Here is a 227010-nt window from a genome sequence, read left to right as displayed (position 1 = left end):
CGGGGAACGTCAACACGCCGATCCACGAGCCGTCGTTTTGCCACTCTTCGCGCTCGAGATCGCCGAACTGACGGACCTGTGACTGCGCGCTACCGGCGTACTCGGCCGGAATGTTGACGGCGACGGTGACCTCCTCGAACCGGATCGGGATCACCGGGCGCAAGGCGTCCAGAGCATCGTCGACCTGCTGCTGGACCGGCTCCATCGGGTCGACGGTGAAGCCGGCCTCCTCTAAGGCGTTCTCGATCCGCTCTGGCGGATGGGGCGCGTTGTCCATCTGCGGGTTGACCGCGTTTCGCGTGATCGTATCGACCAGCTGCCTGCGCTTCTGTTCTTGCATCTCGCGGCGCTGATCGGCCGTGATCTGGATCTCTCCTTGCTTGATCACTTCCGGGATGATCTCGAGGGGCTCGGTCGTGTCGAAAACCGTCTCGAGGTCGTTTTCCGCCGGCCGATCGCCACGCGAGGCGTCCTCGAAGACGTCCTCGGCGGCGATTACGTCCTCTAGATCGCCGTCGAACTCGTCGCGTTTGATCGCAAGCGCCGCGTCCGGGTCTACGAGCACCTCGAAGCGCGCCCCGTGTGACTCGAGTCGCGCCGTCACTGCCTCGTCTAGCGAAATCATACCAGACGGTACCCTCGCCAATTTAAAGAGTGTTTCCCGACCGACGGCCCGATAGGGCGGCGACCGCGGTGAGGGAGAGGACGGCCGGACGACCGCGGCGAATCGGCGGCGGTCGGTTCGACGGACGGACCGGCCGCTCGAGCGGCGTCGGTAGCGGGCGGAAAAACGCAGTTCGGAGCGGCGTCGGCTCGATTACTCGTCGCTGTCTTCGTCCTCACCGGTGTCGAGGAGATCGTTCTCCTCGAGGTGGGACTCGATCCGGTCGTGGTCGAACTGCTCGAAGCTCTCGGTCTCGACGTCGACCGTCGCCAGCCCCACTTCGCTGGGGAGCAGGGAGCCGTCGTTGACCGACGCGAGCGCGTCGAGTGCGAGCTGGATGCCGCCGTCCAGATCGGCCTCCTCGTCGTAATTCTCCTCGAGATAGTTCTGGAGTTCGCCGCGGTCGGCACCGACGGCGAGGGCCTTCCACTCGTAGGGCGTGCCCGAGGGGTCGGTCTCGAAGAGGCGCGGTTCGCCGTTGTCGATGCCGCCGACGATCAGCGCGACGCCGAACGGGCGGGCACCGCCGACCTGGGTGTACTGCTGGATGTGGTCGGTGACCTCCTTCGTGAGCGTCTCGACGCCGATCGGCTCGCCGTAGCGCAGCTGGTTGACCTGCGTCTGTCGGCGCGCGAAGTCGATCAGCTGGCGGGCGTCGGCGACGTGGCCCGCGCTAGCGATGCCGACGTGGTCGTCGGCCTTGTGAATCTTCTCGACGCTCGAGTCCTCGAGCAGCGGGGAGGGGACTCGTTTATCGACGGCGAGAACGACGCCGTCGCTCGTTCGAACGCCGATACTGGCCGTGCCTCGCTTGACCGCCTCGCGAGCGTATTCGACCTGGTAGAGTCGGCCGTCGGGCGAGAAGATCGTGATGCCACGGTCGTACGCCTGCTGTTGGGCTTGTCCCTGCATAGTATCACGCTAAATCGTAATCGAGGTCTGTCGCGCCCGCGAACGCCTCATCGAGTCGGACGTCCCCTACGCGGTCCCGGAGGACGGCGACTCGCTCCTCGTTCCCGAACACGACGTTTCTCTCTCCCGAATCTTGCCCGCGGCGTCCTAAATAGTTTTCTTCAGCGGCACGGATCGTGCCACTGATACCGCGGACCCGCAGGCCGACGGGAGCGCCGTCGATCTCGTCGATGCAGGCCAGCGCCGCACGGGCGGGCTCGGTCTCGCCGCGGCGGGCTCTGACGATCGCTTCGCCGGTGCCGTCGCCGAAGGAAAACCGCATGACGGTCAGGTCGGCGTCGGCGCTCCCCGGATCGCCCAGCAGGTTCTGGCCCGCGTACCAGAGTTCGCGCTGGAACGACCGGCGACCGATCCGTTCGTCGGGCCACGTCTCGAGTGCCACGGCGAGATATCGCCAGCGCGGCCGGAGGTGTTTCGGGAGGTGTTTCATCTCACTCCTCGTCGGACGCGGTCTCGGTCGGACTTCGCTCCGCGACCAACACGCCGACCTGATCGTGGACGCGCTCGACGGCCGTCAACGAGAAGCCCGCGTCGGTGAAAGCGTCGGCAAGCGCCCCGACGGTCGCCGGGTCGTCGACCTCGGGCGAGTAGAACGGCTCGTCGGGGTTCGGTTCGCCGAAGAACATCACGTCCCCGAGGACGAATTTGCGGGGCTCGAGATCGGCGATGACCGCGATCGCCTCGCGTTTTTCGGCGTCCGAGAGGTGGTGCAGGGCGAAGTTCGAGGTGACGATATCGACCGGACCGTCGTAGCCGGGCTCCCGGAACGTCCCGTCGCCGAACTCGAGGTTCTCGAGGCCTGCCTCGGCGGCCTTCCGTTCGGCCTCCGCGAGCATTCCCTCGCTGATGTCGCGGCCGACGACGCGGCCCGCGTCGGGGGCGAGCGCGAGGGCGATCGCGCCCGTGCCGGTGCCGAGATCGAGGACGACATCGTCGGCGTCGGGTGCGGCGTGTTCGACGACGAGGTTCGCGCAGGCGTGGTACTCGTCGGACTTCGAGTCGTCGTACTCCCCGGCCTTCTCGTCGAACCGAGCGGCGTGTTCCTCAAGAGTCCTCTTCATACCTGCCACGTTCGACCCCCGGCTCAATGAACGACTCGGACTGTACGTGGCGATTCCGTTCGGCGAGCCGCCCCCACTCGGCGAGCCCCTCCTCGATGAACGCCGCCGAAAAGCCGATCTGCTCGCCGACGGCTTTCAGTTCGCGAGGAGCCCGTAGCTCGAGGTGCGAGGTCGGTCTTGCGCTCACGACGTAGGGCGCGTCGTAGTGGGTGACGATCTCCCGGAGTTTGCGCAGCGACTGGATGTGGCGAACTCGGCGGCCGCCGCTCGTCCGGAGCACCGTAGAGAGATCGAACTCGAGGCGGACGCCGTTCTCGAGGGCGGCTTTCACCAGCACGTGATTGACGTCGCCGTCGCCGGCCATCGGGTGTGCGAGCACGTCGACTTTCGCCTGTTCGACGGCGAAGCGGTTCAGCGCTGCCGTCCCGCCGTGGATGCCGACGATCGTCTGCGAGGTCCGGAAGTTCCCGATCGCGCCGCTGGCTTGCTCCCGATCATCGGCCCGGATCTCGACGCCCTCGACGACGTCGACCCCGTACTCCTCACGGATCCGGTCGGGGTCGTAATCGGCTCGAGCGTCCGAATGGTTTCGCACGACCACGCCCTCGAAGCCGTAGTCGGCCGCCGTCTTGGCGAATCTGGCGACCGTGCTCTGTCCGTCGGGATGGGCGTGGACGGCCTCGTACATATTTAAACCGTCTCACGGCGTCGACTTGGGGTTTGCGCCATGCGGCGACCGGCCGAATACGGAAGTCCGCTCAGCGGGAGTGTTCGTCTGTTCCAAGCCTGAACTGAAAGTCGAACCAAACGGACGTTACGACGTTGTGTCAACCGATGACGAGATGAGCGTCACACGAACGTCCTGAACGACACGATACCGACTGTGAGCATCAGGAGACCGATAGCGATCACGATGACGGCACCGGCCCAGTTGCCGACGCGGTAGAGCAACAAATGGTCTCGATCCGAATCCGCTCTAGAGACGTTGGTGAGACTGACCGCGAAGGTGAACGCCGCTCCCAGCCCAATGACGCTGCTGGTCACGAACCCGGCCAGTACGAGGCTGACGACAGTCACGAGCGTTCCGACCAGTCCCAGTCCGAGTCCGACGACATAGAGCTTCCAAGGCCCCATCGTTACACTGGGACGACACTACATACACGGGGGATATGTATCTGCCGACCACTCGTCCCGCCGGACTTGACCCCCCAATTCGCTACCGAAGTACGTGCAGAATCACGTGGCCGGGAGTGCGTCCGAACGAAAGTGAGGACGCACGACCCGGGGGAGGGCAGGCCGTCACCCGTTACAACCGCGAGCGAAGCGAGGCGGCAAAGACGCCTCGGATACGCGAACGGCGCAGCCGTGAGCGACCGAAGGGAGCGAGCGGGCCGACGACTGACGTGGAGACTCGCGACGCGAGTCGGAACGGAAGGAGGAGTGCTTTTCATCGAAGTTTTGCCGAGGGCGCGGCAAAGCCGCGCCCGCAGAGCAAAAGTTCGGTTCTAGTTGAGGATCGACTGTGCGACGGTCGCGAGCTGGCCGTTGTCGGCCTCGCTGAGGCGCTCGTCGCCGATTTTCAGACGCAGGCGCGGGCGGCCGACGTCGATCGGGACCTTCTCGGTATCGATCAGGCCCATGTCCTCGAGTTTGGTCTTCGTCCGGCTGAACGTCGCCTTGGAGGCGATCCCGACATCCTCGCCCCACTTGCTGATGTCGTACAGCAGGGCCTCGTTTTTGGCCGCGACCAAAAGCGAGATGGTGACCTCGTCGAGGCCGTCGCCGTCGCCGCGAGCGGTCTCGAGCGAGTCGAGGATCGCGGTGAAGTCGTCTTCGGCCTCGGGGCTGATCTCCTCGGAGAGGGTCTCGCGAACGTCCGTGATCGGGGGCGTCCGGAGGTTGAACTGAGAGGCGTCGTCCCAGCGGGCCGCGTAGGTGTCGTAGGTGTCGTCGACGAAGCTCTCGTCGTCGGTGATGAGCCCCCCGACGCGGTCGCCGGCGTGAACGACGGCGATGACGCGCTCGCCGGTGACCAGAAGCGAGTTCTCGGGCGCTTCGGCGAGCGTTCGCAGCGCCAGCGCGCCCTCGCTGATGAGGTCGGCGGCGTTCGAGGCGATGATGAAGTCGTCCATCACGTCTTTCAGGGTCCGCTCGTCGGCGAGCATGTGGACAGCGGGAAGCTCGCCGTCGAACGCGGTCGCGACGGAAACGAACTCCTCGATGGCGTCTCGCGACGGGTTGACCATGTACACGTCGCCGCTTGCATCCTCGAGCACGGACTCGAGTATATCGTCAATCTGATGGTTGAGTAAATTCGAAGCCATGTGTATACAGAAGTAATCGCAGTCGTCGTACTTAATTTTGGTGGCCGTTTGCACAGCAGAACATCTGCTCTGACGGCCGAACCGGTAATTTTTGTCTCATAATCCGTTAGTTCACCGACGGAATATCGTCGTCGCTAACAGAAATTTGTATTGGAAACTGAACTGTGACAGAATCCGGAGTGTCGACCGATCGACGAGCATTTGTTTGAATATTAACAATAACTATATACCGGGAACGTGTTATTACAGTATCGTATGGGTGTTCGACACAACCGACTGCGGTGGGTCGTTCACGAGTTGGTCGACAGCGCACGGGCCAAGGCGGAATTCGACCGCCCGACGCGACGATTCGCGGTGCGAGCGAAGCGAGTGAGCACGTACGGCGGACCCTGAGTTACTGGTCGAACCGCGACCACAGTTCTTTCGACCAGTAGATGTCGCCGTCGTAGATCACGGACGCTTCGGTTTCTTTGAACATCGTCGCTAGCTCCGGCTCTGTCAGCGTGAAGCTCGACTCGTTTCCACAGAGATGGGCGTACTCGTTGTGCTCGGTGTGTGGGAAGTAGTACGAGCCGGTCACGCGCGTCGAAAAACAGTCCAGCGTCAACAAGAACCGCCGTTCGTCCCCGTCCTCGTCGAGTTCCTCGAGCGTCGCTGTCGTCGGGAGCCGGCTCTCGGCCTGGGTCAGCGAGTGCGTGCCGTCCCCGACGACGGCGTAATCTTTTCCCATCATGATGCGTCTGCGTGCGAGCGCCATCGCGCGCTCGATGCTGAAGCCGTGGACCAGCAGCTTGGCGAACGTCGATCCGACCTTGACCGCGTGGTCGTTCAGGACCTTGGTAAAGGTGACCGCACCCGCGACGCTCCCTTTCTCGATCAGTTGCATCCCTTCGTAGAAGGAGCCACAGGCGTTGAGGAAGAACGTCTGGACGTTACAGCGATCGAGGCTCGAGGCCGCGAGCGTGCCGTCGGGACAGCGAAGCCCGTCAGTTTCGCAGTGACCGATGTAGTGGACGAAATCGTGATCCGTCTCGAAGACGCGGGCGAGCGCCGCGGTTCCGAGTGACTCCTCGACGGTGAGATCGAGCGTGAGTTCCTCGGAGCGCTGGCGGTAGATCTCCGCGACGTGGTCGTGTTCGCCGGCCATCTCGGGATCGTTGAGGACGACGCAGATCGAGGTGGAATCGCTCGCCCCTCCGAGGAAGTCGAGGCGATTGTGATACGCCTCCGGGGCGGATTTGAAGACGTCGATCGGAACGCCGTCGGCGAGCCAGCCGTGGGTGCGCCCGCTTCGGAGGTCCGGTTTGACGATGTCGACGGAGGCGACCTGTCCGGTGGCCCTGTCGATACGCGGCGGCTGCGGGCCGGCTCTGGGGACGGGATCAGCCCCCCGATAGAAGTCCTCGAGCGAGCGCTCGACCAGTTCTCTGCCCTCGAGCTCGGACGTTCGCGGCGTGTAAATCATGCTCAGCCGGTCGAGCAGGAACGGAAGCGTCTCGAGGCTGTCGTACTCGGGGGCGACGTACGTCGAGAGATGCCAGTCGGGGAGTCGGTGTTTGATCGCCGCGTAGGGCACGTCGAGGTAGGCCGCGAGTCGGTCCTGCGGGGAGGCTTCGTAGAGCGGGTCTGCGTCGAGGCCCAGCGCCTCGAGCAGACTGAGTTCGGAGAGCAACGTGCCGTAGGGCCCGGCGTTGCGGACGAGGCAGTCGAGGAAGAACGTCTTCCGGAGCAGCCGCTCGACGTCGCGCTCCAGATCGGGCATCGGAGAGAGAGGCTCCTCGATCGCGTGTGCCGGGAGCCGGAGACGAGGCCGGGACTCGTCGGCCCGCGCGCGAGATCGGTTGCCGAAGGCCTCGTCAGTCGTTCGCACGGTTGCCTGGAGGTAGTACGCGAGCGGCGCGGTCACGAACAGCGATTCGTAGTCGGGTGGGACGACCAGTTCGATCCCGTGGTCGGGCGTATCGGAGCGGATACAGTCGGGAATCTCGAGCTCGTCACCGTGCTCGAGCAGGGAGGGATGACCCCGAAGCGTGGGATACGAGCGGTCGGGGCTCTCCGTCTTGTGGGAGGCGGCCATGTGCGTGATGGCGTCGGCGATCGCCGACGGGGAGTCGGGGACGGTGATCGTCCCCGCGGGGAACTCGTGACGGCACCGAAGCCCGAGGATGACGCGCGTTCGGTCTGGAAAGGAGACGACGATCTCCTCGTAGCCGTCGGTCTTTTCGATCCGCGCTGCACCGGAAAAGCGGAGGTAGGCCTTGATCTCCGTGTCGATGTCGATCACGTACTCGCCGGGCGACAGCGAGAGAGGGTCCCCGTTGGGATCGAGTTCGTACTGGTCTTCGAGTCCGAGCGAGAACGCGTAGACGACCGCGTGCGGAAACCGAAGCTCGGTGGCCGTCACGACGACCGTCTCGTCGGCCGGGCGCGGGATGTCGACGCCGGAGCCGTCGACGGCGAACCCATCACCGGTGACCGTCAGCTCCGCGTTATCTGCGTCGGTGACGTGGAGGGTGTCGCCGTCTACCGCCCACTCGATCATTCGTTGGTTGAATGTCACTCGGACAAGTTAGTTGTATCGGGGCGTGGTCAGTCGGCGGCACGAAATCGCCCACGGACGATCGGTCCGAAACCGCCCGGCGATAGTGGCTCGACTTGCCGAAGACGGGTACACTTATGCAGCCGCCAGACCGCAGTTCGAACATGAACCACGACCAGGTTCGCGAGGTCGATCCCGCCGTCGCAGACGCCCTCGAGGGCGAGGTAGACCGCCAGCGGGAAACGCTGCAGATGATCGCCAGCGAGAACCACGTCAGCGAGGCCGTCCTCGATGCACAGGGCAGCGCCCTGACGAACAAGTACGCGGAGGGGTATCCCGGCGAGCGCTACTACGGCGGCTGTGAGTACGCCGACGAGGTCGAGGAACTCGCGATCGACCGCGCGACGGAGCTGTTCGGCGCGGAACACGTCAACGTCCAGCCCCATTCGGGCACGCAGGCCAACCAAGCCGTGTATTTCGCGATGCTCGAGCCCGGCGACAAGATCCTTTCCTTAGATCTCAACCACGGCGGCCACCTGAGCCACGGTCATCCGGCGAACTTCACCGGGCAGCTCTACGAGGTCGAGCAGTACGAGGTCGACCCCGAGACGGGCTATCTCGACTACGAGGCCCTCGCGGAGCACGCCGCCGAGTTCGATCCCGATATCGTCGTCTCGGGCTACTCCGCGTACCCACGCGAGATCGAGTGGGAGCGCATTCAGGCCGTCGTCGACGATGTCGACGCGCTCCACCTCGCGGACATCGCCCACATCACGGGCCTCGTGGCCGCGGGCGTCCACCCCTCGCCGGTCGGCGTCGCCGACTTCGTCACGGGCTCGACGCACAAGACCATCCGCTCGGGCCGGGGCGGTATCGTCATGTGCGACGAGGAGTACGCCGACGACATCGACGCCGCCGTCTTCCCCGGCGGCCAGGGCGGTCCGCTCATGCACAACGTCGCCGGCAAGGCCGTCGGGTTCAAGGAAGCCCTCGAGCCCGAGTTCGAGGACTACGCCGAGCAGACCGTCGCGAACGCGCGAGCGCTCGGCGAGTCCCTGTCGGAGAACGGCCTCTCGCTGGTTTCCGGCGGCACCGACAACCACCTCGTGCTCGTCGACCTCCGGGAGAGCCACCCCGACACGACCGGCGGCGACGCCGAGGAGGCGCTCGAGGACGCCGGCATCGTCCTCAACGGGAACACGGTACCGGGCGAGACGCGCTCGCCGTTCAACCCCAGCGGCATCCGCGCCGGGACGCCGGCGCTGACCACGCGGGGCTTCGACGAGGACGACTGTCGAAAAGTCGGCGACCTGATCGCTCGCGTCGTCGACAGCCCCGACGACGAGGGAGTCATCGAGGAGGTTCGCGCCGACGTCGCGACACTCTGTGACGAGAACCCCCTCTACGAGTAGCGACGCGGACCCTCGTTTCGACTCGCTTCTGACCGGGATCGGACGCCGGTCGGCCCCTAGCACTCACCGGCACGCGCCTGTTGCATTGGTTGGTCGTCTCGCCACGCATGTCTACGCGTTCGACCGGTACCGTCCTCGACTGTGACTGGGTACTCGAGCGGTAGCCGTCACCGCAGACGTGCGATATCGGCCACATCGTAGCCACGGGGAACGTGTTGAGTCCCAATTTGTCGGCAGATAGGTTCGTATGGTATACATGATATTGTTTCGTCGATGCCATCGGCGCGCACCTTGACGACCGCCTCTGAGTGAGGCTATCCACGGACGTGTATATTTACCGTCCGCCGAGGACCGTTCTGGGCACGAATCCGGGGATTAATGAGCCTCGCGGCCGCCCACTCGAGTAATGACCGAGATCATCGACGGCAACGCCGTCGCGAGCGATATTCGAGACGGTTTGACGGACGCGATCGAGACGCTGGCCGACGCGGGCGCGCGGCCGGGCCTGGCGACCGTCCTCATGGGCGACGACCCGGCGAGCCAGACCTACGTGAACATGAAACAGCGCGACTGCGAGGAGGTCGGCATCGAGAGCCACCACGTCGACGTCGACGGCGACGCGCCGCCCGAGGACCTCTACGACGCCATCGCGGACCTCAACGAGAACGACGATATACACGGTTACATCGTCCAGGCACCGGTCCCGGACCACGTCGACTACCGCGACGTGATCCGCCGGGTCGACCCCGCGAAGGACGTCGACGGCTTCCACCCCGAGAACGTCGGTCGCCTCGTCGCCGGCGACGCCCGCTTCCGTCCCTGCACGCCCCACGGGGTCCAGAAGCTGCTCGAGTCCACCGGCGTCGACACCGAGGGCAAGGACGTGACGATCGTCGGCCGCTCGGACATCGTCGGGAAGCCCCTTGCGAACCTCCTGATCCAGAAGGAAGACGACGGGAACGCGACCGTGACGGTCTGTCACTCCCGAACCGAGGACCTCGCCGAGAAGACCTGTCGCGCGGACATCGTCGTTGCGGCCGTCGGCGTCCCCGAACTCGTCGACGGCTCGATGCTCTCCGAGGGAACGGTCGTCATCGACGTGGGCGTCAACCGCGTCGACGCCGACACCGAGAAGGGGTACGAACTCGTCGGCGACGTGGAGTACGAGAGCGCCGAGGCGAAAGCCAGCGCGATCACGCCCGTTCCCGGCGGCGTCGGCCCGATGACCCGCGCGATGTTGCTCTATAACACGGTCAAAGCCGCGAGCCTGCAGGAAGGCATCGACGTCGACCTCCCCTGAGTCGAACACGACACCCTATTTTCGTCCCGTCGCGGCGGCTCGTTCTCACTCGGTCGAATCGAACTCGAGGGCGTCGAGCCGTTCTTGAGCCTGCGAGAACGCGAACTCGTCGCCGCGCAGGCCGTTCGCCAGGTCGCGCGTCGCTTCGACGAGACGATCGGCGATCCTCGGCTCGACGTCGCCGTCGAGCATTCGAATGCGCTTGACGTGCTCGCCGAGCGTCTCGAGGGCACCCCGTTCGCTGGCGGTCAGGTCGCGGTCCTCGGCCCAGGTGCGTACGTCGCGACGGTACTCGCGGACCGCGTTCGCGTAGGCGAGTCCGCGGGCGGCCTGCAGCGTTCGGGGCACTTCCTCGGCGGGCGGCCGATCCCCCTGATCGGCATCGCGCAGCAGTGCGAGGAAGTAGAGCTCTTCGCGGTCCTCGAGCCGGATTTCGCGGGCGACGATGTCGGCGACGTGGAGGAGTTCGGTCGCGGCGAGGTAGGGGTCATCGAGATCGCGGAGGGTGCCCGCGTTAACGAAGCCGCGCCGGCGGATGTACTCGCGACAGCGGTCGCGGGCGCGTTCTGCGAGGTCGTCGGTGTCGATCTCGTCGATCGCGTTCCGGACGGGGGTGAGATCGAACGCCACCTGCAGATCGGTGTGTTCGGTGCGCTCGTCGACCCCGACGCTCCGAAGGCTCCCGCAGGCCGGACAGCCGACGCTCCCCGTCTCGTAGTACGACCAGCGCGTCCCACATTCCTGACACTCGCGCTCACCCCGGATTTTCATGCCGATAGCTACGGCGGGGGATACAAAAAGTCCCACCGGAGTGGCCCGCTCCGGACATATCCTGCCTCGCCCCCGCGACATCAACGCTACTCCGAGCGAGGAAGCGGTGATCGGTCGACGAGACGGAACCGATGATCGTCATCGGATTCTGTAGCTCGTTCAATAGGTGATTACGGATCGCACGTGGAGGCCACGTTGCAACCAGTCTGACCGTCCGATCGAAGAATCTGTCCCAGCAACGGCTGAACCGACGGACGTTCGTGACCGCCGCAGGAACAGTAAGTGCGCTGACTCTCGCCGTATTGCTCGCGGTTCGCAGTCCGTTTCGTGGCCGAAACCGTGACATTCCCGAGCGAAACGGTCGGTAACAATCGCTGACTCGAGCGGCCGCCGATCGCCCGCGCGGCTGCGTAGCGACTTTTTTCCCCCTTCGGTCGATAGTGTGGGGTATGCGCGACGAAGAAGAAATCCGCGAGCAGTACGAGTTCCTCAAAGAAAATCTTGAAAGCGACGAGATGCGCCACGAGGGCGTCAGAGAGATGTTTACTTACTACAGGCGCGCGCTCGGCTGGGTGCTCGAAGAAGAGCACATCTGATCGGCTGCAGAAACGCCTTGCGGCCGACGCGCTGTCGTTACCTTTAAGTCCTACCAGCGAAATCTTCCACGTGACGCTTCGCTTGGAGGGCCGAAGCGTCAGCGGGGACCAATTCAGGGCGGCAAGCGATCGCGTGACACTTTTCCGTCACGCGATCTGCTTTCCTGTTTCGAATAAGTACTAGTTGTGCGTAGCGAAACGTTCTCGTTTGCACCGCGAGCGGACGACGCGGAGACAGCCGAGTATATAATCGTGCCGAAATGAAATAGCTGTACTGTAAACATGAACAGCTCATTATGTGAGATCCGCCTGACGAACCGTCACTGCCGTTATGAGTCCCTCACGCTCGAAACGAGCCGTCTCGATGGTAATAGCGCTCTTTCGATCGAAACAACCCGATAGCCTTATTAAAATTCGACAGTAAGTGAGATTGGTACTTTCCCAATGTACGACCTGACAGGATTTCAGCGTGACTTGCTCTACGTCATCGCTGGCGAGGAGGAACCGCACGGACTGGCGATCAAAGAAGAACTCGAGCAGTACTACGAGAAGGAGATCCATCACGGCCGGCTCTATCCGAACCTCGACACGCTCGTCGACAAGGGACTGGTCGAGAAGGGGCGGCGCGACCGTCGGACGAACTTCTACACGCTCACCCGCCGCGGCCGTCGCGAACTCGAGGCGCGCCGCGAGTGGGAGTCTCAGTACGTCGACCTGTAAGACGACTCGTTCTGCTCGGTGATCGCTACAGCTACATCGGACAGTCGGTGTTCGTTCGGTCCTCGCCTGTTCGATCTCCCCGACGAGAGCCGTCGCCCGCCGCGGGGCCCTCGAGACGAGGCGGGGCGACCGGTCAGTGTCGCCGGCGGGTCGCTTATATGCGCCCACAGTGAATCTCCGGAAGTGAACGAGGTCGTACTGCAACTCGGCGACGCGCCGCTGGAGGAGACGGTCGTCCGGATGGCGCTTGCGGGTGCGCTGGGGATGTTCCTCGGCCTCGAGCGCGAGTGGTCCCAGAAGTCCGCCGGCATCCGGACGTTCTCGCTCATCAGCCTGCTCGCGTCCGTTTTCACCGTCCTCGTCACCGAATCGGACACCGTAATCGGCGAGAGTCTGCTGGTGCTTGGCGGCGTGCTCGTGATCTCTCAAGGCGTGTTGCTGGCCGTTCAGGGACTCATGAGCGAGGGCGAGGCGGGACTCTCGCTGACGACCTCCGTCTCGATGCTCGTCGCTTACGGCGTCGGCATTCTCGTTACCGTCGGCTTCATCCTCGAGGGGGTGACCGTCGCCGTCCTCTCGTCGCTGTTGCTCGTCTTGAAGCGCGAACTCCACGAGTTTGCGTGGGGGCTCTCCCACGAAGAGATGCGCTCGACGACGGAGTTCGCCATCCTCGCGTTCGTCATCTACCCGCTGTTGCCGGCCGAGACGACGGTCGAATTCGCCGGGATTGCCATTCCGCTCGAGCCGCAGGTCATCTGGCTGATGGTCGTCGCCGTCGCGGGGATCGGCATCGCCAACTACGCGATCGTCTCGACCTACGGCGGACGCGGCATCGCGATCACCGGCTTCTTCGGCGGGTTGGCCTCCTCGACGGCCGTCGTCGGGACGATGTTGGACCACGTCGACCAGCGACCCGAGGCGGCCTCCTACGCCGTCGCTGCGATCTTACTCGCCAACGCCGCGATGGCCGCCCGAAACCTCGCGATCGCGGTCGGCTTCACGGCCGGCAACGACACCGACATCCTCGTCGAGGCGATCGCCCCGCTGGGGGCGGTCATCCTCCTCGCGTTCGCCGTCGCCGCGCTCACCGCAGACTGGGGCGAGACCGGGCCGATGGACCTCGAGAGCCCGTTCTCGCTGCGCAACGCGCTCGCGTTCGGGGCCGTCTTCCTCGTGGTCCTCGTCTTCGGGTCGCTGGCCGAGACCTGGTTCGGAACGCTGGGCTTTTACGCCACGGCGGTCGCCAGCGGCTTCGTTTCGAGTGCGGGTGCGACCACCTCGGCGGTCGTCCTCTACCGCGGTGGCCAGCTCGGACCGGCGGAGGCGACGCTGGCTATTCTGCTCGCGACCGTCTCGAGCATCGTCGTCAAGGCGCTGCTGGCAGCGACCTCGTCGGACGACGGCTTCCGGAATCGGGTCGCCGCCTACAGCACGATCCTCCTGGTCGGCGGCGCGGTAGCGTCGGTGATCGTCGTCGTATAGCGGTCAGTAACTTTACCCGCCGACGGTCGAAGCTATCGTATGGACCGAGCAACGGCCGAGCCTCGGGTCGACACCCTGCCCGGCGAGCGAGCGCGCGAGTGGGTCGACTACCACCACCAGTTGTCCGCGCCGAGTACGTACGTCTACGAGTTCGTCTGGGACGCCGGCGGCGAGGCGGTCGGCCCGTTCTGTACCGACGTCGACGGCAACGTCCTGCTCGATTTCACGAGTCACGTCGCGGCAGCGCCGCTGGGCTACAACAACCCGACGATCCGTGAGAAGCTCCGCGCGTTCGATCCCGTCGATCCGGAGAAGATCGCGGGCCAGGACTTCTACGTCAGCGGCGGCGGGCCGCCGGACGACCCCGACTTCCCCGGCCCGACGCAGTTGATGGACCGGCTGGTCGCGGTGGCCGACCGCTACGACATGGATCGGGTCTTCCTCTCGAACTCCGGCGCGGAGGCCGTCGAGAACGCCATCAAGATCTGCTACGCCGCGGGCGGCCACCGCGCGTTCACCTTCGATGGAGCCTTCCACGGCCGGACGCTCGGCGCGCTCTCGCTCAACCGGTCGAAGGCCGTCCACCGCAGCGGCTTCCCCGAGATTCCGGGCGTCGTCAGCGTCTCCTACCCGTCGACCGACGAAGCCTACGAGACCCGCTGGCTGACCGACGGCCCCGGCGGCAACGTCGTCGCCGACGCGCTCCACCCCGACCGCGGCGTGATCGACCCCGACGAGGTCGCCTACCTCATCCTCGAGCCGATTCAGGGAGAGGGGGGCTACCGGGTCGCCCATCCCGAGTTCGCGCGCGACCTCGAGGCGCTGCGCGAAGCGTACGACCTTCGAATCATCGCCGACGAAATTCAGTCGGGCGTGGGCCGGACGGGCGAGTTCTGGGCCGTCGATCACCTCGATCTCACTCCGGACGTGATCGCGAGCGGGAAAGGCCTCCGCGTGGGCGCGACGATCTCGCGTTCCGATGTCTTCCCCACTGATCGGGGCCGCCTCTCCTCGACGTGGGGTGCCGGCGACCTCCTCGCCGCGATGGCGGGCGTGCTCACGATCGACGTCATCCACGAGGAGAACCTGCTCGCGACCGTCCGTGAACGCGGCCGACAGCTTCGGGCCCGACTCGAGGACGCCGTCGACGACGGCGACGCGCCCGGCGTGGTCGACGTCCGCGGTCGCGGACTGATGCTCGGCGTCGAGTTCGATACGAAAGCGCGACGAGACGACGTCCTCGAGGGCGCGTTCAACCGTGGGCTGCTGACGCTCGGCTGTGGCTACAAAACGCTGCGCCTGCTCCCGCCGCTGGACGTGACCGAACGGGAGCTCAGACTAGGGGTAGAGGTGTTGCTCGAGGCGATCGAAGCGGTCGGTGACGCGGCGTAGAACACGGAGAACGAGCGACGGCGGGCCGAGCGCGCTGGCCGGTGCCGACGACCGACCGCTACTCGCCGCGAAGCTCGTTCACGTGATCGATCCGACGCTGGACGAGGTCCGCTTTGCCGATGTCGTGGCGGACGTGCAGTCCCTCCTCGCCGGCGACCGCGAGCGCGTCTTCGGCGATCTCCTCGGCCTCGTCGATCGAGTCGGCGACGCCGACCAGCGCGAACGACCTGGAGGTCGTCGTGTAGATGCCGTCGTCGCGCTCGTCGACGCTGGCGTAATACAGCAGAGCGTCGCCGGCGCTCTCCTCGTCGACCTGCACCTTGGCGCCGGCTTCGGGATCGGTCGGATATCCCTCCGGGACGGCGTACTTGCAGACCGTCGCCTGGGAGGCGAATTCGAGTTCCGGCGGGGCCTCGCCGTCGCGGGCGGCGGTGAGCACGTCGAGGAAGTCCGTCTCGAGCACCGGCAGCGTGTTCATCGCCTCGGGGTCGCCGAAGCGGGCGTTGAACTCGACGACGCGCGGGCCGGTCTCGGTCAGCATGAACTGGCCGTAGAGGATCCCGCGGTAGTCCTCGAGGGCGTCGACGGTGGCTTCGATGATCGAGACGGCGTCGTCGTAATCCGCGGCGGTCATGAAGGGCAGTTCGTTCGTCGCGTCGGAGTAGCTGCCCATCCCGCCGGTGTTGGGGCCTTCGTCGCCCTCGTAGGCGCGCTTGTGGTCTTGCACCGCGGGGGCGGTGCTGAACTCGCCGTTGGCGACGAACGCCTGCACGGTGAACTCCTCGCCGATGAGTCGTTCTTCCAAGACGATCCGGTCGTAGTCCGAGTCGCGGATGTACTCCTTCCCTTCCTCGGCGGTGACCTGATCGCCGATGACCTTGACGCCCTTGCCGCCGGTCAGTCCGGCGGGCTTGATAGCGAGGTCGCCGTCGTAGTCGTCGATGAACTCACAGGCGGCCTCCATGTCGTCGAACGTTTCGAAATCGGGGCAGCCGGGGATGTCGTGTTCCTCCATGAACCGGCGCTGGAAGGCCTTGTCCGTCTCGATGCGGGCGTCGTCTTCCTTCGGCCCGAAGGCGTAGACGCCTGCGGCTTCGAGCGCGTCGGCGACGCCGGCCTCCAGCGGCGCTTCGGGGCCGATGACGGCGATGGTCGCGTCGACGGTCTCGGCGTAGTCGACGACCGCTTCGGGATCGGTCGTCTCGAGCGTCTCGAATCCGGTCGCGATGCGGGCGATGCCGGGGTTTTTGTTGCCGGCGCAGGCGTAGAGGTCGGCCTCGCTGTCCGCGAGCGCGCGGGCGATGGCGTGTTCGCGGCCGCCACCCCCGACCAACAGGACGTGTTCTCGCATACTCGACAGCGGAACGCACGAACCTGTAAGCGTTGCTTTTTCTTCGGGCGGAAGTATCCACGTTCGTGGATAGTACGACGCTTGCTCGAGGAGGAGAGCGGTCGGAACCGGCCGGTGGACGTTACCGCCGCGTTATCGGAGGAAGTCGTCGTCGAAGGTGAGGCTCTCCTCGTCGACGGGGGTGAACTCGGCGGCGACGAGGTTCCCCGCCGGATCGAAGATCTCCGAGTCGTCGCGCATCACGTAGAGCGCCCCCGTCTCCGTCACAGCGGCCTCCTGTGCGAAGAGGAGGAACCGCTGATTCGTGCCGAGGTATCTGGCGTGGACGGTGTTGTAGTCTGTGAACAGGCCGCTCTGTTCGATGTCCGGCGGGACCCACCCCTGCGCACCCGAGGTGATCTCGAACAGCGCCTCCGAGTAGAAGTCGTCGGGACGGACGGCCGCCTCGCCGCCACCGTCGCCCAGTAGCTCGAAGTCCTCGGCCGCGTCGTATTCGAAGGGGAGGTTCTGTTCTCTGAGTGGCCGGAACTCGACCGTGATGAGGCCCGGCGCTGGAACGTCCTCTTCCGTTCTGTCAGACAGCAGATCGTCGAAGATGTAGACGTTCCCCTCCTCGACTCGAGTGTCCGGGGGGACGAAGATGTACCCCTCCTCGTTGGTGTTGAAGTACTCGATAACGCGGACCTCGTGGTCTCGCACGGCCTCCGGGTTCTGTACGACGGGTGCGGACTCGAGCGCCGGCGAGACGACTCTGAAGATTGCCCCGGAGAAGAACGTCTCGCGGGTCGCGATGGCGTTCCGGAACGGCGTGTCGCCGGACCCGTCGTCGCTCTCCGACTGCTTTGCCGCCGCGTTACCGTCGCCGTCCTGTGTCAGTACGGTCGTGGGCAGTCCGACCGCGAGCGCGCCCGCGGTCACCCCACCTGCCTGAAGCAGCCTGCGTCTCGTCTTGGAACGTGATGAATCCGTCATACTGAATCAGGGCCCTCTCGGGTCGTGTCAGCGTTCGGCCCGGTAGGGAATAGTCCCGATGCCGGATTGTGCAGCCGTTTATCCGCGAGCGTCGGGCGACCCGTCGGTCCTCCCGCTGGCGATATCCGATCACCGGTCGGTATCGGCTCGCAGTCGCTCCTGAAAGAAGTCGACGAGTTCCCCGACGTGGCCGGTTCCCCAGATCGCTACGATCAGCCCGCCGAGCCCGTTGAACACGAAGTCTGTGACGATGTCGTCGACGCCGTAGACGGGGACCAGATCGCCGAGCGCGTACTCGAGGACTTCCCAGAGGACGCCGGCCGCGAGGACGAAGACGACGATGAACACCCCATGGAACGCGGACGGCACGTCGATCTCCTCGGAGTGGAGTTCGAACGCACGGAAGGAGGCGTACCCGACGCCCGCGACGGCGAGCAGCGGCCAGGGGAGCATGGCCGTCCAGTCGCGGGCAGCAAGCGCCGGCACCGCGGCTGCGACGACGACCAACAGCGCGAGCGCGCGCCAGAGGAGGGTGGCCGTTAGCACGCTCTCGAGGGCGAAAACCGCCACGACGCTCAGCAGCACCCACCCGATGGCGGCGTTCGCCCGCCGGCCGTGTACGAGTTGCTCGAGCGTCACCGGTGACAGTTGGGACGCGGGTTCACTAAAATCCGGAGCCGGCGCAATAACCGTCGGGAAACGCCGAGTCCCGGCCGACTACGGGCCGAAGAATGCTTACGCTTTTACCGACACGCTCTGAACGTCACTCCCAATGCGACAGTACCTCGAGCTCGTCGACGCGGTCCTCTCGTCGGGAACCCACAAGCCCAATCGGACCGGCGTCGACACGATTTCGTCGTTCAGCGAACACTACGAGGTCGATCTGCGGGAGGGGTATCCGCTGTTGACGACGAAGGAGATGGACGGCTACCGCTGGAACTCGATGCTCCACGAGGTCTGCTGGTATCTCTCCGGCGAGGAACACATCAAAAATCTCCGCGAAGAGACCAAGATCTGGGACGCCTGGGCCGACGACGAGGGTCGGCTGGATACCGCGTACGGCCGCTTCTGGCGGCGGTTCCCGGTCCCGGAAGACGACGCGCGACTCGAGGGCGAGACCTGGCCCGACGCGGCCCACCGGTGGGTCACCGAAGAGGCCGACGGTCGGCAGACGTTCGATCAGTTGCAGTACGTGATCGACACGCTCTCGGAGTCGCCGAACTCGCGCCGACTGGTGGTCAACGCGTGGCACCCGGCGAACGCGGCCGTTTCGACGCTACCGCCCTGTCACTACAGCTTCGTCTTCAACGTGCAGGGTGACCGGCTGAACTGCCATCTGACGCAGCGCTCGGGCGACACCGCGCTCGGCATCCCGTTCAACATCGCGGCCTACGCGCTCCTGACGAAAGTCATCGCACAGCAGACCGGCTTCGAACCCGGAACCTTCGCGCACACCGTCGTCGACGCCCACGTCTACTGCGGCCGCGGTGCGCGCGGCGACTGGTACGCCGACAATCTCGAGGCCCTCCAATCCCGGCTAGCCGAGGCAGACGCGCGCGCGGACTATCTTGATGTGAAGGCCTGGCTCGAAGCCGAAGCGCCCGCCGAGGCCGAGGGCGACGAGCGACTGGATCACGTCCCCGGCCTGCTCGAGCAACTCTCACGAGAGCCCCTCGAACGGCCGACGCTCGAGGTCGCGGATGTCTCGATCGACGACCTGTCCTACGAGGACGTCGAGCTTCGCGACTACGAGTCCCACGACGGGATCGAATTCGCGGTGGCCGAATGAGCGCGGACGAGGACCGAGACGCGACGGCGGCCACGCCGCCGGAACTCGAGACGGATCGCGAACTCGTCGCCATCGTCGCCGTCGCCGACAACGGCGTCATCGGAAAGGACGGCGACATGCCGTGGCACATCCCCGCCGACCTCGAGCACTTCAAGGAGACCACGATGGACCACCCCGTCATCATGGGCCGAGTGACCTACGAGGGCATTCTCGAGACCCTCGGCGAACCGCTGCCCGGCCGAACGACGGTGGTGCTGACGAGCCGGAACCTCGAGACGCCGGAGGGTGCCGTGGTTGCCCACGGACTCGCGGACGCTCTCGAGGCGGCGGAGACGGCCGCGCGCGAGCACCACGACGGTGCCGATCGGGTCTTCGTCGCGGGCGGCGCGACCGTCTACGAACAGTTGTTGCCCGCGGTCGATCGGCTGATCGTGACGGAGGTGCACCGCGAACCTGAGGGCGATACGTTCTTCCCGGATTGGGATCGCGAGACGTGGACGGAAACGGCTCGAGACGAGCGTGAGGGCTTTACCTTCGCCGAATACGTTCGATCCTGAGCCGTCGGGAACTGTCCGGTCGGCCTCTCGGCGCCGGGACGGCCGTGTCCGATCGCCGGTAGCGTTCGGACTGTCTTCATCGCAGGAGCGTTTTCGCCTCGGTCACGCCGACCGCACAGTTCCTCGATCGTACACCATCATAGAATTGGTATTATATAATGACACACCGCACCCCTCAAATACGGGGCGTACGATAGCGCTACTGGATATTCTCGAGGGATTCAAATGCCCCCGTCTCCAAGCCAGTTTATGGCAAGTGATACGTTCCCGGAGGCGATCCGGGAGTTCGAACACGACGGCGAGACCTACAAGATGGCAGACCTCACGGTACTCGAGGAGCAGGGCCTCTGCGACCTCGAGAAGTTGCCCGTGAGCATTCGGATTCTGCTCGAGTCAGTACTGCGCAACGCCGACGGGGAGACGATCGACGAGGACGCCGTCCGCGCGGCGGCCTCGTGGGAGCCCGACGTGCCGGACGCCGAGGTGCCGTTTACGGTCTCGCGGGTCGTCCTGCAGGACCTGACCGGCGTCCCGGCGGTCGTCGACCTCGCGGCGTTGCGGTCGGCCGCCGAGCGGAAGGGCGTCGACCCAACGGTCGTCGAACCCGAAGTCCCCTGTGACCTTGTGATCGACCACAGCGTGCAGGTCGACTACTTCGGTAGCGGCGACGCATACGAGAAGAACGTCGAGATCGAGTACGAACGCAACGAGGAACGGTACCGCTCGATCAAGTGGGCCCAGCAGGCCTTCGATGGCTTCAACGTCGTTCCGCCGGGAACGGGCATCGTCCACCAAGTCAACCTAGAGCACCTCGGCCGCGTCGTCCACGAGCGAGAGGTCGACGGTGAACAGTGGCTCGTGCCAGACACACTCGTCGGCACCGACAGTCACACCCCCATGATCGGCGGCATCGGCGTCGTCGGCTGGGGCGTCGGCGGCATCGAGGCCGAGGCCGCCTTGCTCGGCCAGCCGATCAACATGTCGCTGCCGGAGGTCGTCGGTGTCCGCCTATCGGGCGGGCTTCCCGACGGCGCGACGGCGACGGACCTCGTGCTTCACATCACCGAGAAGCTCCGCGAGGTCGGCGTCGTCGACAAGTTCGTCGAGTTCTACGGCCCCGGCGTCTCGGAGCTCTCCGTGGCGGACCGGGCGACCATCTCGAACATGGCCCCCGAGCAGGGATCGACTATCAGCATGTTCCCCGTCGACGAGAAGACTCTCGAGTATCTCGAACTCACGGGCCGCGACGAGGACCACGTCGAACTCGTCCGCGAGTACCTCGAGGCACAGGGCCTCTTCGGCGAGCAGGAGCCCGAGTACACCGAGGTCGTCGAGTTCGACCTCGACGACGTCGAACCGAGCCTTGCGGGCCACAAGAAGCCCCACCAGCGCATCCCGATGGGGGATCTCGACGAGCACTTCCCGAGCCTGCTCGAGGAGCAAGGCGTCATCGGTCCCGGCGGCGAGCCGGCGATCGGCGACGGCAGCGGCGCAAGCACGGCGGATGCGACCGACGCCGGACCGGGACTCCCGCTCGACGAGAAGGTTCCCGTCGAACTCGAGGACGGCACCGAAGTCGAGATCGGTCACGGCGACGTGCTCGTCAGCGCGATCACGAGCTGTACGAACACCTCGAACCCGTCGGTGATGGTCGGCGCCGGCCTCCTCGCGCGTAACGCGGCCGAACGGGGTCTCGAGGTGCCCGACTACGTCAAGACCAGCCTCGCGCCCGGCAGCCGCGTCGTCACCGAGTACCTCGAGCGAGCGGAGCTACTCGACGATCTGGAGGAACTGGGCTACCACGTCGTCGGCTACGGCTGTACGACCTGTATCGGGAACTCCGGGCCGCTCCCGGAGCCGATCGAGAACGCCATCGACGAACACGACCTCTGGACGACGAGCGTTCTCTCGGGCAATCGGAACTTCGAGGCCCGCATCCACCCGAAGATCAAGGCTAACTACCTCGCCAGCCCGCCGCTGGTCGTCGCCTACGGCCTCGCGGGGCGGATGGACATCGATCTCGAGAACGAGCCGATCGGCACCGACGACGACGGGGAGGAGGTCTACCTCGAGGACATCTGGCCCGACACCGAGGAGATCCGCGAGACCATCCACGACAGCGTCTCGCCGGAGATGTTCGAGGAGAAGTACGCCAGCGTCTACGAGGGCGACGAGCGCTGGGAGGCCCTCGACGCCCCGACCGGCGAGGTCTACGATTGGGACGACGAGTCGACGTACATCCGCGAGCCGCCGTTCTTCCAGGACTTCCCGCTCGAGGAACCCGGCGTCGGGAACGTCGAGGACGCCCGCGCGTTGCTCACGTTGGGTGATACGGTCACGACCGACCATATCAGCCCAGCCGGCCTCTTCAGCGAGGACCTGCCCGCCGGCCAGTGGCTGAAAGAGCGCGGCGTCGAACCCCACGAGTTCAACACCTACGGCTCGCGACGGGGCAACCACGAGGTCATGATGCGGGGCACCTTCGCGAACGTCCGCATCAAAAACGAGATGTTAGACGGTAAGGAGGGCGGCTACACCATCCACCACCCGACCGACGAGGAGACCACCGTCTTCGAGGCCAGCGAGCGCTACCGCGCCGAGGACACGCCGCTGATCGTCATGGCCGGCGAGGAGCTCGGCACCGGCTCGAGTCGCGACTGGGCGGCCAAGGGGACCGACCTGCTCGGCATCCGCGCGACCATCGGGAAGAGCTACGAGCGGATCTACCGCGACAACCTCATCGGCATGGGCGTCCTGCCGCTGCAGTTCGACGACGGCGAGGGCTGGGAGGAACTCGGCCTCGAGGGCGACGAGTACTTCGAGATCGAGGGTCTCGAGGACGGCCTCGAGCCGAACGCCGAACTGACCGTCACCGCGGAAGACGACGACGGCAACGTGACCGAGTTCGACGTGACCGCACAGGTCGGCACGCCGATGGCGGTCGAGTACGTCGAGAACGGCGGCGTCCTCCACCTCGTGTTGCGCCGACTGCTCACCGAGGAGCTGGACGCGTAGGGGCGCGAGCGAATCCGCTCGACGCGACACGCGCAGCTGTTTTCCGATCTCCGGTTTCCGGCGCGACCTCGAGAGCGGTGGCGATCGGGCTCGAGTCCGACCCCGTCGCGACGGGATGAATTCCGTCTCGACGCCAATTTAGCACTCGTCGACGGTCTGTTCGACGCCGCTGAACTCGAAGCGTGCACCGCCGTCGCGTCCTTCCGTGACGGCGACGTTCCAGCCGTGAGCGGCGGCGATTTCGGCGACGATAGCCAGCCCGAAGCCGGTCCCGGTCTGACTGGTTGTCCGTCCCATCTCGAAGACCGCCTCACGATCGCCGTCCGGAATGCCGGTGCCGTCGTCGGCCACTGAGAAATCCACACCGGCGTCGGTTCCGACCACGACTTCCTCAGCCGCGGCGTGTTCGACGCTGTTCCGAAAGAGGTTCTCGAACAGCGTCACCAGACGGTTCCGGTCGGCGAGCACGCACCCAGTTACCTCGACGACGAGCGTCAGCGCTCCCGTCTCGACGTTCCCCCACGCAGCCCGCACAGTTTCCTCGATGGGGACCGGCTCGGGATCGTCGATGGTCTGGCCCTGTCGAGCGAGCTCGAGCACTTCCTCGATGATGGTTTCCATGCGATCTAACGACTGATCGACTGCTCCGGCCGCTGGATCGTCGATCTCCGTGAGGTATCCCTGCGCGACGTTCAGCGGATTCCGCAGATCGTGGGAGACGACCGACGCGAACTGTTCGAGTCGCTCGTTTTGCCGTCGCAGTTCGCGCTCGCGCTGTTTGCGCTCGGTGATGTCTCGTAACACGCCGACGGTCCCTCTGAACTCGCCGGCCTCGTCCGTCAACAGCGCGACGTGGTTTTCCGTGCGTATCAGTTCGCCGTCGGGCCTGAGCACGTTCATTTCGTACGTACTACACCGCCGATCACTGGCCAACAACTCGCTTATCAGTCCCCTACCGTCCTCGACGGCCTCGTCCGGTAACGAGATCGCTGCGTGTTCGCCCAGCAGTTCCGCCTCGTCGCGGTCGACGATCGCTTGGTGGGCCCCGTTGGAGAACGTAAATTCCCCCTCAGTGTTGAGAGCGTATACTGCGTCGCCCGTGGCCTCGATGAGTCGCTGGTAGCGCTCGAGTTCGCGCTCGCGTCGCTTCTGCTCGGTGATGTCCCGAACCACCCCGACCGTGCCGTTGAATTCACCGTCGTCTCTCGGCAGCAGCGTCAGGTTGACCGCGACAGCGATCGTCTCATCGCCGTCCGTTTCGATGGTGGTCTCGACCGTTTCGATGCTGCTGGTCCCGTTCAGTAACGACTCGATTGCCGACTCGAACGCGTCGATATCCACGTCGTCGTGGAACAACGACGGCGTTTCGCCGAGTACCGTCTTCCGATCTTCTCCCACCATATCGAGGAGATACTCGTTGACCATCGTGTACCGACCGTCGGCGTCGAGAGCGTACACCCCGTCGCCCATCACTTCGACGAGCCGTTCGTAGCGCTCGAGTTCATGCTCGTAACTGTTCAGACGGTGCTCGCGCACGTCCCGATCCGAGATATCACGGACGACACCAATGGTTCCGCGGATACTCCCGTCGTCGCCCGTCAGCGGCGACAGATCGATCTCCACCGGGACCCGCTCGTCCGCGGCCGTTTCGACGACTGCGGTGACGACCTCGTGACCACCGCCGCCCGAGCGCTGGAGTCGGTCCGTCGCTCGCGTGATTCGTCCGATATCGACCCTGTCGTGTAGCAGCCCCAACGTAGCGCCGATCACTCGCTCGCGATCGTAGCCGGTCAGGTTCAGGAAGGACTCGTTGACATCCGTGTACCGTCCCTCGCTGTCGAACACCACTGCCCCGTTCCGCATGGCAGCGACGACCTGTCCCCGACCGTTCATCGATAGGAGTCATTCCGAGAAGCCTGATAAATTAGTCGGCCGTAGTACACCTGCGAGCGCGATTTCGATGCAGGGTCGGTGTACTAACACGTCGCGAGGCCCTGCTGGTCGCCAAATACTACCGAGAGACGCGCAGATTTCGCGGCCCCCGTCGACAGCTACGACCCACTCGACGCGGTGCTCCAAACCACGGTCGGCGACAGGAGCATCCACCGCGGGCTTTTACAACTGACAGCCGTATCGGTGCGTATGACCGATCCCACGCGGCGCAATCGGCTCGCAGAGGAGGAGAGCCCCTATCTGCGCCAGCACGCGGACAACCCCGTCAACTGGCAACCCTGGGACGAAGACGCGCTCGAGGCGGCGAAGGAACGCGACGTGCCGATCTTCCTTTCGATCGGCTACTCGGCGTGTCACTGGTGTCACGTCATGGAAGAAGAGAGCTTCCAGGACGAGGCCGTCGCCGAGGTCTTGAACGAGCACTTCGTCCCGATCAAGGTCGACCGCGAGGAGCGCCCGGACGTCGACAGCATCTACATGACCGTCTGCCAACTCGTCCGCGGGCAGGGCGGCTGGCCCCTTTCCGCGTGGCTCACCCCAGAGGGCAAGCCCTTCTTCATCGGGACCTACTTCCCGCCGGAGGGCCAACGCGGCCAGCCCGGCTTTCGCGACCTGCTCGAGCGCATCAGCGACTCCTGGGAGAGCGAGGAAGACCGCGAGGAGATGGAACACCGCGCCCAGCAGTGGACCGACGCGGCGAAAGACCGGCTCGAGGAGACCCCCGACGCGGCGGGGGCCGGCAGCGGGGCGGAGCCGCCCTCCAGCGAAGTCCTCGAGAAAGCCGCCAACGCGGTTCTGCGGAGCGCGGACCGGGAGTACGGCGGGTTCGGCACGGGCCAGAAGTTCCCCCAGCCCTCGCGTCTTCGCGTGCTCGCGAGGGCGTACGATCGAACCGGCCGAGAGGAGTACCTCGAGGTGCTCGAGGAGACCCTCGGCGCGATGGCCTCGGGCGGGCTCTACGATCACGTCGGCGGGGGCTTTCACCGCTACTGCGTCGACCGGGACTGGACGGTCCCCCACTTCGAGAAGATGCTCTACGACAACGCCGAGATTCCGCGGGCCTTCCTCGCCGGCTATCAACTGACGGGCGAGGGGCGCTACGCCGAGGTGGTCGAGGAGACGCTTCGGTTCGTCGATCGGGAGCTAACTCACGACGACGGCGGCTTCTTCAGCACGCTCGACGCCCAGAGCGAGTCGCCCGAGACCGGCGAGCGCGAGGAGGGTGCGTTCTACGTCTGGACGCCCGCCGAGGTCCACGAGATCCTCGAGGACCAGACGGATGCCGCGCTTTTCTGCCGCCGCTACGACATCAGCGAATCGGGTAACTTCGAGGGGCGCACCCAGCCCAACCGCGTCGTCAAGATCTCGGAACTCGCCGACGAGTTCGATCTCGAGGCCAGCGAGATCTTGAAGCGCCTCGACTCGGCCCGCCAGCGGCTGTTCGAGGCCCGCGAGGAGCGCCTACGGCCGAACCGAGACGAGAAGATTCTCGCCGGCTGGAACGGGCTGTTGATCTCGACGTACGCCGAGGCGGCACTGGTGCTCGGCGAAGACGGTTACGCCGAGACGGCCGTCGACGCGCTCGAGTTCGTCCGGGAGCGGCTCTGGGACGACGACGAGCGGCGACTCTCGCGACGATATAAAGACGGGGATGTCAAAGTCGACGGCTACCTCGAGGATTACGCCTTCCTCGCGCGCGGGGCGCTCGATTGCTATCAGGCCACCGGCGAGGTCGACCACCTCGTCTTCGCGCTCGAGTTGGCTCGCGTCATCGAAGCCGAGTTCTGGGACGCCGGCCGCGGGACGCTCTACTTCACGCCCGAGAGCGGCGAGTCCCTCGTCACGCGGCCCCAGGAACTGGGCGACCAGTCGACGCCCTCGGCGGCCGGCGTGGCTGTCGAGACGCTACTCGCGCTCGACGAGTTCGCCGACAGCGAGGGATCGGAGATCTCTCGAGCAGACGGCGATAGCGCGGAGCGAAGCTCCGCGGACCATTCGAGCGGGCAACGCCCGCGAGAAGAAGCCGTCGACGAGGAGTTCGGGGAGATCGCCGCGACCGTCCTCGAGACTCACGCGAGCAAACTCGAGGCCAACGCCCTCGAGCACGCGACGCTCTGTCTCGCCGCCGACCGCCTCGAGTCCGGCGCGCTCGAGGTGACGGTCGCCGCCGACGAGTTACCCGAGACGTGGCGCGACCGGTTCGCCTCGCGGTACCTCCCCGATCGGCTCTTCGCGCTTCGGCCGCCAACCGAGGACGGACTCGAGTCGTGGCTCGACCGGCTGGGTCTCGCAGAGGCGCCGCCGATCTGGGCCGGGCGCGAGGCCCGCGACGGCGAGCCGACGCTGTACGTCTGTCGCGATCGGACGTGCTCACCGCCGACCCACGACGCCGACGAGGCGCTCGCGTGGCTCGGCGATTCGGACGGGAGCACGGAAGACGAGTCGGACGCGCCCTTCTGAACCCGTCGCCGAACGGGCCTCGAGCGCGACCGTCGCTTCACGTGTCGCGTATATCGTTAGCGCTCGGCGGGCTTTTCGCGAACAGTGTTACCGCTTCGGAGGAATTAATGTACGTCGTTGGCTAAGTCCACGAGAGACTATGGCTACCACGTTCGACGATCGACCGATCGAATGGGGCTCGATCGGCGACGCCATCCCCGAAATCGCGCGAACCGACGGAACATCGACGGCAGAAGCGAACGAGACGGCAACGCTCGAGTTCCGGGAGGCGCACTTCGAATGAGCGACGATCCGTTCGAGGACGTCGCCGACGCGAAGCGGGCACTGTCCGACGAAGCGCGCGAAGAGGCTATCGAGCGCCAGCGCGACCTCGGCAAGCTAACCGCCAGAGAGCGCGTCGACTACCTGCTCGACGAGGGGACGTTCGATGAGGTCGGCCGTCTCGCGTCGCCGATGCCGACGACGCCGGAGACGACCGATTGGGAGCGCGAGGACGCCCCCTCCGACGGCGTCGTCACGGGCTATGGCGAAGTCGACGGCCGTTCGATCGCGCTGATCGCCACCGACTTCACGGTCAAGGGCGGTTCGATCGGCCACGCCGGCGGCCGGAAGATGTCGCGGGTTACCGAGCGCGCCCTCGACCGCGGGCTCCCGCTAATCATGCTCCACGACGGCGGCGGCCACCGCATTCAGGAGGGGCTCGACGCCGCCCCCTTCGCTCGCGGCGACAACGGCTTCTCGAAGCGCCAGACCGCCCTCTCCGGGTGGGTGCCGGTCGTCTCGGCGATGATGGGGCCGGCCTTCGCCGCGCCGACCAACTTCGCGGCGCTGTCGGACTTCGTCCCGATCGTCGAGGGGACGGGAACGATGGGCGTCGCCGGTCCGTCGCTCGTCGAGGCCGCGCTCGGCGTCGACGGCACCAAGGAGGAACTCGGCAGCGCGCGGTTCCAGACGACCGAGACCGGTATGGCAGACCTCGCCTGCGAGGACGACGAGGCCTGCCTCGACGCGATCCGGACCTTCCTCTCGTACCTGCCGCGAAACGCTCGCCGAGAGCCGCCGTCGGCCGACTCGCGACCGCCGGCCGTCGACGGCGAGCAGTTGCGAGAGATCATCCCCTCGAGTCCGCGCAAAGGGTACGATATCGACGCGATCATCGAGGGGATCGTCGACCAGGATTCGGTGTTCGAACTGAAGCCGACCTACGCACAGAACATCGTCACCGCGTTCGCTCGCCTCGACGGTGAGCCGATCGGCGTCATCGCCAACAATCCGCGGATCAAGGCGGGGACCATCGATACGGGTGCATCGGAGAAGGCCGCCCACTTCGCGGCGGTCTGTGACGCCTACGGGCTCCCGATCCTCACGCTGTCCGACGTGCCCGGAATCTTGCCCGGACCGGACTCGGAGCGCGAGGGGATCGCTCGCCACTCCGCGAAGTTGCCCTTCGAACTCGCTCGCGCGACGGTCCCGATCGCCAACGTCGTCCTCAGACGCGGCTACGGCTTCGGCTACGTGGCGATGGGCGGCGGCCGCTCGCTCGACTCGGAGTTGACGGTGCTGTGGCCCACGGCCGAACTCGCCGCCATGGGCATCGAAGGAGCCGTCGACATCGCGTACCGCCGAGAGATCGAGTCCGCAGACGACCCCGAGGCCCGACGTACGGAACTGATCGAGAAGTTCAAGGACCGAACCGATGCCGTCCGAGCGGCCTCCCGCGTCGGCACCGACGGCGTCGTCCAGCCCGAGGATACCCGCGACCGGGTCATCCGAGCGTTCGCTCGAGCGGACGAACCGCACGAAGACGACTGGCCGCCGAAGAAACGACCGATCAACCCGATCTGAGCTATTCGGGTTGCTTGCGGCCGCCGTCGCCGTACAGTCCGATCGACCTACGACGACTCGAGCGCGGTTTCGATCTCGTCGGCGAGCCAAACCGCCGGGGGCACGTCCTCTTCCTCGACGAAGCGCGTAATCTCCTCGCCCTCGTCGTTCTCTACGACGATCGTCGGGATGAGTTCGATCTCGTACTCCTCGACGCCGGGGCCCTGTTTGTCCTCGTCGAGAGCGTACTCCTCGATGCGCTCGTCGGGCACCTCGGCGGCCTCGAGCGCCGCGCCGAAGTCGGGCAGCAAGGCGCGACAGTCCTTGCACCAGTCGCCGCCCCAGATCTTGTAGGTCAGTTCGTCGCAGTGCGCTGCAAGCGTATCGACCGCCTCCTCGTAGCTGGCCGCATCCCAGGTGGGGTTCGGCCGCATGGTCTCGAGACTCATACGCACGACTTACGCCTCGGCGGGCTTAACCGCGGTGTTTCAGGCGGTAGTCTCGCGCGCCGTCACCTTTTCTCGTAGCCGCCCGACCACCCACCGCGGGGTGGGACTGAAAGGGGCTGGGCGTCTCGGGGGAAGACGGGCGATGTAAGCACCGTCCGAACGGCGTGAGGACGGCGCGCAGCGAGCCCATCGACTCGAGACGCCCAGGGGCTTTCTGGTTGTCTGCGGTCTCATACTAGACCGGTGTTGAGGAGCGCGCTACTGATGAGCCGGCACGTCCTGCCTGAGTCCAGCACGCGTTTACGTCTCGATTCCCTAGAGTGGTGCAATGAAAGGGAGCATTCTGGACACCATCGGCTCGCCGCTCGTCCAGGTCGATTCGCCAGAGGGCGTGACGGTCGCGGCCAAGATCGAATCGTTCAACCCCGGCGGCTCGGCCAAGGATCGGCCGGCCCGCGAGATGATCCGGGCCGCCGAGCGAGACGGGCTGATCGAACCCGGCGACAGCCTCGTCGAACCGACCAGCGGCAACACGGGGATCGGCCTCGCGCTCGTCGCGGCCGCCCGCGGCTACGATCTGACGATCGTCATGCCGTCGGACAAATCGAAGGAGCGCCGGCAGATCATGGCCGCCTACGGGGCCGACCTCGAGCTGGTCGACGGCGACATGTCGACAGCCCGCGACCGCGCCGACGAACTCGAGGCCGAGGGCGCGATCCAGCTCGGGCAGTTCGAGAACCCGGCGAATCCCGAGGCCCACTACAAGACGACGGGCGAGGAGATCATCGAGCAGGTCGGCGACCGCGAGATAGACGCCTTCGTGGCCGGCGTCGGCACCGGCGGCACGCTCTCGGGCACCGGCCGCCGCCTCCGCGAGGCGTTCCCCGATATGGATATCGTGGCGGTCGAACCGGCCAGAAACGCCGTCCTCTCGACCGGCGAATCCGGCCAGGACGAGTTCCAGGGAATGGGCCCCGGCTTCGTCAGCGACAACCTCGACGTCGACCTGATCGACCGCGTCGAGACCGTGAAACTCGAGGACGCCGAAGACGAGTGTCGCCGCCTCGCTCGCGAAGAGGGCGTCCTCGTCGGCCAGTCCAGCGGCGCGACGAGCCTGGCTTCCCAGCGAATCGCTCGAGAGATCGCCGATCCCAGCGTCGAGTGTCCGGAGATCCCGACCGCCTTCGACGACGTCGGCGAGCCAGCCTCGCCAGAGACCGACGGCGGTCGGGCCGACGACTGCCCGCTCGTGGTCACCGTCTTCTGGGACAGTGGCGAGCGATACCTCTCGACCGGCCTGTTCGACTGATCGTCGGGCTCCGGCACGCCGCCAGCGAAAAGAGCTCTTTTACCTAGCCAAATCCCCTTTAGGTACCCCTTCGTACGGTCGGGTACGATGACACGTCCCTCCAGACGAGGTCTGCTGTGCGGTACCGCATCGATGCTCGCCCTCTCGGCCGGCTGTCTCGCCGACGACCCCGGCAGCGCGTCGGACGACGGCGGAAACGGTAACGGTGACGACGACGGTGAGACCGATCCGAGCGACAACGAGTCCCCGACCGACGGCGAGAACGACGTCGGCGAGGGACTTCCAGACGGATTGGCGAGCTACGACACGCAGCCGCTCCAGCACCCCGCGCAGTCATCCTCGCCCGACGCCGCGCTGTTGCTCGGCGCGGACGACGCGACCGACTGGCTCGCCGAGCGCGAACTCGAGGCAGCGCCCCTCGCCGACTTCGTCGACGAGACCGACTTCGAAACGTCGGTCATCGTTGCGCTCGAGTCCGGTGCGCCGAACCCCTGTCACGAACTGCAGCTCGACGAGGTCGACATCGACGAGAACGACGCGGACGATGCGGACGACGACGCGCTCGCCCTCGACGCCGCAGTCCGCGACACCAGCGACGCTGACAAGGTCTGTACCCAACAGCTGGTGACCGTCGGGCGGCTCGTCCGGGCGACGTTCGACTCCGAACGGCTGACGCGGGTCTCCGCGACGATCGTCGACAGCGACGGACAGGAACACGGCTTCGGAATCGCGAGCGAGAGCGCGTCGGGGAGCGCGAGCCGGTCCACGAGCGTGGACGGCGGCTCGTCGTCAAGCGGCGGTAACGAGAGCACCGCGGACGATTCCTGACCGTCGCCACTACGGCGAGTACTCGGCTTCGGTCAGTCGGACGACGAGGGTGTCCTCGACGTCTCTGAGATCGTACTCGGGGAGGTCGCCGTCGGTCCGGCGAACGTACAGCGGTTCGACGAGCCGGTACGTCGGCTCGACCGCCCCTGATCGGGCAGCATCGTTCGAGTCGCTATCGGCCGCGTCCGCCGCGTCGACGGTCCCTGACTCGTTTTCCGGTCCTCGATCGAGCGCCTCCTCTTCGTCAGCCTCGAGCCCCGCATCGACCCGCTCGAGGCCGTAAATCTTGCAGAATTCGGCCGTTTCCGCGGGCTCGATCGCGCCGTTTCGAAGCTCGGTGGCCAGCGACCGCGAGAGCCACTCGTCGTCGCTGATGCTCGGCTCCTGGACCAGCGCCGCGTCGACGAACCGGGTGAGATACCAGTTCAGGTCGTTCAGCAGCGAGACGGCGGCTCCGATGCTGACCGTCCGCAGGGCCAGCGAGTTCTCGAACGGCCGCTCGAGGTCGTAGGTCGCGAGCGCCTCGCGGGCGGTCTCCCGGGAGAGCAGTTCGTACTGGAGATTGCTCCCATCCTCGCCGATGAGACAGACGCGGGTCACTACGCTATGCTGGGAGCGGTCGCGTAATGTCGGTTTCGCCTTCTAGACGATTTCGATCGGGCTTCTGTCCGCGGAATCGCGGCGTTCGCTATGATCGAAACAGTTTCGAAAGCACCTGCACCGGTCGACTCGAGGGGCTCGCTGCGCGCTTCGGGTTCGCTTCGCTCACCGCTGCAGTGCTTGCGTCGCCCGTCTTCGCCGACCACCGGGAGAGCTTGCTCTCCCGTGAATCGCGCTCACGCTGTTCGCGCTCACCGGTGCAGCCCCTTTCAGTCCCGCCCGGCGGTGGTTGGCTGGGCCGTCTACGACAGTGCGGAAGCGAGTGCCGAGACTCCGTTTCAGGGCTCGACCAGGTCTGCGTTCTTGGCGGCTTCTTCGGCGCGCTCGAGCAAACCGTTGGGTTCGGCGGCCAGCAGGGGCTCGAGGCGGGCGTTGGTCTCGACGCGATCGGGGGTGACGCGGTTACAGCCGGCGTCGATCGTCGAGTCGGTGAAGGTACCGATCTCGCGGGCCTGCGCGACGATGTACTGCTTGTCTCGAGTCAGCAGCGGGCGGTGGATCGGAAGCCGGGTCGCACGGCTGGTGACGCCGAGGTTCCGGACGGTCTGGCTGGACTTCTGGCCCGCGGCCTCCCCGGTGACGATGCCGTTGGCGTCGACGCGCTCGGCCAGCGTCTCGGCCGCGCGGTAGAAAAAGCGGCGCAGCGAGAGCATCCGGCCCTGTTCCATCTCCCGGACGAGCAGGTCGACCGTCTCGCCGCCGGGGATTCGATAGACCTGCATGTCGAAGTTCGGCGCGTACTCCGAGAGGAGCCGAACGGTCTCCATCGCGCGCGCCTCGTGGTCGATCCCGCCGTAATCGCCGAGGTCGACGTAGGCCGGGACGACCGGGCTGCCGCGTTTCATCATCTCGTAGGCCGCGACCGGCGAGTCGATCCCGCCGCTGACTAACGCGATCACCGGCTCCTGAGAGCCAAGCGGGAGCCCCCCTGGTCCGTCTCGCTGCTCGAGATAGAGAAATGCCAGATCCTCGCGGACTTCGACGCCGAAGGTAAGATCCGGATCGTCGAGGTCGACCGCGGGCTCGAACTCGTCCTCGACGGCCTCCCAGATGGCCGCTCCGGCCTCGCGGGCCAGGTCCTCGCTGTCGTAGGGGAGGGTTTTGTCCGCTCGACGGGCGTCGACCGCGAACGTCCCGCCGTCGTAGTGTTCGCGAGCGGTCTCTTCGAGCGCCGCTATGATTCGTTCTTTCTCGGTGCTGACGGTCAGCGCGGGACTGGCGGAGACGACCCCGAAGGTATCGGTCGCGGCCGCGGTCGCGTCGGCCACGGCGTCCTCGCTCGTGTGGATCAGCGGTCGGTTCCACCGGCGCTCGACCTCGCCGGGGATCGATCGGTCGGCGAGGACGGCCTCGAGATTCTCGACGAGGAGCCCCTCCATGTACCGCTTGACGGTGTTGCTCTTGGTGTTTACGTCCCCGTGTCGGACGAGGACGGTGTCGGCTCCCGGGGGGTGCATGGCAAGTGGTAGATGACCGGAGCTATAAGGGGATTGCGAGGTCGGCGTCGGCCTCGAGCACGGATTCAGATCATCGACTCGTCGACCGTCGGGCTCAGACTCCCCGTATAGGTGTAGATGCCGGCGACGAGAACGCCGCCGGCCAGCAGCGGGATGACGGCGCTGATCGCGTACAGCGTGTCGAACCCGGCCGCGTCGGCGAAGGGCAGCGAGATCAGCGGGCCGAGCGCGCCGCCGACGTCGCCGAAGACGTTGTTGGTCCCCATCGCCCGCCCCATCCGCTCCTCGGGCGAGAGATCCGCGAGCAGCGCGGTCAACGGACCCCCGACGCCGCCTTGACCCGCGCCGATCAGCACGCAGCCGAGGACGACGGTGCCGAGCGAGGGCGCGAGCGTGAGAACGGCGAAGCCGGCACAGCTCGTCACGAGGAAGACGAGCAGGACGGGAACCCGAGCGCCGACGCCGTCACTGATCTTCCCGCCGAGGATCGTAAAGACCGCGCCCGACAGCGCGGCGGCCGCCATCAGCAGGCCGGAGGTCCCCTGTTCGCCGTAGTCGATCCCCAGCCCCGCGAACTCGAGCGCGAGCGTCATCGATTCGACCTCGAGGTACAAGACGAGCGTCGAGAAGAGAACGCCGAAAAAGGCGAAGTAGAGCCCGAAGTTGACCAGTCCGACGGTCAGCGCGGGCAGGGTCGTCTCGAGGTCCCAGGGTTTGATCGACGAGTCGGCCGACTCGACGTGGGTCTCGGGGACGATGAAGTAGGCGATGACGCTCGCGAGGCCGGCGAACGAGGCCGCGAGGACGAACGCCGCGACGTTGCTGTAAACCTCGCTGACGATGCCGCCCAGTACCATGCCCGCGGGGAAGCCGAACGTGATCCCGGCACGGACGATCCCCATGCTCGTCCCCCGAGAGGCGGCCTCGCTGACGTCGGCGGTGATCGTGTAGGCCGTCGCGAACACGAGCGCACTGCCGACGCCCCAGCAGACCCGCGCGAGGACGAACCAGAACTCCGGCACCGAGGAGGTGATCGCGACCACATAGCCCGCCGTCGCGACGCCCTCGATCGCCAGCCCCGCGACGAACGGTTTTCGAGTGCCGATCCGGTCGACCAGCGCCCCGGCCGGGCCGTTCGCGAACAGTCGCGTCCAGCGGTTCGCCGAGAGGATGACGCCGACCATGAACGCCGAAATTCCGAGCACCTCGCCGAGGTTCGGCAGGATCGGGAAGACGACGCCGCCGCCGAAACCGACGAAGAAGGTGCTCGCGACGACGGCGTAGATAACCGGGCTGGACGCGGATTCGGAACTCGAGTCGGACACTGGCGCTCACTACGTGTTTCGATTCGTAACACCGTACACCGAGGCGGTGCTTGAGTATTCGGACACCGGAGCCGCGGTTCCGGTTTCGCGCCGGAAAACGGCGGTTCGGTGGCGGTCGGAAACGGGACGACGGGCTGGGAAACGGCGGCTCGAGGAGCCGACGCACCGTCCTCAGAACGTCGACAGTTCGCCCTCGATCACGCGGCGGGTGATCTCGGTCACGTCGGCGAGTTCCTGATCGACGATCGTCTCGACGTCGGCCCGAACGTCCGAAACCGCGACGCCGTCGTCGGTGACGACCTGCACGTCGGCGACGTGGGGCTGGTCGATCGGACGGCCGATCTGGGAGAGGAGGCGGACGCGCAGGTCGCGGATGCCGTCGACCTCCGCGACGACCTCCTCGGCGATCTCCGTCGAGAGCAGGTTGTAGATCTTCCCGATGTGGTTGACCGGGTTCTTGCCGCTGGTCGCTTCCATCGACATCGAGCGGTTGGGCGTGATGAGCCCGTTCGCACGATTCCCCCGGCCGACGGAACCGTCGTCGCCCTGCTCGGCGGAGGTTCCCGTCACGGTGAGATAGATCGACCCCTCCTCGTAGTCGTCAGCCGTGTTGACGTGGACGTTGACCTCGCGGTCGGTGTGCTCGCGCGCGACGCCCTCGACGAACTCGCGGACGGACTCGACCGCCTCGATGTAGCCGTCCAGGTTCGGAACGTACTCGTCGACCATCGCGGCCGCGACGGTGACATCGATCGTATCGCCCTCGCGCTTGCCCATGATTTTCACGTCGGGACCGAGTGCCGGATTCTCGTCGGCGTACTCGCCGTTCAGCCGTCGCTCGGTCTCGTGGACGATCTCTTCGGTCTCGGTCAGGGGCGCGTGGCCGACGCCGAAACTGGTGTCGTTGGCCATCGGGACGCTCACTTCGTCCTCGCCGAAGACTTCCTGGAGGTCGCCGCTGCCCTCGCCGAGTTTCACGTCGACGACGATGTCCTCGCCGACGGTCAGCTGGGGAATTTCGGACTCGAGGTACTCGCGGGCGGCCCGCAGCGCGATCGTCTCGGCGGGGATGGTCTGGCCCTCGTAGTGTTTGGTCGCGCGGCCGACGATCAGGAGATAAATGGGGTCGACGACCTCGCCGCCGCCGAAGGCGGGCGCGGCCTCGCCCGCGACGAGTTGCGTCTCGTCGGTGTTGAAGTGCAACACCTCGCCGACGCGCTCGAGGTACTCGCGGGCGAGCGCCCCGGCGACGCTCTCGGCGATTCCGTCACAGATTGAGTCGGGATGGCCGATCCCCTTTCGCTCGACGATTTCGACGTCCTGATCCTCGACCGCCTGCCGGTCGACGGATTCGATTCGGATGTTCCGCTCGCTCATTGACGGCCATAGAGGGAGCGAGGTTCTATAACTTGCGGATATGATTAGGGAGCGAGATCATAACTGCCGTGAGTTATGCGTCAGCACTCGAGCACTATCGCCCCGGCGCACACGAGCGAGGCGGTCGGGAAGCGAGCGTCGTTAGGACTCGAGCAACAGGCCGAGATACGAGGTTCGAATTTGATCGTTCGGATCGAGTCCAAGGGATTCGAGAACGTCGTAGGCGCCCTCGCGGGCCGCCTCGAGATCGGTTTCGTCCCCGACTTCGGTTTCGACCTCGACGTACTCGCCGACGCCGTCGACCGAATCGAGCGTGACGGTATACCCCTCGAGCGAGTAGCGGTCGCGCTCCTTGCGAACCGTCGCGGCCGGCTCGAACCCGAGGTTCGCGAAGATTGAGTCGAGTTTCTCGCCATCTCGGACGGCGGTCTCGACTTCCTCACGGGTCTTGGACTCGTCGTCGACGAGCGGCCCCTTGTAGGTGATTCGCGTCTCGTCGGTCCCGTCGGCGGGTCGTTCCTCGCGAATCCGCAGCGCCTCGTCCGTCTCGGGGAAGTCACGGTGGGGCGCGTCGTAGTAGGTATCGATCTGGACGACGCTGCCCTCGGGCGTCGCCTCGAGGGCCACGAGCCGGTCGCGGACAGCCTCGAGGTCGGCGGGGACCTTCACTTCGACCTCGTACATGTCCGAGCGAACGGACGGCGGTCGTAAGAATCGGTCGCTCTCGGCCGCAAAGCGTCGCCCTTAAATGCAGACGGCGGGACGTACAACGTATGACCGAGGATCAGGAGGCCGAGCTCGAGGAGCAGGCCGATGACGTCGACGAAGAAGTCGAGGACGAAGACGCCGCCGAAGCCGAGGGGCTGCAAGAGGGCGACTTCGTCGAGATCGAGTACACCGCCTACACCGTCGAGGACGACCAACTGGTCGACACGACCGACCCCGAAGTCGCTGAAGAGGAGGGCGTCGACGACCAAGGCCAGGAGTTCAAGCCGCGAACGATCATTCTGGGCGAGGGCCACATCTTCGAGGGCGTCGAAGCGGCCATCGTCGGCTCCGAACCGGGCGACTCCGGCACCGTGACGATCCCCGCCGCGGACGCCTTCGGCGAGTACGACCCCGACGATGTCCAGACCGTCAGCGCCGAGAAGATCGACGAGGACGACCGCTACCCCGGCGCGAACGTCCAGATCGACGGCCAGCAGGGTTACATCAGCACGATCATCGGCGGCCGCGCCCGCGTCGACTTCAACCACCCGCTTGCGGGTGACGACGTCGAGTACGAGTACACGGTCGTCCAAGAAGTCGAGGACCGCGAGCAGCAGGCTGCCGGCCTGTTCGAGATGTTCCTCGGGATGGAGCCCGAACTCTGGATCGAGACCGACGAGGTCGAAGAGGAGGTCCCCGTCGAGCCCGACGAAGACGACGAGGACGCCGAGCCGGAGTTCGAGACCGAGACCGTCGAGAAAGAGACGCTCTACCTCGAGGCCACGCCCCAGATGACGATGAACCAGCAGTGGATGATGGGCAAACAGCAGATCGGCCAACAGATCATCGACCAGATTGGCGTCGACCGCGTCATCGTCCAGGAGGTCATCGACGGCATGGGCATGGGCGGTATGGGCGGCATGATGGGCGGTATGGGCGGCATGGGCGGCGGCGACATCGAGGAGGCCCTCGAGGACGCCGACGTCGACGCCGACGAGATCGTCGAGGAACTCGAAGGCGCAGAAGAGTAACGCGGCGGCAGACCGGTGGGATCGCCCGCCGGCCGGTCGTCGGACCACGAAGATGCGCGGAACGGATTTTTCGCCCGACAAAACGTACGTCCAGCGGAGACGATGGGGGTTTCGTCGAGCGATACGGACGCCGACGAGCACTCGCGGACGACGATCGGGCGACTCGAACAGTGGCTCTTGTTGAACGGCAATCGGTTCGTAATCGCCATCGGCGTCGCGGTCACGTTCGGCATCGCGTATCTGGCGCTGACGATGGCGAACGTCGCGCCGCTGACTGAAACGCAGCCACTGTTTTACGCTCTCAGTGGCCTGGTTTCGGGAAACATGACGCTGATCACCGTCGTCGTATCGAGCAACCAGTTGCTGCTCTCGCGGGAGTTACAGACACCGGACGAACTCGAGTCGGAGATCGAGGCCACGGTCGACTACCGCCGGGAGGTTGAGGCGGTCACGAACCGGGCCGCGCCGTCCTCTTTCCGGTCGTCGTCACGGTCGGGCTGCTCCCGGTGTCGTTGCTCTTCTCGTATATCCTGCGGCTGGTGACCGTGACCGAACGGACCGCGGCGATCACGCCGTTTACGACCCCGAACAGGAGAATTGAGCGGGACGAATGGCGGGACAGGCGGACTCGGCGACCCGGTCAGGCGATGTCGCGGCTCGTGTCGATCGCCACTTCCTCGGTTAACTCGAGTTTGATCGCGTCGGTCGGCTGGCTGCCGCCGCGGAATTTGGGGACCGTCAGGTGGTTCTCGAGTTCGGTGCCGGCGACCTCGGTTCGCAGGTCGAAGACGGCGTCGGCGGCGTGAAAGGTCCGAGATCGGTTCGCGGCCTCGTCACCTTTGAGGCAGTGGAGGACGGCGATGCTTCCGGTCTCGAGCATCTGCGATTTGAGATCGTTGAGGAAGGCGATGTACTCGTCGGTGTCACACGCTTCCAGAACGTTCATCGTGTCGATGATCAGGTTCGCGCCGTCGGGGAGCGCACCGATGAGTCGCGTCGCCTCTTCGATGGGCGTATCGCTGGTGACGTGTCTGACCGTCGGGCTGCCGACGGACGACGGCGAGGACTCGATGGCGTGGCGGACGGCGTCGTCCGAGCGCTCGGTCGAGAGGTAGAGCGTCCCGCGGGCGGCCGTGAGTTCGTAGAGGAGGAGTTCGGACTGGCTAGCCGGCTCGGCGGTGTACGCGACGATACACCCCGGCGGGAGCCCGCCGTCGAGCTTCCGATCGAGCACGTCGATTCCGGTGTCCAGCCGACCGACCATACGATTATGACCAATTGCTGTAGTGTCTGTATAACTCTTTGCCTTAGATGCGGTCGCTTCGGCCCGGGGGATCACGGACCGGACAACGGGCCGTTCGAGTCGGTGGCGACCTCGATCGTCGCTGGTGGCACCGCCGAATGGAGAGATTCAAGGGGCACGCCACAGCCTACACGAACGAATGCGCCACGATCACCTCATCACGAGCAAACAACTCTCGCGGGCGGACATCGAGACCGTCCTCGACCGCGCGGCCGAGATCGACGCCGACCCGTCGGCCGTCGCCGACCGCCACGCCGAGACGGTGCTGGGCCTGCTCTTTTTCGAGCCGAGCACGCGGACGAAGATGAGCTTCGAAACCGCCATGAAACGGCTCGGCGGCGATGTCGTCGACATGGGTTCGGTCGAGTCCTCGAGCGTGAAGAAAGGGGAGACGCTCGCCGACACGGTGCGGGTCATCGAGGGGTACGCCGACGCGCTCGTCTTGCGCCATCCGAAACAGGGGTCGGCGACGATGGCCAGCGAGTACGTCGACGTGCCGCTGGTGAACGCGGGCGACGGCGCGGGCCACCATCCGTCCCAGACGCTGCTCGATCTCTACACGATCCGAGAGAACGCCGGGCTGGAGGACCTCACGATCGGCATCATGGGCGACCTGAAGTACGGCCGGACCGTCCACTCGCTGGCCTACGCACTGACGAACTTCGACGCGCGCCAGCACTTTATTAGCCCGGAGAGCCTGCAACTGCCCCGCGAGGTCGTCTACGATCTTCACCAGCAGGGGGGGACCACCGGAATCCGGGAGCACGAGTCCCCAGAGGAGGTCCTGCCCTCGCTGGACGTGCTCTACGTCACGCGGATCCAGCGCGAGCGGTTCCCCGACGAGAACGAGTACCAGAAGGTCGCCGGCGAGTACCAGATCGACGCCGAGACGCTCGAGGCCGCAAGCGACGACCTGACCGTGATGCACCCGCTGCCCCGGGTCGACGAGATCGCGCCCGAGATCGACGCGACCGACCACGCGGCCTACTTCGAGCAGGCGCACAACGGCGTTCCGGTCCGGATGGCGCTGCTGGATCTGCTGTTGAGCGAGCAGGGGGGTGACGGCGATGAGTAACGATCGCGACCGCCACGACGGCGACGACGATCACGCGCTGCGCGTCAGCAAGATCCGCGACGGGACGGTCATCGACCACGTCCGCGGCGGGCAGGCGCTGAACGTCCTCGCGATCCTCGGCATCGACGGCAGCGAGGGCGAGGAGCTGTCGATCGGCATGAACGTCCCCTCGGATCGGCTCGCTCGCAAGGACATCGTCAAGGTCGAGGGCCGCGAGCTGAGCCAGGACGAGGTCGACGTGCTCTCGCTGATCGCGCCCGACGCGACGATCAACATCGTCCGCGGCTACGACGTCGTCGAGAAACATCGGGTCGAGCGCCCAACGGTCGTCGAGGGCGTCCTCTCCTGTCCCAACCCCGGCTGCATCACGACCGGGAACGAGCCCGTCACGTCCCGGTTTTCGGTGCTCGAGGACGGCGTTCGCTGCTCGTACTGTGAGACGATCGTCCGCGACGAAATCGCATCGCTGATCGACACGTAAACGGACCGCCCGCGCGTTTTCACGACGAGATGACTATCCAGAATACCTAAGTATTCTCCAGCCGAATCTCTAGGCGTACATGTCACGTACCGTCAAGATCGTACTCGCCCTGTTCGTCATCGCTGTCCTCTACAAGGTCGCCTTCAGCGGCTCGCCGGAGGTCGAAGTCGACTACGAACCGACCGAAGCGTAACGCGCGATTCCGAACGGCTTACGGGGACGGGGCCGTACCCTGAGTTATGTACGGCGTCGTCACCCGTAATGCCGAAGAAGTACGGTGGCCGGAGTTCGACCGTGGCTTCTACGAGGTCAAGGACGTGACCGGCCGGTCCGCCGAACCGATCGACGACGGGGTGAACATGGTCTCCTGTTTCGGCGACAACGCCGCCGCCGACGCCGACCCGTCGCTCGTCCCCGTCGACGACATGGGCCGGCCGGCCGACCGCGAACGGTCCTACTTCGACTGGGCCTACATCTGCCCCTCCCGCGAGGACTACCGCCAGGGACTCCTCGAGGTCATCGACGACTGCGTCGCCGAAAACGAGGACGTTCGCCTCGACGACATCGGCTTCCCCCGCGCGGAGTACTGTCGCTGTGGCGTCTGCGAACAGGCGTTCGACGCCAGCGAGTACGACGACCGCATGGCCTGGCGCGCGAGCGTCATCACCGAGTTCGTCGAGGAAGCCGTCGAACACATCCCGGGGACGGTCTACATGACCCTCTACCCCGATCCCTACCCCGGCCACCTCTACGAACGCGCCGGCATCGACCTCGAGGCCATCGAGGAGTACGTCGACGAATTCGTCGTCCCGCTGTACGATACGGCCTACGGAACGACCTACTGGCTCGAGACGATCGCGAAGGGGTTCGAGAGCGCGCTCGAGACGCCGTTTAATATCGAGTTGTACGCGGTGAACGTCGATGTCGACAACCTGATCCACGCGCTCGAGGTCGCCGAGGAGTACGCGGAGGGCGTCTTCTTCGGCTACGAGGCGAGCAACGGACGGGCGGCGCTGCGCCGAATGCGAGCCGACGAACGCGAGGGAGTCACGCACGGTAGCCCGAGTTCCGACGAGGACGCCTGACCGCCGAACCGTGTTTTTCAGACCACTGTTTCGACCGCTAAGGGGATATTACGTCGCTGTACAGGACGATTATCGCGTTATACCGGCGAGGTTACGGATGATCTCGCGACACCCTGAACAGTCCGCGGGCCGGCCGTTTACGAGCGGTTGAGGTCGTGCTTCCGACCGGAACTGACGCCCCCCTTTATCTACGTCTCGGTCGCGCACAATCGTGAACCGAGGTCGCTGCCGACGCTCGATCCTCGGGTACCTACTATGAGACAGAACCGATCCCAGCAGTCGACGGACACCGGGCGAATGGCGGAATCGACGATGAACCAGAGCCAGCAGGCGTTCGAGCAGCTCTTCGATCTCCAGCGCAACATGGCGAAGATGACACTGAGCGCGATCAAGTGGCAGGAGGTCGCCCAGCAGCAGGGCCTCGAGATGACGAAGTCGCTGCTCGAGAACACGCCGGGCCCGCAGTTCACGGAGTCGATGATGGAGAGCTATCTCCAGGGCATGGAGGCGATGATGCCGGAGATGGAGCAGGTGATGGAACGGGGGTTCGAGGCTGCGGCACAGCCCCAGATAGCGCAGATGGAACAGATGGGAAGCCAGTTGCAGGCGATGGGCCAGCAGCCAGGTCACGGCCGAACGAGCGAACACGGAACCAGCCAGCAGACGCCGGCGGCCCAGACGGGAGGCCAGCAGTTCGATAGCCGAGGGGCCGGCCAGCCAACGCAGACACAGGCACAGCCCCAGCCACAACCGACCCCCCAGACGCAACAGACACAACCGACTCCCCAGACGCAAACAGCCGGTCAAGGCCCGCCGAGCGGTCGGCCCCAGCAGGAGTATCCGGAGACGGGGGAATGGGTCTCGCCGGCCGAGTACGGCGGCGAGTCCGCCGGCACGACCGGCATCGAACGAGAGCCGTTGACGGCGACCCCGACGCACTCGGGGCGATCCCAGCCGACCGGTCAGTTCGGGGGCCAACCCCAGCAAAGCGGTCCCGACCGATCGCGACAGGAGTCCGGTCGCGCGCCGCCGACGGGCCAGATCGAGCAGCAACGACAGGGAGAGCAGCCACAGCAGTCGCGGTCACGGCAGCCACAGGAGACACAGCGGACGCCGACCGGCGGCCGAACTCGAGGCGGTGGGGGAAGCGATCAGCCGACGCGACAGCAACGGCCGTCCCAGCAGCAGACCGGGCAGCGTCGGTCGCCCGAGGGGTACTCCCAGCGCATCGATACCGACCGCAGTGAGCAGAGTGAGCGCGGCCGCCCGCTCTCGCAAACGCAGCAGGGACACACCGAACAGTCGACCATGCGCGATTCCAGGTCGGAGCGGACCGACGAGCGAGACCGCAGCAAGCGACACCGCACCGACGAGATGAGCGCGATGGAGGAGATGAATATCTCGACTAAGGGCTCCCAGCGGACCACCGGGAACCGCGGCGAGGATCGTACGTCCGATCAGGAGTAAGCCGCCTGATTGCCCCCGGCGGTCGCCTGCGGCTTCTGGGAGTCAGGAGACTACCGGAACGGATCGTGAGAACTGCCGATCAGCGGGCTCGCCGTCGGTCTCGGGGCTGCAAATCGGACTGTGACTGCGGAGCGTCGTTACCGACGACGATCGTCATCATCGTCGCCGAGGAGTTCGTCGTCATCGTCCTCGCGGACCCGCTCGGTGTCGTCGGTGCCGCTGACATCGTGCTCGTCGCGGTCGATACCGCGGTTGCGATCCGTCTCGCTTTCGGTCGTGCCGGTAGCCGTCCCCGACGTCGTCGTCCCGCCGGTCGTGCCGGCAGCGCTGCCCTCGAGGTTGCTCTCGAGGTGGACTTCATCGTCCGTGACGCGGGCGACGGCCTCCTCCTGCAGCGGGTACGCGTTCTCGTCGGTCCCGCCCCAGCCGAGTTTCGCCTTGATCGTGTCCGCGATGCCGGGATCGGGCTCGACGTGGGCCGTGCCGTGTTCGACCTCGCCGATGATCCCGACCTCGTCGCCGTCGGCGTTGATGACGCGCTTGCCGACATCGTCGTCGGTAAACTGTGTTGGCATAGCAGTAGTGACAACAACGGAGCCGCGCAAGGCCGTGGTGCTTGCAGTCGCATAGGCTCGAGCGGTCCACACTGACCGCCGGCGATGTCGGTTACTCGAACTCCGGCTCTCGGTCCGCGAGGAAGGCCGTGACCCCCTCGTCGTGGGCGGCCGACGTGCGGGCCTGGGCCTGCAGCAGGTTCTCGTAGTCGAGGGACTCGTCCCAGGACCGGCCTATGTTCTCGTGCATCGCTTGTTTCATCATGCCGATGGTGGCCGTGGGGCCGTTCGCGAGGCGCTCGACGGTCTCGGCGACGCGGTCGTCGAGTTCGTCGGCGGGGACCGTCTCGTTGACCAACTCGAGGTCGGCGGCGCGCTCGGCGTCGAAGAACTCCCCGGTGAACGCGAGCTCTTTCGCGGCTCGCAAGCCGACGACGTGGGGCAGCATGACGGTACCGCCGGTATCGGGGATCAGCCCGACCCTGACGAACGCACAGGAGAACGTCGCGTCCGCGGCGGCGTAGGCGATGTCCGCGAGCGCGACAACCGAGAGCCCCGCGCCGATGGCGTCGCCGTTGACCTTCGCGACGATCGGCACCGGGCACTCGAGCATCGCTTCGACGGCGCGGCCGAAGGTCTCGGTGACCTCCTCGTAGGCCTGCCGCGAGGTGTCGGGCGTCTCCGCCAGCATCTCGAGATCGCCACCGGCGCTGAAGGCGTCGCCCGCGCCGGTGATAACGATCACGTCGTACGCGTCGGGCGTGGCCGCCTCGATCTCGTCGGCCAGTTCGGCGGCCGTCTCCCCGGTGAGCGCGTTGAGCGCGTCCGGGCGGTCGAATGTCAGCCGCAGGATACCGTCGTCGTTATGGACGTTCATGCCGCGAGCGTCGTCGGCCGGCGCCTTAACGATGGTCGTTCCGTCGTCTCTCGGTCTCGAGGGTCCGGCCGCGGACGGCTCGCCGCGACGATGGCGTCGGTCGCGATCGCCGGGAAACACGGAATCAGCGGCCGGTGAAAAGCATCGAGTCGGCGTCGACGAGACACCGGATGGCCGTATTCAGTTCGACGGGACGGGCGATGCGGCGGTGTCCTCCTCGGTCACGTCGAGTTCGGACGTGACCAGCGCGCGGTAGGCTCGGCGCAGCCGTTCCGAGAGGGCCTGATGAGAGATCCCCAGTTCCTCGGAGAGTTCCTGCATCGAGACCTCGCGAGGGATCTCGAAGTAGCCGTGATCGATCGCGGCGACCAGCGTCTCGTACTGGCGCGTCGTCAGACCACACTGGGAGTGGGTCTTTTCGGCGAGGTCGAACAGCCGGACGATCGTCGGCGTCACGCCGTTGTCGTCGAGGCGGTCGTACAGCGAACTGACGCTCTCGCGGTCGACGACGCGGATGCTCAGCAGCCACGCGCCGTTCGAGGCCGAGGCGCTCAGTACCGTCCCGCCCTCCTCTAAGACGATCTCGAAGGGGTCGACCGTGTCCGGCTCGAACTCGATGTCGTAGAGCCAGCGGTCCTCGTCGCTGCTGATCTGCGAGTAGGTGCCGATCGCGTCCGCTTCGTCGAGCGCGTCCTCGATCTCCGACTGCGAGGGCCCCGACAGCCAGAGTCCGTGCCCGCTCGAGGCGATCACCCGCTCCATCTCACAGGAGAGCGAAGGGACGGCCGCGAACAGTTGGCCGGTTCCGGTTCCGTCGGCCGGGATCTCGATGTCTGCAATGGATGTCATGAGTCTCACTCGAGAATAGTGCGACAATATGCATAACCCCACTTCCAAAGTACTTAGAAGCGGTTAGAGCGAATTACACGGAACCTGATCGGTTTTCGGAAAAGAACGGGTTCGCCCCGCCATCGCGTCGGATCAGTGCCGACGTGGCGTTCCGACCAGCAACTGGACGGCGACGACGACGATGACCGCGATCGCGAGCAGGGCGAGCGCGATCGGCACGATCGCGTCGATCCCGCGGGCGATAAACGAGACGCGGATCTGGGTCGGCATCGTTCTCGGGGTGTACGCGACCATCATCGTCGCGCCGAACTCGCCGATTGCCCGGACGAACGTCAGCACGATGCCGGCGGCGATCGCGTCTCGCGCGAGCGGCAGCGAGACCAGTCGAATCGTCCGTAAACGACCGTACCCCAGCGTCCGAGATGCCTCCTCGAGCCGTGGATCGACGCCGTCGAACCCCGCGCGAGCGGTGACGACCAGAAACGGCGCGGCGACGAACGTCTGGGCGAGGATCACGCCGGCGTGGCTCCCGGTCAACGGCACGCCCAGCGCCGCCGCGACCGATCCGATCGGCGTGTAGCGGCCCACGACGGTCAACAGCATGACGCCGCCGACGATCGGCGGGACGACCAGCGGAAGCAAGACGGCGGCCTCGAGCAGCCGCTTCCCGCGAAACGAGGCCCGCGAGAGGACGTACGCCAGCGGCACGCCGAAGACGGTCGCGATGGCCGTCGAGACCGGAGCCGTCAGCAGCGAGGTCGCGACGGCGTCCCGAATCGCCGGATCGGCGACGGCGGCGACGAGATCCACCTCGCGGGCCTGCAACAGGAAGACGGCGACGGGGACGACGAAGTACGCGAGCAGGATACCGCCGAGCAGCGCCGGCACGGCGAGCCCGCCGGGAACCCGCTCGAAGCCGCCGCTGTGACCCCCAACGGGAGGCCGACTCGAGCGCTCCTCGGACGCGCCGTCGCCGACCGACCTTTCGCCGCTCGAGGACTCGTCGCGACGACGGTGCAGACGGCTCACGGCCCGATCGCCTCCGGCGGGTCGCCGTGGAACCGCGGCAGCGCGTCGCCGACGCGCAGGCCGCGCTCGGCGAGCAGGTCGTCGCGCTCGAGCAGGAACGAGACGAACTCCCGGCCCGTATCGGGATCGTCCGCATCGGTCGGGACCGTCGCGTTGTAGACCACCGGCGATCCCGCGACGGTGTGGCCGCTTTCGGTCGTGTAGCGCACTCGAGCGTAGCGGTCGGCGTACGACGGGTTCCCGAAGTTGTAGGCGTCGGGCAGTTCGCGGACTCCGACATCACGTTCGGCCGCCATGTTGCTGTAGGCGACCGCACAAGCTCGGTTTCCGTTCTCGAGGCCTGCGAGCAGCCGCGGTTCGTCGGGCTCGCGGTAGACTTTCTCGGCCAGCGCGTCGCGAAAGCCCCCGAGGGCGTGTTCGCGCTCGGCGAGTTCGAACAGGAGCAGCGCCCGGTAGCCCAGCGGATCGAGGTCCGGATCACTGATTGCGATCTCGCCGTCCTCAGCATCGGCGAAGACCTCGTACCACGGGTCGCCGGCCGCGAGCCGCCGGCCCAACGTCGTCTCCGGCGCGAAGGCGATCACGACCTCGTTGGCCGCGAATTCGGCGTCCCAGTTGGCCTGCGCGGGGTAGAGCCGATCGCGCAGGAGGTCCACGTCGGCTCCGATCACCACGTCCGGGTGCTTCGTCCCGTCCTCGACGAAGCGCAACACGGCGTTGGTCCCGTAGTACTCGCCCTCGTATCGCGTGTCGGACGCAGACTCGAATGCCGGCCCGACACCGTCCTCGAGGGGAACGGCCAGACTGCCAGCGGCGAGCACGCGAACGGCGTCTGCGCTTCCGAGACAGCCCGCCGTCCCGATCAGGCCGGCCGTCAGCCCGCCGGTCGCGGCGAGAACCGCTCGACGGCCCGTGGCGGACGCGTCGGTTCGGCCGTCGCGACTGCGCATACGTCCCGTTCGATTGCCAGCGTAAATACAACTGGTATCGGTTCCAATATTGTGGGAACGTAACCGGTATCGGTTCCTTCGCACGGTCGATACGCCCGGCGTTCGGCGATCGAACTTTAGAACAGTTCGACGCGGATGCCCTCCGCCTCGAGATCGTCGGCGAACGCCTCGGCGTCGGTCTCGATCGGTTCGAAGGTGTCGTAGTGTTCGGGCAGCACGAGGTCGGGGTCGACGCTGCGCGCGAAGTCCGCGGCCTCGCGGCGGTCCATCGTGTAGTGGCCGCCGATCGGCGGGACGAACACGTCCGCCGAGATCGACTCGTGGTGGTCGAGGAAGTCCGTATCCGACGGGAAGAAGACCGTCGTCCCCTCGAGCGTGAGCACTAGGCCGATCACCTCCCCGTCGGCGTGGAACGGATCGCCGTCGTCGTCGACGTGCTCGCCGTCGGAGTCGTTGTACGCAGGCACCGTCTCGACGTCGATTCCACCGACCGTCGTCTCCCCCGAGTAGGGGAGATCTACGACGTCACGCACGAGGTCACTCGTGTCGACGGCTTCGAAGACCGCGACCGTGGCGTCCTCGCCGGCGACGGCCGCGATCCCCTCGGGATCGTAGTGATCGAAGTCGTCGTGCGTGACGAACACCACGTCGCCGTCGTTCGGTTCTCCCTCGAGTTGCTCGCTCCACGGATCGACGTAGACGACGAGACCGTCGTCGGTCTCGACACGGACGCTCGCGTGGCCGATACGTTCGAACGTGAGTTTCTCGTAGTCGACGGACATCGTGGCTCGAGAATACGGTCTAAACGATCTTATAGTCGGTCGTTCGGGCCACGAGGAACTCTGTACAGGGTCGACACTCGCCGGTGATTCGTCGCAAAAGCGGGCCGGGCGCGATTTGAACACGCGACCGTCTGATTAAGAGTCAGACGCTCTGCCGGACTGAGCTACCGGCCCTGTACCTCCGACTTTCCTTCGGTCGTTCAAATACGTTTCCCTTGGCAGGCACCGTGGCAGTGGTCCACGAGCGACGGTCGCCGGCCTCGAGTCTCCCAGCGCAAGCCGTCAGTTCGTGCCACTCTTCGGGAGCGTTAAGTGCGACCGGTCCGACCACTCGGGCAATGAGTACGGGGGTTACGATTTCATCGATCTCTGACTACGCTATCTTAGGCTGTGGCAGCGTGGGGTACGCCGTCGCGGAGGAACTTGCCGAACAGGGCAAGGACGTTTTCATCATCGATCAAGACGAGAGTCGCGTCGAGTCGCTCCGAGATCAGGACCTAGACGCCCGGTCGGCCGATATTCGCGAAGCTTCGGTCGCGGATCTCGTCGCGGACCGCGACGTCGTTCTTATCCTGGCCTCGGATGTCGAATCCAACAAGCGCGCCGTCGAACACATCCGCAACGGCGGCGACAACCAGTTCATCGTCGCTCGCGCGAGTGACCCCGTCTCCGGCGACGAACTCTCCGAACTCGGGGCCGACATCGTCATCAACCCTTCCTCGGTCATCGCCGAATCCGCACTGCGAGCCCTCGAGTCAGGCGAACTCGAGTACAACGCGGGCAAACTCGCGGGGATCGTCGAGGAGACCACGACCCGGCTGGCGGTCGTCACCCAGGACAGCCCCGACCCGGACTCGATCGCCAGCGCGGCGGCCTTGCAGGCGATTGCCGACCACCTCGGCGTCGAGTCGGACATCATCTATCTGGGCGACGTGGGCCACCAGGAGAACCGCGCGTTCGTCAATTTGCTCGGGATCGATCTCGTCGGGTGGGACGAGATCGAGGATCACACGATCTACGATACCGTGGCGCTGGTCGACCACGCCACCTCGAGCGAGATGGAGCTTCCGGTCGACATCGTGATCGACCACCACGAGGCGGAATCGGAGACGGAGTTCGAACCCGAGTTCGTCGACATCCGGCCGAACATGTCATCGACGTCGACGATCATGACGAAGTACATTCAGGAGTTCGATATGAACGTCTCCGAGGAGGTCGCCACCGCGTTGCTCTACGGCATCCGCGCGGAGACCCTGGATTTCAAACGCGACACCACCCCCGCTGATCTGACCGCCGCCGCCTACCTCTATCCCTTCGCGAACCACGACACGTTAGAACAGGTCGAATCGCCGTCGATGTCCCCCGAGACGCTGGACGTGCTCGCCGAAGCGATCACGAACCGGGACGTGCAGGGCAGCCACCTCGTCTCCAACGCCGGCTTCGTCCGCGACCGCGAGGCGCTGACCCAGGCTGCCAGCCACCTGCTGAACCTCGAGGGCGTCACCACCACGGCGGTCTTCGGCATCGCCGACGAGACGATCTTCCTCGCCGGGCGCTCGAAGGACATCCGCATCAACATCGGCAAGGTGCTCGACGACGCCTACGGCGAAATCGGCGAGACGGCCGGTCACTCGACACAGGCCAGCGCGGAGATCCCGCTGGGCATCTTTACCGGGATCGAAATTTCGGAGGACACGCGGGACACGCTGCTCGATCTGACCGAAGAGGCGGTCAAGCGGACGCTGTTCGACGCGATGGGGGTCGAGGGAAGCAGCGAGGGCTCGAACGGTAGTTAGAGAGCTCAGGCCAGCAGCTCGTCTTCTTCCTCGTCGGGCTCGCGGACGCGCTCGACGACGTCATTGATGAGGATGATGTCGCCGACCGACCGCACCCAGCGGTAGGGAACGATGACGCCCTGGCCGCTGCGGGCTTCGTTCGCGAACAGTTCGCTGTTGAGGTTCGACAGCGCCAGTCCGGTGACCGCTTCGCCGTCGATGTTCAGCCGGAGGTCCTCGACTTCGCCGACGAAGACGCCGTTGTTCGAGTACACCTCGCGACCGACGAGGGACGTGATCTCCTGGGGAATGTCGTCCATGTCAGGCTCCATGCGTGGCGGACTCTTAATTCTTGGTCAGACGTGACAGTCACCGCGACGAACGTCGGTCCGCGCCTCGAGCCCGATCACTCGTAGTCGGGCTCTCGTCCCTCGCGAAACGCCGCGACCGACTCGGCGAAGTCCGGGTGGCGCACGCACTGCTCGTCGAGCGCGTGTCGATACGCCCGCCCGCGAGCGATCTCGTCGGCCCGGTGTCTGACCATCGCCCGCTTCGTCTGTGCGACCGCGTTCGGACTCCGGGCGGCGATCCGACTTGCGATATCGCGAACCGCGTCGTCGAGTCGCTCCGGCGCGACGACGCGACTGAACAGGCCGGCGTCGGCGACTGCCTCGGCCTCGAGGACGCCCCCGGTGAAACACAGCTCCCGCGCGAGGCCCTCGCCGAGTTCCATGGCGAGGCGCTCGAACGGCGGTACGATCCCCATTCGAAGCTCCGCCGGACAGAGTTCCGCCTCGGTCGAGGCGATCCGAACGTCGCAGGCCATCGCGAGTTCGTAGCCGCCGCCGTACGCGGGGCCGTTTACCCGCCCGATGATCGGCACCGAGACGCCCTCCATGCGGGCGTACAGCTCCGAAAACGAGTCGAGGTAGTCGACCACGGCATCGGGATCGTCGGCTCGAGCGGCGAGCACGTCTATGTCGGCGCCCGCCGAGAAGGTCCCGCCGGCGCCGGTGACGACGATCGATCGGACGGATTCGTCCGCCGCGGTCGCCTCGATGAGTTCCTGCAGTTCGGCGATAACGGCCGGGGACATCGCGTTGCCCGCGTCCGGGCGGTCGATCGTCACGGTCGCGAACCGGTCCGCATCGTCGTGTGAAACGGTAACGTTGGCCATCTGTTCGACCCGACTTCGTCCAGCGATAAAAACGAACCGTCGAACGAAGTGGGCGACTGACAGGCGTCGCTCGACTGGCGTCAGACGCCCTGCCTACTCGAGGATCGCGTCGACCGCGGCGTGATCGGACAGCAGTCGCTGCATCCGATCGACGGTCGCCTCGTCTCGCGTCCGGCCGCTCCGAATCACGTCCTCGGCGCGTTCGACGGTCGCAAGCGTGTCCGTCCGGACCGCGAGGATCGGCACGCCCTTCTCGCTGGCCTGGCCGAGGATCGCCCCCGAGGGCCGGTGGCCGCCGGTGAGGATGAGACAGCGGACGCCGGGAGCCTCGAGCGCGGCGGTGTGAATCTCGGCGCGGTCGCCGCCGGTGATGACGGCGGCGTTTTTCGTCCGACGGAACCGTCGCAGGGCGCTGTCGGCGCCCATCGCGCCGACGGCGAACCGCTCGACGTAGGCATCCTGTCCGGCGTCGACGAGCGTCGTCGCGCCGAGTTCGTCCGCGAGATCCGCGACGGTCACACCCGAGAGTTCGCGCTCGCTCGGGAGGACGCCGTGGACCGGAATCCCGCGATCCTCGAGGAACGGGATCACGTCCGTCTCGAGGCCGTCGAAGGCCGCGTCGGAGACGTTGTTGAAGACGACGCCCTCGAGGCGATCGCCGAACGACTCCGCGGCGGCGATGACGTCGTCGATATCTGCGGGCACCTCGTAGGGTGCGATCAGCAACACGCGCGCGTCCAGCAGGTCCGCGATGTCGGCGTCCGCCAGCTCGACGATACCGCCGACATCGTAGCGGCCGCCGCCCTCGACGAACATGCGGTCCCGGCCGGCCGCGAGCGTCTCGAAGGCCTCGCCGACACGGTCGCGGAGTTCGCCTGGGTCCTCGCGGCCGCGGATCGCCTGCTCGATGAACGTCGGCGAGTAGACGACTGGCTCGAGATCGTGCATCTCGGCCTCGAGCTCGAGCAGTTCGCGGGCGAGCAGCGGGTCCTCGTCCAAGGTCTTCCCGACGTTGCTCTGCAGCCGGGTCCCCTTGGGCTTCATGTAGCCGACGCTGTCGCCCTCGTCGCGCGCGAGCCGGGCGAGCGCCAGCGAGATCGCGGTTTTCCCGGTGCTCTCGGCGAGCGAGCTGACGAGCAGCGTGTCGATGTCGCCGCCGGACTTGGCGTCGGTGGCGGCGGGTTCGGTCTCCGATTCGGCGTCCGTGGGTTCGGGGTCTGAGTCGGTGTCGGTCATGGTTCCTCCGTGTCGAGTTCGTCCGGGTCGACGGTGAGCCGCAGGTCGACCGCCTGTACACCATCGGGGCCCGCCACGAGCGGGTTCACGTCGAGTTCGAGGATCGCCGGGAAGTCCGTCACCAGCTGGGAGAGTCGCTGGATCGTCTCGACGACGCCCTCGACGTCTGCGGGCTCGCGGCCGCGAGCGCCGCGCAAAAGCGGCGCAGCACGGATCTCGTCGACCATCTCGCGGGCCTCGTCCTCGCCGATCGGAGCCACGCGAACCGACGTGTCCTCGAGAATCTCGACGAAGATGCCGCCCAGCCCGAACAGCAACAGCGGGCCGAACTGCGGATCGCGGTTCACCCCGACGATGGTTTCGGTCGCCGACTCGAGGTCGAGCAGTTCCTGGACCTGCACGCCGACGATCGTCGCGTCGGGTTGGTAGGTGCGCGCTCGAGCGACGATGTCCTCGTAGGCGTCGTAGACGTCCTCGTCGGCGACGCCGACCTTGACGCCGCCGATATCGGACTTGTGTGAGATGTCGGGGCTGACGATCTTCAGGACGACGTCACCGTCGATCCCTTCGGCGACCTCGCGGGCGCGGTCGGGGTCGTCGACGATCTCGCCCGCGGGCGTGGGGATCCCGTAGGCCTCGAGTAGGTCCATCGACTCGACGCCGAGTCGGTTGTCGCTGCGCCGCTTCGTTCGTGCCAGAATCTCGCGGGCGCGCTCGCGATCCACGTCGAACGCCTCGGGCTCGGCGACCGTCCGCCGTCGAACGTCGCGAAACCGCGCCAGCGCATCGAGTCCCGCCACCGCCCGCGAGGGATCGAAGTAGTTCGGAACCCCTGACTCCCGCAGCGTCGCTTCGGCCTCGCGGGCCCGCTCGCCGCCCATCAGACAGGCGACGACCGGCGTCTCGTGGGCCTCGAGTTCGTCGATGACGGTCTCGGCGAGGTCGTCGTAGGGGAGCACCGCCGTCGGCGCGGCGACGACGATCGCGCTGCCCACGTTGGGGTCTTCGAGCGCGATCTCTAAGGCCTCGGCGAACCGCTCGACGTCGGCGTCACCGATCGCGTCGATCGGATTATAGACGTTGGCCTCGTCGGGCATCGCCTCGGCGAGCCGATCGATCGTCTCGTCGGTGAAGGAGGCCATTGCGAGGCGCGAGTCGCCGACGGCGTCGGTCGTGAGCACGCCGGGGCCGCCCGCGTTCGTGACGACGGCGACGCCGTCGGACTCGGGCTCGGGCAGTCCCGAAAGCGCCCGCGCGTAGTCGAACAGTTCTTGAACCGAGCGCGCGCGGATCACGCCGGCCTGCTCGAGGCCGGCCTCGTAGGCCCGCTCGCTGCCCGCGATCGCACCGGTGTGCGAGGAGGCCGCCTGCGCGCCGGCGTCGGTCCGGCCGGACTTGACGAGGACGATCGGTGTCTCCGTCGTCACCTCGCGGGCGGCCTCGAGAAACGCCTGTCCGTCGCCGATGTCCTCGAGATAGCCGATGATCACGTCGGTGTCGGGGTCGTCGCCCCACTCGCGGATAAAGTCCGTCTCGTCTAAGACCGACTTGTTGCCGAGCGAGACCACGTCTCGAAAGCCGATCCCCTGGTCGTTGGCCCAGTCGAGGACGGCCGTGATGAACGCCCCCGACTGGCTCATAAAGGAGATCGAGCCCTCGAGCGCGCTCTCCGGGCCGAACGTGGCGTTCATGCCGTTCGGCGTCGACATGATCCCCAGGCTATTGGGGCCGACGACGTTCAGGTCGTGTTCGGCGGCGATCTCGCGGAGCCGTCGTTCCCGCGCGGCGCCCTCGCTGCCCGTCTCCGAGAAGCCGGCGGTGATGACGACGACGTTTTCGGTGCCCGCCTCGGCGAGATCGCGGATCGATTCGATCACGATCTCGGGCGGGACCACGACCACCGCCAGATCGAGCGGCGGCGCGCTCGTCGCGTCCGGATAACACTCGAGCCCGAGCACTTCGTCGCGCGAGGGGTTGATCGGCACGACCCTCCCCGCGAACTCGTCGCGCAGGTTCTCGAGGATCGCCCGCCCGACCGCGCCCTCGCGGTCGGTCGCGCCGACCACGGCGACGGTCTCGGGATCGAAGAGTGTGGATAACCGTCCCATCGCTCGAGGGGTTCGCCGAGTAGGGTGTTAAACGTGCGGCGTGTTCCAGCAGTCGGAGAGGACCCGCGGGCTGATCGAGTCGGCGTCGGAGATCGGTCGTTCGGCCTCGAGTCGTCGGTTCGATCGGTTTTCGCGGTCGATTGCGACGATGAGGTATTTTCAAGGCGGAACTATCGGCATATTAACCTGTGCAGCCGATGCCCTCCCTTCGACCCCGCACCCTCGCTTCCAGTACTGCAATACTGGGTGCGATCAGCCTCCTGACCGCTGCAGTGTTGTACGTATCGGTCCCCGAAAATCCACCCGGCGACGGGTTCGCAGCCGGAATCACGGCGATTTTCGCGGCGGTGTGCGTGATTTCGGGTCTCCTCGCCCTCGCCGAAGCCGGGCTCCTGTTCCTCGTCACTCGCCTGTGGAACCCGACCGCACGGGCACAGCGGTTTCTCACCGGTGGAGCCGTCGCCGGCAGCCTCTCCGTCGTCCTTCTGGCCGTGCCCGTGCTGGTCACCCGGGCGTTCGACGTACTGATTCCCGGCCCCCGTGGGGCCTCGGAATCGGACTCGTGCTCGTCCCTGTCGGCGCGGGTTGCTCCGGACTTGGCGTCGTCTTCCGGCTTCTCGACGGATCACGGACTGAAGCCCGCGCGTGACGGGACGCTACCGCGTCGAAATCGCCGCTCCGAGGACGAAACAGGCGAGCAGTCCGCCGTACAACACCAGGTGGACCGGGCTGATCGGCTCGATAACGATTGCAATGAGCGCCATACCCGCGACGTAGGCGATCAGTCCGCCGGCGGCAAACTCCGCGAATCGCACCTCGAGGAGAGCGACGGCACCGCTCCCGACGATTACGGCGAGAACAACGACGAGCGCGAGCGTCAGCGGCTCGCCGAGGGCGTTCGCGACTCGCGACCAGTAGACGTGTCGGGGCGGCCAGAGCGCGAACCCGGCGACGAACGCGAGGACGGCGCTCGCGGCGACAGCGGTCGATCTGTCGTTCATGCGGAACGGTTAGCGGCCGGACACGTAATCTCGGCGGTCGCGCCGCGGGCCGATTCCACCCGTCAGTGCGTCGAGAGCGCCGCCGTCGACCGACTCGAGGCGGCGACCGCGAGCAGGTAGCAGGCGATGGCGACGACGACGATCGAGCCGCCGGTCGGCAGTTCCTGCGAGATCGAGAGGACGAAGCCGCCGATGACCGCGACTTGTCCGAACAGGATCGAGAGGGACAGCGTCTCGCGGAAGCTGTGAGCGAGCTGGGTGGCCGCGGCGACGGGGACGACCAGCATCGCGGCGACGAGGATCACGCCGAGGATCTGCATCGCGCCCACGACGACGACGGCGGTCATGACGATCAGTAAGGTGTTGTACCACGTCACGTCGAGGCGCGCGACGCGGGCAGCCTGCTCGTCGAAGGTGATGAACAGGAGTTGCTTGTAGGTCGCGACGACGGCGGCGACGACGAGGACGGTGATGACGGCCATCAGCCGCGCGCCCGAGGGGGTGACGACGGAGATGCTGCCGAAGATGTAGTCCTCGACGTTGATGCCGGTCATCCCGCGGCCGTAGCTGATGACCAGCGTCCCGACGGCGAAGCTGCCGGTCAGCATGATCGCGATCGGCACGTCGCCGTAGGTGTCGGTCCGCTCGGCCAGCCACTGGACGCCGAGCGCGCCGAGGATCCCGACGACCAGTGCGACGAGCATCAGCGAGCCCTGCCAGCCGGTCGCGCCGCTGACGAGGAAGCCGACCGCGACCCCGGCGAAGGCCGTGTGAGCCAGCGTCTCGCCGATCAGGGCCATCTCGCGGTGGACGAGATAGGTGCCAACCAGCGGCGCGACGACCCCGATCAGGAGCCCCGTCGCGATCGAGCGCCACATGAACGGATGATAGAACACGTTCGTCCCGAGGTAGTGATCGACCCACCAGCCCGCGATCCGGGCCTGCTCGTAGAGGACGCCGACGACCGGCGCCTCGCGTAGCGCGTCGATCGCGAGCAGGCCGATCATCGCGACCGCGAGGAGCGCGGTCAGTCCGATGCCGACCTGCTCGAGTCGCCGCCGGAGTGAGATTCCCTGCGTCATGGCTCAGTGGTGGTGATGGACGACCTGGCCCGTCGCGCCGTAGGCCTCGGTCAAGGCGTCGCTCTCGACGAACGATTCGGTGTCGCCGTGGTGGTACAGCTCCGTGTTGATGCAGGCGATCCGAGTCGCGCGGTCCGTGACGACGCCGATGTCGTGTTCGATCAGGATGATCGTGATCCCGTCGTCGTTGAGCGACTCGAGCAACTGGTAGAAGGCGTCGCGGGATTCGGCGTCGACCCCGACGGTGGGTTCGTCCAACGCCAGCAGGTCGGCCTCGGAGGCGAGCGCCCGCGCGATGTAGGCGCGCTGGCGCTGGCCGCCCGACAGCTGGTTGACCTGTCGATCCGCGAGGTCGGCGATGCCGACCGTCTCGAGGGCGTCGGCGACGGCCGCGCGGTCCTCGTCGCTCAGTCGCCCGTAGCCCGCGTGGGCGAACCGGCCCATGGTGACGGCCTCGCGGACGGTGACGGGCATCGAACCGCCGCCGCTCGTGGCCTGCTGGGAGACGTAACCGATCCGCTCGCCGTCGTCGAACTCGTCGACCGGCTCGCCGAACAGCTCGATCGAGCCGCTGTCTGGGCTGCGGAGGCCGAGCATGAGATGGAGCAGCGTCGTCTTGCCCGAGCCGTTGGGGCCGATCAGTCCCAGAAAGTCGCCGTCCTCGACCGTCAGCGAGACGTCTTTCACGGCGGGCTGTGCGCCGTAGGCGAACGTCACGTTCTCGAGGGCGACGACGGTCACTGTGCGTCTAGTGCCTCTCTGAACGCGGGGACGTTTATCTCTTGCATCTGTTCGAGATAGCCCCAGTTTTGATCCTGCCACCGAGCGAAGGTTCCGGAGAGATGGGTGACCGGCATCGCGTCGGTGGCGTCGCTCTCCGCGACGATCGTGTTGACGAGCGGGTAGTCGCCGTCGACCGCCTCGAAGGGGTTGTAGAGGATCGTCTCGATTCCCTGACTATCGACGAGGTCGATCGTTTCCGAGATATCGTTCGGACTCGGTTCCTCCTGCGGGGAGACGCCGACCGGCGTGTGGATCCCGAACTCGTAGCGCTCCTGCAGGTAGGTAAACGAGTCGTGGCCGGCGTAGACAGCCGTTTGGCGGTTCGCCGCATCGATTACTTCCTCGAACTGCCCGTCGAGAGCCTCGAGCTCGTCTCGGTACGCGTCGGCGTGTTCCTCGTAGGTGCCGGCGTTGTCCGGGTCGGCGTCGGCGAGGCCGTCGGCGATGGTGCCGACGATCTCCCCCGCGAGCACGGGATCGAGCCAGACGTGGGGATCGATCGACGACTCGTCGTGGCCGTGGCCGCCGTCGCCGTGGTTCCCGCCGCCGTCGTGCTCGTCGTGGTCGCCGTCCTCAGTGTCGTTGTGACGGCCGTCTCCGCCGTGGCCGCCGGTCTCGACCTCGTGGTCCCAGCCGAGCAACTGCTCTTCGAGTCCCTCCAGTCCGTCGATCACGGCGACGTCGTCGTAGTCGGCCTCGAGCGTGGCCGCGATGTCCTGGGCCCACGAGAACTCGGGCGTATCGAAGTAGACGAAGACGCCGGCGTCGGCGATGTCGCGAGTGAGGTCGCCGCTGGGCGACCAGCCGTGGCCCGCCTGACCGGTTCCCACGGGGTTCTCGAAGGCGATCGCGTCGCCGCTCACGCGTTGTGCCCAGTCCCAGAGGGTGAAGAAGGCGGCGTACCCGCCGTCGAGGGACCGATCCGAGGCCTCGATGTCGTCGAGACAACCGGCCAGCGCCCCGGCGGCTACCCCAGCGCCCGCTTTCACCACATCGCGTCGCGTCCAGTCCATACTCGAGTCTGGCCGCATCGCCATATAAGCATTATTATCTTTGAAGCCATAGTTATTAACAAACGGCTTCCTCGAGATCGTCTGTTAACAACAACTGGCGCTATATCGAGTCGAGTTATTACCGGTTTGCCGAAAACCGTGTCGACCGCCTCGCTCGAGGTGACACGACGGCGCTCGCGCGATCACTCGAGCGAGACAGTCACGCCGATCCCGTCGCGCCGGCGGTAGGCAGGGGGCCGGTCGGGGTCGGAATCGCGAACGACTTCGAAGGCGTCGAACCGGATCACCAGCCGTCCAGGGTCGATCGTCGCCCGGAGGACGGGGCCGCGGCTCGTCACGACGACGTACGGCGGTGCCGGTACGGGGGTCGCCCGAAGATCGTAGCCGGTCGCGTCGACCGCATCGGCGAGCACGCCGGGCAGCGCCGCGAGCACCCCGGTCTCCTCGAGGGTTCGCTGCAGTCCCTCGGCGACGGCCTGGCTGTCCGTCGTGCGAGCGGTATCCCAGGGGTCGGCGATCGCGTTGGCGCAGGCGTCGATCCCGTCGACGACCGACGCGTGCTCGGTCTGGATGCGCCGCCGGGCGGCCCGGACTGGATGGGACACGGTCTTCGGTGGCACGGGAACTCACTAAGGTGTCCCGACTCGAGGCTACTTGTTCCGATTCTCGACGACGCCGATCTTCAGCGTCTCGGCTCGCCGCGACAGGCCGCGAAACCCCCGTCGCCACGACGTGCCCCGACTGGCCTCGAGTTCGCGTCGGAGCCGTTCGTTCTCGTCCGCAAGCGCCCGATTTTCGGCCTCGAGACCGTCGATCTTCGCATCGAGATCGTCGACGCGGTCCTCGAGTCGGTACCGGCGCGTCCGCTGGGCTTCGTGGTCGTTTCGCAGGGTATCGCGCTCCCGGCGAAGCTCCGAAATGCGCTCCTCGAGTCGTTCGCGCTCGCGAGCCGTCGAATCGACGAACGGTTCGCGGTCCGGGTCCTCGGGAATTCCCTCGAGCGAGTCGTCACCGGCGGTTGTCTCGTCGGGCTCGATCTCGATGTGGTCCGAGTGAGTGGCGTTGACGACGGCACCGACGAGCAACACCAGTCCGCCGAAGTACAACCATGTCAGCAAGAGGAGGATGGCCCCGACTGGGCCGGCCGACTCTGAGCTGCTCGAGAGGGAGACGTATATCTGGAACAGCGACTGGAGGGCCGCCCAGCCGACGGCGGCGACGATCACGCCCGGTAGCACCTGCCGAACGGAGACATCGACGTCGGGGAAGAAGTAGTACATCGGGAGGAACGCGATCGTCAACCCGACGACGAGCAACAGCGGATTCAACAGCCCTATGAAGGGAATGCTCGGGAAGAACGCGAACACGATGGTCGTTACCGCCGCCGCGACCAGCGCGACGCCGATGGCCCCGAAGACGACGACTCCGTCGCGCAGTTGGTCGGTCAAGGAGTTCTTCTCGGTCGTCGCGTAGATCTCGGAGAACGCGGTGTCGAGTCCGCGGAAGATCTTCAGCGCCCCCCAGAGGAGCACGACGATGCCGATTACTGACGTTCCGACGCTTCCGGTATCGCCTTCGATCCCCCCTTCGAGCAACACCTGGCCGCTCTCGGGGAGGAACCCTTCGGTCATCGACGACACTCGCGTCGCGAGGGCCTGGTCGCCAACGAGCGAGACGAGGAAAAAGAGGAGGACGAGCAGCGGGATCAGCGAGACGAACGCCTGATAGGCGATGCTCGCCGCCATGAACGTCACGTTCTTCTCTTGAATCCCCGTCACGACCGACTTCGCGAAGGTGACCGTGCCGCGGTCGCTGCTGCTCATACGGTATCGTCCGCCACAAACGCGGATAGCGGCCCGGCTTGCAACCACCTGTGTCGACTCGAGCAGCCGAACGCTACCGCTCGAGCACCGCCGTCACATCCTCACGCGTCGGGAGCGCAGTCATGGCACCCGGTGCGGTAGTCGCCGTCGCCGCGACTGCGTTCGCGAACGCCGCGGCGTCGGCGAGGTCGTGCCCGCGCTGGAGGGCGTCGATCGCCCCGCCGACGAACGCGTCGCCCGCCCCCGTCGTATCGACGGCGTCGACATCGAACCCCGGATGTTCGACCGCGTCCGCGGACCACGGCGCGTCGTCGCCAGCGGCGGCGACCGCCCCCTCGCTCCCGCGCGTCAGGACGACGGTGTGGCCCGACCAGCGGTCGATCGCCGCTCGAGCGAGCCCCCGCGGCGAGTCGCCGTCGACACCCAGCGCCTCGAGTTCGGCGACCGTCGCGAAACAGACGTCGACGTGGGCGAGCGCGTCGTCCATCGCAGCCGCGAACGTCTCCTCGTCCGACCACAGTTCGGGTCGCCAGTTCGGATCGAACGAGACGGTACAGCCCGCGGCCGCCGCGCGCTCGAGCAGGTCCAGCGTCGCCGCGCGCGCGGTGCCACTCGAGAGGGCGACGCCGCCGGCGTGGACCCACTCGCAGGCCGCCAGCGTCTCGTCGTCGATACGGCCGGGCTCGAGGCGCGTGTCGGCGGTTCCGTCGCGGTAGAAACTGAACTCGCGGTCGCCGGTCTCGTCGTGGGTGACGAACGCGAGCGCCGTCTTCGCGTCGGCGTCGCGCTCGACGAACCGATCAGGGAGGCCGTACTCGGCGAGCGTTCGCTCGAGATAGCGCCCGAACGAGTCGTCGCCGACGCGGGTCCAAAAGAACGGCGGGCGCTCGAGACGTGCAAGCGCGACGGCGACGTTTGCCGGCGCACCACCGGGGCGACGCTCGAAGCCGGCGACTTCCTCGAGCGGCCCCGACCGCTCGGGGATGAAATCGATCAGCGTCTCGCCGGTGACGAGGACGTTCCGGGCCATGTCTCACGTCGTCTACGTCCACGACGGTAGTCCGTTCGGTGTCCGTGACTGTGGCTCGGTGCCGTCAACGTGTCATGGGAAGAACCAAATAGTATCACTTTCGAACCCTCAGCAATCATGACTGAACTCCCGCGGCGAAAACTACTCGCGATGGGTGCGACAGGACTCGGTGTCGGCGGAGCCGGCTGTTTGAACGGCGATTCCACGACGGACGGGAACGGGTCCGAGACGTCCGAAAATCGGAGCGGCGACGAAGAGTCACTCGCGCCGCCGGCGCGATGGGTTCCGACCTCGGCAGGGTCTCGGCTGTTCTTTCAGTACACGGATCTCGAGACCGTCCGGAGCCACGAAGAGAAACTCACTACCGAGACGCTCGAAGAAATTCCGTCCGCGCCACACGGCGCCGGCGGCCGGGTCGTCGGCCGCATGGAAACGGAGCCGACGTTCGAGTACGTCCTCGAGTTCGGTCCGTCCGGCGAGGGTGGACACTACGTGATGGGCGGCGAGTTCGACCTCGCCGGGCTGGACCTCGGCGACCCCATCGAAACAGTCGGCGAGTTCGAACGCTACGAAGCAGCGGGAGCCGAACTCGCCGCCTCGAGCGAGACGCTGGTCGTCGTCGATCCCGAGAGCGGTAGTCTCGACGACGTGCTGGCGACGGGACTCGACGGGACGGATCGACGGGTAGACGGTGACGGGTCGTTCGAGACGATACTCGAGCACGTCGGCGAGGAGACGCTCGCGTACGGTGTCGTGCCCGAATCGGCCGACGAAATCGCCGTCGGACGGTCGTGGTCGGTCGCCGCCGAAACGGCGACGTACACCCAGGTCATGGCCGGTATGGACACGTCCGACGTCGACGAGGATCAGCTGGAATCCGAACTCGCCACCCAGTCTCCGTTCACCGGACTCGACGAGTTTTCGCTCGATATCGAGGGCGACACCGTCCTCGCCACGGGGACCATCCCCGTGAGCGAGTTCCAGTACGTCGACTCGATCTCGAAACACCAGGCCGGCACCGGCAGACCGCTCCGTGCGACCGTCTCCGTCGACGTCGAAACGGCCACGCAGTCGGTTACCGTGGTGCTCGGGTCTATCGGGAGCGGCCGCGTCGAACTCCGCGACAGCAGGGGGACGCGGGCAACGTTGACCGAAGAAGGCGAGGAAGCGACGCTCGAGTACGAGATCGACGCGACCGAGACGATTTCCGTGGTCGTCGTCGGCGGCGACGAGGAGTCGGTGCTGGTGCGCAAAACGGTCGAGTTCTGACCGGATTCAGAGCACGATACTCTTCTGGCGCATCATCGCGTGGATCGAGGCGTCGAGGCCCTCGCGGCCGATCCCCGAGTCCTTGTTGCCGCCGAAGGGCACATCGCCGAGGCCGTGGCTGGGCGCGCCGTTGATCCGGACCGCGCCGGCATCGATGCGCTCGGCCATCCGCATCGCGCGCTTGTAGTCGTTCGTGAACACCGCCGCGTCGAGCGCGAGGTCGGAGCCGTTGGCGATCTCTAAGGCCTCGGTCTCGTCGTCGAACGTGGTGATCGCCGCGATGGGGCCGAACTGCTCTTCGTCGATGAGTCGGGCGTCGTGGGGGACGTTCGCGAGCAACGTCGGCTCGAAGAACTGGTTGCCGAGTTCGTCCGGGACGCCCTCGGGGGCGCGGCGTTCGCCGCCGCGGATCAGGTCGGCCCCCTTCTCGACGGCGTCGTCGACGAGTTCCTCGACCCAGTCGGCCTGCTCCTCGCTGATGAGCGGGCCGAAAGCGGTGGTCTCGTCGAAGAGGTCGCCGGCCTGCCAGGCGTCCATCTGCCCGTCGAGCAGGTCGACGAGGTCGTCGTGGACTGACTCGTGGGCGAGCACGCGCGAGATGGCCGAGCAGCGCTGGCCGGCGTACTTGAACGAGCCCTTGGCGCAGTTGCCCGCCACGTCGGCGAGGTCGGCGTCCTCGAAGACGACCGCCGGAGCGTTGCCGCCCAGTTCCATGTGGAGGTTGACCATGCCGCTCTCGCGGGCGACGTGTTTGCCCGCGCCCGAGGAGCCGGTCATGGCGATGGCGTTGACGCGGTCGTCGCCGGCCAGTACGTCGCCGATCTCGCTCGCCTCGCCGGGGACGAAGTTGAACGCGCCCTCGGGGATCCCGTCGACGTCGGTGATGACGTCCGCGAGGATCGCGGCCGAGACGGGCGTCTTGCTCGCGGGCTTGAGCAGCACGCTGTTGCCGGCCGCGAGCGCGGGCGCGACCTGCAGCGCCGTCGTCGCCAGCGGATAGTTGTAGGGCGTGATACAGAGGACAGCGCCGATGGGTTCGTGCTTGACGATCGCCTGCCAGCCCTCGTGGCCCGCCGTCGAGCCCTCGAGGTACTCGCCTTTGTTGACGATGTTACGTGCTTCCTCGGCCGCGCGGTCGAATCGCTCGGCTGCCTGTCCGACCTCGCCGCGGGCCGACGAGATCGGTTTCCCCGCCTCGCGGACGATGACCTCAGCGAGTTCCTCCTCGCGTGTGCGAAGTCCATCGGCGATCGCTTCACACCACTCAGCGCGTTCGACGACCGTCGTCTCGCGCATGGTCGGTTTGATCTCGTGGGCCGCCGCGAGCGCCGCCCGCGCCTCCGCCGGCCCCGCCGCGGCGACCTGCGCGAAGGTCCCGCCCTCGGCGAGGTCCGAGACCGACAGCGCGTTCTCGGCCTCGAGCCACTCGCCGTCGACGTACAGTCGCTCCCGCCGCTGGGCGATTCTCGTTGCCATACCCTCCCTTGGAGTCGAAGGTTGAAAATGTTTACTCGACCTCGAAAAAACAAACGCTTTCTTGAGGGTGTCGTTTGGTAACACGTTCTGAAACCGGGACCGGGAAGTAAAACTCTCAGTATAGGAATCTGAGTTTCGAGCTAGCAAAGAAATGTTCCATACTGGGTAAGCTTTAAGTAGAATGCGCGTGTACTCCGAGATAGGATGAGTACTCAAAAGACCGTTCGTCAGCAGGCCGGCACCGTCGAAGAGAACGCGCTTCGCCTCGAGCAGGACAAAGCCGAGCAGATCGTCGAGGCACTAAACACCGAACTGGCGAACTCCTACGTCCTCTACCATCAGCTCAAGAAACACCACTGGGTCGTCGAGGGCGCGGAGTTTCTCCCGCTTCACAAGTTCCTCGAGGAGGCCTACGAACACGTCGAGGAGGGCGCGGACATCATCGCCGAGCGCGCACAGGCGCTGGGCGGCGTCCCCGTCTCCGGCCCCGCGGCTCAGGAGGAACGCGCCACGGTCGAGTTTGAGGGCGAAGACGTCTACGACATCCGCACGATGTTCGAAAACGACCTCGAGATGTACGGCGACATCATCCAGTCGATGCGCGGTAGCATCGAACTCGCCGAGAACCTCGGTGACCCCGCGACCGCCGAGATCCTGCGCGAGATCCTCGTCCAGTTAGAGGAAGACGGCCACCACTTCGAACACTACCTCGAAGACGACACGCTCGTCCTCGACGAAGCAACGCACTAACCGCCCGGTTCGATCGGTCGGCGACGAACTGACAAGGCGAATCGTGCCGACGGCTGTCGACGAGCGCAGATGCGAAGACGATTTTTCGGCCGGAGAAGATAGCTATCGACAGTTCACGGTCGGCACTGAGACGAGTCGATCGTGAGAGTCGGGCCCGGTCAGCGCTCGAGTTGGACGGCGAGATCCGTCGCGATCCAGCCGTCGCTGTTGTCGCGTTCGGTAAAGACGATCTTTCCGGGACGGGTTTCGTGGCTCGTCACGGTCACGGCCGGTTCGTCGGGTTCACCTTCGAATTTGCGATCCTCCCTGCGGGCGGGTGCTTCCATCAAGAGAAGTTAGGTGGGCCTAATTCTAAAAAGGTTTTGGTCCGCCTAAGATCCCGAGAACGGTCGCTCGAGCGACTGGCCGGAACAGGAGCGTGCCCTTATCGGTGAGACGGCCTCCCCGTGAGCGACTCACCGAGAGTTCGACCACGAGGGCCACTGCGTGCTAGCGCTCGAGTGCTCACGAAGATAGTATCATTTTTCCCGATTGACCGAAACGATCATCATATGCGTTCACACGAGAACCGGTCACAGGGTGCGAACGGTCGGTGGCGAGGACGGGAGCTGGTCGCGCGGCTGTTCGACATCGATACCAGTCGCGTCGAATCGTTGAGCTGGTCCCTCGGCAATCGCGTGACGGTCGAAGCGGATGCAACGCGGCGCTTCGAACTCGCACATCGACGCTCCATGCGGTCGGTGACCGCGTTCGAGGTAACCAACTACACCTGCGTCCTGCGGCTCCGAACGCCGATCGGCCGCGAGAAATTCTACGGCGTCGCAAACACCGATATCGCGATCCCTCCCGCCAGCGACGAGTGGGTCCGCGCCGACTAACCCTCACCCCGACGATCGGTCGTCACGGTCAGGTTCTTTGTGCTCGCTCCGGAAGCTCCGCGTATGGAGTACGGCTTCGTTCAGGGCGACATCGCCGACCAGTCCGCCGACGCGCTCGTCAACGCCGCCGGCACGAGCCTCCGAATGGGGTCGGGCGTCGCCGGCGCGCTCCGTCGCGGCGCGGGCGAGGAGATCAACGACGCCGCGATGGAGAAGGGGCCAATCGACCTCGGTGCCGTCGCGGTCACCGACGCCTACGACCTCGAGGCCGAGTACGTCATCCACGCCGCGGCGATGCCCCACTACGGAGACGGCCAGGCTACGGCGGAGAGCATCCGCGATGCAACCCGCAACGCGCTCGAGCGGGCCGACGACCTCGGCTGTGAGTCGATCGTCGTCCCGGCGTTGGGCTGTGGCGTCGCCGGCTTCGACTTGATGGACGGTGCCGAGATCATCGGCGAGGAGGTCCGGAACTACGAGCCGGAAACGCTCGCGGACGTTCGCCTGATCGCTTACAGCGACGCGGAGTACGACGCGATGCGGTCGGCGACCGAACGTTAGGACAGCGAGAGGCCGCGGATTTCGACCGAGTTCCCGTCTTCGACGCGGCCGATGACCCGTCCGTCCGTTTCCGCGACGAGGTCGTCGGCCCGTTCCTCGGGCACCGCGACGACGAAGCCGGTTCCCATGTTGAACGTGCGGTGCATCTCCGCGTCGGTGACGTTGCCCTCCTCCTGTACGAACTCGAAGACCGGCTGGGCCGGCAGCGGATCTTCTATCGTGTACTTGCGCTCGCCCATCCGCAGCAGGTTCGTCCAGCCGCCGCCCGTGACGTGGGCCGCGGCGCGGACGCCGTGGTCGCGCATCGGCTCGAGCAGATCGGTGTAGATCCGGGTCGGGCGCAGCAGTTCCTCGCCGATCGTCCGCTCGGGGGCCAGCGGGAACGGATCGGTGTAGTCGTGCTCCCGCGTCGCGGCCTCACGGGCCAGCGTCAGGCCGTTCGAGTGGATGCCGTTCGAGGGGAAGCCGACGAGCGCGTCGCCGACTTCGGCCTCGCCCTCGAGGATGTCGTCTTTCTCCGCCAGCCCGGCGCAGGTCCCGGCCAGGTCGAACCCTTTCACGACCTCGGGCATCACCGCCGTCTCGCCGCCGAGCATCGTGAGGTCGGCTTGTTCTAACCCCACCGCAAGCCCCTCGCCGATCTGGTTGGTCAGCTCCTCGTCGGGTTCGTCGATCGCCAGGTAATCGACGAACGCGACGGGTTCGACGCCGGCCGCAACGAGATCGTTGACGTTCATCGCGATGCAGTCGATGCCGATCGTCGAGAAGTCCTCGATCGCTTCTGCGACGAGCAGCTTCGTGCCGACGCCGTCGGTTGCCAGCGCCAGGTACCGGTCGCCGATGTCGATCAGGCCGGCATACTCGGTCCGCAGGTCGCTGCCGAAGGCCTCGAGCAGCGCCGCGGTCGCGTCCTCGCTGGCCTCGATGTCGACGCCGGTCTCGGCGTAGGTGAGCCGTTCGTCGTCCGCATCGGTCGCTGGATCGGTCATGTCTGAACGACCTCTCGGGGTGAGCAAAAGGTCACCGGTCCGGCGGAGACGACGGTGCGGCGACGAACTCGTCAGAACAGCCCGACGCGGAAGATCACGAACGCCGCGAGCGCCACGCTCGGGACGAAGACCAGCGCGAAGACGCCCTTGTGCCACTCGAGGACGGACTTGCCGTCCAGCGGGCCGAAGGGGATCATGTTGAACGCCGCGAGGAAGAAGTTGATCCAGATCCCCATCTGGCCGACGACTCCCAACACGCCGGGAAAGATCATCAGCGGGAGGAAAAGCAGCGCGAGAAAGAGGTTCGTCACCGGCCCCGCGAGCGCGATTAGCCCGTTCTCCCGCGTCGTGATCTGGCCGCGGTGGTAGACGGCACCCGGCGCGGCGACCAGAAATCCGATCAACGCGCCCATGATCGCGAGGAAGAGCATCTGGTAGTCCGCGCGGAACTCGGCGAGCTGGCCGAACTCGATCGCGACCATCTTGTGTGCGATCTCGTGGAGCAGGAAGGACACGCCGACCGTGACGAGGCTCAACGCGACCATCGTCAGAAAGAAGCCGACGCTCTCGCCCATGTGGACCGGCGCGAACAGCAGCGCGAAGGCGACGCTGAGCGTGAGCCACGCGATGGCCAGGTCGCGAAGCTCCCGGTCGCTGAACTGGAGTTCCGACTCGGATTGCTGCTGGGGTCGGTAGCTCATAGCAGTCCCCGGAGGAGCTCGAGGCTGTTTCTCGCGCCCTGCAGCAGTTCGCCCATGAGCGCGTCGACGCCGCCGATCTCGGGGGCGAGCCACGGCAACACGACGAACGGGAACAGCGCCGTCGCGATCATGCTCCCGATGTTCGTCAGCGCAACGATCATGATGAGCCGGAACAGCGGCACGTCGAACATCGCCCCGATGGCTTCGTCGATCGGCCGTTCAGTGTCGCCGACGATCTCGTTTAGCGTCTGGATGTCGCGAACGTTGACCGGCCGGTGTTTGAGTTCGACGTAGCCGGCGAACCAGCCGGGCGCGAGCAGCGGGTTGATGCTCGTCAGCCAGGCGATCGCGCCGCCGACGCCCGCGCTGGTCCAGCGCGCGCCGGCCAGCCGCGCCAGCGTGAACGCGAAGATCCCGTTGAACAGGAACCAGGCGACGAACAGCTTCAGCAGGAACGTGTTCTGAACTCCCGCCATAATCAGCAGGAAGAAAAACGCCAGGAAGCCGACCATGATCAGGTAGCCGACGATCTTCAGCGGCGAGAATCTGCGGCTGGAGGCCGTACCCGACAGCGACTCGAGCGACGGAATATTGGCCGGATTCTGCAGGTGGCGCTCGATGCCGGCCTTGTGGCCCGCGCCGACGACGGCGAGCACGTCGTACCCCTGCTCGCGGAGCTCGTGGAGGTTGTGTGCGATGTAGGCGTCGCGCTCGTCGATCAGCGCGTTCGCGCCCCGCGGGCTGAAGCGGCGGAACTCCTCCATCATGGCGGCGACGACGTCGCCGTCGGTCATCTCTTCGATGTCGATCTCGTCGATCTCCTCGACGTCGCCGCCGACGGCCTCGAGGAAGAGGCCGAGAACGGCCCCGATCGAGACGCCGACCCCGAGCCCGGCGAGGACGCCGGTCGTTCCCCGAACCGCGTAGATACCGGCACTCTCGGCGGCACCCGCCGTGAACGGACCGACGAAGGTGTCGGTCGCGACCAGCGCGAGACAGCCGGCGATCCCGAGTCCCACGCCGGCGAGGACTCGTATCGAGAACCCGGAGAGATAGCCACCGGTGTATCGCCCGGCGGACTCGAGGGGCGGGAGAAAGAGCAACCCGACGAACGCGCCGACGAGCGCGCCGATCGCGCCGCCGCCGACGTACTGTAACGTCGTCGGCGCGGTGACGCCGACCAGCAGGAGATCGCCGAATCCGAGCAAGGGAGCGAGAAACGCGCCGACGAGGAAGCCGACGACGATCCCGCCGATCGCACCGAAGGTGAGCCCGATCGTCCGGGGATCGGTGATCCCCAGCGCGAGCCCGCCGATCATCTTCAGCTTCTCGGTGACGGAGAGGCGCCGCCAGAACCGCTGGATCGTGATCTGGATGTCGCGATCGACCAGCGCGACGCCGCTGCCGTGTTCCTCGGCGGCCTCGATCGCGGCGCGCATGTCGGCTCCGGGTTCGATGTCGAACTGATCGCCGAGTCGGGACTGGACGTACGACAGCATCCAGTAGGCCAGAAACTGGAAGACGGTGTTGCCCGAGAGGAGATCCTCCGCCTCGATGTCGTCGGGCGTTCCGCCTTGCATCTGACGGTAGCGGCCCTCGTCGAGTTCGACGGCGACGACGTCCGGCCGCTCCCGTTCGATCGTTTCTCGTACTTCGTCGACGCTCGCCTGCGAGACGTGTGCCGTTCCGAGGACTTCGACGGAGCCGCGGTCGCGGTCGGGTGGGGCTGGCGGCTCCGGCACGTCGGCCTCGCCTGCATCGCTCATTACCCGATCAACTCGGCGGCGACTTTTACCAGTATCGGACCCGGAACCGACGTAAAATACTTCGACTCGAGCGGGGTCGCTCCGCCGACGGTGGGTTGAGCGGCGGACGCGCCGCTGCGCTATCGGACGGCGGCCGGGGAGCGAGCCGGTATCGGTGGACGCGCCGGGGGAAGGCCAGCGAGGAGGCGGTCAGAAGGGCTCCGATGACCGCCGCGTAGGCGAGATGGGGAACGCGCCGAAAGCAAGACTGATTGCCGGTGTGAGGAAACGTCGCGCAATGACGGATCTCACGGAGACGATCGTCGAGAACCGCGAGATGGTCCAGCCCAACCACGCCAACATGCTCGAGACGGCCCACGGCGGCAACGTCATGAAGTGGATGGACGAGGTCGGGGCGATGTCTGCCATGCGGTTTTCGGGCGAGACCTGCGTCACCGCTCGGGTCGAAAGCATGAACTTCGAGCGGTCGATCGCCGTGGGCGACACGGCCTACATCACCGCCTACGTCTACGACGCGGGCACCTCGAGCGTGAAGGTGCGGCTGCTCACCGAGCGCGAGGACCTGCGGACGCGCGAGCGCGAGCAGACGACGGAGTCGTACTTCGTCTACGTCGCGATCGACGACGACAACGAGCCGACGACCGTGCCCAGCCTGACGGTCAGCACCGAGAAGGGCGAGCGACTTCGTCGGGCCGCGCTCGCGAACGAGGAACAGCGGTCCGAATAAGCCGCCCCTCGCGACGGGACCGGTCGCTACTCGGCCGGCTCGAGGTTGCCGAGGACGCGATCGCCGAAGACGAGGACGAGCAACGCGCCGACGAGATCGAAGACGAGGTCGAACAGCGTGTCGGCCCGCCCGTAGGTGACGAGCAGCGGCTCGAGGCCGACCCAGTCGGCGACCGTGTGGACGACGTACTCGCCGATCTCCCAGAGCACGCCGGCAACGGCGACGATCGCGACGACCCGCGGGCGGGGATCGCGGCCGCGGCGACGGGCCGCCGCGAAGACGGCGCCGCCGAGCAGCGTCGCCGAGTGGGTGTGCGTGAGGTGGTCCCACCACCAGACATCGTCGTAGGGGCCGAGCATACCGACGGCGTGGGTGAGCATCGCGCTCTGGAGATAGACGCGCTGCCAGGCTTGGAACTCGATGTCGTACCGTCGTTCGGCCACGCCGGGGAGATACGTCGCCGCGAGGGCGACGACTGCGTTCACGACTGCGCCCGGATTCCGCCGGCGAACGCCGACGACGAAGACGGCGAGAATAGCATACCGGATCCCGCGCTCCGCTTCCCGCCCGACGGTCGTTTGCATCCTGTGCCGACAGGTGTCGGCTTCTCGAGCATAAAACTCCCGTCACGCCGCCGCGATATCGGCGAGCGCTCGAATCGGCGAACCGAAGTCGGCCGCCTCACTCGGCGCGCTTCTCGGCGAGGTGTTCCCAGATTTCCGTGCAGCCGGCACCTTCCTCGATATCGTCCAGATGGGCGTCGTCTCGCTGCTCGTCCGACTCGGTCGCCTCCCGATAGTCTTCGACTGCGTCTGTCATCGGACGGAAAAAGAACGGGCGGGCGCATAAAAACTCGATAGCGAGCAACACGTACCCGTACTCGCGCCTGTCGGACAGCCCTGCCGCTATCTCGGATGCCACCGTATCGGGCGACACGACGGGCTCGAGGGGTATCGAGGGCTCTCCACCGGGTTGGCGGTTCGAGGGCGTGTCGAAAGACGGCACCCGTCTCGGTCTAACGACTGCATAATAATCCCCGCGTCGTCGCCGATACTCGCTATGTTCGGAACCAGCGGTATCCGTGGTCCCGTCGGCTCGGAAGTGACGGCCGCCCTCGCGCTCTCGGTCGGTCGTGCCGTCGCCTCGGAGGACTACGACTGCGTCGTCGTCGGACGAGACGTTCGAAAGAGCGGAGCGGTGCTGGTCGACGCGCTCACCGCCGGCCTCCGCGAGTGCGGCGCGGACGTCCTCGAGGCCGGAGTCGCGTCGACGCCGACGATCGCTCGAGCCGTCGCGCGGACGGACGCGGACGCTGGCGTCGTCGTCACCGCTTCGCACAACCCCGCACCGGACAACGGGATCAAACTCTGGTCGGCGTCGGGGAAGGCGTTCGGCCCCGAGCGGCTGGCCGCCATCGAATCGCGGGTCGGCGACGACGAGTACGACCTGCAGTCGTGGGACGAACAGGGCTCGAGCGAGCCACTGGCGGACGCGACCGATCGCCACGCGGCGGCACTGCGCGAAGCGGTCACGGTAGCGGACCCGCCGAGCATCGTCGTCGATATCGGCAACGGGACCGGTGGGCTCACCGCAGGTGTTCTCTCCGATCTCGGCTGCGAGGTCACGACGCTGAACGGCCAACGGGACGGCGCGTTTCCCGGCAGGCCGAGCGAGCCGACCCGAGAGACGCTCGGCGACCTCTCGGCGCTCGTCGCAGCGACCGACGCCGACCTCGGGATCGCCCACGACGGCGACGCAGACCGGATGCAGGCCGTCGACGAAACGGGTGCGTTCGTCCCCAAAGACGCGCTCCTCGCGCTGTTCGCCCGTGAAGCCGCGAGCGACGGCGACACCGTCGCCGCGCCGGTCGGGACGAGCATGGCCGTCGACGACGCGCTCGCGGCGGTCGGCGCGTCGGTGACGCGAACGCGGGTCGGCGACGGCTTCGTGGCCGACCGCGCCGCACGGTCTGACGTGGTTTTCGGCGGCGAACCCAGCGGCGCGTGGATCTGGCCGGACGAAACGCCCTGCCCGGACGGCCCGCTCGCCGCGTGCAAGCTCGCCGAACTCGTCGCCGATCGGGGACCGCTGTCCGCGCTCGTCGCGAGCGTCGAGACCCATCCGATCCGCCGCACGTCGCTCGAGGTCGCGGACAAAAATGCCGTGATGGACCGGGTTCGCGACCGCGTTCGCGAGCGGTACGACGACATCGACGCGCTCGACGGCGTCTACGTCGACCTCGAGGACGGCTGGTTCCTCCTGCGCGCGAGCGGCACCGAGCCGCTCGTCCGCGTCACGGCCGAAGCGCGAACCGCGACGCGGGCCGAGCGACTGGAAGCCGACGCCGTCGACGTGCTCGAGGACGCGATCGCTGCGGGTTCGAACCCGGAGCGGGAGTCGGACCGAGACGCCGATCTGCTCGCACCGGATCGGCCGTGACCGACCGACGACCGGTATCGGCCCGCCCCGCTCGCATCGGTCGTCAGTGCCTGTACCCGTCGATTCAGTGCGACGGAACGATTTATCGGATCGATAATGAAGTGTTTCGTCGCGCTCGCGGGACGTAGAGACGTGGTGCAACGAACGCACCGCTGTCGCGCCGCGTCGGCAGCGGGAACGGGAACACCGATTACACACATGACGCAGGAACGATGACTCGGACGTTTCGCCGCGACGACGCTGCATCGACCGAACGGACCGCGAGCGACTGGGACGGACTCGACACGCTGCTCATCGGTATCGATGCAGGGTGTCTTCCCGTCTTCGAGCGGCTGTTCGAAGCCGACCGTATCCCGACCATCGAGCGGCTCTGCTCGGAGGGCGTGAGCGCTCCCCTCGAGTCACAGATTCCGCCTTGGACGCCGAGCGCCTGGCCCTCGATCTACACGGGCGTCAACCCCGGCAAACACGGCGTCGTCGGTTTCGTCGGCTACGACGGCTACGACTGGCACGTGACGAGCAATGACGATGTCCGCGAGCACCCGCTGTGGACGCTGCTGGATCGCCACGACCGCTCGAGCGTCGTCGTCAACGCCCCGGTCACCCACCCGCCGGACGAGTTCGACGGGGCCATCATTCCGGGCTTTCTCGGGCCCGAAGACCCGCCCTGTCACCCCGAGGGGCTGTTAGACGATGTCCGCGAGGCGATCGGCGAATATCGGGTCTATCCGGCGTATACGCGCGACGACGACTCGCTGTCCGACGCCGCGAAGATCGACGAGTACAGGAACCTCGTGGGGATGCGCGGCGAGGCCTTTCGCTACCTCGTCGACGAGTTCCGGCCCGACTTCGGGTTCGTGCAGTTCCAGAAGACCGACACCGTCTTTCACGAGTTCAGCGGCGAACAGCGACACGTCGACCGCGTCTACGAGGCGACCGACGAACAGATCGACGAGATTCTCGCGGCCTGCGATCCGGATCGCGTTTTCCTCGTCAGCGACCACGGAATGGGACCCTACGACGGCTACGAGTTCCGAATCAACGAGTTCCTCCGCGACGAGGGCTACATCGAAACGACGACCGGCGGCAAGGGGATGCCGTCGTGGACGCCGATGCGCCGGCGGCTCCGCGAGGGCGAGCAGGTCGACACCTGGGAACCGGGCGCGGTCGCACGCGCGGCGTCGGTCGCTGCCCGGTGTGGCATCACCGCCCGTCGCATCCGGACGGCCTTGGAGCGGGTCGGACTGGCCGACCTGGCGAGGGAGTACGCGCCCGGCGGCGTCACCCGGACGGCGAACGAGCAGGTCGACTTCGCCGCCTCGGAAGCGTACGTTCGGGCCCGAACAGAACTCGGCGTTCGGATCAACCTCGAGGGGCGTGACCCCGAGGGCGTCGTCCGTCAGGACGCCTACGACCAGCTTCGCGAAGACCTCATCCGGCGGCTGCAGGCCGTCGAAACGCCCGACGGCGAGCCGTTCTTCGAGACGGTCGCGCCGCGCGAACAGTACTTCCACGGCGACGAGATCGACGCGACCGTCGACATCGTCACGATCCCCGCTGACTTCGAACACACGCTCTCCGAGCAACTGGTCGACGGCGACTACTTCGGCCCGGCCGAGCCCTGGAACCACAAACTCGACGGTGTCTTCGTCGCGGCGGGCGACGGAATCGACGACGACGCTCCGCTCGAGCGAGCACATCTCTTCGATGTCGCACCGACGATCATGGCCGCGATGGGGGTCCCCTACAGCGACCGCATGGACGGCAGCCTCGTCCCAGTCGTCGATCCGGTCGATCCGATCACCTATCCGGCCTACGACGGCGACGAAGCTGAGCGGCCGGCGACGGACGAGACGGTAACGAACCGGCTGGCCGATCTCGGCTATATGAACTGAGCGAGACCGTTTCGAGTCACTGCAACCGTTTCTTACCCGCGCTATAAGTATGGGCCGACCGCTCCGAGGACAGCGTAGCTCTCGACATCGCAATGGGATTCATCGCAGAAGTTCATCTGGTACACGACGACTTGCCGCTGGTACCGACTATCGAGCGTCGTTCCGGCATGACGCTGAGATACGAGTACGGGACGACCCACGACGACCGACGCCTGCAGTTCGTGTCGGCGTTCGGCGACGACTACCCGACGCTCGAGGCGGCGATGGCGGCGGACCCGACCGTCTCGGAGCCGACCCGCATCGCCACCTTCGACAACCGGGCGATCTACCGCGTCGTCGTCGACACCGACCTCGAGATCGTCCCCAGCCAGTGTGCCGACCACGGATTGTTCGTCTTCACGATCACCAGCGACGACGGCGGCTGGGTGGCACGAGTTCACCTGCCGGATCGGGACGCACTCTCCGCGTTCCGGCTGCACTGTCGCGACCGCGACATCTCGTTTCGCGTCACCCAGTTGTACGACTCGTCGGTGTCGGACGACCAGACCTACTTCCTGACCGACCGTCAACACGAAATCCTCACGATGGCCTACTACGCCGGCTACTTTCAGGTCCCGCGAAGCGCCACGCAGGACGATCTCGCCAACCGACTCGGAGTTTCCGACTCGGCGGTCTCACAGCGACTTCGCCGTGCCATCTCCGAACTGATCGCGGCGACGCTCGAGAACGATCGATTGCCTGCCAAACGCAGGTGATCTTCGCGCAGGCACCGGCGATCCAACCCGCACGAGGCGACTACCGGCTGTTGTTCGGAAGCCGAACAGTCGTCTCGAACGGCTCGTGGCGGCGTCGCTATCGGTCCGACTTGTGCACCGTCTGTAACGAGTGGCGAGACCGACGGTGCTCCCGGATCGGCGGCCGCTCGAATGGGGTGATCCCCGTCCGCTCTTAAAAGCTTGCCATCCGAATCCATAGATACTGAACGCCTTCATTAGTCAGAAGGAACTGAATTTCAATGTCGGAACGAAGTGGTATGACACACTCGAATCGAGGCAGTTCTCGCGGTTCTCGGCAGGCCCCTCGGGGAGACGGCCGGCCACCGAACGGTGATTCGTCTGCCGGAACGGGATCGAGACGCACCTTCTTACAGGGGACCGTCGCCGCGTGTGCCGCCGGTATGGGACTTACGTCGACCGCGAGCGCGTCGTCGGAGCCCTACGGCCACTACTACGACGAGTATTCGACCGTCGTCGACGTGACCGACGTGGGGGCAGACGCGACCGGCAACGAGCCGATTACGCCGGTTCTCGAGGAACTCCGGGACGACGACACCCTGCTCGTGTTCCCCGAGGGGCGATATTACATGGACGAACAGTTCCGGTTCACCGGGTTCGAGAACTTCGGCGTCGTCGGGGAGAACGCCACGCTCGTGCCGGCGAACTACTACGACTTCGCCGGACCGCAGTACCGACTCTTCCGCCTTGGCGTCTCCTATAGTCCCGGCGACCGCATCCGTTTCGAGGGGTTCGATGTCGATCAGACGGCCCCAGATACGGGGATCAGAACCATCGAAGCATACGCCGCAGAACGCCTCGAGGTACGCGACGTAACGATTCACGGCCAACACGATAGCGGCACCTGGGGGCCGGGAATGTTCAACGTCACCGACCCGGACGGGACCGGCCTCGTCGACCAGTTCCGTGCGCCGGACGGCGGTGCGTGGATCAACGATACGCCGACCGCGGGCGACCGCTGGCGCGGGCCGATCGGCATCGTGGCGAACCAAAACGAGGGGACCCTCGAGTTCAGGCACTGCTGGCTCGGCGCGTTCCCGGATAACGGCCTCTACGCGGCCAACGGTAACGGAAAGATCATCGTCCACGGCGGGCTGTATCGAAACAGCAACGGCGCGAACGTCCGCGTCGGCGGCAACGGCAGCGAGATCCGGTGGCCGACGGTCGAGGTCGATTCGACCCGGCCAGAAGACCGGTCCCAGCGCGGCATCCGGATCGAGAACGGGCGCAACATCACGATCCACGGTGCCGCAGTGACGATCACCGAACCGGAGCCGACGAGTCACGCAATATCGGTGATGAACACCTGCGAAAGCGCCCGTATCGAGAACACCCGCCTCGAGCTTCAGGGCGAGGACGTAAACCACGGGATCGTTCTCTCGCCCGACTGTGGGGAAGCGACGATCGCCGACACGACGATCGCCCACGAAACGGCGGGCGGCTATCCGTTCTGGATTCAAGACAGCGACCGGACCGACCGTATCCTCGCCGAACACGTCACGATCACGGGAGCGGCGGGCGACGCCGGCGGCTTCCGCGACGGGATTCGCTGTGAACGCAACAACTGTCGCTTCAACTACGTCGACATCGAACAGCCCGGGCGCAGCGGCGTGAACCGAAACGCCATCGTCAACACGGCCAACGAGCTCACGGTCTACGAGAGTAATCTGCGCGCCAGCCAACACCCGTACATCGACATCGGTGCGAACGCGCTCGTTCGCGATTCGGCGCTCGAGTCCTCCAGCGGACGCGAGGCCGTCTGTCTCTACGCCTCGTCGACGGGTCCGGCGTTCAAGAAGAACAGACTGGCCCAGGGGATCCGCGACCTCGGTGCAACCGACGTCACGACCTGGGCGAACACGTACGAATAGCCGACCTCGAGCGGCGTCATCGACACCCGCTATCCGCTCGGCCCTCCCGGTCGAATCAGCTTGTCGTCCCGTTTAACCCCCGTATAATAACGCCTCCCAGTCGTCTCGTCTCGGTACAGTGAGTCCGCCGGATGGTAAACGAACGTCGTCGATAGGGTCTGCCGACCATCGGCTCGAACGTTACAGGAAACAATCGTGAACAGAAGTATCGCGAGCGGCGTCGTCTCGGTCGTCAGCGCGAAACTCATCGTGCTCGTCGTCACGGCCCTCTCGACGCCGCTCCTCTATCGGTTCCTCGGCGCATCGGCGTTCGGCGAGTACGCGTTCCTGCTGTCGATCTTCGCGATCTACATGATCTTCGTCAGCTCCGGTATCACCGATGGCGTCCGGAAGTTCCTGGCGGAAGACCGCGCCGCGGCGAACTGGAGCGAACACGTCGTCGGCTTTTACTTCCGGCTGGCGGTCCTCCTCTCGGTCCTCGGCGCGCTGTTGCTGGTGCTGGCGACGTGGGTCGGACTCGTCGGCCGCGCGTTCGGCGCCGAACTGTCGGGCTACTTCTACGTGCTCGCCGCGCTCGTCGTCACGGCGCAGTTCCGCGATTACGCCCGCAAGACGCTCATGGGGTTTGGCCTCGAGCGCTACTCGGAGCCGCTGAAGATCGTCGACAAGGTCGGCTTCGTCGCGGTCGCGATCCCGCTGACATACGCCGGCGTCGGCGTGCTGGGGGCGCTCGCGGGCCATCTGGTCGCGAGCACGCTCGTCGCCGTCATCGGACTCGCCCTCGTTCACCGCCGGATCCCGCTATCGTGTACGCTTCGCCGCCCACCGACGCGGTTCCCCCGGACGCAGTTGCTCACGTTCAACTCGATGAGCATCGTGCTGGTGTTCCTGCTGATGTCGCTGTATCACATCGACATCGTCATGCTCCACCGGTTCCGGGCGGATGCGGCGGTCGGCAACTACCGGGCGGCGCTGACGCTCGCCGAGTTCCTCTGGTTCGTCCCGATGGCGATCCAGACGGTGTTCGTCCACTCCACGTCGGAGCTGTGGTCGCAAAACCGGTTCGGAGAGATCTCGGAGCTTGCATCCCGGACGACGCGCTATACGTTCCTGCTGACCGCCGTCATGGCGGTCGGGCTCGCCGCGCTGGCGGACGTTGCCGTCCCGATCTACTTCGGCCCCGAGGCCGAGCCGGCGATAACACCCCTGCTGTTGTTGCTCCCGGGGGCGCTCGGGTTCTCGCTCGCACGGCCGATCCTCGCGATCTCCCAGGGCGAAGGGACGCTCCGCTACCCGGTCGCCGCAACCGGCGTCGCGGCCGTGATCAATCTGGGACTCAATCTCGTCCTCATTCCGCGATACGGGATGAGCGGGGCGGCCGTCGCCACCAGCGTCGGCTACGGTTCGATGTTCGTCTGTCACTGCTGGAGCGCCCGCCGCGTCGGTTTCGACCCCCTCTCGGACGCGCGACTCGGCCGTGCGGTCCTGACGACCGTCCTCGCGGCCGTGCCGATCGTGGCGCTCTCGGCCGCGATCGCGAACCCGTGGCTCGCGCTCGCGGTCGTCCCGCCGGTGGGCTTCGCCATCTTCGTCGCGTTCGCCCTGCTCGTCGGCGCGCTCGAGCCGGCCGAGCCGTTCGAAGTACTCTCCGCGTTTCCCGATCCGATCGGTGCGAAAGCCGACGCGGTCTACGGCTGGCTCGTCGGCGGTGACCACGGCAGTTCCTCCCGCAACTGGCTCCAGTCTATCCTGTTTGTCGCCGGCCTCTCCCTGCTGCTGTCGGGGCTGGCGTTCGGGCTCCTGAACCCTGGCCTACAGACCGTCACACCGTAACGGGGCCGCGAGTATCGGCGGTCGCTGGGTCCGGGCACAGTGAACAGAACGGACGAGTAACGGCCTCGAGGCGAACGATCAGCGCCGGAGACAGCCACTTCGTGACTCCGGCGGCGCATCGCCTCTATCAGTCGGCAACCCGCCCTAAGCGTCTAACAGGTCAGTCGCGGTCACGACATCGACGTCCCGTTCGGCGACGTACTCGAGGACGCGTTCGAACGTGCCCTCGCTGATGCCGTCCTCGCCGAAGTAATCGAACTGCAACACCGCGAGCTGGCCGTATTCGGCGGCGTAGTCGACGTACCGATTCGTCACCTCGCCGGCGTCGCCGGCGAAGAAGCCGACGTTGTACGGGTCCGTGACCGGCAGTCCGTTCGGACTGCCGCCGAATCGGAACGCTTGCTCGTGATACTGCTCGACGAGGTCGCGAGCGGTCGGGCTGAGGATATTTCGGGGCGTGACGAAGTGTCTCGCGCCGTCTTCGAAGCCGTGGTGCTCGAGGTAGGCCTTCGTCTGTCGGATCAGCCCCTCCTGTTTCGTGGCGGCGAACTCGTCGAGGAAGTGCGCGCCGGTCCGCGGCCGGGCCGCCATGTCCCAGCCGGCGTCGTCGAGTGCGGCGAGTTCGTCGATCGTGAGTCTGCCGTCCTGACCGACGGCTTCGGGGATGACCGCCTCGACGCCCGCAAAGCCGTACGGCTGCATCAGCTCGAACGCGGTCGCGTGGTGGCTCGCCAGCGTCCCGTCGAACAGGAACATGACGCGCCCGGTCTCGGGCCGGTCGACGACGCGCAGGTCGTCGATCGAACAGTCGAGCGGCCCGGACGTGGTGCCACGGCGGCGGGCAGTGAGCTGAATCCGACGGACGTCCGCGAGGTCGGGCTGGCCTTCGATCCCGCCGGTACCGAAGTCGACGCGAGTCCAGCGGTCCCGTGGACCCGTAAGCGTCCGTTCCAGGGCGTAGACGTTGCGCGAGTTCGGCGCGTACAACTCGAGCTCGATGTGGAGCTGCTCGCGGCCGGTGAATCGCACCGCGAGCGAGAGGGCCGTTCCGCGCAGGTCCAGCCCGTCGGTGACGGTGTAGGCGGCGGCGTACTCGGTGTCCGGATCCGCCGAGAGGTGGGCCGACTGCGATCCCGCGTACGGGGCCGTCGTCTCGGCGCCGAGTTTTCCGCCGTCGATCATCGCGGTCCACTCCTCGAGAGATTCGAAGTCGTCGAGCGATTCCCCCGGCAGGGTCGGCAGGTCGTCGGCATCGGTTCTATCGGTGGTCCCGTTCGGCCGCGGTCCGGACGCGGTCGGGTCGCCGTCCCCGCTCCCCCACTCGCGTACCTGCGAGAGACAGCCCGCGAGTCCGAGCGTTCCGGCCGCCGCAACCGAGGTCACGAACGATCGGCGGTTTCGGTTCGTCATCGGCCACGTGGACGAACCGTTCGACCTTCCTTATACAGTCATTAGGACAGTTGTCGGCGGCCGAGCAGCCGCTCACTCCGCGGTCGTCGCATCGAGGTGCAGTCGAGTCGAGCGTCGGGAGCCGGCGGCGGCCGGCGCTTACCCACGCGATAATAATCCGCGCCGGCGAGAAAGCTCGCGACATGACCCAGGTCAGCGTCATCATTCCGACGTACAACAGGGCGGCGACGCTTCCGCGCGCGATCGACAGCGCGCTCGCCCAGACGGTCGCGGACCTCGAGGTGGTCGTCGTCGACGACGGCTCGACCGACGACACCGATTCGGTGCTGGCCGACTACGAGGACCCGCGGGTCCGGTCGGTCACGCACGCGACCAATCGGGGTGCGAACGTCGCCCGAAACACCGGCATCGAGCGCGCACGTGGCGAGTACGTCGCCTTCCTCGATTCGGACGACGAGTGGCACCCGGAGAAACTCGAGCGCCAACTGTCGGCCCTCGAGGAGCGCTCGAACGACTGGGTCGGCGCCTACTGTGACTCCGCGTTCGACCTCTCGGGCGCGAGCGGCCGGCTCCGAACGACGGCAGCGTCGATCCTCGCTCGCCGGGACGCGGCGCCGACGCGGGAGGGCAGCGAAGAGCTGATGGCCGAGATCCTCGCGGACACCGTCCAACCGGGCGCGGGATCGACGCTGCTCGTTCGGACGGCCGTCGCCAGAGATGCCGGCGGCTTCGACGAGGAGCTAGACCGGTTTCAGGACCCGGAGTTCTGCCTGCGCGTGCTCGAGCACGGAAAGCTCGCCTACGTCGACGATGTGCTCGTCCGTCGCGACGAGACCGGCTACCCGCCAGCGGCCGTCATCGAGAACGCCAGCGAGCAGTACCTCGCCGCGTACGAGAGCGAGGTCGAGCGCTTCGAGGACGCGGGATACGAGATCCGCTCGAGCCACGAACTCGTCATCGCGAAACGATACCTCGCGGAAGGACGGTTCCTGCAGGGGATCCAGCATCTGCGAGCGGCAGCGGTGTCGCCGCGGGCGTACCCCGGCCTCTGCTGGGTCGCCGGCGTCGGCGTTCGGCGGCGGCCCCGTCCGATCGTCGGCGTACTATTGTTCATCCTCGCCGCGAGCGTGCTCGGCTGGCGCGCGCTCTCTCAGTAATCGAAACCCAGTCCCTCGATCATTGCTGCTCCGGAACGATCCGGGACGACGAGTTTTATCGCCTCAGACCGTTGCGGAAGCGAAACGGATCCGTTGCCGTCGGTTATCGCACCTGTAGTAAAGCCGACTGTCCCCAACGGAACGGGTAGGATGAGACGCGAGATACTGTCTCGACGATCGGTATTGGCCGGGACCGCCGGGATGACGGTCGCCGGGACGACCGGCGTCGTCGGGGACTCGATGCAAAGCGACGAGGGGGCCGTCTCTCGAGAGTCGTTCGAGATTCGCGAGGGGACGGCCGAAGCGACGACGGTGTACGTGACGACCGCGGACGCAGCGGGGCCGACGGCCATCGTCGTCGGCGGGGTACACGGAAACGAGGTCGCAGGCTACGAGGCAGCAGGACAGATCGCCGACTGGCCGATCGATGCCGGCCGGCTCGTCACGATTCCCGAAGCGAACGCCGCCGCGATCGAACGGGGGACCAGAACCGACGCCGCGGGCAACGATCTCAACCGGCAGTTCCACGAGGGGGAAACGCCGGACACGAAACTCGCACGCGCGATCTGGGACGTGATCAGGGAGTACGACCCCGATATCCTGATCGACCTCCACGAATCGACCGGAATCTACGCCGGCGATCCGGTCGACGGCGTCGGGCAAGCGATCTTTCACTCGGGGAGCGAGGCGGCCCTCGACGAAGCCGCCGACGCGGCCGACTACGTTACCAGAAACCACGTCGACGACGCCGGACTGGCGTTTCAGACCGGGCCGTTTTCCTCGCCCCAATCCAGCCCGAACGGGCTGCTCGCACACAAGGCGGCCCGCGATCTCGGCGCCGAGGCGTTCCTCGCGGAGACGCTCTCCGACGTGGCACTCGAGACGCGCGTGCTGTGGCAGACGACCATCGTCGACCGGCTCTTTCAGGACGAGCTGTTGCTGAACGCCAGCCCGCCCCAAGAGCCGGTCGACGAGGTGGAGGCCGCCGACGAGAGCGACGATGGGGCCGACGGCGGCGACGAGACTCCCGCCAGCGACGCACCGACTGCACGCCTGCAGGTGCTGCCGACGTGGACCGACGAGACGGCGCTCGAGCCGGGGCAATCGATCACGCTCGACGCGTCGCGGTCGCGCGACCCGGACGGCGAGATCGTCCGCTATGAGTGGCGCGTCGGGGAGAACGGCGCGTTCGACGAGGCCGACGAGACGCTCGAGGTAACGATCGGGCCGAACGGCGACGGCACCCACCCGATCGCGCTGCGCGTCGTCGACGAGTCCGGACGGATCGATATCGACGAGGTCACGCTCTCGACTGGCTGCTAGAACGGACAAGGGCCACTCGGACGAGCGTCGGCGAGAACCGAGCCGTTATTTCGAGGAAATCAGCGATCGCCTGCTCGCAGCGCCCAGAGGTCGTCGAAGGTGATGACCTCGACGTCGGCGCTGTCGATGTGTTCGAGCAGCGCCTCGTAGTCGGCCTTCGACATTGTGTTCTTGGCGGAGAACTCGTGGAAGTTCAGGATGGTACACTGATTGTGCTGTGCGGCGAGGTCGACACAGCGCTTCGATATCTCGAGGTCGTGGCCGATCGTCCGCGGGAGGACTAGCGGATCGAAGCCGTAGACGCTCGTCGTGTTGACGTTGCCGGCCTGGTTGAAGCCGCCGCAGTAGTGGTAGTCGGTCGTGTGCTCGAGGCTCGTCTTGTCGAAGCTGTTGTGCGGATAGACGATGTAGTTCGCACCCTCGAACTCGTTTTGGATGTACCACCGCTTGTCCTGCTCGAGGCGGGTCTCGATGGCCGACTCGTCGTCGAGTTCGGCGATCGGGTTGTGGGTCCCGTGGACGACGATCTGGTCGCCGGCATCCTGGCGCTCTCGCAGTTCCGAAATCGACATCACGCCATCCTCGCCCCGTTCGACCCAGCGTGGCACCGGGGCCTGCACCGCCGAGAATCCGTACTCGTCGTGCATCGGCGCGGCCGTCTCGTAGTAGTCGAGCATCCCGTCGTCCCAACTCAACATGACGTACCCCTGGTCGGCCGTCTCGTGCGTGCGCAGGTCGTCGATCCAGACCTCCGCCTCGGGCATGGAGTGAAGCACCTGGATCTCGAGCCGATCGAGGTGGTCCAGTGCGGGTTCGTACGCGCTCTGCTGGAAGACGCCGGGGCTCGCCCGGAACCAGCCGACATCTGGTTTCCGATACCGGATCTGTCGAAGGGAGTAGATCTTGTCGCTGCCGAACTGGTCGACGATTCGCAGGTTGATCGTGATGCTGTCGGGCGTCGACGTCCGAACCGCAAACGACAGGTCCGTCTCCCGGAGGTCCTCACCCGCGAGGCTCCGCTCGGCGATGATGTTCTCGCTACCGTTCGACCGCAGCCGGAAGCTCTGCTCGCCGTCGAAAACGACATCGGTGTCGGCCTGGCCCGAGCCCTGCGTGACGGTCCAGGGCTCGAGATCGGCGAAGTCTTCGAAGGAGTCGCCCGGTTGGCGAAACCGCTCGCGGCTGTCGAACTCCGTTTCGAGCGGTGGAACGCCGTCGGTGAGCCCGGGCGTGGACGATTCGTCCGGTATCCCGTCCGTTTCGTTCGACGGATCCCCACCGGACTGGCCGGTCACAGACTTGAGTCGCTCCGTACAGCCGGCCGTACCGGCGATCCCGGTCGCACTCGCGAGTGCGAGAAACCGCCGTCGCGTCGCGCGTTGCTGAGACATTGGCGAGGCGAAGCTACCGACAGCGCTCCCATTATTATAGAGACGGTAGGTCACAGCGACGGGGACTCGAGCCGGCTCGTGACGCCCGTTCCGACGCTTAACGGTTGCATAGTTATTGAACGAACCGCCGAGGGAGACGACGGAGGCGTCCGTGAGTCGATCCGTCCGGAACGCTGCCGTTCCGAGAGGACAGGCGGACGCCAGTCCTGAGGGAGTCGTCGACGATGAACAGAGAACTATTCGGAGTATTCGGCGGTATCGACACGTTCGAGCGTCTCAGATCCCGTAACGAGTTCGACGCGGTCCTCACCGGGTCGACCCTAACGGTCGGCATCAGAGACGACGATCTCGGAACGCCCGGCTGGAGCACGGCCTACTCCGGCGACGAGGGGGCCTGTCTGATCTGGGGCGAGGCGTACGCTCCCGGTGACGAATCGAACGCCGCCCGCTGGTTCCTCGAATCCTTCGCGGCGGACGGAGTCAGGGCGCTCGGCGATCTCAACGGCTCGTACCTGGCTGTCGTCGACGCCACGGGCAGGGACGCGTTCGTCGCAACCGACATGGTTCGTTCTCGGGAGTGTTTCTACACCGACGCGACCGGGGTTCGAACCTTCGGAACCGATGCCGCCGCGGTCGCCCGGACGATCCCTGAACCGACGCTCGACCGAGACGCCGTCCTCGAATTCCTGCATCTGGGTGTGACCCTCGGCGAGAAAGCCGCTGTCGAAGAGCTCCGTCGGGTGCCGCTCGATAGCCGTCTCTTGCCGACAGCGATCGAGCCGATCGGTCGATTCGTCTACGATTCGCAGTCGACCCGGGAGTTCGACCCGGTCGACGAGCTCGCCGAGCGCCTCGAGCGCGCGCTCGAGCGTCGGTCGGTGTTGCCCGGTCGCAAGGGGATCTTGCTCTCTGCGGGGTACGACTCGCGGATCATCCTCTCGCAGCTCGCAGACATCGACCGCAGTTACACGGTGGGCGCACCCGACGCCGCCGAAGTCGACGGCGCGAGGCGTCTCGCGGAGCAATACGGTGCGAACCACACGGCTTTCCCGCCGGACGAGCGCTACCTGCGTCCCGACGACCCGAAGCTCCGACACTCACACGGTATCAAGGAGTCCCTGCACATCCACCACGCCGGTTACACGGACGAAATCGAGGTCGACACGATGTACCACGGGCTCCTCTGTGACACCTTCTTCCGCGGACATTTCACCGCTCAGGAGACGATCGACGTCCTCGGGAAGCGCGTCCCGACCGGTCGGCTCGAGCTGGATCCGGACCCCGTCGAGGTGCTCCTCGAGAAGTTCGGCTACAGCCGTGAAGCCAGCCGCAAACTCGCCGACCACACCTCGTTCGACGCGGATCCCGCGTCGTTCGTCAGGGAGGCGATCGCCGACGAATTCCACGAGAGACGGTGGCGAGCGGGTACGATCCAGAACGCCCTCACCTGCTGTGGAATCGCCAATCAGCCGTCGATGCCGTTCCACGACCACCTGTCGGATCGGTTCCTGACGTCGTTTCTGGCGACGGACCGCGAACTGATCGACTGGCATCTGCAGACCCCGCCTGAATTCCGGACGACGGATACCTTCCTCCAGGCGTGCCGGCGACTCGATACCGACATCCTGCGACACAGGCCGCCCGACCGCCCGTACGATACGACGCTGCTCAACGAGATCGAGGGATTCGTGCGCCGGAAGACGCCGCTTCTCACCTCGTTCGAACCGCCGTGGCCGGACCGCGAGACGCTCTTCGACCGACACGATCTCGACCGACGCCTGTTGAGCGACGCCGAGCACGTCCACGACCTGCCGGCCAGGCACAAACTCAGGCTCGTGGACCTCCGTGGCTGGCTCGACAGTTGGTCGGACGGGTGTGAGCGATCGCTTCCCTGGTTGCGCCCACTGCAACCGGTCGTTTCGTAGCTCGAGAGGTCCCGATCGGCCGACGAGACGGACCGTTGACGGAGTTCAATCAGGGCTCTCTCGATCGGAAAATCGCTCAAGGGCTCTTTATTTCGTTCACCGTCGATGAACCATGAGTATACTTATATACCACTGGGCGGTAGCGCGGAATATGCGTCTGACGCCGTCCTGGTTACGCACTTCAGCGGACGGGTCCACGGATACCCCTTCAAGGGAGTCACGGAACGCTTCGGGAGTGACGATGGTTTACACCCCTGATTCCGAGTCCTCGAACGACGACGATGAAGCCGACGGCAGAGCCGCGACGTTCCTTCCGGACTCTGAAGCCGCGCTACTGGCCGTCATCGACACTCTCGATACGCCCGTGACCGTCGACGAGATCGCCGATACGCTGATCGAACCGGCGCGGCCGTCGATCGAGACGTGGGCCACCGTCCACGAACGATTGCATCGGGACCGGCTCCCCTCACTCGACGCCTCGGGGGCCATCGAGTTCGACGAAACGAACGGACTCGTCGAACGCACCCGCCGCTCGAGCGAGGGGAATCGGGTCTCGAGCACGCTGCTCGCAGCGATCTCGCTTTGCTGTGTGCTCGTCGTCATCGGCCTCGTTTCGATCTCCGTTCTAATCGCTTGATCGTCGACGACGGCTACTGTTCGTATTGGCTGGCAAACGAAACTACTGTGGCGCCTGTAACCGGCTCAATCGACGACGCGGCTCAGCGTGAGGACCGTAAAGAGGAACAGAATAATCGCGCTCAGGCTGATTCCCGACAGGAACGAGACGAACGGGAGTTCGATCACTGCACCGAGTAAGATCGCATAACAGAGGACGATCGTGACGACGTAGTAATCGTCCCACTCGCCGTCGTCGGAACTGTCCTGCTCGCTCGAGTCAGCGTCCGCGTCCGTCTCGAGATACTGATCGACACGGTCGGCGAGCGGCTTTCGCTCGACGATGCCGCGGTTTTGCTGGTACTCAATCAGACCCGCGTTGTCGAGCTTCGAGAGATGAGACTGATAGAGCGGGATGTAGACGCGCTGGCGCTGCGTCGACGTGAGATCCTCGACGGTGGTATCGTGTTCCCACGCTGCGACCTGTTCTGCGACATCGCGCATGCGTACGGGCCCCTCAGTGCCCCGAAGATACCGAAGTACCATCCGGCGGCGTTCGTTTTGCAGGAGATGAAAGATTTCGTCCTTCGAAAACGCCGAGGTCTCGACGGCAGAATCGGCGTCAGTCTCCACCCCAGGAGCCTCGTCATCGGATTCCTGCCCGTCCTTTTCCTCCGGGCTGATATATTCAGCGTTCATTGCACAGTCTTCCCTACTCAGAAGGAGGTAATAAAGTATCGAAACCGTGTATCCCTTCATTATTCTTTTTACGTGCTTTCACAGAACTTGATCTCTTTTCACGTCATTTTTATACCGCCATATTTGGGCCCTTAGTGCCCCTATGCTTAGATCTACAAATCGACTTCGCCATTAATTCCGCCGGTTTATCGTTCACGTACTTTGAATACTCAATTCGAATTTAGCCACATTCACGGAGAGATGTCGGTCAGCATTCGGCGACTATCTCCGACGTCGAAATCGTTGTCGAGATCGTTATACTTCGGGGGAAAACGTCCCCCGAATTACCCCCTTCACGAGGGGCTTACCCCCGCGATAATAAACCACCGCTAGCACCCAGTATCGACCGAATGAGCGACACCGACTGGTGGTTTTTCGATCTGGCGATCGTCATCGCAGCGACTGGCGCGCTCACGTTCGGCATTCTCGCGGGAGTGGCGGGCGGAGGACGGATCGCACTCGCGATCCCACTGTTGCTCTTTCTGCCGGGGTATGCACTCGTCTCCGCGCTGTTTCCGGACGAACCGAACGACGAGTATCGGTCCTTCGACGAGGAGAAAACCGGACTCGGGAACCCCCTGCTGGTCAGCGGTGGTCTCGAGGCGATCGAACGGGCGGTCCTATCAATTTCCTTTAGTGTCGCGCTCGTCCCGACGATCACCCTTTTGGCGGCCGCAACCCCGGGGGGAGTGACCCTCGAACCGGTGCTCCTCGGGATCGCAGTGGTGACCGTCGTCCTCTCACTCGTCGCGATCGGCGCGCGGTACCGCTGTTCGCCCGACCGACGGTTCGTTCCGTCGCTCTCGTCGATGTCGCCGTTCTTCGCGCAACGAGGACCGAGCCCCTACGGACGGACGAACGCGCAACCGTACAACGTGGCGATCGCCATCGGACTGGTCCTGTTGGTCGCCAGCGGCGGCTTCGCGATCGCGAATCCGCCCCAGCACGACGGGTTCACGGAACTGTCGGTCGACACGCGGAACATCTCCGGAGACATCGAGACGCCGTACGAGGCGAGCTACGCGGCGGGTGAACCCCAGCGACTCGAGGTGACGATCACGAACCGAGAGCACGAGGAGCGAACGTACACGACCGTGGTACTGCTCCAGCGGGTGGACTACGGCGGGGAGACTGCGACCGTCAACGAGTCGGCTGAGTTGACCAGGGGTACGGCGACGGTCGCCGACGGTGACTCGCACCGTCAGCCCCTCGAGATCACGCCGACGATGCGTGGAGAGGACCTCAGACTGGTAGTCTTGCTCTACGAGGACGAGCCGCCGGCGGAGCCGACGGTCGACAACGCATATCGCGTCGTTCGCCTCCTGATCGAGGTGGCGTAGATGTGGCCGTGGGAGCACCTCGCGTTCGCGTACGTCCTGTACTCGCTAACGACGAACGTGATCCTGCGGCGGTCGCCCACGGCTCGCGAAACGGTTGCGGTCGCCGTCGGCTCGCAGCTGCCGGATCTGATCGACAAGCCACTCGCCTGGACGTTCGGAATCACGGAGACCGGGTATTCGATCGGTCACTCCATCATCCTCGCGCCCGTTATCTACCTCGCCGTGTACGCAGTGGCCGCCAGATGGGGATACCGATCGCTCGCCGGTGCCCTCTCGCTTGCACATCTCTCGCATTCGGCCGGCGACATCCTCAACCGGATTCTCAGGGGAGACCCGGTCGATATCCGAATCCTCCTCTGGCCGATCGCATCACCGCCGGCCGGCACGCGCGACGGGTTCGTCGATCACGTGCTCAGATACTTCCTTCGGTACGTCTACCTGCTTCTCGTGGAGGGGCTGACGGTACAGATACTGGTTCAGTTGCTGCTGGGCATCGGCATGGTCGTCCTCTGGGTGTTCGATGGTGCACCGATCGCCACCGACCTCTGGCGGCTGGTCTCCACCCGGAGACAGCAGTGACAAGCGGGACTCGAGCGCTCGGATAACCGGTCGGCCGCGTCGGTCGGCTAACGGACGTTCGCTGTCGGCCAACTCGCGACCTCCTCTCTGGACACGCTCCGTCGAACTGGATGTGAGTCGGCGCTCTATCGGCGCGAACGACCCAAGGAAAACGAGGACCAGTCCGGCTCTACTCGCACGAATCGTTGGGGAAGGCAAAGAGCGAACCGCCCCGACGCACCGCCGAGGCGGACGAGAATACGTCACGCTCCCGTGACCGGCGACGGCGTACACAGCGTTACGTCCCCGTTCGTGTAGACCGTCGCCTGCTCGGGACGGCAGAGTTGCGAACGAGAGACTTTCCGCATCTCCGCACGCCCCGACGGGGTCCTGAAGTAGGATCCCTCGCTCGACTGCCTAGTCCGATAGACCGTGTAGTCGTGGGTTACGGTGCCGTTGCTCGCCACGACCGCCGGATCCGTCGCAGCCGGGGCATACGCGCCGGTCCGGCCGATCAACGTCTGATAGGGGTGATCAGTGTGGAGCTGCTGATCGGGTCTGATCTCGTCGCCGGCGGGCGAGCCGGTCACCGTCCCGATCGATTCGGCCGCGGCGAGTTCCGACCGGTCGTACGCGAGCTTTTCGTGGTGCTCGGAGAAGACCGGGTTGTCGGCGGTGCTTTCGGCCGCGAACAGCATCGCACCGGGATAGACGAGGATGAACACGAACAGCACCGAGAAGACGATTCCCGGCGTGAGATTCTGCCTGAGCGTCCGGAGCCCGATCGCGCCGAGGATTGCCATCGGGGCGTAGAGGAAGGCAAACCAGCGCGTCGGGATGAAGTTCCTGATACCGAACATCGGCAAGCCGAGGACGAACACGAGCATAAACGCCGACGCGAGCAGGAGCGTGAACACCGACTGTTCGGCGCGTCGCCGATGAACGACGTACAGACAGCCGACGAACGTCGCACCGAGCAAGAAGAGGAAGCCGAGTTTGTCCACGTACGGGACTAACTGGTCGAGCAGCGTCATCGTGCTCTCGGTCGCCGTCGCTCCACCGGACGAGGAGTCGCTCGCGATGTTGAGAAAGCCGGCGCTCTCCTCGAGCGTCTGCGAGAAGTAGCTCAGTACCGTCGCCAGAAACGACTGCTGTCGGTACGGCGTCAGCGACCACACGAAGATCGTCAGTCCGAAGTTGAAGACGACGAGCCCGACGAGGTTGACCGGCTTCTTCGTCCGGAACACGCTCGTGTCGAGTCGCGTGAGCCCGAACGGGCCGAGCACGAACGTGACCTGCGCGAGAAACGCCGCGAGCAACAAGACGAGCATGATGAACGTCGACACCTGATGGGTGAGGATGACCGCGATGCTCAACAGGAGGAGAACGAAGAAGTCCCGGATCGTGTACTCGATTCGCATGACCCGGATCAACGCGTACAGCATCCCGAGGAAGAAGACCAGCCCCAGGCTCGTCGGGATGAGATGCATTCCCCACCGCGTGACGTGACCCGCGACGGCGTAACACGCCGTCGCCAGCAGGGCCCACCGCGTCGAGACGAGCAGGTTCGTGGTCGCGTAGACCAGCAGTACCGACAGCGGCATCACCAGCCCGACCGAGAGATAGAGCGCGCCTCGAACCGGGATGTCGTACAGCAACGACGAGGCGGCGACCAGCAGGTGATAGAACGGCGAGCCGTAATGCTTGTCGTGGGAGATCGCGCCGAGGGATTCCTCCGAGAGGATCGCCTCCACGAGCCCGCTGTGGGTCCAGATGTCGATGCCGACGTAGCCGGGCGTCGCGTACAGCGCGGTAAACCGGATGACGGTCGCGAAGCAGACGATCTGTAACACGATGAGACCGGGATGCAGATCGCGCTCGCTCGCAAAGAGGATCTGTGAGAGCAGGAGCGTCCCCACGACGCCCGCGGCACCGAAAAACAGCGCCGTCCGCTCGCCCTGAATCACCATCAGCGTCACGAGTCCGGCGAGCCCGACCAGCACGACAGTCGGCAGCGCCATCGCCACTCGAGCCGGGAACGCCGGAAACACGCGTGCGTGATCCTGTTGGTACAACGAGAGCAGATAGAGGCCGCAGGCGACGGCGAGCACGATCGGGACCGTATTGAGGTAGATCTGCGAGACGAAAAATCGCAGCGCGAACAGCGCCAGCGCGATCAACATGCCGACGATCGCCGCGACCGTGTCGAGTCGCAGCGGCCGCAGTTCGGAGAGCGATCTATACCTCATGTCCGACCCCCGTCCGGTGGGCCGCACCGCTCGGCCGATCGAGGACGCGGCGATAGACGCCGACGAGGCGATCGCCCATCGCCTCGAGCCCGAGTCCGTCGACGACCTCGCGCCCGTTCGACCGGCGGTCGCCCTCGAGGACGCGCTCGAGGCCGGCGGCGAGGTCGTCGTCGCTCGTCCCGACGACGCAGTCGTCGACGGTGGCGATCGTCTCGCGGACGAACCCGACGTCGGTCGAGACGATCGGGACGTTACAGGCGGCCGCCTCCTTGACGACCATCGGCCCGCTCTCCCGTCTCGAGGTCACGAGGAGCACGTCGCTCGCGTTCATGTAGTAGGGCATCTCCTCGTAGGGGACGTCGTCGATCGTTCGGAGCTCGAGGTCCGCGTCAGCGCGATCGACGACGCGCTCGGCTCGCGGGAAGTCCTTGACGGATCGGCTCCGATCGTACGGGAACAGCGCGATCCGGGCGTCGGGGTCCCAGCCGACCCGCTCGCGGGCCTCCGCGCGGGGGATCGGCCTGAACCGCGTCGTATCGACGCCGAACGGGATCTCCACGTGGTCGACATCGAGTTCGCGAGACATGGCCGGGCTCGGGACGACAGTCGCGTCGGCGAACCGAGCGCCGTACCGGCTGATCCGGCGGAGCCAGTCCATGTCGCTCATCAGGTCCGTTCCCCACAGGCTCAACACGGTCGGCCGCGTCGGCTGTGCGAGCACGAACGGTGCGACGAGGCCGTAGTGGCCGTGGACCAGATCGTACTCGTTTGACAGCACGTGCTCGAGCACTCGCGGGTAAAACCGCAGGTACTCGAGCGGCGTCCGCGGGGAGTCGGCGCTGTACTCTCCGGGAACGCCGACGATGGTACAGTCGACGCCGCGGTCCTCGAGGACCGCGATCTGCTGTTCGAAAAACGATCGCGTGGAGGTGATGAGATGAAGGACGTGCATAGTTAGCCTGGATTCGGTGTGGGCGTCGACCGGCCTGGATCGACCGCGGAGCCGGCCGTCTCGACCTCGCGGACGATGACGTCGGTCACGTCGATCCGATCGGCGAGGAGTCGGTCGCGACGGCGTTGCCACCGCGACGACTCTCCGTCCTCGACGATCGAGACCGCCCGCTCGAGCGATCTGGTGTGACGGTCCTCGCCGTTGTAGCTGAACACGAGCCCGTACTCGTCGGCGAGTTCGGACACGTAGCCCAGCGCGAGCGAGTTGACGTACACCGCCGGCGTGCCGAGCACCGCCGCTTCGGCGGCCATCGTCGCCCCCTCGCCGACGAAGCAGTCGGCGTAGGCGAGCAGATCGTGCATCCGGTCCGGCTCGAGCGTGTACCGGCAGGACTCGAGTCCGGGCGGGAGATCGACCTCCGACGTGAGCAGGACGGTCGCGCCGGCGTCTTCGAGGCGATCGACGACCTCGACGGGGTCGTCGAACCCGCCCTGGCCGACGTCGTGCGAGGAGTCCCAGCTGCTCAGTCGCATCACGACGATGGTGTCCTCGGGCTCGAGGCCGGCGTCGCAGAGGACCGCGGGATCGGGCTCGAACCGATCGGGATGCAAGTACGCCAGTTCGTGATAGCCGGGATAGGTGATCTGTTTCGGGCCGACGTCTCCCTGATAGCACTCGGGTGTGCAGACCACGTCGGCGAACGGGTACGCGAGCGTCTTGATGATCGTGGCGTGTTCGGTGTCGTAGAAGACCACGCTCGTCGCGCCGACGAGCGACGCGACGTGGGCCGCGGCGACGCCACCGATGGCCGTGATCACGTCGGGATCGATCCGCCGCGCGCGACGCAGGAGTCGCGTTTCGTAGGTCGCCTGCACCGCCGCCAGCGAGACCAGCGAGTGCGATTCGCCGGCCAGCACCTCGTGGTCGATCCCGGCGCGCTCGAGGAGGTCGACCGTTACTTCGTTCTCGCGAGCGAAGACGTGGAGGTCGTGGCCCCGCGCCTCGAGCGTCCGGATCGCGTGTTTGAAGAAGTGGACGTGGCCGGGATGTTGGATCGTAACGATCACTCGCATCAGCGACGCACCCCCAGGTCGGCGTTGTCCCGCGCGTCGACTCGCGTCGCGACCAGCAGGAAACTGGCGCTGGCGAGCAGCGTGAGCGCGGCCGCGACCGGTTCGCGGACGGACGGATCGCCGGCGACCGCGTTCGCGACGCCGACGGTCGCGATGGCGGCGGTCGCGACCAGCGCGGCGGTCCCCGCGGCATAACAGAGCACGGCGGGATGTCGCCGATCGACGGCGAACTGTGCCCGCATCCGGCGAACGAAGCCCCGAAGCAGCGTGACCGATGTGACCGGGACGAACGTCGAGTACCGGATCGTGCTCTCCTCGTCGTCGTAGACCGCCGGCATCGACACGTCGGCGACGCGCATGCGGGCGACGTTCAGCCGAACGAGCAGGTCGTTGGGGTAGTCGTGGTCGTCCGGCAGCGACTCGATATCGACCGCCGACAGCGCCTCGTGTGAGATCGCGGTGTACCCGTTCTGGGGGTCCTGGAGGCGCCAGTAGCCGCTCGCGATCTTCGTGAGCTGGGTCAGTAGCCAGTTGCCGAACAGCCGGAACGGCGGCATCTCCCGCCTCGAGACCCGATCGGCGAGCCGGTTTCCCTTCGCGTAGTCGGCGTCGCCGTCGGCGATCGGATCCAGCAGCGCGGAGAGCTGGTCCGGATCCATCTGCCCGTCAGCGTCCATCGTGACTGCGATATCGACGCCGTCATCGCGCGCGTGAACGTAACCGGTTCGGAGTGCACCGCCAGCGCCCTGATTCTCCGCGTGGCGAATGGGTACGATCTCCGAGCCGACGACCGTCCCGCCGTCCGGGACCGACGCCTGCACGCGCTCGCCGCTCGGGGCGGTGTCTTCGTCGGCCGCCTGCCGAGAAGCGGCCGCGTGCTCCTGGATGATCGCCCAGGTATCGTCCGTCGAGCAGTCGTCGACGGCGTAGATTCGGTCGACGAACGCCGGCATCGTCGCGAGGACGTCACCGACGCGTTCGGCCTCGTTGTACGCCGGGACGATGACCCCGATCGTGTGTCCTCGATACATTATAGGCTGCGGTAGACGAGGTCGGCGTCGGCTGCATCGTCCGGGTCGAACGCGCCCGCGATGTCGACCAGCGCGGCGTCGTCGTCGAGGGTCGCCGCGACATCCTCGAGTTCGATGTCCTCGAAAGACGAGTGCGAAGTCGCGAGGAGGACCGCGTCGAACCCGTCGAACGAGAGCGAGTCCTGAACGTCGATGTCGAACGAACGCCGGATCGCGTCGGCCTCCGCGTACGGATCGTAGCCCGCGACATCGATCTCGAACTCGCGGAGGTGGTCGACCACGTCGGCGACTTTCGAGCTACGGATGTCGCCGACATCGGATTTGTACGCCAGACCGAGCACCAGAACACGACACTCCCGCAGCGTCTTCTGACACTCGTTGAGCGCCTTGATCGTCAGTTCGGCGACGTGGCTCGGCATCGACTCGTTTACCTTCCGGCTCGTGCGTATCAGCTCCGGATCCGCACCCGCTCGCTTCGCGCGGTGGGCGAAGAAGTACGGGTCGACGGGGATGCAGTGACCGCCGACGAGGCCCGGTCGGTAGCCGTGGAAGTTCCACTTCGTTCCCGCCGCCTCGAGGACCTCGTGGGTGTCCAGTCCCATCCGTTCGAAGGCCATCGACAGCTCGTTGACGAGCGCGATGTTGACGTCGCGCTGGATGTTCTCGATGACCTTGCTCGCCTCGGCGACCTCGATCGACGGGGCGCGGTGGACGCCCGCGTCGACGACCGACTCGTACAGCGTCGCTACGTCCTCGAGCACCGTCTCGTTTTGCGCGCTGACGATCTTGACCACATCTGCGAGGCCGTGGTCGCCGTCGCCGGGCGTCGCGCGTTCCGGCGAGTAGCCGACGAAGAAGTCCTCGCCGGCGGTCAGCTCCGACGCCTCCTCGAGCGCCGGCACGAGGACGTCTCGCGTCGAGCCGGGGTAGACGGTCGACTCGAGGACGACCGTCGTACCGGGATTCATTTGTGCGCCGACGGTGGTCGCCGCGCCCTCGACGTAGCCGAGATCGGGACGGTCGTCCTCGTCGATCGGCGTCGGAACGGTGATGATGACGTAGTCCGCCTCGCCGATCTCGCCAGCGTCGGTGGTGTAAGAGATGTCCTCGTCGCAGACCGCCTCGTCGGAGAGGTCGCCGGTCGTGTCGGTCCCCGCTTGGAGCCGCTCGACCGTCGTCTCGTCGATGTCGTAGCCGATGACGCGGTAGTTCGACTGCGCGAACCCGACCGCGAGCGGGAGGCCGACGTAGCCGAGTCCGACGACGCAGATCGTCGCCGAACGCGGGGTCGCTTCCGCGTGCTCGAGGGTCGTTCCCGTCGAGTCGTCTCGTGCGTTCCCGCCGCTCTCTCGGTCGCCCGCTCGTGTCTCCGTGTCGCTGATTATCGAGGTCATGGGTGATCGGTATCGCTTGCCCACCGCACGCGGCCGTGCGACGGGATCAGGTTCGGAATTGGTATACCCGCAATCGGTGGCCGTGCCGTAGTCTCGGCGAGTCGCCGTTCGGGGTTTACTATACCGCGAATAAACGGATGCGAGAGCGACAACGGGACGGACCCGCCGATCGAGCGCGCTACCGGCGGATCTCTCTCGAGCGATCGGTCGGCAGTTCGATCGCTTATACCGTTGCTAAACGGTCCTGTATGACTCCATAATGAAGGTCCCGTGACTCCGATCTCCGATGCGGTCGGCGAGCCACCGATGATCCGTGGCTCGATCACGCACCGACTGCAGAAGAACCGCGAATCATGGTGTCCACGCCCCAGATCGAAGTCGGAGCCCAGCTCGCATCGATTCACACCACCATCTCGAGCGGCGAGGGTCCGGCTTCGACGGCACAGTACGATGGCCGTGCGATCGCGTCGACAGCGGTCGTGCTGCCGATGGGGGACCGCCCCGATAGACCGTTACAACTGCTTCGCACGACATCAGCCTGGGAGTCGGCCCTGATCGCGGTTCTGTTCCTGCTGATCAGCGGGCTCGTTGGCCTTCGGTTGGCCGAGTTGTTGTCGACCCGCGACGTCGAGTTATCGTCGCTCCCGCTGGTGACCACGGCAGATGACGACGGCAAAGCGAGCCGCGAACACACCGACGATCACCGAGCGTACGAGTCGTATCTCTCGCCCGAAACACCACCGACACTGCTGAGCGACGAAGGGAAGGTGGTCCGGCTACTCGTCGCGAACCACGGTCGCATCCGTCAGCATCGGATCGCCGAAGAGACCGGTTGGTCGAAGTCGAAAGTCAGTCGGATCTGCTCGCAGATGCACTCCGACGGGACGATCGAGAAGCAATCGGTCGGCCGGGAGAACGTCATCACCCTGGCCGATCGAACGCCGGCCGACGAGGCGCAATCGGACGAGATCGGGAACCCGCTTCCGTAATCACGCACCCGCTGGCGTCGGTGACGACATCCATCCACCGGTTCGGAAGTCGGGACGCTCCGAGCACGACCACCGTTCCCGCGGTCGCTTCTGTGCCGACGGGCGATCGAGTGCAGTGAGATGCCGAACGAGCCACGGTGGCGTCCCGCGGGACGATCGTCCGTTTCGAAACGATCAACGGAGCGTTCGATCGACTGTAACTGTCCGAACTGGCCGTCCCGCAATGGCAGGCGGGCACAGTCACGATCGGCATTGCAACCTCGAATACCGACTTAGACAGTCAATAGCGTCCGTCGTATTCCCGGTATCGTCTTACTCGTCGTATAGTAATGGCCGCCGTTGCACGTGGTTGGAGTAACGCCCGATCCGTCAGCAGCGACGGCGGAACGGGTCGGTGATACCAATGATACGGAACAGCACTGCCCTGGCAGCGGTCTCGTGCCGACTCGACACCTCCGATACAGCCCCCGTTTCCACCGTCGGGTGCCGGTTGAACGCCGATCGACGGGTATCGACCACCGCTCGAGCAGGGGTGACCGGCTAATGTGCGGAATCATCGCCCGAATCGGCCACGGAAACGCGGCCGAGACGCTCCTCTCTGGGCTCGAGAACCTCGAGTACCGGGGCTACGACTCCGCCGGGATCGCCGTCCAGAACGGCTCCGGCGTCAAGGTCCACAAGTGCTCGGGCGAGGTGTCCGAGCTCAAGTCGGCGCTGCCAACGGAGCCCCACGGGAACATGGGGATCGGCCACACCCGCTGGAGCACCCACGGGCCGCCGACCGACGAGAACGCCCACCCGCACACGGACACGGCGGGCGACGTCGCCGTCGTCCACAACGGCGTCATCGACAACTACGACGAACTCAGAGCGGACCTTCAGGCGAAGGGCCACGTGTTCGAGAGCGATACCGACACGGAGGTCATCCCGCACCTCATCGACGAGTTCCGTGAGGAAACCGGCGACACCGAGCTGGCTGTCCGCCGCGCCGTCGACACGCTCGAGGGCAGTTACGCGATTGCCGCGATCGTCGACGGCGAAGAGGCGGTCTACGCCGCCCGAAAGGGCTCGCCGCTCGTCCTCGGGATCGACGAGGAAGAGTGGTTCCTCGCGAGCGACGTGCCGGCCTTCCTCGATCACACCGACGAGGTGATCTACCTCGAAGACGGCGATCTGGTCGTCCTCGAGCCCGACTCCTGCCGGATCACCGACCTCGCTGGGACGCCCCTCGAGCGCCCGGTCGACACCGTCGACTGGGACCCCGAGGACGCGGGGAAAGGCGGCTACGATCACTACATGCTCAAAGAGATCAACAACCAGCCGACATCGCTCGCCAACACGATCGAGGGCCGCGTCGAGGACGGCGAGGTCGCCTTCGACGGCCTCCCCGCCGGCTCGTTCGACGAGGTCGAGTCGGTCCAGTTCGTCGCGTGTGGCACTTCATACCACGCTTCGCTGTACGGCGGCCAGCTGCTGCGCTCCGCCGGCGTTCGCACGGAGGTCATTCGGGCGAGCGAGTACGGGTACGCGTCCGGTCCGGTCGACGAAAGCACGCTCACCGTTGCGGTCACGCAAAGCGGCGAGACCGCGGACACCCTCGACGCGCTCCGGAAGGCGGCCGACCGCGGCGCGCGAACCCTCGCCGTCACCAACGTCGTCGGCTCGACCGCGGCTCGCGAGGCGGACGACGCCGTCTACATCCGCGCCGGCCCCGAAGTCGGCGTCGCCGCGACGAAGACCTACTCCTCGCAGGCGGTCACGCTCGCGTTGCTCACCCAGCGGATCGCCGGGGACGCACCGGACGCAACCCCCGCTGCGGACCGCGCGGCGATGCTCGAGGCGCTCGGGGATCTCCCGGCGCACGTCGAGACCGTCCTCGAGACGAGCGGGGCGGCGGCGCTCGCCCGCGAGACCCTCGACAGCCGGTCGTTTTTCTTCATCGGCAACGGCCTCGGCCGTTCGGTCGCGCTCGAGGGCGCCCTGAAGTTCAAGGAGATCACCTACGAGCACGCCGAAGGGTTCGCCGCCGGCGAGCTCAAACACGGCCCGCTTGCGCTCGTCACCGAGGAGACCCCGCTGTTTGCGGTCTACACGAGCGGCGACGACGAGAAGACGAAGACGAACGCGATCGAAGCCCGCTCGCGCGGCGCGCCGATCGTCGCCGTCGGCCCGGACGACCATCCCCTCGTCGACATCGCCGACGCCCATCTGTCAGTGCCCGATACCCACCCCGTCTGGGCCGGACTGCTCGCCAACGTCCAACTCCAGTTGCTCTCCTACCACGCCGCGAAGCTGCTCGAGCGCCCGATCGACAAGCCGCGCAACCTCGCAAAGAGCGTCACCGTCGAATGATCGTCCCCGTCGCCGCGTAACGTCTTTTCGACGCGTCGTCCGTCCGCGAGTCCGTTATCCCTTCCCTGCGGCCAGTGTCCTATCCATCGGTCAGGCACTACTGACTCTCCGCAGCATCGGCCCATCGACGCTGTGGCTATCCCCATTCGGAGCCGTGCCCGTCCGCATCACCGTCTATCGACGCTGTGACCGTCCCGTCGACCGCCGAACGCACGACTCGAGGCCGGAGTCTACGAGTCCACACTCGATCTCTGCCGCCGATCGCGACGCCCGAGTGGAGTGCTCAGCGCCCTGTCCGTCGGAATCAGGGCTCGGCACCTACCCCGTCGGCGAGACCGGTTTGACACCGGTCCGATCGAGTGCGCTGCTCGAGGGGCATCCCCGTCGTGACACCGCCGAGACGGCAGGGGTCACCGATGCCATCGCTACAGCCCACCGCTGCGCCGGCCCGTCCCCACGGCCGTCGCACGTGTCCTCTGGCGTCGCTCGCGGCAGCAATTTCTGGCAGTCGCCGAACGAGACGAGACAGTCGCTAGTGACCGTGGGGACCTGGCGACCGAACAGAAACAGGACCGCTCGCTTCGACCGTATCGCGGTTAGCCGTCGCGCGACTCGAGCAACAGCGTGACCGTCTGGTCCGAGCCGTCGAGCTGGACGGTCCGACGTGTGGTCTCGTACCCGTCCGCGGTCGCGACGATCGTATACCCGCCGTTCTCGCGCTCGAAGACGGCCGTTCCGTTTCCACCGACCGTTTTCGTCTCGCTCGAGGCGAACAGCCCCGATTCGTCCCGGAGTTCGACGGTCGCGTTGGTGATCGGTGATCCGTTCTCGGAGGCGACGGACACCGCCAGAGAGTGGGTTCCGTCGTCGCTGTCACCGCCGTTGTCACCACCGCCGCTGTCGCTGCGTTCCGTCAGCGTCAGCGTGACCGTCCGGTCGGCGCCGTCGATCTGGACGGTCCGTTCCGTCGTTTCGTATCCGTCCGCGGTCGCGGTGACCGTATATTGGCCGTTCTCGCGATCGAACTCGGCCGCTCCGGTGTCGTCGACCGACCGCTGTTGACTCGAGTCAGCCCCGCTATCGAGAGTGACGGTCGCGTTGGTGACCGGCTGACCGGTCTGGGTTTCCACGACGGTCGTCAGGACGTGCGTTTCGACCTCAGTAGTGCCGTCGCCGTCGTCTTCGCCGCCGGTTCCATCGCCGCCGGAGCCGGCGGTTTCGTTACCGGTGTCGCCGCTGTCATCACCGCCGTTTTGCCCGCTGCCGGAGCCGGCGCCATCGCCGCCGGACTCGTTCGCGCCAGTGGACTCGTTTCCACCGGCGGATTCGCCCGTCGAGCCGTCGTCGGCCGACTGGTCGGAACCGCCCATTCTGTCGTCGACCGCACCGAACGCACTGGTGATGGAGGCACCGCTCGCAGCGAGTACCAAGCCGGCCAGCAGGAACGCGATCCCGCTGAGGATGAGCAGCACCTGGACGCTGCGCTGGAGCGATCGAGTCTTCGTCTGCCGTCGTCTGACATTGCGGCGCATTGTGTATAGTAGGGAGACCGTTGGACAGTCGTTACGCGCTCGCCGCTTCGCTGTCGGTCGCCGGGGTCGCTCGCCCGACGGTCGACCGGCCGATCTGAATGCCGGACGCCGTTCCGTCCGCATCTGTCGTTCGGCGCGAGTCACTGTGGGAGTATAGACTCGAGTGGCTGACCGACGAACGCCGCAGGCCATACCGTCTCCGAGCCGCAGGTACGCGTGGTTCCATTAGTCGATAGTTTCGGCGTTCGGCGGTTCACTATACGGACGATAAGACCGTTTCACCGGACGAAACCGTCACAGATCGGCGGCGTTCGAGCGCTCTCCGAGGAACCGGGGCGGTCGACTCGACGCTCGATCGCTTCGAACGCGCGTCGCCGGCGGTCCCCCGTCGAGAGCAGCCGGCTCGACCACGGGATCCTGAAACGATCCCTCGAGTCGAGACGGTGGCACCGCTCAGAGCCGGCCACCCGCGTCGTCCGGATCGTCAGTGGATCAGGTACATCGTCTTGGGCAGATAGTTTTTGGGTCGATCCGGGATGTCGTAACTTCGGATTACTCGAGCGAGTGGGTACTCCCCAGTCGTCCATTGGGGTGCCGTAACGGGATTTTGGCCCCATTCACCACTCCCTTGACCGAGCACCGGAGCGGGCGATTTCCGAACGAGTTTCCGGCGCGTGACTGGAACAGTCGTCGCGCTTTTTGCGTCCTCGCGGGGTATCGCCGACCGGGAGAACTCATGAGCGAGTCCACGACGAACGAACCAGCGACCGATGAATCGCGCGCCCGCGACGACGCGTCGGGACGAAAGTGGCTGAGCGGATTCGTGTCGCTGATCGGCCTCTGGATCGCCGTCTCGCCGTATGTCTACGCGCAAGACCAGGCCATGTTCTGGAACAACGCCCTGATCGGCGCGGCGATCTTCCTGCTCGCGGGGTACAACTACTACCGGATCAGCGACGGTCACTCGACGAGCACCGGCGTCATGTCGCTCGTCGCCATCCTCGCGCTGTGGATCGCCGTCTCACAGTGGGCCATCGACGGTCAGTTCGCGATGAGCGGCCTCGAGGTCGCCGGAATCGGACTGATCTGGAGTAACATCGTCTCCGGGCTCGTCGCCGCCGGGCTGGCGGCGTATATCGCCTACGCCGGCGGTCGAGATGTGCGCACCGGAACGGCAGCCGGTACGCGGTAGCTGCGAATCGGAGCCTCGTTTTTCAGTGTCGTATTACCGCGGCGGATACCGCTCGGCGTCCGCGTCGGCCATGCGTCGCTCGAGCAACTCAAGAACGGGTTCGCTCGCGCCGATTCGGATCCCGAGACGCGTGAGCCGATCGCGGATCGTGCCGGGGACGAGCGTCCCGTACAGCGACCCGAGCAGCGGCACCGGTCCGACGCGGTAGTGCGTGTCTGGGTTCCGGGCGGTCGCGGCCTCGCGGATCGTCGACGCGACGCGCTCGGGGTCGTTGACGAACGGGCCGCCGCCCTCGACGGCGCGGAGCCGCCGGAGGACGCGGTAGAGGTCGGTGTAGTGATCGGGCTGGACGACGGTCACGGTCCGGTCTGGGGCGGTCGTGGCGGGGGACAGCCGCGTCTCGTTCCGCGTAGCCGCGGCCGCGTCGTCGACCGCTCGGACGGCGCGATCGTAAAACGGCGTTTTCACGATTCCGGGCTGGACGACGACGACCTCGATGTCGGTATCGGCCAGCTCCTGCCGGAGCGCGTCGCTCAGACTCGCCATCGCCCACTTCGATGCGGTGTAGCCGCCGATTCCCGCCAGCGCGAGCCGATCCGCGGCGCTGGTAACCGTGACGATCCGTCCGCGCCCGCGCCGGCGCATTCCGGGGAGCACCGCCCGTATCAGCCGATGCGGTCCGAAGCAGTGGACGGCGAACTGGCGCTCGAGCAGGCTCGTCGGCACGTCCTCGACGGGACCGAACTGGCCGTAGCCCGCATTGTTGACGAGGCAGTCGACGCCGCCGGTCTCCTCGCGGATCCGCGAGACGACGCGCTCGATGGCGTCGGGTTCGGTCAGGTCGAGCGCTGCAATGTCGGCCCCGCGATCGGCGAGGGGCTCGAGGCCGTCTCGATCGCGGTCGCGAGCCGTCGCGTAGACGCGCCAGCCGTGCTCGAGCAGCGCTCGAGCCGTTTCGTGGCCGATTCCGGACGAGCAGCCGGTCACGAGTGCAGTGGTCGTCATGGGGATTCCTTCGATAGCATCGGAGAAGGGGATACCCGTGCGTCGGAACCGAAGAGTGTCGCGACCGGTGACGGATCGCCCGCCGGTAGGGAGAACCGAACGCGACCGTCAGTCGTCGAAGAAGCCGTCGTCATCGTCGTCCTCGAACGGGCCGTCATCGTCGTCTTCGAACGGGTCGTCATCGCCCTCATCGTCCTCGGGCGGTCCGGCATCCGCTGGCGGACCGCGTTCTCTCTCGTCCCCGGACGGCTCGTCGTCGGCCGGATCGCCCTCGCTGTCGGCTGGTTCGTCCTCGAGCAGGCCGGCCTCCGTGAGCGCTCGCTCGACGGGGCCCAGTTCGTCCTCGTCCTCATCCTCGACCGGGTCCGGCTCGGCGTCGGTCGATTCGGGTTCGGCGGGATCGTCGTCCGCCGGTGGTGTGTCGACGGCGGTGTCGTCGTCACCGTCCGCCGTCGAATCGAGGCTCGAGCTGGCATCGACGCTCGCGCCGTCATCCGCCGTCGCGTCCGATCGGTTCGTCTCGTTCGTCGCGGCGGCGGTATCGTCACCGGCCGTCAGTTGCGGGGCGAAGACCGTCATCAGCGCCCCGAACGCGAGCAAGACGGCGGCGATGGTCACGAGCAGTGCGACCGTCGATGGGAGGTCGTCGCGGACGCGGGACATTCGTTACCCGAGCGGACGCAGCCGACCGGCTTTGTTAATCTCAGCCCACAGGTCGTACGAGGTCCCAACCGACGAGCGGCGATCGCCGCCGATCCGCGGTCGTCCGGCCCCTCGAGGGCGGTCGAACCCGCGTCGCGCGGCCGAACAATGATATAGCCGGCCGACCGAGTGGGAACAACGGACCTCGCCGACAATGACGAGTCATTACGATCACGCGCAGGTACAGGAGTTCTGGCAGTACGTCTGGGAGCGCGACGACGTCTACGCGCTCGATCCCGACGCGGAGGACCCGACGTACGTTCTCGGCATGTTTCCCTACACGTCCGGCACACTCCACATGGGGCACATCCGCAACTACGCGATCACGGACGCGTACTCGCGCTATCGCCGGATGCGAGGCGACGACGTGCTTCACCCGATGGGGTGGGACGCGTTCGGCCTCCCCGCCGAAAACGCGGCCGTCGAGCGCAAGACCGACCCCGAATCCTGGACACAGGCCTGTATCCGGCGCATGCGCGAGGAACTCGAGACGATGGGCTTTGGCTACGACTGGTCTCGAGAGGTCACCACCTGCGAGCCCGAGTACTACCGGTGGAACCAGTGGCTGTTCGAGCGGCTCTACGAGGCCGGGCTCGTCGAGTACGAGGCGGCGACGGTCAACTGGTGTCCCGACTGTGAGACTGTCTTAGCCGATGCACAAGTTGCCGAGCGCGAGGTCGAACACAACGAGTCCTCGGACCGAGAGGCCGCCGAAGCCGCGACCAGCGGCGGCGAGCGGGTCTGCTGGCGCTGCGAGACGCCGGTCGGCCGGCGCGAACTCGACCAGTGGTTCTTCACGATCACCGACTACGCCGAGGAACTCTACGACGGACTCGAGGACCTCGAGGGCTGGCCCGAGGGCGTTCGCGAGATCCAGCGCAACTGGATCGGCCGCCAGGAAGGGGCCCGGATCGGCTTCGACGTGGCGGTCGACGGCGAGAGCAGCGATGGCGGCGACCACACGGTCGACGTGTTCACCACCCGGCCCGAGACGATCTACGGCGCGACCTACCTCGCGGTCTCGCCCGGACACGACCTGGCGCGGGAACTCGCCGAGTCCGACGACGACGTGGCCGAGTACGTCGACGCCGTCCGGGAGCAAGACCCCCACGAGGTCGGCTTCGCCGGCGTCGAGACCGACGCCACCGCGGTCCACCCACTGACCGGCGACGAACTTCCGGTCTACGTCGCCGGCTACGTCCTCGAGGACGTCGGGACGGGGGCCGTGATGGGCGTTCCCGGCCACAACGAGCGCGACCACGCCTTCGCGCTCGAGCACGACCTCCCGATCGAGCGCGTGATCGTTCCCGAGGCCACAGCGGGGAGCGACGGCGACGCCGGCCGCGACGGTAGCGACGGCGAAACCGCGGAAACGACTCCGTACACCGGCGAAGGCGTCCTCGAGAGCAGCGGCGAGTACGACGGTCTCGACAGCGAACGGGCTCGCGAGCGGCTCGTCGCGGACCACGAGGCGCTCGCAGAAGACGTCACCTACCGGCTGCGCGACTGGCTCATCTCCCGGCAGCGCTACTGGGGGACGCCGATCCCGGTCGTCCACTGCGACGACTGCGGGCGCGTCCTCGTCCCTGCGGAGGAGTTGCCGGTCGAACTGCCGGAGTTCGTCCAGACGACCGGGAACCCGCTGGACGCCGCCGAGGAGTGGAAAGAAACGACCTGCCCGGAGTGTGGCGGTCCGGCCGAGCGCGAGACCGACACGATGGACACCTTCGTCGACTCCTCGTGGTACTTCCTGCGCTTCCTCTCGCCACACCTCGAGGACGCCCCCTTCGACAGCGAGCTGGCCGACGAGTGGCTGCCCGTCGACGTCTACGTCGGCGGCGAGGAACACGCCATCCTCCACTTGCTCTATACCCGCTTTTTCACGCGGGCGCTGGCCGATCTGGGGCTGCTCGAGCGCCGCGAGCCGATCGCCGAACTCCGAAGCCAGGGGACGGTGCTGTACGACGGCGAGAAGATGTCCAGTTCGAAGGGCAACGTCGTCGCGCCCCAGGAGTACGGCGCCGAGACGACCCGGCTGTTCGTCCTCTCGGCGGCCCACCCCGAACAGGACTTCGAGTGGACCGCAAACAACGTCCGCGGCGCCTACGACCTCCAGCAGACCCTCTACGGGATGGCGACCGACTTCGTCGAAGAACGCGAGACGCGACTCGAGCGCCGGGCCCACGACGACTATCTGGCCCGCGAGATCGACCGCACGATCGCCGCCGTCACGGCGGAGTACGAGCGGTTCCGCTTCCACCGCGCCGCGACCGAGATTCAGGAACTCGCGCGACTGCTGCGCCGGTACCGCGAGTACGACCGGCCCCACGGCGAGGTCTACCGGCGCGGCCTGCTGACCCTCGCGGCGGTGATCTCGCCGATGGCTCCCCACCTCGGCGAGGAACTGTGGAACAAGCTCCGCGGCGAGGGGCTAGTCGTCGCGGCCGACTGGCCCGAACCCGAGCGCGACATCTCGGACTACCAGCGCGAGCGCCGACTGGTCGATCGCACCCTCGAGGACGTCCGCGACATCGTCGACGTCGCCGACATCGACGAACCCGAGCGGATCGAACTCGTCGTCGCCCGCGAGTGGAAGTACCGGGCCGCAAAACTGGTCGGTCAGGCCGCGGGCGACGGCGACACCAGGGCCGTCGACGTCGAGTCGGTCGTCGACCGAGTCCTCGAGGGCGACGAGTTTGCGGTCGACCGCGGGACCATCGCGGCGTTCGTCGGCGACCTTCTGGGACGCGACGGCGGCGCGGACGGCGACCAGGCGCTGTCGGCCGACAGCGAGTTCGAGCTGCTCGAGCGTGCGACCTGGCTCGTGACGGACGAGTTCGGCGCGGACGTGACCGTTCGCCGCGCGAGCGACGGCGACGAGTTAGCGGCGAAGGCCCGCCCCGGCAAACCGGCGATCCACATCAATTGAGGGCAGCGGCAGCTCGCCGCCGGCCCGGCGATGCGGAAGGACACTTTTATTCCACCGGGTTCGGAAGGACCGCACACGATGGTGGAGGGTGGCGGTAGCGTCAGTTCGTCGTCCGGCCAAACGCCGAGTCAGGCGGTGATCGAAGCGGTCGCAAAAGCGGAGGGGATCGAGCCGGCGGCGTTGTCCCCGCCGGAGTACGAACCGCTGCACGCCGTCGTGGATCCGGCGGCGCTCGACGCGCTCTTTGCGGACCGATCGAACGGGGCGAAGCGACCGCACGGGACCGTCTCGTTTCCCTTCTGCGGGTACGCTGTCACCGTCGATCGGGACGGTACGGTCGCGCTCGAGGAACCGACCGAGTCCGTCGACTGAGGCCGGGTCTCGAACACGGAAAGACTCTTTTCGTCGAAGCATCGATTGCAGTCTGGATGGAGAGCCACTACGAGGCCCTCGGGCTATCTCCGGACGCCGACGAGCGGGCGGTTCGGCGGGCCTACCGGAGCTTGCTGAAAAAACACCATCCGGATCAGGGCGGCTCTCGAGAACGGTTTCTGCGGATTCAGGAGGCCTACGAGGAGATTCTGGGCGAGCGAGCGCCCGGCGAGCGCGAGACCGACATCGGTGCGATCACGGAGGGAACCGCCGACACACAGCGGTATCAACCGACCTATGACCCGACCAACGGCGACGAGGGCGGCGACCACGAATTGACGGTCAGCGGGGAGTACCTCACACTGACGCTGGCGGGCCTCGTCCACGGCGTCGACCTCGAAGCGTTGGTCGACGGTCCGGTCACCGCCGCGACGACGCGAACGGTCGCGTTCTTCCGCGTCCACAACACGAGCGAGCGCACCCTCTCCTGGCAGGGCAAGACGAACACGAGCTTCTTCGGCGACGACGGCTTTCTCTACGAGGGCTCGAGCATCGTCGCCCCCCACGCCACCGACCTTCCCCGTCGATGGACCGGAACCGACGTCGACCTCGAGCCCGACCGGGCGGTCGACGGCGTGGTCATCGCCCAGGAGATTCCGGAAGCCGTCACGCTCGATCAGGTCATGTACACCCAACACGTCCCTGACAAGGATTCGAACGGTCTCGCGGACACCGAGCGCTACCTCTTCGAACTAAAACCGCTCGTCCGCGAGCGCCTGAATCGGATCCCGTTCAAGCGGCGCTGAACGCGTCGCGCTCTCTCCGCTCGCGTCTGGGTGCGTCCGAAACCGAACGCGATTCGGGCGGACCGAGTCGTGAGTCAAGGGTGTCTTATCGATAGTCGTGGCAGAACAGCAAGCATGATACGGCGGTGCTCCTAACGTCCGGTAATGGCAACCGCTGACGCGAGACGGCGCCTCCGCGAGCGGCCGATGGGCGTAACGATCCTCCTGTCGATCGTCGGGTACGCGCTGGTGCTCGGGACGTTCCTGCTGGACGTACCGATCTATCCCGACCTCACGAACGCGCAGGTCAACCTGTTCTCCCACGTTATCGCGGTCATCAACACGACCGCGACGGTCGTGCTGACGCTTGGCTGGTACTGGATCCGCAACGGCGAGGTCGAGAAACACCGGCTGGCGATGGTTTCCGGGTTCGTCCTGATCCTCGGCTTCCTCGTCGTCTACCTGCTCAAAGTCGGCGGCGGCGGGACCAAGGAATTCGTCGGCCCCGATCTGGCCTACTACCCCTACCTGATCATGCTCGCGGTTCACATCATCCTCTCGATCGTCTCGGTGCCGGTCGTCCTCTACGCGCTGATCCTCGGGCTAACCCACACGCCCGCGGAACTACGGCGGACGGCACACGCCCGCATCGGTCGGATCGCCGCCGCTGCGTGGATCCTCAGCCTGTTTCTTGGCGTCGTCACCTACGTGTTGCTCAACCACGTCTACAGCTACGAGTTCGCGGCGATGCTCGTCCCGATCGTGTAACCCCGCAGGGACGTACCGACAAGTTATCCCGCCGGCCGCTCGTACGCACGTCTAACGAATGCAATTCGTCGAAGAAATCGTCGTGGACGAGTTCCTCCCGACCGTTCGGTCACTGCTCGCGAGCAACTTACGCGACCGGGGACTCACACAGAGCGAGGTGGCCGACGTGCTCGGGATCAGTCAGAGCGCCGTCTCCAAGTACGCCCACGGCGACGTGACGGTCAACGACCGCATCGCCGACGACGACCGCGTCCGCGATCTCGTCGACGAACTCGGGACCGGGCTGGCCGCCGGGGACACCTCGCCGATTCAAGCGCTGATCGAACTCGAGGTGTTGATCCGCGACCTCGAGTCCGGCGGCGACCTGCTCGCACAACTCCACGAGGAAGCGGTGCCGGAACTCGCCGACCACGGCTCGGGGTTCCGCGTCCACGATCCCGAGAGCGAACTCCGGGCCAGCGAGCGCGTCCTCTCGTCGCTCCGGCAAGGGCTGAGCATCCTCGAGACCGCGAGCGGCTTTTCGGGACTGATCCCGGCGGTCGGCTCGAACCTGGTCGCCTGCACGCCGGACGCCGAAAGCGTCGACGACGTCGCGGGCGTGCCGGGCCGGATCTTCGACGTGAAAGGGCAGGCGACGGTCCCCGCGGCCCCCGAGTTCGGCGTCTCCGAACACGTCGCGCGGGTGTTACTCGCCGCGCGCCGCCACGGAGCCGACGTTTCCGCGGCGATCAACGTCCGGTACGACTCGGAACTGATCGACGAACTGGCCGAGGCGGGCCACGTCGCCGCCGAATTCGACGAATCGGGCGATGTCGCCTCGAGCGTCGGCGCGGCGATCGAGGAGGAACCCGAGGCGACCGTGCTGTACCAGACCGGCGGGATGGGAATCGAGCCGCTGATCTACGTCCTCGGCCGGGACGCCCAGTCGGTCGCGGACACGATTCGCTCGCTCGTCTGACCCGTAGACGGATGAGCGACGAATCCGCCCAGGAGTTCTACGGCCGCTGGGCCCGCCTCTACGACCTGATCGCGCGCAGAACGCCCGGTATCGCCCGCCTCCGCCGGCGAGCGGCCGCCGCCTGCCGCCTCGAGCCCGGCGACACCGTCATCGAGATGGGCTGTGGGACCGGTGCGAACCTCCCCGTCCTCCGCGAGCGGGTCGGCCCCGAGGGAACCGTGATCGGGATCGATTTCACCGGCCCCGTGCTCGAGCGCGCCCGCGCGGCCACCGCCGCGTACGACAACGTCCACGTCGTGCAGGGCGACGCAACGCAGCCACCGGTGGGGGCCGCGCTCGAGGACGACGAAATCGACGCCGTCCTCGCGACGTTCGTCGTCGGGATGCTCGCCGATCCGGCCGGCGCGGTCGACGATTGGTGCGACCTCGTCGGCCCCGACGGCACCGTCGTGCTGGCCAACGCCGCGCGCAGTGACGCGTGGTACGCCCCGCCGGTCAACGCCGTCTTCCGGGCGATCGTCGTCCTCTCGACACCGCCGACGACGCAGCTTCGATACGAGAACGAGCCCCACATCCGCCTCGACGAGAAGATCGACGCCGCCCACGCCCGCCTCCGCGAGCGCGCGGTCGCCGTCGCGGACGAGAGCCACGTCTTCGGCGTCGTTCGAGTGACCGGTGGCGCACTCGAATAGTGCTACGTGAGGCCCAGTCTCGCGGTAGCCCGACTATTTTGCCCGCGGTGGCGTGTGCTGTGCGACGGTTCGCCGACGGCGAACCGTCCGCTCGACAACGCGCGAGGGATGAGCGAGTGACCGAAGGGAACGAGCGAATCGGCTGGGGAGGGGGCGGCGATCCCTCGTGCCCACGATAGCAGGACGCTTTGTCTCTTCTTCTCTCGTTTAGCGCTGTGGTTCAGTATATCAACTACCGATTACGCCCTCGAGATGGAGACGGACCGAACGCCACCGGACCGTGCCCATAGAATGACTACGCAGCGGCCTCGAGCCCCTCGTACTCCCGGATTCGCTCGGCCATCGCGTCGGGGATCGGGCTCGGCCGCTCCGTCTCGGAGTCGATGTGGACGATCGTCGTCTCGGCCGTCGCCGCCACGTCGCCGTCGGCGCGGATCTCGTAGGCCATCGTGCAACTCGAGTCGCCGAGCCGGCTCACCGAGAGCGCGACCGTCGGCTCGTCGCCCTGGGTGATCGGCCGCTCGTAGGAGAGGTGGAGGTCGACGATAACGAAGGAGATCTCCTCGGGCTCGAGACCGACCACGTCGCGAAGGTAGGCGGTCCGGCCGGCCTCGAGGTAGCTCGCGTAGACGGCGTGGTTGACGTGGTTCATCGGATCTAGATCGCGAAACCGAACGGGCACGTCGACGGTAAACTCGGCACTCATTGTGCGTTGTCGAAGACGGCTGGGACAAAAGTGCGCACCGATTCCGTTGGAATACACTCCTCGAGATGGACACCACTCGAGGCAGGCAGGAGAACGCCGATTCGCTCGCTTCTCGAGGCCGTGCCGAGCGTCAACGGTCAGACCCACTATATACTGGCGCGTGCTCGCTGCAGAACGCCGGCTCGCGCAGTTGTGCGTCGATCAGGTCCTCGTGGTAGTGGGCGTTGAAGAGCCGACAGCACTCCCGATCGCAGAAGGGTTCGCCGGTCTCGAGGTAGTGGTAGGCCTGCAGCGCGTACCCTTTCAGCGCGTCGGTGGTCCGCGGATCGTCGGCGACCAGAAAGTCGCCCTCGACCTGATTCTCGAGGACTTCCCGCGGCGGTGCGTCGCCCGACACCAGTGCGTGGCGTTGCTTTTCCTTGTAGTACGCCTCGGGCTTCGCAGGAGCCTCGTAGAGGCCGGGCACCGAAACCAGTGCCGGCTGGCCGAGGACGTGTACGCGCTTGTGCCAGCGGCCGTCGTGGTCGCCCCACGTCCCGATCGCGCGATCGAGGATCGCCACGTGCAGCGTCTCGAGGTCCCGTTCTTCGTCGGGCAGCGCGGCGTTGAGCGCGCGCTGGACCGCCACGCCGTCGTAGAGGACGCCGCCCTCGCGTTCGGGGTGCTCGAGGGCGCGCTCCTCGTAGCGGATCGTGCCCAGCATCGTGTTGCCGGTCTCGCGCTCGTAGGGCGACGGCACGCGGGCCTCGGCGAAGCGCTCGGCGAGGTTGTCCGTGCGATGGACCTCGAGGAACCGGTCCCGAACGCTCACGTTGGCGTCGACCCGCGCCCGCAGCCAGTCGGCGACCCCGTCGATCTCGGCGACGGTCGACGGCGCGCGGTAGCAGATGACTCGCTCGACCATGTACGAAGACGTGGTACCACCGGGTGAAACGTTTACGGTCACCGCTGCCGGGCACGGTCCGCGGTAATCGAACCCCCGATTCGATTGGCTCCCGGATCGAGGAACCCGGAGTGGACGGCGTCGGTTGGCTGGCCCGACCTCCCACGGACACGAGGCCGCTCACCAGCGCCCCTATTAAAAACATGCTCAGTTCACACCAGTATACTTTACATCATTATCCATTTTGTAAATTACTTTTGATAGTTACAAATTAGACTACAATCAACACGCCAATATCCCCGATCGTGATACGACAGGTCGAATCATGGCAGACGACACGAACGATATCAACCGAATCGCCTCGAGCGACCGATCGACCGTGCGGAGCGCCGAAAGCGGAGTTTCCAGGCGGGCCGTTCTCGGAAGCGTAACGGGATTGGCGGCGACGGGCGTCGGGAGTACGGCGGTGAGCGCCACGCTCTCGTCGTCGGTCTCGAGTCCGACCGTCGAGGGGCCGATCGACGGCGGGAGTCAGACCGGGGGACCGCTGCTCGCGGCGCCCCACGACCTCGACTCGTACGGCTACGTCGAAGAGGAGTACTTCATCTCGGGCGAAGCGCGTCACGACGACTCCTTCGCCGACGGGGAACAGGCGGGGAAGACGAGCGAGTACAAGACGCGCGTCCTCGTCTATCGACCGAAACGTCGCAGTGATTTCAACGGCACCGTCACCGTCGAGTGGCTGAACGTCAGCACGCAGATGGACGCGCCCGTCGCTTGGCCGAACGCCTACGACTCGCTGATGCGCAACGGGACCGCCGTCGCGCTCGTCTCGGCTCAGAAAGTCGGCGTCGACGACTCCCAGACCGATCGAGACCTGGTGAGCTGGGACCCCGAACGGTATGGGAGCCTCCACCACCCCGGGGATCAATACGCGCTCGACATCTTCGCCCAAGCGATCACTGCGCTCAAGCCCCGCGGCTGGGATCGCTGGAGCACCGAGACCGATCCGATGGGACCGCTCCGGCCCGAACACGCTCTGGCGACCGGCCACTCACAGTCGGCATTCTTCCTGCTGCGGTACATCAATCTGGCCGCGCCGGCGTACGGCGTCGTTGACGGGTTCCTGCCCGCAGGGAGCCCGCTCACGACGGCCCGGACCGATCAGGCTCCGATCCTGTGGTTCAACAGCGAGGACGAGGCCGGCGGCTTCGGGGATATCCCACAGGACGGCGATACGCCGGAGATCGACATCCCGACATCGGGGCTCCGCCTCGACGAGATATCCATCGGGCCTCGCGACGACGAGGCCTACTTCGTGCTCTGGGAGGTCGCGGGGGCTTCGCACGTGAACAACTGGCTCAGGCGGTGGACCGAGGCAGTCCGCCGGCGGGACTTCCGGGGCCTCGAGCCGAACTGGGACCCCGAGGCAGCCGGCGACTACGGCCAGCAGCCAGACGGCACCTACGGCGAGTGTGGCTACAACTACTTCCCGGCGCGGTACGCCTGGCGGGCCGCCCTCGAACAGCTCCGGGAGTGGGTCACGCGCGGCGACCGGCCGCCCCGCGCCGACCGCATCGAGCGCACTATCGAGGACGGGAGCGTGACCCTCGAGCGCGACTACTTTGGTAACGCTGAGGGCGGCCTCCGACTCCCACCGCTGGACGTGCCGGTGGCGACCTACGACGCCGCGAGCTGCGACCTGACCGGCCGGACCGACCGCTTCGACGCGGCGACGCTCGATCGGCTCTACCCGTCCCACGACGCCTACGTCACGGCGATCAGATCGGCGAGTGTGGCGGCTGTCACGCGCGGCCACCTGCTTCCGCGTGACGCGAGGGACCTTCGGCAACGGGCCGCCGACTCGCCGATCGGCGAGTAACCGCCGACGGCGACGGCCCGGTGCGACTGGGATGTGAGTGGTCAGAAGCGGGGATGACTGCGGGCCGGTCAGTCGTCAGCCGGTGCGGCACGCGAGGTCAACTCGACGGGGTCGGCGTCGACCTCGAGTTCGTCGAGTGCGACCTGGGCGGCGCGCTTGCCGGAGACGAGCATGGCACCGAACGTCGGCCCCATCCGCGGGAGGCCGTAGGTCGTCGCGGTCGCCATCCCGGTGGCGATGAGGCCGTCGTGGACCAGCCCTGTGTGTTCGACGACCGCGTCCTCGCTTTTGCCGACCCACATCGAGTCGTGGCCCGGCGAGTCGTGACCCGGCGCGCCGTAGCTGTCGTCGCCGGTCTGGTCCATCCCCGTCGCGGATTCCTCGGCGTCAGCGATGCCCGGAGCGTCGAGCACGCCGCGCTCGTCGAGTTTCTTGACCGCCATCGCGTCGTGTCCGGTGGCGTCGATGACCAGATCGGCCTCGACCGCGATCGGGTCGACGCAGGTGATCTCGCGGGGCAGCGCGTGGACCGGCGTCCAGTTCATCACGATCCCCGAGACCTTGTGGTCCTCGCGGATAACGATGTCCGTGAACTCGGTCATGTTCTGCATCTTCGCGCCCGCGTCACAGGCAGCCTTGATCAGCCCGGAACAGGCTTCGGGGCCGTTCGCGATGTAGAGCCCTTCGCTGTCCTGGGACTGTTTGTACGATACGTCGAGTTCGTCGAGAACTTGCTGGGCGGGGTCGCGGACGGTGACCTTGTTCATCAGGAACCCGCCGAGCCAGAACCCGCCGCCGAGGTAGTTGTTCTTCTCGACGACCATCGTCTTGACGCCGCGCTCGGAGAGTTCCTTCGCCGCGGTCAGCCCCGAGGGGCCGCCGCCGACGATGATCACGTCCGAGTCCGAGAAGTCCATGAACTCCTCGGTCCACTCCTGTCCGATCGCTCGAGTGACGTCTGCCTCACCGACCTGACTGAACTGCTCGAAGTCGCTCATACAACTAGGTGGTAGCACCGGGTAGTGTTAAGTCTGTTGCGGTCTGAGATGACGGTTATCAACGTTCGTGAAGGTCATCACGGCGTTTTGCATCAGCGAACGCGGCCGCTGGCTCGAGTGACACGATAGGCTTCGGGAGCCGGTGGCCGATGGATACTCACCGGGTTCTCGAGGGACGGCGACGGCTCGAGCCGTCTCCAAAGCTCCGACCGAAATGGTCAGTCGTCGACGAACTCCCGGTCGCCGTCACTGCTGGCCGGCTGATCGCCGTGGGCGAGGTCTCCGCGGTCGGCCGCGCCCTCGTCGTCGATAACCACGTCGGTCCAGGTGCCGAGGCGGAACCACGCGATCGCGACGACGAACGAGGCGACCATACCGAAGACGAGCGCCCACCAGATCCCCTCGACGCCCCAGCCGAGGCCGGCGACGGTCACACCGAGCACGGGGATCGTCGCGGACCAGGAGAAGGCCAGCACGACCACGAGCGGGAACCGGAACACCCACCGCGAGAGGATCGAGAGCACCATCGCCTCGCGCGTGTTGCCGGCCCCGCGGAACGCGCCCTGAATGACCATGACGCCGGCGAAGGGTGCCCAGAAGAGAGTCGTGATCCGCAGGAAGACGACGCCCTCGGCGATCACGGCGGGGTCGGCGACGAAGATCCGGATCGCGGCCGCCGGAAACGCGAACAGGACCGCCGCGACGACGAAGATGAGGGCCATCGTCGCCGCGGTGGCCGTTCGCGCGACGGCGGCGGCCCGATCGGGCGTCGCCGCGCCGAGGTTCTGGCCGACGCCGGTCGCGGTCGCCTGGCCGACGGCGCCCGCGACGGCCCACGTCACCGACATCAGCCGGACGCCGATCCCGAACGCCGCGGTGGGCGCGGCACCGAATCGCGCGACGAAGCCGGCCATCGCGACCGCCGCGAAGCTGCGCGCCCAGCCGTCGAGCGTGGCGGGCGTGCCGATCTCGAGCAACCGGCGCTGCACGTCGAGATCGGGCGTCAGGTCGCCCACCCGGAGCCGCACGCCGAAGCGGCCGTCCAGCAGGATGGCGATCCCCGCCGCGGTGGCCAGCCCGCGCGAGAGGAACGTGGCGATCGCCGCCCCGCGGGTTCCCATCGCGGGAAACGGCCCCCAGCCGAGGACGAGGAAGGGATCGAAGACGACGTTGAGGCCGGCCGAGACGAACACGAGCCACATCGCCGTCTTCGTATCGCCCGCGCCCTGCAGCGAGGCCCGAAAGGCGAAAAAGAGGAACGTGAACGGCAGCGCGAGGAAGATCACCTCGATGTAGGCCAACGCCTCGACGAACACGGGCCCGCGCGCACCGATCAACGTGAGCAGCGGTCGGCGAGCGGCGAACCCGAGGACTGCGAGGGCGCTCGAGACGGCGAGCGTGAGCAGGATCGTCTGCGCGACGACGCGGTCGGCGGTCCGGTCGTCACCCGCGCCGACGTGCTGGGAGACAAGCGCGATGGTGGCGGCGGTGATTCCCATCGCCGTCGAGACGAACAGCCACGAGAGGGGGAACATCAGCGAGACGGCGGCGACGGCGTCGCTGCCCACGCGCCCGACCCAGAACATATCGGCCAGGTTGTAGACGGTCTGGAGGAGGTTTCCCAGGACCAGCGGCCACGCGAGGCGGAGGAGGTTCGGGGAGATCGCCCCCGTCGTCATGTCGACGCGCTTGCGTTCGGGGTCCGTCGCTGCCACGGAATATCGTGTGAGAATCTCAGGCAGACACAGTAAAAGGGATGGGCTCGCGGGGCCCGTTGCCGGTTCCGGCCCCGTCGCCAGTCGTCGGTCCGGGGACGACAACAACTGCTTCGCTCGCACGCGCTCGCGCGTCGCCCGACCGCACGCACACCCGCGCTGTCGGCCGGTTTTGGCGAAAGCGTTATCAGATGCTCAATCGTACCGGGCGACGATGAACGATACTCGTCCGCGACGGCGGCCGGGCGCGCCGAGACCCGGAGGTGAACCGCGGTGGAGCTGATAATCACCGAGAAGGACAACGCGGCCCGCCGGATCGCCGATATCCTGAGCGGCGGCACGTACGACTCGAGCCGCGAGAACGGCGTCAACGTCTACGAGTGGGGCGGCAAGCGCTGCGTGGGGCTGTCGGGCCACGTCGTCGGCGTCGACTTCCCCTCGGAGTACTCCGACTGGCGCGACGTCGAGCCGGTCGAGTTGATCGACGCGAGCGTCGAGAAGACGGCGACCCAGGAGAACATCGTCGCGACGCTGCGGCTGCTGGCGCGTCGCGCCGAACGGGTCACGATCGCGACGGACTACGACCGCGAGGGCGAACTGATCGGCAAGGAGGCCCACGACATCGTCCGCGAGGTCGACGAAGACGTTCCCATTCGGCGCGTGCGCTTTTCCTCGATCACGGAAAACGAGGTCCAGAACGCGTTCGACGAGCCCGACGACCTTGACTTCGACCTCGCGGCGGCGGGCGAAGCGCGCCAGATCATCGACCTCGTCTGGGGGGCCGCGCTCACGCGCTTCCTCTCGCTGTCCGCGGGCCAACTGGGCAACGACTTCATCTCCGTCGGCCGGGTGCAATCGCCGACGCTGAAGCTCATCGTCGACCGCGAGCGCGAGATCGAGGCCTTCGATCCCGAAGACTACTGGGAGCTGTTCGCGGACCTCGCGAAGAGCGAGGCGCGACGCGCCTCGGAAACGTCGAGCGGTGACCAACCGCGAGACGATTCCACTCCCTTCGAGGCCCAGTACTTCTACCGCGACGAGGACGACAACGAAGCCGAGCGGGTCTGGGAGGAAGCGGTCGCCGAGGAGGTCTACGAGACGCTCGCCGAGCGCGACAGTGCGACCGTCGTCGACGTTAACCGGCGAACGCGCACCGATACGCCGCCGACCCCGTTCAACACGACCCAGTTCATCCGCGCGGCCAGCGCGATCGGCTACTCCGCCAAACGAGCGATGTCGATCGCCGAGGACCTCTACACGGCCGGCTACATCACCTACCCGCGGACCGACAACACCGTCTACCCCGACGACCTCGATCCCGAGGAACTGCTCGATGACTTCGTCGGCCACACCACGCTCGGCGAATCGGCCGAATCGTTGCTCGAGGCCGACGAGATCGTCCCCACCGAGGGCGACGAGGAGACGACCGACCACCCGCCGATCCACCCGACCGGCGAGATCCCCTCCCGCGGCGACGTGAGCGACGACGAGTGGGACGTGTTCGAACTCGTCGTCCGCCGGTTCTACGCGACCGTCGCCGACGCCGCGAAGTGGGAACACCTCAAGGTCGTCGCCGAGGTCGACGATTACCGACTCAAGGCCAACGGGAAACGCCTCGTCGAGCCCGGCTACCACGACGTCTACCCGTACTTCTCCACGACGGAGAACTACGTTCCCGACGTCGACGAGGGCGAGGAACTGACGCTTTCGGACGTCGAACTCGAGGCCAAGCAGACCCAGCCGCCGCGCAGATACGGCCAGTCCCGGCTCATCGAGACCATGGAGGAGATGGGGATCGGCACGAAGTCGACCCGACACAACACCCTAGAGAAGCTCTACGACCGGGGCTACATCGAGAGCGATCCGCCGCGCCCGACGAAGCTCGCGATGGCCGTCGTCGACGCGGCCGAGAACTACGCCGATCGCGTCGTCAGCGAGGAGATGACGGCCCAACTCGAGGCCGACATGGACGCCATCGCCAGCGGCGAGGCCGACCTCTCGGACGTGACCGACGAGTCCCGCGAGATGTTAGAGGAGATCTTCGCGAGCCTCGCCGACTCGCGCGAGGAGATCGGCGATCACCTCCGCAAGTCGCTGAAAGACGACAAGCGACTCGGACCGTGTCCCGAGTGCGGCGAGGACCTGCTCGTGCGCCGGAGCCGCCACGGTTCCTATTTCATCGGCTGTGACGGCTATCCCGACTGCGAGTACACCCTGCCGCTGCCCTCGACCGGTAAGCCGCTGATCCTCGAGGACGAGTGCGAGGACCACGGCTTGAACGAGGTCAAGATGCTCGCGGGCCGGCAGACGTTCGTCCACGGCTGTCCGCTCTGTAAGGCAGAAGACGCCGGTGAGGGGCCGGTCATCGGCGACTGCCCCGACTGCGGGGACGAACACGGCGGCGAACTCGCCGTGAAAACGCTCCAGAGCGGCTCCCGACTCGTCGGCTGTACGCGCTATCCCGACTGCGAGTACTCGCTGCCGCTGCCCCGCCGGGGCGACATCGAAGTCACCGACGAGTACTGCGACGAACACGACCTGCCCGAGCTCGTCGTCCACAGCGGCGACGACCCCTGGGAACTCGGCTGCCCGATCTGCAACTATCAGGAGTTCCAAGCCCGCGAGAGCGAATCGGGCTCGGACCTCGAGGCACTCGACGGCGTCGGGGCCAAGACCGTCGAGAAGCTCGCCAAGGCGGGGATCGAGGACCTCGAGGATCTGACCGAGGCCGATCCCGACGCGGTCGCGGACGATGTCGACGGTATCAGCGCCGATCGCGTCCGGAGCTGGCAGGCGAAGGCGTAGACCGAGTTTCGGCCCCGTCACTCGAACACGGCCTCACCGACGGACCGATTTTCCCACTGCTTCGATACTAACGGCGGCTATTCGTCCGTTCTGGCGCGTCTCTTCCGTGATCTGACCTTGCCGGGCGTAGGATTAACTGACTGTATCTGGAGGTGCAGTTATCAGTACGACGGCGTGCATCGCGAGCACGCGTTCTGGGATACCATGTCAGGTACGAACGAGATCACGGACGGACCGGGTGACGGACACGACGGACTCGAGGTCACCGTCGGGATCGACCGACTCGAGGAGTTTCTGACGGCCGACGACCCCACGGTCAGGGAGTACGCGGCCGAGACGCTGGCCGACGAGGCCGCGAACAGGCCGGCCGACGTGCGCTCGGCCGTCCCGTCGTTGACCGACCGACTCGAGGACGAGCCGGCGATCCGATCGCACGCGGTCGCGGCGTTGTCGGCTATCGCGACCGTCTACCCCGAATCGGCGCGGGACGGCGTCCCGTCGCTGACCGATCGGCTCGAGGGGTCGACCGCGGTGCGGGTCGACGCGGCCGACGCGCTGGCGTCGATCGCCGCCGACGAACCGACCGCCGTCGCCGACTCGGCGACGGCCCTCGCGAACTACGTGACCGACGACGAGGGGCAAGTCCGAACCCGGACGACGGACGCGCTGGCGTCGATCGCCGACGCCGCGCCCGAGCGGGTCGTTCCGGTCGCCGACGAGGTCGCGGCGGCGACCGATGACGAGATCGTCACGGTCCGGGAGAACGCGACGGCGATCCTCGCGGCTGTCGCCGCATCGGATCCCGACGCCGTCGTCGACGCCCTCCCAGTGCTCGTGACTCGACTCGAGGACGAACCGGCCGTCAGGGAACACGCTGCGCTGACGATCCGAGCCGTCGCGTCCGAGCGTCCGTCGGCGGTCGCGCCGTCGGTCGATCCGATCGCGGCGGCGCTGGCCGACGACCGCGACGCCGTGCGGGCCGACGCGGCAGCGGCGCTGTCGGCCGTCGCAACGGTCGAGCCGGACGCCGTCAGCGGCGTCGTCGACGCGCTGGCCGCGAGCCTCGCAGACGGACCCGAGATTCGAACCGAGTCCGTCCGCGCGCTCCGCGACTGCGCCGAGGTCGATCCCAACGCTGCCGTTCCGGCCGTCGACGCGCTCGTCGAGCGGCTCGAGGACCCGCTCGAGACCGTCCGTGTTCGCGCGACCGAGACGCTCGCGACGCTAGCAGCGGCCCGTCCCGACGCGGTCGGCTCGGCCGTCGAACCGCTCGCTCGTCGGCTGGGTCGCGACGAGCCCGTGGTTCGGAGCCGTGCCGTCGTCGCCATCGCGGCCGTCGCGGACGCCACACCCGAGACCGTCGCGCCCGTCATCGCCGACCTCGCTGGCGTCCTCGACGACGAGGACGACCGCGTCCGGATCGAGGCTGCCGGCGCCATCGCAGCCGTCGCGGCGGCCGAGCCGGCGGCGGTCCGACCGGTCGTCTCGCGGGTCGCCGACCGGCTCGACGATCCCCACGAGCCGGTCCGTCACCGCGTCGCCGACGCGCTGGGCTCGCTCGCGCTCGAGGAACCGGATGACGGGGAGACCGTTTCCGCGCTGGTCGATCGCCTCGAGGGCGACGACGAGTGGCTCCGCGGGGACGCGGCCCGCAGGCTGGCCGCCACCGCGGAATCGCGGACGGCGGACGCATTCCCGGCGATCGAGGCGCTGGGCCGGCGACTCGAGGCCGAGAGCGCCGCGGTGCGGCGGGCGGCCGCCCGCGATCTGATCCCGATCGCCGACGAGACGCCGCGGGCCGTCCGCGACGTCGTGCCGGCGCTCGGCGACCGGCTGGCGGACGACGACGCGAGCGTGCGCAACGACGCGGCGCTCGCGCTCGAGCGGATCGCCGCAAGCACACCGGCCGAGGTCCGACCGGCGCTTCCGGGACTCTTCGACGCGCTCGACGATCCGGATCGGAGCGTCCGCGGAACGGTCCGCGAAACGCTGGTCGCGGTCGCCCCCGACGCGCCGGACGACCGCGGGCCGGTGGTCGCGCTGGCCGCGGCCGAGACCGGCGCCGACGAGGAGGCGATCCGCGTCGCGGCCTGCGAGGCGCTGGCCGTCCTCGGGCTCGAGACCGGCGGCGAAACTCGGTCCGCCGTCGCGGCCCTCTGTGACGCGCTCGTCGAGCCGACCCCGGCGGTCCGCGCGGCGGCGCTGGACGCGCTCGAGACGCTGCTCGCGGCCGACGCCGGGACGAAACCGACGCCGTTCGCGGTCCTCGAGGAGGTCCTGACGGCCGGCGACGAGCGGGCGGCGGCGGTAGCCGCGGCGCTGGCAGATGTCGCCAGGACGAACCCGACGCTGATCGCAGACGCCGAACCGGCACTGCTCGATCGGCTCCAAGCAGCCGAGAGGACCGAACGGCGAGCGCTCGCACGGGCGCTGGCGACCGCCGTCGGGGGGACTGATCGCGACTCGGTCACCGGGCGACGCTGTAACGGACTCGAATCGGGTGAACTCGACGCGGCCGACCGCCAGTCGACGGCGGGCGAGATCGCTCGACTGGCGGCCGCTGATCCGGACGACGCGGCCGCGGCCCGGGACCAGCTGGCCGGCCTGCTTGTGGAGGGCGAGGACGAGGTCGTCCGCGGGCACGCGGCCCTTGCGCTCGGCACCCTCGCGATAACGGGCCGAGACGACGGCTCCGCGCTGGATGAGCGACTCGAGGCCGTCGACGATCGGTCGCTCGACGCCGCGTCGATCGTCGCCGGCGGCGAGACGCCCAGCGATGTCGACGGGATCAACAGCCGACTCACCGGGCTGGGACAGCGCCTCGCGGATGCCGATCCCGACGAGCCGTGGGCCGCCGGGATGGCCACGCTCGCGCTCTCGGTGCTGGCCGACCGGTCCGAGCGCCTGCGGCCGACCGGTCTCTCGAAACTCGCGGCCGGGCTCTCCGCCGAGAGCGCGGTCGTCCGAGCCACCGCGGGACGGACGCTCGCGACGATGGCCGACGACGATCCGAGCGGATTCGACGCGGTGACCGACGACCTGCGCGCGGCGCTGTCCGATCCGGACGCCGACGTTCGGGCGACCGCCGGAACCGCGCTGGCCGAAGTCGCCGAAGTGGAAGGTCTCGAGGCCGTTCCCGACGCCGTCGCGGCCGACCTGCGGCCGTGTCTCTCGGACCCCGACGCACGGGTCCGAGCGGCCGCCGTTCGGACGCTGACGGCAATCGAGGCCGTCGACGCGCTGCCCGCGGTTCGGCCGCTGGTCGACGATCCTGTCCCGCCGGTTTCGGGCGCGGCGACGACCGCGACGGAGCGCCTCGAGCACGTCCGCGACCGCGACGGGACTTCCCGGCGCGATTGGCCCATGGCGGGCGCGAATCCGGCGCGGACCGGTCACGTCGCCGACGGCGACCCACCCGGCGGACGAGCGACGACGCAGTGGCGGACCGAGGCGATCGGGGCGATCGCGACCCCGCCGGCGCTGGTCGGCGACACCGTCTTCGTCGCGAGCGAGGACGGCCGCGTCGCCGCGCTGGCCCTCGAGGACGGGAGTGAGCGCTGGAGCGTCGAGACGGAGACGGGAGTCGAGACGACTCCCGCCGCGGTCGATGGCACCGTCTTCGTCGCCACCGAGAAGGGAGTCGACGCGCTCGCGGCCGACACGGGCGAGCGAGCCTGGCGCTACCGGGCTGACGCTGCCGTCCGAACGCCGCCGCTCGTCGCCGACGGGACCGTCTACGTCGCCGGCGACGCCCTCCACGCGGTCGATGCCGAGTCCGGACGGTCGGTCTGGACGGCTCCGCTCGAGGGACCAGCGGTCGGAATCGCCGTCGACGACGGCGTCGTCTACGCCGCCTGCGCGGATCGGGTACTCGCACTCGCAGCCGCCGACGGACGACGGCGCTGGGAGACCGTGCTCGAGGCTGACGGCGAGATTCGGACACCGCCCGCGGTCGCGGACGAGCGTGTCTACGTCGGCTGTGGCGATGCACTCTGCGCACTGTCGGCCGCCGACGGCTCGCGCCGATTCCGATTCGATACCGGCGGCCGGATCGCGGCGTCGCCGGCCGTCGCGGACGGCGTGGTCTACGCCGTCAGCGCGGACGGGAGCTGCTACGCGATCGACGGGACGACGGCCGCCGAGCGCTGGCGGGTCGTCGTCGGCGAGGCGACGACCGATCCGGTGGTCGTCGGCGACGCCGTCTGTCTCGGCACCGCCGACGGCCGCGTCCGCGCGCTCTCGGCCGCCGACGGGTCGGAGCAGTGGACCCTCGAGCCGACCGCCGTCGACCGGCCGACGGCGATTGCAGTCGCGAACGGGCGGCTCTGTCTCGGCGGCTCGGGCGGACTCGCGGCGATCGGGGACGCGTCGTCGTGGACGGACTCGATTTCGGGGCTGTTCACGCGCTTCGGAAGCGGGTCGCCTTGACGACGCTGCGGGCACGCTCCGGTCCATCAGGGGGTCAGTGGGGCGGTCAATGTCCGCCACCCAGCGTCGGACGACGATCGCGAGCGAACGAATCGCTTATCCGGCGATTCGTGGAAGGGGCGGACACATGAAGGCTGTCGTTCTCGCGGCGGGCCAGGGTACTCGAATGCGACCGCTGTCGGAATCGGTACCGAAGCCGATGCTCCCGGTCGCCGATCGACCGCTCGCCGCGCACACGGTCGACGCGGCCGTCGACGCTGGTGCGGACGAGATCGTCCTCGTGATCGGCTACGAGGCCGAGACGGTTCGAGACTACTTCGGCGCCGCGTACCGCGGCGTGCCGATCTCCTACGCCGTCCAGGAGGACCAGGCCGGAACGGCCGACGCGGTCAACGCGGCCTCCGACCACCTCGAGGGCCCATTCGCCGTCCTGAACGGGGACAACCTCTACGATCCCGCCGCGATCGATCGGTTGTTCGACGCCTGTCCGGCCGTCTGCGCGATCGAGGTCGCGGAACCGAGCAACTACGGCGTGCTCAGCACCGCCGGCGCGGACGGCGAGGCCGACCGGGTGACGGAGATCGTCGAGAAACCGGCCGACCCGCCGACGAACCTCGCCAACGCCGGCGCGTACGCCTTTCCCGCCGAGGCCCGCGAGTGGCTCGAGGTGCCCGAAAGCGAACGCGGCGAACACGAGATTACGGACGTTCTCGCCCACGTCATCGACGAGTTCGCGGTCACGCCCGTCACGCTCGAGCGGTGGCTCGACGTGGGCCGGCCGTGGGAACTGCTCGAGGCCAACGAGTGGAAACTCGCCGCCCTCGAGCGCCGGATCGACGGCGACGTGAGCGAGGACGCACGGCTCGAGGGCGACGTCGTGGTCGAGGACGGCGCGACCGTCGAGCCCGGCGTCGTGATCGAGGGACCCGCACTGATCCGCGAGGGGGCCGAAATCGGACCGAACGCCTACGTGCGTGGCGCGACGCTGATCGGGCCGGACGCCGAGATCGGTCACGCCGTCGAAGTAAAGAATAGCGTTATCTCGCGGGGAACCTCGGTGAGTCACCTCTCGTACGTCGGCGACAGCGTACTGGGTCAGAACGTCAACTTCGGTGCGGGAACGAACGTCGCGAACCTGCGCCACGACGACGCCGATATCCGGTTTACTGTCAAAGGCGATCGGGTGTCGACGGGCCGACGCAAGTTCGGCGTCGTCGCCGGCGACGGCGTCAAGACGGGGATCAACTCGAGTCTCTCGCCCGGACTGAAACTCGACACGGGCGCGACGACGAGACCTGGCGAGACCGTCGATCGGGACCGATAAAGGAGCGAGACGCCGGTCTCGGCTCCGTTACCGACCGAAATATTTCGGAAGCAGTTGCTCGAGCGACATCATTTAAGGAGTTGTGGTAGGAGTTGGCGCGTATGTCGACGTCGACGGTTCGCGGTACGATCAAGGGATTGGGGGTGCGAGCGAATCCGGCCTTCGCGGTGGCCGTCATCGCGGTGCCGCTGGCCGCGCTCGGCTACGCGGTGACGATGGGGACGGTCCAGCAACACACCTACGTCCACGTGATGGCGGGGGTGCTCTGGACGGGGTTCGACATCTTCATCGGAACCGTGCTCGGCCCGGTGATCGGCGGCCTCGACGACGAGCAGAGTTCGGCCGTGTTCCAGCGGCTCACGCCCAAGACGGCGTTTCTGTTGCCGTCGCTGGCGTTCGTCACGATCGCCGGCGGCATCACGCTGGCCCAGCGCATCGGGATGTTTCCCCACGCCGAGCCGTGGCTGGCGCTGTTTACCGCGGTGAACCTGATCCCGATCCTGTTGTTGCTCGGCTGGCGACTGAACGCCTGGGATGACCGGCGCTGGCAGCTCCCGTTCGCCATCGTGACGGTCGGTTCGCTGGCCTGGGTCGCGCTCACTAGCGGCCAGTTCGCGATGACCGAGCCGGCGATCGCCGTCGCGCTCGGCATCGTCACGATCCTCTCGGTCCAGGGCTTTGGCTTCCTGCTGCCTGGCGAACTCCGGATGTACCGGGAGATGCGCTCTGCCAACCCCGACCCGTCGGTCATCGCCGCGATCGGCCAGCAAAACGCCATGCTCGGCGGCGTACAGGGCTTCTTCCAGCTGCTCTTGGTCCTCGATATGGTCTACCTGCGCTACGGCGGCTTCCCGTTCTGATATCCGCCCGGCGATCTGTAAACACGGCAACTAGAACTGTTTCCGCGTGACATCGCTCTCGCTCGAGCTGTCCGAAAGCGAAAGGGGCGAAAGGTGGGACGAGGCGAGGTGACGGATGCGGGCGTTGCGCTCGGTCCCGGGAGCCGAGCGCGTGCGACGGGCCGGAGCGACGCGCAGTGCCGGTGTAGACGTGAAAAGCGCCTGTTGCCGGCATCCGGAGTAAAGGCGCGCCGAAATAAAAAGTCAGCGGTCGATGGCCGACCCGGTCGGCACCGAACGGTCGCCGCTCGAGTCGGGCAGTCAATTCGGTTGCCCCTGATTGCTCCGTCGCGCGATCACCGGAACTGCCCTGGTGTACTGTTTCCCTTCCAGCACCACCGTAGCGTGGACCGTGCGGGGCGTCGCCGAAGCCACCTTCTGAAACGACAAGTCCGGCGGGTAGCCGTTTTCCTCGCGCGGGAGGAGATACTCGACGAATATCACCGTGCTGAGTACCCGCCTCCCCACACTCTTTCCGACTCCGTCGACGGGGACGGCCAACCGGTCCTCGATAGTCGACAGCACCGCCGTCGAACCGACGGGTGCGGACCTGCGTTTCGCCCACGTCCGGAAATCCTCCGTAGCGTATCGCTGCGGTTCTCCCCCGGCGTAGGCGGTCGGATACCGGACCTCGTTCGTTTCCTCGAGGTACGAAACCTCCTCCCCGTCGATCGACTTCGTGACCGAAACGTCGTCACCGGTTCCTCGCGTTCCTTTCCCCAGCGTCAACAGGAGGTCTGGCTTCGCGAACGCTGTGAGTCCCGCGAGCGACGCGACGCTCGCACCGAGCGCAGCCACGTAGCCGCGGCGTTTCATATCGTTCGAGACGGTGAAAGGATACAAGCCATTTTTGGTGAAACGAACGTTTGAGCGACCGGTAGACTAAAACGTGATCGTCACAACAACCTGCGGGCTGCTCTGCACAGCGGCGACGAGCAACCGTTACAGTCGACGATCCCGCAGCGCCGGAAACTCCGCGCGGACCGCCGCGACCGTCGCCGGATCGACCTCGGTCGTCACCAGCGCCGGTTCATCGCCGCTCGAGGCCAGCGAGACGCCCCACGGATCGTAGATGCTCGAGCGCCCGAGCAGCGTGGCATCCTCGAACGCGCCAGAACCGTTGATCGTCGCGACGTAGGCCTGGTTCTCGATCGCGCGAGCCCGCGAGAGGGTCTTCCAGTGCTCGATGCGGGGGTAGGGCCACGCGCTCGGGACGAGAAGTAGTTCGACGCCGTCGTCGACGAGTTGTCGGTAGAGTTCCGGGAACCGCAGGTCGTAACAGGTCGTCACGCCGACGGTGAGGCCGCCGATCGTCGCCGTCTCGAGGCGCTCGCCGGGGACGAGCAGTTCCGACTCGGCCGACTCGTAGCCGAACAGGTGGTGTTTCCGGTAGACGAGTCGCAGGTCGCCGGCGGCGTCGAACAGCGCGGCGGTGTTGGCCAGCCCTTCGTCGGCTGGCGTGTCGACGGCCTCGGTCGCCGCCAGGTCCTCGACGATGCTGCCCGCGAGGACGGCGATTCCGTGTTCGGACGCGGCCTCACGGAGTCGGGTGAAGGTCTCGCCGCCGAACGGTTCGGCGTTGCGCGCGTAGAGGTCGAACGCGAAATAACCCACGTTGAACAGTTCGGGGAGCGCGACGAGGTCCGCGCCGCGCTCGGCGGCCCGCGCGACCGCCGACAGCGCTCGCTCGACATTTGCCTCGACCTCACCAGCTTCGACGCGGATCTGTGCGAGCGCGAGCGTCAGCGCGTCGCCGTCAGCGCTCCCGTCGTCGCCGTCTCCGCCGTCGGTCGCGAGGATCATGTGCCGACAGTGGCCGCTCCACCACCGTTACTGTGTCGTCCGGAGGTCGCGCTCGAGCGCCCGCTGGAGGTTCTCGAGTTCCGAGTCGAGATTCCGCTTGAAGAACTTCTCGACGCCCGGTAGTTTGCCGTCGACGACGAAACGGTTCTCGAGGCGTGCGCCCTCGTCGGTCTCGACGATCTCGTGTTCACCGGTGACTTTCAGCACTTTCGATCGGCCGACGAATTTGACGTACTCAGGCGGCGTCCGGGTGACGTCTTCGGTGTCGACGCTGACCGTCTTGCGCACGAGCGGGATGGGGAGTTCGACGTGCCAGGTGGCCCGCCGGCCGGCGGGATCGTCCACGGAGTACTCTTCGACGACGCTGATGGCCTGGGCCCGGTTCGACGGGTCGGCGATGAACTCCCAGACTCGTTCCGGCGACGCGGCTACTTCGAACGACCGGTCGACGCGTACAGTCATGCCCGTAGGTGGGCGATTGTCGGATAAAAATGCCGTGGACCGGCGGGCGATGCCGGCTCGAGCGGTACCGACCGGATCGGGGGTGGCGTTCGACGGTGGAGGAAGCGGCCGACGCGGTGAGGGCGGTCAACTGATCGTTACTCGCCAGGTCGTCGACCGAGCGCGGCCCCACTTCTCGATGTCGACCTCGTCTGCTTTCTCCGCGAGGAGTGGCAGGCGAGCGCCGACCTGTTTCGACGAGAGTCCGATCGCGTCCGCGATGTTTTTCGCCCGGAAGTACTGCTCGCCGCGGGCGGCGCTCTCACGGAGGTGCGAGAGGATCTGTCGCTCTTCGTCGGAGTAGTCGGTCATCGTCCGTACTGGACGTAGGGCAGCGTCGCTCTTAACTCTTAACGGCTACCAGTCCGGGTCCACCGGTGCTCGCGCCCGCGGATCCGAAGACGACGGCGCCGAACCGGACTGGGACGCCGCCCGCTCGAGTCGCGTCGAGTCAGTCCCAGTAGAGGTGGATGCCGACGACCGCCAGCGAGCTAAAGAGAACGGCGGCGGCAAAGCCCCATGCAGCCGTGATCTCGGGTGCGCCGGTCAGCATCAACAGCGCGCCGATCACCGCGAGTGCGCCCAGCGCGAGCGCCAGTCCAACGCCTTTGTCCGTCGATTCGGATTGCGTAGCCATGTTCGGGCGTTGTGTGTGGGGTCTCTTAACTTCACTCATTCCTGAGCGATTCGCCGAAACGGTGCGCGAGCGGTCACTTGATCGTCGTGTGCTCGGACTCCTCGTTGAGCGCGAGGTTGGCCGCGATCTCGGCGTTTCGCATCGCGTACTGGGCGGTCTGCTGGAGGCTGACGAGCACCTCGCGGATGCGCAACAGGTCCTCGTTGTCCATCTCCGGCAGTTCGGCGAGGATCTCCTGCTCGAGGTCGGAGACCTCGTGAAACAGCGATCGGACCTCGTTGGACTTGTTGTAGTCGCGCTCGACGGCCGCCTCGACGGCTCTCGAGGTGATCTCGTCGACGAGGTCGTTCAGCTCTCGGATGTCACGCATCACCGAGCTATCGACGTTCAGGCTGTGTCCCTCGGTCTCGATGACGATCTCGGCGATGTCCTCGGCGTTGTCGGCGGTCAACTCGAGGTTCTTCGCGATCGAGCGGTAGCCGATCAGCGGGAAGCCGCTGTTCAAGCCGACGGCGCGCGCGAGGTTCGGGTTCTGGTAGGCCGTGAAGATCAGGCGCAACAGGAGGACGAAGATCTTGTTCGCCTGCCGCTCCCGGTTCAGCGCGCGCTGGGCCAGATCGGGGTTCCCGTGGGCCAGCGCCTTGATCCCTTCACCGCGCATCGTCTGGCCGGTCCGCTCGAGGCGCTCGAGCAGGTTGTCGAGCGTGAAGTCCTCGGGATCGACCGAACAGCGGATCGAGATGCTCTCTGGGGTCTCCTCGATGACGCCCAGTCCCATCAACTGCGTCTCGGCCTGGTAGACGGCGTTGATGTGGGCCGACTCGAGAGCGCCGTCCTCGCGTTCGATGCGAATGATGCGCCGTCCGAGGACGTACTGCGCGACGATCGCGCGCTCGACGGCGTCGGCGTCGAGATCGTCGGTGTGGATAATGGCTTCCGTCTCCTCCGTATTCGCGGACTCGGGCATCACGGTCAGCGTGCCCTTGCCGCTCGTCCGTAACGACACCTCGTCGCCCTTCTCGACGCCGTGCTCGGAGGCCCACTCCGCTGGGAGGGTCATCGCGAGCGTCGACGGACCGAGTCGTTGCACTTTCCGCGTTTCCATGCCCCCCTCTATGATCGACTTCACCTTAATCTTGACTATATGGTCATTATATATCGCCGAATCGTTATATGGTTGAGTTATCTGCCCACCTCGCGCACCTCCTTAAACAACTCGGCCGACCGCGGACGCGCTCAGACGACTTTCACCAGCCGGGTCGTAAATCGGCCCGTACGCACCTGCGTCCAGCCGCGAAGCCGGTCGTCGAGTTCGGCGTCGTCGGTGTCGACGCGCAGCGAGTCGATTCCGTCCAGTTTCTCCCCCGACGCGATGACCGCGATTTCGTCGGCCCGCTCGAGCACCGACGGTGAGAGCTGGTGGTTCCCCCGGCCGAAGATAAAGCCCTGCCCGCCGATCGGCGAGACGACGACCGTGATCGGCTCGGCGAGGACCTCGAGGATCGCCGCCTCCGAGGCGTCGCGGGCGAGGACCTCGCCGGCCCGACCGGTCGGCTCGTCACCCCCACCGGCCTCGGACGCCCGCCAGACATCGACGCCCAGCGGCGACGGCTCGATGCCCAGTTCCCGCTCGATCGCGCCGACGGTGCTGCCGGGACCGAAGAGGTAGGTTCGGCCCGGTTCGACCTCGCGAGCGAAGCCGGACGCCAGCGCGTCGACGCTCCCGCTCGAGACCTGCTTGCCCGATTGCACGTCTGGCGCGACGGGAACGGGGACGATGGCCCGCAGTTCGGTCCGTACCTCGCCCTCGCGGTAGGCGTCCTCGTCGATATCGTTGACCTCGCGGGCCTCGACGCGGTCGAATTCGGCGGCGATCCGGCCCGCGTCGGCCGGCGTCACGCCGAACACCGACGAGTAGATCTTGACGCCCGCCGGCACGCCGAGCATCGGCGTCTCGCCATCGGCGTCGGCCTCGAGCACGCTCGCGACGTCGACGGCGGTGCCGTCGCCGCCGACGAACAGGACGAGATCGACGCCCCGCTCGAGCAGTGCCCGGACGGCCGCGCGGGTGTCGGCCGCCGTCGTCTCCGCGGTCGCCGGATCGCTGCCGCCTGCCGACCCATCGGCAGTGTCCTCCGTCCCGGCCGCCGGATCGTAGACGACCGTCGGCTCGTAGCCGGCGTCTCGCGCCGCGCGCTCGCCCATCACGCCCGCGGCCGTGTAGACGGAGAGATCGGGAGCGCGCCGGTGCAGCGATCGCAGCGCCTCGCGGGCCCGCTCCGGCGCTCGCGGCTCGGCGCCCCGGCGGCGCGCCTCCTCGAGTTTCCCGTCGGTCCCCTTCAGCCCCACCCGACCGCCCATCCCCGCGATCGGGTTGACGACGACGCCGATGGACTCCATGCCGATCAGTGGGCGCGCCAGCCGGAAAGCCGTGTCGTGTCCGTTCGGGCGGGATTTCGTCGGGCTTGCGGCTCACAGACGAGGCCGCGGCCACCGCTGCTCGTCGGCCGCTCGAGCCGCGAGTCCGACGAGCGAACGGGGACTGACGCGATTTCTGAAAGATTAAGGGGACCGGGGACCGATCGCCGACCATGAACGCACTGCACGCCGCCGTTCTCGCGACGGAAACGGATCCCCAACTGCCGATGGCCGCGGTCGGCTGGGGCGCGCTCGCCCTCGGCCTGCTGGTAACGATCGTCTGGGTCGCGTATCTGTACCGTTAACTCTCGCCGTCCGGCGATTCGACTCGCTCGCGGAGCCACGCGGCCGCTTCTTCGACCGTCTCCTCGTTCGTCCCCGTGAGCTCGAGCCGGACCGACTCGCCCGGATAGCTCCCGACGGTGATGTCGAACCGCTCGCGCACGTCGGCGATCCGATCGAGCAGCGCGCTTTCGGGCTCGTCGGCGACGACCGTCTCCCGATAGGTCGGCGTCCCCGAAAACTCGTCGGCGATCGTCTCGAACATCGCCTTCATTTCCTCGGGCACGCCGGGAAGCACGTAGACGCCCTCGAGGACCGCGCCGGGGGCGACGCCCGCCTCATTGTGTAGCGCTCGCGCGCCCGCCGGGAGCTCCGTCGTTCCCGAGGCGAGATCGGCGCGCGCGTAGCCGTTTTCCTCGAGCCAGGCGAGCGCGGCGTCGTGTTCCTCGACCGAGCGCCCGAGCGCGGCCGCGACGCCCTCCATGGTGAGATCGTCGTGGGTCGGGCCGAGCCCGCCGGTGACGATGACGGCGTCGTACTCGGCCCGGTACTCGTTGACGACGCGAGCGATATCGCCGATCCGGTCGGGGACCGTCGTGACGCGCTCGACGCCGACGCCGCGATCGGCGAGGCGCTCGCAGAGCCACGTTGCGTTCGTATCCGTCGTTCGTCCGGCGAGCAGTTCGTCGCCGACCGTCACGACCGCGACGTTCATACCGCGCCGTTCGAGCCGGGACCTCAAATGCGTCTCGCTCGCCTCGCCGCCGCGCTCGGTCGCTCCGTTCTGCCGGTCGTCAGATTATGCTACGGGATACCATATAATGGAAGACTCACGATAACCATAAGATTCAATTTTGATAATTGGTAACGAGGGAACTATGTCTCGGAGTCGGACACAAGAAGACGATGCGAATTCGGCTGCAGTACTCTCCGCGCTGGGGAGCAAATACAGCGCGGAAATCCTCTGTGCAGCGGGGACGCCGAAATCGGCCCAGGCACTGAGCGAAGCGATCGAGATACCGATCGCGACGTGTTACCGCCGGATCGAAGAACTCGTCGACGCGGGGCTGTTGACCTGCGAGGGGCGACAGCTCTCGGAGGAGGGGCGTCGAACGAACATCTACCGACGAACGCTCGACGAGATCGAGATAGACTTCTCGGACGACGCGCCCGAGTTCTCACGGAAGCGCCGTACCGAGGCGAAAAACCGGCTGCAAGACCAGCTCGAGGACTGATCGACCGTCGTCGGCGCGCGACGCCGCGCCCGGTGGGACCGCGAGTCGCGACCCGAACGGTTCGCTCCAACATATTAGAGCGTCTACACTACTTATCCCTGCCGAGCCGTTTCGGTCGGCTGCATGTGGGAACTTGGTCCCGATGCGGATGACCCCGAGTGGCAGGCTGTCGAAACGCCCTTCGAGACCGATCTGTTCGAAGTCGTGAGCACCGTCGCCGGCCCCTACGCGATCGGTGACGGCGGCGTCATCGTCGCCGACCGCGGCGACGGCTGGGAAGTGATCATCGAAGACGGCCCGAACGTCAGGAGCAACCAGCTCCGCGGGCTGGACGTCACCGACGACGGCCGCCGGATCTGGTTCGCCGGCTCGAGCGGTGCGATCGGCTGCTACGACATCGAGACGCGCCGGAAGTTCGACTACTCCTATCCCAAGGAGATGACGAGCACGTGGGAGGGACTCGCCGTCTCGGGCGAGACCGGCGACGAGAAGCTCCTCGTCGCGAACGGTTCCGGCGAGATCCTCCCGGTCACGATCCACGGTTTCGACGTGAACTGGGGCGTCACCAGCAAGCCCAACGATCAGGGATCGAAAGTCGCCGCGCTCGCGGCCTCGCCCAACGGCTACGGCTACGCCGTCGACACGAGCGGCAATGCGTTCAAAACGACGGCAGACGACGGCTGGGAGGATATCGGTATCGTCAACTCGCAGGTAAAGTTCTACGACATCTGGGCGGGCGAGGACGAACGCGTCTACGTCGCCGCCGGCGACGGTCGCGTCTACCGGTACGACGACTCCTACCGGGGCTGGACCCCGATCCGCGTCGGCGAGAAGTCCCTCCGCGCGTTCGACAAGTACGACGAGCAGCTCGTGGCCCTCGGCGACGCCGGCGCCTTCTACCAGCGCATCGACGGCGGCGAGCGCTGGGAGAAACGGCATACGCCGACCGAGAGCGTGCTCAACGACGTCGCACTGGATCGCCCGGACATCGCCGTCGGCAAGAGTGGACTCGTCATCGAACGCCCCCGCGGCAAGCCCCGCGACGCGCGATCGAGCGCCGACGGCGACAACTTCGACGGCCGCGGCGAGAGCTACGATCCGAGCGACGCCGGTACCGACGGTTCCGGGAACGAATCGACCGATGCCGAAACCGGCGGCGAAGAGACGCAGTCGACCGACGACTCGAGTTCCGGATCTCCCGACGGGTCGAGCGACTCCGGGTCCGATAGCGGTTCGAGCAGTTCCTCGTCGGATCCCGACTCGAGCGACTCGAAGAACGCGTAACCGCGAGCCGAATTACTCGTCTGTCGACTCGAGGACGAGCCCGTTTTCGCCGACGGCGATGTGCGGCGGACCGGCGAGCACGCCGTGAACCGTCGCGTCGCCGTCCCAGTCCGTTTCGTGCCACGTCTCGTTTTCGCGGACCCGAAGGAGGCCGCCCTCACCGCCGGCCAGTCGCGTCGCTCCGTCCGCGTCCAGACACTCGATCCCGGCGTCACCGAGCGAGTGGGGAGTCCAGCCGCCGGCCTCGTTGCGGTCGTAGAGACGGCCGTTTCCGCCGCCGACGACGAGCGTCGACCCAGACGCGACGGCCGCGTAGAGGCTGTCTTCCGCGTCGGCGATGCCGATCCGCTCCCAGCCCGCTGGCGTCGTCTGCCAGACGGTTCCGTTGCCATCGACCCCGTAGCCGTATCCTGCCTCGTCAGCCGCGAGCGCGGTTATCGCGGTGCCGTCGGCGGGAGTCGTCCGCCGGTCCCACGTCGGATTCTCACCGTCGACGGTGCCGGGGAGGACGACGCCGTTGCCGTCGGCCAGTAGGAGTTTCTCCGAACCGCGAGCGCCCGAGACTGTCAGGGCGTGAAACGTCACGTCTATCCCGTCGGGCTGCGAGCAGTCAACCCGGTCGCCGCGCTCGAGGTCGTAGTAGCCCACTGCACCGCCGGTCCCGGACACCCAGATCCGACGGCCGTCGTCGGTCGCCGCGACCGCACGGAGCGTCTCGCCGCGCGCTCCGGGACCGTCCGAAACGATGACGCCCCAGGTGCCGTCGCCAGCACGGCCGAGGACGGTCCCGCCGTCGCCAACGGCACAGGGGCCGTTCGCCGTCTCGGTCACGTCGTAGACGGTCCCCGAAACGGGCGCGTCGGCGGTCGTCCACGCGAGCGGTTCGTCCGCACCGTCTTCGAAGTTCCACATAGCGTCCGTTGGCGCTTCCGACCCAAGAGCACCGGAGATCGCTCGAATCGTCTAGGTGTCGGCAGGTGAGCGGTTCACTCGAGCACAGCGTCGACGACCGAGAGTACCCGACGTTGCGCTCGAGTCCGAGGAGCGACGATCCTCCAGACTTAAGTATTCTCAAGAGAATACCAGGGTGTGACTGAGAGCATAGAGAACCGGCCGGCCAGGGAGGAAACCGACGAGGCGCTCCGCAAGGAGTCGGTCGTCGGCGCCCAGCGCACTCTCCACGTCGGACGAGACCGTCCGATCAGAATCAGTTCGGGCCACCGGATACAACACCACGACGGGAAGTGTTCGCGACCCCACGGCCACAACTACGAGGTCGCCGTCTCCGTCACGGGCCGCCTGACCGAAGAAGGGTGGATCGCCGACAAGGGCGATATTACTGCGGTCATAGACGAGTGGGATCACATGTTCCTGCTCGAGGCCGGGGACCCCCTGATCGAGGCCTTCGAAGCGGCCGGCGACGCCGACGCGGTCGTCGTCCTCGAGCACCCCCCGACGGCCGAGGTGATGAGCGTCGTCCTCGAGCGGAAACTCGCGTCGGCGCTCCCCGAGACGGTCACCGACGTGTCCGTGCAGGTCAACGAGACGAGCGAACTCTGCGGGGGCAGCGAGATCTGAGATGCCGGTTTCCGATTCCGTCGACCTCGAGTCGGAGAGCGAGGCCGGGGGCGAGGACGCGCCCGACGGCCTGCCGATCAACGAACTGTTCTACTCGCTGCAGGGCGAGGGGACGCTGGCCGGTGTGCCGTCCGTGTTCGTCCGCACGAGCGGCTGCAACCTCCGCTGTTGGTTCTGCGACTCGTATCACACCTCCTGGGAGCCAACCCACGCGTGGCTCGGACTCGAGGAGATCGTCGCCGAGATCGAATCCTACGACGCCGACCACGTCGTCCTCACCGGCGGCGAACCGCTGATCCACGAGGAGAGCGTCGCCTTGCTCGAGGCACTCGACGATCGGGGCTACCACACCACCGTCGAGACCAACGGGACGATCTATCGGGATGCGCCGATCGATCTCGCCTCCGTGAGTCCCAAGCTCGAGAGCAGTACGCCGACGCCCGAGCGCGATCCCAAGGGGGACGGCGAGTGGGCCGAGCGCCACGAGAACGACCGCATCGACCTCAGGACGCTCTCTCGGTTGGTCGAGAACTACGACTGCCAACTGAAGTTCGTCGTCACCGATGCCGACGATATGCCCGAGATTCTCGAGTTGCTCGCGGACCTGCGAGCGGCCGCCGACGCGCCGATCCGCGACGGCGACGTCCTCCTGATGCCCGAGGGAGCGACCCGCGAACGGCTTGCCGAGACCCGAACGCGGGTCGCCGACCTCGCGATGGAGTACGGCTTCCGGTACACGCCGCGACTGCACGTCGACCTCTGGAACGACGCGCCCGAGACCTGATACAAATATGACTGAGCCTGCCGATTCCGCGACCGACGAACAGACCGAGAAACGCGCCGTCGTCCTCCTCTCCGGTGGGATGGACAGCGCCACCGCCGCCGCCGAGGCCCGCGAGCGGGGCTACGAGATTTACGCCTTGCACACCTCCTACGGCCAGCGCACCGAGGACCGCGAACTCGAGTGCGCCCGCCGACTCGCCGACGAGTTCGACGCGGCCGACTTCCTGCGGATCGAGACCGGGCACCTCGCGGCGATCGGGGCCTCGAGTCTCACGGACGACGAGATGGCCGTCGCGGACGCCGATCTCGAGAGCGACGAGATTCCGACCTCCTACGTCCCGTTCCGGAACGCGAACCTGCTCGCGATGGCGGTCTCCTACGCCGAAGCGAACGACTGCGAGGCGGTCTTCATCGGGGCACACAGCGAGGACTTCTCGGGCTATCCCGACTGCCGGCCCGCCTTCTTCGAGGCTTTCGAGACCGTCGTCGACGTGGGGACGAAAACCGAGACCGAGATCTCGATCGAAGCGCCGTTCGTCGAGTGGTCGAAAACGGACATCGCCGAGCGCGGCGTCGACCTCGAAGTCCCCTACGAGCACACCTGGAGTTGCTACCGCGAGAACGAACCCGCCTGTGGCACCTGCGACGCCTGTGCATTCCGACTGCAGGCGTTCCAGAACGTCGGCGTCCGCGACCCGATCGAGTACGCGGAGCGGCCATCGTACGCCGACGGCGAGTCGTAGAAACCTTCACAAGCCGACACGTCGAACGAAGCGACGGTGCCCTCCCGATGCGACACTGGTTTCGAGACGAGGACGGTAGCTGGCGGTTTCCGGACCGGCGTCGCGGTGAGTTCGTGGCCCTGCTCGTCGCGCTACCGATTTACGGGTGGCTCGTCCACGCCGATACGGGACTGCCCCGACCGATCGACCACCCCTCGCTGGTACTCCTCGGCGCGTGCTGTGGCTTCCTGTACGCGACGTACTATCGAGACGCCATCGCCGACCGGGTGCCGGACTGGGCCGACGGCGGGCAACTCCTCTCGCTGCTCCTCGGCAGCCTCGGGCTCGACATCCTGAAACTCGTCCACCTCGCCGATCCGACCATCCTGTTCGTCTTCGCCGCCACCGGTACGATCCTCTGTCTCTACGCGGTCCGGCTCTGTTCACCGATTCACAGGGGGCTCGAGCCGCCACGCCGCGGCGCGGATCCGCCACCGGCGATCGGGTCAGCCGAGACGGGGTCGTCGACGGACGCGAACGGTAGCCGGTGACGACACCGTTCGGGACGGCTCACTCGACGCGTCGCTCACCGTCGGTGGCCGTTCGTCGGCGGAGCCACTCGAGCAGGAGTGCCCCGCTCGCCACGCCGGTCCCGGCGGTGAACCCGGGCGTCGTCTCGCTGTCACCGCTACTGCCGTCGTCGCCTCGGTCGTCGCCTTCGGTCCGAATCGCGACGAGGGAGTCGCCGCTCGCGTAGACGGTGTCGTCGACGACGGCGAGCTGCCGCGGCGTCGCGTCGGTGTCGACGCGCCACTCGCGACTCCCGTCGGTTCGGTCGAGAGCGACTACGCCGGCCGCTCCGCCGGCTTCCTCGAGTCCGGCGTAGACGGCTTTGGAGCCCGCGACCGCGGACGCGATCGGCTCGAGGTCGTCCGACGGCTGCCAGACGGGGGCGCCGGTCGGCTCGTAGCCGATGACGGTCGATCGGTCGGCGTCACCGCTCTCGGTCACGGCGTACACGCGGTCGTCGGCGAGGATATCGAGCGAGCTGTCGGGAACCGTCGAGCGGCGCGCACCGGTGTCGGCGTCGTAGATCGTCACGGTATCGTTTTTGAGGACGGCGACGACGCCGTCGGCAGCGATCGGACGGCCGGAGAACGTGCTCGAGCGCCAGTCGTCGACCGTATCCGTCCACCGTTCGGCCCCCGTGTCGACGGCTCGGGCGAACAGTCGATTGTTGCTCACGGCGAAGACGGTCCCGTTCGCGACGGCCACGGGTTCGCGCTGCAGGGGGTCTCCTCGAGTCCCCCCGCCGTCGGTCGGCATCGGCTCCGGATCGAACTCCCACCGGCGCTCACCGCTGTTCGCGTCGAGCGCGTACAGGATCTGGTCGGCGACGACGAACACGAGCTCGTTCGCGACGACGGGTGCCTGATTCGTCTCGTAACCGAGATCGTTGGCCCGCCAGCGGAGGTCCCCGGTCGCGGCGTCGAACGCGACCAGATCCGGATCCGGCTCCCTCGCGGTGACGTACACCGTCTCGTGGGCCACCGCCGGAGAGCCGGTGGCCTCGACCGCCTCCCCGTCATCCGCAGTCGTGATCTCGGTCTCCCACGCGAGCGTCCCGTCCGTCGCGTCGATCGCGTGTACCGGCCCGTCGTCGGTCGCGAGGTACACCGTCCCGTCGGCGACCGCGAACCGACCAGCGTGGTCGTGCGACCAGGCAGTAGCGACCGGCGACGCCGGGCCGGTCGCGTCCGGATTGAAACCCGTGTTTCCCGGATCGCCGCGGGTCGACGACCAGCCGCCGGTCCCGTTCGTCGTCGCCGCTTCCGCGGCCGTGCGTTCGGCGGCCGCTCCCGACCCGGTCACCGCACCCGTCCCGATCGCGACCGTGAGTCCGGCTGCCCGCAGTAGGTTCCGTCTCGCGTACCTGCTCATGCTCGTGTCGACCGATCGCCGTCGATCACCGTTACTATCGAGTCGATAATACCGTCCCGACCCGAAAACGCGAGAGAGCGATCAGTTCGCCGAGTGAAACGGTGGCCGAGAACCGGGTCCTCTGCCGGCTATCGGCCCGCCTTCACCACGCCGCCTCGAGCACGCCCTCGAGTTCCGCGACGGTCGGGTCAAGCCCCGGCGGCGCGTTGGCCATGAACGCGTCGTCGAGGACCGCCTGCGCGACGGCGGTGAACTCGCTTCGCTCGGGGCCGTCGACGTCTCGGAGCCGCGAGGGGAGCCCGAGCGCGTCCCGGATCTCCGCGACGGCTTCGACGACCGCGGCCGGCCGGTCCGCGGCCTCGCCGACGCCGAGCGCGGACGCGAGCGTCCCCGCGCGAGCGTCCACCCCATCCGCTTCGAACAGGTACTCGAGCACGTGAGGGACGACGATGGCGTGGGCGATCCCCTGTTGGAGGTCTCCGGTCCGCGTCAGCCCGTGGCCGAAGGCGTGGACGATCGACACCGTCGTCTCGCCGGGTCGAGACATCCCGTACTGGACGAGGACGAGCCCCTCGAGGATCGTCTCGAACGTCTCGGTGTCGCGGTCCCCGTCGCCGAACGCGCGGAAGCCGTCCGCGAGGTTCTCGATGCCGTGGCGGGCCGTCGCGTCGGTGATCGGCGTCGCGTTGGCCGCGTAGAGCGTCTCGACGCCCTTGTCGAAGCCGTTCATCGCCGACCCCGCGAGGATCGACTCGGGCGTGGTCGCGACCAGATCCGGATCGTAGAACGCGGCCGCGGGCATCAGCCCCGGATCGGAGATCCCGCCCCCGAGTTCCGCGTCGACCGGGCTCGAGTCGGGTGCGGCGGTGACGCCCGCGACCATCGAGAGGTCGGCCCCGGCCAGCGTGGTGGGGATCGTCACGATCGGTAGCAGGCCCTCGTCGGGGACCGAAATCGTGCCGCGGTCGGCGAACTCCGCAGCCACGTCCTCGTGGGAGCGGTCGCCCGCCGCGAGGACGCTGATCACGGTCGCGACGTCGAGGCTGCTGCCGCCGCCGAGAGTCACGAGAACGTCGGCGTCGGCGTCCTCGAGCGCCTCCCGGCCATCGACCGCCGTCGCGAGCCGTTTTTTCGGCGTCGTCTCGTCGAAGACGCCGGCCAGTCGGTCGCCAAGTCCCTCTCTGACCGGATCGATCACGCCGGGCGTGTCCCCCACGGTCGACCCGCAGACGATCAGCGCGCGCTCGAGCTCCCGGCGCTCGAGTTCCCGCTCGAGATCGTCGACGCAGTTCTGACCGAATCGGATCGTCGGAGGAAGATACTCGAACCGGAACGCGGCGTCGCGCTCTTCCGTGCGGGATCGTGTCATAGAGACCCGTACGCCCGGACCGCTGTTAAAAGCGAGAGTCGCGGTTGGCTGGGGTGGGCTTCGCCGCTCGGCCCCTCGAGCCGAGGAGCCCGTGGCTGGCCCGTTCGATCGCCTCTGACCCGAGTCACTCGTCGGAATCGGCAGGGGAAAGCGTAAACGAGAACGTCGATCCCGCACCGAGTTCGGAGTCGACCCAGATCTCGCCGCCGTGGCGTTCGACGATGCGTTCACAGAGCGCGAGGCCGATGCCGGTGCCGTCGTACTCGCCGCGGCTGTGGAGGCGCTGGAACACCTCGAAGACGCTGTCCTGATTCGCTGGGTCGATGCCGATCCCCTCGTCGTCGACCGAGATCACGTACTTGCCGTCGCGGCGGTCGGCGGTGACATGGACGCGCGGGGGCCCGTCGCCGCTGTACTCGAGCGCGTTGCTCAACAGGTTCTGCAGGACCCGCCGGAGCTGATTGGCGTCCCCTTCGACGCGCGGAAGCTCGTCGGTCGTGATCTCGGCGTTCGTCTCCTGAATCTGGAGCTGCAGGTCCTCGATTACGTCCCCGAGGACGGCGTCGAGGGCGACCGGCTCGAGCGGATCGCCTCGGGTTTCGACCCGGGAGTACTCGAGGAGGGCGTCGATCATCTCGCGCATCCGCTCGGCCCCGTCGACGGCGTAGTCGAGGAACTCCTCTGCCTCGGGCCCGAGGTCGTCGCCGTAGCGCTTCTCGAGCAACTGGAGGTAGCTCGAGACCATCCGGAGCGGCTCCTGCAGGTCGTGGGAGGCCGCGTAGGCGAACTGTTCGAGCCGTTCGTTAGACTCCTCGAGTTGGGCGATCGTCTCCTCGAGTTTGCGCCGGTTCGCTTTGCGCTGGGTGATGTCCTGCGCCATCGTCACGCCGGCGAAGACGTCGCCCCGGCTGTCGGCGACGGGGACGGCGTGGAGGACCCACTCGTGGTCGGCGTACTCGAGTTCGACCGAGCGTTGCTCCCCGTTCAACGCAGCCTGGAAGGCTGGCCGGAGCTCGTCGGCGGTCTCGTCGGGCCAGACATCGTCGAACGCACGTCCCTCGAGGTCGGCGGGCTCGACCGGGATCCGGTCGAAGCCCTGGCCGGCCGCCAGCGTGTACTCGAGGTCGTGGTCGAACAACGTGACGAGCCCGTTCGGGAAGTACTCCGCGATGGTCCGGTATCGCTGTTCGGACTCCTCGAGTTCGCGCTCGCGTTTCTTGCGCTCGGTGATGTCGCGATCCGAGACGACGATCGAGACCACCTCGCCGTCGTCGTCCGTGACCGGCCTGAAGACGCCGTTGACCGTGTACTGTTCGCCGTCCGGCTGGACGAGATCGGCTTCGAAGTCGACGTACTCGCCGGCCGCCGCGCGCTCGATCCACTCCCTGACATCGGCGCGGATCTCCTCGCCCTCACCCCACCACGGCGTCTCCCAGAACGGCTCGCCGGTCACCGCCGCGAGGTCGGCGTCGATGTACTCCATCGCCGTCCCGTTGATGTCGAGGACCGTCCCGTCGGGCTCGAGCAGGCCGACGAGGATGTTCGGGTCCTCGAAGATCGCCTCGAACCGCCGCTCGGTCCGCTCGAGTTCCCGTTCGCGCTCTCGGCGCTCGGTCACGTCCCGAAAGTACACCGAGATGCCGGTCTCGGAGGGATAGAGGTTCGCCTCGACCCGGAAGTTGAGCGTGTCGTAGTACAGTTCGTAGCTGGTCGGTTCCTGAGTTTCCAGGGCCGTGTGGAAGGCCTCCCAGACCTCGTCGACTGCTGCTGCGGAGGGGAACACGTCCCAAAGCGTCTCTCCGAGCAGTTCCGCCTCGGAGTGCTGGAGGAGTTCCGCGGCGCGCTCGTTGACGTGCGTGAACCGGAACTCGTCGTCGACCGCGTAGAACGCGTCGGAGATCCGCCCGAGGATGCGCTGGAGTTCGGTCTCGAGTTCCCGTTCGCGCTTGCGCCGGTCGGTCATATCGCGAGTTACCTTCAGATAGCCGCGGTTCGTGCCGTCGTCGTCGCGGATCGACGTGATGGTGACGTTCGCCCAGAACCGGGTCCCGTCCTTCCGGAGTCGCCACCCCTCGTCCTCGACCGAACCGTGCTCGGTCGCGACCGCGAGGTTTCGCTCGGGAACGTTCGCCGCTCGGTCCTCGTCGGTGTAGAACGTCGAGAAGTGCTCGCCGACGATCTCCTCGCGGTCGTAGCCCTTGATTCGCTTCGCACCCTCGTTCCAGCTGATGACGCGCCCGTCGGGGGCCAGCCGGAAGATGGCGTACTCTTCGACGGCGTCGACCAGCGACTGGAACGCCTCCTGTCTCTCGTGTAAGGCGTCTTCCGACTGCTTTCGGTCGGTGATATCGTAGTAGAGTTCGATCCGACCGCCGGCGTAGCGTCCCGATCTGATCGGTTTGCTCTGATACTCGAGCCACCGCCCCTCGCCGTCTCCGTCGTGGTCGTCGGCGATGCGACACTCGAGGCGATCGATGTACTCGCCGGCATCGTACGCCGACAGGACCGTGTCGGCGAACGAGTCCGGTTCGGCGTACGTCCCCCGAAGGTGCTCGTCGATCACCGCCCGCTTGTTCCGTCCGACGACCGTCTCACGGTCGAGCCCGAGGTACTCCTCGATCGTCTCGTCGATCCACCTGATGTCGAGGCGCTCGCCGAGGACGATGACGCCGATGTTCGCCTCGTCGAGCACGTCGGCGATCGACTCGTAGGACGGCCGCACCGACTCGAGCGTGGTCGGTTGCGTCGTCTCGGTCCGGGCTCGCGCGACGCCGATTGTTCCCCGAAACTCGTCGCCGTCGGTGAGTGTAGAGAGCCGCAGTTCGCAGGGGATCGTCTCCCCGTCGGCGGTTCGAACGGCGAATTCGAAGGTCGGGATCTCGTCGATCTCGGCCGAGAGATACTCGCGGAGTTCCCGTTCGATCGACTCGACGTCGGCGGCCTCGAGAAGGAGAGAGACGTGTTCGTCGCGGAGTTCGCTTCGGGAATAGCCCGTCATCTCGGCGATTTTCTCGTTGAGCGCGACGAAGGTTCCGTCGGGGCCCAGTTGAAAGATGCCGTCGTCGATCGTCTCGACGAGCGTCCGATAGCGTTCGAGCGCCACCTCGTCATCGGTATCCCCCCAGAACACCTCGCCGGTGGCGTTCGATCGTGTACTCATGCTCTGGTGGTAGCCGTTGAAGGGGATAAAACGCTCGGCGGTCGGAAGCGCAACGAAGCGATGACGGCACCGCTCGAGCGGTCAGCACGGCGTATCCGTCGGAATCGACACGTCGCGCGGCAGACGGTGGGTGGCCAGCGAGTCGCGGCCCGAGTCAGTCCCCGTCCGAGCCGACGGTCGGCCCGTCGAAGTCGGGCAACTGCGCTTCGATCTGTTCGCGCTCGTCCTCGAGCCACTCGGGCAGGGTCAGCCGCTCGCCCAGTTCGTCGAGGGCCTCGTCTTCGGTGAAACCGGGGCCCGTCGTCGCCATCTCGAAGAGGACGCCGCCCGGCTCACGGACGTAGATCGACTGGAAGTACTTCCGGTCGATCACCTCCGAGGGCGACAGCCCCGCGTCGGCGAAGGCCTTTCGCCAGCGCGCTTGCTCTTCGACGCTCTCGGCCGCGAACGCGACGTGATGGACCGTGCCGACGCCCATCTGCCCGCGACCGGGGTCGGTCTCGACCAGGTCGACGATCGAGCCGGGACCGCCGGTCGCGCTGCGGTAGCGACGACGACCGTCGGCCTCGCTCTCGAGTTCGTAGCCGAGCACGTCGGTCAGAATCGTCTCGGTCGGACCGAAGCCGTCGACTGCCAGGGTCACGGCATAGAAGCCGCGAAGCTGGTGTTTGGCAGGGACCGAACTATCCTCCCAGGGAGTGCCAGCGGTTTCTGCCTCGGTCGCTACCAGTTCGAGTTCGATCCCGTCCGGATCCGAAAACCGGAGGACGGTCTCGTCGAATCGGGTTGCCGCCTCGACATCGATGCCCCCGGACTCGAGGCGGCCGCGCCAGTAGTCGACCGAGTCGGTGGGGATCGCGTAGGCGGTCGTCTTCGTCTGGCCGGCTCCGAACCGCCCGTCTCGGCCCCGATCGGTCCACGGGAAGAACGTGATGTTCGTGCCGGGGGTACCTTCCCCGTCGCCGAAGTAGAAGTGGTAGGTGCCGGTGTCGTCGTGATTGACGGTCCGCTTGACCAACCGCAGGCCGAGCGTGCCGACGTAAAAGTCGGCGTTGTCCTGCGGGTCGCCGGCGATCGCCGTCACGTGGTGAAGTCCGGGCGTGTCCGGTGACATTGCCATTTCTAGGGAGCCGGCGCTTGAATCGTTTGCTCGCGTCCGCGTCACCAGGGGACGCGGGTGTTACCGGAGCGATCGGTCCGATCCAAACCTCGCCTGACAGCGCAGCGGCAACGATCGTTAACATCCAGCAGATAGAACGGGGTGGCATGGGCTGTCCATATCTCGAGTACCGCGATGGATCGGACGATCCCGACCGGGAGCCGTTCGACGAACCGCGGGCCTACTGCACGGCGGCCGATCGGTTCGTCCAGCCGATGCGGGCCGATATCTGTAACGATCGCTACGACCTCGTCCACGACCGCGACTGCGAGATTTACCGCGCACACGCGGACGACGGGGAGAACGCGGGCGGCAACCGCACGGCCGGGGGTGACGACGCGTGACCTACCAGGACTTCCTCGCCGGCGAGCCGGTCATCGTCACGGCGGCGCTGACCGGCGGCGTGCAGGGCAAGGAAACGACGCCACACCTCCCGGAGACCCCCGAGGAGATCGGCAAAGCGGCGGCGAAAGCGGAGGCCGCCGGCGCGTCGGTCGTTCACGTCCACGCGCGCCAGCCCAACGGCGAGCGCACGTTCGCGACCGAGCGCTTCCAGGAGATCGACGACGCGATCCGCCGCTACGCCGACGACGTGATCATCCAGCACTCGACCGGCGGGACGGGCGCGCCCGATGCGGATCGCCACCTCCCGCTGCGGACCGATCCCGCGCCGGAGATGGCCTCACTCGACATGGGACCGCTGAACCGCTACGACCACCTCACCAGCGAGAACACCCGCGGGCTGGTCGACTCGCTCCACGCGGAGATGGTCGACCGCGGTATCAAGCCCGAACTCGAGGTGTTCAACGACGGGCATCTGAACGAGACCCACGGGCTGCTCGAGCGCCGCGACCTCACCGAGCCCGTCTACGCGACGCTGATCTTCGGCCCCGGTACGCTGACCCCGCCGCGGCCGCGGAACTTCCTGAACGCGATCGACAACCTGCCCGAGGGGGCGCTGTTCAACACGCTCGGCTTTGGCCGCCACCAGCTGCCGTTCGCGACGATGGGACTGCTCTTCGGCGGCCACGTCCGGGTGGGACTCGAGGACAACGTCTACTACCGGCAGGGGGAACTCGCCGAAAGCAACGCGCAACTCGTCGAGCGCGTCGTCCGCGTCGCCGATGAACTCGGCCGCGAGGTCGCGGACCCGGCGCAGGCGCGGGAGATACTCGGGCTGTGAGGAGGCTTCGAGCCGCGACCGACTCCGAACCCGGCCGGACCCAAACGGTTAGCCCCTCCCGGTGGAAGCGCCGGTATGGATGTCCTCGAGGCGCTCCGGGCCGACTCGGGCGTCGTCGCCGTCGTCGGTGCGGGCGGCAAGAAGACCACACTGTACGCACTGGCCGCGCGCGCCGCCGCCGAGCGCTCCCGACGGGCGGTCGTGACGGCGACGGTCCGAATTCCCATCTTCGATCGGGAGGTCGAATCGGTGACCGTGACCGACGACCCGGTCGCGGCCTGTGAGCGCACGGACGCGTGGCCCGTCGGCGTCGTCCCGGAGCGCGAAGGGGATCGGTATCTGGGCTACGACCCCGACGTAATCGACGGCCTCGCGGCGGCCGACGCCGCGGATCTCGTGCTCGTCAAAGCCGACGGCGCGCGGACGCGGGAGTTCAAGGCCCCGAACGACCGCGAGCCCCAGCTTCCGGAAAGCGCCGACACGGTGATCCCGATCGCGAGCGTCGAAGTCGTCGGCAACCCCCTCTCGAGCGAGCACGTCCACCGGCCGGAGCGGGTGGCAGCGATCACCGGACGCGATCGGGGCGACGCGATCCGAGCCGTCGACGTGGCTCGCGTGCTCGCGAGCGACCGCGGCGGGCTGAAGGGGGTGCCAGACGGCGCGACGGTCATCCCACTGCTCAACAAGGTCGACGACGCCGAGCGGCGGGCCATCGCCGAGGAGATCGCGATGGAACTGCTCGAGCGAGCGCCTCCCGTCGAGCGCGTCGTGCTGGCGCGGATGATCGACGACGAACCGGTCGTCGCCATCCGCGAGGGGTAGCGCGACGGCTCACTCGCCCTCGAGACGGGCTTCGGCCGCCGCGAACTCCTCGCGGGTGTTGACGTTCTCGAAGGTCTCGAGTGGGGCGTATTCGCGGACCTCGTCCTCGTCGACGACGGCGTAGTCGAGCTCGAGCAGGGGATCGACGACCCGCCGCTCGTCGCGCGCGATGGCGCGCTCGCAGGCTTCGATCATCGGTTCGGCGCGGTAGACCGCCTGCGTCGTCTGGAACCACCCGTCCTCGAGTTGCGCCACCGCGGCCTCGCGGCCGGCAGCCCGCTCGAAGAGGTGGGCGACGAGCGCCGGGTCGACGAACGGCATATCGCAGGCGACGACGGCGGCGTAGGGCGTCTCAGTCGCGCGCAGTCCCGTCATGATCCCGGCCATCGGGCCGCGGTCGGGGACCGGATCGACCGCGAACGAGGCGTCGGGACCGCCCGCGAGTGCCTCGCGGATCGCCGGCACCTGCTCCTCGCGGCAGTTGATCACGAACGCGTCGACGACGGGCTCGAGCCGGTCGACGACGCGGCGGATCATCGGCGTGCCGCCGAGGTCGGCGACGGCCTTGTCGACCTCGCCGAAACGAGTCGAGTGCCCGCCGGCGACGATGAGCCCCGTGCGCTCGTTCCGGTCGGGATCGGGTGACATGGTCGACCGTTCGTCCAGCGCGAGTAAAAGCGTCCGGTCGTCTCCTCGCTCCGAGCACGGTCGGCAATCGATTCTCACTTCGATAGCCGCCAGAGCGCCCGGTACAGCGTCCAGAGGTCGCAGTCGAACCGATCGACGAGCGCGCGACACCGCTCGAGGTAGGTCTCGTACTCGCCGATCGTCGGCAGGTCCGGATACGGTTCGGCGAGTTCGCCCGCCTCGCAGAGCGTCGCCCACTCGCGCGGACCGACGACGACGTACGCGTCGGGATCGACGAACATGAGAAAGCCCGAGGCGACGGACACGTCGACGGCCTCGAGGTCGGTCAGCGACTCGAGGCCCGTGGCGGCGCCGTCCGCGTCGACGGCGTCGGCGATGGCGCTCCGGACGGCTTCGAAGTCGGTGTCCCAAAACGCCTCCTCCGCAGTCCGTCGCTCGGCGTCGGGGAAATCGCCGAGGAACCGCCGGTAGTACCACCTGACGACCCAGGCCGCGTCCCGCCGGCCGTACTCGCCCGACGCGAACGCCGTCGGCAGCGTCTCGAGGTTCTCCCGCTCGACGGCGTAGAGGGGTTCTCGCTCCCGGTAATCGCGGGCCTCGGACTCGACGAGCGAACGGGTGAGCTCCATCGTGAAACCATTTCACACGGTGGACCGTCAGCGTTTCCCGTCGGTGGGGTCCGGCCCGTCACCGGTGATTCGCCTTCGACGCGGTATCCGACCACGGATCGCCGATCCGTCGCTCGCGCCCACATACTACTCGCGTGTTAGAAAACCTCATGCACAGCCGGGTGGTGGGTTCGAGGTAACGGGTGAGACGCGAAACCAATGTCAAGTGACCAGCAAGAGCCAGTCAAGACGATCTGTCCGTACTGCGGCGTCGGCTGCGGCATCAAGGTACAGCAGGGCGAGGAACCGGGCGATGTCCGATTCATGCCGTGGGGCGACGCGCCGGTCAACGAGGGCCGCATCTGCATCAAAGGCGGCGCGGCGACGGAGGTCGTCGACCACGAGGACCGGCTCACCGAGCCCCAGATCAGGGAGGACGGTGAGTTCCGCGAGGCCACCTGGGAGGAGGCCTACGAGTACGTCGTCGGCGAACTAGAGCGCATCCGCGAGGCGTACGGCCCGGACGCGATGGGCTTTTTCGGCTCTTCGAAGACGATGAACGAGGAGAACTACCTCCTCCAGAAGCTGGCCCGCCGGTACGGCACCAACAACGTCGACAACTGCACGCGGATGTGCCACGCCTCGACCGTCTGGGCGCTGCGGACCAGCCTCGGTGCGGGGGCGATGACCAACAGCATGCGCGACCTCCGCGAGGAGGCCGACCTCTTCTGGATCCAGGGGGCGAATCCGGGCGAACAGCACCCGATCGCCAACAGCCAGTACTTCCGGCAGGCCGTCCTCGAGGGCGCGACCGTCGTTCAGGTCGACCCGCATGCGAACAAGACGACCCGGTCGTTCCAGATCGACGACACCGAGCGCCACCAGCACCTCCAGTTGAACCCCGGGACCGACATCCCGCTGCTCAATATCGTCCTGAAGACGATTCTCGAGCACCACGAGGAGAACCCCGAAGACGGCTGGGTCGACGAAGAGTTCGTCGCGGAACGCACCGAGGGCTTCGAGGACCTGAAGGAGACGCTCGAGGACTTCGATACGGAAGCGGCGGCCGAGGAGTGTGGCGTCGCGCTCGAGGCGATCGAGTTGGCCGCCGAAAAGTACGCCACGGCGGACAACGCCGCCATCTTCACCGGGATGGGAATGAGCCAGCACGCCTGCGGCGTCGACAACGTGCAAAACGAGATCAATCTGGCGCTGATCACGGGCAACCTCGGGCGGCCCGGAACCGGGGTCAACCCGCTGCGCGGGCAGAACAACGTTCAGGGGACCTGTGACGTCGGCGCGATGCCGAACGTCCTGCCGGGCTACCAGCTGGTCGACGACGACGAGGCCCGCGAATCGGTCGAGGAGGTCTGGGGCTTCGAAATCCCCGACGAGCCGGGCCTGACGAACGTCGAGATCTCCTACGAGGCCGGCGACTCGATCAAGGGGCTGTACGTCATGGGCGAGAACCCCGTGATGAGCGAACCCGACGCCAACAGCGTCGCCGAGCGGCTCGCGGAGTTAGAGTTCGTGGTCGTGCAGGATATCTTCCCGACCGAGACCGCCGAGTTCGCCGACGTGCTCTTGCCGGCGACGACCTGGGCCGAGCGCGGGGGCACCGTCACCAACACCGACCGGCGCGTCCAGCGCATGCGCGGCGTCGAGAAAGTCCACGAGAACACGAAACACGACCTCGAGATCGTGAGCGAGGTCGGGCGGCGGCTGTTCGATTCGGGTTTCGACTTCGACGATCCCGAAGACGTCTTCGAGGAGCTCCGGCAGGTCTGTCCGAGCTACCACGGGATGACCTACGACCTGCTGGGCGAGGAGGGGCTCCACTGGCCCTGCTACGAGCCCGGCGACGAGGGCGACCCCTTCCTCTACGAGGAGTCGTTCGACACCGAGAGCGGGCTGGGCCACATCGAGGGCGTCGAACACCAGCCGCCGGCCGAGACGCCCGATGACGAGTATCCGCTGATCCTCACCACCGCGCGGCTCGAGGAGCACTACAACACCGGAACGATGAGCACGCGGTCGCCGACGCTCAACCGCCAGCACCCGGAGAACTTCGTCGATGTCCACCCCGCCGACGCCGAGCGCTACGGCATCGAAGACGGCGAGACGGTCCGGCTGCGCTCGCGGCGCGGCGAGATCACGCTCGAGGCCCACGTCACCGAGGACACCAAGGAGGGCGTCGTCTGGACGACGCCGCACTTCGCGGCCGCCTCGGCCAACCGACTCACGAACCACGTCCTCGACGAGCGAGCGAAGATCCCCGAGTACAAGGCCGCCGCCGCGGAGATCGACGTCGGGATCGAACCCGCCGACGCGAGCGCTGACGACTGAGTTACGGCCCGGTGCTCAGCCGGCAGCGCTCGAGCCGTCCGCAGTCCCCACTCCCGCCAGCTCGAGCCACGTCGCCGCCATCGACTCGGCGACGACGAGATCGACCAGCGGCCGGTCGCACGCGTCGCAGGCAGCCCGGACGGCGATTCGGGGTCGCCGACAGCAGTGCTCGAGGCGCTCGGTCGTCGCGACCACCGGGCCGCTGCAGGCCGGACAGCGATCTCGTAGCAGTCGCAGCCCCGTCAGGAGGTCGCGACGCTCGTCGGCCTCGAGGCGGTCCCAGCCGTCGATCCGATCCTCGAGTTCGGCCGCCGCGGCGGCGTCGGCCGCGAGCGCCGCGGGCGACACCCATCCGACGCGCTGCCGGCCCTCGAGTTCGAACGACGCATCGCCGAGTCGATCGACGTCGTCGACGCCGAGGGCCGACCGCACCGCGTCCCTCCCCGGAGTCGTCGCGCCGTCGCTCGAGAGCCGGTCGTCCCACCGGGCGCGAAACGACGGGGTTAGCCGAAGCTCGTCCGTCCCGTCGGTCGCGACATCGGCGGCGGTCAGGACGGACGCGAGTTCGGCGGGCGTCACCGTCTCGACCGTCGGCGCGCTCGCGGGCGATTTCCCGAAGCGCTCGAGGACGGGCTCGGGAAGATATCGCCGGGTAAGCGTCGGCGTCCCCGGGATCAGATACCCCCGGAGTCGGACCAGCACCAGCGAGACGCCGAGCGCGAGCGCGCCGGCGAACGGCGACGCTGCTGCGCCGATCGCGGCCGCGAGGGCGAACGAGAGCACGACGTTTACCGCGGTACACGGGGTACACCGGTTCTCACCGATGTACTCGGGCCGCTCGAGTCGCGCGAGCGTATCGCGGAGATCGATCACCGGGAACCACTATCGATCGGTACGCGTCGGACGGTGAAAAATCGCGACCGCCGCGGCGAGCGACTCGAAGCGGTGGCACGCATCGCGAGCGGACGCCGGGTCCGGTTCACGGCGGTTATCCGCTGTGAATCTCGTTTCTATCTATGGACCTGTTAACGAGATCTTACTTCCGTTCTCGGACGTTCATTTAGATATTCCGTATCCGACCGGAATACATTGATAAGCATTAACAGAAGTCCCGGTGGCGTTTTATGTGTTGTGGTATCATGCCACACATATCAACTGCAGTAGACACGACGGCCGCGGAACGACGCGATCTGGCGACGACACTCGGCGTCGAGACGCCGGGAGACGGGGACGTGACGTGGACGCGGCTGGCGGGACAGATCGAACCGCGGTCCGACTCGTCGTTCGCCTCCCGGGGCGAGGCGATTCGGGCCGCCCTCGAGAAACGACTCGATCCCGAGTTGCTCGAGCGGGAACGGGAGAACGTCGCGGAGCAGATCAGACGGTTACCGGACGTGCGAGCCGAGGGGGTACCGGACGAGCCACAGGGACTGTATACGGCGGTCGCTGAGCCGGGCTGGCGCCTCTACGACCACCTGGTCGACGTGGGCTTCTTCGAGAGCCTCGACGGGAACCTGCCCCGATTCACGGCCGACCACATCGAGGAGACGGCGCGCGAACTGGTTCTGGCGGAGCCGCTGTCGTCGGCGCTCGACGACGTCGGCTTCGACGAGGCGGAGAAAACGGCGCTGCTGATCGCCGTCGCGAACAACGACGAACGGCTGGCGCGCTGGGTTCCATCGAACCAGATCCCGGGGGGCGTCGAGTTCGACACCGAGAACGTCCCGCCGCTGCACCGCCGCGCGATGGGCGGGGCCTTGCTCTGGATCCGCGGGCTCGACAGGCACCTCTGGCAGAACGAGGTAATGGTCACCGACACGATCCTCGACGACGCGGTCAGGGACGTGAAGGCGATGCTGGGCGGGCTGTTCGTGTCGGCGACGGCGGCCCGCGATCTGGCCGCGGACGGCCGGTTCACGGACGAACAGTTGACGGCCGCGCTCACCGCGGGGACGGCGGTACAGATCGTCAGCCAGGAAGACATCCTGCACGACGTCTTCTACATCACGGACGACGTGCGCGCGCCGAGCGAACTGAGGTGATCACGCATGGCACTACGCAACGACAGGGCGGTACAGGCCGCACGCGACATCGAACTGAAAGAGATCGAGGACGGCTATACGCTGGTCGGCGGCCCCGAAGACTCGGTGACCGAACAGCACGACATCGGTCGCATTCAGAACGACGACGTCACGCAGGAGATGCTGAGCAACTCGGGGGACGACCCAGAGGCGTGGCTCATGTACGGCGGGAACTACGAACAGCACCGGGCCACCACCGCCGACGTCATCACGCCCGAGAACGTCGGCGACCTCGAGCTCGAGTACGAGCTGTCGGTCGGGACCGGCTCGAGCATGGAGGGAACGCCCATCGTGGTACCGGGCGACCCGCCGATCATGTACCAGACGAACGGGCCGAACCACATCAAGGCGATCGACCCCCGCGCGGGCGAGGTCCTCTGGAGCTACACCTACGCGCCGCCGATCGGGGTCGAACTCTGCTGTGACGATAACAACCGCGGGGCCGCCGTCTACGGCGACAAGGTGTACATGACGACGCTCGACTCGGGCGTCGTCGCGCTGGACCGCTACTCCGGCGAGGAGGTCTGGTACACGTCCACCGCCGACCACGAGGAGGGCTACTCCGCGACGTGGGCGCCGGTGATCCGCGACGGGACGATCTACACGGGCAGCGCCGGCGGCGAGTACGGCGTCGTCGGATTCATGGCCGCCGTAGACGCCGAAAGCGGCGAGATCCAGTGGCAGAGCGAGACGCTCCCCGAGGACGAGTGGATCGGCGCGAGCCGAGAACACGGCTGTGGCACGACCTGGATGACGCCGACGATCGACGAGGAGCGAGACGTGCTCTACACGGCGGTCGCGAACCCCGGGCCGGACTTCGACGGGACGGTCCGACCGGGACCGAACTTCCCCACCTGCGGGACGATCGCGATGGATCTCGAGAACGGTGAGATGCAGTGGGGGTACCAGGGCAGCCCCCACGACGTCTGGGACTACGACGCCATCGCACCGCGGGTGTTACTCCGCGACGTGACCGGCGCGGACGGCCAGCGCGACATCGTCGTCGGCTCCGACAAGGCCGGCTGGGTGTTCCTGCTCGACGCCGACTCGGGACGGCTCCGCGAGCGCAGCCAGGAGATCTGCCAGCACATCAACATGTGGCGGATGATCCCTCACATCAGCGAGGACGAGCGGGTCCCGTTCGTTCCCGGCGCGCCCGGGGGCAACGACTGGCAGCCGCCGTCGTACAACCCGGCGACGGAGTTGGTGTACGTCATCCACCAGAACTTCCCGCAGGACCTCTACTGGCGGTACGAGGAGTTCTCCGAGGGCGATCCGTACTGGGGCGGCGGGCTGGACGATCCGGCCTCCGAGATGCCCGACGAGTGGAACGGGAACATGACCGCGTTCGCAGCGGTCGATCCCGCGACGGGCGAGCGCGTCTGGCGCGACTGGATCGAGAGCGAGGAGCGACGGTACATGTGGGGCGGCTCGCTGTCGACGGCGACGGGACTCGTGTTCAACGGGACCCAGAACGGGAACCTCATCGCGTACGACGGCGAGACCGGCGAACGGCTCTGGCAGTACGGCTTCGACGTGCCGATCAGCGCCTCGCCGATGAGCTGGTACGACCCCGGCACGGAGAGACAGTACGTCGCCGTCCAGGTCGGCGGCAGCGGCTGGCTCCGCCAGGGACCGCGCGGCGACACGCTCGCCGTGTTCTCGATGAGCGGCTAACAGACACCAACACGATTGACACACAAACCATGACGAACGATCAACGTTCACGCGACGTTTCGCGTCGCGGCGTGCTGAAGGGGACGGCGGCGCTGACAGGAACGGCCGCGGCCGCCGGCACCGCAGGCGCGTACCGCGACGCGGTCGACGTCACGCTCCCGGCCGTACAGAACGACGGCGAGGGGCGGACGTTCTCACTGCTCGGTATCGTCGGCGGCTGGATGGGGGTCGCCCCCCACGAGATCGACGCCGTCTCGAACCCGCCGCTGCGACTGATCGAAGGCGAACAGCACCGGGTCATCTGGACGAACGGCGACGGCGCGACGCACAACTTCAACATCACCAGCGGCAGCGCGGTCGGCGATCAGGGCGAGATCCTCGAGTCCACGGAGACGGTGTCCGAACAGGGAGAAACCGTCGCCCTCGAGTTCACAGCCTCCGAGGAGATGTCGGAGTACTTCTGTGCGCCCCATCCGGCCCAAATGCGCGGCCCGATCGAACTGATTAGCCCCGACGAGTCCCACGAGCTGGTGGTCCACGTCGAGACCGAGGGCGGCGACCCCCTCGGCGCCGAGGTCACCCTCGACGACAGGCACTCGTTCTCGAACGTCGCCGCGCGACCGGATCCAGCCGAGCAGGCCGAAGACCAGCAGGCGCTGGCCCGGTTCGACTTACTCGGAAACGGCGAGTACGAACTCCAGGCCTGGACGTACGGCTACGAACAGGTCTCCGAGACGGTGACGATCGACGGCGGCGATCAGGAAGTGACCGTCACGCTGCCGCAGATCGAACCCGGCGAACCGACGACCACCTTCGGGATGCGCCTCGAGGACGGTCAGTGGGTCGGCGTCTCGCCCGATAGCATCGCCGATCAGGCGAACCCGACGCTGGAACTCGAGGCCGGCGAGACCTACGCGATCGAGTGGGAGAACACGATCGGGCGCGCGCAGCCGTCCGGCGAGAATCGACACTACCAGCCGCTGCCCGGCCACAACCTCGTGATCGCCAGCGGCGGCGATACCAACGAGTTGACCACCTACGTCCGGTCCGACTTCTTGAATCAGGCGGGCGGGGAACAGACCGTCGAGTTCGTCGCCAGAGAGGAGATGGGCGTCTATCTCGACCAGGCACAGCTCGACGCCATCGGCGAAATAAACGTCCAGTAGCCCGCGCATCGATTTTTTCGCCTGGAGCCCGTCTTCCGTCGAGAGGAGAACGCGCTATCGCGCCCGCTCGAGCGTCACGAGGGCTATTCCGGCGATCACGACGACTGCACCGAGGGCCGCGACGGCGCTCGGATACTCGCCGAGCAAGACGGCCGCGAGCAGGGTCGCGCCCAGGGGCTCGCCGAGCCAGGCGACGCTAACGACGACCGACTCGAGGTGCTCGAGCACCCAGTTGCTCACCGTGTGGCCGATGATACCGGGGCCGACGGCGAGTGCGAGAAAGAGCAGCCACTCCCGAGCGGGATAGCCGACGTACGCGTGACCCTGCACGCCGACGAGGAGGAACAGCGCGACCGCACAGACGCCGTAGACGACGGTCACGTAGGGGAAAAGCGTCACGCGCTGGCGGATCGAGCGGCCGGCCAGCACGTAGCCGGCGACGGTCACCGCACCGAGGGCCGCGAGCGCGTTGCCGTACAGCGTCGCGTCGGAGAGGCCCGCGAACCCGGCATCGCCGACCGACATGACGGCCGCGCCGACGATGGCAACGAGGACGCCCAGCACCGTTTTCGGGCCGATCCGCTCGCCGAGGAAGAGCCCCGCGCCGATCGCGACGAAGATCGGCTGGCTCTGGACCAGCGTGACGCTCGCGGCGACGGTCGTGTGCGCGAGGCTCTCGAACCAGGCCGCAAAGTGGACCGCCAGCGCCGCGCCGGCGACGACCGCGCCCCCGAGATCGCGTCTCGAGAGCTGCGTGAACGCACCGCGGTGTCTGCCGACGGCGATCGGCGCGACCAGCGCCGTCGTAAAGAGCACCCGGTAGAAGGCGGCGACGGAACTCGGCGCCGCGCTCCAGCGGACCAAGATTGCGCTGGTGCTCGTCGCGAACACGGCGACGGCGAGCGCAATCAGCGGCGTCGTCTCGCGGTCGGTGGTCACGTCGTATCGCACTCGCTCGGAGGATCAAACGGGTTCCGGAACCGCGTTCGGGCTGGGCGTCGACGCGCCCGCTCGCTACTCGATCGGCAGCCGACTACCGCGGTAGATCGCCGCGATATCCATGTCGACGGACTCGAGCCCGACGATGATATCGTCCTCGGTCAGGTCCTCGGCGGTCCACTCCTCGAGGAAGGCCGTCGCGTCCTCGCGCGCAGCGAACGGGCGCGGATCGATCCCCATCGGGTCCTCGGCGGCCTGCTCGTCGGTGATCAGCACGAAGTACGCCGCGGTCGCGTCGATGAGGTCACCGGTTTCGTAGTCAGTCGTCCACGCGTCGGCGACCGGTGAGTCGGGCGTCGACGAAACCTTGTAGGCGAACAGACAGCCCGGGGAGTCGAAGACCGCCGCGAGTCCGTTTTCGTGGACGAGTTGGCCCTTCCCGAAGTAGTCGGTCGGCGTCATGCCACAGACCGCACAGCGCTGGTTCTCGGTGAACTCGATCGGTCCCTCGTCGACGCCCTCGTGGGTCGGTTCGTACACTTGCGCCCGCTCGTCGTCGGTGCCGGAGTCATCGGTGTCGTCCCCGGACCCGCCGAGACAGCCCGCGATCCCGACGGCCGCCCCCGCTCCGAGCGCGCCGAGCAGTCGTCGCCGCTCGAGTCCCCCGCGTTCAGTCATACTCGCGACTACCCGCTCGGCGATCAAAGCCGGTTTGGTCCGGCTATCGAATGCGCCGCTCCGAGGGGCCGTCTGTCCTCATTCGAGTCGCGCTTTCGCCAGCCGGTGGCGTGCGCGGAACATGGCCTCGAAGCCGGGCTTCGAGACGGGCTCGATCGCGTCGCCGAGCCCGCCCAGCGGGAGTTCGTACTCGACGCGGTCTCGAAGGATCGTCCGGTCGCCGTCGGCGTGGAAAGAGTGCGTGTGCTCCCACCGGTCGAACGGTCCGTAAACCATCTCGTCGCGGAAGTACGCCGAGCCCGCGTTCCGTTCGCGGTCCGTGATGACGGAGGTCCAGTGCTGGCGCGGCCCCACCCCGAACGGACGGATCGACAGCGCCACCTCCGCGCCCGGCTCGAGGACGTGCGGGTTCGCCTCGCCGTCCGGCCCGATGACGCGTTCGACGCGCAGGCCCAGCCAGTCGGGCGTCACCCCTTCGAGGCCGGAGACGCGTGAGTGAAACGCCCAGACGTCTTCGAACGGGGAGTCGACGGTCGTCTCGCGTTGGTACGTCGGCATGGCTCCCTCTACGGCGGCCAGCGGGAAGACGTAGGCCCCGACGATCGCTGACGACGGATCCGGATGTTACTTCAGCCGCTCCTGCAGGAAAGACGGATGGGCCGCGGTGACGCCCTCGATCTCGAGCAGTTCCTCGGAGATGATCTCGCCGAGTGCGTCGCCGTCCTCGGCACGGACTTCGGCCATCAGCATGTGGTCGCCGCTGGAACTGTACAACGCCTCGACCTCGTCCAGGGCTTTGATCGCCTGCGTTGCCTCGACGTAGCGCTCGCTCGCCACGTCGAGTCCGACCAACGCGATCGTCTGGCTCGAGAGCTTCTTCGGGTCGATGTCGGCCGAGTAGCCGACGATGACCCCCTCCTCCTCGAGTTGGTTGATGTACTTTCTCACCGTGGGCTTCGAGACGTTCGCCCGGTCGGCGATTTCGGCGTAGGACGCCTGCGCGTCCTCCTCGAGAACTTCGAGGATACGATCTTCCGTCGCCTGAGTGCTCATGGGAGTATGTTTTGCTCCGGCGGAAAAATATCTTTTGTATACGAAAACGACGGATATCGTACGTGACGCGGCGGTCAACGGCCGATACGGGGCCGATCGACCGTGTGCGGGTACGGCCGGCTCAGGTGTGTCGGTCCAGCAGGTCGTAGCTGCGCTCCCACTCGGCGTCGTCGTCGAAGTAGCGCTCCGCCAGCGGTTGGTCGGGCATCTCGCCGACGGCGTGTTTCTCCTCGGAGTAGGAGGGCCGATCCTCGTCGACGTAGTAGCGGCCGGTCAGGACCGTACCCTCGTTGAGCACGTCCTCGGTCTCGTGCATCATCTCGGCGGCCTCGCGCCGGTCGGTCACGTCGAAGTCGTAGTCATCGGACTCCTGGACGTCGATGTAGGGCACGTACTGGCGGGCGTCCTTGTTCCACGTCGGACACTGCGTCAGGAAGTCGATGTGGGCGAAGCCGTCGTGTTCGATGGCCTCTTTGATGATCTCCTTGGCCTGATTCGGATTGACGGCGGCGGTCCGGGCGATGTAGCTCGCGCCGGCGTTCAGCGAGAGCGACAGCGGCCGCAGCGGCGTCTTCGCGCTGCCCGAGGGCTGGGTCTTGGATTTGTGGCCCTTCGGGCTGGTCGGCGAGGTCTGGCCTTTCGTCAGGCCGAAGATCTCGTTGTTGAACACGATGTAGGTCATATCGTGGTTCTCCCGGGCCGTGTGGATGAAGTGGTTGCCGCCGATCCCGTAGCCGTCGCCGTCGCCGCCGGCGGCGATGACCTCGAGTTCGGGGTTCGCGAGTTTCGCGGCGCGAGCCACGGGCAGCGACCGGCCGTGGATCGTGTGGAAGCCGTAGGTGTCCAGGTAGCTGTTCAGCTTGCCGGAACAACCGATCCCGGTGACGGTCAGCACCTCTTCAGGGTTCTTGCCGACCTCCGGCAGGGCCTGTTTCAGCGCCTTCAGGACGCCGAAGTCGCCACAGCCCGGACACCAGGTCGGCTGCGGTTCGACGCCGGGCGTGAACTCGTCCCGGTCGATCTCCCGTTCCTCACCGATTGCGTTGAATGCACTCATTGTTCAGTCACCTGCAGCGGGTTCGATTCGCACCTGTGCGGTCGGTTGGCGATCCTCTCCCTCGAGGTTGACCTCGTAGCCCTCGACGATCTCGGCGGGCTCGAAGGGGTTGCCGTTGTATTTCAGGAGGCTGGTCAGTTTGTCGCCGAACCGGCCCAGTTCCTTCTGGATCAGCCCGCGGAACTGCGCGGTGGCGTTCATCTCGACGACCATCGCCTCGTCGACGCTCTCGAGGAAGTCGGTGACCTCTCGCTCGGGGAACGGCATCATATCGGAGACGCCGAGCCCCTTGACGGGGTAACCGTTCTCGTTGAGCCGTTCGACGGCCTCCGCGACGGCACCCTGCGAGGACCCCCACGTGATGATGCCGTATTCGGCCGTCTCGTCGCCGAAGTACGTCTGGTTCGACGCGTGTTCCTCGTCGAGGTCCTCGCGAATGGACTCGAGTTTCTCGATGCGGCGGGTCATCTGTGCGACGCGGTTGTCGGGGTCCTCGCTGATGTGACCGACGGGCGAGTGCTCGTTGCCGGTCGCGAGGTAGCGCCCGCCCTGCTGACCGGGCAGCGACCGCGGGGAGACGTTGTTCTCGGCCTCGTCGTAGTTGAACCGCTTGAACTTCCCGCTCGCGTCGTGGGCTGCCTCTTTCAGTTCCTCCTCGGTCAGCGTCGCACCCAGATCCGGCGAGGGATCGCGGTCGAAGAACTCGACGTCGACGTTGGTGTTCTCCCCCGAGAGCTTCTGGTCGTAGATGATGATCGACGGGAGCTGGTAGTCCCACGCGATCTCGAAGGCGAGTCGGGTCTGCTCGTAGGCCTCCTCGATGTTGCCGGGGGCGAAGACGACCCGCGAGGAGTCGCCCTGACTGGTGTAGAGGACGAACTCGAGGTCGCCCTGTTCTGGTTTCGTCGGCATCCCGGTCGAGGGGCCAGCGCGCATCGACTCGACGAGGACCAGCGGCGTCTCGGTCATCTCGGCGAGCCCGAGCGGTTCGCTCATCAGCGCGAAGCCGCCGCCAGAGGAGCCGGACATGGCCTTCGCGCCGGCGTGGCTCGCGCCAAGTGCCAGCGCCGCGGCGGCGATCTCGTCTTCGACCTGTTCGGAGATACCACCCATGTCGGGGAAGTTCTGGGTGAGGATGGTGAACACGTCCGTCCACGGCGTCATCGGGTAGCCGGCGATGAACCGACAGCCCGCGTCGATCGCGCCGTAGGCGATCGCGTTCGAGCCCGACAGCAGCGCCTGCTCGGTGTCGTGAGAGCCCTCCGGCGCGCGCAGCTCGTGCTCGAAGTCGTACTCCTCGTTGATCGTGTCGTAGGCCTCGTGGAGGATCTCGAGGTTCGCCTCGAGGATGTCCCCGCCCATGGCGTCTTCCATCAGGTCCTCGATGTGCCCGAGGTCCATCTCCAACAGCGCCGCGGTGACGCCGACGCCGGCGGTGTTTCGCATGACCTCGCGGCCGTGTTCGCGGGCCAGCGCCCGGAGGTCCATCGGGAAGACGTGCCAATCGTTCTCCTCGGCACGGGCCTCGAGATCGATATCGGCGACCTCTTCGTCGTCGATGAGCCCCTCGTCGTAGACGATGATCCCGCCCTCGCGGAGATCGTCTAAGTTCTCCGAGAGCGGTTTGAGCTCCTCGTTGCCGTAGTAGGCCTCTTCCTTCGGGTTTCGGGCGAACGAGTCGCCCAGCGCGAGCAGGAAGTTGTAGCCGTCGCCGCGTGACTGTACCTCGTGGTCCGCGGCTCGTATCTCGACGTAGGTGTGACCGCCCCGGATCCGTGACGGGTAGTGACGGTGGGTGAACACGTCGAGCCCCGAGCGCATCAGCGCCTTCGCGAAGTTCTGGCTCGTCGAGTCGATCCCGTCGCCGGAACCGCCCGCGATTCGCCAGATGAGTTCGTCGCTAGTCATAGTGATCAGTGGCCGATGGGCCGACCGTATGCGGATTTTCGCACTACCGAACCTAAAGCCTTTGCTATAGATTACCAAGGATCTTTCGTGAAGAATGGACGTACACTTAAGAATATGTGTTAAAGACCATTATAATGGCCGAGTGATCGACCACCAATCGGTACATTCGTCGGGAACTATTGGTCGGTTTCGCTGCGTTCACTCCGGCGACGGGAGAGATCGGTTCAGAAATCTCGACCGAGACCTTCGGGCGCGACCGGTCTGAGACCGACCTCGTCGACGAACTCGGCGAGGAAGTCGGCGCGGTCGCCGATCTCGGTCGGGTGATGCGAGTCGGTGCCGACGGTGACGCCCACGTCGTGCTCACGTAGGACCGACAGGAACGTCTCGGAGGGGTGGACGACCTCGGCGTCGGTCAGCGCCCGACCGGCGTTGATCTCGGGGACCGTCCGCGAATCCGCCAGCGACCGTGCGACGCGCCGGTAATGCTCTTCGGTTGCTCGGCCTCGCAGCGGCTCCGTTCGCTCGAGCAGGTCGAGATGGGCCGCGATATCGAACAGTTCCGACTCGACGAGCGCGACCAGTTTGTCGAAGTACTGGTCGACGATCGCGTCGCGTTCGCGGTCGGTCATCTCCGCGAAGTGCGACGCGATTTGCACGTTCTTGCCGTCCACGTCGTGGACGCTCCCCACCGCGTAGTCGAACCCCGCTTCCGAGAGGAAGGCGTCGATAGCGTCCTCGTCGCGCCGGTCGTAGTCCATCTCGACCGCGTCGTAGATGTCGATCTCGAAGTCGCGACGCAACCGCTCGATCCCCTGCCGCCGGCGCTCGTAGGTGAGATCCAGGTTGAAGCCGTAGACGCTGCGCATCGACTCGTGGCGGTCGCGCGAGGCCACGTTGCAGTGATCGGCGAACCCCACCCCCTCGAGGCCGGCCGACTCGGCGGCGCGGACCATCGACCGGAGGAAGTTGCCGTCCGAGTAGTTCGAGTGGACGTGAAAATCCCGCATACATCGTTGCCCACGGGCGACGGATTAGGTGTTACGCCTCCATATCCGCGATTCAGTTCCGGCGACGACGATCGGCGGCGCTCGAGTTACTCGTTTCGCGGGTTGCTCGGGTGGTAGTCCGTATCGTACTCGCCGGGTTGATCGTCGACGCGGTCGGGGTTGATGTGGCCCGACAGCAGCATGAAGTCGACCAGCGTCAGCGCCAACATCGCTTCGACGACGGGGACGCCCCGCGGCGGGAGGACGGGATCGTGGCGGCCGATGACTTTCTCCTCTTTGATCTCGCCGGTCTCCCAGTCGGCGGTCTGCTGGCTCTTGGGGATCGACGTGGGCGCGTGGAGCGTGACCTCGCCGTAGATCGGTTCACCCGACGAAATACCGCCCTGAATGCCGCCGTGGTCGTTCTCGACGGGTGTCGGATTCCCTTCGTCGTCGAACTCCCAATCGTCGTTGCGCTCCTTGCCGGTCCACTCGCGGGCCTCCCGGCCGAGGCCGAACTCGAAGGCGGTCGTCGCCGGCACCGCCATCATGGCCTGTCCGAGCCGCGCGGAGAGGGAGTCGAACCGCGGCGCGCCGAGGCCGACCGGGACGCCCTGCGCCTCGAAATAGATGCTGCCGCCGATCGAGTCGCCTTCCTCCTGATACTCCTCGATCAGGTCCTGCATCTCCGCGGCGGTCTCTGGGTGGGCACAACGCACGTCGTTCTCCTCGGAGTGCTCGAGCAGTTCCTCGAAGCTCACCTCGGGCGCTTCGATATCGCCGATCTGGTTGACGTGTGCCTTGAGTTCGATCCCCTCACGCTCGAGGAGCTTTTTCGCGATTGCGCCGGCTGCGACCCAGTTGACGGTCTCGCGGGCCGACGAACGGCCGCCGCCGCCCCAGTTTCGTGTGCCGAACTTCGCCGAGTAAGTGAAATCGCCGTGGCTCGGCCGGGGTGCGGTAATAAAGGGCTCGTACTTGCCCGAGCGGGCGTCCTTGTTCTGGATGACCATCCCGATCGGCGTCCCGGTCGTGTAGCCGTCCTGAATGCCGGATTTGATCGAGACGTCGTCGGGTTCGCCGCGGCTGGTCGTGATCATCGATTGGCCCGGTTTCCGGCGGTCGAGATCCGCCTGAATGTCCTCCTCGGAGAGTTCGAGGCCGGCCGGACAGCCCGAGACGGTACAGCCCATCGCCTCCCCGTGGCTCTCGCCGAACGTGGTCACCTGAAAGAGGCGACCGAAGCGGTTGCCGTTCATTACCACGTCCTCGGAGGCGGGGCCACTTAGCCCTGCAGGATTCGCGGACGAACGCAGACCGGTCCGTCACCGTCGACCGACCGTCGAACCATCGAGACTCGACGGGCCGACAACTTCATCCAGCCGGAGACAGTAAGTTGTACTGATATCTACATGGGGCGTCGTCGGAAGCGAACGCGAGGGAGCACGACGAGACGCCGGTTGCTCGCGAAAGGGTCCGTCGTCAGCGGTGGACTCCTGTTGCTCGGCGAAACGGGGGCGTTCTCGGCGGTCGACGCCGATCGACCGATCTCCGTGGCGTCCGCCGACGACGGCGACGCCCTGCTCGGACTCGAGCTCGCGTCGTCGGTGCAGGCCGGCCGGGACGACCAGCAACTGGTCGATCTCACGAACAACACCGGTACCCCGCTCGACGTATCGCTCGCACTGCAAACCCCGGCCCAGGGAGCCCTCTCGGCGTCCGACCTCTCGATCGACAGCGGCGTGACTCGTTCGGTCCTCGTGTCCGTGGATTCGGCTAGCCCGACCGGCCCTGATGCGCTGGCGTTCGATATCGGCGCATCGCGGGACGCGATGGGGCTCTCGCTCGAGCGACGCGTGGCCGTCACCGCCGGGCCGTCGCTCAAACAGCGGATTCGGGACGACACGCGAAACGGCAACGCGGCGTTTACGATCTCCTACCGCGTGACTCGGGTTCCGAACTTCGACCGGGTCGAACTCGAGGTCGAGAACGTCGACGCCGGCTACATCGGGCAAACGACCTACGTCGAGGAGACGACGGAGGCGACGATCTCGTATCCGTCAGGCGGCGGCAGCGACGGCGGGGCCGGGGGAGACACCTACGAGTTCCGGTTTCGCGTCTACGACGAGTCGGGCGAAGTGACCGACCTCTACACGGAGATCACGACCACCGCCACCGGATCGGACCCGCCGGGCGACGACCTCGGCGACGAAAACGATCCGACGCTCGTCGGCTTTACCGTCACCAACGACGAGCAGTGGACGAACAACCGGTTCACCGTCGACTACGAGGTCGACCCGCGCGAGGACTTCGAGCGGGTCGACGTCAGCTTCGACAACACGACAAACGACTGGTCCGACGCGACGAAATCGAACGACGCTGCTCCGACCGGCACCGCCGTCTATCCGGCGGCGGGCCGACGGCAGGGTGGCGTCAACGGCGATACGTACGACGTGACCGTCGAGGTGTACAACCAGAACGGCATTCCCGTCGACAGCGGCACCGTCTCGATCGTCGCCGGTTCGAACGAAACGGTCGAGTGGCCGTAACCGGAGTCGAACGGTCGATGGCAGCAGTAGTGGGAGGGTTCGGTGAGTCGACCCTCGATTAGCCAGCCGCGCTCGAGCGGAGCCGACGCCGCGTATAGCTATTTGAGACTGGATAGCATACGATCGCACATGAGCGGTGAACGGTTCGACCCCGATCCGTTCGTGCTGCGCGCAGCGGCGGGTGAACTCCCCGTCGACGACGTGCTTCGGCTGCTCACCGATCGCTACGCGCGGTACGCGATCGTCTATCTCCACGACCACCCGACGGTGACGCTCGAGGAACTGGCCGATGTCGTCGTCGCTACGGACGCCAGCGTCCGGGGGTCGATCGCCGAGCCGTCCGACCGAGACCCGATTCGAACGCAGCTCTATCACGTAATCCTTCCCAGACTCGAGGCGCTGGGGTTCGTCGCGTTCGACGCCGAGGCTAACGCGGTCACCGACGCCGAGATTCCGACCGCGGTCACCGACGCCCTGGGGGTGACCGAGTCGTGACCGCGAACGCCCTCGCCGAGTTCATCCAAGCGATCGAACGGCGACGGAAGACCCTCGAGGTGTACACCGACGACGACGCCATCGTCGAGGAACTCCGCCGGCAGTTCGACACGCGAAACGTCGACGTGACCCATCGGTCGCTCGGCGCACTCGGCGATACGGGATTCGTCATCGTTCGAGGCGGCGACGGCGCGTTCCGCGGCGCAGTCGGGGTCGACCAGTTTCGGGCGATCCTCTCGCCGACGATTCACCCGCCGTGGAAACTCGGCGAGACCGATCAGGACCGCTCCGAGCTCTTTGATTTCCTCGAGAACACGCTGTTTACGTCCTACGACCGCCGCCAGATGCTGGCAGCGGCCCGCGAGATCGAAGAGCGGGCGTGGCGCATCGGCACCGGGAAGCTATACGTCGGCTTCGAGCGACCGGCGGCGCTCGCCCCACAGGCCGACGTGTACGAACGGCTGGCAAGTCACAGTCGCCTCACGATCGCGCTCTTTCTCGCGGACGCGTGGGACGCGACGATTCCCGACGGCGTCACGGCCGTCTCCGGATCGGACGGCGAACTCGGCGAGTACTGGTTCGTCGTATTCGACGGCGGTCGCAACGCATTGGAGGCCTGCGCGTTGCTCGCCGAAGAGCGACGGGACGGAGCGTTCTACGGGTTCTGGACGTACGATTCGGGACTGGTCGGAGAACTCGTTTCGTATCTCGAGACCACGTACCAGATCGCGTAACCGAGCGACCGGCCTCGCAAAATCTGGACCAAAAACCGCTAACTCGAGCGTCTCAGGGGAGTTCGAACTTGATCGCCCCAGCCTGACGCGACCACCTTTTGTCTCGGCCGGGTCGCTCGCTTCGCTCGCGACCGGCCTCGCAAAATCTGGACCAAAACCGCTAACTCGAGCGTCTCAGGGGAGTTCGAACTCGATCGCCGCACCCTGACCGAAGCCGACGCACTCGGTCGCGATACCGCGCTCGACGCCCTCCCGATTCATCTCGTGGACGAGCGTCACCGGCAGGCGCGCGCCGGAGCAGCCAAGCGGGTGGCCGATGGAGATTGCGCCGCCGTTGACGTTGAGTCGGTCCATCGGAATCCCCAGTTCGCGCGCGGAATAGAGCGTCTGGCTGGCGAAGGCCTCGTTGATCTCGACGAGGCCGTAGTCGTCGATGTCGCGACCGGCGCGCTCGAGGAGGCCCTCCGTCGCCGGGACCGGGCCGATGCCCATGACCGTCGGGTCGACGCCCGCGACGTAGCTGGTGCCGACCTCGGCGAGCACCTCGAGGTCGTTCTCGTCGGCAAATTCGCGGCTCGTGAGCATGACGCCGGCCGCGCCGTCGGCGATCTGGGAGGCGTTGCCGGGCGTGACCGTGCCGTCCTCTTTGAACACCGTCGGGAGTTCGGCGAGCTTCTCGGCGGTGGTACCGGGTCGCAGCCCCTCGTCCTCGTCGTGGACGCCGTCCTCGGTCTCGATCGGGACGATCTCGTCGTCGAACTTGCCTTCCTCCGTCGCTTCGACCGCGCGCTGCTGGCTGCGTGCGCCGTACTCGTCTTGTTCCTCGCGGCTGATGTCGTACTTCTCGGCGACCTTCTCGGCGGTCATCCCCATCTGGAGGTTCCGCATGCCATATTTCTCGTCGAGGCCGGGATACACCTCGCCACTTTCGGCCGCGCCCATCTTGACGCGGCTCATGCTCTCGACACCGCCGGCGATGACCGCCTGATGGCGGCCGGCCGCGATCGAGTCGGCGGCGCTGATGATCGCCTGCGCGGAGGAGGCACACTGGCGGTCGACCGTCGTGGCGGGGACCCCCTCGCCGAGTTCCGAGAAGAGCGCGATCTGGCGCGCGATGTTCGTTCGCTGCTCGGCTCGCTGCTGTGCACAGCCCCACATCAGGTCGTCGACATCCTCGCCCGTGACGCCCGTTTCGGCGAGCATCTCGTTGACCAGCGGGATCGAGAGGTCTTCGCTACGGATGTCCGCGAGCGCACCGTCTTCTCTACCCTGAGCGGTTCGAACAGCGCTAACGATTACCGGCGTGTTGGCTGACATTGTATGCCATCATCTTTCGTGGACATAAATACCTACCTTTTTCGGAAAAGCACAGACGAGAGTCGTTACCGGCCGTTCGCGCGAGAGTAATCCAGATCAGAGCGCGAGAGACGGAATCAGCAGATACTCGACGAGGAGGAGTGCCACCGAGAGCGCGGCGAGCGCGAGATAGTATGCCTGTAACAGGAGTTCCTTTCGGCGGCCTTTCGACCATCGTTCGCGGCGCTGAAATCCCGGGTCGGGAAAGAACCGCTCGACCGACTCGAGATCGCCACACGAGTAACTGCCCTCGTTCAGTTCGCGAAGGATCGCGTTCCGCTTTGCCTCCGTTACGTCTCTGTCGTTGATGTACGTCCGCGTCCACATGAACATCGAGACGAAGATGGCCGCCGCGAAGACGTACAGCGCCGCCCGCGCGAGCCGCAGTTCGGTTCGAGGCACGACGCCGAGCAGGACACCGAAGAAGACGAAACTCAGGTAGAACGTCGTGTGGATGATATTGTTGTTCCCCATCTGGTGGTCGATGAGCTGCTGGTATCGCGTCAGCAGGAACTCCAGTTCTCCCATTTCGGACTCGTCGTCGCCGTCCCCCATCGATTCGACGTATGCTGTCGCTCGGATATAAAATCGCGCTCGGACACATGTTTCGCCGGCTCGCCACGTCGCCGTCCCTCGAGCTACTCGCCCGGACCCCCGCAGGCCCTGACCGGTCGGCCGTCAGCGTCGGCGCTCGAGTTCGACGCCCAACTCCTCGAGCAACTCGAAGAAGCCGGGGAACGAGACGTCGACGTGGTCGGCGCCCTCGATAGTCGTCTCGCCGTCGGCGACCAGGCCGGCCAGCGCGAGCGCCATGATGATCCGGTGGTCGTCGCGGCCGGAGACGGTCGCGCCCTCGAGCGTCGACTCGCCGCCGTGGATCGTCAGCGAGTCGCGCTCCTCGGTCGTCTCGACGCCCATCTTGCCCAGTTCTTCGGCCATCGCGCTCACGCGGTCGGTCTCCTTGTAGCGGACGTGCTCGGCGTTCGTAATCGTCGTGTCGCCGTCGGCGACCGCCCCCAGTGTCGCGATCGTCGGCAGGAGGTCGGGCGTGTCCTCGACGCCGACCTCGATCCCCGAGAGCGAGGCCGCCGACACGTCGATCGTCCCTGCGTCGCGGTCCCAGTCCACGTCCGCGCCCATCCGCTCGACGATCTCGACGATGGCGGTATCGCCCTGCGCGCTCGGGTTCGCGCCCTCGATGCGGACGCCCTGGTCCGCGTCGCCGGCGATCGCGCCCGCAGCCAGCGGGTACGAGATCGACGAGAAGTCGCCGGGGACCGCGTACTCACCACCCGCGGGCGCGTATGATTGCCCACCGTCGACCTCGAATCCGCAGTCCGTTTTCCGTGCGTCGACGCCGAAGGCGTCCAGAACCTCGAGCGTGATGTCGACGTAGGGCGCGGACTTGAGGGCCGTCTCGAGGTCGATCGCGAGCCCCTCGTCGGTGACCGCGCCGGCCAGCAGTAAGGCAGTGATGTACTGCGAGGAGACGTCGCCGGGGATCGACACCTCGCCGCCCGAGAGCGGACCGGTGACCACCAGCGGCGCCTGTCCGTTGGCGCGGGTGCTGTACGCCTCGGCGCCGAGGTCGGTCAGGGCCTCGAGCAGCGGCCCCTGGGGTCGCGAGCGCAGCGACTCGTCGCCGGTCAGCACCGAGGTGCCGTCGGCGAGTGCCGCCGCGGCGGTGACGAGACGCATCGTCGTCCCGCTGTTCGCGCAGTCGATCACGTCCGCCGGCACGTCGGGGCGGCCGTCGAAGCCGTCGATCTCGAGGGTGCCGTCGTCTCGTCGGTCGACCGCGCCGCCGAACAAGTCGACGGCGCGGGCGGTCGCCCGCGTGTCCGCGCTCCAGAGCGCGTCGCGGACGGTGGCCCCGTCGGCGTAGCCCGCCGCGAGGATCGCCCGGTGGGTGTAGCTCTTCGAGGGCGGTGCGCGGGCCGTCCCCGCGACGTTCGAGGGCGCGATGGTGACGTTCATGGTCGCCCTGTGGAGTGGCCCCGTCTTACCGATACCGATCCTCGAAGTCTCGAGAAAAGGGCGATGAGCCGTGAAGGGACTCTGTGGGTCGACCTTCTTGGCCAGGGAACGCGCGTACAGACGCTGTGGTTGGGAGGGGCGAAGAAAGCGTCCTGCTATCGTGGACACGAGGGATCACCACGCCCTCCCCAGCCGATGCGCTCGTTCCTCTCAGTCACGCGCTCATCCCTCGCACGGAGTCGTCGGCTGCCTTCGCTCGCACTCAGACAGCCGACAGCGCGCGCCACCGCACATCGGTTGATCGGGATCAAGCGACAGAAATCGGAGGCGGTGACGACGCGTCACGGGCAGCCGACGGACGACGCGATCTCGAGTAGCGGCGAGTCGTCGGTGAGACTCGAGACCTCGTGGCTCAGCCCGCCGCAGGTCCAGAAGATGCTCTGAATTCGGCCGTCGCGCCGATAGGCGGTGTGCCCGTCGAGATCGATCTCCTCGAGCACGTCGGGGCTGAACCGCTGATACTCCCGGACGGCGACGTAGAGTTCGCGCGCGATCACGTTCGGATCGTTGTACCACATCGTCGCGGTGGTGCCACCGACGTTTTCGGCTCGCTTGACGACGGTGATTCGGTCGAGGACGTAGGAATCGGGCACGTCCGGTTCGGGCAACTCGTACGGCAGGATCTCTTCGGCGGCCGTCCGCGACTCGAAGACGCCCGCCGGGTCGCGGCCGTCGGTTTCGACTGTCGCGTCCGCCGGCGGTTCGTAGGTAAACGTTCCCGGTGGCAATCCCGTATCGATCGAGAGATCCTCGTACGTGACCGTCAACTCGTGGCGCGTCTCGCCGTCGATGGTGAGCGTGTTTTGCTCTCTGATCGGATACCGGTACTCGTCGTCGATCCAGACGGTCCGGGTGACGTCCATCGCCTCGGGGTCGGCGGTCGCACGCAGCGGGACGACGAAGGTCGTGTCCCCGACGACGAGATCGATCGTCGGGCCGACATCCTCGGCCGGCGGCTTCGTCTCGACGACGTGGGCCGTCCGGCCGTCGACGGTCGCGGTCCCCTCGTAGCTGAGCCGATACTCCTCGAGGAGGTTCTCGAGGACGAGGCGCGTCCGATCAGTGTCGACCTTGTTCGGATGGTTCTGCTTGTCCACCACCTCCGTCTTCGGGTTGTACTCCCAGGTCGTCGCCCGGTTCGTCACGGTGACTGCCCCGACCGGCACGTCGGGATCGGTCGACTCGACGACCTCGATGCGCTGTTTGGCCGGTGGCTGCCGGGCGACGCGCTCGACCCGCTCGGCAGTCTCGTCTTCTGTTTCGACCGTCATCGTCCGTCGCGCCTCGAGATCGTGCATGTGACGGCGCGTTTCGACCGCGTTCCGGACCAGTTCCTCGCCCGAGGGCGGTTCGCCGTCGGTATCGCTGTCAGGATAGGTCACACAGCCGGCGAGCGCGACCGCCGCCCCCGCTGCCAGGATCCGTCGCCGGTTCATACGCGGGGGATTACCACCTTTATTGATAAGTCTGTGGATCGGAATCGATCCGCGACCGCCGGGATCCCCGGGATTATGTGCCCGCCCGTCCCACACTCTCGCATGAACGTGGACGCGGACCTCGCACCCCTCCGCGAGTACCTCGAGTCGGCGGGCGCGGACGGCTACCTGATCGACGACGACGCGTCGGATTCGGACCAGCGGTACGTCTCCGGCTTCACCGCCCCGGATCCCTATCAGACCCTGGTCACCCGAGACGGGGTCCACCTGCTCGTCTCGGGCCTCGAGTACGGCCGCGCGAGTGCGGAGGCGAACGCGGACTCGGTCAGTCGGCGAGCCGACTACGACTACCAGCGGCTGGTGGCCGAACACGGCCGGTACGAGGGGAAGATCCGCTCGATCGAGGCTTTTCTCGCGGACCGCGGCGTCGACTCGATCGCGGTGCCGCGGAACTTCCCGACGGGAACCGCAGACGGGCTTCGCGAGCGCGGTCTCGAGGTGACCGTCGAACGCGAGGGGATCGTGACGGAGATCCGCGCGAGGAAAACGGAGTGGGAGGTCGAGCAGATCCGGGCGAGCCAGCGGGCGAACGAGGCCGCGATGGCCAGCGCCGAGGAGTTGCTCGCCACTGCCGAGGTCGAGGACGGCGTGCTCGTCCGCGACGGCGAGGCGCTGACCAGCGAGGACGTCAAAGAGGAGATCGAGATCACCCTGCTGCGCCACGGCTGCGCGTTAGACGAGACCATCGTCGCCTGCGGGGCCGACGGCGCAGACCCTCACGATCGCGGTAGCGGCCCGCTCGAGGCCGACGAGCTGATCGTGATCGACATCTTCCCGCGGGACAAGGAGACCGGCTACTTCGCGGACATGACACGAACGTTCGCCCGCGGCGACCCCGGCGAAGAGGCCCGCCGACGGTACGACGTGACCCACGAGGCCTACGAGGCCGCCCTCGAGGCCGTCGCGGCCGGCGTAACGGGAGCCGACGTGCACGGCGCGGCCTGCGACGTGATCGAGGACGCGGGCTACGAAACCCTCCGGAGCGACCCGAACACCGAGACCGGCTTCATCCATAGCACCGGCCACGGCGTCGGGCTGGACATCCACGAGGAGCCAAGCGTCTCGCCCTCCGGCGGCGACCTCGAGGCCGGTCACGTGATCTCGATCGAACCCGGCATCTACGACCCCGCGGTCGGCGGCGTCCGCATCGAGGATCTGGTGGTCGTCACCGAGGACGGCTACGAGAACCTGACCGAGTATCGCGTGGGGCTCGAGCCGACGGTCGGCAGTCGACAGTAAGGCAGGAGTGCGAACGAAGTGCGTTTCCCGTCCCTTCGGTCACAGCAACTGCCGCTAGCTGAGGTGGTAGCGACCGTTAGCCGGTCTGATTCTCGGTTTCGTTCCCAGTCATGTTATCGCCGGTTTCGTTTCCGGTCATGTTACCGCCAGTCTCGTTTCCACCGGTTTCGTTTCCGGTCATGTTGCCGCCGGTTTCGTTGCCGCCAGTGGTGTCGCCGCCACCGCCGGCGACCTGAATATCCCCGATCATCGTGTTCGGGTGGACCTGACAGACGTACGTCGCCATCTCGCTGCTCGCCTCGAACTCGAGCCACTGATCTTCGGGTTCGGTGACGACCTCCGTCGAGAGATCGCCGACGACTTCATCGTTTTCGTCCCTGATTTCGATGTTGTGCTGAGCGCCGTCGCCGGTCGTCCAGCCAATCTCGTAGGTTTCCCCCTCTTGAAGAACGATCGTCGGGTTGTCCTCGTCCGCGATCGAGTCGGGTGCGATGCCGACCCAGCCGGGCGTCTGGCCGTCGAATTCGATCTGCGTGCCGGGCTCGATCTCCACGCCGCTACCGTCTTCGGTACCGCCGTTGCCCCCGTTGCCCCCGTTCCCACCGCTGCCGCCGCCACAGCCGGCGATGAACGCCGTCGACGCCGCGACACCGGTCACTGTGAGCAGCCGCCGTCTGGACATGCGTTCGTCTCGTGTCATTACGCCGACTTAGCACCGCTCACAGATAGCCCGATCCCCATCTAATGCAGGGTGTTATATCGGGCCGACGAGGTGGGCCACTGCACAGACGCGATATTCGATAGCTGATGTGACGTTGCTGTGCAGTGGGTGCGAAAAGTGAGCGCGCTCCACAACGGATGGAGAGTCGCCCGTCGACGACTGATGGGGTCAGCGATAGCCGTCGTCGTCCACGCCGCGCGCGTCGTCGATTTGTTCGAACTGCGCCTCGGTGAGCTCGAGCTCGACCGCGCCGACGTTCTCCGAGAGTTGGTCGGGCGTCCGCGCGCCGACGATCGGAACGCAAGTGAACCGATCTTGCTCCATCAGCCACCGGAGCGACACCTGCGCCGGGGTGGCGTCGACCTCGTCGGCGACGGACTCGACGGCCTCGAGCACTTCCCAGGCGGTCTCGCTGGTGTAGCGGTCCTCGAAGAGGTCCGAGAGGGTTCCCCGCGAGCCGTCCGGTGCGACGACGGCCCCGTCCTCGTCGCGCTCGTACTTTCCCGTCAGAAAGCCGCCCGCGAGCGGCGAGTACGGACAGACGGCGAGGTTCTGATCGGCACAGACCTCGAGATAGTCGCTCACGTCGTCAGTGTCCGCCGCGTTGAACATCGGCTGGGTCACGTCGAACCGCTCGAGGCCCTCGACGTCGCTCGTCCACAGCGCCTTGGTGAGTTTCCAGGCGACCATGCTCGAGGCGCCGAGATAGTGGACTTTGCCCTCGCGGACGAGTTCGGTGAGCGTCCGCATCGTCTCCCGGATCGGCGTGTCGTCGTCCCAGCGGTGGATGTAGTACAGATCGAGGTAGTCGGTGCCGAGTCGCTCGAGGGTGCCCTCGATCTGTGCGCGGATGTGTTTCCGCCCGAGCCCGGAGTCGTTCGGCCCGGGCTCGCCGCGACCGTCGAAGGGAAAGTAGACTTTCGAGGCGACGACGAGGTCCTCGCGGGCGACATCGTCGCGGTCTTCGAGCCACTTGCCGATCCAACGCTCGCTCGTGCCGTTCGGATCGCCGTAGACGTTCGCGGTATCGATGAAGTTGATCCCGTGGTCCCAGCAGGCGTCGAGCAGCTGACGGGCCTCCTCGCGGTCGGTCTCGACGGTGCCGTCGCTTTCCTTTCCGAAGCGCCACGTGCCGAAGCAGAGCCGCGAGACTCGTGTCCCGGTGTCGCCGAGCGTCGTGTACTCCATAGCGCGGATTCGACGGCGAGGGGCAAAACGAACGGGGCTGCGGCGATCTACGAAGTCCCTCGCTCGAGCGATACCTCCTCCACCAGTGCCACCTACCGATCCCGGACCCGGTTTCCGAAGCTACATACCACTCGATGGTCACGTCCCGGTGATGAACTACTGGTGGCGGCGAATCGCGCTCTCGCTGGTCGCCGTCCTCGCGCTCGTCCTCGTCTACGCCGGGCTCTACCAGCACGGAATGGCCACGTTCGAGGGGGAGAACATGTCGTACTACGAGGCGCTCCAGTTCGTGGTCGAAGCATTGACGACCGCAGGTTTCGGTGGCGATTCCTCTGACTGGGAGAGCGCCGCGACGAACCTGATGGTGATCGCGATGAACCTCACGGGCGTTCTGCTCGTCTTCCTCGCGCTCCCCCTGATCGTCGTCCCGCTGTTCCAGCAGGCGCTTCAAGATCGGCCGCCCGAAGAAACCGACCTCATCGACCACGTCGTCATCTGCTCGTACACGCCCCGGTCGGACGTGCTCGCGGAGGAGCTCGAGGCGGCGAACGTGCCGTACGTCTTCATCGACGACGATCCAGAACTCGTCGTGGAACTGGTCAACGACGGGATCGACGCCATCTACGGCGAACTCGATCAGGAGGGGACGCTACGCGCGGCCAACACGACCGAGGCTCGCGCGCTCGTCACCGACATCGACGACGAGACGAACGCGATGGTGATCCTCACGGCTCGAGAGCTCTCGAGTGACCTCCGAATCGTCACCGTGGTCGAGGACGACGACGTGGCGAGCTACCACCGCTACGCGGGTGCCGACGACGTCGTCCGCCCGCGGCGGGTCCTCGGGGAGAGCCTCGCGACGAAGGCGACGACGACCGTCTCGGCCGACCTCCGCGATACGGTCGAGTTCAGCGACGACCTCGCGGTGACCGAACTGCTCGTCCAGGACCACAGCGACCTCGTCGGGCAGACGATCCCGGAGTCGGGGGTCCGCGACCGGATGGGGATCACCGTCATCGGCGCGTGGTTCAACGGCGAGTTCGTCCCCGTTCCGGGACCGGAACACCGGATCGACGGCAACACGATCTTGCTCGTCGCGGGACAGCGAGACGACCTCTCCGAACTGAAAGCACGGACGGTGTCGAGCGTACAGCACCGCCGGGACCGCGTCCTCGTCGGCGGCTCCGGCGTCGTCGGTCACACGGCGGCGGAAACGCTGGCGGCCGACGGCGTGTCGACCTGTGTCGTCGATCTCGTCGAGCAGGAGGGGGTCGATATCGTCGGCGACGTAACCGACGAAGACGTCCTCGAAGACGCAGGCATCGGCGACTCCCGGTCGGTTATTCTCACGCTCGACGACGACGCGACGACGATCTACGCGACGCTGGTCATCAAACAGGTCGCACCCGAGGTGGAGATCATCGCGCGGGCGAACGAGACCGAGAACATCCCGAAACTCTACCGCGCCGGCGCGGAGTACGTCCTCGCGCTGTCGACGGTCACCGGGCGGATGCTCGCCTCCGTCCTGATCGAGGACGAGGAGATCCTCACCCCCGAAACGCAGTTCGAACTCGTTCGGACGGCCGCACCGCGGATCGCCGGCCGGAGCCTCGGCGACGTGGACCTGCGGGCCAAAACCGGCTGTACCGTTGTCGCCGCCGAGCGCGACGACGAGCTGTTGACCGATCTCGGCCCAGGGTTCGAGGTCCGGTCGGATGACACCCTAATCGTCGCGGGGAGCGACGAGGCGATCAACGAGTTCGTTGCACTCGCCACCGACTAGCTAACGGGACGGGAGCACTGCCGATTAACTGAACGACGGGAGGACTTCCGCCGCGTGGAACTCGATCGCCTTCTCCTGTTCCGGTCCGATCTGGTGAACGTAGACGTGGTCGTAGCCCGCGTCGACCGCCTCCTCGATGCTCTCGATGTGGGCCCCTGCGTCGGGCTCGGTCGTCGTCCCGCTCTCGGCGATGTCCTCTTTCTCGACCATCTGAGCGGCCTGCTCGAAGTGTGCCGGCGTCGGCAGCTCCTGGCCGAGTTCGCCCGGAATCGAGCCGTTGGGCCACTGCTCGTAGATCGTCTCGACTGCCTCCTCCTCACTGTCGGCGTAGCAGCCGTGCAGTTGGGTGTACGTCGGCCCCTCGCCGCCGGCGTCCTCGTAGGCTTTGACCGGCTCCGATCGCGGGCCGGAACACCAGAGCCCGTCGGCGTGTTCGGCGGTCCACTCGGCCGTCTGCGGGCCAAAGGCGCTCGCGATCGTCGTCGGTTGGTCGTCGGGGACGGTGAACAGCGTCGCGTTCTCGACCGTGTAGTGCTCGCCGCGGTGACTCGTCGTCTCGCCAGTCCAGAGCTTTCGCATCACGTCCATCGCCTCCTCGAGCCGCTCGAGGCGGACATCGTGCTCGGGCCAGCGCTCGCCCGTGACGTGTTCGTTCAGGTTCTCGCCGGTGCCGACGCCGAAGGTAAAGCGGTCGCCGAACAGCTCGTCGACGGTGGCGACCGCGTGGGCGACGTTGAGCGGGTGGATCCGCGTCGTCGGGCAGGTGACGCCGACGCCGACTTCTATCTCGTCGGTCTCGTTCGCGATGGCTCCCAGCGTCGACCAGACGAACGGCGACTCGCCCTGTGCGGGGACCCACGGGTGGAAGTGATCCGAGATCGAGCAGAAGTCGAAGCCGGCTTCCTCGGCCTGCCGCGCGATATCGACCAGTTCCTGCGGCCCGAACTCCTCGCTCGAGAGGGTATACCCGAGTTTCGTCATTTCCGGTCAGCTATCACGACGCTGCGGGTAACGGTTGCACCTGCGAGGGCAAGAGCGTGGTTCGGAACGTGCGCGGTTCGGAACGTGCGCGGTTCGGAACGAGCGAAGCGAGTGAGAACCGCGGTGCGAGCGGCGAAGCCGTGAGCAGGCGAAGCGAGTGAGAACCGCGAAGCGCCGTGAGCCGACGGCGAACGCCGGACGACTCGAACATCGCCGCCAACGGAATCGAACCCCTTACCCGCGGTGCGCCGGAACCGGCCCGTATGGAAGCCGTAGTCGAAGCGACGGACCTCGAGAAGACCTACGGCGAGACCGTCGCCCTAGCGGGGGCCTCGCTGTCGGTCGGTCGCGGCGAAGTCTTCGCGCTGATCGGTCCGAACGGGGCCGGAAAGACGACGCTCGTGCGCGCACTGACGGGGACGACCGAGCCCGACGCCGGCAGCGCGCGTATCCTCGGCGAATCGCCGACGGCGGTCGATCGGGGCCGGCTGGGCGTCCTTCCCCAGGAGTTCTCGCCGCCGAGCCGGCTCAGCGCACGGGAGCTGCTTGCCTACTACGCGGGGCTGTACGACGACGCGCGCGATTCCGAGGACGTGCTGGCCGACGTGGGGCTCGTCGACGCCGGCGACACGTGGTACGAGGACCTCTCGGGCGGCCAGCAGCGGCGCGTCTGCGTCGGCTCGGCGCTGGTCAACGACCCCGACCTGCTCTTTCTGGACGAACCCACGACCGGCATCGACCCCGCCGGCCGGCGCACCGTCTGGCGGCTGATCGAGGACCTCGCGGCCGGCGGGACCACCGTCGTCCTGACGACCCACGACATGGCCGAAGCCGAGCGCCTCGCCGATCGCGTCGGCCTGCTCGCCGACGGCGCGATCGTCGCGCAGGGCTCACCCGACGACCTCGTCGGCGAACACGGCGGCTCGAGCCGCCTCACGATCGAGACCAGCGCCGATCCGTCGGTCTTCGACGATCTCGAGTATCCGGTCGAACGGCCGGAACGCGGCCGGGGCCGGAGCCCGGAACGGGCCGTCGTCGTCCGCGAGGTCGAGCCCGCCGCGATCGGGACGGTCGTCGACTACCTCGAAAATCAGACCATCGCGTACACCGAGCTCTCGTGGGCCGAGCCCGACCTCGAGGACGTGTATCTCTCGCTGGCCGATGTGACGGAGCGGGAACGAACGGACCGTCTCGAGGGCAGTGGGAGCGGAGACGGCGACGCCAGTGAATCCGATCTCGCACAGGCAGGTGAGACCGCATGAGCCGCATGGGTCGCGTCCGGGCCGAAACCAGTGCCGGCTGGCGGTCGTTCGTCCGGCGGCGGACGGCGGTCTTCTTCACCTTTTTCTTCCCGGTGATCCTGATCGTCATCTTCGGGGCGCTGGTTCGAACGGATCCGACGGGAGAGGGGCTGTTCACGGAGCCGGCGGCCTACTACGTACCGGGCTACCTCGCAGTCGTCGTCCTCTTCACGCCGCTCTCGCGGATGGGCAGCGAGGTCGCTCGCCACCGGGAAGGGAGTCGCTTCGAAAAACTCGCGACGACGCCGCTGTCCCGGGGAGAGTGGTTACTCGCCCAGACGGCCGTCAACGCCGTCATCATCGGCCTCGCGAGCCTACTCATCCTCGGCTTAGTGATCGTTCTCACGGGCGCGGAGATCGCGTTCTCGTTGCTGCTGGTACCCTACATTCTGATCGGCGTCGTCTGCTTTTGTGGCGTCGGGGCGATGCTCGGCAGCTACACCGACTCCCAGGACGGCGCGGTCGCCGCCAGTAACGCGATCGGGCTTCCGCTGCTCTTCCTCTCCGAGACGTTCATCTCGCTTTCCCAACTGCCGGGCTGGTTCGGCCCGCTGGTGAACCTCTCGCCGCTGACGTACTTCGCGCGCGGCGTGCGAGCCGCGACCTACTCGGAGGCTGAGACGGCGGCGGTCGCCGGCCTCGAGCCCCAGATCGCGAACCTGCTGATCCTCTCTGCCGTAGCGGTCGTCGCGTTCGCGCTCGGTGCGCGGTCGATCCCACGGACGGACTGAGCCGGCGCGGTCCACGAGGACGCGGCGTTCTCGAGAACGAACCGATTTAGGCCCGGCACGCCAAGCCCCGCCAACAGCATGCGCCCAGCCCACCCCACCGAACAGGCCGTCGGCATGGAGTACTACGTCAGCGACACCGACGGCGTCGGCGGCCGACTGCGCGAGGACGACGAGCACTTCCGGGTGCGCGAACTCGAGCGCTTCGACACCGAGCCGGTCGACGCCTCGACGGACGCCTATCCGCATCTCGTCTTTCGGGCGACCCTGCGCGGCTGGGACACCAACGATTTCGCCTCCCGAATCTCGGACGCGCTCGGGATCTCTCGAGAGCGAGTCAACTGGGCCGGCACGAAGGACAAGTACGCCGTGACGACGCAGCTGTTTTCGGTCTACGGGGCCGATCCGGACGACCTTCCCGAGGTCGACGGCGCAGAACTCGAGGTGCTCGGACGAGCGGGTCGGAACCTCGAGTTCGGCGACCTCGCGGGCAACGCGTTCGAACTCGTGGTCAGCGAGCCCCAGCGACCCGAGAACGCGGCGGGGATCACCGACGAGCTGGCGGCGTTCGGGTGGCTCGAGAGCGATACGTCGGACGACGCAACCTCGATCGGCGTTCCCAACTTCTTCGGCCAGCAGCGCTTCGGCAGTCGCCGACCGGTCACCCACAAGGTCGGCCTCGCGATCGCCCGCGGCGACTGGGAGGGCGCGGTGATGGCCTACCTCGGGAACCCGACTGATGCGGAACCGGAGGGCACGCGGGAGGCTCGCGCCTTCATCGATCGCGAACTCCGACGGAGTTCGGATACCTCGAGCGGGGAGCAACGCGACCCGCGGGAGGAGACGCGGGACTGGCAGGAAGCCCTCGAGCGCGTCCCAAACCGCCTGCGCTACGAGCGCTCGATGATCCACGCGCTCGCCGAACACGACGGCGAGCCGGGGCCCGACGAGTTCCGGGCGGCCCTCGAGCGCGTTCCCTCGAACCTTCAGCGACTGTTCGTCCACGCCGCCCAGTCCTACGCGTTCAATCTGATGCTCTCCGAGCGTCTAGCGCGCGGACTCCCCTTCGATCGACCCGTCGCGGGCGACGTGGCCTGCTTTTCCGATACCGACGCGCCCGATGGCCTCGAGTTGCCCGACACCGACCGGCTCCAGCGCGTCGACGAGCGCCGGGTCGACTCGGTGACCCGCCACTGCGAGCGCGGGCGAGCGTTCGTCACCGCGCCGCTGGTCGGCACCGAAACGGAACTGGCCGACGGCGAGCAGGGCGAGATCGAACGCGAGGTACTCGACGACCTCGGCCTCGAGCCCGCCGACTTCGACCTCCCAGGGGAGTTTCACTCGACCGGGACGCGGCGCGCGATGCTCGTCCGGACGGATCTCGACCTCGATCGCGAGCCGCTGACGCTCGAGTTCGCGCTGCCGAAGGGGTCGTACGCGACGGTCGTTCTGCGGGAGTATCTGAAGGTCGATCCGGTCGATCTGGGCTGACGGCGGGAGCGAGCGACTCGGCGGCGGCCGCTCGTTCTTCCGGCCTTCGTCGGGGGTTTTAGGTGATTGTCACGAGTAGCCGTCGGCGACATGGACAGCGCGATTCGAACGCCATCGACGCGATCGAGTCCTCGAGCATGATCGGCGTCGACGGCGACCGCGAGATCGTCGACTGGCGGAAGACGACCGAGGACGGGCGGACGGTGTACGAGATCGAGTACAGCGAGCCCGTTCGGGAGCCGACGGGCCGATCGAAGACGCTGTTCGGCGCGAGCAGCGGCGGGACCGTCCCGTCCGGCGAGCAGTACTTCCACTTGCCTGACGGCGAGCGGATCCCCGCGACGGAAGCGGCGTTCGACGCCGACGGAACCACGCTACGAGTCCGTCGCGAGCCGTCATTGGTGGCTCGTCTCCGGCGGTACCTTCCGTGGTAACTGTGCCGGTCGGTTCGCCCCTCGTCGTTCTCCGACTGCCCGACCGGGCCGTGGTTCTCTCGCGGTAGTCGAGATCGATCGGTTCGCCCGCCCCGACCGAAATCGGGCTTACTCGAGGTACTTTCGCAACATCGCGCCGAAGCCGGCGGCGCCGATACAGACCGAGATGATCCAGCCGACGCCGGTCAGCGCGAGGATGCCGTTGATGGCCGAGGCGACCAGCAACGGCTTCAGCCAGCCGTCGTCGCGGCCGACGAGTCGCTCGGCGATTGCGAGGTACGCGATCGCCGCGCCGATGGCCCAGACGATCGACGCGACGAGGATCAGCGGGATCGCCACCACGATCCCGATGAGGGTGATGACTAGGGCGACGGTCAAGACGATCAGCGCAACGAGCGAGAAGAGGCCGTACAGGAACGAATCGACCGGGTCCTCGAGTACCTCGCCCATCAGCCGTTCCGTGTACGCGGGGAAGACGGCGACCATGATTGCGCCGACAACCAGTGTGGTCAGGAAGGCTCCCGTCGCGCCCCCGAGCAGTCCGTTCGTCGTCCCGATGTCGACGTTGACGCCGGGGTCGGCCTGTGCGATCAACGAGACGGTTCGTATCCAGTGATCGAATCCGATCATATCCGCTAGAGGTACTCGAGGTACGTAAACCGGACTGTCACGGCGCGGTATTCGGCCCGCTGATAGCCTTCTGCCCGCTGGCGTTCTATCTGTGGGTATGCACAGCCCGCGATTGCGACGGGAGGTCGACGACCGCGTGGAACGGGGTTGGCGAGCCGAGGCGGAGACGCAGACCGCGTCGTCACGGTCGACAGGGAGTTCGGTTCGGACGGCAGTCACGCGCTGGTCCGGACCCTGACGCTCTGGATCTCGCTCGGAGCTGGACCATCGTCTGGCCGCGTACCATTGCGTCGCGAAATCGCGCCGTCGGATCCGCTAGAAGGACGGAAGCGCTGCCGGGCGTGTGGCGACCCCCGCGGCCGCACTCGAGTCCGCCTCCGGGAACCGAACTGATACGTAGCTCGCCCGCCATTCGGTCGACAGGCAATGGAACTGGCTTCGGACCCCCACATCCTCCTGACGAACGACGACGGGATCGACGCGCCCGGCATCCGCGCACTGTACGACGCGCTCTCGGCGGTCGGCACGGTCACCGTCGTCGCGCCCGACCGAAACCAGAGCGCGGTCGGCCGGTCGCTGTCTTACGGCCGGACGAGCGAGGAAGGCGACGGCCTCGAGATCGACCTAGAGTCGGACGCGTTCACCGTCCCGGTCCCCCACACCGACCACGAACTCGGCTACGCCGTCAACGGCACCCCCTGTGACTGTGCCATCGTCGGCGTCAAGGGAATCGAGCCGGCCCCCGACATCGTCGTCTCCGGCTGCAACTCCGGGGCGAACCTCGGGGCCTACGTGTTCTCCCGCTCGGGGACCGTCAGCGCCGCGATGGAGGCCGCCTTCCTCGAGACTCCCTCGATCGCGATCTCGATGGACACGCTCGGCTACGAGCGCGACCTCGAGCCGGCAGATTTCGAGCACGCGGGGGAAGTCGCCGCCGCCCTGGTTGACGGCACACCCGGAACGGGCCTGTTCGACCGTGTGGACTACCTGAACGTCAACGTGCCGCGACCGGACCGCGAGGCCAACGGCGTCGCGATCACGCGCCCGACCCGAATCTACGAGATGGACGCGACGTTCGAGAAGGGGCGCTTCCAGCTGACTAACCGCCTCTGGCAGCAGATGGCCAACCGCGATATCCCCGACCCCGAGGATACCGACCGTCACGCCGTGCTCGAGGAACAGGTCTCGATCTCCCCGCTCAGGGTGCCCTACGAGGTCGTGGACACGGAACCGGTTCGGAACATCTTCGGCGACATCTTCTGACACCGGTCAGTCACGGCGTCCGGTCACTGTCGTGGTCAGTCCGGGTTAGCTGGTCGACTCACAAGGGGTGGCCACTCGACCGATGGCGGACGGGAACGCCGGACGCGACGAGCGGATCGTCAGCGGCTCGTAACAGTGGCCGCGGCATCGAACCGGCCGAAAAACACGCCTGTTTTACCGCCGACCCGTCAACGACCGCTATGGAGTGTCGCCACTGCGCTTCGCCCCTCGAGAAACCCGGCGACTTCTGTCTGGTCTGTCGGGAGACAAACACCGAGGCGATCGTCCTCGAGGCGGGACGCGACAGAGCGACCATCACGATGCTGGCGGGGGACGACGAGGGCACGGACGGCACCGAACGAACCGGCGAGTCGGCATCTGCGACCGACGACGAGGAGGAAATCCTCGGCGAGACGACGATCACGACGACGCCGGAAGACGGCGAGAACGAGGTCGTCGAACTGCGGAACTTCGCCGGGCTGATCGGCGACGAAATCCGCCGGAAACGGCCCGAGGAGGTCTACGCGGGCGGAACGCGAGCCGTGATCCGGGCCGTCCGTGAGGACATCCACTACCCGTTCTACCGTGTCGACGACGACGATCCAGTGCAAGCGGTTCTCGAGCGCCGCGGCAATCGCGCGCTCGACGTGGTCGAGACCCCGCCGGCCGAGAAGATCGGCGGCAGCCACACGACGCTCATCGGCGGCCGAGCCGGAATGAACGCCATCCACACGGTCGCGGACCACCCCCACGTCAAGAAGGTGATTCCGGGCCCCATCGACGCTGGCGGCAAGGGCTCGCAGTCCGGACTGCGCGCGAAGGTCACCCGCGCCGACGACGGCGGCAACGTCCGCATGCTCATCCGCGACGGCTCGAGTGTTCAGGAGAACCGCGTCGTGACGACCGCTCGCGACCGGGAGATGGGCGAGCGGATCCGCGCGGACTTGAACGATGTCCTGGCCGACGCGGAGTTCCAGTAGCCGCCTTCGGCCGCCGATGTCGGTACCGCACTCGAGAGATTCCCGCGGCAAATATTGTGTCGGGCCGATGGAAGTGACAGGTCTGTCCGGTTGTCCGACCCTTAACGGGACGGCTGTAATTAGATATAATTAGCCATGCTCGAGCGACCGGACGCCGTCCTGACCCTGATCCCGCTGCTGGCGGTGAGCGGCCTCGCGGCTCGCACGCTGATCGCAGCCACGGGCGTCGCCACGGGGCTGCTCGCCGCACCGCTCGCACCGGTCGGCTACGCCGCCGCACTCTGTCTCGTCTTCGGCGAGCTACTGGCGTGGCCGGTCGCCGAACGGCTCGCCGGCTCCTGACCGATGGCGACGACCCGCGATCCGGCAACGGTCGCGCTCGTCGGGTTCTCGTCGATACCGACGCGACTCAACAGGTTTAAGAATCCGCTGGCGATAGACAGCACTACTATGGCCAAGAAAGGAACGGTCGGCAGCGCGGGCCGCTTCGGTGCCCGCTACGGCCGCGTCGCGCGCCGTCGCGTCAGCGAGATCGAAGACGACATGGAAAACGCCGAAGTCGACGGCGACGACGTCACTCGCGTCGGCACCGGCATCTGGAAGAACGAGGAGACCGGCGAGGTCTTTACCGGCGGCGCGTACCGCCCGGAGACCCCTGCCGGCCGCACCGTCCAGCGCTCCATCCGCGCTGCGCTCGCAGAGGACGACGAATAACGACCCCTCAGGTTCAGTATGAGTTACAAGTGCTCTCGCTGTAAACGCGACGTCCAACTCGACGAGTACGGCGGCGTCCGCTGTCCCTACTGCGGCCACCGCGTACTCCTGAAAGAACGCAGCCGCGACGTCAAAGAAGTCGACGTGCAGTAACGGCGTGCCTTCTCACGACGCGACCCTCGAATTCGATTACGAGACACCGTCGCGTGCCCGACTCGTCGCTGCGAGCGTCCGCCGCGAGATCGGCGAGATCGACGACGACCGCTCGCAAACGACGCTCGAGCGCGAGGGCACCGTCCTCGTCCTCGAGATCGACGCCACCGACGCCGTCGCCCTGCGAGCGGCGCTGAACACCTGGTTCTCGCTGGTCGATGTCGCAGAGCGGACCGCGGACGCGGGTACGCGAGTTCTCGAGGATCGGTGACGAGGCCGGCAGGCGCAAGTCTGAACGCCGGACGGATCGGCGGATCTGCGGCGGCCTGTACCGGCAGGCAGCGCAGTCTTCGCCGGTGCGTTCGAACCGTGCGTATGACAGACGAGACCACGACCTGGCTCGGACTCAGCCGGGACGCCAAACCGCTCGTGCTGGCCGGCCTCGCGCTCGGGTTGGGGATCGGCGGCTTCTTCGACGGGATCGTCTTCCACCAGATCCTGCAGATTCACCACATGCTCTCGTCATACCCCGACACGAGCATCGCCACCGACCTCGAGCTCAACGTGATGGCCGACGGGATCTTCCATCTCGCGACGTACACCTTCACCATCATCGGCATCGTGTTGCTCTCGAGGGCATGGCGGTTTCATCCGGTGCCCGAATCAGGCCGCACGCTGCTCGGGGCGGTGATCGCGGGCTGGGGCCTGTTCAACGTCGTCGAGGGGCTCGTCGCTCACCAGCTACTCGGACTCCACCACGTCTGGCCCGCTGGGCCCGGCCCGACCGTCCTCTGGGACGCCGTCTTTCTGCTGTGGGGTGCGCTGTTCCTCGTCGGCGGCTACTTGCTGATCCGAACCGACAGCGCCGCGACGCCGACGGCCGGAACCGACGCGGTCGCGACGGACGGGGGAGAGTAATCGCCGTAGACGATCGGAAACGGCCGATTCGGTAGCCGACCGGATCGATCGGCGATCCGGACGATAAAGCTGGTCTTTATCAGTCCGGAGGGCGACGGTCGAGATATGCAAGGAAACCTGCCGCCGGAAGCACAGGAGAAAATCGAGCAGCTGCAGGACCTCCAGGAGACGGCACAGGAAGTCGCCGTCCAGAAACAGGAAGCCGAATCGAGCCTGACCGAGGCCGAAAGCGCCCTCGAGGAACTCGAGAACGTCGACGACGACACGACGATGTACCGCAACGTCGGCGAACTCCTCGTCGAGACCGAGTACGACCAGGCCGAGGAGGACCTCGAGGACAAAGTCGATACGCTCGAGATCCGCCTCGAGACCCTCGAGAAGCAGGAAGAGCGCGTCCAGGACCAGTTCGAGAGCCTCCAGGAGGACCTCGAGGAACTGCTCGGCGGTGGCGGCGGCATGGGCGGCCCGGCCGGCCCCGGCGGCCCGGGCGCTGGCGGCGCGTAAATGTCGAGCGACGAGCCGTCCGACGAGACGGTCGTTCAGACGGCTTCCGACGCCGCGGAGGGCCTCATCTTCTCGCGGTACAAGCAATCCGACGTGCGTGATTGTGACGTCACCGTCACGTTCGAGGACGGCGTGCTCGAAGTCGACGTCTACCTCAACGCACCCGAGGACGAGGCCGACCCCGAGCAGGTCGCCGACGACGCCGCGCTCGCGGCGCGGGAGGCGGTCGACGAACTGTTCGGCGAACAGTAGCAATCTCAGATCGCGACTCGCTTCTCGATCGTTCGATGGGACTCGGTGAGCGACTCGCTCGAGTCGTGACCGACCGCGGGGACGCCGCTACAGGCGGCCGCTCCCGACGAGTGCGAGCGAGAGGCCTCCCGCGATCACCGACGCGGTCAGGACGAGTTCCGGGACCGGAAGGATGCCCTCGCCAGCGACCCCGATCAAGACGAGTGCGACCGCGACGACCGCCGGAAACGGCCGCGCGGCGAGTTGCTTGCCGAACGCTCGGAACGACCAGTATCCCATTTCGACGGTCGACACGACGGTGGCTCCGAGCGGCCGGTTTCCGTCCGGGTTTTCGGCCGGCTCGAACGCCTCGAGGTCGTCGTCGGGGACGATTACGATTTCGCCGGTGGCGACGCGCCGCCCGTCGGCCTCTCCGACGCGAAGCAGCGTCACCGTCTCGTCGCCGCTACCGACGACGCGATAGATCCCGACCGGGTAGTCATCGGTAGTCGGACGAACGTGATCGTGCAGCGAGAGCGACGCCATTGTTGCTCCCGTCCGATCGTAGCCACCTACTTGTAGCGGTTCGAGGACGTCAATCTCGAGAGGCCGTGGGACGACCGATAGCAGATTTGCTGCCAGACGCGTGTTCTGGCAGAACTCCCTCGACCGTCGAAGGGGTAAGGTGATCCCTCGTAGTTCCGTTCTCGAAGCAGTTACACTAACGACCTGGAAACGTATTGGATTGTCCGTTACTTTATTATATTACTACTATATTCTGACTATATCAACCAGCGGGTACAAAAGATACTGGGGGTAGCGTTCTCCATTTTATTGGTTACCGGGGCGATCGGGCCAGCCCTGGCTGCACCGGGAGGGAGCACAGCAGAGCCAGCCGTCGGCGATGACGGTCTGAACGGGGCGTATCAACTCTTTGCTGCGGGCGAACGGGATCCGGCCGCACTAGAGTTGAAGTACGCGGCCGTCGCCGAGTTCGCAGCGATTCGACCTGCCGACCGTCGCGACGAGCGACTGAAAGAGCGGGTCGGGAAGCGGCTCAACGAGACGCTCGATCTCTATCTCGACAAAGACCGCGTCGAGAGCCACATGGTGTTCGAAGGGGACGCCGCTGCCGTCTCACGCATGGCACCACTCGCGGACGCCGATCCGGCGGCCGTCAACGAGTCGACGTGGCTGCTCGCGAAGGCCAACGCGCGGACGGCCAACGTCTCGATTACTGATACGCGGCGTGCCCTCGAGCGATTCGAGGACGATATCGACAATCCGGGCCATCGGAACGCGATCGAGAGCCACCTTCGCAACGCCGAGCGCGCGTACGACCGCGGTGAGAAAGCCCTCGAGGACGACGGGGGCAACAACGTCGAACGCACGGCGCGAGAGCGTGCACGGGCGATCCGGCAGTTCATGACCGCCTGGCGCCAGAGCCAGCAGGCGCTGGACAAACTCGAGCGCCAGACAACACCGCGGCTGCGGATCACGACCCGAAACGACCCCGTTCGAAACGGCTCGGATGTCACAAATCGGACCATCGGCGGTGCGATCGAGGCCGTTGGACCGAACGACCTCGGGAACGTGACGGTGACGGTCGAGGGCGGTTCCTCGGTCGAAGTCCAGCCGGGCAACAGCACCGTGCCAGCGTCGAACGTCACGTTCGTTGCAAACGTCAGCTTCGAGGACCGAGACCAGCGCATTCGGGCGGCACTGGCGGACAACACCAACCGAAAGCAGCGCCGCGGACCGCCGAAACACGCGAACGGCCGGTCGTCCCCGGACTCGTCGCCGACCACCGACGAACTGTTGCTGGACGGCGACGCGCTCCCGGACACCTACGAGCTCGAGAGGGCCGGGACGGATCCGTTAGCCCACGACAGCGATTCCGCGAAGACCGCCGTCGACGAGAGCGATAACGGGACGATCGACGGTCTCGAGGAACTCCCTCGCATGGGCGTGTACTCTCGAGACGTCCTCGACGAATTCGGCGGCGTCGCGGCCATGTTCGGGTCGCCGCCGTGGTATACGGCGTCGCTCGAGGACGGCAAAACCGTCGTGATCGAATCCGACACGCCGTGGCTCGATGGCGGCTGGCGGCCACCGACCGAGGCCGCGTATCTCGACGATGCCACCTTCAACGAGAGTGACGAGCCAGCGCCGGACGAGCGCCGTGGGCTCAAGGATCCATTCGCCGCCCTCGAGACGGGCGATATCGGCACCGATCTCTGCGTTCCTCGAGGCGAGATCGCGCCCGAGTTCAGCAACGAGGACCTCGAACTCGTCCGTGTCCGCGTCGACGAGAACCGGAGTCTTCGGCGCATCGACACCGACAGCTTCGTTCGCAATATCGTCGACGACGACCCCGGCGACGACGCTGCGTTCATGATGGCGATGCTCGCGGACGTTCCGGCCGACGCGACCGAAGACACTCTGATGGTATCGGCGTTACTCCGAGACGCCATTCCACCGGCGTTCGTCCGACTCGATGACTCGTCCGGCGAGACCGTCGTCTCGAGAGTCGTGGCGCTCGAGAGCGGTATCAACAAGGTGGAGTTACTCGTCAGCCTCGGCCGAGTCGCTCGCGAAGCGGGGTTCGCTGCCGACGATATCCGAGAGATAGAGCAGCTTCTCGAGGAACTCGAGACGCTCGAGGACACCGTCGACCTCGATCGGTACCTCCGAGACCGGCTGCTCTAACCACCGAACGTCACCGACGACAGCGAGACGGTAATCGTCGCACTCACCGAGTCCGAAGCCGTCGATGACTGACGGCGAGGATCTGTCCGTCACCGCGCTTTGCCGCCAATCGCGACTCACGAGCACAGCGGCTTCCTCACGCGAACGCCTTCGGGACAACCACTTTTCAGAACGTCTCCGAACGCACCGTCGATGAGCGCAGACTACGACGACCTCCCGCTGGTGTACTCGTGCTCGGGGTGCTCGAGCGCGGCCCAGATGGCCAACGACCTCGCCGTCAGGCTCGACCGGGAGCGGCGCGCGGAGATGTCCTGTATCGCCGGCGTCGGCGGCGACGTGCCACCGCTCGTGAACACCGCGACCGACGACCGGCCGACGCTCGTGATCGACGGCTGTCCGCTCGAGTGTGCGCGGAAGTGTCTAGCTCAACACGACGTAACGCCCGACCGGCACGTCAACCTCGCAGAGCGGGGCGTCCCGAAGGAGTATCACGCCGGCTACGACGACGAGCGAGCGGCGGCGGTGTACGAGGAACTCGTCGACGCGCTCGAGGGGCTCGAGGCGACGAGGTGAACGCGGTTTCAGCCGACCGCTCGGAGGCGACCCACTGCGAGCGCGACTCGGGACGCGGCCCTCTTTTCCGCGATCATCGGATCACACGGAAATTTTACACGTGCGCTCAGTGAGTGATCGACTATGTCAGACAGCATCGATACGTCGTTCGCCGATCGCGTGGTCACGATCACGATGAACGAGCCCGAGCGGGGGAATCCCCTTTCTCGAGACGACTATCTTACGATCTACGACGCGCTGCAGGCGGCGCGTGACACCGATGCGCGGTGTGTCGTGCTAGAGGGTGCCGGCGATGCGTTCTCGTCGGGCTTCGACGTGGAGTCGATGGGCGAGTCGGACGACGACGGGACACTCCACGACAGCGTCGAGCAGATACAACGCCACGAACATCGGCTCGTCCGAGAGCTCATCACGCATCCCCTCCCCATCATCGGGAAGATCGACGGGCCGGCCATCGGCGACGCGGCGGGGTTCGCGATCGCGTGCGATATTCCGCTCGCGAGCGAGCGGACCAGGATCGGTTTCTCCCACGTTCGCTTCGGGCTGAGCATGGACTGTGGCATCTCGTACGTCCTCCCCCGACTCGTCGGTCGCGGACTCGCCATGGAGCTGGCGATGACCGGTCGGATCGTCGACGGCGAGCGCGCTCAGGAACTCGGGCTCGTCAATCACGTCTTCGCGACCGACGAGTTCGAGGCGCGGGCCGACGAGATCGTCTCGGAGATCGCGACCGGCCCCCCGATCGCCCTCAAACACATCAAAGAGCTCGTCCGAACCAGCCACGAGACGAGCCTCGAGGACGCGTTGGCCAACGAGGCGACCAGACAGACGATCGTCTTCGAGACCGAGGACTACCGACGCGCGGTCGAAGCGCTGCGCGAGGGCGAAGAGCCGGAGTTCCGCGGTCGGTAAGCGACCTCGAGTCCGACCGAACCGCCGTCAGTGGCCCTCGAACGAGGGGTCGCGATCCTCGCCGAACGCCTCGACGCCCTCGCGGTGGTCCTGCGTGCCACTGGCGAGGTTCTGAGACTTCGCTTCCCGCTCGACGACCTCGCGGATCGAACTGTTGTACGACCGATCGATGTTCCGAACGGAGTAGTGCAGCGCGACCGTCGGACCGGTGGCGATCCGCTCGATCAAGTCGCCCGCTTCGTCCTCGAACTCGTTGGCCGGATACGCGTGGTTGATCAGGCCGATCTCGTCGGCCTCCTCGCCGGAGATCGTCTCCCCGGTGAGCGCCAGTTCCTTCGCGACGTAGGGACCGACGGCCCGCGTGACGAACAGCGAGGTCGCGTAGTCGAGCGTCAGGCCGATGTTTCGGAACGCGAGTGCGAACTTGGCGCGGTCGCTCGCCAGCACCATGTCACAGGACATCGCGACGCCGACGCCGGCCCCGACGCAGTAGCCGTCGACCGTCGCCACCGTCGGCAACTCGAGGTTGTGAATGCGAATCGGGATCGCTTCGCAGTCCTCGACGATGCCCTGGGTGCGCTCGTGGTCTGTGTAGTCGGCGTCGGCCATGCCGCTGATGTCGCCGCCGGCACAGAACGCCTTTCCCGCGCCCTCGAGGACGACGACGCGCGCGTCGTCTCGGGCGGTCACTTCGTCGAGCGCGTCCGAGATGCCGGTTTTGATCCCCTCCGAGAGGGCGTTCATCCGATCCGGCTGGTTGAGCGTGATCGTCGCGATGCCGTCCTGTACGTCCAGAAGTACGTCTTCACCGAGCATACATCCCAGTATCAACGGAGAGACGTATATCAATATCCCAAACGAATCGCGGTTGCCAAACCGGTGGGAGGCAGCCACGTCCCACGCCGAACGCTCAATCGCTCGGCCAGGGGCCGACACGAACGGCCAGCTACAGTTCAGAGAGACGGTACTGAAAGGCCGCACCACCGAGCCCGATCCGCGGTGAGCGCGACGAGGGCGAACGCGCGCAGCGACTTCGCGAGGGGAAACGTCACCGTCTCCCGCGTCGGGAGCGTGAGCTCGTCGCTTCCAGCGGGAGCGACGCCGTCGATTCCCAGGGTGACCCGTTCGAACCGACCTGAACGCGGGCAGTGAGGCGTTGGCTGCTCTCCGACTCCACCTCGGAGACCTGCCCGATGAAGCCGACTCGGACGACGATGTCCCGACTACCCCAAGAGATTCTGCAGCGTCAGGACGACGAAGAGTGCGATCACTGCCTCGGAGATGATCCAGGAGTTGTCGTTCATCCAGTCGCGGATCTTCGGGAGAGATGTCTCGCGTCGGTCCACCTCACCCCGTTCCGATGTCGGTTCGGTCCACCTCGGACGGGGGTGTCTCCCCTTGCTCCCCGGGGCTCTCGGCGAACTCGTCGAGCGTGTGTTCGGGCTCGATATCGACGCGCTCGCGCTCGGGATCGACCAACACCGGGAGGATCATCCGGACGAACGTCACGATGAACACCATCAGGAACGGGCCGAGGAAGATGCCCGACCAGCCGAACAGCGGCGGGCCGAACAGGTACGCGAACATGACGAGCCCGGTGTGGAGCAGTCGCCCGGAGAGGAACGGCCGGATATAGGTCCGGACGAGATTGTCGAACGCGACGATCATGACCGCGAGGAACGCGAGCGGGAACCAGAGAAGTCGCGGATCGACCGTCGCCGCCTGAACCGCGAGAGTCCCGGCGATCGCGACGTAGACGATCGACCGACCGACGAGCGGGACGAGCGTGAACAGACCGGTGACGACGGCGAACAGCACGGCCGAGGGGATCGCCAGTCCGCCGGGCGCGAAGACGTTAAACAGCGTGTAGATGATCGCCGAGAGGATGATGACCGCGAAGATCGTCATCGTATAGCCGAAGTAGATCGAGCCCAGTCCGCGATCGATGGCCGAGAAGTAGTCGGTCACCAGGCCCTCCTCGCCGAAGACGTTCGATTCGAACCAGTCGGCGATATCGCGGTCGCTGACGAGCAGGAAGAACGCGATCAGCAGCGAGATGAACATATTGAACAACACTGCACCGACCGCGCCGATCGCCTGCCCGACGGAACCGAGCAGGGTCTGAACGGACGGCTCCTGAATCAACACGACCGTCGTGTCGTACACCTCCGAGGGCGTGTTCGGGAGGTCTGAGATCTGAACCGGCAGCTGTGCGAGGATGCTGTCGACCGGCAACTCGGCCATCGCTGTCACCAGTTGCCCGAGCGCGACGAGCAAAATCGCACCGAGCATCACCACGATCGGAACGACGATCAGGAGCAGCGTCAGTGCCGCGACGAGCGTCGGCGAAGCGATGCGCCGTTCGAGTCGCCGCGTGATCGGCCGCGCGACGTAGTAGATGAACAGCCCGAAGACGAGCCAGGGGAGGTAGTGATTGATGACGAGCCCCAGCACGGCCAGTAACGCGGCTCCCAGCAGCCACCACCCCAGACGGTCACGGGCTGCCCAGACGCGGACGTTCCGTATCGATGAATCAGCTTCGCCCATGTGTACACATACCACGGAGGTGGTATTAACGAAATTGCCTCCTCCCGTTGACTTACTGGACCACGGGCCTCCGGCGGACACACCGATGGAGCGGTAGCCGATCGGGCAGACTCACGTTCGACGGTGGCTCGAGTTCACTTCCCGCTCTCCCGCCCGGTGGACCTTGGGCGCCTCGGCTTACGCCCCTTCCTGGAGGAACCGCCCCTCCTGCTCGTAGATCGCGACCAGTTCGGCAACGAACTCCTCGATGGTCTCGTCGTCCTCGAGGTGGCCCTCGATTCGTTGTGCGAGTTCGTCGTCGAGTTCGATCGTTCGGGTCATTACGAACTACGACGGTCGCCAGCAGAATAAAACACCACCCACGGGCCGTCTACCCCAAGCCGGCAGCCCCGATTCGGAACCCGACGCCTCGAGTGGGGCCGGTCGAAGCGACTTCGATTTCGCCCGTTCGTGACGAATCACCGGCCACCGGGACGACCGGCCGAACCGTCGTGGAACCGGTTACCGATTTAACTCGCTGCACGTCGCCGTTCTCCGTATGAAGCTCTTGGTAGCCGTCGACGGGTCCGAGGAGGCCGCAAACGCCCTCGAGTACGCCACCGACATCGCGGACGCGTTCGAGGGATCGATAACGATCGTCTACGTCGTCGATCCCGCCGTCTACGACGAAGGCGGACGCGGCCCCGTCTCGACGCTTACGGACGCCGAGCAGCGACTGATCCTCGAGAGCATCGAAGCCGCCGAACGGCGGGGCGGCGACGTTCTCGAGGAGGCGACCGAGCGCGCCAAGACATTCGGCCACGACGTCGAGGATGAACTCCTCTACGGCGATCCGGCCGCGGAGATCCCCGACTACGCTACGGCGGAAGGGTTCGACGCGATCTACGTCGGTCACCGCGGCCGCTCGGAGCGGGCTGAACGGCTGCTCGGCAGCGTCGCCAAGGAGGTCGTCGAACGCGCCACCGTTCCAGTCACCGTCGTCCGCTAACGCGGATCGCTGGCCTCGAAGAAGCCGCCGACGGCGGGATACAGTGTCACACCGAAGCCGAGATCCGTCGCCACACCGACGGCGAGACACGAATTCGCATGGCTCTGCGAGGAAGCGGGCAGCCGTCTCGACCCCCGATCGTCGCGGGCATTACGCCCGTAGTTATGTAATCATTTCTCCCCGTCAGACAGCTGTTACCACCACAGAACGACCGGTAATCAGGTTTTGAGCGCACGTACGACCGGCTGCTCCCTCGGAAGTCGATCGGCCGCTCGTCGAACGAGTCCGGGGTCGCGCCCGTCTTCGCACGGGCACCGTCGGCGGAGAGCCTACGACCGGTCTTTGACTGAGATCACCGGAACGTCGGTGTGGCGGACCACCCGTTCGGTGGCGCTGCCCAGGAGATACCGGTCCAGTCCGGTCCGCCCGTGGGTACCCATGACGATGCAATCGATATCGTGCTCGTCGGCGTAGGCGACGATCTCGTGGTGTGGCGTCCCGGTCAGGACCGCCGCGTCGGCGGTCGCGACGCCGGCGTCGGCGGCGCGTTCGACGGCCCGTTCGGTCACGCGCTCGCCCGCGTCCTCGAGCGCGTCGAGGGCGATGGCCGCGCTCTCGTCCCAGAAGACGCCGAGATCGACGACGTTGACGGCGTGGAGCGTCGCGTCAGTCACCGTCGCCAGGTCGATAGCGTGGTCGACTGCCGCCGCGGCGCAGTCGCTGCCGTCGGTTGGGACCAGCACCGAATCGAGGGCCGAATCGACGACCGTGTCCTCGTGGACGGTCACGACTGGCACGGGCGCTTCGCGCAGGATCCGTTCCGCGACGCTGCCGAGGACGAACCGGTCGAGCCCGGTGCGACCGTAGGTTCCCATTACGATGCAGTCCGCGTCGTGTTCGTCGGCGTACTCGAGGACCGCACGATGGACCGGTCGGCCGCCCTCGAGAACCGTCCCCGTCGCGTCGACGCCGGCGTCGGCCGCCAGTTCGGTGGCACTTCTGACCGCTTCCTCGCCGAGGTGGGCGAACTCGTCGGCCGCGTCGTCCTCGACCCCAGGCGGGAGTTCGCCGAACTCGAGGACGTGGACCGCGTGTAAGTCGGCGTCGAATCGCCGGGCGAACGTGACGGCCGCCTCGGCCGCAGCGTCCGCGACATCGCTACCGTCGGTCGGAAAGAGGATTCGGTCGTACATGATGTCTCCCAACTGATGGATCGGTCCGGATCGACCTTATTCTAGGGGTCGCTCAGGCGGTGAACACGGGAACGTCGAGCGAGCCGACCACCCGGTTCGTGATCGAGCCGATCAGCGGTTTGTCGGGGTCCGAACGCCCGCGTTTGCCCATTACGACGAGATCGATGTCGTGTTCGTCGACGTACTCGTGGATGGCCTCGACGGGCGTGTTCGCCACGACCGCCGTGACGCAATCGACTCCGGCGTCCGCAGCGAAATCCTCGATCTCGGAGACGAACTTTTCGCCCTTCTTCTCGAGGCGGCGCCGCGTCTCCGCGATGTCGCTCGGAACGGCGACGTAGTCGGCGTCGCCCATGTCCATGGCGTACAGGACGTGCAGGGTCGCGTCGTTTCGCCGCGCGAACTTGATCGCCTGTTCGGCACCGTTGCGGGCGGCTTTGCTACCGTCGGTCGGGACGAGGATATCGTCGAAGTCGCGTGGTTCGTCCATAGCTACCATACCACGCCAAAGTAGGTGATTCTTGCCCCCACTTTCGACACCGCGAGCGAACTCGGCGCGTCGAAGCGGGACGTGGTATCAGGATCACAGAGAGCCATCGAAAACGGCACTGAGCGCCCGTTGTGGTCTGCTTCCAGCATCGACTATTTTTCTCACTGTCGCACATGGCGGGATGGCTTTTTTGCGCTCCTCGGAGAGCGTCATAGCATGTCAGTCGACGAACTACAAGAGTACGGACTGGAAAAGATGAGCGACGACGACGTTCGGGGCTTCCTGTCGAGCCAGAAAACGGGCGTTCTGGGTCTCCCTGGGGAAGACGCTCCCTACCTTCTTCCGCTCACGTTCGGCTACGATGGCGAGACGCGGCTCTACTTCACGTTCCTCCTGGGCTCCAGCAGCCGGAAACAAATGCTGAGCGAGGCGGCAGACGCCGCCAGTTTCCTCGCGTTCAAAGTCGACACGATGTACAACTGGGAGAGCGCGCTTCTGCAGGGCTCGATCACCGCCGTCCCCGAATCGGAGTGGGACTCACTCGAGACGGTCCTGAGCGAGACGTGGCGACCCGAACTGTTCGACACGGCGACGCTCTCGGGCGACGTCAGCGTCTACGAGTTCGAGATCGGCGAGCTAACGGGGATCAAACATCAGGGGCTCCCGCCCGCACTCAGAACGACGGACGAACCGGAGTAAACTACCTGCGGGAACGTCACACTGCCGGACACACGCGCTCTGAACCGGACGGAGACACCGCTCTCGAGCCCCAATCCCGGACGAAGGCGTCCGTCAGTGGGCTGTCCAACCGCCGTCGACCGGGATGTTCGCGCCGGTGAGATACGAGGCCCCGTCGGAGGCCAGAAACACCGCCAGCGGCGCGATCTCCTCGGGCTGGGCGGGCCTGTTCATCGGCGTCTCCTCGAGGACGAAGTTGTAGAAGCGCTCGGACTCGAGCAGGTCGCTCGTCATCGGCGTCTCGACGAAGCCGGGGCAGATGCTGTTGACGCGGACGCCCTCCGCGGCGTAGTCGACGGCAACCTGCTGGGTGAAGTTCACGACGCCGCCTTTGGCCGCGGAGTACGAGGCGGCCCCCTTGCCCCCGACCAGCCCGTAGATCGAGGCGATGTTGATGATACACCCGTCGCTCTCTTTGAGATGCGGCAGCGCCGCTTTCGTTCCGTGCATGACGCCGTCGAGATCGACATCGACGACGCGCTCCCACTCCTCGAGGCTCATCTCTTCGACGGACGTTTCGCTCGCGATTCCGGCGTTGTTGACGATCACCTCGAGAGTCCCGAACTCGTCGACGGTGGCCTCCACGAGCGCCTCGACCTGGTCGTACTCGCTGACGTCCGTCTGGACGAACTCGCAGCCGAGTTCGTCCGCAACCGCCTCTCCTTCGGACTGGGTCTGGTCCGCGATGACCACGTTCGCGCCTTCGTCGACGTACGCGGCGGCGATCGACTTGCCGATACCCGATGCTCCGCCGGTGACGATCACGGTTTTTCCTTCGAGTTGCATTTGCTGCTCCGGGGGTCGGTATACCGGCCAGACTAAAAGAGATCGTGGCAACCGTCACCGCGGGACGGAGATCGCTCGCCGCCAGAGCGGACGGCACGTATCGATCTCGGTCACCGGGCGACGGCTTTGACGACGGCCACATCACGGTCGGTCCGCTCGATGACCTTCTTCCTGATGCCGGAGAAGTGCTCCCGGTGATCGCCGTGTTCGCCGACGACGATGACATCCGCGTCGATCTCGTCGGCACAGTGGAGGATGATCTCGGACGGGATGCCGTGTTCCATGTCGCCGTCGACGGGGACGCCGCGCTCGGCCGCCATCTCAATCACGTCGTTGACACACATCGCGGCGTGGTCTTCGGCGTAGATAGTCGCCAATTCAGCCGAACTGAGCGCGGGACTGTCGAACTTCTGGTCGTCTACCACGCAGATGGCGTGCAGAGCCGTCTCGCGTTCTTCGGCGAGCTCTACGGCGCGTTCGGCCGCCCGACGCGCGTACTCGCTTCCGTCGGTCGCTAACAGGATCGGGCCCATGTGGGGTGTTCGCCGTTCCTCCCCGTATAGCTTTCATCGTCGGTGTGCCGACGTGGTTCGTGAGCGGACGAGTCAGCGCTGGGCGCGGACGTTCGAGGCGGGAAAGCGTTTTAGGGCCGCTCGATGGAGAGGCCACCGTACCGACGCGACGATCGGAGCCGCGATCGCGGTACTGGAGAGAAATCATGACAGTCATCGCACGGTTCGAAGTGATCCCGATTCGAGAAGGGAGTATGTCACAGGCGATCGCCAGCGCGCTGCATGCGCTCGATCAGTTCCCCGTCTCCTACGAGACGACCGCGACGGACACGATACTCGAAGGGGAGACCGTCGGCGACGTGTTGGCCGCCGTGCAAGCGGCCCACGAAGCGATCGACGGCGATCGCGTGATCACCTCACTGGAACTCGACGAGACCAGGGGGCGCAGACAGAGCATGTACGACCGTCTCGAATCGGTCGAACGGACGCTCGGTCGGCCCCCACAGAAGCGGCACTCGCCCCCACAGCAGCGATCGCAGGGGGTGGTTCGGTCCCGAGAGCAGTCTCGAACACGGCGCGGACAGTCGCCCCGCCGCTCGAGGTGATCGGCGGCGGACGGTCAGGATCGACGCTCTCAAGAACACACACTGGTACCGCGCCAGCAACCGGAGTGCGTTCGTCGTGGTTCGACGCGCGAGAGCGGCCGCACGGACTCCGTTCACTTTCACTACGGTTGGCTCCGCCTTACGTTCGAGCGGACCGTACGAGAGAGACGGTCGCGGTCGCGCCGTCCGGGGCGTGACGCGAGCGACGACCCCGGTCGGCGGACCGCGGATCGTTCCCGCGGCGGGGGTTCGGGCGACCGCCTGATACACACTATGCCCGACGAATCCACATCCATGGACGACGAATCGACGAGCAAGCACGCGGGCAATCCGACCGGCGAACGGTTCACGAAGATCCGCGCCGCCGAGTACGACCGCGTCAACGAGTTCCTCAAGGACCGAACCGCGTTCACCGCGCGAGAGTGGGCCATCGCTCGCGCCTGCCAGGACTTCCGCACGCCGACGGGGGTGCCGATGGGAACGGTCGGCGAGCACCTCCCCGAAATCGTCCCCTTCGTGACGGAGCCGTACTCGGGGCGGGCGATCAGCAACGCGACGTACCGGTTCGACGAGAAGGTCCAGCGGGCGGCGAACACGATGCTGTACGGCGCACTCTCCGGGTTTTACACGGCCGACGAATTAGACGACATCCTCTACGAGGCCGTCGAAACGGCGACGCTCCTGATCGAGACGGAGGGCGGAACGGTCGACCTCGAGACGGAACGGCGCGTCGAGTCCCAACTGGCCGACTCGATGAACCGGGTCCGAACGGCGAGTCGGGAAGTCGCGGCCGAACTCGCGGCCGAGAGCGGGGCCGAAGGCGATGCCGCAGACGAGAGCGAAGGCTAACCGGCAGGTGTCGGCGACGGCCGCCAAACGGCGGGCCCGGTCACCGAACGACGACGACCGGAATCGGCGATCGGCGAACGACGTTCTCCGCGACGCTGCCCAGCAGAAGCCGCGAGACCCCTTCTCGGCCGTGGCTGCCGAGGACGACCGTATCGACATCTTCGGCCGCCGCGTAGTCGACGATCTCGTGGTCCGGTTTGCCGGTGACGATCTCGGTCTCGAGGTCGGCGCCGCGGTCCGCCGCGAGGCCCCGCGCCTCGTCGAGGATATCGCGCCCCCGGTCGTCGGCCGCGTCGACGACGGGGACTCTGTCCTCGGGGTTCTCGAAAAGGGCCTCGTAGCCGTCCGGTGTCGGAACGACGTACAGCGCGGTCACGCGGGCGTCGGGGAACGTCTCGAGGGCGTACTCGAGCGCGTCTGCCGACGGTGGGGAGCCGTCGTAGGGCACGAGGATTCGATCGGTCATGGGGATTACACGATATCCGTTATCATAATACACGCCCCTTGAAGCGCAAGACCGTCGATCCGGGTGCGCCCAAACGCGCGACCGACCGGGCTCGAGGCTCGGAACCCGGTCCGTTCGGCTCGTTGCGCTGACGCGGCGGAAACGTTCGTTCTCCGGGACCGTTCCGAAATCGTGATCGACAGTGTTCGCTACCTGTGTAGCCGTTTTACGAGCCGACATCGTAGCCGGTGATATGAGCACGTACATCCTCGTGCCGATGGACGGCGCGCCGCTCTCCAAGAAAGCGCTCGAGGTGGCGCTCTCCGAACACGACGACGCCGAATTCACCGTCCTCCACGTGATCGACCCCGCCGATCCGGGATACAGCTATCCGATCGACGTCGACGTGACGAGAGAGCCGCTCCACGGCTCCGAAGCGTGGTACGAGCGCGCCGAAGAACTCGCGGACGAACTCTTCGACGACGCACGGGAGACGGCGGACGACTACGGCGTCGACCTCGAGACCGAACTCGTCGCCGGCTCGCCGGCGCGCGTGATCGTCGACTACGCGGCGGACCACGACGTCGACCACATCATCATGGGCAGCCACGGCCGCGACGAGAAATCGCGGATCCTGCTGGGGAGCGTCACCGAAACGGTGGCGTTCAGATCGCCCGTTCGCGTGACCCTCGTCCGGTAGCGACTCACTCGGTAAACCGCGTGCCACAGCCGCCGCAGTCGGCGACGAACTCGCGTCGCGCGAGGGCGCGCAGTTCCATCTCGGCACCGCACTCCGGACAGGTGACGGTGCGCCACTCCCGCCACGTCTCGCCGTCGACGCGTTTCCGCGCGTCGTCGTCGGACTCCTCGAGGTACGTGGGGTCTCGGTCGACCATTGGAGAGAGCACGGTGTCGGCGCGGATAAATGTGCCCTCGCGCTCGGTGTGCGAGGCGTCAGGCCGCTCGGAGTCGGATCGGAATCCCGTCAGGATCGCGGATCTCGAGACCGCAATCCCACTCTCGGGCGGCGACATCGGCGTCCTCGAGACGCCGTCGGACCGTCCCGAGCGTCGCCTCGTCCGGGACGACGAGTTCGACCCACGCTAACCCGCGGCCGCCCAGCGGCTCAGATCTGCCGTTCCAGACGTTCAAGGCGAGGTGATGGTGGTAGTCCCCGGCCGCGACGAACAACGCCCCTCGAGCCGCCGTCTGGACGCGAAGCCCCAGCGCGTCGACGTAGAACGCGCGTGCGGCGTCGATCGAGGACACCTCGAGGTGGACGTGGCCGACCGTCGTGTCGGGCGGGACCGCGGCGGCGCCGTCCGACCGCGACGCCAGGTCGGTGAGATCGAGCGGAACCGTCCCGATTCGGACCGTGCCGTCGTCCGCGCGCGGCCACTCCGCCCGCGGCCGGTCACGGTAGATTTCGACCCCGTTGTCCTCGGGATCGGTGAGATACAGGGCCTCGCTGACGTGGTGATCGGACGCGCCGCTCAGTTGCCAGCGGTCGCGGACCCGCTCGAGTGCGGCCCCAGCGCGGTCCGCGACGGGACCCTGAAGGCGTTGTGGAACAGCCCGGCTTGCTCCGGGCGTCTGGGCGGTGCGGTCTCGTCTCTTGTCAGGACGAGCAACGGCGTCCCGTCGGCACCGAGCGTTGCCGTCGTCTCGCTGCGCGCACAAACCGTGAGGCCGACGACGTCGCGATAGAAGTCGATCATCGCCTCGAGGTCCGTGACGAGCAGTGCGGTGCGGCCGATCCGCGTATCGTCCGGGATGAGTGGTGGCGCTGTCATCGGTGTCGGGAGGGGTCGCTCGAGTAGTCCACTGGTTCGTCCGAAGAAACGTGCGATCAGCGTATAGCTGCTGTGGGCGAGGGACAGTTCGGTGATAGCTGTAACCGACGCCGAGCCCGCGCTACGCTTTTCATCGCTCGAGACGGCGACGTTCGCTCGAGCCGACGCGACTCGCGGGTAGTTACTTGTCGAAGCGAACCGAACGAACCGTCTCGATGGCTGTCACGCTTTCCCAGGAGTCGGAGCGCCCACACGTCGCTCACCTCCGGCTGGATTACAACGACCTGAACCTGCTGACCGTCGACGAGGCGGACTCCGTCCGCGAAACGGTCGCATCGGTTCCCGACGAGGTGTCAGTACTGACGATCGCCGCCGATCGAACCGGAGCGTCGGGCGACGAGATCCGCGGGCTGTCCGCAGGACTGAACCTCGAGTGGGCCCAGTCCCTGTCGGCCCACGAGGGACACGACCTCCTGCGGGCGTTCTACGAGATGATCGAGGCAGTTCGGGATCTCGACGCGGTCGTCGTCTGTAGCTGCGGCGCGTACACGCTCGGCGCGGCGTTCGAACTGGCGATAGCCTGCGAGTTCCGCGTCGCGACCGCCGACGCGCGACTGGGGCTGCCCGAGGTAACCGTCGGCCTCCCGACGGTGATCCACGGCGGATTGTTGCTCCGGCTGGCTGGGACCCAGACCGCGGCAGAGCTCGTCTACACCGGAAAGACACTGTCAGGTGCCGAAGCGGCTGAGCGACGGCTCGTCAACCGCGCCGTCGCGCCGGCCGAGTACGACGACGCGCTGGACGATCTCGTGGACTCGCTCGCGGCGAAGAGCCCACAGATCCTGCGGACGCAAAAGCGAGTGCTGCGCCGGTTCCGCTCGCTCGGCCTCGAGCGGGGGATGGAGGCGAGCATCGGCGACATCGGCCGGACCTTCGGAACGCCGGACCAGCGCGAGGCGATGGCGGCGTTCCTGGACGACCGCGAGCCGGAGTTCGACGGCTGAGCGACTGTCCGCACACCGCTGGCGGCCAGATCGCTGCCGAGTCGGACCGGTCTCTCCGCCGATAGGTTTTTGCTTCGGTTTGCGAACGGCTACGTATGTCCCTCGCAACGAAACTCCGCGAGCGCGACCCGGCCGTCGGAAGCTGGCTGTCGCTTCGCGACCCGGCCGTCGCGGAACTCACCGCCGAACTCGGGTTCGACTTCGTCGTCCTCGACATCGAGCACACGCCGAACACGATGGAGACGGTGATCGAACAGGTACGGGCGGTCGACGCCGCCGACAGCGAGACGGACGCGATCGTGCGCCTCCCCTGGAACGACCCCGTTGTGGTCAAACGGGTGCTCGACACGGGCGCGAGCGGCGTCATGGCACCGATGATCGAGAGCGCGGCCGAAGCGGAGACGCTCGTCGAGTCGACGCGCTACCCGCCCGAGGGCGTCCGCGGCGTCGCCGGCGGCCGCGCCTCCCGGTACGGCCTCGAGATGGAGGAGTACTATCGGACCGCGGCCGACGGAATCGTCACCATCGCCCAGATCGAGACGGAAGCTGGCCTCGAGAACGTCGAGGAAATCGCGGCGGTCGACGGACTCGATGCGTTGTTCGTCGGCCCCGCGGATCTGTCCGCGAACCTCGGCTGCTACGGCGAGTGGGACGACGAGGTGTTCCTCGCCGCGGTCGACGAAATCGTCGACACGGCACACGAGGCCGACACCGCCGTCTCGACGCTCGCGGTTCGGAACGCGGACATCGAGCGCTGGGTCCACCGCGGATTCGATTTCGTCATGGCCGGGACCGATACCACGCACGTTCTGGCGGGCAGCCAGCGCGCGAAATCGACGTTCGAGGACGCGATCGAGGAGCGAGAGTCGTAATCGGCCGTGGGGGGCGTCAGGAGCGGAGTCACTCCGCAGCGGGAACGAACACCGGAATCGCCACGTCGTCGGCGTCGACATCGACAAATCGGACCTCGACGCGGGTTCCGACCGTCACCTCGTCGGGGTCGCAGTCGACGTTCGTCACCATCCGCGGCCCCTCGTCGAGTTCGACGTAGGCGACGACGAGCGGGAGGTCGTCTGCGGGCCAGCCGCTCATGCTGTGGGCGACGGAGTAGGAGTACACCTCGCCGGTGCCGGCGGCCTCGAGCCAGTCCACGTCGTCGCTAAAGCAGTCGGGACAGAGCGCTCTCGGGTAGTGATACGTGAGCCCGCAGTCCCGACACTCACGGAGGAGCAGTCGACCATCGGCGGCCGCTTCCCAGTAGCGTTCCGTTTCCGGCGTTACCTCGGGCACCGGCCGCGAGGCCTCGCTCATCGGTCCTCACCTCCGAGGACGAGCGTCGCAGCGCCGTGGCGGGTCCCGATGCTGCCGCCGGTTCCGTGGGCGAGCGCGACATCGGCGTCGACCTGCACCTCGTCGGTGGCCTCCCCGCGGAGCTGGCGGACCGCCTCGATGACCTTCGTCATGCCGCCGCGGTTGGCCGGATGGTTCGAACACAGCCCGCCGCCGTCGGTGTTGAACGGCAACTCCCCGTCTGGCGCGCGCAGCGTTCCGCCCTCGACGAACTTTCCGCCGTCGCCTTTCGCGCAGAAGCCGAGGTCCTCTAACGCCTCGAGCACCGTGATGGTAAAGGAGTCGTAGATCGACGCGTAGTCGACGTGTTCCGGGCCGAGACCTGCCTCCTCGAAGGCGCGCGCCCCGGATTGATCCGCGGCGGTCTTCGAGAGGTCGATGCGGCCGGCGTCCTGATGGCCGATCGCTTCGCCGTGGCCGAGCACCTCGACGCACGACCGCTCGAGGGTCGACCGGACATCCTCGGAGACGACGAGCAAGGCGCCGCCGCCGTCGGAGATGACACAGCAGTCGAGGAGGTGGAGCGGATCGGCGACCACCCGCGACTCGAGGACGTCTTCGACGGAGACCGGCTCCTGATACATCGCGTGCTCGTTGTACTGCGCGTGGTGGGAGGCCGCGGCGCGGATCTCGGCGAGCTGTGCGCTCGTCGTTCCGTGTTCGTGCATGTGGCGCTGGGCGGCCATCCCGTACATAGTGACGTTGGTGACGCCGTAGACCCGTTCGAAGCTGTCCTGCATCGTCTGCAGGCCGCGCACGCCGGAACCGGTCGCCTGGCCGCGCGACCGGGGGCGACCGGCGAGGGTGATCAACGCCACGTCGCACTTGCCGTCGCGGATCGCGCTCGCGGCGTGGCCGACGTGGCTGACGTACGACGAACCGCCGTAGTCCGTCGTGTCGGCGTAGGACGGATCGAGGCCGAGGTAGTCGGCCGCGACGAGCGGCGACAGCCCGGAGCCGTGTTCCGGCACTCCGGCCGTGAAGTACGCGTCGACGTCGTCTTTCTCGAGCCCCGCGTCCTCGAGGGCCCCCTTCGCGACCTCCGCGTGTAGCTGCATCGTCGATTTGTCCGGTGCTTCTCTCGTCGGGTGCTCGTACGCACCGGCGATGTACACTGGCTCTTCGCTTGCCATCAGATAGCAATTCTCGAGGGGGGCCGTAAGCGTTGGCCGTTCGTTCAGAGCGTTGGACGGCCGAAATCGGCGCTCGAAAAATCGCGCAGAAACGGATTCGAATCGGGAATCCGCGTCAGCGGGCCGACTCCGTCAGTAGAACGTCTCGCCGGTTTTCGCCTTCTCGACGAGCAGGTCACACGGCAGCGTTTCGGCGAGCTTGTTCGTGTCCTCGTGACGGCTGGCGACCTCGGTCAGCTTCTGCAGGATGACATCCGCGCCGACCTCGTCTGCCTTCTCGAGTGGCCCCATCGGCCAGTTCCCGCCCAGACGCGCGCCGGTGTCGACGTCCTCCACGGTGGCGACATCGTTCTCGACCATCTTGGCGGCCTCGTTGACGATCGGCGCCCAGACGAGCAGCGTGTCGAAGCCCTGGCCCGCGTCGACCGAGATCTGCGGTTCGTCGCGCTCGTCGTAGTCGTAGTAGCCGGCGTCGGCTTTCCGACCGTAGCGTCCCTTCTCGTAGAGCCGGTGGACGAGCGGACAGACCTCCGTGTCGTAGGCCATCGGCCGGTCGTCCTCGAGGTGGTCCTGCTCGCCCTCGACGCGGAGCTGGATACCGCCGGTGAAGTCGGCGAGTTCGAACGGCCCCATCGGGAACCCTTCCGTATACTTCATCGCGGAGTCGATCTCCTCGAAGGAGTGTTCGCCCCGGTAGGCCATCCACGCCGGGCCTTCGCCGTAGGGGCGCATCAGCCGGTTGACGATGAACGACGGGATGTCCATCTTACAGCGAATCGGCGTCTTGTCGAACGACTCGATGAGCGCTTCGGCGGTGTCGGCGACGCCGTCGGGGGTGTGCTCAGTCATGATGACCTCGACCAGCTCCATGAGCATCGGCGGGTTGAACCAGTGCGTGCCAACGACCTGCTCCGGTCGGTCAGTCGTCTCCGCGAGCCGCGTGATGTTCAGGCCGGACGTGTTCGTCGCGAGGAGGGCGTCCTCGGGGGCCGCCGCGTCCAGGTCCTCGAAGATGTCCTCCTTGACCGACTGCTGTTCGACCGCCGCCTCGGTGACGAAGTCCGCGTCGCCGACCGCTTCCTCGAGGTCGGTGGTAAAGGAGAGCCGGTCGAGCGCGTCGTCGACCGCCGCCTCCGTCGTGGCCCCGTTCTCGACCGACTTCTCGTAGGACCACTCGATCTGCTCTTCAGCCTCCTCGAGCTGCGATTCGTCGATGTCGTTGATAGCGGCCTCGTAGCCCGCTAACGCGGCGACGGCGGCGATACCGCGCCCCATCTGTCCGCTCCCGATCACTGCGACCGTCTCGATGTCGTCGATATCCACGACCATGCGTCTCCGTTTCTCGGTTTTCCTGATAAACGTATGCGATCCACGCTCACGGCGCGTCGCCGACACGGTGTACTCGTCGAGTTCTCGCTCCAGTTCGGGATGGGCGTCTACTACGTCTACACGCGGGAGCTCGCCGCCGAGGGACGCGGCGGGACGAGCCTCGACGTCTTCACCTCGATCGCGTTCAGCGGCACGTTAGTCTCCCCGACGGTGGGCGGCTGGCTGATCGACGCGTTCTCCTGGGAGACGACGTTCCTCCTCTATGCCCTCATTGGCGTCGTCGGAATCGGCGTGTTGTTTCTCACGCGCGACTCGAGTCCGAGTCGGACCGGGTGAGCGTCGCGATCACGGCCCAACGTTTAAACGATCGCTTCCGGTCAACTGACCTATGACGTATCACACATGTGTGCTGAGGAATCGAACGACGAGGAAGCGGACTCGCGAAATCGCCGGCGATCGATCGCGAGGTGATCACCGATGAGTTCGGACGCGGAGGCCGACGCGGACGGCTTCTTCGAGACGGTCTCGGTCGGGGACCGGACGGTCACCCAGGGGCGGACGATCACCGAGGCCGACGTGACGAACTTCGCCGGCGTCTCCGGCGACTTCAACCATCTGCATACCGACGGCGCCCGAATGGAAGACTCCACGTTCGGCGAGCGGATCGCCCACGGGATGCTCGTCCTGTCGGCCGGGACCGGTCTGATCTGGCAGAGCCGGAGCACGCTCGAGCGGGAATCGGTCGTCGCCTTCTACGGTCTCGACGATCTCAGGTTCACCGCGCCGACGTTCATCGGCGATACCATCCACGTCGAGCGCGAGGTCCTCGAGACGGAGCGAACGCCGGATGCGCCGGGGACCGGAACGGTTCGCTACCGCGTGGACGTGTGCAAAGACGACGAGACGACGGTGCTCACCTGCGAGATGACATCGCTCCTCGAGTAGGGGCGTTCGATCGCGTTCACCGCCCGTCAGCGTCGGATTCCTGCCGTCTTTATCCCGCTCCGTGTGGTGTCCCGTGACATGACACAGACCACTGCGCCGGTCGTCGCGGGCATCGGAACCGTCCCGAACGGGACCCACTCCGTCCCGGAGCGGGACCTCGCGCTGACCGTGATTCGCGATGCCCTCGAGGACGCCGCAGTCGAACTCCCCGCCGTCGACGGGCTCTACATGCCCGCGCCGCGCCCGTGGACGCGCCAGGGGTTCTTCTCGACGCATCTTCTCTCCCGGCTCGGACTCCCGGTCGACCGCTCGCTCGAGGTCTCGACCGGCGGCACCAGCGGCGGCCACGCGTTCCACGCCGCCATCTCGGACATCCGCGACGGGTCCGTCGAGACGGCGCTCGTCCTCGCCGTCGAGCGCAACTCGACGATCGACACGACGGGGCCGTACTTCGACTACGTCCTCAAGCTGTTCGACGCCGAGTTCGAGTCGCCGATCGGGATGACCATCCCAGCCGCCTACGCCCAGAGCATGCAGCGGTACTGCCACGAGCACGGCGTCGACCGCGAGGACATCGCCGAGGTCGTCGTCAAGAACCGTGCGAACGGCGTCGCGAATCCGGAGGCGCTCTTCGACGACGAACTGACTCGAGGGGCAGTCCTCGAGGCCCGGCCGGTCGCCGATCCGATCCGTCTGTTCGACTGTCCGGCCCCCTGTGACGGCGCGGCCGCGATCCTCCTCACCGCAGACGATATCGCCGCGTCGGATTCCTCGCCGGTCGCCGTCGCCGGCACCGGCTACCACCACGAAGCGAGCCAGTTCATCACGAACCACGGCTCCCCGATCACGGAGTTGCCGGCCGTCGGACGCGCCGCGGACCAAGCGGTCGACGCCGCCGGCATCTCGGTTGCCGATATCGATGCCTTCGAGCCGTACGCGCCGTTTCCACACATCGAGGCAATCGTCGCGGAGGAGTTGGGCCTCGCAGAGCGCGGCGGCGGCGTCGACGCCTGCCTCGAGGGCCGAACGGCTCCGGACGGCGAGTTTCCGATGAGCCCGTCGGGGGGCTGTCTCGGCCGCGGCCATCCGGCGATGGTGACGCCGCTGCTCAACTACGTGGCGGCCGTGCGACAGCTTCGCGGGACCGCGCCGACGCAGGTGCCCGACGCCGAACGCGTCCTCACGACCGCGGAACACGGCCACGTCAACGGCGCGACCGCCACCGTCTTCGCCACGGAGGTGTGAGCATGGAGCCGTACACGAAACCGTTCTGGGAGTCCCTCCGGGACGGCACGTTCCTGATCCACGCCTGTGAGAACTGTGGCGAGCACTTCTTCCCGCCGACGCCGCTCTGTCCGCACTGCCACTCGAGCGAGGTCGACTGGACGGCGGCGACCGGCCGCGGAACCCTTTTTTCGTTCACGCGGACGCACGCCACGGCGGCGGGGTTCCCGGACGAGGTCGTGATCGGCGTCGTCGAATTCGAGGAGGGGCCACGCCTGCTCGCACCGATCGACGAACCGTACGCGACCCTCGAGATCGGCGACCCGGTCGCCCTCGAGGCCGTCGCGTACGAGCCCGACCACGACCGGGGCTGGACGTCGGGCTATCCGTTCTTCGCGGCGAGTCGCCTCGAGGAGTGACCGATGGGGGCCGAAATCCGATCCTGACACTCGGATGTCGGCTATATGGCCGTGGAATCCGTAGTACCGACAGAACCCATGGCAACCGTAACCGAAACTCCGGCACGGAGCAGGCGCTCGCTCGCCCGCCGCGGCGTACTCGCGATTCTGCTCTCAGTTCTCAGCACCGCGATTATCCTCGGGGTCGCGCAGGCAGCCGGAATCGCGCCGGGCTTCGAACCGCTCACCTGGCCGCCGGTGATTTTCCTCACGGTCGTCGGTGCCGTCGGCGCCGTCGCCGTCTACTGGCTCCTCGTTCGCGTGGCGGACGACCCCGACAGGACGTTCACGATCGTCGCCACCGTCGTCCTCGTCCTCTCGTACGGTCCCGACTTCTTCTTGCTCTCCGCCGACGAGAACGCGACGGTGATCGGCGTCGCGGCGTTGCTGCTCATGCACACCGCCGTCGCCGCGGTCTGTGTCGCCGCGCTGACGGGGCGATTCGGGTGAGCCGATAGCGACCGTCGCCGCCGTCAGGCGAGGTCGCCGAGCCCCTCGCTCTTCAAGCTGGACGCGATCTGGTTCTTCTGGACCTCGTCGGTACCGGCCGCGAGCCGCCGGGCGCGGCCCAGCCGGTAGAGGTACTCGAGCGGGTGGCCCTGCTGGTAGCCGTTCGCGCCGTGGACCTGCAGGGCCTCGCTGACGACGCTCTCGACCATCTGGCTCGAGTAGAGTTTGGCCATCGACGCGTCGCGGCGGTCGGGAACCCGACCTCGTTCGTGGGCCCGCACCGCCGCGCGGTGGGTGAGCGCCCGCGAGGCCTCGAGTTCCGTGGCGGCATCGGCGAGCTTCCACTCGATGCCCTGGAAGTCGCCGATCGGCTGGTCGAACTGCACCCGGTCTTGGGCGTACTCGAGGGCCTTCTCGAGGGCGCAGCTGGCGATCGCGTTCGCGAGCGTCGAGCTGCCGAGGCGCTCCCAGTTGAGCGCCCGAAGCTGGTTTTTGAACCCCTCCGGACCGCGCGTGACGACGTTCTCCTCGGGGACGGTCACGTCCGCCATCGTGAAGTGGGTCTGGTGGTGGCCCGCCATGTTCTCGTAGTGTTGCTGGATCTCGACGCCGTCCCAATCGAACTCGACGATCACCGAGCCGAGCCCCTCCGGGAATTTCGTCCAGATCAGGGCCGCGCTCGAGTCCTCGACGTGGCTCACCCACGTTTTCTCGCCGTTTAGCACCAGTTCGGAGCCGTCGTCCTCGATTCGCGTCCCCATCGAGCCGACGTCGGAGCCGGCCTCCGGCTCCGAGATTCCGATGGCGACGTTGTCCTCGCCGTCGAGCACCGGCGGCAGGTACCGTTCCTTGGCCGCCTCGGTCCCGAACAGTTCGATCGCGCGCGGGGCAACGAGTTGCATGTTGTAGAGCAACTCGGCGGTATCGGGACAAACGCGGCCTACAGCCTCCATGACGAGGATCGCGTCGAGTTCGGTCATCCCGCCGCCGCCGTACTCCTCCGGAAAGTTGACGCCGAGAAAGCCCTGATCGGCGAGGAGTTTCGCGTTCTCCCACGGCGGCTCGTCCTCCCAGTCGAACGCCCTGTCGGCGAATTCGCGTTCCGCGATGTCCTCGACCGCGGAGACGAGTAGCTCCTGTTCCGGGCTGAGCGAGATCATGCAATCCGGTATCGTGGCCACTGGTATCAATGTACGGAAGCCGGATCTCAAACGATCCGTTACAGTTCGCACAGTGTGTAGGATATTTGTCATATCCGCAGGAGACAACGGTCGTTGTCCGTCGGGCGGCCGATCGGCGACGTATCCGTTGAATCTCGGACCCGAGACGGTCGGACTCGAGTCCGATATACCCGCCACCGGAATCACGAATGGTATCATTCCCCAAGGCATTTCTCGGATGCTGACATCGAGGGCGGTATGAAGCCGCTTGACGACCTCACCGTCGTCGATCTGACACAGTCGATCGCCGGCCCTGTCTGTACCCAGCTACTCGCCGAGATGGGCGCGACCGTCCTGAAGATCGAACCACCCGACGGCGACGCCTTCCGTCGTCTCATGGATGGCAACATGTTCACGCCGTTCAACCACGGCAAGCAGAGCCTCTGCGTCGATCTCAAGACCGACGAGGGCCGCGAGGTTGTCACTGATATGGTGAGAGAAGCTGACGTGGTCGTCGAGAGCTTCCGCCCCGGCGTCCTCGAGACGTTCGATCTCGACTACGAGTCGGTGACTGAGCGCAACGAGGACGTGATCTACTGCTCGCTGTCGGGATTCGGCCGGACCGGACCGTACCAGTCGTACCCCGGCTACGATCCCTGCATCCAGGCGGTGTCGGGCCTGATGGCGATTACGGGGTATCGCGACCGGCCGCCGATCCGCATCCGCGCCAGCCTCATCGACTGTGGAACGGGCGCCAACGCCGCCGTTGCGATCCTGGCCGCCGTCCGCCAGCGCGACCGGGGCGGCGACGGCACGCACATCGACATCTCGCTGTTCGACGTGGCGGTCTCGTGGATGTCCTACTGGATCACGAACTACGATCAGACGGGCGACCTCCCCGAGCGGGCCGGCGGCAACGGGATCGGCAGCGCGCCCAACGGCGTCTTCCCGACAGGCGACGGCCACATCTACGTCGCGGCGATCTCGGAAGCGATGTACGAGCGCCTCTGTACCGTCCTCGAGCGCCCCGATCTGCTCGAGGACGACCGGTTTCGGACGATCGACGACCGCCTCGAGCACCGCGAGGCGCTCCGCGAGGAACTGATCTCGGTGTTCGAGGCGTATAGGTCGGCCGACCTCGAAGAGGAACTGCTCGAGGCGGGGATTCCCGCGGGCGCGGTCCAGACCGTCGCCGACCTCGTCGAAGACGACGACCACGTCGCGGCGCGGTCGTCGCTGGTCGACTCCTACAATCCGGAGGCCGACGAAGCGGTCGTGACGGCGGCGCTCCCGTTTCGCTTCAGTTCGGCCATCCACGACGGGGAGTTCTCTTCGCCGCCGCCGACGAAAGGCGAACACACCGACGACGTGCTGGCAGCGCTGTCGTACTCCCAACGAGAGATCGAGGCGCTCCACGAGGCCGGCGCGGTCTTCTCGAGTCCGTAGCCCGCTAGTGCGATACGTCCCTCAAGCGCCGCTGGCGGCCCGCGCTCGACTGAAACGGTGCTGACGGGCCGAATTCCGAACGAAAAACCACTCCGTTCGAACGCCTCACCAGTTCCGGCTAGCCCAGTTCGATTCCCGTCCAACGACCGAAGAACCGGTCAACTGGTCGCTTTCAGTTCGGTGGGGAGTGAGAATTGTAGTGACACACAATGGATCTCCTCCCCACTGCCATGGTATGACATGCCCAGACATAATATAGATACTGGTAGTTCTTACACACATGCACACGTATTTTACTACTCGAAATTGGACTGGCGAGCAGCAACCGACGAAACGGATAATCACCCGGTCGGCGGACCTTCGTTTTCGCCCCCGCTCCGCGATCAGCCGTTTCCCCCGCGAGACGAACCCCCGCTCGGTGGGGAAACGTTCGCCTCACGCAACCCGGTGATGCAGCACTCGACTCGAGAACGGTCTGACGGAATGCATCCCCTTGCTCCCCACGGTGGCACCTGCGATGCGATCAGGAGCGGACGGTTCGAACGACGGTCGCGGGATCAGATGCACACACTGCGGTTCTGAGACACCAGATCCGAGTCGTTTTGGGTGTACGGCCCGTACGTCCGGCGATGCCGACGACGTGTGCGCTCTGTCGGCGCATCGTTCCGGACGAGACCATCGACGACCCCCAGGTCGTCCAGGAACACCACTTGCGGCCCGAGGAGCGAGCGACGAGTCCGACGGTGATGCTCTGTCGGCCCTGCCACAAACAGATTCACGCGGTGTTCACGAACGAGGAACTCCGAGACACGTACGAAACGATCGACGCGCTTCGGTCGGCAGAGCGGTTGGCGGACTACATCGACTGGATTCGCGGAACGAAGAAACTCGACATTCGGGTCTCGAGGGGCGACCGAACCCACCATCGCCGATAGTGACTCGCCGATCGTCTCGATACCGCATCCGCTCGAATCACGGTCGACGAACCCGGACGTTCCGTCCACTGACGGACTCGAGTCCGGAGGAGGAGTACTGTCGTGTGAAAATCGGGCTCCGTCTGAGTAGTCGGCACAGCCGTTCCCACGGTGGTAGCCTCCCGGTCTCGGCGATCGGAAGCGGACGGTGGTTGTGACGGAAGTCACGAACGCCTATACGCCGCGGCACAGTGGTCGGTGATAGATGTCCGCACGTGAACCGTTCGGTCAGCGCGGTCGGCTCGTCGCAGGGACCGCCCTCCTCGCCGCCCTGTTTTTGCTCCTCTGTTGGACGGGCGCGGCCACCGCAGAGCCGCTGGAGACCGCCTATCCCGACGGGCTCGAGGTGACATCGAACCCCGATGCGTACGTCGGCGACCGCGTCGTCATCGGTGGCTTCGTCGTCGAGACTGACCCGGTCGTGATCGCGACGCGAGCGAGCGGCTACGGCAGGTTCACCGTCGTGGACGCGGCCGACAGTCGACTCCAGTCGGCCGCGCCGCTCGAGCGAGGCGACGACGTGACCGTCTTCGGGACGCTGACGGACGCGTCCACGCTCGAGGCGGACCGGGTCCTCACCGACGAGTTGCGGGATACGTTCTACATGCTCGCCGTCTCGCTCGTCGGTGGCTGCTGGGTCCTCGGCCGCCTCGTCCGCGGCTGGCGCATCGACCGCGATCGGCTCGCTCTCGTGCCCAGAACTGCGACGCGACCGGACGGCGACCGACGGCGGAACGTGAACGACGGTGATCCGTGATGCCCGATCTCCTCACGCACGTCCTGATCGGCTACAGCATCGGGACCGTGCTTTCGTTTCGCTACGGGCGGCTCGGACCGGAACAGGTCTCCCTCGTGATGGCTGGAGCGCTCTCGCCGGACCTCGTCAAGGTCCGGCTCTTGTTCCCGGCCAGGTTCGTCGAGGCGATCGTCGGGCTCCCTTTCTCGTGGGCACCGCTGCACACGCTCGGCGGGACCGTGCTGGTCGTCTCTCTTGGAGCGCTGCTGGTCGCACCCGAGTATCGACGGCAGGCGGTCGCGCTGATCGCCGTCGGCGCAGCGTCACACCACGCCCTCGACATCGCGTTGCTCACGGCGGCCGGCGAGTCCTACGCCGTGTTCTACCCGATCAGTTCGTATCGACTGCCGTCTCTGGACCTGTATCTCAGCACCGACCGCTGGCCCGCGATCGTCTCGGGTGCGCTCGCCGCCGCGCTGTGGGCCGCGCGTCGATACGGCGCGACGGCGAAGCAATAGCCCTCGAGTCGTCGACTACGACCGGTTCTCGCTCTAACGGGTCTGAGAGGCCCGACAGACGCCGATTCTAACATACTTGGAATCGTGATGATGTTGATATACATCACGTCTCATCTATCCACTGTCGCGTTCCCCACCGCGACAACGACCATAGCACCCACCCTACTCTTGTCCAACCCCCGTCCGGTGACGGTCTCTGTCCCGGCCCGCCGGACATCTTTGCGGTTCTTCGTGGCCGTTGGAAACAGCCGGTCAGCAGTGGCTTCACGGAGAGAACGAGACGCGCTGCGGGCCGCTCGAGGGGCGGCCCGTTACGTCCGATACTCGCCGGGTGCGAGCAACTCGATCGGATGGGGCACGTCCCGCTCGAGCAGCGTCTCGAGTTGGTCGCCACAGGAGGTCCCCGAGGCGACCACGGTTTCGGCACCTTCAACCTGTCCCGCCAGCCGCTCGCCGACGTCCATGCTGAGGTCGTAGAACTCGCGCTTGTAGCCAAAGGAGCCGGCCATGCCACAGCACTCGGCGTCGGAAGTCTCGGGCGCGTAGCCACAGCGCTCGAGGACGGCCACGGTGGGCGCTTCGAGATCGAGCGTGCGCTGCTGGCAGTGGGAGTGGTAGGCGACCGGTTCCGCGCCGTCGCCGGTCGACAGGGCCGACGGGTCGGCTCCGTTCTCGAGCAGCCCGTAGACGTACTCGCAGATCTCGTAGCTGTTCGTCCGGAGCTGCTCGACGGACCGCTCGGGCAGCAGCCGCTCGTACTCGCGGTGGATCGCCGCCAGATCGGAGGGCTCGACGACGACCACGTCGCGGCCGGCGTCGATGTCTTCGGCCAGCGCGGCGTAGAGCTTGCTGGCTTGCCGGTCCGCGGTCGCGATCATCCCCTGAGAGAGCGCCGCGCGCCCGCTCTCGGGCAGGTCGGGGACGCGGACGGGAACGCCGAGCGCCTCGAGCGTTCGGACGGCCGCTTTCCCGCGGTCGGTGTCGACGTAGTTGGTGTACACGTCCGGGTAGAGGACGACCTCGCGGTCGAGGTCGGCCCCGTTCTCGCGAGCCGCGGCGCGTTCCGCTCGCCGGCTCGAGGCCTCCGGGCCGCCCCGCCCCTCGAACCAGTCGACGAGCGACTCCCGCTGAAACGCGGGGAGGTCGCGCCGACGGTCGATCCCGAGGGTGCGCTCGAGCAGCCCGCGGACGGGGCCGGCGTCGGCCAGCCAGTTCGAGACGGGGGCGGTCGCGCTGGCAGCCTTCGCGACGGTGCCGATGTTGCCGAAGAAACGCTTGCCGGGGTCGAGGCCGCCCTCCTCCACGTCGGGCGTGAGCCCGTCGACGAGGAAGTCGTAGGACTCGGGGTCGCCGCTGCGGTTGACGCGGTCCCGGACGACGGTGTTGATCCACGGGATATCGATCTTGACCGGACAGGCGTCGACGCAGCGTGTACAGCCGGTACAGAAGTCGTTGAACTCGGCGGCCGACTCCTGGCCGTGGACGCCGGCTTCCCAGCCGGTGGCGATCCCGCCCGAGTAGGTCTCGCCGCCGAAGCCGTGGCCGCCGACCGACTGGAAGTTCGCACAGGAGTTCGAACAGGCACCACAGCGGATGCAGTACAGCGTCTCCCGGAGCTGGTCGTCCTCGCGCATGTCCGTGCGGCCGTTGTCCAGCAGGACGAGGTGGAAGTCGCGGTCCCCCGTTGCGTTCCCGTCCGCCGACGCCGCCTCCGCGGACTCCCAGTCGCCCGTGATCGGCTCGTCCGGATCGTCGAAGTCGAGCGTCGGCGAGTCCGTCGGCGGCGACAGCATCGTCACGTACTGGGAGATCGGCTGGCCCGTCGCGCTCTTGGCGATGATGTCGACGAACGGCTCGAGGTCCGACAGCGTCGGGATCAGTTTCTCGACGCCGGCGATCGCGACGTGGGTATCGGGCGTGACCGCGCACTTCCGGGCGTTGCCCTCGTTCGTCACCAGCGTGATCGTCCCGCTGTCGGCGACGACGAAGTTCGCGCCGGTGATCCCCACGTCGGCCGCGCGGATGCGCTCGCCGAGGTGGTCTCTGGCGAACCGGGTCAGTTCCTCGGCGGTCTCGAACGGTTCGTCGGGGTCGAACCGCTCGTTGAACAGTTCGGCGATCTCCGGCCGCGAGAGGTGCATCGCCGGGCCGACGATGTGCGAGGGCGTATCGTCCGCGACTTGCAAGACCCACTCGCCGAGGTCCGTCTCGGTAACGTCGATCCCGTCGGCCTCGAGCGCGTCGTTGAGGTCGATCTCCTCGGTCGTCATCGACTTCGACTTGACGACCGACGGGGTGTCGCCGTCCCCGGCGATCCCGTTCTCCTCGGTCTCCGTCCGGACGACCTCGGAGACGTAGGCGTTCGCGTCCGCGGCGTCGTCGGCCACGTAGACGGTGCCGCCGTTTGCCTCGACAGCGTTCTTTACCGTGTCGATCAGGTCCGGGAGGCGATCGATGGCGTCTTCCTTGATCGAGCGGGCCTCGGCTCGCAGCGCCTCGATATCGTCCGTCGCGCCGTAGGTCTCGTAGCGGCGGGCGTTCGAGGCGCTCGCGTGCGTGTGGATCGCCTCGCCTTCGGTCTCGAGCAGGTGGCGGATCCGATCGGCCTGCTGCGATCGCGTGCGCTGGGCCATCTTATCGGTCCTCCAGAACGATTACGTGAACGTCACCGGGACCGTGGACGCCATGGACGAGATCGCCCATGTCGGCGGTGGCGCTCCGGCCGGTCGCGAAGACGACGCTGTCTCGCCCGTCGGCGAAGCCCTCCGCGAGGCGGTCGAAACCGGCGCTGATGTTCGGGACCACGTCGCTCTCGGCGACGACGGCGACGTGGCGCTCGGGATAGAGGCTAATCGGCTCCGCGCCGGTGGCCGTCGACTCGACGGCGACCGTGCCGTACTCCGCGATGGCGAAGCCGACCGGCGTGACTCCCGTTCGGGCCGCCTCGAGTTCGGCGCTCGTCGGCTCGGTCGTCACCGATTCGGGCAGCGAGACGCCCTCGAACGGTAGCGGCGCGCCGACGGCGGGCTCCTGTGCGATCGTCTCGATCCGCTCGCGTGCGTCGGCGGCCGACACGCGCTCGAGCCCCACCTCGAGCCCCTCGAGCGCGCGTTCGAACCGCCCGACAGTGTCGGCTGTCATCGTCACACATATTTGGGCGGACGGCCAAGACACTGACGGTCGATTCAGGGTAAAGGTCAGCCAACCGTCACGTCGACTAGTGACCACCGTCGACGGCCAAAGCAGTCTCGATAGTGAGTGTCTGGAGAGCACTCGAGAACGTATTCCCGACTTGTTTCTGCCATCCCTCTGTTGGGTTTATCGACAAGGTATAAGATAGCATTGTGTGAGCTACTTTCAGTCGTTCGGCGAACGTGCGGTGTGGTCCTATGAACGACACAGAACTCGGCACCCACGAGTGGTGGGAGTCGTACAAAGAGACGGTAAACAACGACCCAGAGATGAAAGTCAGAGGGCACGACAAGTTCTCGGAGAACTTTTACGTCGAAATCGGGGACGAGCGGGTCCTCCTCGAGGTCGACGGCGGGGAAATCACACAGCTCGTCCCGAACCCCACGATGAACCAGCAGTGGTCGTTCGGCGTCGAGGGTGACCGCGAGGCTTGGGAAGAGTTCGTCCAGGAGACGCCACCGGCGTTCAACCACGAGATCATCGCGTCACACTATCGGAGCGCGGTTCGCAACGAGGACGGCCACCTGCAGTTGACCGGGAACAACAAGAAGATCTTCCAGAATCTCCGGGCGTTCCAGCGAACGCTCGATCTGATGCGGGTCGCCCACAACGACGGAGGGAGCTAACATGGCGACAAACTATCAGCCAGGTGATGTCGAACCGATCAGTGGATCGTACGTGCACACGGAAGTCGAGGGCGTCGACCACCGGATCTACGTCGAGGAAAACGGTCCCGAAGACGGCATTCCGCTGCTTTGCCAACACACGGCCGGCAACAACTGTCAGGAATGGCGACACCTCCTGACCGACGAGGCGATCACCGACGAGTTCCGCGTCATCGCCCACGACCTGCCATACCACGGAAAGTCGGTGCCCCCAACCTCCCAGAAGTGGTGGACCGACGACTACACGATGACCGCCGAGCGGTTCACCGAGACACTCGTCAACCTCGCGGATGCCCTCGAACTCGAGGACCCGATCTACATGGGTTCGAGCATGGGCGGTAACATCGCTCTCGAGTTGGCCGATTGGTACCCCGAGCGGTTTCGGGCGTTGATCGGCCTCGAGTGCGGTGCGTACAGTCCCGGCTTTTACATCGACTGGCTCGACCATCCCGAAGTAAACACGACGGAGGTCAACGCGTATGCGTGCTGGGGACTGATGGCACCGCAGAGTCCCGAACCGACCCGTCGCGAGACGATGTACCTCTACGAACAGGGGGCAACGGGCGTGTTCAAAGGAGACCTCTACTACTACTCCGTCGATCACGACTACCGCGACAAACTCGATCAGGTCAACGCCGACGAGTGTCCCCTTTACATCGCCAACGGTGAATACGACTACCTGACCACTCCCGAAGACGGTCGCCAGGCCGCCGAGGGTATCGGTGAGGGGGCGACTGCAATCGAACTCGCCGAGATAGGCCACTTCCCGATGAGCGAACATCCCGAACTGTTCAACGCCTACATCCGGGAAATTCTCGCCGACATCACCGGCGACCGAGACGAGGACCTCCCGAGTGTCCTCAAGCCTGACGATGTCGGAATCGAACTCCATCAGCGTGGACCGGCGCGCGAAAAACAGGCGAAATAATCACTGACGGTACTCGACTCCGTCGCCGGAGTGGCGACCGGACTCGAGCCATCCGATTTTCAATTGTACGAGACGGGCGGTTCGTCCTCGAGACAGTTGATTCGGGTCAATACTACACGAGACAGAAGAGTTATAGTAGCAGTCGATAGTTGTCTGTCAACGACTCTCATGGAAGATACCACGTCCGGACCGAACCGATATGTCACACAAGAGACGGACGATGGCACCGTTCGGATCCTCGATCCGACAAACGACGCGGCCTGGATCGAATCGGATACGACGCTCTCGCTCGTATGGCAGACGTAACTACCCCTTCCACTGGCAATTCACGCGAATTTTTGTGACGCTCACACCGGCATATTGGCGGTGAGATGCTCGGGGAACGGCCGATGTGGTCCATTTCCGGCCCGCTCGAGAGGGCGACGCCGACGGCGTCCTCGGCAGGTGTGTCGTTGTCGATCAGTTCCGTCTCGACGCCGAGGTCGCGAAGCGCCCGACAGCGGCGACTGTCATCGTCCCTCACGTCTAAACGGACAGGCAAGAGAGTGATGGGCGGTTCGGCGGCGGTCGGACCCGAGACTGCGAGCACCTTCGCCGGATCACTCACCGACCGTCACGTCGTCGCTGACGATCCCGTCGAGGTAGCGGTCGAGTTGCTCGCGAGCGCCGACGAGCCACTGGTCGTCGTCGGTAGTGCTTCGAAAGAGCAGCGCGCCTTCGAGACAGAGATAGATGATCCCGGCGACAGCGTCGGGATCGACATCCCGGAACGTCCCCTCCTCGACGCCGGCCTCGATCAGGGCTGCGAGTCGCTTCCGCGCCGTCCCGTCGAACGCCTCGAAGCGATTGCGATAGGTGGGGTCGTGGACCGCTTGGGTCCGTAGCTCGAGAACGACCCGGTGGACCGATTCGGACGCGTATTCCTCGAGACGCTGGCCGTCGGCCGTCTCGCCCAGTACGACCAGATCGAGCAGCCGCTGGACGCTCTCGAGGGCCGTCCCCGCTGGTTCGAGCACGAGTTCGTCAGTGTATGCGACCAGCAACGACTGAGCGAACTCGAGTAAGAGTTCGTCCTTACTCTCGAAGTGGTGATAGATAGTCGACTTGCTGACCGACGCCTCGTCGGCCACGCGGCTGATCGACAGCGCCGCGTATCCGTACTCTTCGAGAGTCCGGTAGGTCGCCCCGAAGATCGCTTCTTTTCCGCCGGCCGATTCGTCGAACAACGGCCTGCCGTCATCCATACCGACCGACTGTTCGGTCGACCTGTACAAGAAGGTCGCGGCCTCGATACACAGATCAGTCCACTATCGAGCGTAATCTTTTTCATACCTACCGAACGTTCGGTTAGTTATGATACCGAACGTTCGGTCGGGAGCGTGGTGCGATGCGAACGACTGAACTCGCCGCTGGAATCACCGAGAATCGGCAAGTCGTTTTCGCGGTCGTGCTGGTTCTCACGGCCGGGTTCGTGGTCGGTGCGACCGCGATCGACGAAGAAACTACCATGAGCGAGTTTCAGACTGAGTCCGTCGAACGCGACAAACTCGAGTACATCGACGCGAACTTCGCCGCTCACGGCGACGACACGACGACTGCACAGGTCGTCGTCGAAACAGAGGGAGAAGACGGGACTGTCCTCGACCGCGAGTCCCTGCTCTCCGTCCTCGAGTTCCAGCGAGCGCTCCACGAGGACGACCACGTCGCGGCCACGCTGGTCGACGAGGACCCGGTCGTCAGCGTCCCGAGCGCGATCGCGACCGCGGCGATCCGGGACGAGCGCACCGCAGCCCTCGAGTCACGGGCGACCGCGTTGAACGCGACCGAAGCCGACCTCGAACGCGCCCTCCAGCGCCTCGAGAACGATCCCGACGCATCCGTCGAGGAAGCGCTCGAGGCCGTCCGTGCGAACTCGTCAGTCGAACTGACAGAGGACCACGCCGCCACGTTCGAGACGGCGGCCCAACGACTGCGGCAGGCCGAGACGGAGGCCGAACGAACGGAGGCCGTTCGACTGGGTACTCGTGGCGTGCTCGTCGCCGAGTACGACGCGCTCGCGGCCGACCGAGCCGCGTTGACCGACGGTCTCGAGCCGTCGCTTGCCGCCCAGATCGAGCAGGTGAAATCGATGGACGACGACGAACTCGAGGCGACGATCGAGCGAGTGCTCGACGACGAAACGGGTCGCGACGAACTGTTCGCGCTCATGCCGACGGCGTACGAGCCCGGGGCACAGACGGCATCGGGAACCATCGTCGTCGTGATCCAAGACACCGAGGGCGAATACGTCGCCGCGGACAGCGCTCCCGACTCGATCATCGAGGGACAGCGAGCGATCGGTCAGGTGGCCGAGTCGGAACTCGCGGATTCCTCGTCGGTCTTCGGTTACGGAATCACGGCCGACGAGATCAGTTCGGCCGCTCCCGACAGTCTCGGTCTCCTCGGCCCCTTAGCGTTCGCGTTCGTGCTCGCCGTCCTCTCGATCGCATACCGCGATCCAGTCGATGTCGCGCTGGGAGTCGCCGGCGTCGGCCTCGTGCTCGTGTGGACGTTCGGTGCGATGGGGTGGCTCGGCTTCGATTTCAGCCTCGTGTTCGTCGCTGTCCCCGTACTCCTGATCGCGCTGTCGATCGATTACTCGATCCACCTCCTCATGCGGTACCGCGAGGAACGGGCCGACCGGAGTCGTGACACCGAGACCGGAATGAGCGCCGCACTCGCGGGCGTCGGCGTCGCGCTCGTCACCGTGACGCTGACGACGGCGATCGGCTTCCTCTCGAACCTCGTGAGCCCGATCGGACCGATCCGGCGGTTCGGCCTCATCTGTGCCGTGGGGATCGTCGCCGCACTGGCGATCTTCGGACTGTTCGTCCCGGTCGCCAAAGTCTGGATCGACGACGTTCTCGAGGCCCGCGGAATCGACAGACGTCGCGCCGCCCTCGGGACCGGCGGTCGACTCGAGCCAGTCCTCGCTGTCGGGGAGCGGATCGCCCGCCGGGCACCGCTGGCGCTCCTCGCCGTCGCCCTCGTCGTCAGCGCGGGCGGAGCCTACGGCGCGACACAGGTCGAGACGACGTTCGAAACCGCCGCGTTCCTTCCGGAGGAACCCGACTGGGCCGACGAACTCCCCAACTCGATTGCCCCTAGCGAGTACACCGCGGCCGGGACGGTCGACACGCTCGAGGAGTCGTTCGTCCGGCAGGATACGCGCGCACAGATACTCGTTGAAGGCGAGATAACCGACCCGGACACGTTACGACGTGTCGACGAGGCACAGCGAGCGGCGGTCGACGACGGCATCGTCGCCGAGTTGCCAAACGGGGCCGCCGCCGTTCGGAGCCCAATCACCGCCATGGAGTCGGTCGCGGTGACGAACGACTCGTTCAATGCGACGTTCCACGGAGCGGATACCGACGGAGACGGCGTCCCCGACTCGGATCTCGAAGCCGTCTACGACGGGTTCTACGCCACAGATCCCGCGACCGCCGAGACGGTCGTCCACCGGACGGACGACGGCGAGTACGAGGCCCTTCGAGTGGTCCTCACGGCCGCTCCTGATGCCTCCAACGAGGAAATCACGGGAGAGATGCGAGACGCCGCGACCCGTGCCGACGGCGACGGCCTCACTGCCACGGCGACGGGACAGTCGACGATCCTGAGTCACCAGACGGAAGCGGCAATCGTAGACACGATCGTCACGAGTCTGCTCGTCACACTGGTCGTCGTTGGCTTGCTCTTGGTGCTCGTCTACCGCCGGACGGCGGGGTCGGCGACGCTCGGGATCGTGACGGTGGTTCCGGTTGTCCTGACGCTGTGGTGGGTGCTCGGAACCATGTGGCTGCTCGAGATCCCGTTCAACTATATCACAGGCATGATCGCCAGCCTCACGATCGGGCTCGGAATCGACTACAGCGTCCACGTCAGCGAGCGATACCACCACGAACTCGAGCGGCTTGGAGCCGACGGGAACGCGCTACGACGGACGGTTACCGGGACCGGCGGCGCGTTGCTCGGAAGCGCGGCGACAACGGCCGGCGGGTTCGGAATCCTCGCCGTCGCTTTCCTCCCGTCGCTACAGTATTTCGGTATCATCGCGGCGATTTCGATCGTCTACGCGTTCATCGCGAGCATGGTTGTCTTGCCGAGCCTCCTCGTCTACTGGAATCGGTTCGCTGGACCAACAGGGAGTGATTCCGCAACCGGCCATCCTTCACGGCCCGTCCGGTCAGCCCGCAAGGAGGACTGAGCGATCGGCGAGCGATCGCTCGAGTTGGCTCGTGACGACTATTGCATCGCTTTAACCCAGCCCGGCGTCGCCGCCATGCCGTCCTTGTTCTCCCAGCCGTGCTCGCGGAGGTACGTCTCGAGGTCGGTGAACTCGAAGCCGAACTGCTCCTCGAGCGCGTCGATGTCGGCGTCGTAGCCGACCTCGTTGAACCACTCGCACATGACGGTGAACTCCTCGCCGAAGCTCTCGTAGGCGTCCTCGATCGGGACGTGGACCGGCTCGACATCTCGGCCGGTGACCGCAGAGAGCACGTCGGCGGTCTCGGCAAGGGTTAGTTCGTCGCCCGCGAGTTCGATCCGCTCGCCGACGAACTCGTCGGGGTTTGCGAGCGCGACCGCTGCAGCCTGACCGACGTCGTCCACGTCGATCATCTGGAGGGAGACGCCTTCCTCGAGCGGGAGCGCGAGCTGCCCATCCTCGACGATGTCCTCGGCGAAGGCCTCGAGGTTCTGGAAGAAGAACACGGGCTGGAGAACGGTCAGCGGGAGGTCGAGTTCCTGAGCGTACTGATCGATCTCCCAGGCGGAGTCGAAGTGGGGGACGCCGGTGTCTCGCTCGTGGCTGCCGACGCCGCTGAAGACGAACTGGTCGACCCCTTCCTCGGCGGCGACCTCGGCGAGGGTCTCCCCCTGCTGGACCTGTGTGTCGTACCCTTCCGTCCAGAAGTTCGTGACCGCGAAGACGGCGTCGACCTCGGCGACGTGCGGGGCCAGCGACTCTTTGTCGTTCAGATTACCTTCGACCATCGTCACGCCCCGCTCTGTCAGTTCCTGGGCGCGGTCGCTCGAGGCGTCGCGAGTCAGTCCGTAGACATCGAAGTCGGTGTCGGACGCCAGCAGATGGTCGACCACCGCACCGCCCTGATTGCCGGTCGCGCCGGTGACGAGAACGCTCTCGACCATGTCAGTTCACCTCCTCCGTTCCCCTTTCGTCGGTTTCTATCGATACGACCGCGAACGAACCGCCGCCTGCGACTGGTTGCATCACGTTACGTAGTTCGGTTTCGAACCGATATATACTCTTTTAGACACGAACGATACCACCTAACGTCGATGTCACCGGGTCGCCGACAAAGCATCTCGTGACCGGATTTCTATACGCGGACGGCTTGCGAACGGCTCTACCGCTCGTCTCGACGGTCTGTCAGCGGAAACCGACCACGGGACTCGATTACGCCGACTCGCAGATCGTCAGGAAGTTCTCGAAGATCTCGTCGCCTTCTTCGGTGTGGGCGACTTCCGGGTGCCACTGGACGCCGTAGAGGTCGCGATCGGTGTCGCTCATCGCCTCCACGTCGCAGACATCGCTTTTTGCGGTCAGTTCGAACCCGTCGGGCAGTTCCGTGACCTCGTCGGCGTGGCTCGCCCAGACCCGTGTCTCAGGGTGCAGCGAGCCGGTCAGCGGGTCCTCGGCGTCGACGATGTCGACGGTCACGTCGGCGTAGCCGCCGTACTCGCCGCTGCCGACGCGGCCGCCGAGTTCCTCGGCGATCAGTTGCATTCCCAGACAGATGCCCAGCACCGGGACGCCGGCCTCGAGGTAGTCGGCGGAACGGCCGATGCGGTCCATGTCCGGACCGCCCGAGAGGACGACGCCGTCGGCGTCGACCTCCTCGGGTGGCGTGTCGTTGTCGATCAGTTCCGTCTCGACACCGAGGTCGCGAAGTGCCCGGCGCTCGAGGTGGGTGAACTGTCCGTGGTTGTCCACCACGACGATCTTCGTCATTGGGTGTTCGTAGCGGGCCACCCGGTAAAAGCGGTCCGAAAAACGCTCTCGGTGTGAACGGCAACGGCGGTCGGAATCGGCGCCCGATCTCGATGTGACTGATAAACGGCGACCGACTCGAGGAGCGCCCTTTTCGGTGCACACCCTATTACCGTCGGAAACCAATCGATCGGCCGAACGTGGACGCGGGCGATACGCGGTGGGGCTGGATCTGCCCCCTGTGCGAGACGGCCGCCTCGGTGACCAAAGACCGCGATCCCGACACGTTCCGGTGGGAGTGTGACGCCGACGAGTGTGGGGCGGTCGGCTTCGGATTCACCTCGCAACGCAGAGTTCGAATTGCCCTGTGTGAGTACCGCGAGCGGTACGAGAACGTCTATCGGTAGTCCATGGCTCGAGGCGATCCGGTCGGGTCGCGGCCGAGCGACCGAATCGGGGTTCCGGTACGTTTATGCGCTCGTCGCCGGATGAGACGCACATGGCAGTTGATCTCGGCGAATACGAGCATCCAGCGTGGCTCGCCGCTGCGGGAACGGGCATCGGCTACGGACTAATCCTCGTCGTGCTGACGGTAGCGCTGTTTATCGTCCCGTGGCTCGTCTTCGCGGCCCTGTAACGGGGCCTCGAAACCGCGTCGGCAAACGGTGAGATACGTCTCGAGGTCGCTCGCTCTCGTTGATAGACGCTATCCTTTTTACCACAGCGAACGAGCCCGTCGGGCTCGAGCACAGCACTGACTGGCGAATTCGAAGCGGTACTGACGAAGAGAGAGAGGGAAAACGAACCGCGAACGGCGTCGACCTCGAGCGTTCTCAGGCGAAGGTCTTCGAGACCTCTTCGGTCTCGTCGGATTCGGCCTGGACCTTGTCCCAGGCGCTGCGGAAGTCCTCCATCCGGATCTCGGTGCGGTCGTCACGGATGGCGAACATCCCGGCTTCGGTGCAGACCGCTTTGATGTCGGCGCCGGACGCCTCCTCGGCCTCGGTGGCCAGTTCGGCGAAGTCGACATCGTCGGCGACGTTCATGCCACGGGTGTGGATCTCGAAGATGATCTCGCGGCCCTCCTGATTGGGCTTGGGAACCTCGATGAGGCGGTCGAAGCGGCCGGGACGGAGGATGGCGCGGTCAAGCATGTCGAAGCGATTCGTGGCGGCGATGATGCGGATCTCGCCGCGCTCCTCGAAGCCGTCCATCTCGGAGAGCAGTTGCATCATCGTCCGCTGGACCTCGGCGTCGCCGGAGGTCTTCGACTCCGTTCGCTTGGCGGCGATGGCGTCGATCTCGTCGATGAAGATGACGGCGGGCTCGTGCTCGCGGGCGACCTTGAACAGGTCGCGGACGAGCTTCGCCCCCTCGCCGATGAATTTGTGGACCAGTTCCGAGCCGGCCATCTTGATGAAGGTGGCGTCGGTCTGGTTGGCCACGGCCTTGGCGAGCATCGTCTTGCCCGTCCCCGGCGGCCCATAGAGCAGGACGCCGCTCGGCGGGTCGATACCCACGTCGTCGAACATCTCGGGCTTCTCGAGGGGCATCTCGACGGTCTCGCGGACCTCCTGCATCTGCTCTTCGAGGCCACCGATGTCCTCGTAGCTC

Annotated in this window: 217 protein-coding genes, 1 tRNA gene and 3 pseudogenes (2 of these 221 only partly in view); 107 read left to right on the top strand and 114 right to left on the bottom strand. The window is 66.5% G+C overall.

Annotation, left to right across the window (positions count from 1 at the left end; genetic code table 11):
- From NKH51_RS03650 to NKH51_RS03615, 8 genes are all read right to left on the bottom strand, one after another.
- Positions 1-625, bottom strand: the 5' portion of a protein-coding gene (locus NKH51_RS03650; protein ID WP_254763895.1) for a ribosome assembly factor SBDS. It extends 101 nt beyond the left edge of the window; only the first 625 of its 726 coding nucleotides appear in the window; its start codon is at positions 623-625; its stop codon lies off the left edge, out of view.
- Positions 626-817: 192 nt separating this feature from the next.
- Positions 818-1576 (bottom strand): archaeal proteasome endopeptidase complex subunit alpha, encoded by a 759-nt coding sequence (gene psmA / locus NKH51_RS03645; RefSeq protein ID WP_254763894.1) that lies wholly within the window; start codon positions 1574-1576, stop codon positions 818-820.
- A gap of 4 nt (positions 1577-1580) precedes the next feature.
- Positions 1581-2066, bottom strand: coding sequence for an Rpp14/Pop5 family protein (locus NKH51_RS03640; protein ID WP_254763893.1), 486 nt, complete (start codon positions 2064-2066; stop codon positions 1581-1583).
- Position 2067: 1 nt separating this feature from the next.
- Entirely contained in the window at positions 2068-2697 is a 630-nt protein-coding gene (locus NKH51_RS03635; RefSeq protein ID WP_254763892.1) for a class I SAM-dependent methyltransferase, read from the bottom strand.
- The gene (locus tag NKH51_RS03630; RefSeq protein WP_254763891.1) at positions 2681-3385 is read right to left on the bottom strand and encodes an RNase P subunit p30 family protein; all 705 of its coding nucleotides are present in this window, start codon (positions 3383-3385) and stop codon (positions 2681-2683) included. Before NKH51_RS03630 ends, NKH51_RS03635 begins: the two co-directional genes overlap by 17 nt.
- Positions 3386-3546: 161 nt before the next feature.
- The gene (locus NKH51_RS03625) at positions 3547-3831 is read right to left on the bottom strand and encodes a hypothetical protein (protein ID WP_254763890.1); all 285 of its coding nucleotides are present in this window, start codon (positions 3829-3831) and stop codon (positions 3547-3549) included.
- A gap of 371 nt (positions 3832-4202) precedes the next feature.
- The gene (gene tbsP / locus NKH51_RS03620) at positions 4203-5021 is read right to left on the bottom strand and encodes a transcriptional regulator TbsP (protein ID WP_254763889.1); all 819 of its coding nucleotides are present in this window, start codon (positions 5019-5021) and stop codon (positions 4203-4205) included.
- 394 nt (positions 5022-5415) lie between these two features.
- Entirely contained in the window at positions 5416-7563 is a 2148-nt protein-coding gene (locus NKH51_RS03615; protein WP_254763888.1) for a hypothetical protein, read from the bottom strand.
- 161 nt (positions 7564-7724) lie between these two features.
- Between NKH51_RS03615 and glyA the strand changes: the two genes are divergently transcribed.
- The gene (gene glyA / locus NKH51_RS03610) at positions 7725-8972 is read left to right on the top strand and encodes a serine hydroxymethyltransferase (RefSeq protein WP_254763887.1); all 1248 of its coding nucleotides are present in this window, start codon (positions 7725-7727) and stop codon (positions 8970-8972) included.
- 406 nt (positions 8973-9378) lie between these two features.
- The gene (locus NKH51_RS03605; RefSeq protein ID WP_254763886.1) at positions 9379-10272 is read left to right on the top strand and encodes a bifunctional methylenetetrahydrofolate dehydrogenase/methenyltetrahydrofolate cyclohydrolase; all 894 of its coding nucleotides are present in this window, start codon (positions 9379-9381) and stop codon (positions 10270-10272) included.
- A gap of 45 nt (positions 10273-10317) precedes the next feature.
- On the opposite strand, the gene NKH51_RS03600 is transcribed toward NKH51_RS03605, so the two are convergent.
- A complete protein-coding gene (locus tag NKH51_RS03600) occupies positions 10318-11043 on the bottom strand; it encodes a DUF7117 family protein (RefSeq protein ID WP_254763885.1) in 726 nt (241 codons plus the stop codon).
- A 449-nt stretch (positions 11044-11492) separates the two neighbouring features.
- Between NKH51_RS03600 and NKH51_RS03595 the strand changes: the two genes are divergently transcribed.
- The 4 genes from NKH51_RS03595 to NKH51_RS03580 all read left to right on the top strand — a co-directional run bounded on the left by NKH51_RS03595 (position 11493) and on the right by NKH51_RS03580 (position 15233).
- Entirely contained in the window at positions 11493-11639 is a 147-nt protein-coding gene (locus NKH51_RS03595; protein ID WP_254763884.1) for a hypothetical protein, read from the top strand.
- 444 nt (positions 11640-12083) lie between these two features.
- Positions 12084-12359, top strand: a complete 276-nt coding sequence (locus NKH51_RS03590) for a PadR family transcriptional regulator (RefSeq protein WP_247000255.1) — start codon at positions 12084-12086, stop codon at positions 12357-12359.
- Positions 12360-12542: 183 nt separating this feature from the next.
- Entirely contained in the window at positions 12543-13841 is a 1299-nt protein-coding gene (locus NKH51_RS03585; RefSeq protein WP_254763883.1) for an MgtC/SapB family protein, read from the top strand.
- A 39-nt stretch (positions 13842-13880) separates the two neighbouring features.
- Positions 13881-15233: an aminotransferase class III-fold pyridoxal phosphate-dependent enzyme gene (locus NKH51_RS03580; protein ID WP_254763882.1), complete on the top strand. Its 1353-nt coding sequence runs from the start codon at positions 13881-13883 to the stop codon at positions 15231-15233.
- 58 nt (positions 15234-15291) lie between these two features.
- Here the strand turns inward: NKH51_RS03580 and purD are convergent, their stop codons facing one another.
- From purD to NKH51_RS03565, 3 genes are all read right to left on the bottom strand, one after another.
- On the bottom strand, positions 15292-16584 hold the full coding sequence (gene purD, locus NKH51_RS03575; RefSeq protein WP_254763881.1) for a phosphoribosylamine--glycine ligase: 1293 nt from the start codon (positions 16582-16584) through the stop codon (positions 15292-15294).
- A 132-nt stretch (positions 16585-16716) separates the two neighbouring features.
- On the bottom strand, positions 16717-17556 hold the full coding sequence (locus tag NKH51_RS03570) for a hypothetical protein (protein WP_254763880.1): 840 nt from the start codon (positions 17554-17556) through the stop codon (positions 16717-16719).
- A 129-nt stretch (positions 17557-17685) separates the two neighbouring features.
- Positions 17686-18195 (bottom strand): DUF2238 domain-containing protein, encoded by a 510-nt coding sequence (locus tag NKH51_RS03565; RefSeq protein WP_254763879.1) that lies wholly within the window; start codon positions 18193-18195, stop codon positions 17686-17688.
- A 133-nt stretch (positions 18196-18328) separates the two neighbouring features.
- On the opposite strand from NKH51_RS03565, the gene thyA reads away from it, so the two are divergent.
- The 3 genes from thyA (at position 18329) to acnA (ending at position 22917) form a co-directional block, all read left to right on the top strand.
- Positions 18329-19345 carry a thymidylate synthase gene (gene thyA / locus NKH51_RS03560; RefSeq protein WP_254763878.1) on the top strand — a complete coding sequence of 339 codons (1017 nt, stop codon included), beginning with the start codon at positions 18329-18331 and terminating at the stop codon, positions 19343-19345.
- Positions 19342-19902, top strand: a complete 561-nt coding sequence (locus tag NKH51_RS03555; RefSeq protein WP_254763877.1) for a dihydrofolate reductase — start codon at positions 19342-19344, stop codon at positions 19900-19902. The genes thyA and NKH51_RS03555 overlap by 4 nt, the downstream gene beginning before the upstream one ends.
- Positions 19903-20151: 249 nt before the next feature.
- The gene (gene acnA / locus NKH51_RS03550; RefSeq protein WP_254763876.1) at positions 20152-22917 is read left to right on the top strand and encodes an aconitate hydratase AcnA; all 2766 of its coding nucleotides are present in this window, start codon (positions 20152-20154) and stop codon (positions 22915-22917) included.
- 138 nt (positions 22918-23055) lie between these two features.
- Here acnA and NKH51_RS03545 read toward each other — a convergent pair whose 3' ends face one another.
- Complete coding sequence (locus NKH51_RS03545) at positions 23056-24810, bottom strand: PAS domain S-box protein (protein ID WP_254763875.1); 1755 nt, start codon at positions 24808-24810, stop codon at positions 23056-23058.
- A gap of 249 nt (positions 24811-25059) precedes the next feature.
- Here NKH51_RS03545 and NKH51_RS03540 point away from each other — a divergent pair, with 249 nt between their 5' ends.
- The 3 genes from NKH51_RS03540 (at position 25060) to NKH51_RS03530 (ending at position 29175) form a co-directional block, all read left to right on the top strand.
- Positions 25060-27330: a thioredoxin domain-containing protein gene (locus tag NKH51_RS03540; RefSeq protein WP_254763874.1), complete on the top strand. Its 2271-nt coding sequence runs from the start codon at positions 25060-25062 to the stop codon at positions 27328-27330.
- A gap of 139 nt (positions 27331-27469) precedes the next feature.
- Entirely contained in the window at positions 27470-27613 is a 144-nt protein-coding gene (locus NKH51_RS03535) for a hypothetical protein (RefSeq protein ID WP_254763873.1), read from the top strand.
- Positions 27610-29175: an acyl-CoA carboxylase subunit beta gene (locus NKH51_RS03530; RefSeq protein WP_254763872.1), complete on the top strand. Its 1566-nt coding sequence runs from the start codon at positions 27610-27612 to the stop codon at positions 29173-29175. Before NKH51_RS03535 ends, NKH51_RS03530 begins: the two co-directional genes overlap by 4 nt.
- 47 nt (positions 29176-29222) lie before the next feature.
- Here the strand turns inward: NKH51_RS03530 and NKH51_RS03525 are convergent, their stop codons facing one another.
- Positions 29223-29603, bottom strand: a complete 381-nt coding sequence (locus NKH51_RS03525; RefSeq protein ID WP_254763871.1) for a TlpA family protein disulfide reductase — start codon at positions 29601-29603, stop codon at positions 29223-29225.
- A 328-nt stretch (positions 29604-29931) separates the two neighbouring features.
- On the opposite strand from NKH51_RS03525, the gene NKH51_RS03520 reads away from it, so the two are divergent.
- Together NKH51_RS03520 and NKH51_RS03515 are read left to right on the top strand one after the other, a co-directional pair.
- The gene (locus NKH51_RS03520; RefSeq protein ID WP_254763870.1) at positions 29932-30912 is read left to right on the top strand and encodes a PLP-dependent cysteine synthase family protein; all 981 of its coding nucleotides are present in this window, start codon (positions 29932-29934) and stop codon (positions 30910-30912) included.
- A 132-nt stretch (positions 30913-31044) separates the two neighbouring features.
- Positions 31045-31740, top strand: a complete 696-nt coding sequence (locus NKH51_RS03515; RefSeq protein ID WP_254763869.1) for a hypothetical protein — start codon at positions 31045-31047, stop codon at positions 31738-31740.
- 9 nt (positions 31741-31749) lie between these two features.
- Here the strand turns inward: NKH51_RS03515 and NKH51_RS03510 are convergent, their stop codons facing one another.
- From NKH51_RS03510 to cyaB, 5 genes are all read right to left on the bottom strand, one after another.
- A complete protein-coding gene (locus NKH51_RS03510; protein WP_254763868.1) occupies positions 31750-32340 on the bottom strand; it encodes a DUF5804 family protein in 591 nt (196 codons plus the stop codon).
- A 338-nt stretch (positions 32341-32678) separates the two neighbouring features.
- Positions 32679-33857 carry a tRNA sulfurtransferase gene (locus NKH51_RS03505; protein ID WP_254763867.1) on the bottom strand — a complete coding sequence of 393 codons (1179 nt, stop codon included), beginning with the start codon at positions 33855-33857 and terminating at the stop codon, positions 32679-32681.
- 65 nt (positions 33858-33922) lie between these two features.
- On the bottom strand, positions 33923-35182 hold the full coding sequence (locus tag NKH51_RS03500) for an MFS transporter (protein WP_254763866.1): 1260 nt from the start codon (positions 35180-35182) through the stop codon (positions 33923-33925).
- Positions 35183-35353: 171 nt separating this feature from the next.
- Entirely contained in the window at positions 35354-36559 is a 1206-nt protein-coding gene (locus NKH51_RS03495) for a methionine adenosyltransferase (RefSeq protein ID WP_254763865.1), read from the bottom strand.
- A 141-nt stretch (positions 36560-36700) separates the two neighbouring features.
- Positions 36701-37243, bottom strand: coding sequence for a class IV adenylate cyclase (gene cyaB / locus NKH51_RS03490; RefSeq protein WP_254763864.1), 543 nt, complete (start codon positions 37241-37243; stop codon positions 36701-36703).
- A gap of 89 nt (positions 37244-37332) precedes the next feature.
- Here cyaB and NKH51_RS03485 point away from each other — a divergent pair, with 89 nt between their 5' ends.
- Positions 37333-38298 carry an FKBP-type peptidyl-prolyl cis-trans isomerase gene (locus NKH51_RS03485; protein ID WP_254763863.1) on the top strand — a complete coding sequence of 322 codons (966 nt, stop codon included), beginning with the start codon at positions 37333-37335 and terminating at the stop codon, positions 38296-38298.
- A 102-nt stretch (positions 38299-38400) separates the two neighbouring features.
- Positions 38401-38757 (top strand): annotated as a pseudogene (locus tag NKH51_RS03480) (DUF7972 family membrane protein); the annotation flags it as partial.
- 181 nt (positions 38758-38938) lie between these two features.
- Here NKH51_RS03480 and NKH51_RS03475 read toward each other — a convergent pair.
- A complete protein-coding gene (locus NKH51_RS03475) occupies positions 38939-39562 on the bottom strand; it encodes an RAD55 family ATPase (RefSeq protein ID WP_254763861.1) in 624 nt (207 codons plus the stop codon).
- A 178-nt stretch (positions 39563-39740) separates the two neighbouring features.
- Here NKH51_RS03475 and pyrB point away from each other — a divergent pair, with 178 nt between their 5' ends.
- The 4 genes from pyrB (at position 39741) to NKH51_RS03455 (ending at position 43709) form a co-directional block, all read left to right on the top strand.
- Complete coding sequence (gene pyrB / locus NKH51_RS03470) at positions 39741-40676, top strand: aspartate carbamoyltransferase (protein ID WP_254763860.1); 936 nt, start codon at positions 39741-39743, stop codon at positions 40674-40676.
- The gene (pyrI, locus tag NKH51_RS03465) at positions 40669-41157 is read left to right on the top strand and encodes an aspartate carbamoyltransferase regulatory subunit (RefSeq protein WP_254763859.1); all 489 of its coding nucleotides are present in this window, start codon (positions 40669-40671) and stop codon (positions 41155-41157) included. Before pyrB ends, pyrI begins: the two co-directional genes overlap by 8 nt.
- Positions 41158-41396: 239 nt before the next feature.
- Complete coding sequence (locus NKH51_RS03460; protein WP_254763858.1) at positions 41397-42242, top strand: glycoside hydrolase family protein; 846 nt, start codon at positions 41397-41399, stop codon at positions 42240-42242.
- A gap of 255 nt (positions 42243-42497) precedes the next feature.
- The gene (locus NKH51_RS03455; RefSeq protein ID WP_254763857.1) at positions 42498-43709 is read left to right on the top strand and encodes a hypothetical protein; all 1212 of its coding nucleotides are present in this window, start codon (positions 42498-42500) and stop codon (positions 43707-43709) included.
- A 137-nt stretch (positions 43710-43846) separates the two neighbouring features.
- Here NKH51_RS03455 and NKH51_RS03450 read toward each other — a convergent pair whose 3' ends face one another.
- From NKH51_RS03450 to NKH51_RS03420, 7 genes are all read right to left on the bottom strand, one after another.
- Positions 43847-44284 (bottom strand): hypothetical protein, encoded by a 438-nt coding sequence (locus NKH51_RS03450; protein WP_254763856.1) that lies wholly within the window; start codon positions 44282-44284, stop codon positions 43847-43849.
- A 91-nt stretch (positions 44285-44375) separates the two neighbouring features.
- Entirely contained in the window at positions 44376-45140 is a 765-nt protein-coding gene (locus NKH51_RS03445) for an enoyl-CoA hydratase/isomerase family protein (protein WP_254763855.1), read from the bottom strand.
- Positions 45141-45320: 180 nt separating this feature from the next.
- A complete protein-coding gene (locus tag NKH51_RS03440) occupies positions 45321-45989 on the bottom strand; it encodes a helix-turn-helix domain-containing protein (RefSeq protein ID WP_254763854.1) in 669 nt (222 codons plus the stop codon).
- Between the two features lie 132 nt (positions 45990-46121).
- Positions 46122-47018, bottom strand: coding sequence for an ABC transporter permease (locus NKH51_RS03435; RefSeq protein ID WP_254763853.1), 897 nt, complete (start codon positions 47016-47018; stop codon positions 46122-46124).
- Positions 47015-47968, bottom strand: a complete 954-nt coding sequence (locus NKH51_RS03430; RefSeq protein ID WP_254763852.1) for an extracellular solute-binding protein — start codon at positions 47966-47968, stop codon at positions 47015-47017. Before NKH51_RS03430 ends, NKH51_RS03435 begins: the two co-directional genes overlap by 4 nt.
- Positions 47969-48084: 116 nt before the next feature.
- Positions 48085-48750 carry an MBL fold metallo-hydrolase gene (locus NKH51_RS03425; protein WP_254763851.1) on the bottom strand — a complete coding sequence of 222 codons (666 nt, stop codon included), beginning with the start codon at positions 48748-48750 and terminating at the stop codon, positions 48085-48087.
- Between the two features lie 100 nt (positions 48751-48850).
- Positions 48851-48924: transfer RNA gene (locus tag NKH51_RS03420), tRNA-Lys, on the bottom strand.
- A gap of 164 nt (positions 48925-49088) precedes the next feature.
- Here NKH51_RS03420 and NKH51_RS03415 point away from each other — a divergent pair.
- A complete protein-coding gene (locus NKH51_RS03415; protein WP_254763850.1) occupies positions 49089-50546 on the top strand; it encodes a DHH family phosphoesterase in 1458 nt (485 codons plus the stop codon).
- 5 nt (positions 50547-50551) lie between these two features.
- Here the strand turns inward: NKH51_RS03415 and NKH51_RS03410 are convergent, their stop codons facing one another.
- The 11 genes from NKH51_RS03410 to NKH51_RS03360 all read right to left on the bottom strand — a co-directional run bounded on the left by NKH51_RS03410 (position 50552) and on the right by NKH51_RS03360 (position 61778).
- Positions 50552-50845: a PRC-barrel domain-containing protein gene (locus NKH51_RS03410; RefSeq protein ID WP_254763849.1), complete on the bottom strand. Its 294-nt coding sequence runs from the start codon at positions 50843-50845 to the stop codon at positions 50552-50554.
- An 86-nt stretch (positions 50846-50931) separates the two neighbouring features.
- Positions 50932-51702: an enoyl-CoA hydratase/isomerase family protein gene (locus NKH51_RS03405; RefSeq protein ID WP_254763848.1), complete on the bottom strand. Its 771-nt coding sequence runs from the start codon at positions 51700-51702 to the stop codon at positions 50932-50934.
- 93 nt (positions 51703-51795) lie between these two features.
- Positions 51796-52938 carry a phosphotransacetylase family protein gene (locus NKH51_RS03400; protein ID WP_254763847.1) on the bottom strand — a complete coding sequence of 381 codons (1143 nt, stop codon included), beginning with the start codon at positions 52936-52938 and terminating at the stop codon, positions 51796-51798.
- Entirely contained in the window at positions 52935-55046 is a 2112-nt protein-coding gene (locus NKH51_RS03395; RefSeq protein WP_254763846.1) for an acetate--CoA ligase family protein, read from the bottom strand. The genes NKH51_RS03400 and NKH51_RS03395 overlap by 4 nt, the downstream gene beginning before the upstream one ends.
- 656 nt (positions 55047-55702) lie before the next feature.
- Positions 55703-56047 (bottom strand): hypothetical protein, encoded by a 345-nt coding sequence (locus NKH51_RS03390; RefSeq protein ID WP_254763845.1) that lies wholly within the window; start codon positions 56045-56047, stop codon positions 55703-55705.
- Positions 56048-56109: 62 nt separating this feature from the next.
- Positions 56110-57129, bottom strand: coding sequence for a metal ABC transporter permease (locus tag NKH51_RS03385; RefSeq protein WP_254763844.1), 1020 nt, complete (start codon positions 57127-57129; stop codon positions 56110-56112).
- 3 nt (positions 57130-57132) lie between these two features.
- Positions 57133-57870: a metal ABC transporter ATP-binding protein gene (locus tag NKH51_RS03380; RefSeq protein ID WP_254763843.1), complete on the bottom strand. Its 738-nt coding sequence runs from the start codon at positions 57868-57870 to the stop codon at positions 57133-57135.
- A complete protein-coding gene (locus NKH51_RS03375) occupies positions 57867-58925 on the bottom strand; it encodes a metal ABC transporter substrate-binding protein (protein WP_254763842.1) in 1059 nt (352 codons plus the stop codon). The genes NKH51_RS03380 and NKH51_RS03375 overlap by 4 nt, the downstream gene beginning before the upstream one ends.
- Before the next feature lie 182 nt (positions 58926-59107).
- The gene (locus NKH51_RS03370; protein WP_254763841.1) at positions 59108-59530 is read right to left on the bottom strand and encodes a DUF7988 family protein; all 423 of its coding nucleotides are present in this window, start codon (positions 59528-59530) and stop codon (positions 59108-59110) included.
- 45 nt (positions 59531-59575) lie between these two features.
- Complete coding sequence (locus NKH51_RS03365) at positions 59576-60748, bottom strand: YhjD/YihY/BrkB family envelope integrity protein (protein WP_254763840.1); 1173 nt, start codon at positions 60746-60748, stop codon at positions 59576-59578.
- 73 nt (positions 60749-60821) lie between these two features.
- Entirely contained in the window at positions 60822-61778 is a 957-nt protein-coding gene (locus NKH51_RS03360; RefSeq protein WP_254763839.1) for a sugar kinase, read from the bottom strand.
- 117 nt (positions 61779-61895) lie between these two features.
- On the opposite strand from NKH51_RS03360, the gene NKH51_RS03355 reads away from it, so the two are divergent.
- On the top strand, positions 61896-63047 hold the full coding sequence (locus tag NKH51_RS03355; RefSeq protein WP_254763838.1) for a hypothetical protein: 1152 nt from the start codon (positions 61896-61898) through the stop codon (positions 63045-63047).
- Positions 63048-63053: 6 nt separating this feature from the next.
- Here NKH51_RS03355 and NKH51_RS03350 read toward each other — a convergent pair whose 3' ends face one another.
- Positions 63054-64523: an aldehyde dehydrogenase family protein gene (locus tag NKH51_RS03350; RefSeq protein WP_254763837.1), complete on the bottom strand. Its 1470-nt coding sequence runs from the start codon at positions 64521-64523 to the stop codon at positions 63054-63056.
- Positions 64524-64727: 204 nt separating this feature from the next.
- Here NKH51_RS03350 and dpsA point away from each other — a divergent pair, with 204 nt between their 5' ends.
- Entirely contained in the window at positions 64728-65273 is a 546-nt protein-coding gene (dpsA, locus tag NKH51_RS03345) for a DNA starvation/stationary phase protection protein DpsA (protein WP_254763836.1), read from the top strand.
- 158 nt (positions 65274-65431) lie between these two features.
- Here dpsA and NKH51_RS03340 read toward each other — a convergent pair whose 3' ends face one another.
- Entirely contained in the window at positions 65432-65599 is a 168-nt protein-coding gene (locus NKH51_RS03340) for a DUF7331 family protein (RefSeq protein WP_254763835.1), read from the bottom strand.
- A 225-nt stretch (positions 65600-65824) separates the two neighbouring features.
- Between NKH51_RS03340 and NKH51_RS03335 the strand changes: the two genes are divergently transcribed.
- Complete coding sequence (locus NKH51_RS03335) at positions 65825-66151, top strand: hypothetical protein (RefSeq protein WP_254763834.1); 327 nt, start codon at positions 65825-65827, stop codon at positions 66149-66151.
- A 63-nt stretch (positions 66152-66214) separates the two neighbouring features.
- Entirely contained in the window at positions 66215-66712 is a 498-nt protein-coding gene (locus tag NKH51_RS03330; RefSeq protein ID WP_254763833.1) for a macro domain-containing protein, read from the top strand.
- Here the strand turns inward: NKH51_RS03330 and purM are convergent.
- The 3 genes from purM to NKH51_RS03315 all read right to left on the bottom strand — a co-directional run bounded on the left by purM (position 66709) and on the right by NKH51_RS03315 (position 70168).
- Positions 66709-67701 (bottom strand): phosphoribosylformylglycinamidine cyclo-ligase, encoded by a 993-nt coding sequence (gene purM / locus NKH51_RS03325; RefSeq protein WP_254763832.1) that lies wholly within the window; start codon positions 67699-67701, stop codon positions 66709-66711. The genes NKH51_RS03330 and purM overlap by 4 nt on opposite strands.
- Before the next feature lie 71 nt (positions 67702-67772).
- Positions 67773-68402, bottom strand: coding sequence for a metalloprotease (locus NKH51_RS03320; RefSeq protein ID WP_254763831.1), 630 nt, complete (start codon positions 68400-68402; stop codon positions 67773-67775).
- Positions 68399-70168: a TraB/GumN family protein gene (locus tag NKH51_RS03315; protein WP_254763830.1), complete on the bottom strand. Its 1770-nt coding sequence runs from the start codon at positions 70166-70168 to the stop codon at positions 68399-68401. The genes NKH51_RS03320 and NKH51_RS03315 overlap by 4 nt, the downstream gene beginning before the upstream one ends.
- A 277-nt stretch (positions 70169-70445) precedes the next feature.
- Between NKH51_RS03315 and NKH51_RS03310 the strand changes: the two genes are divergently transcribed.
- Positions 70446-70895, top strand: coding sequence for an acyl-CoA thioesterase (locus tag NKH51_RS03310; RefSeq protein WP_254763829.1), 450 nt, complete (start codon positions 70446-70448; stop codon positions 70893-70895).
- A 26-nt stretch (positions 70896-70921) separates the two neighbouring features.
- Here the strand turns inward: NKH51_RS03310 and NKH51_RS03305 are convergent, their stop codons facing one another.
- Together NKH51_RS03305 and NKH51_RS03300 are read right to left on the bottom strand one after the other, a co-directional pair.
- Positions 70922-71479, bottom strand: coding sequence for a DUF2238 domain-containing protein (locus NKH51_RS03305; RefSeq protein ID WP_254763828.1), 558 nt, complete (start codon positions 71477-71479; stop codon positions 70922-70924).
- A 97-nt stretch (positions 71480-71576) separates the two neighbouring features.
- Complete coding sequence (locus NKH51_RS03300; protein WP_254763827.1) at positions 71577-71714, bottom strand: hypothetical protein; 138 nt, start codon at positions 71712-71714, stop codon at positions 71577-71579.
- 240 nt (positions 71715-71954) lie between these two features.
- Between NKH51_RS03300 and glmM the strand changes: the two genes are divergently transcribed.
- The 5 genes from glmM (at position 71955) to NKH51_RS03275 (ending at position 79727) form a co-directional block, all read left to right on the top strand.
- Positions 71955-73334 carry a phosphoglucosamine mutase gene (gene glmM / locus NKH51_RS03295; protein WP_254763826.1) on the top strand — a complete coding sequence of 460 codons (1380 nt, stop codon included), beginning with the start codon at positions 71955-71957 and terminating at the stop codon, positions 73332-73334.
- 212 nt (positions 73335-73546) lie between these two features.
- Positions 73547-75229, top strand: coding sequence for an alkaline phosphatase family protein (locus NKH51_RS03290; RefSeq protein WP_254763825.1), 1683 nt, complete (start codon positions 73547-73549; stop codon positions 75227-75229).
- 92 nt (positions 75230-75321) lie between these two features.
- Positions 75322-75984, top strand: coding sequence for a helix-turn-helix domain-containing protein (locus NKH51_RS03285; RefSeq protein WP_254763824.1), 663 nt, complete (start codon positions 75322-75324; stop codon positions 75982-75984).
- 422 nt (positions 75985-76406) lie between these two features.
- Positions 76407-77894 (top strand): right-handed parallel beta-helix repeat-containing protein, encoded by a 1488-nt coding sequence (locus NKH51_RS03280; protein ID WP_254763823.1) that lies wholly within the window; start codon positions 76407-76409, stop codon positions 77892-77894.
- Positions 77895-78089: 195 nt separating this feature from the next.
- Positions 78090-79727 carry a flippase gene (locus tag NKH51_RS03275; RefSeq protein ID WP_254763822.1) on the top strand — a complete coding sequence of 546 codons (1638 nt, stop codon included), beginning with the start codon at positions 78090-78092 and terminating at the stop codon, positions 79725-79727.
- 144 nt (positions 79728-79871) lie between these two features.
- Here NKH51_RS03275 and NKH51_RS03270 read toward each other — a convergent pair whose 3' ends face one another.
- Positions 79872-81137, bottom strand: a complete 1266-nt coding sequence (locus tag NKH51_RS03270) for a polysaccharide deacetylase family protein (RefSeq protein ID WP_254763821.1) — start codon at positions 81135-81137, stop codon at positions 79872-79874.
- A gap of 182 nt (positions 81138-81319) precedes the next feature.
- Between NKH51_RS03270 and NKH51_RS03265 the strand changes: the two genes are divergently transcribed.
- Positions 81320-82294 carry a glycosyltransferase family 2 protein gene (locus tag NKH51_RS03265; RefSeq protein ID WP_254763820.1) on the top strand — a complete coding sequence of 325 codons (975 nt, stop codon included), beginning with the start codon at positions 81320-81322 and terminating at the stop codon, positions 82292-82294.
- 150 nt (positions 82295-82444) lie between these two features.
- Positions 82445-83617, top strand: coding sequence for a PKD domain-containing protein (locus NKH51_RS03260; protein WP_254763819.1), 1173 nt, complete (start codon positions 82445-82447; stop codon positions 83615-83617).
- Between the two features lie 59 nt (positions 83618-83676).
- Here the strand turns inward: NKH51_RS03260 and NKH51_RS03255 are convergent, their stop codons facing one another.
- Positions 83677-85008, bottom strand: a complete 1332-nt coding sequence (locus NKH51_RS03255) for a polysaccharide deacetylase family protein (RefSeq protein WP_254763818.1) — start codon at positions 85006-85008, stop codon at positions 83677-83679.
- 224 nt (positions 85009-85232) lie between these two features.
- Between NKH51_RS03255 and NKH51_RS03250 the strand changes: the two genes are divergently transcribed.
- Positions 85233-86933, top strand: coding sequence for an asparagine synthase-related protein (locus NKH51_RS03250; protein WP_254763817.1), 1701 nt, complete (start codon positions 85233-85235; stop codon positions 86931-86933).
- Positions 86934-87174: 241 nt separating this feature from the next.
- A complete protein-coding gene (locus NKH51_RS03245; RefSeq protein WP_254763816.1) occupies positions 87175-87570 on the top strand; it encodes a hypothetical protein in 396 nt (131 codons plus the stop codon).
- A 65-nt stretch (positions 87571-87635) separates the two neighbouring features.
- Here NKH51_RS03245 and NKH51_RS03240 read toward each other — a convergent pair whose 3' ends face one another.
- The gene (locus NKH51_RS03240) at positions 87636-88247 is read right to left on the bottom strand and encodes a DUF7344 domain-containing protein (protein WP_254763815.1); all 612 of its coding nucleotides are present in this window, start codon (positions 88245-88247) and stop codon (positions 87636-87638) included.
- A gap of 389 nt (positions 88248-88636) precedes the next feature.
- Between NKH51_RS03240 and NKH51_RS03235 the strand changes: the two genes are divergently transcribed.
- A complete protein-coding gene (locus NKH51_RS03235; protein ID WP_254763814.1) occupies positions 88637-89626 on the top strand; it encodes a DUF1616 domain-containing protein in 990 nt (329 codons plus the stop codon).
- Positions 89627-90205: a metal-dependent hydrolase gene (locus tag NKH51_RS03230; protein WP_254763813.1), complete on the top strand. Its 579-nt coding sequence runs from the start codon at positions 89627-89629 to the stop codon at positions 90203-90205.
- Between the two features lie 242 nt (positions 90206-90447).
- Here NKH51_RS03230 and NKH51_RS03225 read toward each other — a convergent pair whose 3' ends face one another.
- From NKH51_RS03225 to NKH51_RS03205, 5 genes are read right to left on the bottom strand one after another with little or no spacing between them, the layout of a single operon-like run.
- Positions 90448-92433 (bottom strand): hypothetical protein, encoded by a 1986-nt coding sequence (locus NKH51_RS03225; protein ID WP_254763812.1) that lies wholly within the window; start codon positions 92431-92433, stop codon positions 90448-90450.
- Positions 92423-93385 (bottom strand): glycosyltransferase, encoded by a 963-nt coding sequence (locus NKH51_RS03220; protein ID WP_254763811.1) that lies wholly within the window; start codon positions 93383-93385, stop codon positions 92423-92425. Before NKH51_RS03220 ends, NKH51_RS03225 begins: the two co-directional genes overlap by 11 nt.
- Positions 93386-93387: 2 nt before the next feature.
- Positions 93388-94458, bottom strand: a complete 1071-nt coding sequence (locus NKH51_RS03215; protein ID WP_254763810.1) for a DUF354 domain-containing protein — start codon at positions 94456-94458, stop codon at positions 93388-93390.
- Positions 94458-95489 carry a glycosyltransferase family 2 protein gene (locus NKH51_RS03210; RefSeq protein ID WP_254763809.1) on the bottom strand — a complete coding sequence of 344 codons (1032 nt, stop codon included), beginning with the start codon at positions 95487-95489 and terminating at the stop codon, positions 94458-94460. The genes NKH51_RS03215 and NKH51_RS03210 overlap by 1 nt, the downstream gene beginning before the upstream one ends.
- Positions 95489-96883 carry a nucleotide sugar dehydrogenase gene (locus NKH51_RS03205; protein ID WP_254763808.1) on the bottom strand — a complete coding sequence of 465 codons (1395 nt, stop codon included), beginning with the start codon at positions 96881-96883 and terminating at the stop codon, positions 95489-95491. Before NKH51_RS03205 ends, NKH51_RS03210 begins: the two co-directional genes overlap by 1 nt.
- A 353-nt stretch (positions 96884-97236) precedes the next feature.
- Between NKH51_RS03205 and NKH51_RS03200 the strand changes: the two genes are divergently transcribed.
- Together NKH51_RS03200 and glmS are read left to right on the top strand one after the other, a co-directional pair.
- Positions 97237-97872: a helix-turn-helix transcriptional regulator gene (locus NKH51_RS03200; RefSeq protein WP_254763807.1), complete on the top strand. Its 636-nt coding sequence runs from the start codon at positions 97237-97239 to the stop codon at positions 97870-97872.
- 543 nt (positions 97873-98415) lie between these two features.
- The gene (gene glmS, locus NKH51_RS03195) at positions 98416-100224 is read left to right on the top strand and encodes a glutamine--fructose-6-phosphate transaminase (isomerizing) (RefSeq protein ID WP_254763806.1); all 1809 of its coding nucleotides are present in this window, start codon (positions 98416-98418) and stop codon (positions 100222-100224) included.
- Positions 100225-100820: 596 nt separating this feature from the next.
- Here glmS and NKH51_RS03190 read toward each other — a convergent pair.
- Positions 100821-101756: a carboxypeptidase regulatory-like domain-containing protein gene (locus NKH51_RS03190; RefSeq protein WP_254763805.1), complete on the bottom strand. Its 936-nt coding sequence runs from the start codon at positions 101754-101756 to the stop codon at positions 100821-100823.
- Between the two features lie 736 nt (positions 101757-102492).
- Here NKH51_RS03190 and NKH51_RS03185 point away from each other — a divergent pair.
- On the top strand, positions 102493-102948 hold the full coding sequence (locus tag NKH51_RS03185; protein WP_254763804.1) for an SPW repeat protein: 456 nt from the start codon (positions 102493-102495) through the stop codon (positions 102946-102948).
- Positions 102949-102981: 33 nt separating this feature from the next.
- On the opposite strand, the gene NKH51_RS03180 is transcribed toward NKH51_RS03185, so the two are convergent.
- Together NKH51_RS03180 and NKH51_RS03175 are read right to left on the bottom strand one after the other, a co-directional pair.
- Positions 102982-103953, bottom strand: a complete 972-nt coding sequence (locus tag NKH51_RS03180) for an SDR family oxidoreductase (RefSeq protein WP_254763803.1) — start codon at positions 103951-103953, stop codon at positions 102982-102984.
- Positions 103954-104061: 108 nt separating this feature from the next.
- Positions 104062-104616, bottom strand: a complete 555-nt coding sequence (locus NKH51_RS03175; RefSeq protein WP_254763802.1) for a hypothetical protein — start codon at positions 104614-104616, stop codon at positions 104062-104064.
- A gap of 193 nt (positions 104617-104809) precedes the next feature.
- On the opposite strand from NKH51_RS03175, the gene leuS reads away from it, so the two are divergent.
- From leuS to NKH51_RS03145, 6 genes are all read left to right on the top strand, one after another.
- The gene (gene leuS, locus NKH51_RS03170) at positions 104810-107584 is read left to right on the top strand and encodes a leucine--tRNA ligase (RefSeq protein ID WP_254763801.1); all 2775 of its coding nucleotides are present in this window, start codon (positions 104810-104812) and stop codon (positions 107582-107584) included.
- A 78-nt stretch (positions 107585-107662) separates the two neighbouring features.
- Positions 107663-107956: a DdfA family disk-determining factor gene (gene ddfA / locus NKH51_RS03165; protein ID WP_254763800.1), complete on the top strand. Its 294-nt coding sequence runs from the start codon at positions 107663-107665 to the stop codon at positions 107954-107956.
- A 56-nt stretch (positions 107957-108012) separates the two neighbouring features.
- The gene (locus NKH51_RS03160) at positions 108013-108762 is read left to right on the top strand and encodes a J domain-containing protein (protein WP_254763799.1); all 750 of its coding nucleotides are present in this window, start codon (positions 108013-108015) and stop codon (positions 108760-108762) included.
- 144 nt (positions 108763-108906) lie between these two features.
- Positions 108907-109509, top strand: a complete 603-nt coding sequence (locus NKH51_RS03155; protein ID WP_254763798.1) for a DUF420 domain-containing protein — start codon at positions 108907-108909, stop codon at positions 109507-109509.
- Positions 109510-109567: 58 nt separating this feature from the next.
- Positions 109568-110467 (top strand): thiamine-phosphate synthase family protein, encoded by a 900-nt coding sequence (locus tag NKH51_RS03150; protein WP_254763797.1) that lies wholly within the window; start codon positions 109568-109570, stop codon positions 110465-110467.
- An 11-nt stretch (positions 110468-110478) separates the two neighbouring features.
- Positions 110479-111159, top strand: a complete 681-nt coding sequence (locus tag NKH51_RS03145) for a class I SAM-dependent methyltransferase (RefSeq protein WP_254763796.1) — start codon at positions 110479-110481, stop codon at positions 111157-111159.
- A 295-nt stretch (positions 111160-111454) separates the two neighbouring features.
- Here the strand turns inward: NKH51_RS03145 and NKH51_RS03140 are convergent, their stop codons facing one another.
- Both NKH51_RS03140 and NKH51_RS03135 read right to left on the bottom strand, forming a co-directional pair.
- Positions 111455-111865 carry an acyl-CoA thioesterase gene (locus tag NKH51_RS03140; RefSeq protein ID WP_254763795.1) on the bottom strand — a complete coding sequence of 137 codons (411 nt, stop codon included), beginning with the start codon at positions 111863-111865 and terminating at the stop codon, positions 111455-111457.
- 130 nt (positions 111866-111995) lie between these two features.
- Positions 111996-112769, bottom strand: a complete 774-nt coding sequence (locus NKH51_RS03135) for a DUF7001 family protein (RefSeq protein ID WP_254763794.1) — start codon at positions 112767-112769, stop codon at positions 111996-111998.
- Between the two features lie 304 nt (positions 112770-113073).
- Here NKH51_RS03135 and NKH51_RS03130 point away from each other — a divergent pair, with 304 nt between their 5' ends.
- A complete protein-coding gene (locus NKH51_RS03130; protein ID WP_254763793.1) occupies positions 113074-114630 on the top strand; it encodes an alpha/beta hydrolase domain-containing protein in 1557 nt (518 codons plus the stop codon).
- Between the two features lie 68 nt (positions 114631-114698).
- On the opposite strand, the gene NKH51_RS03125 is transcribed toward NKH51_RS03130, so the two are convergent.
- The gene (locus tag NKH51_RS03125) at positions 114699-115628 is read right to left on the bottom strand and encodes a sulfide-dependent adenosine diphosphate thiazole synthase (protein ID WP_254763792.1); all 930 of its coding nucleotides are present in this window, start codon (positions 115626-115628) and stop codon (positions 114699-114701) included.
- A 218-nt stretch (positions 115629-115846) separates the two neighbouring features.
- Positions 115847-117307 (bottom strand): MATE family efflux transporter, encoded by a 1461-nt coding sequence (locus NKH51_RS03120; RefSeq protein WP_425606700.1) that lies wholly within the window; start codon positions 117305-117307, stop codon positions 115847-115849.
- 309 nt (positions 117308-117616) lie between these two features.
- Between NKH51_RS03120 and NKH51_RS03115 the strand changes: the two genes are divergently transcribed.
- The 4 genes from NKH51_RS03115 to NKH51_RS03100 all read left to right on the top strand — a co-directional run bounded on the left by NKH51_RS03115 (position 117617) and on the right by NKH51_RS03100 (position 126760).
- Positions 117617-120148 carry a DNA topoisomerase I gene (locus tag NKH51_RS03115; RefSeq protein WP_254763790.1) on the top strand — a complete coding sequence of 844 codons (2532 nt, stop codon included), beginning with the start codon at positions 117617-117619 and terminating at the stop codon, positions 120146-120148.
- A gap of 204 nt (positions 120149-120352) precedes the next feature.
- Positions 120353-124576, top strand: coding sequence for a sister chromatid cohesion protein PDS5 (locus NKH51_RS03110; RefSeq protein ID WP_254763789.1), 4224 nt, complete (start codon positions 120353-120355; stop codon positions 124574-124576).
- 127 nt (positions 124577-124703) lie between these two features.
- Complete coding sequence (gene glmU, locus NKH51_RS03105; protein WP_254763788.1) at positions 124704-125900, top strand: bifunctional sugar-1-phosphate nucleotidylyltransferase/acetyltransferase; 1197 nt, start codon at positions 124704-124706, stop codon at positions 125898-125900.
- A gap of 137 nt (positions 125901-126037) precedes the next feature.
- On the top strand, positions 126038-126760 hold the full coding sequence (locus NKH51_RS03100) for a hypothetical protein (RefSeq protein ID WP_345779979.1): 723 nt from the start codon (positions 126038-126040) through the stop codon (positions 126758-126760).
- Positions 126761-127060: 300 nt separating this feature from the next.
- Here NKH51_RS03100 and NKH51_RS03095 read toward each other — a convergent pair whose 3' ends face one another.
- The 7 genes from NKH51_RS03095 to NKH51_RS03065 form a co-directional block, all read right to left on the bottom strand.
- Positions 127061-127615, bottom strand: coding sequence for a hypothetical protein (locus tag NKH51_RS03095; protein WP_254763786.1), 555 nt, complete (start codon positions 127613-127615; stop codon positions 127061-127063).
- Between the two features lie 126 nt (positions 127616-127741).
- Positions 127742-128602, bottom strand: a complete 861-nt coding sequence (locus tag NKH51_RS03090) for a carbon-nitrogen family hydrolase (RefSeq protein WP_254763785.1) — start codon at positions 128600-128602, stop codon at positions 127742-127744.
- Positions 128603-128629: 27 nt separating this feature from the next.
- A complete protein-coding gene (locus tag NKH51_RS03085; protein WP_254763784.1) occupies positions 128630-129064 on the bottom strand; it encodes an SRPBCC family protein in 435 nt (144 codons plus the stop codon).
- A gap of 126 nt (positions 129065-129190) precedes the next feature.
- Positions 129191-129415, bottom strand: a complete 225-nt coding sequence (locus NKH51_RS03080) for a DUF7123 family protein (protein WP_254763783.1) — start codon at positions 129413-129415, stop codon at positions 129191-129193.
- A gap of 139 nt (positions 129416-129554) precedes the next feature.
- A complete protein-coding gene (locus tag NKH51_RS03075; RefSeq protein ID WP_254763782.1) occupies positions 129555-129740 on the bottom strand; it encodes a DUF7525 family protein in 186 nt (61 codons plus the stop codon).
- A gap of 73 nt (positions 129741-129813) precedes the next feature.
- Complete coding sequence (locus tag NKH51_RS03070; protein WP_254763781.1) at positions 129814-130845, bottom strand: phosphate uptake regulator PhoU; 1032 nt, start codon at positions 130843-130845, stop codon at positions 129814-129816.
- A 131-nt stretch (positions 130846-130976) separates the two neighbouring features.
- Complete coding sequence (locus NKH51_RS03065) at positions 130977-132140, bottom strand: ATP-NAD kinase family protein (protein WP_254763780.1); 1164 nt, start codon at positions 132138-132140, stop codon at positions 130977-130979.
- A 191-nt stretch (positions 132141-132331) separates the two neighbouring features.
- Here NKH51_RS03065 and NKH51_RS18785 point away from each other — a divergent pair, with 191 nt between their 5' ends.
- Positions 132332-132463: a hypothetical protein gene (locus tag NKH51_RS18785; RefSeq protein ID WP_256527490.1), complete on the top strand. Its 132-nt coding sequence runs from the start codon at positions 132332-132334 to the stop codon at positions 132461-132463.
- On the opposite strand, the gene NKH51_RS03060 is transcribed toward NKH51_RS18785, so the two are convergent.
- A complete protein-coding gene (locus tag NKH51_RS03060; protein ID WP_254763779.1) occupies positions 132460-133155 on the bottom strand; it encodes a competence/damage-inducible protein A in 696 nt (231 codons plus the stop codon). The two genes, NKH51_RS18785 and NKH51_RS03060, sit on opposite strands and share 4 nt — an antisense overlap.
- A 163-nt stretch (positions 133156-133318) precedes the next feature.
- Here NKH51_RS03060 and NKH51_RS03055 point away from each other — a divergent pair, with 163 nt between their 5' ends.
- Positions 133319-133675, top strand: coding sequence for a winged helix-turn-helix domain-containing protein (locus NKH51_RS03055; RefSeq protein WP_254763777.1), 357 nt, complete (start codon positions 133319-133321; stop codon positions 133673-133675).
- A 123-nt stretch (positions 133676-133798) separates the two neighbouring features.
- Positions 133799-134959, top strand: coding sequence for a WD40/YVTN/BNR-like repeat-containing protein (locus NKH51_RS03050; RefSeq protein ID WP_254763775.1), 1161 nt, complete (start codon positions 133799-133801; stop codon positions 134957-134959).
- 12 nt (positions 134960-134971) lie between these two features.
- Here NKH51_RS03050 and NKH51_RS03045 read toward each other — a convergent pair whose 3' ends face one another.
- Positions 134972-135871 (bottom strand): beta propeller repeat protein, encoded by a 900-nt coding sequence (locus NKH51_RS03045; RefSeq protein WP_254763773.1) that lies wholly within the window; start codon positions 135869-135871, stop codon positions 134972-134974.
- A gap of 189 nt (positions 135872-136060) precedes the next feature.
- Between NKH51_RS03045 and NKH51_RS03040 the strand changes: the two genes are divergently transcribed.
- The 4 genes from NKH51_RS03040 to NKH51_RS03025 are packed head-to-tail and all read left to right on the top strand — an operon-like array spanning position 136061 to position 138593.
- Positions 136061-136537, top strand: a complete 477-nt coding sequence (locus NKH51_RS03040; RefSeq protein ID WP_425606699.1) for a 6-pyruvoyl trahydropterin synthase family protein — start codon at positions 136061-136063, stop codon at positions 136535-136537.
- 1 nt (position 136538) lies between these two features.
- A complete protein-coding gene (locus tag NKH51_RS03035) occupies positions 136539-137321 on the top strand; it encodes a 7-carboxy-7-deazaguanine synthase QueE (RefSeq protein WP_254763770.1) in 783 nt (260 codons plus the stop codon).
- Positions 137322-137328: 7 nt separating this feature from the next.
- The gene (queC, locus tag NKH51_RS03030; protein ID WP_254763768.1) at positions 137329-138063 is read left to right on the top strand and encodes a 7-cyano-7-deazaguanine synthase QueC; all 735 of its coding nucleotides are present in this window, start codon (positions 137329-137331) and stop codon (positions 138061-138063) included.
- Positions 138064-138110: 47 nt separating this feature from the next.
- Positions 138111-138593: a hypothetical protein gene (locus NKH51_RS03025; protein WP_254763766.1), complete on the top strand. Its 483-nt coding sequence runs from the start codon at positions 138111-138113 to the stop codon at positions 138591-138593.
- A 19-nt stretch (positions 138594-138612) separates the two neighbouring features.
- On the opposite strand, the gene NKH51_RS03020 is transcribed toward NKH51_RS03025, so the two are convergent.
- The 4 genes from NKH51_RS03020 to NKH51_RS03005 form a co-directional block, all read right to left on the bottom strand.
- Positions 138613-139983, bottom strand: a complete 1371-nt coding sequence (locus NKH51_RS03020) for an outer membrane protein assembly factor BamB family protein (protein WP_254763764.1) — start codon at positions 139981-139983, stop codon at positions 138613-138615.
- Positions 139984-140125: 142 nt separating this feature from the next.
- The gene (locus NKH51_RS03015; RefSeq protein WP_254763763.1) at positions 140126-141352 is read right to left on the bottom strand and encodes an iron-containing alcohol dehydrogenase family protein; all 1227 of its coding nucleotides are present in this window, start codon (positions 141350-141352) and stop codon (positions 140126-140128) included.
- Between the two features lie 124 nt (positions 141353-141476).
- The gene (locus NKH51_RS03010) at positions 141477-144512 is read right to left on the bottom strand and encodes a PAS domain-containing sensor histidine kinase (protein WP_254763762.1); all 3036 of its coding nucleotides are present in this window, start codon (positions 144510-144512) and stop codon (positions 141477-141479) included.
- Between the two features lie 154 nt (positions 144513-144666).
- Complete coding sequence (locus NKH51_RS03005; protein WP_254763761.1) at positions 144667-145626, bottom strand: ring-cleaving dioxygenase; 960 nt, start codon at positions 145624-145626, stop codon at positions 144667-144669.
- Between the two features lie 152 nt (positions 145627-145778).
- On the opposite strand from NKH51_RS03005, the gene NKH51_RS03000 reads away from it, so the two are divergent.
- The 3 genes from NKH51_RS03000 (at position 145779) to yqeC (ending at position 147676) form a co-directional block, all read left to right on the top strand.
- Entirely contained in the window at positions 145779-146015 is a 237-nt protein-coding gene (locus NKH51_RS03000) for a hypothetical protein (RefSeq protein WP_254763760.1), read from the top strand.
- Positions 146012-146854, top strand: a complete 843-nt coding sequence (locus tag NKH51_RS02995; protein ID WP_254763759.1) for a beta-keto acid cleavage family enzyme — start codon at positions 146012-146014, stop codon at positions 146852-146854. Before NKH51_RS03000 ends, NKH51_RS02995 begins: the two co-directional genes overlap by 4 nt.
- A gap of 75 nt (positions 146855-146929) precedes the next feature.
- Positions 146930-147676, top strand: coding sequence for a selenium cofactor biosynthesis protein YqeC (gene yqeC / locus NKH51_RS02990; RefSeq protein ID WP_254763758.1), 747 nt, complete (start codon positions 146930-146932; stop codon positions 147674-147676).
- A gap of 9 nt (positions 147677-147685) precedes the next feature.
- On the opposite strand, the gene NKH51_RS02985 is transcribed toward yqeC, so the two are convergent.
- Positions 147686-148324, bottom strand: coding sequence for a molybdenum cofactor guanylyltransferase (locus NKH51_RS02985; RefSeq protein WP_254763757.1), 639 nt, complete (start codon positions 148322-148324; stop codon positions 147686-147688).
- Positions 148325-148398: 74 nt separating this feature from the next.
- Positions 148399-148953: a hypothetical protein gene (locus NKH51_RS02980; protein ID WP_254763756.1), complete on the bottom strand. Its 555-nt coding sequence runs from the start codon at positions 148951-148953 to the stop codon at positions 148399-148401.
- 198 nt (positions 148954-149151) lie between these two features.
- On the opposite strand from NKH51_RS02980, the gene fdhF reads away from it, so the two are divergent.
- A complete protein-coding gene (gene fdhF, locus NKH51_RS02975; protein WP_254763755.1) occupies positions 149152-151278 on the top strand; it encodes a formate dehydrogenase subunit alpha in 2127 nt (708 codons plus the stop codon).
- A 15-nt stretch (positions 151279-151293) separates the two neighbouring features.
- On the opposite strand, the gene NKH51_RS02970 is transcribed toward fdhF, so the two are convergent.
- Entirely contained in the window at positions 151294-152151 is an 858-nt protein-coding gene (locus NKH51_RS02970) for a DUF8054 domain-containing protein (RefSeq protein ID WP_254763754.1), read from the bottom strand.
- A gap of 266 nt (positions 152152-152417) precedes the next feature.
- Here NKH51_RS02970 and NKH51_RS02965 point away from each other — a divergent pair, with 266 nt between their 5' ends.
- The 3 genes from NKH51_RS02965 to NKH51_RS02955 are packed head-to-tail and all read left to right on the top strand — an operon-like array spanning position 152418 to position 156202.
- Positions 152418-153320, top strand: coding sequence for a hypothetical protein (locus tag NKH51_RS02965; protein ID WP_254763753.1), 903 nt, complete (start codon positions 152418-152420; stop codon positions 153318-153320).
- A gap of 6 nt (positions 153321-153326) precedes the next feature.
- Positions 153327-155036, top strand: coding sequence for a pyrroloquinoline quinone-dependent dehydrogenase (locus NKH51_RS02960; protein ID WP_254763752.1), 1710 nt, complete (start codon positions 153327-153329; stop codon positions 155034-155036).
- A gap of 29 nt (positions 155037-155065) precedes the next feature.
- On the top strand, positions 155066-156202 hold the full coding sequence (locus NKH51_RS02955; RefSeq protein WP_254763751.1) for a cupredoxin domain-containing protein: 1137 nt from the start codon (positions 155066-155068) through the stop codon (positions 156200-156202).
- 54 nt (positions 156203-156256) lie between these two features.
- Here the strand turns inward: NKH51_RS02955 and NKH51_RS02950 are convergent, their stop codons facing one another.
- The 8 genes from NKH51_RS02950 to aroC all read right to left on the bottom strand — a co-directional run bounded on the left by NKH51_RS02950 (position 156257) and on the right by aroC (position 164085).
- Positions 156257-157141: a DMT family transporter gene (locus NKH51_RS02950; RefSeq protein WP_254763750.1), complete on the bottom strand. Its 885-nt coding sequence runs from the start codon at positions 157139-157141 to the stop codon at positions 156257-156259.
- A 75-nt stretch (positions 157142-157216) separates the two neighbouring features.
- Complete coding sequence (locus NKH51_RS02945; RefSeq protein ID WP_254763749.1) at positions 157217-157819, bottom strand: nitrous oxide reductase accessory protein NosL; 603 nt, start codon at positions 157817-157819, stop codon at positions 157217-157219.
- 78 nt (positions 157820-157897) lie between these two features.
- Positions 157898-158377 (bottom strand): SRPBCC family protein, encoded by a 480-nt coding sequence (locus tag NKH51_RS02940; RefSeq protein WP_254763748.1) that lies wholly within the window; start codon positions 158375-158377, stop codon positions 157898-157900.
- Between the two features lie 66 nt (positions 158378-158443).
- Positions 158444-158872 (bottom strand): HTH-type transcriptional regulator LrpA1, encoded by a 429-nt coding sequence (gene lrpA1, locus NKH51_RS02935; RefSeq protein ID WP_254763747.1) that lies wholly within the window; start codon positions 158870-158872, stop codon positions 158444-158446.
- A gap of 121 nt (positions 158873-158993) precedes the next feature.
- On the bottom strand, positions 158994-159929 hold the full coding sequence (locus tag NKH51_RS02930; RefSeq protein WP_254763746.1) for a thiamine pyrophosphate-dependent enzyme: 936 nt from the start codon (positions 159927-159929) through the stop codon (positions 158994-158996).
- A 3-nt stretch (positions 159930-159932) separates the two neighbouring features.
- Complete coding sequence (locus NKH51_RS02925) at positions 159933-161837, bottom strand: 2-oxoacid:acceptor oxidoreductase subunit alpha (protein WP_254763745.1); 1905 nt, start codon at positions 161835-161837, stop codon at positions 159933-159935.
- A 224-nt stretch (positions 161838-162061) separates the two neighbouring features.
- Complete coding sequence (locus NKH51_RS02920; RefSeq protein WP_254763744.1) at positions 162062-162847, bottom strand: PHP domain-containing protein; 786 nt, start codon at positions 162845-162847, stop codon at positions 162062-162064.
- 86 nt (positions 162848-162933) lie between these two features.
- A complete protein-coding gene (aroC, locus tag NKH51_RS02915; RefSeq protein ID WP_254763743.1) occupies positions 162934-164085 on the bottom strand; it encodes a chorismate synthase in 1152 nt (383 codons plus the stop codon).
- Positions 164086-164238: 153 nt separating this feature from the next.
- On the opposite strand from aroC, the gene NKH51_RS02910 reads away from it, so the two are divergent.
- The 3 genes from NKH51_RS02910 (at position 164239) to NKH51_RS02900 (ending at position 166604) form a co-directional block, all read left to right on the top strand.
- The gene (locus tag NKH51_RS02910; RefSeq protein ID WP_254763742.1) at positions 164239-165375 is read left to right on the top strand and encodes a hypothetical protein; all 1137 of its coding nucleotides are present in this window, start codon (positions 164239-164241) and stop codon (positions 165373-165375) included.
- A 129-nt stretch (positions 165376-165504) separates the two neighbouring features.
- Positions 165505-165870 carry a DUF7344 domain-containing protein gene (locus NKH51_RS02905; protein ID WP_254763740.1) on the top strand — a complete coding sequence of 122 codons (366 nt, stop codon included), beginning with the start codon at positions 165505-165507 and terminating at the stop codon, positions 165868-165870.
- Positions 165867-166604 (top strand): DICT sensory domain-containing protein, encoded by a 738-nt coding sequence (locus NKH51_RS02900; RefSeq protein WP_254763739.1) that lies wholly within the window; start codon positions 165867-165869, stop codon positions 166602-166604. Before NKH51_RS02905 ends, NKH51_RS02900 begins: the two co-directional genes overlap by 4 nt.
- A gap of 174 nt (positions 166605-166778) precedes the next feature.
- Here NKH51_RS02900 and NKH51_RS02895 read toward each other — a convergent pair whose 3' ends face one another.
- From NKH51_RS02895 to NKH51_RS02880, 4 genes are all read right to left on the bottom strand, one after another.
- Positions 166779-167921 carry a thiolase family protein gene (locus NKH51_RS02895; protein ID WP_254763737.1) on the bottom strand — a complete coding sequence of 381 codons (1143 nt, stop codon included), beginning with the start codon at positions 167919-167921 and terminating at the stop codon, positions 166779-166781.
- 96 nt (positions 167922-168017) lie between these two features.
- Complete coding sequence (locus tag NKH51_RS02890) at positions 168018-168515, bottom strand: hypothetical protein (protein WP_254763736.1); 498 nt, start codon at positions 168513-168515, stop codon at positions 168018-168020.
- Between the two features lie 123 nt (positions 168516-168638).
- A complete protein-coding gene (aroA, locus tag NKH51_RS02885) occupies positions 168639-169937 on the bottom strand; it encodes a 3-phosphoshikimate 1-carboxyvinyltransferase (protein ID WP_254763735.1) in 1299 nt (432 codons plus the stop codon).
- A 341-nt stretch (positions 169938-170278) separates the two neighbouring features.
- A complete protein-coding gene (locus NKH51_RS02880) occupies positions 170279-171433 on the bottom strand; it encodes a LolA family protein (protein WP_254763734.1) in 1155 nt (384 codons plus the stop codon).
- Between the two features lie 102 nt (positions 171434-171535).
- Here NKH51_RS02880 and NKH51_RS02875 point away from each other — a divergent pair, with 102 nt between their 5' ends.
- Positions 171536-172732, top strand: a complete 1197-nt coding sequence (locus NKH51_RS02875) for a M24 family metallopeptidase (protein WP_254763733.1) — start codon at positions 171536-171538, stop codon at positions 172730-172732.
- A 76-nt stretch (positions 172733-172808) separates the two neighbouring features.
- On the opposite strand, the gene NKH51_RS02870 is transcribed toward NKH51_RS02875, so the two are convergent.
- A complete protein-coding gene (locus NKH51_RS02870) occupies positions 172809-173399 on the bottom strand; it encodes a hypothetical protein (RefSeq protein WP_254765108.1) in 591 nt (196 codons plus the stop codon).
- 222 nt (positions 173400-173621) lie between these two features.
- Positions 173622-174641, bottom strand: coding sequence for an aldo/keto reductase (locus tag NKH51_RS02865; RefSeq protein ID WP_254763731.1), 1020 nt, complete (start codon positions 174639-174641; stop codon positions 173622-173624).
- A gap of 151 nt (positions 174642-174792) precedes the next feature.
- Between NKH51_RS02865 and NKH51_RS02860 the strand changes: the two genes are divergently transcribed.
- Positions 174793-176424 carry a potassium channel family protein gene (locus NKH51_RS02860; RefSeq protein WP_254763730.1) on the top strand — a complete coding sequence of 544 codons (1632 nt, stop codon included), beginning with the start codon at positions 174793-174795 and terminating at the stop codon, positions 176422-176424.
- 24 nt (positions 176425-176448) lie between these two features.
- On the opposite strand, the gene NKH51_RS02855 is transcribed toward NKH51_RS02860, so the two are convergent.
- Entirely contained in the window at positions 176449-177405 is a 957-nt protein-coding gene (locus NKH51_RS02855) for a TIGR03557 family F420-dependent LLM class oxidoreductase (RefSeq protein WP_254763729.1), read from the bottom strand.
- 263 nt (positions 177406-177668) lie between these two features.
- Between NKH51_RS02855 and NKH51_RS02850 the strand changes: the two genes are divergently transcribed.
- The 4 genes from NKH51_RS02850 (at position 177669) to NKH51_RS02835 (ending at position 181359) form a co-directional block, all read left to right on the top strand.
- Positions 177669-178667: an ABC transporter ATP-binding protein gene (locus tag NKH51_RS02850; protein ID WP_254763728.1), complete on the top strand. Its 999-nt coding sequence runs from the start codon at positions 177669-177671 to the stop codon at positions 178665-178667.
- Positions 178664-179437, top strand: coding sequence for an ABC transporter permease (locus NKH51_RS02845; RefSeq protein ID WP_254763727.1), 774 nt, complete (start codon positions 178664-178666; stop codon positions 179435-179437). Before NKH51_RS02850 ends, NKH51_RS02845 begins: the two co-directional genes overlap by 4 nt.
- 78 nt (positions 179438-179515) lie before the next feature.
- On the top strand, positions 179516-180925 hold the full coding sequence (gene truD, locus NKH51_RS02840; RefSeq protein WP_254763726.1) for a tRNA pseudouridine(13) synthase TruD: 1410 nt from the start codon (positions 179516-179518) through the stop codon (positions 180923-180925).
- Positions 180926-181062: 137 nt separating this feature from the next.
- On the top strand, positions 181063-181359 hold the full coding sequence (locus NKH51_RS02835; RefSeq protein ID WP_254765107.1) for a hypothetical protein: 297 nt from the start codon (positions 181063-181065) through the stop codon (positions 181357-181359).
- 108 nt (positions 181360-181467) lie between these two features.
- Here NKH51_RS02835 and NKH51_RS02830 read toward each other — a convergent pair whose 3' ends face one another.
- Entirely contained in the window at positions 181468-181989 is a 522-nt protein-coding gene (locus tag NKH51_RS02830; protein WP_254763725.1) for a DUF8173 domain-containing protein, read from the bottom strand.
- A gap of 426 nt (positions 181990-182415) precedes the next feature.
- On the opposite strand from NKH51_RS02830, the gene surE reads away from it, so the two are divergent.
- From surE to NKH51_RS02785, 9 genes are all read left to right on the top strand, one after another.
- Positions 182416-183252: a 5'/3'-nucleotidase SurE gene (surE, locus tag NKH51_RS02825; protein ID WP_254763724.1), complete on the top strand. Its 837-nt coding sequence runs from the start codon at positions 182416-182418 to the stop codon at positions 183250-183252.
- 200 nt (positions 183253-183452) lie between these two features.
- On the top strand, positions 183453-184232 hold the full coding sequence (locus NKH51_RS02820; protein WP_254763723.1) for a DUF2103 domain-containing protein: 780 nt from the start codon (positions 183453-183455) through the stop codon (positions 184230-184232).
- Positions 184233-184367: 135 nt separating this feature from the next.
- Positions 184368-184574, top strand: a complete 207-nt coding sequence (locus tag NKH51_RS02815) for a hypothetical protein (RefSeq protein WP_254763722.1) — start codon at positions 184368-184370, stop codon at positions 184572-184574.
- A gap of 108 nt (positions 184575-184682) precedes the next feature.
- Complete coding sequence (locus tag NKH51_RS02810) at positions 184683-184946, top strand: eL43 family ribosomal protein (protein ID WP_254763721.1); 264 nt, start codon at positions 184683-184685, stop codon at positions 184944-184946.
- A gap of 18 nt (positions 184947-184964) precedes the next feature.
- Positions 184965-185099 (top strand): DNA-directed RNA polymerase subunit P, encoded by a 135-nt coding sequence (locus NKH51_RS02805; RefSeq protein WP_006181151.1) that lies wholly within the window; start codon positions 184965-184967, stop codon positions 185097-185099.
- Between the two features lie 4 nt (positions 185100-185103).
- The gene (locus NKH51_RS02800; RefSeq protein WP_254763720.1) at positions 185104-185370 is read left to right on the top strand and encodes a KEOPS complex subunit Pcc1; all 267 of its coding nucleotides are present in this window, start codon (positions 185104-185106) and stop codon (positions 185368-185370) included.
- A gap of 104 nt (positions 185371-185474) precedes the next feature.
- Positions 185475-186017: a DUF2243 domain-containing protein gene (locus NKH51_RS02795; protein ID WP_254763719.1), complete on the top strand. Its 543-nt coding sequence runs from the start codon at positions 185475-185477 to the stop codon at positions 186015-186017.
- Positions 186018-186122: 105 nt separating this feature from the next.
- Positions 186123-186521, top strand: coding sequence for a prefoldin subunit beta (locus NKH51_RS02790; RefSeq protein ID WP_254763718.1), 399 nt, complete (start codon positions 186123-186125; stop codon positions 186519-186521).
- Positions 186522-186773 carry a DUF3194 domain-containing protein gene (locus NKH51_RS02785; RefSeq protein ID WP_254763717.1) on the top strand — a complete coding sequence of 84 codons (252 nt, stop codon included), beginning with the start codon at positions 186522-186524 and terminating at the stop codon, positions 186771-186773.
- A gap of 87 nt (positions 186774-186860) precedes the next feature.
- Here NKH51_RS02785 and NKH51_RS02780 read toward each other — a convergent pair whose 3' ends face one another.
- Complete coding sequence (locus NKH51_RS02780) at positions 186861-187298, bottom strand: hypothetical protein (protein WP_254763716.1); 438 nt, start codon at positions 187296-187298, stop codon at positions 186861-186863.
- A gap of 288 nt (positions 187299-187586) precedes the next feature.
- Between NKH51_RS02780 and NKH51_RS02775 the strand changes: the two genes are divergently transcribed.
- The 3 genes from NKH51_RS02775 to NKH51_RS02765 all read left to right on the top strand — a co-directional run bounded on the left by NKH51_RS02775 (position 187587) and on the right by NKH51_RS02765 (position 190946).
- Complete coding sequence (locus NKH51_RS02775; protein WP_254763715.1) at positions 187587-189461, top strand: hypothetical protein; 1875 nt, start codon at positions 187587-187589, stop codon at positions 189459-189461.
- A gap of 192 nt (positions 189462-189653) precedes the next feature.
- Positions 189654-190034, top strand: coding sequence for a putative zinc-binding protein (locus NKH51_RS02770; RefSeq protein ID WP_254763714.1), 381 nt, complete (start codon positions 189654-189656; stop codon positions 190032-190034).
- Between the two features lie 123 nt (positions 190035-190157).
- Positions 190158-190946, top strand: coding sequence for an enoyl-CoA hydratase/isomerase family protein (locus tag NKH51_RS02765; protein WP_254763713.1), 789 nt, complete (start codon positions 190158-190160; stop codon positions 190944-190946).
- 27 nt (positions 190947-190973) lie between these two features.
- Here the strand turns inward: NKH51_RS02765 and NKH51_RS02760 are convergent, their stop codons facing one another.
- From NKH51_RS02760 to NKH51_RS02750, 4 genes and pseudogenes are all read right to left on the bottom strand, one after another.
- The gene (locus tag NKH51_RS02760) at positions 190974-191762 is read right to left on the bottom strand and encodes an enoyl-CoA hydratase/isomerase family protein (protein ID WP_254763712.1); all 789 of its coding nucleotides are present in this window, start codon (positions 191760-191762) and stop codon (positions 190974-190976) included.
- A gap of 407 nt (positions 191763-192169) precedes the next feature.
- Positions 192170-192286: pseudogene (locus NKH51_RS18875) on the bottom strand (GAP family protein); the annotation flags it as partial.
- A gap of 7 nt (positions 192287-192293) precedes the next feature.
- Positions 192294-193493 (bottom strand): AI-2E family transporter, encoded by a 1200-nt coding sequence (locus tag NKH51_RS02755; RefSeq protein ID WP_254763711.1) that lies wholly within the window; start codon positions 193491-193493, stop codon positions 192294-192296.
- 177 nt (positions 193494-193670) lie between these two features.
- On the bottom strand, positions 193671-193814 hold the full coding sequence (locus NKH51_RS02750) for a DUF7557 family protein (protein ID WP_254763710.1): 144 nt from the start codon (positions 193812-193814) through the stop codon (positions 193671-193673).
- 217 nt (positions 193815-194031) lie between these two features.
- Here NKH51_RS02750 and NKH51_RS02745 point away from each other — a divergent pair, with 217 nt between their 5' ends.
- Positions 194032-194481 (top strand): universal stress protein, encoded by a 450-nt coding sequence (locus tag NKH51_RS02745; protein WP_254763709.1) that lies wholly within the window; start codon positions 194032-194034, stop codon positions 194479-194481.
- A 329-nt stretch (positions 194482-194810) separates the two neighbouring features.
- On the opposite strand, the gene NKH51_RS02740 is transcribed toward NKH51_RS02745, so the two are convergent.
- A complete protein-coding gene (locus NKH51_RS02740) occupies positions 194811-195674 on the bottom strand; it encodes a universal stress protein (RefSeq protein ID WP_254763708.1) in 864 nt (287 codons plus the stop codon).
- Between the two features lie 52 nt (positions 195675-195726).
- Positions 195727-196164 carry a universal stress protein gene (locus tag NKH51_RS02735; protein ID WP_254763707.1) on the bottom strand — a complete coding sequence of 146 codons (438 nt, stop codon included), beginning with the start codon at positions 196162-196164 and terminating at the stop codon, positions 195727-195729.
- 216 nt (positions 196165-196380) lie between these two features.
- On the opposite strand from NKH51_RS02735, the gene NKH51_RS02730 reads away from it, so the two are divergent.
- On the top strand, positions 196381-196863 hold the full coding sequence (locus NKH51_RS02730) for a pyridoxamine 5'-phosphate oxidase family protein (RefSeq protein ID WP_254763706.1): 483 nt from the start codon (positions 196381-196383) through the stop codon (positions 196861-196863).
- A gap of 93 nt (positions 196864-196956) precedes the next feature.
- Here the strand turns inward: NKH51_RS02730 and budC are convergent, their stop codons facing one another.
- Both budC and NKH51_RS02720 read right to left on the bottom strand, forming a co-directional pair.
- The gene (budC, locus tag NKH51_RS02725) at positions 196957-197688 is read right to left on the bottom strand and encodes a meso-2,3-butanediol dehydrogenase (protein WP_254763705.1); all 732 of its coding nucleotides are present in this window, start codon (positions 197686-197688) and stop codon (positions 196957-196959) included.
- A 110-nt stretch (positions 197689-197798) separates the two neighbouring features.
- On the bottom strand, positions 197799-198221 hold the full coding sequence (locus NKH51_RS02720) for a universal stress protein (RefSeq protein ID WP_254763704.1): 423 nt from the start codon (positions 198219-198221) through the stop codon (positions 197799-197801).
- A 185-nt stretch (positions 198222-198406) separates the two neighbouring features.
- Between NKH51_RS02720 and NKH51_RS02715 the strand changes: the two genes are divergently transcribed.
- Together NKH51_RS02715 and NKH51_RS02710 are read left to right on the top strand one after the other, a co-directional pair.
- A complete protein-coding gene (locus NKH51_RS02715) occupies positions 198407-198805 on the top strand; it encodes a thiamine-binding protein (RefSeq protein ID WP_254763703.1) in 399 nt (132 codons plus the stop codon).
- A 294-nt stretch (positions 198806-199099) separates the two neighbouring features.
- Complete coding sequence (locus NKH51_RS02710; RefSeq protein ID WP_254763702.1) at positions 199100-199654, top strand: DUF5806 family protein; 555 nt, start codon at positions 199100-199102, stop codon at positions 199652-199654.
- A 40-nt stretch (positions 199655-199694) separates the two neighbouring features.
- Here NKH51_RS02710 and NKH51_RS02705 read toward each other — a convergent pair whose 3' ends face one another.
- Positions 199695-200120 carry a universal stress protein gene (locus NKH51_RS02705; protein WP_254763701.1) on the bottom strand — a complete coding sequence of 142 codons (426 nt, stop codon included), beginning with the start codon at positions 200118-200120 and terminating at the stop codon, positions 199695-199697.
- 232 nt (positions 200121-200352) lie between these two features.
- Here NKH51_RS02705 and NKH51_RS02700 point away from each other — a divergent pair, with 232 nt between their 5' ends.
- The gene (locus NKH51_RS02700; RefSeq protein ID WP_254763700.1) at positions 200353-200799 is read left to right on the top strand and encodes a universal stress protein; all 447 of its coding nucleotides are present in this window, start codon (positions 200353-200355) and stop codon (positions 200797-200799) included.
- Between the two features lie 4 nt (positions 200800-200803).
- On the opposite strand, the gene NKH51_RS02695 is transcribed toward NKH51_RS02700, so the two are convergent.
- Both NKH51_RS02695 and NKH51_RS02690 read right to left on the bottom strand, forming a co-directional pair.
- Positions 200804-200995: a transposase gene (locus NKH51_RS02695; RefSeq protein WP_254763698.1), complete on the bottom strand. Its 192-nt coding sequence runs from the start codon at positions 200993-200995 to the stop codon at positions 200804-200806.
- A gap of 58 nt (positions 200996-201053) precedes the next feature.
- A pseudogene (locus tag NKH51_RS02690) lies at positions 201054-201892 on the bottom strand (VOC family protein).
- Positions 201893-202107: 215 nt separating this feature from the next.
- Here NKH51_RS02690 and NKH51_RS02685 point away from each other — a divergent pair.
- Together NKH51_RS02685 and NKH51_RS02680 are read left to right on the top strand one after the other, a co-directional pair.
- The gene (locus tag NKH51_RS02685; protein ID WP_254763697.1) at positions 202108-202896 is read left to right on the top strand and encodes an enoyl-CoA hydratase/isomerase family protein; all 789 of its coding nucleotides are present in this window, start codon (positions 202108-202110) and stop codon (positions 202894-202896) included.
- A 95-nt stretch (positions 202897-202991) separates the two neighbouring features.
- On the top strand, positions 202992-203768 hold the full coding sequence (locus NKH51_RS02680; RefSeq protein ID WP_254763696.1) for an HpcH/HpaI aldolase family protein: 777 nt from the start codon (positions 202992-202994) through the stop codon (positions 203766-203768).
- Between the two features lie 28 nt (positions 203769-203796).
- On the opposite strand, the gene NKH51_RS02675 is transcribed toward NKH51_RS02680, so the two are convergent.
- From NKH51_RS02675 to NKH51_RS02665, 3 genes are all read right to left on the bottom strand, one after another.
- Positions 203797-204207 carry a Zn-ribbon domain-containing OB-fold protein gene (locus NKH51_RS02675; protein WP_254763695.1) on the bottom strand — a complete coding sequence of 137 codons (411 nt, stop codon included), beginning with the start codon at positions 204205-204207 and terminating at the stop codon, positions 203797-203799.
- The gene (locus tag NKH51_RS02670; protein ID WP_254763694.1) at positions 204204-205379 is read right to left on the bottom strand and encodes a thiolase domain-containing protein; all 1176 of its coding nucleotides are present in this window, start codon (positions 205377-205379) and stop codon (positions 204204-204206) included. The genes NKH51_RS02675 and NKH51_RS02670 overlap by 4 nt, the downstream gene beginning before the upstream one ends.
- 132 nt (positions 205380-205511) lie before the next feature.
- Positions 205512-206708: a 3-hydroxyacyl-CoA dehydrogenase gene (locus NKH51_RS02665; RefSeq protein WP_254763693.1), complete on the bottom strand. Its 1197-nt coding sequence runs from the start codon at positions 206706-206708 to the stop codon at positions 205512-205514.
- A 33-nt stretch (positions 206709-206741) separates the two neighbouring features.
- On the opposite strand from NKH51_RS02665, the gene NKH51_RS02660 reads away from it, so the two are divergent.
- From NKH51_RS02660 to NKH51_RS02640, 5 genes are all read left to right on the top strand, one after another.
- Positions 206742-207044 carry an MFS transporter gene (locus tag NKH51_RS02660; RefSeq protein WP_254763692.1) on the top strand — a complete coding sequence of 101 codons (303 nt, stop codon included), beginning with the start codon at positions 206742-206744 and terminating at the stop codon, positions 207042-207044.
- A gap of 141 nt (positions 207045-207185) precedes the next feature.
- Positions 207186-207653, top strand: coding sequence for a MaoC/PaaZ C-terminal domain-containing protein (locus tag NKH51_RS02655; protein ID WP_254763691.1), 468 nt, complete (start codon positions 207186-207188; stop codon positions 207651-207653).
- Positions 207654-207731: 78 nt separating this feature from the next.
- Positions 207732-208898 carry a thiolase family protein gene (locus NKH51_RS02650; RefSeq protein WP_254763690.1) on the top strand — a complete coding sequence of 389 codons (1167 nt, stop codon included), beginning with the start codon at positions 207732-207734 and terminating at the stop codon, positions 208896-208898.
- Positions 208899-208900: 2 nt separating this feature from the next.
- Positions 208901-209296 carry a Zn-ribbon domain-containing OB-fold protein gene (locus NKH51_RS02645; RefSeq protein ID WP_254763689.1) on the top strand — a complete coding sequence of 132 codons (396 nt, stop codon included), beginning with the start codon at positions 208901-208903 and terminating at the stop codon, positions 209294-209296.
- A gap of 78 nt (positions 209297-209374) precedes the next feature.
- Entirely contained in the window at positions 209375-209785 is a 411-nt protein-coding gene (locus tag NKH51_RS02640) for a DUF6069 family protein (RefSeq protein ID WP_254763688.1), read from the top strand.
- Between the two features lie 23 nt (positions 209786-209808).
- Here the strand turns inward: NKH51_RS02640 and NKH51_RS02635 are convergent, their stop codons facing one another.
- Positions 209809-210945, bottom strand: coding sequence for an acyl-CoA dehydrogenase family protein (locus tag NKH51_RS02635; protein WP_254763687.1), 1137 nt, complete (start codon positions 210943-210945; stop codon positions 209809-209811).
- A 258-nt stretch (positions 210946-211203) separates the two neighbouring features.
- On the opposite strand from NKH51_RS02635, the gene NKH51_RS02630 reads away from it, so the two are divergent.
- The 4 genes from NKH51_RS02630 (at position 211204) to NKH51_RS02615 (ending at position 214619) form a co-directional block, all read left to right on the top strand.
- Entirely contained in the window at positions 211204-212391 is a 1188-nt protein-coding gene (locus NKH51_RS02630; protein WP_254763685.1) for a CaiB/BaiF CoA transferase family protein, read from the top strand.
- 629 nt (positions 212392-213020) lie between these two features.
- Positions 213021-213326, top strand: a complete 306-nt coding sequence (locus tag NKH51_RS02625; protein ID WP_254763684.1) for a hypothetical protein — start codon at positions 213021-213023, stop codon at positions 213324-213326.
- A gap of 244 nt (positions 213327-213570) precedes the next feature.
- Positions 213571-214122 carry an OB-like fold-containing membrane protein gene (locus tag NKH51_RS02620; protein WP_254763683.1) on the top strand — a complete coding sequence of 184 codons (552 nt, stop codon included), beginning with the start codon at positions 213571-213573 and terminating at the stop codon, positions 214120-214122.
- The gene (locus NKH51_RS02615) at positions 214122-214619 is read left to right on the top strand and encodes a metal-dependent hydrolase (protein ID WP_254763682.1); all 498 of its coding nucleotides are present in this window, start codon (positions 214122-214124) and stop codon (positions 214617-214619) included. The genes NKH51_RS02620 and NKH51_RS02615 overlap by 1 nt, the downstream gene beginning before the upstream one ends.
- Before the next feature lie 311 nt (positions 214620-214930).
- On the opposite strand, the gene NKH51_RS02610 is transcribed toward NKH51_RS02615, so the two are convergent.
- Positions 214931-217252 (bottom strand): LUD domain-containing protein, encoded by a 2322-nt coding sequence (locus tag NKH51_RS02610; protein ID WP_254763681.1) that lies wholly within the window; start codon positions 217250-217252, stop codon positions 214931-214933.
- Position 217253: 1 nt separating this feature from the next.
- Positions 217254-217760: an LUD domain-containing protein gene (locus NKH51_RS02605; protein WP_254763680.1), complete on the bottom strand. Its 507-nt coding sequence runs from the start codon at positions 217758-217760 to the stop codon at positions 217254-217256.
- Between the two features lie 248 nt (positions 217761-218008).
- Between NKH51_RS02605 and NKH51_RS02600 the strand changes: the two genes are divergently transcribed.
- Together NKH51_RS02600 and NKH51_RS02595 are read left to right on the top strand one after the other, a co-directional pair.
- Entirely contained in the window at positions 218009-218437 is a 429-nt protein-coding gene (locus tag NKH51_RS02600) for a hypothetical protein (protein ID WP_254763679.1), read from the top strand.
- A 1-nt stretch (position 218438) separates the two neighbouring features.
- Positions 218439-219404 carry an alpha/beta fold hydrolase gene (locus tag NKH51_RS02595; RefSeq protein ID WP_254763678.1) on the top strand — a complete coding sequence of 322 codons (966 nt, stop codon included), beginning with the start codon at positions 218439-218441 and terminating at the stop codon, positions 219402-219404.
- A gap of 599 nt (positions 219405-220003) precedes the next feature.
- Here the strand turns inward: NKH51_RS02595 and NKH51_RS02590 are convergent.
- A complete protein-coding gene (locus NKH51_RS02590; RefSeq protein ID WP_254763677.1) occupies positions 220004-220648 on the bottom strand; it encodes a TetR/AcrR family transcriptional regulator in 645 nt (214 codons plus the stop codon).
- Positions 220649-220791: 143 nt separating this feature from the next.
- Between NKH51_RS02590 and NKH51_RS02585 the strand changes: the two genes are divergently transcribed.
- The gene (locus tag NKH51_RS02585; protein ID WP_254763676.1) at positions 220792-223650 is read left to right on the top strand and encodes an MMPL family transporter; all 2859 of its coding nucleotides are present in this window, start codon (positions 220792-220794) and stop codon (positions 223648-223650) included.
- Positions 223651-223688: 38 nt separating this feature from the next.
- On the opposite strand, the gene NKH51_RS02580 is transcribed toward NKH51_RS02585, so the two are convergent.
- Together NKH51_RS02580 and NKH51_RS02575 are read right to left on the bottom strand one after the other, a co-directional pair.
- Entirely contained in the window at positions 223689-224594 is a 906-nt protein-coding gene (locus tag NKH51_RS02580) for an NmrA/HSCARG family protein (protein WP_254763675.1), read from the bottom strand.
- 268 nt (positions 224595-224862) lie between these two features.
- Positions 224863-225417, bottom strand: a complete 555-nt coding sequence (locus tag NKH51_RS02575) for a GMP synthase subunit A (RefSeq protein ID WP_254763674.1) — start codon at positions 225415-225417, stop codon at positions 224863-224865.
- Positions 225418-225596: 179 nt separating this feature from the next.
- On the opposite strand from NKH51_RS02575, the gene NKH51_RS02570 reads away from it, so the two are divergent.
- Both NKH51_RS02570 and NKH51_RS02565 read left to right on the top strand, forming a co-directional pair.
- On the top strand, positions 225597-225803 hold the full coding sequence (locus NKH51_RS02570; RefSeq protein WP_425606683.1) for a hypothetical protein: 207 nt from the start codon (positions 225597-225599) through the stop codon (positions 225801-225803).
- Positions 225804-225895: 92 nt separating this feature from the next.
- Complete coding sequence (locus NKH51_RS02565) at positions 225896-226033, top strand: hypothetical protein (RefSeq protein ID WP_254763673.1); 138 nt, start codon at positions 225896-225898, stop codon at positions 226031-226033.
- A gap of 196 nt (positions 226034-226229) precedes the next feature.
- Here NKH51_RS02565 and pan1 read toward each other — a convergent pair whose 3' ends face one another.
- A protein-coding gene (gene pan1, locus NKH51_RS02560) for a proteasome-activating nucleotidase Pan1 (RefSeq protein WP_254763672.1) crosses the window boundary here: on the bottom strand, positions 226230-227010 show its 3' portion. 437 nt of this gene lie beyond the right edge of the window; 781 of the gene's 1218 nt are visible here — the last part of the coding sequence; the start codon falls outside the window, past its right edge; its stop codon occupies positions 226230-226232.

Origin of the sequence: Natrinema marinum, assembly GCF_024296685.1 — an archaeon.
GTDB classification, from domain to species: Archaea; Halobacteriota; Halobacteria; order Halobacteriales; family Natrialbaceae; genus Natrinema; species Natrinema marinum.
The sequence above is the reverse complement of the archived record's forward strand: the minus strand, read 5'-3'. Positions and strand labels throughout refer to the sequence as shown.

Coding starts and splice junctions, on each gene's coding strand:
- NKH51_RS02905 (WP_254763740.1), top strand. CDS start 165,505: ATGAGCGGTGAACGGTTCGACCCCGATCCGTTCGTGCTGCGCGCAGCG.
- NKH51_RS02805 (WP_006181151.1), top strand. CDS start 184,965: ATGAGTTACAAGTGCTCTCGCTGTAAACGCGACGTCCAACTCGACGAG.
- NKH51_RS02790 (WP_254763718.1), top strand. CDS start 186,123: ATGCAAGGAAACCTGCCGCCGGAAGCACAGGAGAAAATCGAGCAGCTG.
- NKH51_RS03625 (WP_254763890.1), bottom strand. CDS start 3,831: ATGGGGCCTTGGAAGCTCTATGTCGTCGGACTCGGACTGGGACTGGTC.
- NKH51_RS02765 (WP_254763713.1), top strand. CDS start 190,158: ATGTCAGACAGCATCGATACGTCGTTCGCCGATCGCGTGGTCACGATC.
- NKH51_RS03555 (WP_254763877.1), top strand. CDS start 19,342: ATGAGCGCGGACGAGGACCGAGACGCGACGGCGGCCACGCCGCCGGAA.
- NKH51_RS02850 (WP_254763728.1), top strand. CDS start 177,669: ATGGAAGCCGTAGTCGAAGCGACGGACCTCGAGAAGACCTACGGCGAG.
- glmS (WP_254763806.1), top strand. CDS start 98,416: ATGTGCGGAATCATCGCCCGAATCGGCCACGGAAACGCGGCCGAGACG.
- NKH51_RS02740 (WP_254763708.1), bottom strand. CDS start 195,674: ATGTACGACCGAATCCTCTTTCCGACCGACGGTAGCGATGTCGCGGAC.
- budC (WP_254763705.1), bottom strand. CDS start 197,688: ATGCAACTCGAAGGAAAAACCGTGATCGTCACCGGCGGAGCATCGGGT.
- aroC (WP_254763743.1), bottom strand. CDS start 164,085: ATGAACGGCAACCGCTTCGGTCGCCTCTTTCAGGTGACCACGTTCGGC.
- NKH51_RS03415 (WP_254763850.1), top strand. CDS start 49,089: ATGAGTACGGGGGTTACGATTTCATCGATCTCTGACTACGCTATCTTA.
- NKH51_RS03130 (WP_254763793.1), top strand. CDS start 113,074: ATGGCAGACGACACGAACGATATCAACCGAATCGCCTCGAGCGACCGA.
- NKH51_RS02600 (WP_254763679.1), top strand. CDS start 218,009: ATGAACGACACAGAACTCGGCACCCACGAGTGGTGGGAGTCGTACAAA.
- NKH51_RS02605 (WP_254763680.1), bottom strand. CDS start 217,760: ATGACAGCCGACACTGTCGGGCGGTTCGAACGCGCGCTCGAGGGGCTC.
- purD (WP_254763881.1), bottom strand. CDS start 16,584: ATGCGAGAACACGTCCTGTTGGTCGGGGGTGGCGGCCGCGAACACGCC.
- NKH51_RS02640 (WP_254763688.1), top strand. CDS start 209,375: ATGGCAACCGTAACCGAAACTCCGGCACGGAGCAGGCGCTCGCTCGCC.
- NKH51_RS03160 (WP_254763799.1), top strand. CDS start 108,013: ATGGAGAGCCACTACGAGGCCCTCGGGCTATCTCCGGACGCCGACGAG.
- NKH51_RS03075 (WP_254763782.1), bottom strand. CDS start 129,740: ATGGCTACGCAATCCGAATCGACGGACAAAGGCGTTGGACTGGCGCTC.
- NKH51_RS02580 (WP_254763675.1), bottom strand. CDS start 224,594: ATGGTCGAGAGCGTTCTCGTCACCGGCGCGACCGGCAATCAGGGCGGT.
- NKH51_RS03530 (WP_254763872.1), top strand. CDS start 27,610: ATGAGCGACGATCCGTTCGAGGACGTCGCCGACGCGAAGCGGGCACTG.
- NKH51_RS03280 (WP_254763823.1), top strand. CDS start 76,407: ATGGGACTTACGTCGACCGCGAGCGCGTCGTCGGAGCCCTACGGCCAC.
- NKH51_RS02875 (WP_254763733.1), top strand. CDS start 171,536: ATGAACGTGGACGCGGACCTCGCACCCCTCCGCGAGTACCTCGAGTCG.
- NKH51_RS02595 (WP_254763678.1), top strand. CDS start 218,439: ATGGCGACAAACTATCAGCCAGGTGATGTCGAACCGATCAGTGGATCG.
- NKH51_RS03205 (WP_254763808.1), bottom strand. CDS start 96,883: ATGACCTCGATAATCAGCGACACGGAGACACGAGCGGGCGACCGAGAG.
- NKH51_RS03235 (WP_254763814.1), top strand. CDS start 88,637: ATGAGCGACACCGACTGGTGGTTTTTCGATCTGGCGATCGTCATCGCA.
- yqeC (WP_254763758.1), top strand. CDS start 146,930: ATGGATGTCCTCGAGGCGCTCCGGGCCGACTCGGGCGTCGTCGCCGTC.
- NKH51_RS03450 (WP_254763856.1), bottom strand. CDS start 44,284: ATGCCAACACAGTTTACCGACGACGATGTCGGCAAGCGCGTCATCAAC.
- NKH51_RS03250 (WP_254763817.1), top strand. CDS start 85,233: ATGAACAGAGAACTATTCGGAGTATTCGGCGGTATCGACACGTTCGAG.
- NKH51_RS03050 (WP_254763775.1), top strand. CDS start 133,799: ATGTGGGAACTTGGTCCCGATGCGGATGACCCCGAGTGGCAGGCTGTC.
- NKH51_RS03525 (WP_254763871.1), bottom strand. CDS start 29,603: ATGAGTCTCGAGACCATGCGGCCGAACCCCACCTGGGATGCGGCCAGC.
- NKH51_RS02925 (WP_254763745.1), bottom strand. CDS start 161,837: ATGACTAGCGACGAACTCATCTGGCGAATCGCGGGCGGTTCCGGCGAC.
- NKH51_RS03350 (WP_254763837.1), bottom strand. CDS start 64,523: ATGGCAACGAGAATCGCCCAGCGGCGGGAGCGACTGTACGTCGACGGC.
- NKH51_RS02645 (WP_254763689.1), top strand. CDS start 208,901: ATGGAGCCGTACACGAAACCGTTCTGGGAGTCCCTCCGGGACGGCACG.
- NKH51_RS03315 (WP_254763830.1), bottom strand. CDS start 70,168: ATGAGCGATGCAGGCGAGGCCGACGTGCCGGAGCCGCCAGCCCCACCC.
- NKH51_RS02710 (WP_254763702.1), top strand. CDS start 199,100: ATGGACGACGAATCGACGAGCAAGCACGCGGGCAATCCGACCGGCGAA.
- NKH51_RS03570 (WP_254763880.1), bottom strand. CDS start 17,556: ATGACGGATTCATCACGTTCCAAGACGAGACGCAGGCTGCTTCAGGCA.
- NKH51_RS02705 (WP_254763701.1), bottom strand. CDS start 200,120: ATGACCGATCGAATCCTCGTGCCCTACGACGGCTCCCCACCGTCGGCA.
- NKH51_RS02955 (WP_254763751.1), top strand. CDS start 155,066: ATGACGAACGATCAACGTTCACGCGACGTTTCGCGTCGCGGCGTGCTG.
- acnA (WP_254763876.1), top strand. CDS start 20,152: ATGGCAAGTGATACGTTCCCGGAGGCGATCCGGGAGTTCGAACACGAC.
- thyA (WP_254763878.1), top strand. CDS start 18,329: ATGCGACAGTACCTCGAGCTCGTCGACGCGGTCCTCTCGTCGGGAACC.
- NKH51_RS03015 (WP_254763763.1), bottom strand. CDS start 141,352: ATGACACGATCCCGCACGGAAGAGCGCGACGCCGCGTTCCGGTTCGAG.
- NKH51_RS02590 (WP_254763677.1), bottom strand. CDS start 220,648: ATGGATGACGGCAGGCCGTTGTTCGACGAATCGGCCGGCGGAAAAGAA.
- NKH51_RS02655 (WP_254763691.1), top strand. CDS start 207,186: ATGAGTTCGGACGCGGAGGCCGACGCGGACGGCTTCTTCGAGACGGTC.
- NKH51_RS03590 (WP_247000255.1), top strand. CDS start 12,084: ATGTACGACCTGACAGGATTTCAGCGTGACTTGCTCTACGTCATCGCT.
- NKH51_RS03455 (WP_254763857.1), top strand. CDS start 42,498: ATGAGACAGAACCGATCCCAGCAGTCGACGGACACCGGGCGAATGGCG.
- NKH51_RS03035 (WP_254763770.1), top strand. CDS start 136,539: ATGCCGGTTTCCGATTCCGTCGACCTCGAGTCGGAGAGCGAGGCCGGG.
- NKH51_RS02665 (WP_254763693.1), bottom strand. CDS start 206,708: ATGGTCGTGGATATCGACGACATCGAGACGGTCGCAGTGATCGGGAGC.
- NKH51_RS03535 (WP_254763873.1), top strand. CDS start 27,470: ATGGCTACCACGTTCGACGATCGACCGATCGAATGGGGCTCGATCGGC.
- NKH51_RS03615 (WP_254763888.1), bottom strand. CDS start 7,563: ATGATCGAGTGGGCGGTAGACGGCGACACCCTCCACGTCACCGACGCA.
- NKH51_RS03360 (WP_254763839.1), bottom strand. CDS start 61,778: ATGGCCCGGAACGTCCTCGTCACCGGCGAGACGCTGATCGATTTCATC.
- NKH51_RS03595 (WP_254763884.1), top strand. CDS start 11,493: ATGCGCGACGAAGAAGAAATCCGCGAGCAGTACGAGTTCCTCAAAGAA.
- NKH51_RS02575 (WP_254763674.1), bottom strand. CDS start 225,417: ATGACGAAGATCGTCGTGGTGGACAACCACGGACAGTTCACCCACCTC.
- NKH51_RS03335 (WP_254763834.1), top strand. CDS start 65,825: ATGCGTTCACACGAGAACCGGTCACAGGGTGCGAACGGTCGGTGGCGA.
- NKH51_RS03185 (WP_254763804.1), top strand. CDS start 102,493: ATGAGCGAGTCCACGACGAACGAACCAGCGACCGATGAATCGCGCGCC.
- NKH51_RS03150 (WP_254763797.1), top strand. CDS start 109,568: ATGCAATTCGTCGAAGAAATCGTCGTGGACGAGTTCCTCCCGACCGTT.
- NKH51_RS03230 (WP_254763813.1), top strand. CDS start 89,627: ATGTGGCCGTGGGAGCACCTCGCGTTCGCGTACGTCCTGTACTCGCTA.
- NKH51_RS02845 (WP_254763727.1), top strand. CDS start 178,664: ATGAGCCGCATGGGTCGCGTCCGGGCCGAAACCAGTGCCGGCTGGCGG.
- NKH51_RS03005 (WP_254763761.1), bottom strand. CDS start 145,626: ATGTCACCGGACACGCCCGGACTTCACCACGTGACGGCGATCGCCGGC.
- NKH51_RS03110 (WP_254763789.1), top strand. CDS start 120,353: ATGTCAGGTACGAACGAGATCACGGACGGACCGGGTGACGGACACGAC.
- NKH51_RS03070 (WP_254763781.1), bottom strand. CDS start 130,845: ATGGAAACGCGGAAAGTGCAACGACTCGGTCCGTCGACGCTCGCGATG.
- cyaB (WP_254763864.1), bottom strand. CDS start 37,243: ATGTACGAGGTCGAAGTGAAGGTCCCCGCCGACCTCGAGGCTGTCCGC.
- NKH51_RS02820 (WP_254763723.1), top strand. CDS start 183,453: ATGGAGTGTCGCCACTGCGCTTCGCCCCTCGAGAAACCCGGCGACTTC.
- NKH51_RS02865 (WP_254763731.1), bottom strand. CDS start 174,641: ATGGAGTACACGACGCTCGGCGACACCGGGACACGAGTCTCGCGGCTC.
- NKH51_RS03400 (WP_254763847.1), bottom strand. CDS start 52,938: ATGACCGACACCGACTCAGACCCCGAACCCACGGACGCCGAATCGGAG.
- NKH51_RS02965 (WP_254763753.1), top strand. CDS start 152,418: ATGCCACACATATCAACTGCAGTAGACACGACGGCCGCGGAACGACGC.
- NKH51_RS03630 (WP_254763891.1), bottom strand. CDS start 3,385: ATGTACGAGGCCGTCCACGCCCATCCCGACGGACAGAGCACGGTCGCC.
- NKH51_RS03505 (WP_254763867.1), bottom strand. CDS start 33,857: ATGCACCCCCCGGGAGCCGACACCGTCCTCGTCCGACACGGGGACGTA.
- NKH51_RS03445 (WP_254763855.1), bottom strand. CDS start 45,140: ATGAACGTCCATAACGACGACGGTATCCTGCGGCTGACATTCGACCGC.
- NKH51_RS03080 (WP_254763783.1), bottom strand. CDS start 129,415: ATGACCGACTACTCCGACGAAGAGCGACAGATCCTCTCGCACCTCCGT.
- NKH51_RS03045 (WP_254763773.1), bottom strand. CDS start 135,871: ATGTGGAACTTCGAAGACGGTGCGGACGAACCGCTCGCGTGGACGACC.
- glmM (WP_254763826.1), top strand. CDS start 71,955: ATGTTCGGAACCAGCGGTATCCGTGGTCCCGTCGGCTCGGAAGTGACG.
- NKH51_RS18785 (WP_256527490.1), top strand. CDS start 132,332: ATGAACGCACTGCACGCCGCCGTTCTCGCGACGGAAACGGATCCCCAA.
- NKH51_RS03125 (WP_254763792.1), bottom strand. CDS start 115,628: ATGAGCGACTTCGAGCAGTTCAGTCAGGTCGGTGAGGCAGACGTCACT.
- NKH51_RS03090 (WP_254763785.1), bottom strand. CDS start 128,602: ATGATCCTCGCGACCGACGGCGGAGACGGCGACGACGGGAGCGCTGAC.
- NKH51_RS02670 (WP_254763694.1), bottom strand. CDS start 205,379: ATGGCAAGCGAAGAGCCAGTGTACATCGCCGGTGCGTACGAGCACCCG.
- NKH51_RS03155 (WP_254763798.1), top strand. CDS start 108,907: ATGGCAACCGCTGACGCGAGACGGCGCCTCCGCGAGCGGCCGATGGGC.
- NKH51_RS03065 (WP_254763780.1), bottom strand. CDS start 132,140: ATGGAGTCCATCGGCGTCGTCGTCAACCCGATCGCGGGGATGGGCGGT.
- NKH51_RS02685 (WP_254763697.1), top strand. CDS start 202,108: ATGGCTGTCACGCTTTCCCAGGAGTCGGAGCGCCCACACGTCGCTCAC.
- NKH51_RS03265 (WP_254763820.1), top strand. CDS start 81,320: ATGACCCAGGTCAGCGTCATCATTCCGACGTACAACAGGGCGGCGACG.
- NKH51_RS03010 (WP_254763762.1), bottom strand. CDS start 144,512: ATGAGTACACGATCGAACGCCACCGGCGAGGTGTTCTGGGGGGATACC.
- NKH51_RS03145 (WP_254763796.1), top strand. CDS start 110,479: ATGAGCGACGAATCCGCCCAGGAGTTCTACGGCCGCTGGGCCCGCCTC.
- NKH51_RS02695 (WP_254763698.1), bottom strand. CDS start 200,995: ATGGTCGACCGAGACCCCACGTACCTCGAGGAGTCCGACGACGACGCG.
- fdhF (WP_254763755.1), top strand. CDS start 149,152: ATGTCAAGTGACCAGCAAGAGCCAGTCAAGACGATCTGTCCGTACTGC.
- glmU (WP_254763788.1), top strand. CDS start 124,704: ATGAAGGCTGTCGTTCTCGCGGCGGGCCAGGGTACTCGAATGCGACCG.
- NKH51_RS02930 (WP_254763746.1), bottom strand. CDS start 159,929: ATGAGTGCATTCAACGCAATCGGTGAGGAACGGGAGATCGACCGGGAC.
- NKH51_RS03580 (WP_254763882.1), top strand. CDS start 13,881: ATGGACCGAGCAACGGCCGAGCCTCGGGTCGACACCCTGCCCGGCGAG.
- NKH51_RS03180 (WP_254763803.1), bottom strand. CDS start 103,953: ATGACGACCACTGCACTCGTGACCGGCTGCTCGTCCGGAATCGGCCAC.
- glyA (WP_254763887.1), top strand. CDS start 7,725: ATGAACCACGACCAGGTTCGCGAGGTCGATCCCGCCGTCGCAGACGCC.
- NKH51_RS03390 (WP_254763845.1), bottom strand. CDS start 56,047: ATGAACGACAGATCGACCGCTGTCGCCGCGAGCGCCGTCCTCGCGTTC.
- NKH51_RS03520 (WP_254763870.1), top strand. CDS start 29,932: ATGAAAGGGAGCATTCTGGACACCATCGGCTCGCCGCTCGTCCAGGTC.
- NKH51_RS02650 (WP_254763690.1), top strand. CDS start 207,732: ATGACACAGACCACTGCGCCGGTCGTCGCGGGCATCGGAACCGTCCCG.
- surE (WP_254763724.1), top strand. CDS start 182,416: ATGGAACTGGCTTCGGACCCCCACATCCTCCTGACGAACGACGACGGG.
- NKH51_RS03215 (WP_254763810.1), bottom strand. CDS start 94,458: ATGCGAGTGATCGTTACGATCCAACATCCCGGCCACGTCCACTTCTTC.
- NKH51_RS02880 (WP_254763734.1), bottom strand. CDS start 171,433: ATGAACCGGCGACGGATCCTGGCAGCGGGGGCGGCGGTCGCGCTCGCC.
- NKH51_RS02810 (WP_254763721.1), top strand. CDS start 184,683: ATGGCCAAGAAAGGAACGGTCGGCAGCGCGGGCCGCTTCGGTGCCCGC.
- NKH51_RS02565 (WP_254763673.1), top strand. CDS start 225,896: ATGGCAGTTGATCTCGGCGAATACGAGCATCCAGCGTGGCTCGCCGCT.
- NKH51_RS02735 (WP_254763707.1), bottom strand. CDS start 196,164: ATGGACGAACCACGCGACTTCGACGATATCCTCGTCCCGACCGACGGT.
- NKH51_RS03095 (WP_254763786.1), bottom strand. CDS start 127,615: ATGAAACGCCGCGGCTACGTGGCTGCGCTCGGTGCGAGCGTCGCGTCG.
- NKH51_RS02920 (WP_254763744.1), bottom strand. CDS start 162,847: ATGCGGGATTTTCACGTCCACTCGAACTACTCGGACGGCAACTTCCTC.
- pyrB (WP_254763860.1), top strand. CDS start 39,741: ATGCGCCACGATCACCTCATCACGAGCAAACAACTCTCGCGGGCGGAC.
- NKH51_RS03290 (WP_254763825.1), top strand. CDS start 73,547: ATGACTCGGACGTTTCGCCGCGACGACGCTGCATCGACCGAACGGACC.
- ddfA (WP_254763800.1), top strand. CDS start 107,663: ATGGTGGAGGGTGGCGGTAGCGTCAGTTCGTCGTCCGGCCAAACGCCG.
- NKH51_RS03140 (WP_254763795.1), bottom strand. CDS start 111,865: ATGAGTGCCGAGTTTACCGTCGACGTGCCCGTTCGGTTTCGCGATCTA.
- NKH51_RS02940 (WP_254763748.1), bottom strand. CDS start 158,377: ATGCCGACGTACCAACGCGAGACGACCGTCGACTCCCCGTTCGAAGAC.
- NKH51_RS03600 (WP_254763885.1), bottom strand. CDS start 11,043: ATGAAAATCCGGGGTGAGCGCGAGTGTCAGGAATGTGGGACGCGCTGG.
- NKH51_RS03000 (WP_254763760.1), top strand. CDS start 145,779: ATGGGCTGTCCATATCTCGAGTACCGCGATGGATCGGACGATCCCGAC.
- NKH51_RS02960 (WP_254763752.1), top strand. CDS start 153,327: ATGGCACTACGCAACGACAGGGCGGTACAGGCCGCACGCGACATCGAA.
- NKH51_RS03135 (WP_254763794.1), bottom strand. CDS start 112,769: ATGGTCGAGCGAGTCATCTGCTACCGCGCGCCGTCGACCGTCGCCGAG.
- NKH51_RS02860 (WP_254763730.1), top strand. CDS start 174,793: ATGAACTACTGGTGGCGGCGAATCGCGCTCTCGCTGGTCGCCGTCCTC.
- NKH51_RS03515 (WP_254763869.1), top strand. CDS start 31,045: ATGCTCGCCCTCTCGGCCGGCTGTCTCGCCGACGACCCCGGCAGCGCG.
- aroA (WP_254763735.1), bottom strand. CDS start 169,937: ATGAACGTCACCATCGCGCCCTCGAACGTCGCGGGGACGGCCCGCGCA.
- NKH51_RS02635 (WP_254763687.1), bottom strand. CDS start 210,945: ATGATCTCGCTCAGCCCGGAACAGGAGCTACTCGTCTCCGCGGTCGAG.
- NKH51_RS02770 (WP_254763714.1), top strand. CDS start 189,654: ATGAGCGCAGACTACGACGACCTCCCGCTGGTGTACTCGTGCTCGGGG.
- NKH51_RS03440 (WP_254763854.1), bottom strand. CDS start 45,989: ATGACATCCATTGCAGACATCGAGATCCCGGCCGACGGAACCGGAACC.
- NKH51_RS03190 (WP_254763805.1), bottom strand. CDS start 101,756: ATGCGCCGCAATGTCAGACGACGGCAGACGAAGACTCGATCGCTCCAG.
- NKH51_RS03225 (WP_254763812.1), bottom strand. CDS start 92,433: ATGAGGTATAGATCGCTCTCCGAACTGCGGCCGCTGCGACTCGACACG.
- NKH51_RS02890 (WP_254763736.1), bottom strand. CDS start 168,515: ATGGGGGACGGCGACGACGAGTCCGAAATGGGAGAACTGGAGTTCCTG.
- NKH51_RS03300 (WP_254763827.1), bottom strand. CDS start 71,714: ATGACAGACGCAGTCGAAGACTATCGGGAGGCGACCGAGTCGGACGAG.
- NKH51_RS03220 (WP_254763811.1), bottom strand. CDS start 93,385: ATGCACGTCCTTCATCTCATCACCTCCACGCGATCGTTTTTCGAACAG.
- tbsP (WP_254763889.1), bottom strand. CDS start 5,021: ATGGCTTCGAATTTACTCAACCATCAGATTGACGATATACTCGAGTCC.
- NKH51_RS03020 (WP_254763764.1), bottom strand. CDS start 139,983: ATGAGCAGGTACGCGAGACGGAACCTACTGCGGGCAGCCGGACTCACG.
- NKH51_RS02985 (WP_254763757.1), bottom strand. CDS start 148,324: ATGTCACCCGATCCCGACCGGAACGAGCGCACGGGGCTCATCGTCGCC.
- NKH51_RS03395 (WP_254763846.1), bottom strand. CDS start 55,046: ATGGGACGGTTATCCACACTCTTCGATCCCGAGACCGTCGCCGTGGTC.
- NKH51_RS02715 (WP_254763703.1), top strand. CDS start 198,407: ATGACAGTCATCGCACGGTTCGAAGTGATCCCGATTCGAGAAGGGAGT.
- NKH51_RS03310 (WP_254763829.1), top strand. CDS start 70,446: ATGACGGATCTCACGGAGACGATCGTCGAGAACCGCGAGATGGTCCAG.
- NKH51_RS03405 (WP_254763848.1), bottom strand. CDS start 51,702: ATGGCCAACGTTACCGTTTCACACGACGATGCGGACCGGTTCGCGACC.
- NKH51_RS03410 (WP_254763849.1), bottom strand. CDS start 50,845: ATGGACGACATTCCCCAGGAGATCACGTCCCTCGTCGGTCGCGAGGTG.
- NKH51_RS02855 (WP_254763729.1), bottom strand. CDS start 177,405: ATGACGAAACTCGGGTATACCCTCTCGAGCGAGGAGTTCGGGCCGCAG.
- NKH51_RS03060 (WP_254763779.1), bottom strand. CDS start 133,155: ATGAACGTCGCGGTCGTGACGGTCGGCGACGAACTGCTCGCCGGACGA.
- NKH51_RS02720 (WP_254763704.1), bottom strand. CDS start 198,221: ATGGGCCCGATCCTGTTAGCGACCGACGGAAGCGAGTACGCGCGTCGG.
- NKH51_RS03255 (WP_254763818.1), bottom strand. CDS start 85,008: ATGTCTCAGCAACGCGCGACGCGACGGCGGTTTCTCGCACTCGCGAGT.
- NKH51_RS03495 (WP_254763865.1), bottom strand. CDS start 36,559: ATGAGCGAGCGGAACATCCGAATCGAATCCGTCGACCGGCAGGCGGTC.
- NKH51_RS03355 (WP_254763838.1), top strand. CDS start 61,896: ATGACTGAACTCCCGCGGCGAAAACTACTCGCGATGGGTGCGACAGGA.
- NKH51_RS02795 (WP_254763719.1), top strand. CDS start 185,475: ATGACAGACGAGACCACGACCTGGCTCGGACTCAGCCGGGACGCCAAA.
- NKH51_RS03120 (WP_425606700.1), bottom strand. CDS start 117,307: ATGACGACGGGGGCGATCTCCCCGAACCTCCTCCGCCTCGCGTGGCCG.
- NKH51_RS02815 (WP_254763722.1), top strand. CDS start 184,368: ATGCTCGAGCGACCGGACGCCGTCCTGACCCTGATCCCGCTGCTGGCG.
- NKH51_RS03085 (WP_254763784.1), bottom strand. CDS start 129,064: ATGACTGTACGCGTCGACCGGTCGTTCGAAGTAGCCGCGTCGCCGGAA.
- NKH51_RS03375 (WP_254763842.1), bottom strand. CDS start 58,925: ATGGACTGGACGCGACGCGATGTGGTGAAAGCGGGCGCTGGGGTAGCC.
- NKH51_RS03365 (WP_254763840.1), bottom strand. CDS start 60,748: ATGAGCAGCAGCGACCGCGGCACGGTCACCTTCGCGAAGTCGGTCGTG.
- NKH51_RS03540 (WP_254763874.1), top strand. CDS start 25,060: ATGACCGATCCCACGCGGCGCAATCGGCTCGCAGAGGAGGAGAGCCCC.
- dpsA (WP_254763836.1), top strand. CDS start 64,728: ATGAGTACTCAAAAGACCGTTCGTCAGCAGGCCGGCACCGTCGAAGAG.
- NKH51_RS03210 (WP_254763809.1), bottom strand. CDS start 95,489: ATGTATCGAGGACACACGATCGGGGTCATCGTCCCGGCGTACAACGAG.
- truD (WP_254763726.1), top strand. CDS start 179,516: ATGCGCCCAGCCCACCCCACCGAACAGGCCGTCGGCATGGAGTACTAC.
- NKH51_RS03285 (WP_254763824.1), top strand. CDS start 75,322: ATGGGATTCATCGCAGAAGTTCATCTGGTACACGACGACTTGCCGCTG.
- NKH51_RS03340 (WP_254763835.1), bottom strand. CDS start 65,599: ATGGAAGCACCCGCCCGCAGGGAGGATCGCAAATTCGAAGGTGAACCC.
- NKH51_RS03430 (WP_254763852.1), bottom strand. CDS start 47,968: ATGCGCAGTCGCGACGGCCGAACCGACGCGTCCGCCACGGGCCGTCGA.
- NKH51_RS02760 (WP_254763712.1), bottom strand. CDS start 191,762: ATGCTCGGTGAAGACGTACTTCTGGACGTACAGGACGGCATCGCGACG.
- NKH51_RS02625 (WP_254763684.1), top strand. CDS start 213,021: ATGCCGACGACGTGTGCGCTCTGTCGGCGCATCGTTCCGGACGAGACC.
- NKH51_RS02750 (WP_254763710.1), bottom strand. CDS start 193,814: ATGACCCGAACGATCGAACTCGACGACGAACTCGCACAACGAATCGAG.
- leuS (WP_254763801.1), top strand. CDS start 104,810: ATGACGAGTCATTACGATCACGCGCAGGTACAGGAGTTCTGGCAGTAC.
- NKH51_RS02680 (WP_254763696.1), top strand. CDS start 202,992: ATGTCCCTCGCAACGAAACTCCGCGAGCGCGACCCGGCCGTCGGAAGC.
- NKH51_RS03475 (WP_254763861.1), bottom strand. CDS start 39,562: ATGGTCGGTCGGCTGGACACCGGAATCGACGTGCTCGATCGGAAGCTC.
- purM (WP_254763832.1), bottom strand. CDS start 67,701: ATGACCGATCCAGCGACCGATGCGGACGACGAACGGCTCACCTACGCC.
- NKH51_RS03485 (WP_254763863.1), top strand. CDS start 37,333: ATGACCGAGGATCAGGAGGCCGAGCTCGAGGAGCAGGCCGATGACGTC.
- NKH51_RS03240 (WP_254763815.1), bottom strand. CDS start 88,247: ATGAACGCTGAATATATCAGCCCGGAGGAAAAGGACGGGCAGGAATCC.
- queC (WP_254763768.1), top strand. CDS start 137,329: ATGACTGAGCCTGCCGATTCCGCGACCGACGAACAGACCGAGAAACGC.
- NKH51_RS03305 (WP_254763828.1), bottom strand. CDS start 71,479: ATGCAAACGACCGTCGGGCGGGAAGCGGAGCGCGGGATCCGGTATGCT.
- NKH51_RS02785 (WP_254763717.1), top strand. CDS start 186,522: ATGTCGAGCGACGAGCCGTCCGACGAGACGGTCGTTCAGACGGCTTCC.
- NKH51_RS02730 (WP_254763706.1), top strand. CDS start 196,381: ATGTCAGTCGACGAACTACAAGAGTACGGACTGGAAAAGATGAGCGAC.
- pyrI (WP_254763859.1), top strand. CDS start 40,669: ATGAGTAACGATCGCGACCGCCACGACGGCGACGACGATCACGCGCTG.
- NKH51_RS02630 (WP_254763685.1), top strand. CDS start 211,204: ATGAAGCCGCTTGACGACCTCACCGTCGTCGATCTGACACAGTCGATC.
- NKH51_RS02780 (WP_254763716.1), bottom strand. CDS start 187,298: ATGGCGTCGCTCTCGCTGCACGATCACGTTCGTCCGACTACCGATGAC.
- NKH51_RS02980 (WP_254763756.1), bottom strand. CDS start 148,953: ATGGAGCTCACCCGTTCGCTCGTCGAGTCCGAGGCCCGCGATTACCGG.
- NKH51_RS02610 (WP_254763681.1), bottom strand. CDS start 217,252: ATGGCCCAGCGCACGCGATCGCAGCAGGCCGATCGGATCCGCCACCTG.
- psmA (WP_254763894.1), bottom strand. CDS start 1,576: ATGCAGGGACAAGCCCAACAGCAGGCGTACGACCGTGGCATCACGATC.
- NKH51_RS03330 (WP_254763833.1), top strand. CDS start 66,215: ATGGAGTACGGCTTCGTTCAGGGCGACATCGCCGACCAGTCCGCCGAC.
- NKH51_RS03545 (WP_254763875.1), bottom strand. CDS start 24,810: ATGAACGGTCGGGGACAGGTCGTCGCTGCCATGCGGAACGGGGCAGTG.
- NKH51_RS02660 (WP_254763692.1), top strand. CDS start 206,742: ATGCGATCCACGCTCACGGCGCGTCGCCGACACGGTGTACTCGTCGAG.
- NKH51_RS03175 (WP_254763802.1), bottom strand. CDS start 104,616: ATGTCCCGCGTCCGCGACGACCTCCCATCGACGGTCGCACTGCTCGTG.
- NKH51_RS02910 (WP_254763742.1), top strand. CDS start 164,239: ATGGGGCGTCGTCGGAAGCGAACGCGAGGGAGCACGACGAGACGCCGG.
- NKH51_RS03025 (WP_254763766.1), top strand. CDS start 138,111: ATGCGACACTGGTTTCGAGACGAGGACGGTAGCTGGCGGTTTCCGGAC.
- NKH51_RS03635 (WP_254763892.1), bottom strand. CDS start 2,697: ATGAAGAGGACTCTTGAGGAACACGCCGCTCGGTTCGACGAGAAGGCC.
- NKH51_RS03260 (WP_254763819.1), top strand. CDS start 82,445: ATGAGACGCGAGATACTGTCTCGACGATCGGTATTGGCCGGGACCGCC.
- NKH51_RS03200 (WP_254763807.1), top strand. CDS start 97,237: ATGGTGTCCACGCCCCAGATCGAAGTCGGAGCCCAGCTCGCATCGATT.
- NKH51_RS02895 (WP_254763737.1), bottom strand. CDS start 167,921: ATGTCAGCCAACACGCCGGTAATCGTTAGCGCTGTTCGAACCGCTCAG.
- NKH51_RS02585 (WP_254763676.1), top strand. CDS start 220,792: ATGCGAACGACTGAACTCGCCGCTGGAATCACCGAGAATCGGCAAGTC.
- NKH51_RS02945 (WP_254763749.1), bottom strand. CDS start 157,819: ATGACTGAACGCGGGGGACTCGAGCGGCGACGACTGCTCGGCGCGCTC.
- NKH51_RS03460 (WP_254763858.1), top strand. CDS start 41,397: ATGTACGGCGTCGTCACCCGTAATGCCGAAGAAGTACGGTGGCCGGAG.
- NKH51_RS03245 (WP_254763816.1), top strand. CDS start 87,175: ATGGTTTACACCCCTGATTCCGAGTCCTCGAACGACGACGATGAAGCC.
- NKH51_RS02615 (WP_254763682.1), top strand. CDS start 214,122: ATGCCCGATCTCCTCACGCACGTCCTGATCGGCTACAGCATCGGGACC.
- NKH51_RS03605 (WP_254763886.1), top strand. CDS start 9,379: ATGACCGAGATCATCGACGGCAACGCCGTCGCGAGCGATATTCGAGAC.
- NKH51_RS02830 (WP_254763725.1), bottom strand. CDS start 181,989: ATGATCGGATTCGATCACTGGATACGAACCGTCTCGTTGATCGCACAG.
- NKH51_RS03425 (WP_254763851.1), bottom strand. CDS start 48,750: ATGTCCGTCGACTACGAGAAACTCACGTTCGAACGTATCGGCCACGCG.
- NKH51_RS02675 (WP_254763695.1), bottom strand. CDS start 204,207: ATGAGCGAGGCCTCGCGGCCGGTGCCCGAGGTAACGCCGGAAACGGAA.
- NKH51_RS02700 (WP_254763700.1), top strand. CDS start 200,353: ATGAGCACGTACATCCTCGTGCCGATGGACGGCGCGCCGCTCTCCAAG.
- NKH51_RS03320 (WP_254763831.1), bottom strand. CDS start 68,402: ATGAGCTACCGACCCCAGCAGCAATCCGAGTCGGAACTCCAGTTCAGC.
- NKH51_RS02620 (WP_254763683.1), top strand. CDS start 213,571: ATGTCCGCACGTGAACCGTTCGGTCAGCGCGGTCGGCTCGTCGCAGGG.
- lrpA1 (WP_254763747.1), bottom strand. CDS start 158,872: ATGAGCACTCAGGCGACGGAAGATCGTATCCTCGAAGTTCTCGAGGAG.
- NKH51_RS03270 (WP_254763821.1), bottom strand. CDS start 81,137: ATGACGAACCGAAACCGCCGATCGTTCGTGACCTCGGTTGCGGCGGCC.
- NKH51_RS02755 (WP_254763711.1), bottom strand. CDS start 193,493: ATGGGCGAAGCTGATTCATCGATACGGAACGTCCGCGTCTGGGCAGCC.
- NKH51_RS02835 (WP_254765107.1), top strand. CDS start 181,063: ATGATCGGCGTCGACGGCGACCGCGAGATCGTCGACTGGCGGAAGACG.
- NKH51_RS03055 (WP_254763777.1), top strand. CDS start 133,319: ATGTCTCGGAGTCGGACACAAGAAGACGATGCGAATTCGGCTGCAGTA.
- NKH51_RS03640 (WP_254763893.1), bottom strand. CDS start 2,066: ATGAAACACCTCCCGAAACACCTCCGGCCGCGCTGGCGATATCTCGCC.
- NKH51_RS02745 (WP_254763709.1), top strand. CDS start 194,032: ATGAAGCTCTTGGTAGCCGTCGACGGGTCCGAGGAGGCCGCAAACGCC.
- NKH51_RS03385 (WP_254763844.1), bottom strand. CDS start 57,129: ATGACGCAGGGAATCTCACTCCGGCGGCGACTCGAGCAGGTCGGCATC.